Here is a 230,686-nt window from a genome sequence, read left to right on the forward strand (position 1 = left end):
GGTTCTCCAGCATCAGATTCATCTTGGTCGTAATGACCTCTTCTTCGCTCTCCGTCGTAATTTTGATTACGTAAAAATAGACGAAAATATTAAAAAAGATGAGGATAAGTATTAACCAGAAAATCGTAAAGAGCGTAAACCGTTTGCGAAGCGTCATGCATCCGGCTCCTTAATCATATAGCCGACTCCTCGCACGGTATGAATCAGCTTATGCCGATACCCCTTGTCCAGCTTTTGCCGCAGATAACGGATATATACGTCGACCAGATTCGTTTCTCCGATAAAGTCGTAGCCCCATACTTCCGACAAAATATCCTCGCGAGACTTCTCCTCGTTGCGATTCTCAACCAGGTAAACAAGCAATTCGAATTCCCGAGGCGTCAGCTCAATGAGAATATCCTTGCGGTACACCTTGCGGGAGCGCAGCTCGATGGACAGATCGCCCAGCTTGATAATATCGGAGCCTTCCGCTTCTTTAGGGTACTGCTGGAAGATACGGAGAATGTTGCGGACACGCGCCAGCAGCTCCTCCATAGCGAACGGCTTCGTTATATAATCATTGGCGCCGTGCTCGAAGCCGCTTACCTTGTCAGGGACCGTATCCCGAGCTGTCAATAATATAATGGGAACAGGGTTGCCCGCCTGACGGATCAAGCGCAACACCTCGATGCCGCTCATCTCCGGCAGCATGACATCCAGCAGAATCAGCTGCCACTCGCCCGTGGAAGCCATCTCATAGCCCGACCGTCCATCCGGAGCAACGCCTACCGTATATCCCTCATGCTCCAATTCCAATTGCAAGATTCGAGCGATTCCTGCTTCATCTTCTACGACCAAGACGCGTTCATTCATAACGTGAAGCACCTTCCCTCTAGCAAAAATAATATATTCATCATAATTGAAGGCGCCAGAGGATTGCAAGCCGCATCATATTCGCCGGGGTCCTGGGAACGTCTCACTCCATCAACTTATCGATTAATGGCTGCAAAGCGATTGACAGCATTTGATCGAGCTGCTTGTGATCGGTGAGCCACTTCCCGCTCCAAATCAAGCTCCATAATTTTTCTTGCGGCAGCAGCGGTACGATGGCAGAAGGAGCGTCAGGCAGCATCGACAGCCAATATCTGTCATATCCAAAGTTTGTATGTTTGTTTGCAACATAATGGAAGACGCGACCTTGCTGAAGCGACTCCCCGCGGAGCCGTTTCAGCCTCTCCAGCCGTGCCGGCTGCCACTTGTATACTTCGGGATCGGCAATAACGATTATGTGATCGGCTTTGCGAATGAGCGGGACGGATTCCGGAGCTTCCCACTCGCCGGATAAATCCACAATTTCAAATTCGCCTCTGTTCAGGCGAAGCTCTAACTCGAAACGCGACCATTTGTCATCCGCTTCATTGTTTGCATATAACTCATGATCGGTTAGCAGCCACCTTACAGGCGCAGCCGCGCTCTTGGACTTGACCCGTCCTCTGTTATTAAGCCCCTTCGCTCCTCCCCCCTTCTTCCAGTAAAGCTCTGATTCCCCCTTCATCGCAGCAGGCAGCAACTCGCACCACACCGGAGGCAATCCGGCATATTCGGCAGCCGTCACCGTCCTTCCACGTCTAGCAAGCAGAACGGCCAGCGTAATGGTTAACAGGGTTGCTCCGGCACCTCCCGATAAACTTAATAAAACAACTCGCACAGGACTATCGTTTGTTGCTTCATTCTCGATTCGTTCTATTCGTGTTTGCTCTCTCTGAACTTTGTCCTCTCCAAGTAAAGTTCTCATCGACGTTTCAACCTCGCGCATCGATTGGAAACGCGACTCCGGATTCCAATGCAGCAATCGTTCTAACAATGCTGCAAAGGAGCCGCGAACAGCTGCCGGCAGCCTGAGTTTCCCTCTCCCGTTGTCCCCATAACGAACGCCTCTTTCATCCGAAGTAGGCGTGCCAGTCAGCAAACTCAGCATCACAGCTCCAAGGCTGTAAATATCGCTCCGAGCGTCGCTCTGCAATCCTCGCAGCATTTCTGGAGCGGCGTAACCTGATGTTCCGAGCACCATCGTATCGCCTTGCTTTCCTTCCTTGTATATTCTCGATATCCCGAAGTCAATGAGCTTGACCGTCCCCGAACTGTCGATCATGATATTGGAAGGCTTCAAATCCCGATGAATGATCGGTCTCGGCTGCTCATGCAGATATAATAACGCAGAACAGAGCTGCAAACCGATCCGGAGCACATTGAGGTTCGTCATCGGTTTGCGCGTTTCTACCAGCCACTCGGCCAAGGTACTGCCTTCGATGTATTCCATGACGAGCGCTTCTATACGATGCGGCATGTCCAGAGGGTAATAGTCCGTTATACGCGGAAGGTTCGGATGATCCAATCTCATCAACGTAGCTGCTTCGGACGAATCGGACGAGTCCCCGCCCTTGGATCTCGTTACCTTAAGGGCGACTCTCCGTCCTGCCAGCTTCGTGTCTCGGGCTGCATAAACAGTCCCCATCCCACCTTGTCCCGCAACTTTCTCAATGAGGTATCTTCCAGCAAATACATCGCCAATCTGAGGCATGCCACGAGTTTCCGTCTCCTCTGCCATTGCGTCCCCATCCCTTCCGGTCATATATACTCCTAATTTGGCAAAAAAAAGCATCCCGGCAGAATCTGAAAAAATCAGATGCTGCCGGGATGCTTTCCCGATAATGCCATATTGGCTACATTATATCATACTGACGCATGTTCTCAAGCCATAAGAAGGACTTTTTGAACCCGCATTTAAAGGCTACTTCTTCTTCAGGAACAAGGTGATTTCCTCGCGGTTATGAAACAATTGTTTGGCTCCAAGTACTGCAAAGCCTGTCTCCAATCGTTCCTTCACCTCTCTGATCGTCTGCAGCGGTTTCTTGTGCATCAGCTTGATCGTAATGATGGCCTTTGCGTCCCGTTTCAGGGCATCATTGAGGTCCAGCACGAGACGGGACATCAGCATCGGACTCCAGCTCATATCACAGACGAGCAGGTCGAAGGAAGCCGCCGCGAGCTTGATTTCGGATGCATTTTGCTTGAGGTGAAGCAACGCCGGATGCCCTTTAAGCGACGCATGCATATCCGCCGGATCCACGGCAGTGACCCGAAGTCCGCGCTCCAGCAGCAGCGATGTCCAGCCGCCCGGTGCGGCTCCGATATCAAGCGCATGGCCGAATTCCTCATACCGTATGCCGAATGCCCGCTCTGCCTCCAACAGTTTGAACTTCGCGCGCGAGATCTGTCCTTCTTCGCGTTGGAAGCGTACGGCTCCGCCAGGCCAATCCGACAGCATCTCCCGAGGCGTGCCGAAGCCAATGTATAAAACGTTGTCGGCGCCATAAACGGAGATAATTACATCCGGCTGTTGAACGGCAGGCTCGCTGCCTATCTCCGCAAGTACTGCATCCAAGACGGATTTCGAATCCGCAGGCGTGTAATGAAAGATCGAGCCGGAATTCCGCCTGATATGCACGGCAGTACGACGATTGCCGAATATCGACCTGTCGTTGCGGATCAGATCGGCTAACCCGTCCAGATCGCTTGCATCTCCCTTGACGACCAGTTCCCTGTCAATCGGCTGCAAATGACGCAAAAAAATCGGCGGATTTGCCCCGACCAGCCCGAGCGCTTCTTCCTTGCCCATAGGACAAACCATACGGAATACTTCGCCAGGCGCAAGCTGCGTAAAGCTGGCTCCAGGCAGAAGGCGCCGCAGTTCTTCCATCGCGTACGACGCATATTGTTGATTGGCGGTTCCGATCCATTCGCTCACTATGTATTAGCCTCTTTCATTCATAATCTAATTAACCCCGATGATTTCTTGCGATCTCGTCCAGCAGATCATGGGGCATTGGCCCTCCGAACAGTTGCGTACGATCCGGCAAAGAAGCAGAGAGCGTATGATACATGCTGTTTCTTCCCGATACGCTGGATGTATGCAAGTAGATCCGGCTCGGAAAGCGCCCCGTGCTGACGATATGCCGCACGACTTCGTCCCCGGTAGGCTGCCCCCACCCAAGATCAAAGTCGAGCGACAGAACGTCTATCTCTTCGTACTGGATCAACTGCTTGCATTCTTCCGCATTACGCGCCAATACGAATCCATCCGGGCATCGGCGGTAATCGTCCAAGTAGACATGGATCATGAGGCTCCCCTCCTCGCGGTATCGATAATTACTTCTGGCAATCCGGACAGCTGTAACACTTGCGGCCGGCCACGGAAGATTTTTTGATCGTCCCTCCGCATCGCTTGCAGGTTTGGCCTTCCAGTTCGTGTACGGCCAGCCTCTCGCGATACAGACCCGAGATTCCGTCCCCGGCGAATAGAGGCAACTCCCTCACGCCTCCATGCGAGATGGAATCGCGGACAATATGATTTAATGCGGAGTACAGAGATTCCCATTCTTCATGGCTTAATTCCGCCGTCTTTCTGTCGGGTCTCAGCCCGGCCTCGAACAAAATTTCATCCGAATAGACGGGACCGATGCCGGCAAGCAAACTTTGATCAACAAGAGCGGTTTTGATCGAGCTTCTTTTTTTAGCGTAACGCTCCATGAACTTCGCCAGTGACAGGCGCTTGTCAAGGGGATCGATCCCCCTGCTCTTCATGATGGATTCCAGTTCCTTGACCGACATCAATTCGATGTCTGCCGCCGTTACCCCGTGCAAGGCCAAAAAACGGTCATCGAATCGAATATAGATGGACGCTTCCCTCTCCAGCGTTTCATTGGATGAACCCACATAGATAGAAGCTTCGTCAGAGAGACGGAAAATCAAACGTTTGCCGTTATCCAGATGGAATACGATCAGCTCAGCCCGTCTCTCCACGAACCAGACGCTTTTGCCAACGACATCTTGTTGCAGTTCCGTTGCAACCTCGTTAATAAGATCCTCATGAAATTCCAATGCCGTGATTGCGGCTCCGGAGAATCTCTCCGCCAATAATGCTCTGTATAGTTCTAATTCCGGAAGCTCTTGCATCTTGCCTTTAAACCTCCCAGCTAGTGTCCGATAATGAAAGCTTCTGCAATGACGGCAGGTCGGCAGTAAGCTCATCCAGCGTGTCATAGATGCTGTCCGGCGTGCAGCCCGCCTGATTCTTATAGTCGTCGTAATTCTCCCTCGTCGTGAGACCCGTAAGGACAAGCGCGGTACCGCAGCCAGAAGCAATGCCTGCAGCGATATCCGTAGCCAGATTATCCCCAACGACCCATGTCTCGCGGTGAGTCAGCCCAATGCTGTCTAGCGCATAATTCATAAGAATGGAGGAAGGTTTGCCGATAACGATCGGTTCCTGACCGCTGGCCGCCTGGATCATGGCTCCTATGGAGCCTGCTCCCGGCAATAACCCGTGAGTAGATGGTACGAGACGGTCGGGATTCGTAAGAATAAAGGGAACCCCGTTCCGAATATGCTGAACCGCTTGTGCGACACGGTCATAAGTGAACTCTCTGTCTATCCCTTGTACAACGAAATCCGGATGTTCCTCCGATAACCGAAGTCCCGCTTCCGTCAAAGCTTCGCGCAGCCCTTTCTGTCCTATGACAAATACGGAGGAGTGAGGTGCAAGCTTGGCGATATAAACGGCTGCAGCCTGTGCGGAAGTGCATACATCTTCGGGACGCGCGGGAATTCCCATTGCGCTGAGCCGGCTTGCTACTTCAACTGGAGTAGCCGAAGAATTGTTCGTGACGAAACGATAAGCAATGCTCTCTCGCTGCAAGTGGCGAATCAACCGGTCCGCGCCGTCTACAGGACGCGAGCCCTGATACATCGTGCCATCAAGGTCGATCAACAATCCTTTCATGGGCACATGCTGATATTGTTTCATTTGGATAATGCTCCCAATTCTAGTTTAAGAATTTTAGACTGTATTCTTTGAATTCGTTTGCGAACGTCCTGCAGCGCTAATGTCTCCTTATCGCTCAAACGGCGGCCGCCCGATACGCTCTGCATTCGCGCAAGCGCCTCGGCGCAATAATGGAGCGACTGATGCAGTTCCTTGCTCCTATGCTCAAAATACATGGATAATTCAATACAGGCATCATGCCCGGATGCAGACAAAGAGCTGCCGGAGGCATGAACAACCTTCTGCCACAATACCACAGCACGTTGCCAATTACCAGCCTTCTTATCTCTTGCCGCAAGCTTGTTTAACGCAGATGGAGATGGTTCTTCTTGCAGCAATGCCCGCCCAAATAATTCCTCTGCCAGCTCCGACTTTCCCATATGCTCCAGCCATAATCCCGTTCTCACCAGTTCCTCTGTCTCCTCCGGATACGGAATGCGCCGGAATATATCCTCCCGCAGCAGATGTCCAAAACGGATCGACAAGCAAGCAAGCGCCAGAAGGTCAAGCTCGTTATGAACAAACACGCCCTCCAAAGGAGCGGGATCTCCATCCGCCAGAAACTGAAAATATAGCTGAGGAGCAAGAGAGCCGGGAACATCCTCCGTTCGAAAAATGCCCAATCTCTCTTCTTCGATATGGCTGAGCTTGCAGGATGCCAGAGTGTTGCGCCAGATGGATCTCGAAGGATGCAAAAAATCCAGATGAAGCGGCTGCTTGAGTTCTCTCCCCATCGCGTTCATGATCATCCGATTCTGCACAAGCGGCCAATCGAATGTCTTGCCATTATATGTGGCCAAATAACGATAATTGCTTAAGCGCTGCTCCAAATCGTACAGCATGGCATATTCCTCGGCAGGATGGCGAATCAGCGACTGCTCTACGATAAACTTATTCCCTTGCACAAAGGCAAAGCCGGTCATAAAAGGCACATTGCCCGTCCCGACGCCCAATCCGGTCGTCTCCAGATCCAGATACAAAATGGATTCGGGCTCTACTGGCTGCTGGGCAGCATGGAACTCGGACAATCCTGTTGCCGCTTCAATTAATTCTCCTAATTGATGAGTGCCGTGTTGGTAGTCAAGACTAAATTCAGTTCGACGCACCAAATAATCGCCCTTCGCGCCTCTTCGGAGCGTAACGCCGAAGGATGCCCATCCCGGATGCAGCTCCTCCTGCGGCTCGCATTCCGATTCTGACGACGACACAACCGTTTCGGTCGCCGTGCGAGCTTCGCTTGCTGCGCTAGCTCGAAGCCTGTTCATACGTTCCCGCATGCTCATGCGCCTGCACCTGCTTCCTTCAGCAGCGCCAGCGCCTGCTCTTTGCCAAGCAGCCCGACCTCTTCGATCGGCCCGACGCAAGCCGGACATCCGCTCATACAGCTGCAAGAAGTAATGAGCGTCCTTGCCCGCTTAATCAGCTCGTCGTGTACGTCGTACAACCTTTCGCTAAGCCCGATGCCTCCGGGATAACGATCATAGAAGTAGATCGTCGGTTTTTGCGAATGAATGGCTTTTACTTGAGGCACGACCCGAATGTCGAAGGGATCGCACATGAGATAGAGCGGAGCGATATGAACGAGCACGTTCGCAATGCCCAGCAGCGCGAACTGCATTTCGTTTTTGGAACGCGTAGCCGCAGCCTCGTCGCTGAAGGAAAACCAGTAGCTGCTCGTATGCAGCTCCTCTTCGGGCAGGTGAATCGGCCCTGAGCCGATGTTCTCGTGAGTGCCCAGTCGTATTTTTTTAAAAATGGTCGCCTTCGCATTTACGGTTACTTCGCCATATTGCCTAAGGAGCTCCCCCGACGTGGTCTCCTTGTCTACATGCAGCACCTTCAGCTCGACCGCCAGGTTGGCATCCGTATAATACTCGACATCGATCTCGCGCACATAAGCCTTCTTCTCCGGGTAGTCCAGCTTCTCCACCTGGAATTGCACGCCTTCATGAATATAGATAGCCTCTTCGTGGATCAAGGTCGGAGCGCTAAACCGATCAACCTCGCCAAGGACTCTGTGGTCGCTAGTCGTCATATCGATGATAACGAAGTTCTCCTGCGCAGCGGACCTCAACGAGATGTTATGCGCAGGGAAAGACTGTTCCATCCAGAACCAGCGGTCATTGGCGTAATGGAGCACTCTCTCTTCGACTAAAAACTCCATCATATCCTCCAGCTTCTCGCCTCCGAACGTATCCCCTCGCTTGAACGGCAGCTCGTAGGCCGCACACTTTACATGATCGATCAAGATCAGCAGATTATCGGGATGGATCAGCGCCCGCTCGGGAGGACGATTGAAAAAGAAGTCCGGGTTCTGGATCATGTATTGATCCAGCGGATTGCTGCTCGCCACCATAAACGTTACGGAGCTCTCCTGTCGTCTGCCTGCTCTGCCTGATTGCTGCCATGTGCTTGCGATCGTACCGGGGTACCCGTTAAGCACGCAAGCCTGCAACTGACCGATATCGATGCCAAGCTCCAGCGCGTTCGTACTGACAACGCCTCGTATCTCGCCGCTGCGAAGCCCGCGTTCGATCTCTCGCCGCAGCTTTGGCAGATAGCCGCCTCTGTATCCCCGTATGCTCTTGTCGCCAAGCTTGTCCTTGACCAGCTCCTGCAAATAAGTCAGCAGCAGTTCCACGCGCACGCGGCTGCGGGCGAATACAATGGTCTGCACGCCCTGCTTCAGAAGCAAGGCCGCGAGTCTGCGTGTCTCCAGCACGCTGCTTCTCCGTATGCCGAGCTGTCGGTTCACAACAGGCGGATTATAGAAAATGATATGTTTTTCGCCCATCGGCGCGCCGTTGTTGTCGATCAGCGTCACCCGCTCGCCAATCAGCCTCTCCGCGTGTTCGCGCGGGTTGTCGATCGTAGCCGAGGCGCAAATAAATTGAGGTTCGGAGCCGTAAAAGCGACAGATTCGTTTAAGTCTCCGGATCACGTTTGCCACATGGCTTCCGAATACGCCGCGATAGGCATGGACCTCGTCAATCACGATGTATTTGATATTCTCGAACAGCTTGACCCACTTCGTATGATGCGGAAGAATGGCCGAATGCAGCATATCGGGATTCGTCACGACGATATGTCCCGCGTTGCGAATCGCCGTGCGAACGGTGGGCGGCGTATCGCCATCGTAGGTGTGCGTCTTGATATCGACGCCCATGAGGTCGGCGACCGCCTGCAGCTCCGCCACCTGATCCTGCGCAAGCGCCTTGGTCGGAAAGAGATACAACGCTCTCCCTTCGTCGTTCTCCAGCAGGCTTTGCATGACGGGCAAGTTATAGCATAACGTCTTGCCCGAAGCCGTCGGAGTCACGGCGACGACATGATCGCCCCGCCTCGCCGCCCGGAATGCATCGGCTTGATGCGCATACAGCTCCGTCACTCCGCGAAGCCGCAGCCCCTCTTTCCAGATGGGATGCAAGTCCTCCGGCAAGGGGACGGAGACGGCCGGCCTGGACGGGATGGTACGCCAATGCGTGACATTCGCCATAAGCTCCTCGTCTGTCTTTATGTATCCGAGCCAATCCTCCAGACTGGCCGCCCTGCCCGTCCAGGTGTTCATCATTGCCACTCTCCGTTCCCCGCGCTTCCCCGCGCCTAGTCATTCGTTGTTGTCATTTTAACATACTATACAGAATTAGAATATACGTTCGATCTATTGCGTCATTCCGGACAGCCCCGCTCTTCGCCGCTGACCTTCCGCAATATCTCATAACAGCCCAGATCAAGCGCTGCCGCGCTGTTGGGGAACACCATCCGAGCTTCCCCCTCCAAATTCACCAGCTCTTCGTTGCTGTATCTCCCGCTGAAATGAGTCATCAGCAGTCGCTTCGCTCCCGCTTCTCGAGCAGCAAGAGCGGCTTCGCTTGTGGTGCTGTGCCCGAATTCATGAGCCTTAGATTCCATTCCGGCTGCAAACGTCGCTTCATGGATGAGCAGATCCGCTCCCCTTGCAAGCAACAAGGCGTTAGCGCAAGGACTGGTGTCGCCAAGCACCGTCACGATCCGGCCAGGCACGATCCCATCCGTAACGGAAGCCGGAGTCACTACGCGCCCATCCGCCAGAGTCACGGTTTCGCCGCGTTTTAATCGGCCGTATAACGGACCAGCCTCGATACCGAGTTGTTCCAGCTTGTCGGTCAGCAGCCGGCCCGGCGCATCGCTTTCGATAATTCTATAGCCAAAGCAAGATACTCGATGCAAAAGCGGTTTCGCTTCCACCTTGAAGCCAAGGCCATTATAGACGACTTCATCGCTGGCGTTTTCAGCCAATTCATGGATAACCAACTCGTAATCAAGCGTTGTTCCCGTCAATTGAAAGATTGTCTCGATGTACTTCTTCAAACCAATCGGACCGTACAGGTCCAACCGGCTGACGCCTCCGTCAAAGGATCGTGTGCTGAGCAGCCCTGGCAAGCCATAGAGATGATCGCCATGCAGATGCGTAATAAATATTTTTTCCAGCTTGCTCAGCTTCAGGGGCAGCTTCATTAGTTGATGCTGAGTTGCCTCGCCCGCATCGAACAACCACCAAGCGCAATGCGGCTCAGGCAATTGCAGCGCTGCGCCTGTCACATTCCGATGTTTATTCGGTCTGCCTGCGCCGGTACCCGTAAACCATACCTTCATCGTTTTCCTCCAACGATATTTGACGTATCTGCCAATAACAGCTTTGACCAAAGGAGCCCTCCTCATTACGGCTCATAAGGGCCGAAACGGGGAAGGCTCGCTTTCTATCGTTTCTTTGTCTTACACTTTCTCCACGTTGAAATATTGCGCCTCCGGATGAGCGAACACCATTGCGGACACAGAAGCTTCCGGCTCCATCATGAAACCTTCCGTCAGCTCAACGCCGATATCCTCGGGCTTCATGAGCTCGAAGAGAGGTCCTTGATCCTCCAGATTCGGACATGCCGGATAACCGAACGATACCCGAATCCCTTGATATCGGGCGCCATGCCGCTGCTTCATCGTCATCTCGGCAGGATCCGGATAACCGCAAATATCGCGCATCATATGATGGACGCGTTCCGCCAACCCCTCCGCTACTTCCAATGCAACGGACTGCAGCACGTGGGAGCGCAGATAGTCCCCCCCGTCCTTCCAACGATTGGCTAGATCCCTAATGCCTTCTCCGGCGGTTACAACCAGAAACCCGACATAGTCCATTACGCCGCTCTCCGTCGACTTAAGGAAGTCGGAAAGGCAGAGGAATGGCTCAACCTGCTGACGCGGAAAGGTAAATCGTTTGATTTCCCTCGTATGATCGGCAGGGTCGTAAATGATAACGTCGTTGCCCGAAGATTGGGCCGGGAAGAAACGGTACATCCCCTGCGCCTTCAAGAAGCCTTCCTTGCTCCCCTCACGAATGATTTCGTCAACGGTTGCCTTCAAATGGGTCGCCTTCTCGTTCCCCTCGGCCAGCAGCTTTTCTACCGTTCCCTTAAGTCCCAAGTGATGGCCTAGCAGCATCTGCATGTTGACGTAAGGCACGATCTGCGGGATCGGGACATCGCGCAGGACGTGACGATCCGTATCCGGCGGCGCGAATACCGGAGCATCAGGCGATATCTTCGAACGGACGGCACGCGATAACTGGGGCAGCTGCTTCTCCGTTTCCTCCGATGCGGCTCCAGACGCCTTGTAAGCTGCAAGCTCCTCTTCCAGCCGCTGCCGGTGCTCGGGATCCATTAGCTTGTTGGCTATATCGAGGCCGTCCATCGCATCCTTTGCATAAAGCACGAGACCATCATACTCCGGACCAATCCTCGTCTTCGTGAACTTGCGGGTCAGTGCGGCTCCGCCGACCAGAATCGGCGCATCGATGCCGGCGTTCCGCATGTCTTGTGCGGTGATGACCATCTGCTGAGCGGATTTCACGAGCAGACCGGACAGACCGATCGCGTCCGCTTTCTCTTTGCGGTAAGCTTCGATAAGCTGCTCTGGCGGCACCTTAATTCCCAGATTAATGATTTTATAGCCGTTATTGGACAAAATAATTTCAACCAGGTTTTTGCCAATGTCGTGGACATCGCCTTTTACCGTAGCCAAAATAATTTTTCCTTTGACGGCCGTTTCGTTTTTCTCCATAAAGTTTTCCAAATGCGTGACGGACGCCTTCATGACTTCGGCGCTCTGAAGCACCTCGGCAACGATCAACTCGTTGTTGTTGAAGAGCCGGCCGACCTCTTCCATCCCCTTCATCAGCGGGCCGTTAATAATATCAAGAGGCGCGTATTTTTTTAGCGCTTCGTCCAGATCGGGAATCAATCCTTCTTTTGTACCTTCCACAATATACGAGCCGAGACGCTCTTCCAGCGAAAGGTTGGAGATTTTTTCTTTTTTCTCGACTTTCTTGTTACGGAATGCCGCCACGAACGCTGCCAGCGTATCATCGTTCGTATTGTAGATTAGAGCTTCTGCGAGTTGACGTTCTTCCTCCGGAATGGAAGCATATCGCTCCAGCTTCTCCGTATTTACGATGGCATAATCGAGACCTGCCTTGGTCGCATGATACAAATAAACGGAATTCAGCACTTCGCGTCCCGCGTCCGGCAAGCCGAAGGAGATGTTGCTGAGTCCGAGTATCGTCTTGGCCCGAGGGTACTTCTCCTTGATCATCCTTATCCCTTCAAGCGTCTCCACGGCAGAACCAATGTATTGCGGATCCCCGGAGCCGATCGGGAACATGTTAGGGTCGAATATGATGTCCTGCGGGTTCACGCCATACTTCTCAACCAACAGATGATAAGATCGGTCCGCGACCTCCATTTTCGCCTCGCGAGACACGGCTTGGCCGCGCTCGTCGATCAGAATCATGACGACTGCCGCGCCGTAGCGATGAATCAGGGGGACGATCTTCTCGAACTTCGACTCCCCGTCTTCCAGGTTAATGGAATTGATGATCGCTTTGCCTTGCGAATATTTGAGACCCAGCTCGATAATATGATCATAAGTAGAGTCCAGCATCAGCGGCGCTTTAATCTTCTTGACGACCTGCGGCAGAAATTGGTGCACGGCGAACGCTTCGTCGATATCGGTATCCTGCAGGTTGATATCGATGACATGCGCGCCGCCTTTCACTTGCGAACGGGCAATCTCCGATGCTTCGTCGAACTTCTCTTCCTTAATAAGACGTTTAAATTTACGGGATCCCGAAATATTTGTCCGTTCGCCAATCATATAGGGACGGTTGTCCGATTCGATATAGACGGTGTCGATTCCGGATACCGCGTCGGCATGGGCGCCTTCATTCGGACGCGGCGAATAGTTCGCCAACGTCTCGGCAAGCTCCTTGATATGGGCAGGCGTCGTTCCGCAGCAGCCGCCGGCGATATTAAGCCAGCCTTGATCGGCGAACGCGGCGATTTTTTTGGCCAATGATTCCGGCGATTCATGATAATGCCCGTTCTCGTCCGGCAAGCCTGCGTTAGGATAACAACTGACCGCCGCGCTCGAGATTTCGCTTAATGTTCGAATATGATCGCGCATAAACTCAGGACCCGTCGCGCAGTTAAGACCGATGGAGATGGGATTCAAATGCTCCAGCGAGATGTAAAACGATTCGATGGATTGACCTGCGAGCGTCGTTCCCATCGGCTCGATCGTTCCGGAGATCATAATCGGAAGCGTTATCCCCGTCGTCTCGAATGCATTGCGAACGCCGATGCTGCCTGCCTTAACGTTGAGTGTATCCTGAGATGTCTCCAGAAGGATTGCGTCTACGCCGCCTTCGATGAGAGCCACCGTTTGCTCGTAATAACTTTCAATCAACTCGTCGAATGTAACGCCGCCGGTCACCGACAACGTCTTGGTTGTCGGCCCAAGAGCACCTGCAACATATCGCGGTTTGTCCGGCGTGCTGTATTTGTCCGCAGCATCCCGCGCCAGCTTCGCCGCGGCCAGATTGATCTCTCTGGCTTTCTCGGGGATGTCGTAATCCTCGAGAACGACACTCGTAGCGCCGAACGTATTCGTCTCCAGAATGTCTGCTCCGGCCTCCAGATATTGCTCATGAATCGATTGAATAACATCGGGACGCGTCAGAACGAGCATCTCATTACAGCCGTCCAGCTCCGCGCCGCCGAAATCGTCCTCCGTCAAGTTGGCTTGCTGAATCATCGTTCCCATAGCGCCGTCCAGAATCAAAATCCGTTCCTTAAGCGCTTGTTGTAAAGTCCTTCTCAACAATTCCTTACACCCTTCCTACACGTCATATGCATCCTTCATGCACCCGTTTAGTTTAACAATTAGTTTAACAGAATAGCCATTAGCTGAAAAGGTTCGTTCATCGACATTTTCGGTTCCGGAGAACAAACATCGCTTCTTCACCCTGATGGACAGCCGCCAGATTGTAGCCGTTCGCCGCTTCATCGAGACGGTAGGCTGGCTAACGTTTCCTTTCGCAGATCAACAATTCCAATCGGGCAAGTAAGGATTCCGCCAGATAAACGGCAAGCCCCTCCGGCCTTCAAATGCTGCAGAGGGGCTTTTTTTGGTTATAAATAGGAGTCCATTACAGCTATTATTGCTCCAATAAGGTAATTAGCTCTTCCAGATGGGTAATCTCGTAAGACGGTACGATCTCGTCCGTTCGGGTCGCGCCATGACGATTAATCCATACCGATGTCATTCCGATCGTATTGGCGCCAAGTATATCCGTCGTCAGCTTGTCGCCGACCATGATGCCATGCTCCGGTTCGATGCCGAGACGTTCCAGCGCATGCTTAAAGATAGGCGCAGCCGGTTTCCCTTGTCCGAATTCACCCGAAATAATAATATGATCAAAGTAAGGAATAAGTTCGGGCACTCCGTCAAGCTTCTCCTTTTGGAGATCGGGTGAGCCGTTGGTAAGCAGAAGCAGCTTGTATTTTCCTTTGAGCGCATCCAATACGCGGAATGTCTCATCGTAAACAAGCGGCCGCGAACGTCGTTCAGCCGGGAAGAGCTCCGCAAGCGTTGCGCCAAGCTCTTCGTTGTCGACGCCCAGCGCCTTAAGGCCTTGTGTCCATGCAGCCTTCCTGTATCCCGGAGCCAGTTGTTGCAGCTTGCGGAACTCAACATGCTCGCCTGCCGTGAAATTCGCCCAAAGGCCTTCAAAAGGATTAATGCCGATCATCTTCGTAAACGGGAAGGTTTCGTATGATTCGTACAAGGCTCTTGCTTCCTTGCGTACCGCCTCCTCCAACTCGTCCGGATTTAAGCCAGTAGCCGCCGCGCCTGCTTCGCAGGTAGCACGGAAAGCCTCTCTGACGCTGCGGTCATCCCACAATAATGTATCGTCCAGGTCAAATAATACCGCTTGCTTTGCTGCCATGTCCTGTATCTCTCCCCTGTGTTATTTCTCCTCGAATGTAATGCCGTGTACTTGAGCAAACGACTTCATTTTGTCGGTCATCGCCGCCGTATTGAATCGATTAAGAAGACGCGAGAACGTCCAGCCGCCGCCCTTTTTAGGCACAATCGTCACATAACCGTCTTGTACGCGAATGGAACCGATATCCGCCGCATTAAGCCGCTTGTCGCCTGTCATCCGGCGAGACTGCACATAATCCTTGCCGATCTTAAGATAGGGCTTGCGGAAAAAAAAGAGGGCAGCGAGCAAAAAATACATACCGATCGTTACCCAGCTCATCGTCGTCATAACGAATTTGGGATCTGCCGACATAATCGCGATGTACGCGCCGATAAACAAAATCAATAAAATCGGCAGCAAAAAATTGCGGCCGGTAAATCGATCCGCCTTCTCTGCATTCATCACTAACTGGCCTTCACCGTGCTTCTTGCGTTGCTTATTAATAGTAGACATGTTTTTGCGCACCTTGCGCTCCCAGGACCGTGACAGATGGATTCCTCCTTCATATAATAGCAAGCTCCCGAAAGGAGCTCTTAATGTTTGACGCCGCCGTTGCCTTCGTTCTCTTCATCCTCGACAAACTTGATTGTATCAAGCTGTTGCTTGAAGTTAGCTTTGAAGTTGTTCAGATATTTCTGGCGAAGCACATCACGTTCCTTCAGCTCTTCATCCGTTAAGCCGACGGTTTTGTTTTTGCGGGAAAGCTCGTTGATTCTGGCAATCAGACTATCAAAATCCAATTTCATTACCCCTCTCTCATGTTGCGAACACATTACTCCTACTTTGACATTTTCAATAAGGCATTGTCAAGGCGAAGCCCCCAAACGCAATTAGTTTCTATAATACACAAAAAGAGATCTCCCTAAAGAATGGGAAATCTCTAAGCACACATTATTAAATATATCGCTATTACAACTCCATCAAATATCAGGAATAATTAACTTCTGACCTGGATGTATCGTCACGTTGTCCAAATTATTGCGATTCTTGATCGAGAAAACAAGATAACCTATATCACTGCCGTTCTTAAACGAACTGGCAATGGACCATAACGTGTCACCGCTGCCTACCGTCACGACTTGCTCCGATTCGCCTGGCCCCTCAACGACCGTGCTGGAAGCATTTGTACCGATTATAAGAAAGCTGCTGAAAACAAGCGTAAACACGATCAAACTAATCATCAGCTTTGCCATATGCCTGACCAGCCAATGAGGCTGAGCAAGCTCCTTGGTTTCGCGGATATTATCATGGTATATGGAACGGTATGAGCTTGTACTTGGATTCATTATCATCATTGTCAGCACCCCAAACGTTTGTTCTGTTTTTAATTTAACACGAACAAACGTTTCCGTCAACGAAAAAATGCGAACGTCTGAGCTTAAGAACTTATGTTTGTACGAACGGCAGTTCTATGCTATAATTTGACACAATAAGATGAATGGAGTTGATGAACGTGTCGAAGATTTCCAAACGGCAAAATTCGATCCTTGACTTTATAAAGCAAGAAGTTAAAGAAAAAGGGTATCCCCCTTCCGTACGAGAAATCGCAGAGGCGGTCGGCCTGCTGTCCAGCTCGACGGTACATGGACATCTGGACCGGTTGGAGAAAAAGGGATTTATCAGACGCGACCCTACGAAACCTCGGGCGATCGAGATTTTGAGCCAGGACGATAATGACAACGTCATCCAGATGCCTGTCACACAAGTTCCTATCGTAGGTAAGGTTACTGCCGGCGTACCGATCACTGCTACGGAGAACATAGAAGACTACTTCCCTCTTCCTGCCCACTATGTTGGCGACAATAACAATGTGTTCATTCTTAACGTTATTGGCGAGAGTATGATCGAAGCCGGCATACATAATGGCGACTACGTCATCGTACGCCAACAGCAGACGGCCAATAACGGAGAGATCGTCGTCGCCATGACAGAAGACGACGAAGCGACCGTCAAAACGTTCTACAAAGAGAAGAATCATATCCGTCTCCAGCCGGAAAACGAGACGATGGAACCGATTCTTTTGCAGAACGTCACTATTCTCGGCAAGGTCATCGGACTATTCAGAGATATCCATTAAGCAGCAAACGCGGCAACGCCGGTATGGACAATTCCATATCGGCTTTTTTATTGTATTGGAAATGACGCAACTCCGAGACTTGTGAACAAAAGGTTTCAATAATGGTCAAAAACAAACCCGCTAACCATAACGGTCAGCGGGTTTCCTTGTCTTAGTACAACGTCAGATATTGATCGCGTTCCCATTGATGCACTTGGGTCCGGTACATATCCCATTCGATTTCCTTTAACTCGTAGAAATGAGCGAGAGCGTGATCGCCGAGCGCTTCGGTGATGACGCCGCTTCTAAGCATCTCTTCGAGCGCTTCCTTAAGATTCGATGGAAGGCTTGGAATTCCGGAATCAATGCGCTCTTCTTCTGTCATGATATAGATATTGCGGTCCGTCGGAGCCGGCAACGGCAATTGGTTTTGAATACCGTCGAGACCTGCCTTAAGCATAACGGCAAGTGCCAAATACGGGTTAGCGGCAGGATCCGGATTACGAACCTCTACGCGAGTAGACAGTCCGCGGGAAGCCGGGATTCGGATCATCGGCGAGCGGTTGCTGGCCGACCACGCAACGTAGCAAGGAGCTTCATAACCAGGCACCAGACGTTTGTAAGAGTTGACCGTCGGATTCGTGATGGCAGCCATCGCGCGAGCGTGCTTGAGTATTCCCGCCATGTAATAACGTGCCGTGTCGCTGAGACCAAGTTTGTCCTTCTCATTATAGAACATGTTCGTATTGCCTTGGAACAGGGACATGTGGCAGTGCATGCCGGATCCGTTAACGCCGAACAATGGCTTCGGCATGAAGGATGCATGCAAACCATGTACTCGCGCAATTGTCTTAACGACAAGCTTGAACGTCTGGATCTGGTCCGCTGCCTTAATGGCGTCTGCATATTTGAAGTCAATCTCATGTTGTCCTGGAGCTACTTCGTGATGGGAAGCCTCAATCTCGAAACCCATCTCCTCCAGCGTAAGTACGATCTCGCGGCGGCAGTTCTCGCCGAGATCCATAGGGGCCAAGTCGAAATAACCGCCGTGGTCGTTAAGCTCCGTCGTCGGTTCGCCGCGCTCATCCGTCTTGAACAGGAAGAACTCTGGCTCCGGACCAACATTCATAGCCGTATAACCGAGCACTTCGGCTTCCTTGAGCGCGCGCTTGAGGATGCCACGCGGGTCGCCTGCGAACGGCGTGCCGTCCGGCATATAGATATCGCAGATCAGACGCGCTACGCGATCCTGCGTTACCCAAGGGAATACGACCCATGTATCGAGATCAGGATATAAGTACATGTCGGACTCTTCAATCCGAACGTAACCTTCAATGGAAGAACCGTCGAACATCATTTTGTTATCAAGCGCCTTGTCCAGCTGACTGACCGGAATTTCGACGTTTTTAATCGTGCCTAGCAGGTCGGTAAATTGCAAACGAATAAAACGAACGTTTTCCTCCTGGGCAATACGTTTGATGTCCTCTTTTGTAAAACTCACAGAATCATCTCCTTTGTGTCGTTCTCCAAATTACCGTTTATTTAGGAAACGGGATAATTGTCCTTCGATCATGGACGTTCTGCCCGGTCTCTTTTCCAACAGCTGCTGCTTAAGCAGTCGGTGTAGCTGCTGATCGGACAGCTCCCTGCGCTTCACTTCGGATTGTTCGCTTACCAAGGTAGCATCGTCCGATTCCTTGGATACAGGATTCATGACCTGTTTGATGCCAGCGATGTTTACGCCTTTCTCTATCAATGATTTGATCTCTAGCAGTCGTTCGACGTCATTAAACGAGAACAACCGTTGATTGCCAGCGGTCCTGGCAGGCACGATCAATTCGTGCTGTTCATAATAACGGATTTGTCGCGCCGTCAAATCGGTCAGCTTCATGACGATGCCGATCGGAAATAGGGCCATGTTTCTGCGTAATTCATCTGCCAATTCGCATCAACCTTCCAGTCCTCATTTATAGCTTCATTGTATCGTCGAGCCACAAATGTGTCAAGTTATGTAAGGTTTGATCACAATCAATCCGCTTTTAACCAGCTTCTCCAGCGCGATCAGAACGCCGTATTTGGCATGTCCATAAGTCAGCCCGCCTTGCATATAGGCAATGTAAGGCTCTCGAATAGGCGCATCCGCCGACAGTTCCAGACTGCCTCCTTGCATAAAGGTACCTGCAGCCATAATGACGGGATTGTCATAACCAGGCATGTCCCACGGCTCCGGCACAACATGAGCGTCTACTGCCGCCGCTTGCTGAATGCCCTGGACGAAAGCGATAAGCGGCTCGGCGCTACCGAACCGGACAGCCTGTATGAGATCCGTTCTAACTTCGTTCCAAGCCGGCTTCGTCTCGAAACCCAGCTTTTCGAACAACGCAGCGGCCAGGATACTGCCTTGAACGGCTTGTCCCACCATATGAGGGGAGAGAAACAGTCCTTGGAACAAGGAGCGCAGCGTCCCTAACATGGCTCCTACGTCTCCCCCGATTCCTGGAGCGGTCAGCCGGTATGAGGCTGCTTCCACGAGTTCTCGTTTGCCGGCAATATATCCCCCTGTTTCCGCAATGCCGCCTCCCGGATTTTTGATCAGGGAACCTGCGATGAGATCGGCGCCTGCCTCCGTTGGCTCTTGTAGTTCCGTGAATTCGCCGTAGCAATTATCCACGAAGACAATAAGATCCTCTCGAATGGCTTTTACCCTCGTCACGATTTCTCCAATCTCAGCAACTGTAAAGGAGGCACGCCAAGCGTAACCTCTGGATCGCTGCACGCCAATGACCTTCGTCCGCTCTGTAATCGACGCTTCGATGCCATCCCAATCCAGGCTGCCATCCTCCAGCAGTGCAACCTCGCCGTAACCGATACCGAAATCTGCAAGCGAGCCCGTACCGTCGCCGGCCTTGCCGATTACTTTGTGAAGCGTATCGTAGGGCTTCCCCGTTACATACAGAAGCCCGTCTCCGGGACGAAGCACACCGAACAACGCGCAGCTGATCGTATGGGTGCCGGATGCGAAGTGGGGACGAACAAGCGCAGCTTCGGCCCCCATAACATCGGCGTAGACGAGATCAAGCACCTCTCGCCCACGGTCGTTGTAGCCATAGCCAGTCGAGCCTGCAAAGTGGAAATCGCTGACTCCTTGTCGTTTGAACGCTTCAATAACCTTCCACTGATTGCGCTCCGCTATCCGCGCTGTACGACGGAATGCTTCCGCCGCTTCGTCCTCTGCACGATCAGCGAGCGCAATCAGTTGCTCCCAAACCTGTTCTCTCTCTAGTTGCTCGTTCATCACTCTGTTTGTCTCCCTTTCGTCATGCAGTATAGCTTAAATCATAGCTTTAGATCCTCTGGACGAATGGTCATTAATTCGCCCTTCGCCGGGATGGAATTGGAGTATTGACCGATCAGGCGGACAGCCTGATGCCGGATCGCCTTTTCGATGGTATTGCGCACGAACCGGGCATTGCTGAAGGAGAAGAGATCGTTTTGCTTCTCTTGCATCAAATGCTGTCGGAGCTTGAATACGGTTTGAGGCAGCATGACGTAATCGCGTTCCTTTACCATCAGCTCGCCAATTTGCAGCAACTGATCCACAGAATAATCCGGGAATTCGATCTGGATCGGGAACCTGGATGGCAGGCCCGGATTCGTCATCAGAAATTGCTCCGTCTCAAGCGGGTAACCGGCCAAAATGAGAATGAACCCGCTTCGATGATCTTCCATCGCTTTGACAAGCGTATCGATCGCTTCTTTGCCGAAGTCCTTCTCCCCGCCTCGAGCGAGACTGTAAGCCTCGTCGATAAACAATACGCCGCCAAGCGCTTTGCGTACGAGATCCCTTGTTTTTTGCGCGGTGTGTCCGATATACTCGCCGACAAGATCGGCTCTCTCTACCTCGATGAGATGTCCTTTCGCAAGCACGCCCATCTTCTGGAACAGCTTGGCGATAATTCGGGCAATCGTTGTTTTGCCCGTCCCGGGATTGCCTTTAAAGATCATATGATAGACTTGCGAACCGCCGAACAATCCCGCTTCTGTGCGCATCCGGCTAATGTATAACAACGCATAAATTTCGTATACCAGATTTTTGACGTTTTCCATGCCGATCATAGGTTCAAGTTCCTTCTGAATCTCTGCGAAGTGATCGACTGCCGGCAACGGTTTGACGCTTGGAAGCGGTTCGAGTTCCAGCGCATGCGCAGAAGCCGCTCCCGCTGACTCATGGCTTCTGAGCACCACGTTGATTTGACGGGAAGGTCTGGAGGATCCGCTGCCTGGTCCCGATATGACGTGTCCGTTCATCTGACGCATCACCTGTCCTTTGTACAGAAGCTGTAGCGTAACAGTAACCTGCCGCATTACAATCTTATTCTCTCTCAGGACAGCATATTAGCAGATTCACGGCAACGAGTTATCGGGACAAGAAACCGATGCGCATCAGCACGGAATCCAGCTTCCATTTCGTATAAGCGAGCACCTCGCGGGAATCATTATAGAACTGGTTCAGAACGCGAGATTTGACGCCTGTTACAAGCGCCGGCTCGAAGCCGGCAAACTCTGCCATCTCCTTCGCTCTAGGCGCATGATAGTCATGCGTAATGACGACAAATTCGCTATAGCCCGCTTCCTCGCCGATTCGCTTGCCGAATACGAGATTCTCGTAGGTATTGCCAGCCTCCATCTCCAGGATCAGCTTGTCCTCCGCCATTCCCTTCGACGTCAAGTAGTTGCGCATGCCCTCCGCCTCTGACAGCTTCGAGGATACGCCGCCATAACCGCCGGACAGAATCAATACCTCTACAACACCATCTTTGTACAGCTGGTAGGCATAATCCAGCCGTTCTTTGAGTGCCGGACTGGGGACATCATTCCAAAGGGCTGCGCCAAGCACGATGCCCGCATCAGCGCGCGTCCCCTCTTCAAGCTCGGGAATCGTATGATTAAGATACCATGCCGCGTATAAGCACCAGGCAATGCTCGCGAACAATACAACTACGAATAGACGAAAGAAAAGCAGCCACGGCCGCCTGGAAGACTTACGGCGGCGGCGCGTGCTGCTCCTCCGATGCTTGACACTGCTCTTCATGACTCGCTGAGCTCCCCTGTTCGTTCCATGAGGCTCTTGCGATGCTTGAGACTAAGCGTGAAATAACGGAATCTGCCATTGCGAATGCTTGACAGCAGCCTTCCTGCCGTCTTGCGCGCAAGCGCGGCATCCTTGTTGGAGACGGCGCCTTGCCTGAGGGCGTCCTCCAGTTCGTCTTCGTCCATTAAATACACTTCGCCGCTTGGCAGCACGACAACATCCAGATACAGATCGTCGAACCACGGCACTTGCTGATCAGTCAAACCTTGCGTCTTGCACACGTCGATATACCATTGCACGACTCGGCCCTTGTCATCAAACATTGTCGTTACGACAAAGTGCTCGCCCTTGGGAAAGTGCTGCATCCATAAATAACCACGGTCTGCCAGGCAGAGCCTTCGTCCGTCATATTCTTTCCAGAGAGGCTCCCTAAGCTCATGGATCCGGTAGAAGGTTACGAGCCCTCTAAACTCGTCTCCATCAAGCGCCAGGCAAGAATAACTTCTTCGCAATATGCGGCGCCAGTTCGCGCGATCGGAAAATTTTCTCTTCATACGGAACGTACCTTTCCGTTCATTTAGGAATGACGTCCGCCGCTCCAATGGGACGGCCCACGTGTTCACGAAGAACACTCCTATAGAAAAAGATTACCATAACTTAACGTCCATCTCCAGCGCATGGGGAAAATAAACCAAGCTCTGTTAGCAGAAAAGCAGCTTCAACGAAATAATTCCGTCGAAACTGCTTGTACTTCAGCTCTCTTGTATGGTAATGCGTACGATCGTTACATCCTCTACCGGTTGACCGTTTTTCACAGGCGTTCTCGAGATGGCTTGTACGACATCCATCCCCGATGATACTTCTCCGAAGATCGTATAATTCGGCTGCCTGTTAAGATTCGAGGCGTCAGGTCCCGTACAAATAAAGAACTGGCTGCTGCCGGAATTCGGAGTGCCGGAATTGAACATGGCGACAACGCCTTCCTTATAAGTGGATTGAATATCCAGCTCATCCGGAATGAGGTATCCCGCGGTACCGGTGCCGTTCCCGAGGGGATCGCCCGTCTGAATCATAAACGATTCGATAATGGAATGAAATTTTAAACCTTCGTAGAACCCTTCGTTCGCAAGAAAGACGAAGTTGTTCACCGTTACGGGAGCTTTGTCCGCATACAGAAGAATTTCGAAGCTCCCCTCCGATGTCTCGATTAGCGCCTTGTAATCATAGTCCAGATCAATCGACATCTCCGGCATCTTGCTCCAGCTCATTACTTTGGCATTTCCATCCTGTCCCTGCGCGGACAGCTGCGAAGCGTTGTTTGATCCGCATCCCGCTAACAGGAGCAATAGGCTAAGCCATAGCAACAGCGCTCTGCCCAGACCCGTGAATTGCATGATTCATCTACCACCTATTCCGTGGCGGTGGGGGAACCTACGTTCCCTCCGTAGTTGGCTGTCCTGCTGCCTCTCCGCCTTCATTGTTACCCGTCGTTATCGGAGTCGGAGTTGGTGTCGGTTCGCCTCCGTCTCCAGGCTGCTCCGTACCGATTGGAGCAGTCGGTTCCGTCGTGCTGCCCCCGTCATCGTTGCCGCCGTTATCGCCACCGTCCGGCGGCGGCGTAGTTGCTCCGGGATCCGGCGTCGCGGTCGGTTCAGGATCCATCGGCACCTCCGGCAATCCGAGATCCACCTCGGGCACCTGGATCGTAATCGTCTGACTCTGACTACTGGACAGCTTGCTCTTCGTATCGTGAGCGACGACATAATAATCGTAAGTCATCCCCGGGAAAATGCTCATGTCGGTCACGCTAGTGGTCTCGCGGGAATCAAAAACCGAAAAATCGCTTTCGTTTAATTCCTTGCGGTAAATCTCGTAGATAATATCCGGCTCCGCGCTGGCATCCCAGCTCAGATCGACACGGACCTCATCCGGATTGTAAACGGCCTTGAAGTTGGCCACCTTCTCCGGCGCTTTGTCTTCCTGCGTTTCCTCGGGCTGCCGGAAACTTCCTTGCTTGACGCCTTGCATGGCCGGCTTCATGATCTTGGCGAACAACGCCGCGGATTGGGAGCCGCCCGTCTTCAGGTAATGCTGCAGGTCTGTTTTATCGTATCCCATCCATACCGCCGCTGTCCACTCCGGTGTGTAGCCGACGAACCAGGCGTCCTTGATGCCGTCGCCGGAGAAGCCTTTGATGCCGTGCTGCGTCGTGCCTGTCTTGCCCGCTACGGGCCTGTCGATCGCCGCTTTGCTACCCGTTCCGCCTTTCTGTACGACGGAGAGCATCATATCGGTCAAATACCAGGCCGTTTCGGGCGACATCAGTTGCTTGGATTCTGGAGCTTTGTATGCAAAGCTGTAATTTTTCCCTTCGATGCTTGTTATCGTATGCGGATCGACGGATTTGCCGCCGTTCGCCATAACACTGTAGGCCGTTGCCATCTGAAGGGGCGAAGCGCCCTTCGTCAGGCCGCCGAGCGCAAGCGCGAGGTTCATGTCGTCCGGCTCCAGCTCGAGCCCCAGCTTCTTGGCGAACTCCGCGCCGCGTTTCACGCCAATCTCATTAAGCATCCAAACGGCTGCAAGGTTCCTGGAATCCTTCACCGCCTGCTTCATCGACACCTTGGTCGCGCCCCAGCGGTCGGTCGGGCAATAATTGGAGAAACACTTCTTGTCGTTGGCAAGCTCCGTCCATGGGAAGTACTTCCCGGTCTCCAAGGCCGGTCCGTACGACACGATCGGCTTGATCGCAGAACCCGGCTGCCTGTACTTGGTCACCCGGTTCCAGCCTTTCTTAACATAGTCGCGTCCGCCGGACAATGCCTGGATTTCCCCGTTGCGATGGTCCATGATGATGACGGACGCTTGAACGATCTGATCGTCGACGCTCTTCTCGAAGTTCTCATCATTCGCAATTTGCGTATCCAACGATTGTTGGGCTTGCTGATTCAACGTCGTATAAATTTTCAGGCCGCTGACTCGCAGCTCCTCCTCGGTCATCTTCGTCAGCTCAATCGCTTCTTCAATGACGAAATCGACGAAAGCATGATAGTTGCCGGATTTAAATTGCTCCTGGCTCGCAGGCGCCTCGTATTCGACTGCCTTGGCCGCATCCATCTCTTCCTTGGTGATATAATCCTGTTCGTACATCAATTGCAGCACGACTGCGCGGCGATTTTTGGAATCCTCAGGATTGTTGATAGGGTTGTAACGGTTAGGCGCCTTCGGCATAGCCGCAAGCGTAGCCGCCTGCCACAACTGCAGATCCTTCAGCTCCACATCAAAATAATAATCGGCCGCAGCCTTAATACCGTGAATCCCTTTGCCGAAATAAATTCGGTTCAGGTACATGGTGAGAATTTCATCCTTCGTCATCTGCTGCTCCAGCGCAACAGCAATCGATGCTTCCGTTGCTTTTCGGAAAAAAGTCTTGTCAGCCGACAGAAATACGTTTTTCGCGAGCTGCTGCGTAATCGTACTGCCGCCTTCGACCGCGCTTCTGGCAATTACGTCCTTGACGACCGCGCGGCCGATCGCCCAGAAGTCCAGTCCGGCGTGCTCGTAGAACCGCTGGTCCTCCGTAGCGACGATCGCGTGAAGCATATACTCCGGAATTTCCGCGAACTCCGCGACTTCCCGGTGGTCCATGACGTCGTACAGTCTGGAAATCTCTTCGCCCTTGGCATCGTAGATGATCGATGCCTCGCCGAACTCCAGCTTGCTGCCGTGTTCCTCCAGCAGCCGCTCACCATTTAGAATGATTAACAGATAACCGATAACTCCGCAAACGATCCCGATGACAACCGTGAAGAACAGACCGTAGAACCAGGCCCGTCCCGAAATGCCCTTGCGTTTTTTTCCATTAGACCCGCTTTTTCTTTTCGTTTTCCTAGGTTCAGCCATGATGTTTCCCTCCTGCACTCCCTATTTCTCTGAACTCGCATTAATAAAATGGACACGTTGCGGCCTATTTGAAACGCCAAGGGCAACCCATGCGAGCGGGTTGCCCTTGCTTGCCGCTATCTAGTTTAACGTGCGCTTCTATAAGAAAGTTTCATGCGATCCTGTGAACTAGACCTCGGACTGGGAGTTGTCCTGCTGCATGAGCGATACGTTACGTTGCGGAACGAACGTCGAAATGGCATGCTTGTACACCATTTGCTGCCTTCCCTCGCTGTCGATAATAATGGTAAAGTTATCAAATGCTTTGATCACGCCGCGAATTTGGAATCCATTCATCAGGAATACCGTAACCGGAATATTGTCTTTGCGCAACTGGTTCAGGAACGTATCTTGAATATTGATCGATTTGTTCATTGGACGTTACCCCCGTCTAAAAAGATTGATTAGTATGATATTCAAGATGATCTTGAAACTTTCCTGCTATTATAGCATGAATTGCTTTCAAATTGTTGTGAAAATTTTCCCCTGCGTCAAACCAGTGAATATCCTTCATATGCCGGAACCACGATAATTGCCGTTTCGCGAACCTTCGCGTATCGCGTTTCAGCCGTTCAACTGCCGCTTCATAGGAGCAATTGTCCTGCAAATAATCGGCGATTTCCTTGTAGCCAAGCGCTTGCATCGGCACCGCGTGGGGAGGCAGTTCTCTGCTGAGGATGTCCTTAACTTCATCCACGAGACCCTGCTCCAGCATTTCGTCGATCCGAGCTTCGATCCGCCGATAAAGCGTCGCACGATCCATCGACAGCCCTATAATACAAAGTTCGTATGGGGACTCTTTTTTCTGTCCCGCTTGCTGCTCCGAGAACGTCTGTCCCGTCAAATGATGGACCTCCAGCGCCCGTATCACGCGCCTCAAGTCGTTGGGATGGAGTCGTTCCGCAGCTTCGGGATCGATCTCCTTAAGCTTGGCGTGCAGGGCGTCGGAACCATGTTCCGTCGCATAAGCATCTTGCTCCGCGCGGAACGCTTCGTCGGAGCCGTTATCCGCGAATTGGTAATTGTAGCATAACGACTCTATATATAGTCCTGTTCCTCCGACGATAAAAGGCAGCTTTCCCCGTGACGAGATGTGTTCGATGGCAGCTCGAGCGCCAGCTTGAAAATCGGCTGCCGAATAAGGCTCCTCCGGATCGCAAATATCGATCAAATGATGCGGGATACCCCCACGCTCAGCCAGCGGAAGCTTGGCAGTCCCGATATCCATCCCTCTATAGACCTGCATGGAATCGCCGGATATAATTTCCGCGTTCCATTGCTGCGCCAGCGTTAGGCTAAGCGCCGTCTTGCCAACCGCCGTGGGACCGATCAGCACGAGCAGCGGCTGACGTTTGCGATCCGTCGCGTTCTCTTGCTTTTCAGTCAACGTGAATCACTCCATATGCGATTTTCGATGTATTGATATGCCTCTTCTCGAATCCGAGACGCTCGTATTCGCCGCTGCCTTGATGCTCCTTCATAATAACCGTGCGCCTGGCCACGCGTTTCGCTTGCTCGACAACTTCGGTCGTCAGCGCGTCCATGTTGGCGATTGAACGGAAAGCCCCGATCGCGGACGATTCCAGGATAGGCTGCCTGAACATGGGATCGAAGTAGACGATATCCGCGCTCTTGTCGGGCTGCTCCGCCAAATATTGGCCATGCTCCCGGCATATCATCTTGATTCGTCTCATGGCATCATTGACGTCTTCCAGTCCGGACTCGTACGCAGACAATCCTTCTCGCACCAATGCGCACAGAATCGGCTCGCTCTCCAGTGCGACGACAGTGCCGGCAGTCCCGACCGCGTAGGAGAACACCAGCGAATCGGCCGCCATGCCCGCGGTGCAGTCAATAACGGTGTCTCCGGGGCGACATCCGGATAGGTCGAGCAGCGGGTCGCTTTCTCCCTTGCGCAGTCGCTTTACACGGATGAAGGCCATGCTGGGATGGAAAAACAGGGGCGGCGCCTCGTCGCCGTCATAAAAACGGATCTCTCGATCCGTGACGACGATCGCGCGGCCATCTCCGCTGCGCTCCAGCAGCTTGCGCACGGAGGAGCTGCGCCGCTGCACGTATGCGGCAGAGAGCTCGTCCGCGAGTCGTCTCGCCTGCGCCAACACCCGTTCGGACGGCATCGGCGCTGTCGTGACGATCATGACATCACCCTCTTGAACATTTTCTCAAGCTGATAGGTGGAGAGATGAACGATAATGGGCCTGCCATGGGGACAAGTATAGGGCTGCTCGCATCGCGACAGTCTCGCCAGCAGGGCATCGCCTTCTTCGCGAGATAACCGATCGTTCGCTTTGATGGATGCCTTGCAAGAGCACATAATGGCCGCCTTCTCGCGCAGCTTCGTAATGTTGATCGACTTCCGTTCCTCGATCAGAAGATCCGCCATTTCTTCAAGCAGCGATTGCTCTTCGCCGGCCGGGAACCATTCCGGATACGCGCGGACAAGAAATGTCTGGGAGCCGAACGGCTCGATCTCCACGCCTGCGTCGGCGAACAAGCCGATACACTCTCTTAGTTGAGTCGCTTCGCCCGCAGTGAATTCCAGCGTTAGCGGCACGATGAGACCTTGGCTTGCAGCTACAGGATTCCCAAATTTATGAAGATAATATTCATAGTTTATACGTTCATGGGCAGCATGCTGATCGATGAGATACAATCCGTCATCCGCCTGCGCCACAATATACGTGCCATGATGCTGCCCGATCCAGTGCAGCTCCGGGAAATTCAGCGCGCCTTGGGATCGGCGGTTGTCATCGTTTGATGCCTCTGTCAATCCGGACTCCCTTTCGGAAGGGGATTCGACAGCTGCAGCTGCTTCTCTCAGAGAGGAAGCTTCTGTTAACGATTCTTTTGCTGCTGGAAGAAGCGAGCTTACCATTGCCGTTGATGCTTGCATTTCGCTTGATACGGAAGGCTCCACATCGCTTTCCTCCTCAACATCGGCTGACTTTTGGGCAGTGGCGCCGCCATGTCGCCCTTCGAGTACAGCGAAGGTCTCCATGGCACTCTCCGGCCTCGCGTAGAGCCTCTCCGCAGCGTCTCTGGGCACATACGCCGACTCGCGATCATTCCAACCGCGATCCTTCTGACCTCGACCGTCAGAACCTGCTTGCGAATAAGCAGAGCGGCCGGAGCCGCCCCAGGTTCTCTGCTCGGGTGACCATTCGCTCCGCCCCTTTGAACTGCCGGATTTCTCTTCCGATCGGCCCATTGATGGCGATTCATTAACAGTTAACGTAGATGATGTCGATGGTCGGTCCTCTTGGGAGCCGGTCGAAGGCGAATCAATACCAGTTAAAGATGATGTCGATTCAGCAGGAGGCTCTGGCAGCGGAGCTTTCGCAGGATCGCCCTCCTCCAACCGGTCTCCAATATGGAAGGAGATCGTATCCTGAACATATAGCGGACCCGTACGTTCGCGTTTGCTTATAGAGTCAGGTCCGGGAATATGCCGCAGACCGTCCAGTACAGACTTGACGGAGCGTTCGATTAACGAGCGCAGCTCGGCTTCCTTGCTGAAGCGAACCTCCATCTTCGAAGGATGGACGTTGACATCCAGCAGACCGGGATGCATGCCAAGCTCGACAACGACGAGCGGGAATCTGTTAATCGGCAGCAGCGTATGATAAGCCTGGATCAACGATTGATTGACCGCATGGCTGCGAATATATCTCCCGTTAACGATCACTGTGATGCTTCCACGGTTGGCGCGCGTCAACTCTGGCTTGGAGATGTAGCCGCTCAGCTCATAATCGGCATCCGACGCGGCCACCGGGAGCATCGCCTTGGCCGTGCTGGTTCCGTAAACAGCGGCGATCACCTGCAGCCGGTCGCCGGTTCCGAGCGTGCGCAGCAACACGCTGCCGTTATGCTTGAGCGTAATGGCGATGCCCGGATGTCCCAACGCGATGCGGTTCACATAATCGGAGATATGTCCCAGCTCCGTCTGGATCGACTTCATATATTTCAGCCTTGCAGGCGTATTGTAAAATAAATCCCGGACCGACATATCGGTGCCTTGAGGCGCATTTGCGGCCTCGAATGCCGTCGTCGTTCCGCCTTCGATAACAAGGCGCCTTGCAAGTCCCGATCCATCTGTCGCGGAGATGCAAGTCATCCTGGAGACGGCCGCGATACTGGGCAGCGCTTCTCCGCGGAATCCGAGACTGGCAATGCGGAACAGATCGCTTCCCGTATAAATTTTGCTCGTAGCATGGCGCTGGAAAGCGGCAGGCAGATCATCTCCTTCAATGCCGCTTCCGTTGTCGCTCACTCGAACCAGCGACAAGCCGCCTTCTTCAATCGTAACATCGATGACCGTTGCCCCGGCGTCTACCGCGTTTTCCACCAACTCTTTGACGACGGAAGAAGGACGCTCTACCACTTCCCCTGCCGCTATCTGGTTCGCCAGCTGCTCGTCAAGCACTTTGATTCTGGCCATGCTCAATCCCTCCCCTCTTCTCCTGGTCTTCCAAACTTTGCTTGTCCGTTAATCTCTCAGCTTGCCCTTCATATCGTTAAGCCATTGCATCGCCTGCATTGGCGTCATATTAAACAGATCCAGCTTGCGCAGGTCGTCAGCAAGCTGCTCCGCCTTCGGTGAAGCTTTGCGTTTGCCGGTGTCAAGCGCAGGCGCCGCTTCTTCGAACATAGACAACTGGATGACAGAGCCTTGCGCCTTCTCTGCATGAGAGATCGCTTCAACCTTCGAGGCGCTTTCGGTCATGACACCCGTTCCCGACTCATGCAGCAACGAGAATTCCACTGCGGCAGCCGACTCCCGGTATCCGTGTGCAGCCTGCCCGCGCACATCCGATCGCACGTTATCCATTGCCGTGTTTGGGGCCGGATGCGCGGATTGCGATTGCCTCGTTTGGCCGATGTCAGATCCCGCTCTGGCAGCCGATGTTCCTCCGCCTGTTGTACGTTCGGAACTATCATCCGTATCGGCGAGCAATTCATAGGCTCGTCCGATAATAGACTGGGGCAGTCCCGCCAGTTGGGCGCAATAAATGCCATAACTCGTGCTTGCCGCACCAGCAATGAGCTTGCGAAGGAAGGTGACATCGTCGCCGCTCTCCTCGACGGCCATCCGCGCATTGCCAAGCGAGGGCAGAGACTCCTCCAGATGAGCCAGCTCGTGGAAGTGCGTAGATACAAGCGCCTTGCTGCCGATATGATGATGGACGTATTCGATAACGGCCTGAGCGATTGCCATCCCCTCTGCCGTCGAAGTACCGCGGCCCAGTTCGTCGATAATGACCAAACTGCTCGCAGTAGCTTTTTCCGTCATGACTTGAATATCTTTCATCTCTACCATAAAGGTGCTCTGGCCGCCGATCAGGTCGTCCGCGGCGCCGATCCGCGTAAAGATGCGGTCGATCAGCGGAATTCCGGCCGCTTTGGCGGGGACGAAGCAGCCGATCTGCGCCATAATGCAAATAAGGGCAGCCTGGCGCATGTAAGTGCTTTTGCCCGCCATGTTGGGTCCCGTAATCAGCATGATCCAATCCTCGTCACGGCGCAAATGCGTATCATTGCTGATAAACGGAGTGCCATCCATCATCGCCTCCACTACGGGATGGCGACCATCCACGATGTCCAGATCGTAACCTTCCGATACGATCGGACGAGTGTATCTACGCTCCGCGCTTACTGTCGCCAGGGACTGGTACACATCCAGCTCCGCAATCATCTCGGCAGCCCGTTGAAGCCGATGCAGATGAAGTGCCAGATGATCCCTGAGCTCGATAAATCGGGCATATTCGAGATCGACCATTTTATCCTCGGCCTCGAGGATCAGACGTTCCTTCTCCTTTAGCTCCGGCGTCACAAACCGTTCGGCATTCGCAAGCGTCTGCTTGCGCTCGTAGCGCCCTTCCGGCAGCGAAGTCAGATTGGCTTTGGATACTTCCAAATAGTAGCCAAACACCTTGTTGTAGCCAATCTTGAGCGATTTGATGCCTGTTGCCTCGCGTTCCTGACGCTCCAGTTCCGCCAACCAACGTTTGCCATTTGTGCTCGCTTCGCGCAAGCTGTCCAAATAATCATCATAGCCTGCCCGAATAAGTCCGCCTTCGCGAATGGATACGGGCGGCTCGTCCACCAGCACCGTCTCGATCATATCGGCGAGATCCGCGCAATCATCCGCTCCCGCGACTAACTCCTCCAGCACCGGCGAACCGGAAGCCAGGCAGAGCGAAGTCAAATTCGGGATGCGGCGCAGGGAAGACTTAAGCGCGATAAGATCGCGGCCGCCTGCATTGCCGTAAGCGACCCGGCCTACAAGCCGTTCGAGGTCGTAGATGGGCTGCAGCTCGGAGCGAATGTCCTCGCGCAAAATAAGATTGCGATACAGCGTCTCCACCGCATCGAGCCTCTTTCCGATCGCCGAGCTGCTCAGCAGCGGCTTGTCGATCCACCTGCGAAGCAATCGGGCTCCCATCGACGTGCCGGTACGGTCGAGCAGCCAGAGCAACGAGCCTCGTTTGCTTCGGTCGCGCACCGTCTCTGTCAGCTCCAGATTGCGGCGGGTATAATGGTCCAAAATCATATATTGATTCGGCTCGTAAGAGCGGATATGTCTGACGTGGGATAAAGAACGCTTCTGCGTCTCGCCCAAATACCCCGTCATTATGCCTAGCGCCGCCATTCGAGCCGTTGAGCTCGACAAAGCAGCGACCTCTGCTTCGCCGAATTGCTCGTTTAGCCGATCCACGCCGATGGGATCCCGATCGGTAAGCGGCACTTTTCTGCCCCAGGCTGGAGAGCCGTTCAATTGTTTGAGAAGGTTGCCCTCTCCTACGACCTCTGCCGGAACGTAAACGTTAAGCTCGTCCACGAGCGCTTCCAGATTGGCCGGGAAGGATGTGACGTAAAGCTCGCCCGTAGACAAGTCACACGCCGCGAGGCCAATTATCCCTCCAGCATTCGCAACCGCGGCTATGAAGTTGTTGGTGGAGCCGTCGAGCTGCTTGGACTCCATTACCGTGCCGGGCGTCACGATCCTGACGATCTCGCGGCGCACGACGCCTTTGGCGGCCGCCGGGTCTTCCACCTGCTCGCAGATGGCGACTTTATACCCTTTTTCGATAAGCCGGTTAATATAGTTATCCGCGGAATGGTAGGGCACGCCGCACATCGGAATTTTCGCCGCGCCTCCGCCCTCCCGGCCTGTTAAAGTAATCTCGAGCTCCCGCGATGCATTGATGGCGTCGTCGAAAAACATCTCGTAGAAATCGCCCAGACGGAAAAAAAGGAACGCGTCCTTCGCTTCCTCCTTGACCGACAAATATTGCTGTATCATCGGCGTATAACCGGACACCGTCTTCGCCCCCTGCTATGTATGAGATAAACGCGCCGCGTTTCTGCGGCTCATTTTCTTACCAATGGTTAAACACCAGAACTCTATTATACCAATGTGAGCTGTGGAGTGCTATAACCCGGGGAATTAGTCGGCGGTGTTTGGAGGCTGCGAACCAGTGTACTCGCTATTTCATACACATTTGCTTGACGCTTCCTGTCTGCGACCCATTGTACTCGTTTTTTCATACACGTATGTTCGTCCGCGTCTGTCTACGACCCACTGTACTCGTTTTTTCATACACGTATGCTCGTCCGCGCCCGTCTGCGCTCCATTGTACTCGCTTTTTCATACACATTAGGTTAGTGGTACGGTGGTCTGGGAGGTGAATTCCGTAGGAACAAATATAAATGTAGAGACTTTGAGATGCCCTGTAGACACATTCGGAGGTTAGGGACTGTACAGTTACGGAGGTGAATGTCACTTAATGCAACGGAACGCGCCACTTCTCGCGGATATCGGTGCTTTCGTCCCATGTCCGGCCGCGGCGCGCAGCGTCGAACAACGGCTCGATAAAACGAGCCAGTCCGGCGTAACTTTCCGTCGCGGCGATTGCGTCCGCGACCTCGTCGAGGCAAACCGCCAGTTCGCTGCGGTCGCCGGCGTAATACGCCTCCGCGTAGCGCTCGCCGGATGCGGGCACGCGGGGCATCGCCATCGCCTCGCGAGCGCATAACAGCGCAAGCGCGAAGGCGGCTTTGGCCGCTGCCGGCGATACGAGCCAGCTCGGCAGCGTGCGATATTCGAACCCGCCATGCGGCTGCAGCCGGAAGTCCCCGAGTACGCCGTATCGGGGACGCCGGCCGCGCCCGGCAGGGTCCTCCACCAGCGCGAGCGGATACGCCGCGCAGCTGTCGAGCAAGCGGAGCAAGCGGCTGGTCAGCGCCGCTCCGCTAATATGGATGTGCCCGCCGAGCGCGAGCCCCGGCACGGGCATGGCCCCCGCGACCCAGCGCAGCCCGGGGTCGCCGACCTTGACAGCGGCGCGCGCGAGCAGGCGCCGCACATTCGCGGCAAGCGCGGCCGGGCTCTCCGCCGGCGCGGGCCGCAGTTCGGCGACGGGGTACAGCAGCCGTCGCCCCACAAGCATGGCGTCGGCGCCCGCTGCGCCCCCGACGCCGTAGCCAAAATACCGCGATGCCTGCGCAACCTTGCCGCTCGGCATCAACATCACATACTCCGGATCGGCGCCAAGCAGGATGCGCCGATCCGGAGTGCTCGCGTTCGCCGCGTGCCATGCGGCGAACCGCGTCAAAGCTTCCGCTTGCCGGCGCTTGTCGCGCAGCAGCGGATACACCGCTCGAACGGCAAGCCTGCCGTTCGAGCCAAGAGCGATTTCCGCCTCGCCTATGTCGAGGCGTAGTGCATACAGCGCACGCGTCGCAGCGCGAACGACCGCGCGCAGCGGCGACTCTGTGGGCCAGCGTAACGGAGCAAGCGGCCCGTCATCTCCCGGCGGCTTAAGCCTGCTGCCAGCCAGTTCCTCGCCGCGGGCGTTCAGCCGAACGATGCCAATCGCCGTCAAATGAAACAGCTCAACGCGATAGATTCGTTCGTCCGGCAACGCAAACGCCACGCTTAAGCCCGCACGGCTTAGCCGCCGATTCCGATCTTCATCGTCCAGCCGTTTCATTGATCCCGCTCCGTCGTTCAGCAGCCAGGCTCCTCCGACTTCCGATAGTTCGTCTGATAATCCCCTTGACATCAAGATTACGGCGTCTCCTGGCCGAGGGCCCGTGTTCGAAGCAGCCTGTCCTTTTGTCGTTTTCTTTTTACCAGCCTCCAGACCTTCTACCGACTTTTCCATTGCTGGCAACCATTTATTCTGATGGATTGAACGCTTTACAGGATCGTGCAATCGCGGGAATGCATCCCCTTCTTCCCATATCCAAGTATCCGCCATTCTCGCACCGCCCTTTTCAAACTGCCCTTCCTTGCCCGACTCCGCCTCATTCCAGACCGGCCCAAAAAAAATACGAGGGCTCTCGCCCTCGAATTTGCCGAATATCCGGCATATAATGCCTTATCCGCGTCGGAAGCGGATTAAACCTTAAATCTCGTCGTCCAGTAAATCGGGATCCAGATCCTCGAAGTCGCCATCATCGTCTCCGAGGCTAAAGTCCAGATCCTTGTCGTCATCGTCGCTGCAGCCGCCAGGTACAACCGCTACGCATACTTTCGTCTCGGCAATCATCTCCACCGCGAATTCGCGTTCCACGCGAACGGTAACGCTGGAGCCGTTAGACGAAATATTCGCTTCGATGCAATTAGGCTCTTGCAGCACCTCCGCCGATACTTCCTCCGTCGCGACCCTGTGTTTAGGGTCTACATAAGAAAGAGGCACGTTTTCGACGAATTGTACGGATTCCTTGGCTACGTCAGTTTGCGAGTTTTTGTTATACGAATACCAAATGTTGATATCGTAAGTACCGATGACCTCAATACCGTCGCCCGAACGAACCGCTTCATACTGATGGTTGATGATCCATGCTCCCAGAATGCTGGTCGGATGGTGAGGCGGTGTAACGGTATGGGTTACAGTGGAAAACTTACGACCTTTGCCGCAGACAGCTTTTGTAATGATTTCTCTGCACTGAAGCTGTTTATCTGCAATAGTCATTCAATTAACCTCCTCCATACAATCATTCAATTAAAGTGTATGCAGTTCATAGGCGTTTGTTGATTAAACGAGTCTTAACAGACGAATTTATTTTGTCTGTCTCCCGCCAGGCGCCAATCCCCGCAGGAAACGAGATTAGCCGACCTTCAACCTTTTGTTTGGTTCAAATATATTCCGGGAGCCATGCAATTATGCTTGGCTGCTTTGACAAAGTCATCTGAACGGCCGGCGCTCGCATGCATGGACATATCTAATCACACGTACATAGATTGATAATCAAAGATTTAAGAATCAGCAGCTTAAGAGTCGATAATGCGGCAAGCCTAAGAAGCAGCATTGAACCATATTTTTATGTTTCATTCACGCCAATATGCCCCGTTCTAGCTCATTGAACCATACTTTTAAGTTTCAATCACTCGCATAGACCCCTGCCAACCCAGCCCTCTATACTAAAATAGCACGTCGGTGCCATAACAAAAAAGCCGCCGGGCCTTTAAGCGGCCCGCAGCGAACCGTATCCAGGCCGGACATCAACGTCTCGGCTTTTGTACTTCTCTCACTCTGCGCCACGCAAAACCGCGCAGCAGCGCACACCGCACCTCGCAGCTTATACCGTCTCCAGCTTCGACTCTTCCGCCTCCGCCTTTTTTTTCTTCAGCCGCTTCGCGATAATCAAGTAACGATCCACCTCATGCAACAGCTTCAGCAGAGCGGCGCGGATCTCGAACTCCTCGCGCGTTCGCGGGAGATCCATCTGACGGAACGAGACCGTTAATTCGAATACGCGCTGCTCCGACTTGCCGAGGTACACCTCCGCCTTTACATACTCGCTGAGTCCTTCCAGAAGCTCTGCAATCTGCTCTCCCTGAGGCCACTTCTCATAGATTAGCGCCAGTTCCACCAGCATCTGCTGTATCGTATCGAGCTGCTGCCTGCGCATCTCGAAGTAAGTCGACCAATACGGCGCGTTGGCAATCATCAGACGATTCTCCCGATGGCGCACCGCCAACGCTTCGCCAGCTTCGATGGCGCGCTGTGCAGTCAACAGTTGACTGCCATCCCATATATGGGATGGGTTTCTTAAGGTGAGCGACATTTCCCGAAAAATGGCGCTAAAGTTCCCTTCTACCTCGGCGCGCTTCGCGTACAGCTCTTCTTCTTCTTTGGGCATATAGATGAGATTAATAAACGTCGCCCAGCCCAGACCTGCAAGCAGCAGCATAATTTCATTGCCGATAATATGGACGTCGACCCCTTTGTGATCAAAGAGGTGAAATACGATAACAGAGCTTGTCAGCACGCCTTCCTTCAATTGAACGCGCGCAAGCACGGGAAATGTCGTCAGGATAAAAATCGCGAGCACCCAGTAATGGAAGCCCAGCACCGTGAAGATGAGCGAAGCGAAAAAAAGACCCAGCACCGAAGCCAGAAAACGGTTGAAAGCGCTCCGCAGCCCTTTCTTCCGCGTCACTTCGACGCCGAGTATGGCGAGAATGCCAGCCGACAATGGAGGCTGCAATCCCAAATAATAAGCTGTATAGATAGCCGCGATTGCCGCGACGGCAGTTTTGACAACGCGTATGCCCATGTGAGGTCCCTCGAATCCGGTAAGTATGGTCATGCTCCATCACCATCCTACCGTTCCCGCCAGCCCTCAGTCAACCTCCGCTCGAGCGCAGCCACCAACTGGTACATGATAGTCGCGACTACGCCGATGACAACCAGGCTCGATAAAACGAGCGTAAAGTTAAACACCTGGAATCCGTAAATAATCTGATAGCCTAGTCCGATCTTGGCCACAAGAAATTCGCCGACAATAACGCCAATCCATGCAAGCCCCACGTTCACCTTCAACGTTGCGATCATAACCGGGAAGGATCCCGGCAAAATAACCATGCGGAACAGCTGAGCCCGCGATGCGCCGAACAATCGGACTACTTTAATATAGCCGCTGTCTATCTCACGGAACCGGTTATAGATGTTAATCGTCGTTATGATGACCGTCACCATTAATGTAATAGCGACTATCGACAGGAGACCGGGACCTAATGCAACGATAAAGATCGGACCCAAGGCGACCTTAGGCATACTGTTCAGGACGACAAGATAAGGATCCAGTACGCGGGATACGAACGGGAACCACCAGAGCAAAGCGGCTAAAGCCGTTCCGAACAGGGTTCCGAGCAGGAAACCTGCAATCGTCTCTCCTACTGTCGCTCCGACATGGGGCCAGAGACTGCCGTCGCTCGCCATCGAGTAGATCAGCTCCATAATTTTGGACGGATAGCTAAATAACAGGGGATCGATCCACTTGCTCCGGCCCGCTATCTCCCACAAACCAAGGGACAACACCAAGATGGCAAGCTGCGTCAATGCAGCCAGCCCCCTTATTTGCCGCGTCTTCGCCTTATATCGGCCATACAGACCGTCCATCAGAGCTTGCCGTTCTTCCTGCACGCCCGATATTGCAGCTACTTCACGCGAATCGGTGTCACGAGAGGGATAGCTCTCGCTTATTACGCTGTCAGATTGCGACCCTTTCTCCGCACCCGGGCTGCGATTATCCATGCTGATCGCCTCCCTTGCCGTCCCCGTCATTGAACTCCGCCCATAATTGATCGAAGACGCTTTGGAACTGCGCCATTCTGCGTGCTTCTGTCGGCGGAGCCTGCCGTATCGGTTCCGCGATGCTCACTTCCCTCCGGATATGGCCGGGCCCCTTGCCGAGCACGATGACGCGATCGCTCATCGCCGCAGCCTCCGCCAAGTCATGCGTCACCAATACGGCCGTCTTGCCCAGCCTGGCCAGCGTATGCTGCACAAGGTCTTCGAGCTGCAGCTTGATATGGAGGTCAAGAGCCGAAAAGGGTTCGTCAAGCAGAAGCACGTCGGGCTCGGTAACCAGCGTGCGGGCAAGAGCAACCCGTTGGCGCATGCCGCCGGACAGTTCATGGGGATACCGCTCTCCGTTGCCTTTCAGTCCAAGCTCGCCCAGCCAGTGGTCCACGGCTGCCATCGTCTTTTCGTTTCGCCTTCCGGCGATCTCGAGTCCGATTGCCGCATTATCCCGTATCGTCCGCCACGGGAACAGGAAATCTTGTTGAAGCATGTAACCCACAGCGGGGGACGGTCCATGGACGGACCTCCCGCCTACCGTTACGCTGCCGAGAGTAGGCGGGAACAATCCCGCCAGCAGGCTCAGCAGCGTCGTTTTCCCGCAGCCGCTAGGACCGACAAGACTGACAAATTCACCCGGGGCGATGTCCAGATGGATATTTTCCAATGCGAGCGAAGCGCCTTTATCGTTGACATACACATGTGACACATCTTTCAGCGACATAACAGGCTCGTTCATGGTCTTCGCCTCCTTCGCTTTAGAATCCGGACAGATCCCTTACTTTCCTCCGGCAACAGCAGTTTCGGCAAAGCTGGTATTGACTAGCGTCCCATGCTCCGTTCGTTGCTGCAGCTCCCCGGCCGACGTAATAACGTCCAGCAAGTTGTTCCACTCCGCTTCATCCACAATGGGATCGACGGCGAAAGAGCCCTGCACTTTATAACGTTCGATCGAACTGGTCAAAATATCCAGCTCTACGTTCTCGAAGTACGGTTTCACCGTCTCGGCAATTGTTGCCGCGTCGTTGTCCTGAACCCACTGCTGCGCCTTATAGACAGCGTTGGTGAAAGCCTGCACATGGGCTTTGTTTTTGTCGATAAAGCTGTTTTTCGCCATAAAGACCGTATAAGGCAATTCGCCGCTCTCCGTGCCGAAGGAAGCGACGACGTAACCCTGTCCCTCCTTCTCAAAGATCGATGCGGTAGGTTCGAACAGCTGGACATAGTCACCCGTTCCCGAGGCGAAGGCAGGCGCGATGTTGGCAAAATCGACGTTCTGGATCATCTCCATGTCCGCATGGGGATCGATGCCATGTTTTTTCATTGCGAATTCGCCGGCCATCTGAGGCATCCCGCCTTTTCTTTGCCCAAGGAAAGTTGTGCCCTTTAGCACGCTCCAATCAAAGTTTTCGACTTTTTCCCGGCCTACGAGAAACGTACCGTCCGTCTGAGTAAGCTGAGCGAAGTTAATAACGGGATCATCTGCGCCTTGCTGATAGACGTAGATTGAGGTTTCCGATCCCACCAGCGCGACATCAATGACGCCCGAAAGCAGGGCTGTCATCGTTTTGTCGCCGCCCGGCGTCGTGGTCAATTCGATCTCAAGCCCTTCTTCGGCAAAAAAACCTTTTTCGATTGCCACATATTGCGGCGCATAAAACAATGAGCGCGTGACTTCTCCGATGCGGACCAGCTTCTTGCCCTCCGATTCCTTCCCGCAGCCCGCCAGCGCCGTTGCCGCCACGAGCACCGCAACGAGAAACACGGATGCGAGCCTTCCTTTCTTCATGCTACATTCCTCCCGCCTATAGGCATAATGTGATGTACACCAGCCTATGCGTTTCCCGCCCAGACGGTGATTAACGCAAGAAAAGGCTCTAGGCTCGCTGCCTAAAACCGTGCATTTGACCCAAAAAAATGGCGGCTCCGAGAGTAAACTCCTGGCGCTGCCATTTCGTTTTTTTGACGATGTTTTTTCACCCGCTTGTGAGTCAGCCTTTTTGGCTCTTCGGACGCCAAGCTTTACAGCTTGTAAATATCGGTATATTTTTTCGTCAAGTATTGGACGAGATATTGCGGATTTAGCGATTCGCCGGTCACGTTTTTAATCAGCTCCGATGGCGTGCGAAGCTTGCCGTATTGATAGATTCTCTCCGTAAGCCAGTCCTTGATGGGATGTAACTCTCCAGCCCCAACTTTGGTCCACATTTCCGGCATCTCGCGCTCCATCGCAACCGCGAATTGGGCCGCATACATGTTGCCAAGCGAATAAGAAGGAAAGTATCCGAACGCGCCGCCGGACCAATGGACGTCCTGCATGACTCCATCCGCATAAGAGTCAGGCTCTACGCCGAGATATTCCTTGTACTTCGCGTTCCACAGCTCCGGCAGTTCCGCCGCCTTCGCGCCTTCATTAAAAATCAGCTTCTCCATCTCGTAACGAATGATGATATGAAGATTGTAAGTCAGCTCATCGGCCTCAATCCGGATCAGGGATGGAGCTACGGTATTGTTGCCCCGGTAAAATCCATCGACGGATACGTCGAGCTGACCGGGAAATCTCGCCTGGAGCTCGCCGAAGTACCGATTCCAAAACGGGCGGCTCCGGCCGATGACATTTTCCCAGAAGCGGGATTGCGACTCGTGGATGCCCATCGATGTACCTGTGCACAGTGGCGTTCCGACGAGAGAACGGCTAATGTTCTGCTCGTAGAGCGCATGTCCGCCCTCGTGGATCGTCCCGAACAGAGCGCTAGTGACGTCATCCTCCAGATAACGGGTCGTTATGCGAACATCTCCGGGGTTTAGGCCGGTAGCAAAGGGATGTGCGCTTTCATCCAGCCGGCCTGCGTCGAAGTCGTAGCCCATTTGCTTCAGAATGTAGAGACTGAAATCCTTCTGCGCCGCCTTATCGTACTTCTGCCTAAGGAACGATGTATCCGGCTGATGGGGCGACGCCGCTATTTTTGCCGATAAAGCGACCAGCTCGGAACGCAAGCCGCCGAATACGCCATCCAGCTCTTTGACCGTCATCCCCGGCTCGTATTGATCGAGCAATGTATCATAGCGGGTCTCCTTGGCCCCCCATAAATCGATGAATTGATTCGTATATTGAATAACTTTCTCCAAATAAGGCTGGAAGCCGGCATAATCATTTTCTGCCTTCGCTTCCTCCCACTTCGACTCCGACTGCGAAGCCAACACGACGTACTCCTCGTAGAGCTTGGGCGGAATCTTGACGCTGCGATCGTATTCCTTGCGCGTCTCATCGACGAGCTTGCGGTCAATTTCGGACAACGACCCGTATACGTCGTTTTCCTCCAGCCGGGACAACCATTCGCCGAGCTCGGGCGATGTCGACAGTTTAAACATGTCGCCGGACAGTGCGCCGATGGCCTCGGACCGGGTATCCATTCCTTTGCGCGGCGCGCCTGTGCGCAGATCCCAGTAGAGTACGCCAAGCGCTTCGTTGTAGCTGGAAATCTTATGTAGGGTTTCTCTGAACTTGCCAAGTGTATCCTTTTGTTGATCGCTCATCGCAGATAACCGCCTTCCTTAGTCTTGTCATTGGAGTTTGATCTCCTTATAATCATCTTAAACCTGCAAGACCGGTGACCGCAACATCCAGAACCGACGGAAGGAGCAATATCATTATGTTTATTACATTCTCGGCTTCCGCTGCTAGAAAGCTGGAGCCCTATCTTGCGGACGGTTCCGCCAAGCTAAAGCTGCTGCACGATACGGACCGCGGCTGCGGAATGAGCGGCGTTCCCACCTTGCGCCTGATTGGCGAGCCGACCGGCAACGATCGTCAAGCTTCGGGAGACCCTTTCGCGTTCTATTACGAGCCGTGGCAAGAGGTGTTTTACGAGGACAATCTCAGAGTCGATTACAATGAAACCGAAGGCAGCTTCAGCCTTCGCGGCGACAGTCAAATCTATACATCGCATCTCCGGTTTATCGACCGGGTCATGTAGTCTTAATTCCAATTTTGGGGGGCATTATTTTTGAGCAGAATCGACGATATTATGGACTTTAATTCCGCCTTCGTAACGACGAAGCAATACGAGCAGTACGCGACCAGCAAATTTCCCGACAAGCGGATGGTCATTTTGACTTGCATGGATACACGGCTGACGGAGCTGCTGCCCAAATCCATGAACTTGAAAAACGGCGACGCCAAAATCATCAAGACGGCCGGCGGAATCATCACGCAGCCTTTCGGCAGCATCATGCGAAGCGTACTCGTTGCGTTATACGAGCTTCAAGCGGACGAGGTTTTCGTCGTCGGTCATCATAACTGCGGGATGACGGGCCTTAATCCGGAACTCATCGTCGAACATATGATAGAACGGGGCGTACCGGAAGCAACGATCGAAATACTGAAAAATTCCGGCGTCAATCTGATGCGCTGGCTGACAGGCTTCGATAATGTGCGGGACAGCGTTGTGAACAGCGTAAACATTATCCGCAATCATCCGTTGCTCCCTGCCGACATTCTCGTACACGGGCTCATTATCGATCCCGATACGGGCGGGCTGGAGCTCGTGGCCAAAGCCGGCGACGCATAGTCTCACTCTTTCCGTGCACGAAGAGCTTCGCGCCTTGCGGCTATGACGCCGCTTCGGTCCCGAAGCTTATGCCTATGGATAATGCTTTCATCCACCATGGTACTTTCCGTGCCCCAGATTACGCCGAGTCTCGCGCATTCCTCCAGGCATAACGATTTCAATTTTTCATCTTGGACAACCAGGTTGATATCGCGGTAACCCTCTGCGTTCTCCGCTCCCGCAGCATCGGCTCGTTCCTCAAGCTTACGGAGCAAGTCCGCCCGTGCCAGTCCGGCAGCTTCCACATCGACGCGCTCCAGCTTGCTAAGCGACTTTCTGTACAAGCTGCCCGCTCCGCGGAAGTTGCCTCTTCGTTCGTGATATTGGCCGACTGCCAATTGGATAAGTCCTACCCACAAGTCGGCTAGGCCATCTCCCGGATGTTCCTTCCAATACTCTTCCAGCAGCTCATGGCATTCGAAATAATCCCTTGTTGCATGAAAATGGACCAAGTAGGCAATATAAGATACAGGATAAGGACGCACGTTCGCGAACCTCCCTTCGAAATGTACAAAAATATTAAAAAAAATTGAAACCCTCGTTCATCGTAACCGTATTCCATGATGATATCAATCTATGCGATGCAGAAAGGAAAGAAAGACAAATGAAAAAGGGATTTATCGTTATGGTTGCTTTAACCTTGATCTTCGCGTTCGGTTTCGGACAAGTTGCCGATGCGAAACGAGGAGGCGGATTCAAATCTCCTAAGCAAAGCATCACACAGCCCAAGAAAGACAGCGCCACGCAGTCGAATCCGGGAGCAAAAACCGGTGCGGCTGCAGGTACGGCCGGCACAGCCGCTAAGGGCGGATTGTTCGGCGGCAGCGGCTTGATGAAAGGTTTGATGATCGGCGGTTTGGCCGGCATGCTGTTCGGCGGAATGTTCGGAAGCATGGGTGCTTTCGGCGAAATCTTCGGATTGTTGATCAATCTGCTCGCGATCTTCGCGATCATCATGCTGATCCGCGTCGCATTTGTCTATCTTAAGAGCAAGAAAAAGAATGACCCGGATCCGCGGAGACCTTACTAATCGTGAGAATCTTGACAAACGAGATTATTAACGCGGTTTGTTATCATACTGCTCAGCGTCGCGGCTTGCAGCCTACCGACGTAGAAGTGCAGTTGTCGTGGGATGAGGAATACGGTTATACGGCTGAGATGTGGGTACAAGGCCGCAGCCAATATTTGATTGAAGCCAACCTGCTTGAAGCTATTGAACAATATGTATATTCGCAATACAATATTCGCGCATTCCGCTCCGACATCCAGCTTGGACTGGACGAAGAGGCTGGCGAATTTTTCGCGGATATAGCCAGCTAATCCGTAATCTTATTACTGTTGCAACCGGAAGGGGCTGTCTCAAAAGTCGGTTTTTTTGCTTAACGAGACAGTACATGTGTTGAAATGTCAGCGAAAATAAAGAAATGGTGGTGCTAGGGAGGCTATCCCTGCACCACCATTTTTGCTTTTTGGTCGATTGCCGCCTTCTTGAGCAAATTATGGGCGAGCGAAAGCCACCCGACCTCTAGGCTCACTTTTGGCAGGCCTCGAAGCAGAAAACGTCTGAATCCTCGGTTATTCTTTATTTGCCCAAACACGCTCTCCGGTTCAATCATCCTTCGAACCGATAACGCATTTCATAACGGAATAATAGTTCTCGTCCTGCGGTGCATGTTCACGTGTCTTCGATCTCGTTGTACTGCCAATTATCCAGCTTACTGATGTCTTGCTTCCATTTCTTCGATTTTTCTTTATGGTAGGTGCTGTACTTCACCAATGCTTCCAGTTGTTCGCTTTCCAAATAGGCGTAGTTTTCCTCACCACCGTATCCAGCGTCCGTAATAACCGTTCCGATCTCAGAGAATCGCTTGCTGGGTCTCGTATTTCTGCAGACGAGGCAACAGGTCTTTACGAAGGGCAAAGGGCACGTACCGCTTTTTTAAGGGGCTTATCCTTCGGCCGAGTTTGCAGGCTGGCTTCCAATTGCTGAACGGCCGATTCCAATTTCTCGCTGGTCAACTCGGATGCTTCGACTAGCTCAGCAAGATCCTGTCCGGCCTGCTCCTGATCTTCTTGTTTTTCTGCCGCTTCAATGGTGGCAAACAATGTTTTTACTTTTTCCTGAAGCTTCGCTTTCTGCTTCACGACTGCCTTACCCAGACAAACGTGTATCGATTCGCGTTCGCTTCGATTTTAGTGCCATCTACAAAGTAATCCTCAAGCTTTACATACTTCTCTGCAGCAAGAAATTGGAGCACGCCAGTGAAGACGGTCTCCAATAAGTCTTTCATCCGCTCGGAGCGAAAGCGATTGATGGTCCGGAAGTCTGGGCGTTGTCTGTCGGCAATCCACATAAACATGATATTTTCACGGACCGCCTTGGCAATCTGGCGAGAAGAGTAGATCCGCTGTGTATAGGCATAAATGATAACTTTGGTGAGCATTTTGGGATGGTAGCTGTCTCTTCCTCCACCGGGGTAAGTATCCCTGAAGATCTTGTCATCTAAGCGATTGACGGCCTCATTGACTACACGAACGAGGTGATTGGGAGGAATGTCGTCCTCCAAGTCCATTGGCAGATGAAGTTGGTCCATGGTTTATTGAATGTACAAAAGAAACCTCTCCTTTTGGTATGTGGTTGGGTGGTACCTCCATTTTACCAAGGAAAGGTTTCTTTTTGTTTTACAATTTAGAGAACGGGGGGCCTTTAGTCAACTGACGATGACTTTTGGGACAGCCCCCTCGTAGCAGCAACAAATACATCTCATAGGCTTTATTAACGACTATGGGGCTCGTAACAGCAACAAATACACCCCATAGGCGTTATTAACGACTATGGAGCTCGTAACAGCAACAAATACTTCCCATAGGCGTTATTAACGACTATGGAGCTCGTAACAGCAACAAATACACCCCATAGGCGTTTTTAACGACTATGGAGCTCGTAACAGTGACAAATACATCCCATAGGCGATATTAACGACTATGGGGCTCGTAAAAGCAACAAATACATCCCATAGGCGTTATTTACGACTATGGAGCTTGTAACAGCAACAAATACACCCCATAGGCGCTTTTAACGACTATGGGGCTCATAGCAGCAACAATATCGACGTTGCGGCTGCCGAAGGTAGGCCTTGAGGTCGGGTGGCTTTAGCTCGCTTACAATTTGCTCAAAAAGGCGGCAATAGACCAAAAACCAGAAATGGCGGTGAAGGGAACACCCTCACCGCCATTTCTACATTTTTGACGTTTCATACATCAAATGAGCTATTTCAACAAGCGAACAATCTTGCTTGATAGCCCCTTTCTTCGTTTTTACGTTTCATTCAACAAGCGAGCTATTACATCAAGCGAGCTATCATACTTTTGAGACAGCTCCTTTTTCTCGTCTTCCCGTCACGCTCCTCCTCTTTCAAGATGCGAGCATTTCACTCTTCCACAATTTTCAATCCATTTGCCGTGCAACTCCTCTCCCCCCCTTGCGTCTAATCTAGTAGATTGCAAAGAGGAGAGTGATAGAATCTGTGGAAGAAACTTAGTCTGCTCGCAGTAACGCTGATGGCTGCCTCGACATTCCTGTCACCCGCAGTGCCGACAGCCGATGCAGCGACGGCAAGCAAGACAACCATGTACCGCGTCTATCAGAATGACAAGGCGCTTAAGGAATTCGCGACGGAAGCGCAAGCGCTTTATTATGCGAAGCATTACAGCTACAGTCACGTTGAGAAAATCTCGGATCGCAAATGGATCTGGGACAATTTCCCGCATTATAAGGTGTACCAAAACGGCAATTCCACGTCCAAGATGGAATTCCAGACGTACAACGAAGCGCTCGCCTATGCCAAGACGCTGAGCAACGCAAGCATACGCGATCTGGAGAACGTAGGCTGGATGTACGACTCCTATCCAAACTATCGGTTGTATCAAGGAGATAACACTTTGCCGACTTGGAACTTCCGCACACTGGAGGACGCCAAAAAAGAAGCCGCCAAATGGGGAAACGCCCATATTATCGATCTTGAAAGCGGCAAGTGGGTTTGGGATAACTTGACTGCGGCGCAAGTCGAAGCTCAGAGCGCTGCTCCTGCATCCTACGACATCGTCGTTGACGATCAGGCAGTAACGGGGGAGAAACGTTATTCTTTCCTTAAGAACGCAATTATTGCGGCAGAGAAACATCCAGGCAGCAAGATCGTAAATACCGCGACCGGCAAAACCGTCCAATCAAACGAACTTACATACGAGCTCAGGCAAAGCGGACGACTCGTAAAGACGTACTTGGGACTCCGAGATGCTGTCAAAGCCGGTACATGGCTGGCAAACGCCGAAGTGATCCGAGACGGCTCCGTTTTATGGTCCAGCAAACCTTATCTCGAGGTCTATCAAGGAGACAAGAAGATTAACGCTTACCATAAGCTGAGCTCGGCGATTTATTACGCCAAACATTACGCGAACAGCTCCATCCGGACATTGGATGGACGCGTCCTGTGGAGCAACGTCAAAAATCTTCAAGTACTCGGCTGGAACGGCAGCAGCGCCGTCTCGACGATTATGAGCCATGTCTCGAACACGCAAGGATTGGACTTCGATTCTCCGACCTGGTTCGAGCTTACCTCGGCGGACGGAACGATGTCGGATGCTTCCGATGCTTCCGTCGTGAAGACGCTCAAGGATCGCGGCATCAAGGTGACGCCTCTCGTACACAACGGCTTTAACCGCAAGCTGACATCTGAGTTTCTAAAAAACAGCGAGGCCCAATCCAAATTCATCGCTTCGCTCGTCAATCGGTTGTCCGCGCTTGGCGTATACGGCGTTAATCTCGATTTCGAAGAGGTGGCAGGCGCCGACCGCGCGTTGTACACGGCATTCGTCAAAAAGCTGACCGATGCAGCCCATGCCAAAAGTTTGAAGGTATCGATCGATCTCCCGCGCGGAGACGCGAGCTGGAATCACTTGACGGCATACGATCATGCCGCGCTTGCCGGCATCGTCGACATGATTATGATCATGGCCTACGACGAACACTGGAAGGGCAGCACGGAGCCGGGCTCCGTCGCAGGACTCAAGTGGGTGGAAGATGGCGTCAAGCAGTTCCTCGATTACGGCGTGCCAAGAAGCAAGCTGATGTTAGGCATTCCGTTCTACGTTCGCGAATGGCGGGTTGACGGAACCGGCAAGCTCGTCGATAATCGCGCCATCTTTATGAAGGAGCTGCCGAAGCTGATTGCCGAGACAAAAGCGACTGGCGTCTTCGATGCCAAGTCGGGGCAAAACAAATATACGTACACAAAAGACGGCTACACGCATGTATTTTGGGCGGAGACGCATGATACCGTTTTAAAGCGCATCGCGATCGCCAAAAAATACGATTTGGCCGGCGTAGCCGCTTGGAGACTCGGCTATGAAGACGCCGAGCTCTGGACGAAAATCCTGCAATCGAAATAATAATCTTATATATACAACGACAAGGGCAGAACCCGTATGAGATGCGGGTTCTGCCCTTACTTGTTACACTTAATCGCTTGGAAACTGCCTGTCCTGCTGCTGCTTCTTCACGGGTATCCATATTTCGCTTCTGTACGTCTCGGACGACGTATCCTTCCCTTCATTCCACAGCAACTCGGGACCTGGCGCGATCTCATAATCCGATGACGGAAACCATTCCGAATAAATTCGTCCCCAGATTTTCTGCAACGTCTCCGGGAAAGGACCCACGGATTCGAATACGGCCCAATGGGATGGTCCAACCTCTAGAACGGCAAGCTCTCCCGTCACCGGCTCCTTTGTTGCCGCTCCGATATAATGATCCAGCTCCCCCCGTTCTTGCATGCGTCCTTCGTCAAAGTTGACGGAAGCGCTGATGATGCCTCGCGGCTCCATATTCGACAATCCTTTGATCGTTCCAATCAACTCCGGCGTCAGCTGCTTCCACATCTCGGCAATTTCCGGATTGACCCCGTTAAATACAATCGGCACTCGCTTGTGCAATCCTGCGATACGAAATGCTTCTTTCTCCACCAAACGGTATTGCATGGCATCTCCTCCTTGAATGGTCAGTTGAAACGACATTCGCGGGAACGCTTTAAGCGTTGGGCTCCCGGCTCTTACATCCGAAGGATTTAAGCCATGAAGCTGCTGGAACGCTCTGGTAAACGCATCCGGTGATTGATACCCGTACTTGATGGCAACATCGATAATTCGCGTCGCCCCGGCGCTTAGCTCCTGTGCAGCCAGCGTTAGACGTCTCCGACGGATATATTCCGCGAGCGTCGTTCCCGACAAGAGAGAAAACATACGCATAAAGTGGTATTCGGAGCACCTGGCCCGTTTAGCCGCTTCCTTCATATCGATCTCATCCGTGAGCCTCTCTTCCAAGTACTGTATCGCATCATTCCAAGGACCCAATCCGTTCATCCTCATCCCTCCCGCACATTTAGATTAACAGACCAGGAGAATCGACTTCCGACTTTGCTTGCCCGATGGTGTCGGATCGGCTTTTAGTAACCCATCTCTTTTAAAATTCGGGACAACGCGCGCAGCCGCTCGCCATACAATTCGCCGTCGTCGCTCAGCGCCTGGCTAAACAGCTTGATATCCTCGTTAATTCTCTCGTTGTCCGTACAAACGGAGACCGTCATGGCATCTCCCTGCAATCCCACACGATCGATTACCGGGTTTTCCGTATCGTATAGCTCCTTGTACCGGTACGCTTCGCGGAAGTGAACCATGCCGGTGCAAACAAGAATGGCCAGATCAAGCACGCGGTGCAGAGGAAGCTCCTCGGATTGTCTGGACCACTTTCCTCCCGTATGTCTCCACACTTTAGCGGATATATCGACCTTTCCCCTGTCATTCCATTGCGCCAGCCCTAACGACAAACCTTTGGCGTCCGAGTTGCTGGCATACCGGCCATCCACCTGATCGTAATTTTCCGAAACAATGACGGGTTTATGTTTTAACGTTGTTGGAATCTGCATCATGGTATTCTCCTTTACCGAATGGGTTTTAATTTAGTAATTTACTAATTTACTGTACACGACATAAATCATACTCTACGAATTGAAAATCGTCAAAACTTTTTAAATATTCCTTGACGAGAATATTCTCATTCTGGTATATTCAAAATATAACAACGGCAGGTCACTGAAAAGCGGAAAGGATGGCGGCATATGGATATCGCAACCTTAAGCGCGCTCGCTGAGCCGAACCGGTTGCGCATCGTAGAGCTGCTTGCTTATGGGCCTCTGACCGTGGGAGAGATCGCGGAGCGGCTCCGGATTCGCCAACCGCAGGTTTCCAAACATCTTCGCGTATTGCTCGAGGCCGGACTCGTCGAAGTTCAGCCCGATGCGAACCGCCGCCACTACAGGCTGCGATTCGACCCGCTCCAGCAGATGGATCATTGGCTGGGTCGCTACCGCAAGTTGTGGAGCGAGCGTTATGACAACCTAGACGAATACTTAAAGAAGTTGCAAGACCAATAACGATTAGGAGGAATTATCAATGACACAAGCTATGGTGGTAAAAGCAGAAGGCAACGTATTAACTTTGGAGCGCGTATTCAACGCCCCTCCCTCCCTGGTTTTTCAGGCATTTTCGCAAGCCGAGCATCTGAAGCACTGGTGGGGCCCGCGCGGCTGGACCATTACTCATTGCACGGTCGATTTCCGTCCAGGCGGCTCATGGCATTATTGCATGACTTGCCAGGACAAGGAACAAGGAGATTTCTACGGTATGGAATCGTGGGGAAAAAGCCTTTATAAAGAAATCGTGGAAAATGAGAAGATTGTGTACACCGATTACTTCTCCGACAAAGACGGCAATCTATCCGAAGAGATGCCGGCTACGGATGCGACGCTTCTATTCGAAAGCTATGAAGGCAAAACGAAACTCATTAACATTAGTATTTATGATACGGCGGAATCGCTGAAAACGGTTCTGGACATGGGCATGGAGCAAGGCGTCACGGAAACTTGGGATCGTCTGGACGAGCGTTTGGCAGAAATCCAAAAATAAATCGTTGCAATTGCAATAGAGCCGGACAAGAAATCTTGTCCGGCTCTATTGCTGATTCAACATTCAAAGTGAACTAATACTTTAAAATTCGTTCATGCCGAGATTAAACTGCCATTGTACGCCGAACTTGTCCGTAAGGCTGCCATAAAGCGGAGCCCAAAACGTTTCTTGCAGCTCCATTATGACGTTGCCTCCTTCTTGCAGCCGATTGAACGCGGATTGAAGCACATCCCGATCCTCCGTAACGACAGAAAGCGAGAAGTTGTTGCCCATCGTAAACGGCATGCCTGGAAATACATCCGAAAACATAACAATACTCCCCAGTATTTCTAACCGGGAATGCATGACCATGTTTTTCGCTTCTTCTGGAAGCGGATGGTTCGGGTCGGCCGGCACTTCGCCGAAGGTCATGATTTTGGGAACTGCTTGTCCAAAGACCTCAGCGTAAAATTCGATGGCTTCGCGCGTGTTGCCATTGAAGTTCAAATAAACATTAATCGGCATCGTCGTCTCTCCTTTTTTGTCCTGATTCGAGACCAGTATAGCATGTCCGAGCAAATGAATGCCAGAACGTGTATGATAAGAAAAAGCAGCTATTAAGTGCGTGTTCAAAAAGTTCAATTTTCAGTACCGAGAAGGTTGGATAAAGCTTAGGGACTGAGGAGCGGAGCGTAGTGAGAGCTACGTGAGCACCGGAAGTCCCGGCTGAATTCAAGATTCGATGTCGAAATACTCCCTGAGTTACTTCGTAATCAAAATTGGACTTTTTGAACAACATCTTTCAGGAGGAGATATCATGACAACCGCAACCGTACAAGCTTTGCGACAATACATGGATCATTACATGGCCAAATGGCCGTTCAGCGGCACGATCCTCGTGGCGCGGAAAGGTGAAATATTGTTTCGCGAGGCCTATGGACACGCTAGCCTGGAGCACGACGTACCTAATCGGACGGATACGAAGTTCGGCATATGGTCCGTAACGAAATCTTTCACCGCGCTCGCAACGGCTATGCTAGCCGAAGAAGGACGGCTACATTTCGATGACTTGCTGAGTCGATTTGTTCCGGAGATGCAAGCCGCTCCTCCGATTACGATTCGGCAAGCTATAAACCACGTCTCCGGACTTCCCAATTTCACAAGTATTCCGGCATACAACGAAGGGCTTAACAAAAGACCCGTTTCCAGGGAGGAGACACTTCGCCTGTTGCTGAGCCAACCTATGGAATTTGCGCCTGGGGAGCGGTTTGCTTACAACAATTCGGGCTACTATTTACTTGGGCTCGTTATCGAAGCCGCTAGCGGAATGACGTTCGGCCCATTTATCTCAACCCGTATCTTGCAGCCGCTTGGACTCGGGAATACCGGAGTAAATGATGGCAGAAGCCTCATACCAGGTCTTGCCTCCGCTTACCATGCTTCCGGCAATGGTCCCATACCCGCGGAATTCGTAGAGATGGGGACGGTCTTCTCTGCGGGCGGCATGTATTCTACGATTGACGACTTGTACGCATGGGCGCAATCCTTCGACTCTGCGAAACTCGTGAAGCGTTCTACACTGGAACAAGCCTTTTATAAGGAAGGCGCAGGTTACGGGCTCGGCTGGTTTATTGACGAGAAACATGACCGGAAACGAATTTACCACGGAGGGGCCTACCGCGGCTTCCGCTCCGAGCTGCACCGCTTTCCGGATGACGAAACGACCGTTATCGTGCTCACGAATTACGATTATGTACCGGCGACGAAGCTTGCAGATGCCTTGTCCTCGCTTGTTTTCGGCAAGGAAACAATCGTTCCCGAATTCCCCGCGCCTTACGCGCTGACGCAGGAACAATTCTCAGCTTATATCGGCGTCTATGAGGGTTTCGGCTGCAAAGCGGTTGTTAGTCGGGATGAGGACGGTATGTTCTTTCAATGGAACGACAGAGAAATTCACCGCATATACCCGATATCCGAGGAGCGGTTTCATCATAACTGGATCCAGTGGGAATGTATCTTCAAACGCAATGACACGGGAGAGCTGTCTTTCCTGGGCATGAAACGAAAGTAACGCACGGTCCTCTATCGCGCTTGCCAATAAGTTTGAGCCGGTCATTACATGGAATAATAGCCGCCATGGATTATAATTGGGTTTACTTGTACATGCAATTGGAAATCATGTTATAATTATGTTTGCATTGTCTAGGAGAATACTACCATAATAGAAGGACAAGATATCAAAGATGAGTCTTGAGGGGGAGATGCCATGTTTGGTCAACGACTGAAGCAGCTGAGGAAAAAAAGGAAATTGACCATGCAGGAAGTCGCGGATTATGTAGGTGTCGCCAAAAGCACCTATGCGGGATACGAGTCCGGTTATAGACAACCCACAATTGAGTCCATCCAAACGATATCCCGGAAACTGCGCACATCGGCCGACTATTTGTTAGGCCTTACGGATTATGCGGAGCTGCCCGCCGAGATTAATCACAATGCCAAGGAATATTTGAATATTGGCAAGCTCCATTGGGACGGGGTTCCCTTGGAGAAGGGCGATCTGGAGCTGATCCGCAGCTTGATGGAGCGGGTTCTTCGCGATCGGTCCCTCCCCGAGGAAGATTGACTTACATGCCGAGCATCTGCTGCAGCTTCAACTCTGCTTCTGCCCGCAGTTGTACCATAACTTCATTGTATGTTTTCCCCCACTCGCCTATTTTTTCGGCAGACACGCCGTCTTGGCCAGCCCTTGCCGCAACCTCGTTAAATTGCGTTTCGCAAACAACGCTTGCCGCTTCCAGACTAGCGGCGGCTTCGGCTCCAATGCGCTGAAGCGCCACTAGATCTGTCGCTTCCACATTCCCTACTTGAGTCTCCGTCTCTTTAAGCACCGACTTCACATCCATAATGCAGCCTGCCTGAAGACCTAGCAATTCCAGCTCATATTTGTGTTCCAGCCCGTTATCGGATTCTTCGGGCGTAGGTGCAGTGGTAGGAGTCGGCACTGGCGAGGCGGCCGGTTTCTCCGTAGACGCGGGAGTCGAACTCGGCTTGTCCGTAACAATCGGTCCGAGTCCAGGTTTTTGTGTCGGCTTGGATGGCGGAGCAGGAGTGGGTGTTACAGCCGGCTTCGCCGTAGTACCGCCGGAATTTTGCTCCACATCGTCGTCGCTGCCATTCGCTGTCGGATCCGCTCCCGTAGTCGGCAGCGAAACTTCGTCATCGTTGCCCTCTGCCTCTTGCTCGGAACTTGGGAGGTTCGGCCAACCTTCCTCCAAGCCAAGAAGTCCTCCCGGGGAATTCTTCAATTCCTCTAGCAGACCTCCAGCCTCTCCGCTCCCTCCTTTTCCTCCTTCCTGATCCTTCGGCACTGCGCCTTGCTCTCCTCCTTGCGGCTGCTCCTGCCCTGCGTCCAAGTCCAACATGATAACAGGCAGATCATTTTCATTGTTCCCTTGCGCGACTGCCGTGCCGCCCGATTGATCCTGCCAATACAGTGCGCCCCAAGCGAGCAATAAAACGACCGTCAGCGTGGCAAGCGCCATAACGGCAATATTGGGCTTACGGATTCGTCTTATTCTTTTTCCGAACCTGTTCCTCTTTAACATCGAATGCATTCACCGCCTTCGTAAATCCATAAAGAATGACGTTCCGGCGAAGCCGCTTGCAGCGGTTCGCCGGTCATCCAGCTTCTAAAATTCGAGAAGCGACTTTATGATTTTTGTTATCGTGTCATTGACCTTGGTCTTGATTTGAGCCAATGCTTCTTCCTTCTGCTGCGCACCCGCGTTCAGCTTAAGAAGTTCTCTTGCGGCATGATTGCCTTCGCGTGCCGTATCCAGCAACAAGCTCACTTTCTGAATATCGGTCTTGGAAGAAGCAAGCCTTACCTCGATCTTGGCCAGCTTTCCATCCAACGCTTGAAGCAATGCTGCGATTTTCTGAGCCGTCTGGTCCTCCTCTTGTTCATTGACCAGCGTCACTTCCTGCTGGAATACGACCTTGCCTCCTTTGCCGCTCGGATTCGAAACAGCGGCTTGAATGAGCGCCGTCGCAGATGCCGTCCCCTTCGGAATCGTCACTCTGCCGTTTGAGCTCACCGACACCTCTTTGTCACCCGACACCTTGCTCCACTGCAATGCATTATCCGGAAGCTCGATGCCTTGGAAAGACAACGAATATTGATGCTGTCTGCCGTAATCCGTCACCTTGACGGCCGCCTCGGCCTCCGAGCGGATATACGCAATCGCCATGGCCAGCGCCGCTTCCTCGTCATGCTTGAATTTGGATTGGAAGCTCTTGGCCGTTTGCCGCATATCGACAGGTCGGACGCCAAGATCGGCAAGAGCCTTGGCCAGCGGATACTCCTCTTCTTTCTCCATTATTCCTGCAAGCGAGTCCGCGACAAGCGCGCTCAGCTTATTCTTATTCCGCAGCAGAAGGGCAAGCTCGGATGGTTTCATTTTGGACACACTCTCCAGCATTTCGCCCTCCAAACCTCCGCGTTCTTTCCCATCGCCGAACAGCAGAATAAGGAAGTCGTCCATCGTTACGTTCGAAACGCCTCCCGCCGCCGCGAGAGTCTTTAAGGCTGCGCGGAATTCTGGATTGCTGCGGATTTCCTCCAGATCGGAAGCTTTGGGATCGTAACGGAACGAACCGACGGCCACGAGAATATCGAACAGATCCCTTTTCAGCTTCGCCTCGTCAACCGTTTTCGGCAAATTCGGTTTTACCCGTTTCCATAGCGGATCCAGCAGCTTGCCATCCTTTGAGAAGGAAAGCTTCGTCCATTCATCCCTAAAGCTGCGAACCGCGTCTATGTCAGCGGGATCGCCCGCAAGCAGGGCATCCCTGAGCTTGTTCATCCGCTCGAGGAAAGCTTCGACCGGGAACACTTCGCCTTCCTCGCCATCGCCGACTGCCTTCAAGGTGACCTCTTGTTCGAATATCACTTTCGGGGATCCGCCATACGGATTCTGAAGACTTGCCCGAATGACAGCCGAAGCTTTTTGGGCACTGGACGGAATCGACACCACGCCTTTAGAGCTGACGGTGACAATGGAGTCGCCGGATACTTTCGACCATACCAGCGCAATTTGCGGTACGGCTACACCTGCGACACGCAGCGAATAACGATGCTCCCGCCCGTCTTCGCTCACTGCCGCTACAGCCTCGGAAGCCGTACGGAGGTAAGCAACCGTCATCGCGCGAATGGCCGGAACGTCTTTCTGAAGCTTGACCTGGAAGTTCAGCACAAGCGATCTAATATCCTTTGCCGTAACGCCGAGTCCGCTCAGTATGTCGACAAACGCATAGTCACCCTTCTTGGCAAGCAGCTTATCCGTTGCTTGCAACAGTACATTCGTAATCCCTTCGTTGCTTCCGAGCAAACCGAGCAACTCCAGGGATGACATCCCCGCAAGCTCCGATGCGATCGTTCCTTCTACGCCCTTTCGTCCCGCTCCGTCACCGAACAGGAAGACCAAGAAGTCGTCCATCACAATATCAGGATTTCCTCCGGCCGCCGCAATCGTCTTTAAGGCCGCCCGGTATTCCGGATTCGTGCGGATTTCCTCCAAATCAGACGCTTCCGGGTCGTATCGGAAGGAACCGACAGATTTTACAATGCGAAACAGCGTACGTTTTAGCTCCGGTTCGTCAACGTGATCCGGAAGCTTCGTCGATATTTTGTTCCAAACGGGATCCAGCAGCTTGAGATTGGCATCCACATCCAGAGCGGCTATCTCGTCACGCAGATTTCTGACATCCTGCACATCGACGGGATCTCCTGCGGCGAGCGCCTTATGAAGCTCGTTCATTCTCTCCAGAAACACTCGCGATGGGAGCTTTGCCCCCGAATCGCCTGCGGCGCTCGCGTACTCGGGGCCGCCAGACAGCCCTCCCATGCCAGCCGGCAATCCGGTTAACGACGTACCCAACAAGGCTGCCGCAAGCATGGAAGCCGTCAAACTTTTTTTCATTCTCATCATCCGTTCTCCTCTCCATGTGTATGATTATTTAAAATTGCAGCGCGGGCATAGGCTGCTTCACGCCCTTGTTTAAGCTCGGACGGCCGACCGAATAATAAACGAACCCGGTGCCGAGCAATTCCTTCTCCTGAAACACGTTGCGGCCATCAATTAGGACGGGACGGGCCATTGCGGCTTGAAGACGGCTTAAGTCGACTCCGGCAAATTCGGGCCAATCGGTAAGCAGACATAACGCGTCCGTCCCCTGCGCGGCTTCCATGGCGTCTCCGCACCAGGTTACGCCTTCTCTGCCCAGCAGCGTTCGGAAGTTGTCCAAGGCGACGGGATCATAGGCCCGCACCTTCGCGCCCGCATCCAGAAGACGCTCAATGATCTCTAGTGCCGGCGTATCTCTTACGTCATCGGTATTGGGCTTAAACGCAAGACCCCATACCGCAACGTTCAACCCTTCAAGCTCTCCGCCGAAGATGGCGTTAAGCTTGCGGATGACGCTGAATCGCTGATCCTGGTTCACCTCGACGACGGATCGAAGCAGCTTGAATTCGTAATTCACATGCCCGGCAATTTGTATGAGAGCGTTCGTATCCTTCGGAAAGCAGGAACCTCCGTAGCCGATGCCCGCTTGCAGAAATGAAGGGCCGATCCTTCTGTCGCAGCCCATCCCCTCCGCCACCTGGGAAACATCTGCGCCAACTTTCTCGCAAATATTAGCAATTTCGTTAATAAACGAAATTTTAGTTGCCAGAAAGGCATTGGAGGCATATTTGATCATCTCCGCGCTTCGTATGTCCGTCACGATGATTCGATCGGTAAGCGGCTTGTGCAACTCGAGCATCTTGCTCGCCGCCTCCTCGGAATCCGCGCCAATGATGATACGATCCGGATGAAGCGTATCGTGGATCGCGGACCCTTCGCGCAGAAATTCGGGCAAGGAAATGCTGTCGAAAGCAACTGCCGACCGGGATCGCATCAAACCTGCCAGCCGTTCATTCGTGCCGACGGGTACGGTGCTTTTGACCGCTATGATTTTGCGGTCGTTCATTGCCTCCGCTACTTCCAACGCCGCATGATCGATATAAGCAAGGTTGGCTTCGCCGTTTGGCAAAGGCGGCGTGCCCACGGCCAAAATAATCAACTCCGACCGACGGACGGCATTCGGCAAATCCGTGCCGAACGATAATGATCCCGCCTGACGCACCTCGGCTATCAGCTCCCTCAGACCTGGCTCGTAAATGGGGACGCCTCCCTCGTTAAGAATCCGGATCTTGCCAGGATCCTTGTCGACGCACATCACGTCATGTCCCAGCTTCGCGTAGCATACGCCCGATACGAGACCTACATATCCGGTACCGACTACCGTGATTCTCATTCGTATATCCCCTTTCAGTGAGGAGTGCGAGCTCCGCAAATGGTAACGATCTCTTCCCAGTCATACGCCAATCTGACAATGTCTTCCTCTACCAGCTCGCTGCCCGTCTGGACTTCGATGATCTCCATTTCCGTCCGCGCGCGAAGACTGTGTCTGCAGCCCTGCTTGATCGTCAGCACATCGCCCGAGCGTACCTGAAATACTTGCCCGTTCATCGCCATATCGCCTTCGCCTGCGATAACTGTCCACACCTCGCTGCGAAGCTCATGATATTGGTAGCTTAAATTATGGTCCGGCGATATGCAGAGCCGTTTGGTCAGCACCTCGCTGCCATCCGGATATTTTAAATAATCGAGCACTCTGTAGCGCCCCCATCTCCGTTCTTCGTACATGGGCCGTTGAGTAGAATGTTTCATAATCTCTTTGATCATCGGGCTTGAAGGTTTATCCGATACGAGAATGCCGTCCGGGCTCGCGGCCACCACGACGTTGGACAAACCCAGCAGCGTAATGGGAATGTCCAGCTCGTTAATGACATGAGTGCCGCTGGAATTGCCCGCAATAATGCCTTTTCCGATGATAGAAGCATTCATCTCCTCCGTAAGCGTGTTCCATGTGCCGAGATCCTTCCACTCGCCGTCGTACGGGAGCGCGACGATATGGTTCGAACGCTCCACAATCTCGTAATCGAAGCTGATCTTGGGCAGCTTGCCGTATTGCTTCTGCATCTCGTCGTATTGGATGGGGTAGCCGCACGCAATGAGCACATTAATGAGATAATCCAGCTTAAATGCGAACACTCCGCAGTTCCAAAGCGCATCTCTGCCGATTAGCTCGGCCGCTTCCGATTCCGTCGGTTTTTCTTTGAAGCTGCCGACATGGATATAGCCTCCGGCGTCCGGTTCTCGTCCAGGACCGGCTGGTACGATATAGCCGTATTTTTCGGAAGGATAGGTTGGTTTGACGCCCATCAGCGCCAGATTGGCTCCGGAGTCGTTCAACACTTTCTCAAGCTCCTTGCTAACTTCGAAGAAAGACTCCTCCACATACGGATCGACCGGCATGACCACGATCGTCTCGTCCATACTGACTCCTTGCACCGAATAGAGATACGTTGCGGCTAGCGCGATGGCGGGGAAAGTATCTCTTCGCTCGGGCTCGACAATCAGCTCGATCTCGCTGCCCAATTGACTCTGAATCATCTCCACCTGGGATTTGCTGGTTGCGATATAAGCATGCTCCCGCATGCCTGCGCGTTCGATCTGCCCCCAAACCCTCTTCACCATGGATTCCAACATACCGTCAGCGCCTGGGAGTACCTTTAGAAATTGTTTGGATCTGGAATCATTAGACAAAGGCCAAAGCCGTTTGCCGGAACCTCCGGACAATAATAAAATTTTCATTCTGGTCACGCTCCCTTATGCTGGTTTCGATCATGCTTGTCCATGCAGTCGAGCCGTCTGCACAGCGCTTGTCCATGTGTGAAAATAACCCGAATTTTTGCCGTAAGAATTGTCCAGCAGCGTGTTGGGCTTGTCCATCAGGCACGATAATATATGGCCGTGAAGCCGGGAGGTCTGGATGGAACGGTATTCGCTAAACCTGCGTATGGCCTTGTCTACCAGATAATCGCTGTATTTGTTCCATATCGTGCCCATCGGGAGGATACCGCTCCGCCGCCTCATCGCGCTTCCGATCATGCTGATCGACTTCCGCTCGACGCGGTTGTAAAGCGAATTCCAGTCCAGATAATCACCATCGCGCGCGGACTCCAGCTGTTCCTGCCCGCTCGCCTTCTCGATGTCCGTGCGCAGAAACCGGAGAAGCTCCTTGGCCGGTGCTGCCTTGGAGGCAATTGGCCATAGCTGATGCGCCATATCCGGCGCCAACTGAACGGAGCAGCGCACGAACTTCTTCGACGCAGCATCATGGGACTGCGGGTCGCGGACGAAGAGATGCAAGTCGGGATGCCGATTAAAGATCTCCGCCGTACGGTCGAACTCGGACTCGTTCCGGTAGTAAACCGTCTGAGGCAGGATCACCACTCGATTGCCGGTATACTCCGATACGATCCTCTCGCGGAGCTGCTGATGCACGGGGTACAAATCCCCGAAGTTGCCGCCGCCTTGAAGGACGATAATATGTTCCGGCGGCATGCTCAGCCGATCAGGGAAATCCAGGACGCTGTATCGGGCGTAAACACGAATGCCGTAGTCCCGAAAGAAAGCCTCCGTCCCTTTCATGATGAGCAGATCGCCGCCGTTGTTGTACACCGGGTAATCCACGTATTGAACAATAGAACCCGGCGGTATGACTTTCAGGATCGGTCTGAGCCGACGTTTGAGCTCATCCATGGGATGGGTGGCATGAACCGTCAACATGATCTTCATTCACTCCTTGCGTTTCATTTTTGCCGTAATGGCTTCCTTGAGAAAACGGAAATCTTCCCGCTGGAAGAGTAAAGCTCCAAGCTTGACGCGAAAAACGAGCCGCATCGACAGGAGCGTGACCGCAAGCCTGACCCAGGCGCCGATCAGCAAGGCGGCTGCGATGCCGTTAAGCCCAAATGTCGGGACTAGCGCGAAAAACAGTCCGACCGTCACGGCCAGCGCGATCATTTGCCGGATGAGCACAAGTCCCGGCCTGCCCATCGCGTTAAAGGCGGACGCCAATATCCATGCTCCGCCGCCAACGATGCACTCCGCGGATAAAATATAGAAGGCCGTGCTTGCATCCAGAAACGGCTCTCCGAACAACATACCCATCAGCGATCGGCCGATTAGCATGCAGGGCACGGCAACAAGCGTCATCAGCAGCATGGTCAGCCTGAAAGCGCGTCCGACGGTTGAAATAATGACCCCATTGTCCTGCCCCGTAACCTTGGGGAACACGACGCTTGTAATTGCGGTCTGCACAACGTTGAACACGCGGGACAACGCGTAAACGACAGTGTAGAGCCCAAGCTCTCTGGCCGACAGCATCGACAGAATAACCAGCTTGTCGAATTGGGCGTACACGGTTCCCAGCAGCTCCACCCCAAACACCTTGCTGCCGTAACCCAGCAACGCTTTGGCCGCCATTCGGTCCCGCAGTCCCCTCAACCAGCCAACCACAAGATTTTCGCGGAGCTTGTAAGCGGCCGCCGCTGCAACGGCTACCGTCGTAAAGAGGAATACGACGGCCGCGGAGGTCAACGACAGGTTGCCACCAGCCCAGAGAGCGAGCAGCCCGGCGAGATTGAGGAGCGGCACGTATAACCGCACGCCGTTATATACTTGAAAACGGCCCATGCTCTGGGCAAGCGCGGAGAGCAGGTTGATGGCGAGCAGAACGGGAAGCATGCCGGCGGCGTACCATCTGGCGGCAGCCACCACCGGCTCGGGATATCCGGCAAGCCACGCCGGCATAAAGATCCACGCGATGCCGCCCGTCACCGCCGCGACGGGCAGCTGGAACAGGAATCCCGTTCGGATCAGCTGCGATTCCTTCCCGGGATGCCGCTTGACGTTGTAGATAAGCGAAGTCGGGAGACCGAAGGACACGATGCCCGCCAGCAGCGTCGGCCATAACAGGATGGCCGAAAACTCTCCTTTGCCGACGACTCCGAACATGCGAGCCGTTGCGATTGATGTCAGCGTGCTAAGCGCCATCACGAGAAGATTCGTTGCGCTTGTGCGAAAGATCGTTCCGGCAAGCCCGCTTCCTTTCCAAACTTTACGAATGGCCAATTGCGACATCGTCATTGTCAGCTCCTGCCGCCGCCGTAGCGAAGGATGCCGATCAACGATCCGTTGCGGTAACAAATATGGACCAGCTGCCTGATAAACGCTTTGGGGCGGAAGACGGCCGGCAGCATGGAAACGACGGCCTGCAGCAGTCTGACGATGTGTTTCGCAACGGCGAATGCGCTCCTGTCCTCTCGCCTGACGGCATCGCTTACGCCTTGCCAGAACATGCGCTTAAGGAACCACTTCCTGGTGGCGCGTTCCTTCGCGATTTTATGCCGGACGCCGCCATGCGGCGTATAATAAACTTTGTGGCTCCGCCTCAGCCGTCCAATAAGCTCGCTCTCCTCGCTGGATAACAGCTTGCCGCCCCTTCTGCCGAGATCTTCCCGGAAATGGCCGATGTCGAGAAACAGCTCCCGCCGGAACGCGACATTCGCGCCATAGGGAATCGAAGGAGCCTCCATCTCCGTGACCGTTGGAGCATAATCCAGAATGGTGAATACCGAACGATGCTCCTCCGGTATCCAATCGGGTTCGGAGCTTTCCCAGACGGGGTCAATCCGCCCCCCGACGCAGCCGATGGCGGCATCGCTCTCGAATACGTCCACAATCGCCTCCACCCATCCCGGCATGGCCAACGCGTCGTCATCCAGAAAGAGGATGTATGTTCCCTTTGCCTCCCGAATGGCCCGATTGCGCGCGACCGATAGTCCAAGCTCTCCTTCGAATACATACCTCAGCCTCTCGCCGTATCGTTCTTGCAGAGCTTTCATGACAGCAGCCGTATCGTCGGTCGACCGATTGTCCACGACGATCACTTCATAATCGTCAAGATCTGCCCTGCCGGACATGACACTCTCCACCGCTTCCCTGGTATCTTTGGATCTGTTATGCGTACAGATCGCGACCGTTGCCTTCATCGTTCATCCCCTCCCCGCGTACACGAGCTCCGTCTTGCGTGCGATGACATCCCAATCCAGCTCCCGAAGCGCTTCTTCGTAATCAGGAGAATTTTGCTGCCTCTTCAGCATCCTTGCTTCTTCCAGAGCGCTTGCCAAACCGCCTGCGAAGCTCGGATCGTATCGAATAGCCATATGCTCCTGGAAATAATCATCGATAAACTCGTTATCCGGCATGACGACAAGCTTTTTAAAGGACAGACCGAGAATCGCGGAACCCGATGTCGTTATTTCTTTATATGGCAGAACCAGGGCGTCCGCGGCGTTAAGCAAATCCGCGACCTCTTCGTTCGGGATGAACCCGGGCATCAGAATAACGCCTTCTTCCCGCCTAAGCCCCTGCAAATAAAGCTCCAGCTCCGCATCCGCTTTGCCGGCAATAATGAGATGCGTTCGTTCCGTCCTGACCATGCGGAACGCTTCGACCAAATCATCAACGCCTTTATAAGGCTTAATGGCGCCCATAAACAGGAAGACGTCGTCGTCTTCGCCGATGCCGTACAGCTCTCGAACCCGCAGTCCTTGAGGTTTGTAGACATCCAGATAATGGCCGTGCTTTACCACATGGAGCTTGCGCTCCGGAACGCCGAATTCCTCCTTGACCTTACGCTTAATCGACTCCGAGGCTACAATCAGGCCCGTACTGAACCGGCAGATCATCCTTCTCATCAAGCGCTCGGCCCCGCCGCGTCCGGAGTCATGGGGATACAAATTATGGATCGTCCAGACGAGATTGATCCCCCGCAAGCGCATATAAGTCAAGGTAAGGATCAGGATGGTCGACTTTAGCGCGGAAACGACTGGATTCCTGTGCCAATAGGCATGGTGGAACCAGTGGACATGTACGACATCCCCTCTTCTCGCCTTGCCGATCTTGAGCATCAACTTGCCATGGCTCAGATCCCTGACGTCTAGACCGGCGTCCATGAGCGCCTCCGTCAACAAATTATTGTATACGTTTAGTCCGCTTGTTCTCGGCCACATCCATACTCTCTTCGGCCTTCTCTCCCCGGCGTCGGCCATTCGCACATCATTCATTCCTTCCCTGTCAGTTGTATCTGCGAATCCAATCCTGCGGCACCTCGATCTCCTTCAACGTTTTGGCGGGCGCCCCCCCGGACAGTACGGCGGATGGGATGTCTCTCGTTACGACACTGCCAGCCGCTATGACCGAACCGCTTCCGATATGGACACCAGGCAAAATGATGGCGCCTCTGCCGATCCATACATTGTCTCCGATCACGATCGGTTTCGCGGCCGAACGGTCCTGCGCATCGACAGGATGAAAGTTCGAATCGATCATATTGACCATAGGTCCGATTATCGAATGGCGGCCGATCGTGATGGACGAGGTGCAGCCAATATCAAGCCCGTAATTAAAAAACACGTTGTCGCCAATCGTCAAACGAGCACCCTTGCCAACCGTGACGGACGAAGGGAACGGCTTGGCGTGGAAGGAGACGTTGCGGCCAATAATGAGCTCGCCCTTGTTCTTGAGAAGAAGCTTGCCCGCAATACGGGATAATCTGCCCGCAGAACTTGCCTTGAACGGCAGCACCGCCGCACCTTTCAGCACGGCTATCGCCTTCTCGAAACTAAATGCCGCACGGGATACGCTCATATCTCCGTCACCCCGCCGTTCCCGGCAGCCGTAGCGCGGCAGGTTCGAGCATGCCTTGATAAACATGCTCCACCTTCCGCGCAATAGCGCTCATATGAAATGCGTCCATCACGCCGTCGTATCCTCTGACGGCCAACTCCTCGTAGTTAACCTCTCCGTCGTAGAAGCCCCGAATCGCTTCGAACAACGCCGCGGAATCGCCGTCGCGAACGACGAGCCCCCCTTTTGTCTGTTCGATGATCTCCGGCGCTCCCCCCGAATCCGCCACAATAGGCGGAGTGCCGACCAGCATGGATTCGATAATGACGCGGCCGAACGGTTCGTTTAGAGAGAAATTAACAGTCAGATCGCACTCTTGCATCTTGTCCAGCGGCTTGCTTGTATGTCCGCAAAATTCGACATGGCGCTCTAGACCGTATTCGATCACCTTGCGGATCAACATGTCATAGTAACGGTCCGAGCCGTCGATGGAAGCATCCCCGACAATGAGCAGCTTCCAGTTGTGTCGGCCGCTTGCAGGCAATTTGGCGACCGCATCGATAACCAGATCGTACCGTTTCCACTCCACGATTCGCCCAAAGGTCCCGATAACCAATTGCCCGTCGTCCATAAAGCCCCTTCTTCTGCGGCCGATCGCCAGTCTGGGGTCCACGCCGTTGTAGATGACTTTTTTGTTGCTCCCTTCAATGGAGCCTGCCACGAATTTCGAGATACAGATCACTTGATCGAAGAAGCGCGGCAGCACGCGATTGAACATCCGAAGATGCGTATGATCGCGGTGATGCCATACCCGCTTGCATGGCGACATAAACTTTAGCGGACCAATGTACCAAGGCGCCCTCCAGCCATTGGCATGGACGATATCAATCCCAAGCTTCTTGACGAGCGACCGGATGCGGAGCACGGTCTCCGCGTATCCGAAGCCGAGCCTCTTTTTGATGCTGCCCAGACTGAGCGGGATGTGGGTGAAACTTGCAGTGATCTCTCCCAGATATGACGCATTGCCGGGACTGATCAAATAGATGCGGTACAGGGAAGTATCGATGTAGTTGATCAGATGGACCAAGCTTTGCTCGGCCCCTCCCTTCTTATCCGCGTGCGTCACGAACAGAATGTTGATGAGCGGACTTGACATCAGAGATCCCCCTTTCCGGACTGTATGTGCGTTCAAGATATCGAAAATACGTTTTGAGTGTTTCCTTATGGTTATAACGTTCTCGGATAAATTGCTGAGACGCTTGAAGCAGCGAGTCTGCCGCGGCCGGCTCCGACAAAAGTTCTCTCACGGCACGGCAGAATGCGGCCGGTTCATCCTCCACCCGAATATGCAAGCCGTTCCTTAGACCCGTGCCTTCGCTGCCCACTGTAGTCGAGACAACCGGCAATCCGTTCTGGATCGCTTCGATCGTCTTCAGTTTAACGCCCGCGCCATTGCGCATCGGATTGACAAATAGATAACCTTTCGCGTATATCTCGTCCAAATTCGCAGGTGTATCGTGTACATACACCCCTTCCAGACGTTGGCTATTTAACCACTCCACTCCCATTCCCCTGCTGTTGCCCGCGATGACGAACCGATATCCCGGTATATCCAGCAGTTTGGGATGAACTTGATCGAGATACCAGCGAATGGCCTCCCTGTTGTTAGGCATAAACAACGAGCCGATAAATACAACATGTTTGGTGTCAAAACGGCTCCTGGCGAAGGACTCCCTCGTAAGCGGCGGGGGCAGGAACAGGCTCTCGGCTTGCGGATGTCGTGTGACGAAGCTGTCGTACTCCTTGCTGGAGATAAACAAATATTTGGTCACCCGCTTTTGCAGCTTTCTCTGCAATCCGGCGAACTTCAAGCTTTCCATCGCATAATACAGCTTGTGCAGAATTTGGCCCGTACTTCTAGCCAGCGACTTAAAGTAAGCGGACTCGTCGTTATGAACCCGCAGAATCGCCTGCTCCGCCCGTATGCCCGGATTATCAAGAACGGGGTAAACGTAATCCCCTTCCAGCAGCACGTAGTCGTAATCGCCGTCTATCGGAACGGTCCGTAGCGCGTCTCTGGAACGGACTTGCAGCGGCTCCGGCATCAAAATGTCGAGCGGTGAGCTTTTTCGGTCGCAGAGCTTGATATCGTTTACCCATGCCCGCGCAGCACGGAAGTCCGACGCAGCAGGCACGTGTTTGCCGCAGACGAGCAGGTCGATCCCCCAGCCCAGCCCCGCAAGCGCCTGAATTCGTCCCCACGTATCTACTCTTCCGCCATGGTCGGCCGGATACGGGAAATCGCTGCATACTACGAGAATATTCATTTCAGCGCCTCCGGTTTGTTGTAAAATGGACTTCGTTGGTCATCCTTGCCTGGCAGCAAGCCGATAAACGCGAACAACAGCCAGATTTCGTATTTGATCTCCAGCGATACGAGCAGCAGGGAGAGCAAAGTGAATACGAGCGCAAGGAACAGGATCGAGCTTGTTTTTACCTTCAAGAGCATATGGCGTCCCACCAAATAAAAAAACGCGACCGAAAGCAGCCCGCCAAACATAAACCACTGGAAAAAACCCGATTTAACGCCAAGGTTTTTGGTGCTGGCCGAATATTGAATCAGCTCGCTTACATTGATCTGACTGACGCCGAACCATTTGTAATACACGCTTGACATCAGATTGACGGATTGCTCCAGATAATGGTTGAAGTAGACGGGATATGCCCCCGTGCCAACGCCAAAAGGATGATTAAGCACCGTAAGCAAAGCGATTACGATCGTCCCCATGCGCGTATAGGACGAGGTATAATTCTCGATATCGTTTTGGAAGGACTGGATAATGCCTACCGAGAAATTCGCAATAAACAGATACATGATCAGCAAGGCCGCAACGAGAAGCACGAAATTCCTTTTTTTGCGAAAATCAAGAAATTTCACCATGGTAACGGCAGCAGTGAGCAAAACAATGATCATAAATCCCTTCGAGCCCGTCACGAACAAATAAAACAGAAAGAAGCTAGCTGCATAAACGATCGTCAATGTTCGGGCAAGCTTGTTCCAAAATCGGCTCAGGTAAGCCAATATCGCGACATACACCACAACGATTGTGCCGGTCGTGCTGCTCTCCGAAGTAAGCAGCCGGACGCGCCAATACGGTGCGTCGCCGGAATGCAGAAACGTCAACGCGTTCGGCATGCTCGCCAGCTCCACCGACATAATGAGCAGAAGCGACGTGACGGCGGCTAGAAAGCATCCGCATACGGTCCCGAGCTTGCCGATCTTGGCGACGACAAGCTGGATATGGCGAACATACAGCAGGATGAGCAGAAAGTAGATGAGCACCTTGACGCCTTTGCCCAGCAAATTTTCCGAACCGAAGCTATACGCTCCACCCATATACTGAACCAAAATATAGACCAAGCTCACCAGTGCCAAATACAGAATGAAACCGAACATATACGTATGAAACCTCGTCCAGTTCGTTATCCGCTTATGCTTTGCCAGCATCGCGATCTCGCACAACAGGAATACGGGAAACAGCAGCACGATCGGAGTCCTTCCGATTTCTCCGATGATTTTGACAAGCGGAAAGTCCTGATAGACGGTCAACAGCAGCAGCACGAAGAGATAGCCCGCCAGAAAAGCATGCCTGAGTCCATCCCTGCGGCTGTCCAGACTAGACATATTCCCTCACGACGGGCGAGTCCCGCCGCCTTCCGTCTCCCTTGACGAGAGCTTCGTACAGCCTCTGGATTTGGTAGTTCATCTCATCGGAATGAAATCGGCTTCTGTAGATGCGCTCCCCGGCCTCCCCCATCTCCTTAAGCCTCGCTTTATCAAGGCCGCGAATAATGGATGCAAGCTCTTCCTTGTCGTCGAAATTAAAGATATAACCATTGATGCCATGCGCAACGATTTCCGGAAGCGCCCCGCGGTTGCTTGCAATGACGGGTTTCTTGCCGCGAAGCGCTTCAATCGCGACGATGCCGAAGCCTTCCCACCTGGAAGGAACGATAACGGCGTCGCAAACCTCTATGTAGCTGGCAATCTCGGCATTATCGATCCAACCGAGCTTGACGGCATCCGCCGGAATGTCGAAATGCCGGTCGTGGAGCACGGTCCCTCCCGCGAGATAAAGCGTGACATTGCGAAATCGTCCTTCCGTAAACGTCTCCAGCAGAAGATCAAAACCCTTCTGCGGGTCGAAGCGTCCGATAAACAGCAGATTGATCCGATCCGGATCCGGCTCGAACGGCGGACTCGTCGATACTTGGACATCGGAGACGCCGTTGTACACGATGACCGACTTCTCTTTGGGAAGTCCGTAACGCACTGCCATGTCGTGTTCGTGCCGGGAAATATGAATAATGACATCCGTGCGAACCGCCAGCAGCTTCTCGATTCCCGCGTACAGCCTCTTCTTCCAAGGGGACGTGTCCATCAGGAACGACCAGCCATGGGCGCAGTAGATGATGGCGGGCCGCCGTCTCTTGAGCAGCAACGCGGATCTAAGGAACAGCCCGGCGAAGGTACCATGGATATGGACGATATCCGGCTCGAGCTCCTTCACCGCGCGTGCCATCGTTCGAATCGCCTTTAGCATAAAAAGCGGCTTTCTCTTATAGGGATACAAGTGCAATCGGCCTGCACCGATGTTTAGCGAATCCCGATTGGAATTTTGCTCCGACGCAAGGAGATGGACGTCATGCAAAGCCAGCTGGTATCGAAAAATTTCATTTAAATACGTCTCGATGCCGCCTTTCGTAAATTCCGAAACGTGAAGAATTTTAGCCATGCTGCAGACCTCCTTCCGGCTGCTAAAAAGCATCCTGAGGGGCAATGATCGCTTTCACCGTTCTCAGCATGATCTTGATGTCCAGCCAAATGCATTTTTTTTGAATGTACTTGATGTCCAGCTCCACCATCTCATGAAAGCTGAGACTGTTCCTGCCGCTTACTTGCCATAGCCCTGTACATCCGGGCGTCACCATCAAACGCTGCTTATCATAGTCGGAATATTCCGTCACTTCACGCTCCAAAGGGGGTCTTGGGCCGACAAGCGACATATTTCCTTTCAGCACGTTCAGCAATTGCGGCAGCTCGTCAATGCTGGTCTTGCGGATGAACTTGCCGACTTTCGTAATTCGCGGGTCGTCCTTCATCTTGAACATAGCCCCGCTAATTTCGTTCTTATCCAAAAGTTCCTTCAGCTTATCTTCCGCGTTGACCGACATGGACCGGAGCTTGTACATCCGGAAAGGCTTGCCGTCCTTGCCGATTCTTGTCTGCTGGAAAAAGACGGGTCCCTTCGGATCCTCCAGCTTGATCAACAAGGCGACCATCGTAATCAATGGGCTGAGCGCAAGCAGCCCGGCCAGCGAACCGCCGATATCCATGGTCCGCTTCATGACGCCGTAAGCCGTAAGGCTCCTTTTCTCCTGTGCGGGAGCGAACCCTCTATAAGGGGAGGAGGCTCTGCTCCAGACCGCTTCTTCTCTTAATGGCGACGGATTCATCGTTATTCGCTCCTTCCAGTAATGAGATGATTACGCAGTTCTCTTTCCATCAGTCCTTCAAGTTCTGTCATGAGCGGATAGCGGAGCTCCCGATTTCTAAGCGCAAAGTCGATGGTGGTCAATATAAATCCGAGCTGCTCCCCGACGTCATACCGAACGCCTTGAAAATCAAATGCGTATACGCCCTGCGACATGTTTAGCTCCTGGATCGCGTCCGTCAATTGGATTTCGCCTCCGGCGCCGATCCGCTGTTCGCCCAGGAAGTCGAATATTTCCGGAGTCAACACGTATCTGCCCATAATGGCCAGGTTAGACGGCGCTTGTCCTTGAGGCGGCTTCTCGACGAATCGGCTCACCTCGTACAGGTTGTCAACGCGATTGCCGGGATCGACAATACCATAGCGGTGCGTCTGATCGACGCCAACCATCTGTACGCCGATGACGGACCGTCCCGTACGCTCGTATTGCTCGATCAATTGTCTCGTGCAAGGCGTTTGAGATTCCACAATGTCGTCGCCGAGCAAGACCGCGAACGGTTCGTTGCCGATGAAGTTTCGGGCGCACCATACGGCATGTCCGAGACCTTTGGCTTCCTTCTGGCGAATATAATGCAAGTTGACATTGGACGACTTCCGCACCTTCTCCAAAATATCCAGCTTGCCTCTCATCTCAAGCGTATGCTCCAGCTCGAACGCGATATCGAAGTGATCCTCGATTGCCCGCTTGCCCTTGCCGGTTACGACAATTATGTCTTCAACTCCGGACTCGATGGCCTCTTCGACAATGTATTGAATGGTTGGCTTGTCGACGATCGGGAGCATCTCTTTCGGCATTGCCTTAGTCGCAGGCAGGAAACGCGTACCAAGTCCGGCAGCGGGAATAATGGCTTTTGTCACTTTTTTCATGAAATCACACCCCGTTCTCGATTATTTTCAATACATGTTAAAATCTATCAGGGCATTTAACCCCACCTCACACCACACCAGCGACGATTAACGTCTAAGGCATATTTCCCACAGCATGGTCGAGTGCCTCCAGTGATAAAGGTTCAGGAGACATTACCTTCCTACCTTGCGTCCTCGTCTTGCAAGCACTATCGCTTTGCGGGTTATCCTTCGGAATCGCCGTAATAGTAGGAGTAAGAATCTGCATGAGAGCTGTTGACATTATTTAAAACGACTCCTAGCAGCTTGGCTTTGACATGGTCGAGCAAAGACTTCGCCTTTAGAACATGCTCCTTGCTGACTTGCCCGGATTGAACGATAAGCACGACGCCGTCGCTCATAACGGCTACGACCTGTGCGTCCGTCACCGTAACGATCGGCGGCGTATCCAGCACGATGACGTCATAGCTTTTCCTCGCTTCGTCCAGTAACTCCGCCATCTGAGGCGAAGACAACAGCTCGGATGGATTGGGCGGCGTTGGGCCTGCATGCACGATGAACAAATTGTCAACGGCTGTATGCTGGACAATATCCTTAAGCGGCTTTTGATTGAACAGCGCCGTCGTCAGGCCGTTTCGATTGGACGTGCCGAACAAGTAATGCTGCGTGGGCTTGCGCAGATCGGCGTCGATGAGCAACACCCGCTTGTTCGCTTGCGCAAAGGCGACCGCCATATTCGCGCATGTCGTGCTTTTGCCCTCACCCGGCTTGGAGGAGGTGACCATAATAATCTGCAGCTTCTGGTTTATGGTGGAATGGTCGATGTTCGTTCGAAGAGTCCGGTAGCTCTCCGATATAGGCGACTTCGGATTAAGATGGGTAATCAAATTCCATTTAGGCGTCAAGCGTAGCATTGTTTCCCCTCCCTGCTTTTAGAGCTGTCTCCGGCTTATCTCCGCGCTCCTTCGAATCCTTTTCCCTGAATGTAGGAATGGCGCTTAACACCGGAACTTGCAGAAGCAAGTCGATGTCCTCCTCCGACTTGACGGTATCGTCCAAATACTCCAGCAAGAATGCAATGCCTACGCCCAGCATCAACGCCAGAAGAAAGGCAACGGTCACGTTCAGCTTGATGTTAGGCGATACCGCCCCCCGATTCTCAAGCGGGTTGGCTTGATCCAGGATCGAGACGTTATCGACTTTCATAAGTTCGGGGACCGACTGCTGAAATACGATCGCGATCGCGTTTGCCATATTCGCCGCTTCCTGGTACGAGCTTCCTTTGACGGTAATCGACATGACCTGCGTCTCGTTGACCGAACTCACGCTTACTCTCCCGACCAGCTCGCTGTGCGTGACGCCCAGCTCCGGATACTGCTGAACGACCTTTTTCATCATGCGCGGCGTCTTGATAATTTCTTTGTAGGTTTTGATTAGACCGATTGTGCTATTGATGGCGCCAACGTCGATGCTAGGCAGCAGAGAACCGCTGTCCTTGTATTGATTGACGATCAGCTTGGCGGATGCCTGGTATTGAGGCTTAAGAAAATAACCGGAATACAAGCCGATACCCAAGCAGCTTACGGTAACCAAAAGCAGAATCATGACTAACCTTTTTTTCAAAATGAGACCATATTGTTTTAATTCCAAACTGCCTCCTCCTTCGACGATAACGAGAGTCTATTATAGGATTCGTAACAAACTTTCATTTTTGTTATTCAATTAGAATTTTTTAATGATATCAGTTATTCAAAACGCGACCTTTTGCTTCAAAAAAGAACCACATTCAATCATTTACGATAGCATGAGGTTCACGATTTGCATTCATTTGTTAAAAAAAATCCTTCGATAGATCCGCCGTTTAATACATGCTCGACCATTTGTTCGGAGCAACCTTCCAACCCTTGCGTACGAAGCAGTAATGTCACCAGTCTCGCCATATCGATAGCTTCCCCATTGGGGTTGTATCCGGCGAACAACAGAAGCTCGGACAGCGAGCGGGTCGGTTTGACCGCTCCCCTGCCTACGTCCTTGTCTTCCGATAGCCGTTGCAGAAATTGTTTAAATCTGGCTTGTTTATCATTTTTGTATGGAACACTCATCTTCATAATCCTCCGTCCATTCCTTGCCGGGCAGTTGCCGGCAAGATTAGATTGCCATCCATCAACAACGATTCCAGATCTGTTGAGGAGGTTCCAAACTTACGGATTGACTAATCGATTTTTGCATTATGTACGCCTGTCTTACACTTCGCTTCTAAGTATGCCATAGATTTCCTAAATCCATGAGGGATTAAAGACATGTGTGGATTAGTCATTCCCGCTCATTTTCAAGTCGGTCTATATGAGCAATGAAGACTAAATTTTATAATTTCAGACAAAAATGATACCGTTTTCATGACGGGAGTAACCCCGAATGTCAAATCGAAGCGTTTTGTGTCGGACTGCATAAATCCCCCTCTTGGGAACCATATCTTTTTTTTCCTGGTCGGCAGCTTTTCTCGCTGTATAAAGCGTTGCCCGGTACTCTATCAGAAAAATCGGACCAGGATGGCCTGCTGTTTATGCATACGCCATCCTAGAAAGAAACGGGACTATTGTCTGAAAGAGGAACATCCCGCCTATTCCGATGCTAAATGTTCGGATTGAAAACGTTTTTTCGATCCATTTGAACCATAAAAAAAGGTTTTTTTGATCCGTATAATTGGATAATGGAACATTGAAAAACCAATATATGGTCCGAAAATGACACGCCTTTGTTTAAGCGACATTTTGTTCACCCTGATTTTGCACCCCGGTGTTAGAGGCTGCCTATTGAAGTATAGGATAAATTAACCAGAGACTTGCTGCCTGGTTATGGAATTAATCTGCGTAAAAACCTGCTAAATGAAGTGCTTTTCACATGAGATTCCCCCCTCAAAAGTTCCAGAGGCGAGTCGGATACTATTCGGCTGGCATTGGATTGATAATAGTCGACATAGGATTCGCCAAGCCGTTTGCCTATAACTTGATAAGCTTCTTTTAGCCTAAATCCCCTTCGATTCGTATCATGGGCGTCAGAAGATACAATATGGATCAAACCGCTTCTGCATAACGTCCAAGCCGTCCTCTCCACGCCTCTGCCGAACCCTCCCAACAAAGAATGAGACGTAACTTGCGCGAAGGCTCCTCGCATCACCAGCTCTTCCAGGAGCCTTGGATCACGCGCGATTGCCGAATTGCGCTCCGGATGCGCGATGATCGGAACCAGCCCAAGCACCGCAAGCTCATGCATTAGTTCGCCCATACTCTTGGGAATATGTGAAGATGGAAGCTCGATCAGCATATATCTGGATCCGGACAACGAAAGTAGTTCTCCGCGTTCCCACGCTTCCGGAAGGCCATCGTGAATCCGAATTTCTTGTCCGTGCAGTACGCGCAGCGGAATGCCCTCTTCGTTAAGCCGCTTGTCCACGCGCTCCAAAAGCTGCTTGACTTCATGGGCGGCATTTAAATATTTGCCGTTGGCATGATGAGGCGTGGCGATAACAGCCGTAATGCCGTCTTCTACAGCCGCTTTCGCCAGTCGCAATGTTTCCTCCCAATCCGATGCGCCGTCATCGATCCCCGGTAGTATATGTGTATGAATATCGATCATATTAGAGAGCGCCTCCCATCCTGGTCTTAATCGGTTACCCGATATATTGTAACATGGCAGGAAGGTTGCTTGCAGGTCCGCTCGTCAGGGGGCGACTGGGGGCGACTGCAGGGAATTCTTCTAATTGATAATAAGTTGCGGCCGCTATACGGACAAATTGTCACAACTGAAGTCCGTCGGAAGCAGCTGGTCTTGCTATACTAGAAATAAACAATCCCTTTACAGGAGAGTATTTATGAATCCCATCATTCAGCGTGAGCAGCTATACGAATTGGCATCAACCTTTCTCGCCTCCTTTTATCGGGAATCCGGCCGCAGCGACCCGGAGCTTAATGCCAGATTGGACGAAGTTCGGGAAGAATTGAGCAAACGCGGCACCTATGCTCATACCGAAGGCGAGCTTATTTTTGGCGCCAAGCTGGCCTGGCGCAACAGCAACAAGTGTATCGGAAGACTATTCTGGGATTCGTTAAACATCATCGACGCCAGAACCATCAACAGCGAAGATAGAATGGCGGGCGCCTTGTTCGAGCATATCGAATCAGCTACTTGCGGCGGAATCATAAAGCCTTTCATGACGATCTTCGCGCCGCAGCAGTATGCCGAAAAGCCGGAGAGCGGTCCACGCATATGGAATCATCAATTGCTTCGTTATGCCGGGTACGAACAAGATGACGGCAGCATCGTTGGCGATCCCGCCTCTATCTCCTTCACCCGAACCTGTCAGGCGCTCGGCTGGCACGGCTCCGGTACGCCGTTCGACCTCCTGCCTCTCGTCTTCAACCTGCCAGGACGGCAGCCCGTATGGTACGATATTCCTCCGCAGCTCGTCCTTGAGGTCGACATACGGCATCCTGATTATCCCGCCTTCGACGAGCAAGGCATCCGCTGGTACGCCGTGCCGATTCTTTCGGATATGACGCTGGAGATCGGCGGCATCTACTATCCGGCCGCTCCGTTCAACGGCTGGTACATGGGTACGGAGATCGGCGCCAGAAACCTTGCAGACAAAGATCGATACAATCTGCTTCCCGCAATGGCGAAAGCGATGGGACTGAACACATCCCGGGATTTCTCCTTGTGGAAGGACCGCGCGCTGGTCGAATTGAACGTCGCCGTTCTGGAATCCTATAGAAGCGCCGGTATCACGATAGTGGATCACCATACGGCCGCTCAGCAATTCGCCAGGTTCGAAAAAAATGAGAGGGCAAGCGGACGCGACGTGACGGGCCGCTGGTCCTGGCTGATTCCTCCGCTGTCGCCGGCGACGACTGCGATTTTTCACAATTCCTATCATGATGAAGTACGATCGCCCCGTTTCTATAGCAAGCAGCCTTTCTCTTAGGCTGCAATTCTGGATACTTATCGTTTCCATCTATTCATTTCCCATGGTGAAACTCCCCCACTTATTGAAGTGGGGGCTTCTTACCATCAACCACTTCGATACAACGCTGTTGCAGGCAAATAGTCGATCCATATTCCTTCTAGATGCCTGAAAATATACGATATGAGCTCGTATCATTGCACCACCTTCATCGAACATGTCCTTGTATTTACAACTCAACTTCACCATACATATGTTCGTATACAGAGGAGTTTGAAAGAATTATATTCGTATAAGACAGCCATTCCTCTCACTACCTAGGCCTCACTATCGCGAGTAAGGCAGTTTAGATGTGGGAGACTTCTTGCCCAAAAACGAAAATTTCTTTATAATGAACAGTGTGTTCTTTATATAATTCGAAAGGAGGGATTCACTCATGGCCGTATGGAAGAGGGTCGTCGGATTAACCTTGTTGCTGACGTTTCTAGCATTCCCGGCTTCAGCCTTCGCCTCCAATTATTCGAGCAGTTATGACAACAATGGGAGTAAGGGCTTCTTCTCCAGCCTGTTATCCGTCTTCGGCGGTTCTTCCGGGAGCGGAAGCAGCGATAGCGGAAGTTATGGCGGCGGAGACAAGTATGAGAAAAGCAAAGCATCGGACAAAAAGAACAGCAGCGGCTTCTGGGATTGGTGGGACGATGATTGGTGGGATGACGATTGGTGGGATGATTTCTGCTGGTGGGAAGACAACAAGGATGATTCGAAGAAAATTTGGGAGAAGTACTATTGCTATTGATGCTTATAGTCTGCGACAAGGCGAAACGGCTACGCCATCCTTGGACTGAGCGAAAAAAGACAACCGGACAGAGGCTCTAGCGAATAATCGCCAGAGAAGCCGCCCGGTTGTTTCTCTATTTTTTAGGATTCGAATGGAGCATATTGCTTTAACCTGTACTTATATCCGCAGAACGAGCATCGAAAGACAACGCTGTCCTCACCGATTTCGAAGCCGAACCGGTCATCGTCCTCCAGCTCAATAAATTCCCTTCCATGTTCGTCACGGTCTCCCGTTGCAAACAATCCCGTACGATTGCCGCATTCGCATTCCAGCACCATCATGATAGCCGCCTCCTTCCTTTCCGTTCCGGTATATGGCCGCCCTCACGGAATAGCAGCATAACCGCCGCTACAATAATCAATCCCCCAGCATAACCAGCCGCAATATCGGACAAATAGTGGACGTGGAAATATAAGCGGCTAAGTCCTAGTAAAAGGATGATGACCCCGCATAGTGCCGCGATCATCCCTCTCTGCCATCCGATAACGCTGCGCTTGCTTAAGATGAAGAGCCCGGTCAGGCCAAACAAGATCAATCCCAGCATCGCATTCCCGCTCGGGAAGCTGGAGCCGTCTACCTCAATACCCCAAGCTTGAACCGGGCGCGCACGGTCTACGCCTGCTTTGATGGCCGTATTAAGAACATAGCCGGCTGCCATCGCTCCGATCAGATGCACTGATTGTCTCAATCCCAGTCTCCAGCCCATGATGGCGGCTATCAGAAGTGTCAATGCGACAAGTCCGGCTGTCGATCCCACTTTGTCCAGCGCCTTCATGAACGTTGTCCAGCCATCGCTCGCCCATCTTGCCATATAGGCATGGAAGTCGACATCAATGGCGTAACCTCCTTGCGCGGGCAGCGTCGACCAAAGAATAGCCAGCCCTGCGGCTCCCGTCAATAATAGAATAAACCATATCGTTTTGTTCGCGACCAATAATAACGCCTCCAAACGTCTCCATTCGTTGCTTCCTCTTCCTTGCTTCGTTATAATAAGCGATGATATGTTTACATTACAAGACTTTTAATAGATAAGGAATGGTTGATTTGATGTATGTAGCTGATCAGTGGTCCGATTACGAGGTAATCGATACGGGAGACGGGGATAAGCTGGAGCGTTGGGGCCAATATGTGCTCCGCCGTCCCGATCCTCAAATCATTTGGCCCATCGCCGATGAGAGCGGTGATTGGAAGCGCGCCGACGGGCATTATCACAGAAGCGCTTCCGGAGGAGGCAAGTGGGAGATGCGCCCAAGCTTGCCCGAACGTTGGACGATTGCTTACGGCGATCTTAAGTTCCATATCAAGCCGACGAACTTCAAGCACACCGGCTTGTTCCCGGAGCAAGCGGTCAATTGGAGCTGGATGATGGACAAAATTCGCAAAGCGGGGCGTCCCATCCGCGTGTTGAATCTGTTCGCTTATTCCGGAGGAGCGACTGTTGCAGCCGCATCCGCCGGCGCCGAGGTCTGCCATGTCGACGCCGCCAAGGGGATGGTCCAATGGGCCAAGGACAATGCCGTCTTGTCCGGACTGGAGTCTGCGCCCATCCGATATATTACGGATGATGTATTTAAGTTCGTTCAGCGCGAGCAGCGCCGCGGCCGCACGTATGACGCCATTATTATGGATCCGCCGTCTTATGGCCGGGGGCCTAACGGAGAGACCTGGAAGCTGGAAGAAAATTTGTACCCTTTCCTGCAAACATGCACGACGATTTTATCCGACCAACCGCTTTTCCTGCTCATTAATTCTTATACGACCGGCTTGTCGCCGACGGTTCTGCATAACATGCTTCATATGTCGATGAAGAGCAAATACGGCGGAGCCATCCATTGCGGCGAGATCGGCTTGCCTATCACCCGTTCCGGCCTTCAACTGCCTTGCGGCATTTTGGGGCGCTGGGAGTCCGAATAATGGCCATTGACATCTTATTCGAAGACAATCATGTGCTGGCGGTCGTGAAACCGCCGGGCATCCCTTCCCAGGAGGACGAGACGAGAGATCCGGATATGCTGACGCTACTGAAGGATGACCTGAAGCTGCGATATGGCAAGCCAGGCAATGTTTTTCTTGGTCTTGTCCACCGCCTGGACCGTCCTGTTGGCGGCGCCATGGTGTTCGCCAAAACGTCCAAGGCGGCGTCGCGATTGTCCGAAGCCGTTCGAAGCCGGAATTTCGGCAAAACCTATATGTGCATCGTTCAAAGCACGCCGGCAAAACGGACTGCGACTTTGAAGCACTATATCCGCAAGGATGCGAAGCGCAATCTGGCAGTTGTCTTCGATTCGCCTGCGGCAGAGGCAAAAGAAGCCATTTTGGACTATACCGTTATGGCATCCGTTCAAGGCTTCAGCCTGCTTGCCGTCAAGCTGCATACCGGCCGGACGCATCAGATCCGCGCCCAACTGGCGCATATCGGCTGCCCGCTAGTCGGAGATTCGAAATATGGAGCCGTCAAACGAAAGGACATTGCCGATGTTCAGCTTTGGTCCACCTCCGTATCATTCCCTCATCCCGTCACGAAGGAAACTTTGACGTTCCGCTCGCTGCCAGAGAGAAACGCTGCATGGGGTTGGTGGACGATTGAGGAGCTGGAAGCGGCCTCGACGGTCTTTATAGCCGACAGCCCAATGAGAGGACGTTAATGACATTGAGAAGAAGATCTTCCCGTAAACATAAAGCAAGGCCTTATGTTTTGTTTTTGTTTTCCATATTAACTGTACTCGCATTGGCCGTGGCAGTCGTATGGCTATACCCAACCATAACCGGCGACTCCGGAAATCAAGTTCCAGGTTCGTCGGGAACAACAGCAAAGGTTACGCCAACCATGGAAGCGACCATTCCTGCCTCGGCTACGCCAGAGCCTACGCCACCGCCTCCTGTTTTTGCCGAAGCCGTTTGGTTGGGCGTCGGCGACATTATGAGCCACTCGCCCCAATTGCCCGGGGCTTACAATTCGGCTACCGGAGTATACGACTTCACCCCTTTCTTCGAGAACGTAAAGCCCATCCTGAGCGAAGGAGATTGGGTGATGGCAAATCTGGAGACGCCTATTGCGGGCGCAGACTTCGGTTATAGCGGGTATCCGACCTTCAATGCTCCTACCGAGCTTGCCGAAGCGCTGAAGGACGCCGGCTTTAACTTGTTGTCTACGGCCAACAATCACTCGCTCGACAAGGGGGAGAAGGGACTGTTGCGCACCTTGGACAACCTGAAGGAGATCGGGCTGCAAGCGTTCGGCACGGCCTCTTCTCAGGAAGAAGCCGATGCGCTTGTCATCTCGGAGAAAAACGGCATTACGATGGGACTGCTCTCCTACACTTATGGAACCAATGGCATACCGATCCCGCAAGGAAAGCCGTATCTCGTCAACCTGATCGATGAAGCGAAAATCAAAAACGACATCGCTCGGCTGCGCGAAGCAGGCGCGGATCTGGTCACCGTAGCCCTGCACTTCGGCTCGGAGTACCAGACCGTTCCTAACGACTCTCAGAAGACGCTGGCACGCTCCCTTGCCGCAGCGGGCGCTGATATCATTGCAGGCTCTCATCCCCATGTCCTCCAGCCTTACGAGATGGTAGATTCATTCGACGATCAAGGCCGGCCGAAGCAATCCCTTATCATCTATTCCATGGGCAACTTCATCTCCAATCAGCGGGGCGAATCCAAGGATTACGGCGCGATCTTCAAGGTAAACATCAAGAAAAACGTCACCGAGGGAACGATAGAACTGACCGAAGTCGAAGCTATTCCGACATGGGTCCACCGGTATCGTCCGGACAAGTCTTACCGATATCGCGTGCTCCCGGTCGAGGCGACAATTGCGGCCAGCAACGATCCCTTGCTTGCTGCCGGCGACTACGCGATGTTGAAACAGGATTTGGCCATGTTGACAGAGCGGCTGAACTCCATGAAGTGACATGAGGAATGGCTGTCAGCGACTTAAAATCGCTGACCCTCGGTTCGTTCCGAATCGCCATAATAACCCAGCGCCGTGCCAAAAAGCCGAAGATCGCCCATTGTGGCGGATCTTCGGCTTTTCTGCATGCTGTATTTGGAATGAGAAAAACGTCAGAGCAATTCACCCTGACATTCCTTTCTGTGCTAGCGTCAAAAAGGTCGTCCATGTCGACGGTGTTCGAATGGCTTTCGCTCGAATAAAGGGAAAGTTGCCCTCTATTGTCCCCGTCTTCGCCCTTGCTTGCGCTTTAGAGGGAAATCCTCCCTCTAATCCCAACCGGCTCGTTGTATTCGGGCATAATCACTCCGATTAGAAGGAGCTTTTCCCTTTATGCCGAGCCTATCGCCTGATTTACTCAGATTAAGGGGAGCTTTTCCCTCTATATTCCCCCAGCATGGGCAAACAAGGGGCGAATCGTACAAACTGCCGAATTTGCCGACAAACTCGCCCGATGTACCTGACATACTGAAATCCTTCATTCTTAACAGCTTGACCTATTTTCTGCTCTATCGGCAGTATAGTTGCATCATTTCGTATACAAGAACAAACTAATGATTGGCTACCTTGCCTAATAACAACACCAGCAGCTGTTGATTATGGGCAGAGATGCGATCCAGCGACTCCGCGATCAGGTTGCTGCGAACGCTTCTTCCCCGCTCCGCTTCCGACTTGCCTTGCTCAGAAACCGTAATCCATACGATACGCCTGTCCTGATCATCCCGCGAACGGACGATTAAGCCGTTTCGCTCCATCCGATCGAGCAAAGTCGTTACGGCCGCCGGAGTCGTAGACAAATATGGGATCAGGTCGGAGGGCTTCATGCGGTCCGACTCGAGCAGCAGCTCCAATACGTTCAACTGTCCTTCGGTGAGCGGAGCCAGCCCCTGCTCCAAATTCATCTTCCAATCGCGCGACAGCTTCGTCCACACCTTCGTAAAGTCTTCGGCAATCATACCTCCACCTGCTCCCTTCCCTATATAAGGTAGTTCAAAAAGTCCGCTTTTGATCACGGTGCTGAAAACCGAACTTTTTGAACTTTCACTATTAATTCTCTTAACTCTATTATACCGATCGTCCATGTCGAATAAAAGGTTAACCCGATTAATAGTTTACGCCTCTTATCGCCATCATTTCGAACCGTTTGACAGAAGCAGACATATAATGAGGCGACAGCTGGGCGCATCGTGCGGATAACGAAGCGGCAACCAGCCGGCGAGGAGCGTGATTCGGTTGGATGAGCGGAAGTCGGAAGTGTTGCGCAAAATAAAAGCTTACGGCATCATCAAAGACCCGCAGTGGCTGGACCGCCCTGACGAGCTGGTGCCACTGTGGGTCATGCTGGAAGTGATGCTGGAGCTGATCGAAAGATTTAACCCGCCCGGACAGCCTTACGATTGATGGAAGGCGGACGCGGATCGGATAAATGTCGTCGTAATGACATCCGGCTTATCTACCTGGAACAACGACTTGCCGATAGACTTGCGCTCTTCGATCGGCGCTTTCTCGGAATCGGCAATGTGACGGGCGCCTGAAGAAGCAAGCGCCACAATCTCGAGCGGCTTCGTGCAATAATAAGCGGCAATCAGCGAAGAGCCGTTAGGACGGACCCGCTTGCCTTCCTTGAACTCGAAGGTTTGCACGCCTTTGCCGCCCCTGGCTTGAATCGGATAATCCAGCAGGAGCGAACGTTTCGCATAACCCAGATCGGAGATGACAAGCACTTCGCCTTCATCATCGGCAACCCATAACGCTGCCGTAATCTCATCGTCGTCCTTCAGTGCGATGCCCCTCACGCCGCTTGAAACACGGCCTATCGGGTTGACCTCGGATTCCTCGAAGCGAATGCTCATGCCGTTTTTCGTCACAAGCACGATATGCTTGGAATTGTCGGATTGGGTGACATGGATGACTTCGTCGCCGTCGGCAACCTTGCAAGCCGCTACGGCAGTGGATCGGGTCGTTGCATATTCCTTCAGCTCGGTACGTTTTACTTGTCCACGTTTTGTAACGAATACAAGTGATTGGCCGGCTTCGTTAAGATCCTTGACGGGAAGGACGCTGACGATGCCGTCGTCCTTAGGCAGCTGAATAATGTTTACGATCGCGGTTCCCGTATCCTTCCACTTGAATTCCGGAATCTGATGGACAGGCAGCAGGTAGAATTGCCCCTTGCGCGTGAACAGCAGCAGGCTGTCGATCGTATTGACGAGCAGCATGTCGCGAATGACGTCCCCGTCCTTCACCCCGGAATTGTCGAGCTCGCCGCCCGAACGCGTGAAGGACAGCATGCTGGTCCGTTTCATGTAACCGTCCTTACTGAGCGTAACAAGCACATCCTCGGGGGTTACCATGACTTCCAGATTCACCTTCAGCTCTTCGACTTCTCCTTGAATATCGGACCGGCGATCGATGCCGTACTTGTCGCGGATTTCCTTCAATTCTTCCCGGATGACGCCGATCAGCTTCTTCTCGCTCTCCAGGATGGAACGAAGATAAGCGATCTTTTTCTGCGCTTCCTTAAGCTCCTTCTCGAGCGAAGTAATTTCCAGATTCGTCAGCCGGTACAATTGCAAGGTCAAAATCGCGTCCGCTTGGCGCTCCGTGAAGCCGAATTTCGCGACCAGGTTATCCTGCGCGTCGCCACGGTTCTTGGAAGCCTTGATGGTCGCGATCACTTCGTCCAGCAGATTTAATGCTTTAACGAGTCCTTCGACGACATGAGCGCGGTCCTCCGCCTTCTCCAGCTCGAACTGGGTCCGATGAGTGACAACTTCCTTCTGATGGTCCACGTAGGCCGACAGCATCGGCATCAAGCCCAGCTGCTGAGGCGCCTTGTTCACGATCGCGACCATATTAAAGTTGTAGGTCACCTGCAAGTCCGTCTTTTTGAGCAAATAGGCCAGAATGCCGCCCGCATCCGCGTCCTTCTTGAGCTCTACGACGATGCGCAGCCCGTTTCGACCGCTTTCGTCGCGAACCTCTGCAATGCCCTCCACCTTTTTCTCCAGGCGGATGTTTTCCATCGCGGTGACCAATCTGGACTTGACGACCTGGTAAGGGATTTCGGTAATGACGATCTGCTGCTTGCCGCCGCGCATATCCTCAATGGCCGTCTTGGAACGAATGTAGATGCGTCCTTTGCCGGTTGTATACGCTTCCCGTATCCCCTCCTCGCCCATGATAAGACCGCCGGTCGGAAAGTCCGGACCTTTAACGATTCCCATCAGCTCTTCCAGAGGCAGCTTGGGATTGTTCATATAAGCAATACAAGCGTCGATAACCTCCCGCAAATTATGCGGCGGAATCTCTGTCGCAAAGCCGGAGGAAATGCCGCTGACACCGTTCACCAACAAATTCGGGTAACGCGAGGGCAGGACGACGGGCTCCTTCGTTGTATTGTCGAAGTTGTCCTTGAACTGTACCGTTCGCTTATCGATGTCTCGCAGCAGCTCCATAGCGATCTTGGACAGCCGGGCTTCCGTATATCGCATCGCCGCAGCGGGATCGTCGTCCTGAGATCCCCAGTTGCCATGGCCGTCGACAAGCGGATGGCCCATCTTCCAAGGCTGCGCCATTCTCACCATGCCTTCGTAGATAGAGGAGTCGCCGTGGGGATGGTAATTGCCCATGACGTCGCCGACGGTCTTGGCCGACTTGCGATACGGCTTGTCCGGCGTGTTGCCTGCGTCGTACATGGCATATAAGATACGCCGCTGCACGGGCTTGAGGCCGTCGCGGACGTCGGGAATAGCGCGGTCCTGAATAATATATTTCGAATACCGTCCGAAGCGGTCCCCCACGACCTCCTCCAGGAACGCGGGCAGAAATTGTTCCAGGCTGCTCATGCGGATCCTCCTCTACTCTTCATATTCGGTAAAGTCTACGTTTTCGATGATCCATCGCTTGCGGGGGTCGACCTTGTCGCCCATCAGCGTCGATACGCGACGCTCTGCTTTTGCCGCGTCTTCGATCTGTACCTGGAGCAGCGTACGCGATTCCGGATTCATCGTCGTCTCCCACAGCTGGTCCGGGTTCATCTCTCCGAGACCCTTGTAGCGCTGAAGCTCGTAGCCTTTGCCGTATTCCTTAAGATAATTCTGCAGCTGCTCGTCTGTCCAAGCGTAACGCACGGTCTCCAGCTTGCCGGATTTGCGCGTAATTTTGTACAGGGGAGGCTGCGCAATATAGATGCGCCCCGTATCGATGAGCGGCTTCATATACCGGTAGAAGAACGTCAGCAGCAGCACCTGGATATGGGCGCCGTCCGTATCCGCGTCCGTCATGATGATGATTTTGCTGTAGTTGCTCTCATCCGCCTCGAATTCGGGGCCTACGCCTGCGCCGATGGCGGATATGATAGCTTTGTATTCGTCGTTTTTCAGGATGTCGACAAGCTTGGCCTTCTCCGGATTCATCGGCTTGCCCTTGAGCGGCAGGATGGCCTGATGCTTGGAATCGCGTCCTTGCTTCGCCGATCCGCCTGCGGAATCGCCTTCCACGATAAAGAGCTCGTTGCGCGTGTAGTCCTTCGACTGCGCAGGTGTCAGCTTGCCGCCCAGATTGGAGCTTTCGCTCTTCTTCTTGCCGCTTCGGATCTCTTCGCGCGCCTTGCGCGCCGCCTCGCGCGCCTTGGATGCCTGCACGGCCTTCTTGAGCAGCGATTGGGCTACCTGCGGGTTCTCCTCCAGAAATACCTGCATTTTCTCGGCTACGACGGCATCAACCGCGCTTCGGGCAGAAGCGCTGCCGAGCTGGTCTTTCGTCTGACCGACGAATTCCACCTCCGACATTTTGATGTTGACGACGGCCATCATCCCTTCGCGCAGATCGTTGCCCTCCAGGTTCTTGTCCTTCTCCTTCAGCAATGCAGCCTTGCGGGCGTAATCATTCATGACGCGCGTGTAGGCCGTCTTAAAGCCCGTCTCGTGCGTGCCGCCGCCTCGGGTAGGGATAGAATTCACGAAAGACGCAATCGTCTCCGTGTACCCGTCGTTGTACTGGAGCGCCACCTCCACTTCAATGTCGTCGCGGTCGCCGGCAAAGTGGACGACGTCATGCAGCGCCGTCTTCCCCTCGTTCAAAAATTGCACGAACTCGCTTGCGCCGCCATCGTAATGAAAGACGTCGTCCTTGCCGCTGCGATCATCCTTGATCGTCACTTTAAGCCCGGAGTTCAGGAAAGCAATTTCTTGCAGCCGCTCTGCCAGCGTATCGTAGTTGAACGACGATCCGTTCTGGAATACCCTGCTATCGGGTTTAAACGTTACTTTCGTACCGGTGCGGTTGCTGTTGCCGATGACCTCCAGACCCGTGACGGGTTCGCCGACGTGCTCCTTGCCTTTGTCATCGATCCAATATTCGAATCTCATCCTATGTATCTTGCCGTCGCGATAGATTTCCACCTCCAGCCATTCTGAAAGCGCGTTGGTCACTGATGCGCCTACGCCGTGAAGACCGCCGGACTTCTTGTATCCGCCGCCGCCGAACTTTCCGCCTGCATGCAGGATCGTAAAAACGACTTGCGGCGTCGGTATACCTGTCTTATGAATGCCGGTAGGTATGCCCCTCCCGTTGTCGTACACCGTAATGGAGCCGTTTTTATGCAGCGTCACCTCGATCGCGGAGCAGAATTTAGCGAGATGTTCGTCCACTGCGTTATCCACGATCTCCCAAACGAGATGATGCAAGCCGGATAAGCTTGTACTGCCAATGTACATCCCCGGACGTTTCCTGACAGCTGTCAATCCTTCGAGCACTTGTATATCATCGGCCCCATAATTGCCTTCCGCGGCCGTTCCGTTCGCGATTACATCCATTTGCTCACTCATGAGCTTCCCCCAGTCCGTGATACTCGTAATATCTCCAAGCTATTTTAAAGCAAGACTATCCATTCGTAAAGTCAATCTGCAATTTACCCATTATATAAAAACAAACGAATGTTCGCAAAAGTAAAATTTTGACGTCTAAAATCGTCTGTTCTTGACAAGTATGAACGAGTCTATGACAGATGTTCCTGGCGCAATGAAGTTGTTACCATAGTGCGCAATTCCGCGCCTCCTTATGCCGAATCCGCGAAAAAAGGATGCCGCCTGGGCATCCCCGACTTAAAAATATTTGAAAACCTCTATCGTGGCCTTTCCGGGATGAGCGAATCGGCTGTGATTTATATGCATGCTTTCAAATTTGCGCGGGTTACATATACAAGGCTGCAAGCATAATGCTCAGAGCGGATTCATAGATCTCGCCGAATTGTTCGATCGGAAGAGGATTAACGCCGCTGCCAAGCTCCACGGTAAATCCCGGAAGCCGGAAGTCTTGGATAAACCAGTCTTTGTAGCCGGCTGCGCTGTTCGCATTACGCACCGCTTCGTATCCGCTGACAGCCGCGAATTCGTTCGCCAGCACCTCGGATTGAGGTGGCTCCAGTCCCTCGAACCCCCAGAATATGACTTTGCCTTGGGTATGAAACGCCAAGGCCCGCTGAAACCCGCTGGCGCGCGTGAATTCGGCGAGACTCCGCGCCTCCGGCTCCGTAAGCGGCGCTGTGCCGGAGTAATCTCGCGGAGCAGGGACCTGAGGACCTTGAACGGCATCGCGCTCCCAGAGCGCGGGAAACTGCTTGTTGAGATCCACGCCGCGTATATTCGCTTTCCATCCGGAGAAGTCGTTGCTCCCGCCATTGATCGCAATCGCTTCGCTTCTAAACGGCTCTCCATCCGGCGGACCGCTTACCACGAGATTGACGCCATCGGGATTGACCATCGGAACAATGGACAATGTCGTCGTCAAGTACTGCGGATACATCGCCAACCCGCCGAGATCCATACTATTTGTCAAAGACAGCAAATAATCATTCAGGAACTGCATGAGTACGGGCGTCGTAATCCATTCGTTGGCGTGCATGCTTCCATTAAAATGAATTTTTTTGTTGCCGTTCCCTATACCTAACGCGGGGATTGGCTTGCCCATGACCGAAGTGCCGATGTCCGATCGGACGAGGAAGGGATAAATATCCGTCAGCCTGTTCATATCCTCGAGCAAGGAACCGTATCCATAAAGACGCCTCGCATCCACGACGCGCCGTGTAACGCGTCTAGGAACCGCTATTTTGGAGCCGATGGACAACATCTCGCCCTGCAGCTCGGGATTGCTCTGAAGCAGCAAGTCCACAGATACGCCGTTCATCGTCGCTATCCGCCAGAGCGAGTCTCCCGCAATAACCGTATGTTCTGCCCATACATAACCCGGAATCTGAACGGTATCGCCTACAGCCAGCACGCCTGAGGCGGTTTCGCGGTTGGAGTCCAGAATGAGCTGATACGGGATGCCGAACCATATGCTGTACTTCCACAGCGTGTCGCCCGGCCTAACCTTCACTTGCATGTCTTCGCCTCCCCATGCTCAGAGCGCCGCTGCTTAAGCTTTCGACGCACGTATCCTTACATCATCGTATGGCGAAGAATGGCTGGAGGTTCGGCTTTGGCAACATGGCTAACAGCCTTACTTGTATTTGTTCCAGTTTGGGTCGCTGTTGTTCAGCAAATAAGAGAAGTCGTTCTCCTTCAGCTTTTGCTCGCGTTTCTTGGTTTCTTCCGCTTCCTTGCGTTCGCGTTCCTTGCGGTCCGCATCCTCCTGCTTAAGCTGATCCGCTTGAGCCTTCAGCTTATTACGCACATCCGCGCCAAGCAGCTCCTTAAGCGTCGCGCCTTGCTGCTCAGGCTCCGAAGTCGGCGCGGCGGGCCGCCGCTGCCCATGCGGTTTTCCTTTTTTGCCCATTGTCGTCATTCACCTACTTGTTCTTATAGTTTGTGTTCAAAAAGTTCGGTTTTCAGTACATGAGCTTATGCTTCCGATGCTGCGTTTTTTTCAAAAACGCTGAAGAAGATGGAACGAAAGTAGAAACTGAGGAGCGGAGCGTAGTGGTAGCTACGTGAGCACCGGAAGTTTCGCTTGCGTTCCATATTCGAGTCGAGTAGGCTTCTTGGTATACTTCGTGATCAAAAGCGGACTTTTTGAACTACCTTTTAAAGAAGTTGAAGTTTCACTTATAGTCGATATGGAGACATTCCGCCGCCGTACGCGCAAGATCGCGAGCCGCTTCAACATCGACGGAGCTGGACAGTACCACGGCCATTCGTCTGCCTGTTTTCGTCTCCGGCTTGCCGAATAGACGGACTTGCGTGTTAGGTACGGAGAGAGCTTCTTCGATACCGCCGATGCGGAACTCCGCTGATTCGCGATCTGCTTTGAGCGTATGCGACGCGCCAGGCGTCAGCAATCTGATTGCAGGGATCGGGAAACCCAAAATTGCGCGTACATGCAGCGCGAATTCGGATAGATCCTGCGTCGCCATCGTAACCATGCCGGTATCATGCGGACGAGGAGATACTTCGCTAAAGAGTACGCCGTCCGGCGTTAGAAACAGCTCTACGCCGTAAATACCGTAGCCTCCCAGCTCCTCCGTAATTCGGAGCGCAATGTCTTCCGCTTCGCGAATGTGAGCTTCGCTCATCTCATGAGGCTGCCATGATTCGATATAGTCCCCGTCTTTCTGAACGTGACCGATCGGCGGACAATAACTTGTGCCGGAAACGGAGCGTACCGTAAGCAGCGTGATCTCGGAGTCGAACGTAACGAAACCTTCGACGATAATACGCGCTTTTTTCGCTCGGCCGCCCTCCATGGCGTAGCTCCAGCAGCTCTCGAGCTCGGCCTCGGAGCGGCAGACGCTTTGTCCTTTGCCCGAGGAGCTCATAATCGGTTTGATCACGCAAGGGAACCCGAGCTCCGCAGCTGCGGCGCGCAGCTCGTCGAGAGAGTCCGCGAACCGATACGGCGCCGTCGGGAGGCCAAGCGTCTCCGCAGCCAGCCTGCGGATGCCTTCGCGATCCATAGTCAGCCGCGCTGCACGGGCAGTCGGAATGACATGATGTCCTTCGGCCTCCAATGCAAGCAGCGTCTCCGTCGCAATCGCTTCGATCTCGGGTACGATAAGATCGGGCCGTTCCTCTTCGATAATGCGGCGAATAGCGTCACCTTCCAGCATGTCCGTTACGTATTTGCGATGTGCCACCTGCATGGCCGGGGCGTTGTCATAACGGTCCACGGCAATCGTTTCGACGCCGAGACGCTGAGCCTCCAGCACAACTTCTTTCCCGAGCTCTCCGGAGCCGAGGATCATCATTTTGCGGGCCTGCTGGGATAACGGTGATCCATACATAAAAAAAGAACCCTCCTGGAAACTTTGATAGTCTCCATTCTGAAGGTTCTCCCACCAAAAATCAATATAAGGAGGTTCAAAAGACCACTTTCCATTACGAAGAATTTTCTAGAAGAAGCTTAGTCGACGTCGAATATTGAACTCAGCCGAATCCTCCGGTGCTCACATAGCGCTGCTATGCTCCGCTCCTCAGATTCTAGCTTCGTCCAATCTTCTCGGTACTGAAAAGCGATCTTTTGAACTTTATTTAAATTTTAACCCATTAAACCCTCAAACCTCAAACCTAAAACCTTAAAACCTTTAAACAAACTTGAACTGGGCTTCGATAAGGCCGTTGTAAACGCCTTGTTTTTTGACCAGCGCCGCATGATCGCCTTGTTCGACGATGACCCCGTGATCCAGCACGATGATATCGTCCGCATGGCGAATCGTGGACAGCCTGTGCGCGATCATGAACGAGGTGCGATCTTTGAGCAGCGTCTTGAGCGCTTCCTGGATCTTTAGCTCCGTCTCGGTATCGATGCTGGCCGTTGCTTCGTCTAGGATCAGAATCTTCGGATCGGCCAGCAACGCACGGGCAAAGGATAGAAGCTGTCTTTGGCCCATAGACAAGACGTTGCCGCGTTCTTCGACCTGAGTGTCGTACCCGTCTGGCAGATTCATGATAAAATCATGCGCGTGAACCGATTGTGCCGCCTTGACGATCTCGGCGTCCGTCGCGTCCAGACGTCCGTAACGGATGTTGTCGCGGATCGTGCCGGAAAAGATAAACGTATCCTGCAGCACGATGCCGACCTGCGAGCGCAAGCTTTCGATAGAGACGTCGCGGATGTCGATTCCGTCGATAAGAACGCGTCCCTGTACGGGATCATAGAAACGGCACAGCAGGTTGATGATCGTACTTTTGCCGGAACCCGTATGGCCGACTAAAGCGATGGATTGACCCGCCTTGACGTTGATGCTGACATTTTTGAGCGCAGGTCTGTTCTTCTCGTATTCGAAGACAATATTCTCAAATGTGACGTCCCCGTGAATCGCGGGCAGTTTCTTGGCGTTGCCGGCCTCTGCTACCGTCGGCTCTTCATCGATGAATTCGAAGATCCGCTCCGACGAGGCCATCGCGATCAGAAGCTGCGAGTACATTTGACCCAGCCGGTTGATGGGATCCCAGAAGTTGCCGATATAATTGGCGAACGCTACGAGCAAGCCGACCGTTATGACTTCATTCTGAATCAGCTTCGCACCGTACCAGAACAGAATGCATGTGCCGATTGCTGCCGTTACCTCAATGATTGGACCGAACATTTGGTTAAGCGCGGATGCCTTATTCCAAGATTTAATATTGTCGGTGTTCATATGGTCGAAGAAGCTCATATTATCCTTCTCTTGCACGTACGCCTGCGTGACCTTCATTCCCTGAATGCTTTCGTTCAAGTGGGCGTTAATACGGGATTGCTTCATCCGTACCGACTGCCAGGCGAATCGAATCCGCTTCCGCAAGGAGGACGATACAACAAACATGATCGGTACCGTGATCATAACCGCAAGACCCAGCTTCACGTTTAGCCCCAGCAAAATGATGACGATGCCGAAAAGCTGGATGCAGTCCATCAGCAAGTTGACGACGCCGTTCGTAAACAGCTCCTGCAGCGCGTTGACGTCGTTCGTGACGCGCACAAGCACGGAGCCCGCAGGACGTTTGTCATAGAAGCGGAACGACAGCTTCTGAATATGTTGAAACAGATGCTTGCGAAGATCATAGATAACCTTCTGGCCGATGATGTTCGTATATTTGATCCGATACGTGTTGGAAATCCATTGAATGACATACAGGGCCAGCATTCCCGCCGCAACCGCCACCAGTTCGCCGACGTTCTTGGAGCCAGTCTCGGCCATCAGGATATTGTCGATCGCGTATAACATCAGAAGCGGATTCGTCAACCGTGTCAGCGTACCGATCACCATCATGATGATGACTGGCATCAGCTGCCGATTGTACGGCTTCATGTAATTGTACAGCCGCCTCAGCTGCGCCCAGTTAAACGGCTTTTCGATTTCTTCGTCGTCCTGGTAGACGAATCTTTCGTTTCTGTTTCTAGCTTTCATCTGCGATTTTGCGCTCATTGTACCGAACTCCTCCGAGCTTCGTAAACTCCCGGTATCGGCGACCGACCGGCTTCTGCTTGTTGTTTCTCAATATAATCCGCATATTGGATGCGGTACGTATCCAGATAAGGGCCTTTTTGAGCGATCAACTGCTCATGTGTTCCCCGTTGCACGACATGTCCTTCGTCCAGGACAATAATTTCGTCGGCATGGCGCAAAGAGGAAATACGGTGTGCGATAATAAACGTCGTTCTGCCAGCCATCAATTCCTTGAAGCCCGCCTGAATTTCATGTTCCGTCTCCATATCGACAGCGCTCGTCGCGTCGTCGAGGATGAGGATACGCGGGTTTTTGATCAATGCGCGGGCGATGGCGATCCGCTGCTTCTGGCCGCCAGACAAACCCATCCCTCTCTCGCCTACGACTGTATCGTAACCAAGCGGCATTTCCATAATAAAGTCATGGGCTTTGGCCAGCTTCGCCGCCTTAATAATCTCTTCGTCCGTTACGCCCCCAACGCCATAAGCGATATTGTCGCGTATGGAAGCGGAGAACAGGAAGGTTTCCTGGAATACGGGAGCGATCTGCCTTCTGAGCGATTGTACGTCCAGGTTTCGAATATCGATGCCGTCGAGCGTAATGCTGCCCTGCTTCACATTGTAGGCACGCATCAGCAGCTGGATAACCGTAGATTTGCCAGAGCCCGTTCCTCCAAGGAAACCAATGACCGTACCAGCCGGGGCATCCAGACTGAGAGAAGTGATCGCCGGAGCTTTGTCCGGATAATTAAACGTCACGTTCTCAAACCGGACATGACCCTTTACATGTTTTTCATTCACCACGATGGCATCCTTGACGTTTTTCACGTGAACATGTTCATTGAGCAATGTCAGGACGCGCTCGCCGGAAGCTTTGAATTGCGTATAAGCATTAATATGAAAGCCGAGACCCCACATCGGGCCGATAATGTACCAGATCAAGCTGAAAAAAGCAATGAACTCACCTAGCATCATTGATTGATTAATGACCATAATGCCGCCTGCGACCAGCAGGATCACCGCGCACAAGTTCGCCGTAAGCTCCATCACCGGGAAAAACCGCGCCCATATGGAAGACGCTCTAACCTGATTCTGCTGGTACGCGTCGCTCCGAATTGAAAACTTGGATACCTCATGGGTTTCGCGCGCAAATGATTTGACGGTACGAACGCCTGTAATATTCTCTTGCACCGCTGTTGTCAGATCACTCATGGCCTGACGCATTTCGCGGAATGCGGGATGGATCTTCCGTTCGAACTTAAGCGCCAGGAAAATCAAGAGCGGAATCGGCAGCAAAATAATGAGCGTCAATTGCCAGTTGAAATACATCATCATCGCTCCGCCGAATACGACCATCAGCACCATGTTGAGAATTTGCGCGAAGCCGAATCCGATAAATTGACGGATCCCCTCCAGATCGGCCGTCAATCGGGACATCAGGTCTCCCGTTTTCGCTTTGTCGTAATATTGAAAGGATAAGGTCTGCAGTTTGTCGTACAATGCGTTTCGAAGGTTATAGGCAATTTTGTTGCCCAGTCTTCCTCCCAGAAATCCATGTAAAAATTGATTAATCGCTTTCAGTGTAATGACGCCAACGACCAGCATTGCGAGACCAGGCACGAGTTCAAATCGCTCCGGTGTGATTACATCGTCAATCAGGTAACGCAGCAGGTTCGGATACACCAGCCCCAGTGCAGTCGCGATCATCAAGAACAGGATCGAGCCGAACAACAACTTTTTATCCGGCCAATAAAAGGCTTTTAACTGCCTCAGTACGTCCAAGAAAATCCATCTCCCCATCTGTTTTCTTAAGTATGAGTGCATATTACCAGCATCGTTATAGAGGAGCAAATTCGATAATTTTGCGAATTATTGAGTGTATCCGCTTATTATGGCGATTGAGGGTAAGGAATGCTCGATACCTCCCAAATGATCTTGTTTGATTGCCATAATGTACGTATTGCTCCGTTTTTGCACGTTTGCACACAAAAATAAAAAAAGCTTTTGCCGGGCGGAACCGCACCGGCAAAAGCATTAAGCGAATCGTGATATGGAAGGCGGACTGGATCAGACTTTTTGGATATCGATTAATTTTTTTCTAAGCGTCGTCAGCTCCAGCACGGCTGAGCCGCCGGCAAGCGATTGACGTTTGCCCTCGGCATAGGCCAATACATCCGTCATCAGACTTTCACCTACTTGCTCCGAAGCTTTATCCCACTCGCGGCCGTAATGGGTATGCCACTGACTCGCGGATGCGGATGTCCACGCTTGAATGGAAGGCACCAGGATGCCTTCAAGCTCCTTGCGCAACTGCCCCTTGCCTTCTCCTTCGAAAAATTGTCGCGGCGACTTAAATCGGCTCCACAACCATTTGGCTTCGATGGAGGTTTCTTGCCACATCGCGCTTTCCTCCGGTACGACAAGCGATTGCGGCGCATATGGAGCCGCCTCGTAGCCAGGCAGCAACTCGCCAAGCCCCAGCGAGCATGCGGCGTGCTCTTTCTTCAACTCGCCGTTCAGTGCCCGCTCAACGCGCAGCGAAGTCGCCAGGAGCTCCTGGGACAGCTCATGTTGAATAAGGCGCTGGAGCTCCAGCCAGGACGTCCAGACGACCCGCTTTAGGTCTCGGCCGTCATCTTGCAAGGACGCAGGGTTAAAGGCTAAATGGAAGAAGTCTCCAAGCCTGAATTGCAGCCGTTGAGCCACATAATACAGCAGCTCCGACATCTCTTGCTTCAGACCTTCCGGCAAAAGCGCGGCACGCAGCCGATCCATCGGCTCATTAACTCGGCCCATGGAGGCTTCCAGCTTGACGCGTTCGGCCTCGCGAGCCGACTCGTCGCCTTGCGCTCCTGCAATCCAGCCCTCCAGCTGCCCGATTGTCCGCTTGAGCTCTTGGTCAGCGGAATCGATGGCAAGAGCGCCGAGATCCGTTGCGATAAAGGAGAGGAAGTCCCCTTCGAAAGCAGTGATTCGCGAGCGAATAAGAAGCGCCTCATTGCGCTCCGTCTTGCCGTCCAGCGCTTCGATGCTGGAGACGGGATACAGCCGAGGATGCCGGATGGAGTGTTGGAGCAAATTATGCTCCACATGCATCAGAACATGCTGCAGCTCTTCCTCGTCGGCAGCCAGATCCGCGGCGTTGACGATAAAGAACATTTTGTCCAGCTCGAACTGGTCCTTCACGCGGCCAAGCTGATCCAGGAACTGCCGGTCCGCTTGGGAGAAGGCGTGGTTGTAATAAGTAACAAACAGAACGGCATCGGCGTTTTTAATGTAGTTGAAAGAAACGCCCGTATGCCTTGCATTAACAGAATCGGCGCCAGGCGTATCGACCAAGACGATGCCTTCCGCCGTCAGCGGACAATCGTAGTGGAAGTCGATCTCGCTTACAAAGCAGGAGCGCGACTCGTCGGCAACAAACTTTGCATATTCTTCGCGATCGACATGCAGTTCCATGCCCAACTGTTTTTCGTGCTCGTGCCACCCGTTCCTTGCCGCGCGCAGGAAGCTGTAATGCGGTCTGCCGCCGGCGCCGATGGAATCCGGCGATAGTTTATCGATAATTGCAAGAATCGACGCTCCATCAGGCAATGTCTCTTTGGTCGCGCGTTCGCCGAGCAAGGACAAGGAGTACCGCAGATCGTCCAGGATGGCTTCCTTAGACTTCATAGCGACCCGTGCAGTGCCATGCCCGAATTGCCCGGTAGGCGGCATTAGACGATTGATCGCCGCGGTAGTAGGATTCGGAGATACCGGCAATACGGCTTCTCCAATCAATGCGTTTGCAAGCGAGGATTTGCCCGCGCTAAACGCTCCGAACAACGCGATCGTAAATCGGCTGTCTCCTAGACGACGCGCCTTCTCCGCAAGTGCCGCCGCCGCGGCTTGCAGCATGGCATGCGGCTCCAGCAAGTCGGCAGCTTGCCTCATTCGCTTCGAAGCAGCCAACTGCTTCGAGCGGATGGACGAAGAACGGTCAATTGTCCGTTCATCCGCCGTCTCCGACTTAGCAATGGCTATGGCAGCTGCGGCAACTTCCTGCTTCATACGGCCTGCATCATCTTCTCTGCCGCTAGCCGAGCGCAATGGCGGCGAGGAAGAGCACGCATACGACTGCGTCCGTCCGCTCGCTCCCGCAAGCACCATCTCCGCAGGGTTTGGCAGCTGCGGTCTCATTAACGCGTCAGGCTGCATCTGGCGGAGCTCTTCCTCCCTGCGCTTGATAGCCAGCTCCAGGTCATGAAGCGCATCGACTGCAGACGTCTTGCCGCTGAGGACGGCAAGCTCTCCCTTCGCAGCCCCAATATCGGCGTCTACGGAAGCTGCCGCATGATCCGCAAGCACATCGATCACTTCCATCGCGCGCCGCCGGTATTCGCTCTTGACATCCCCAGCCATATCCTTGCTGTAAGTCATCGTGTATTCGTTGCCGAATACGGCGCCTTGCTTTACTCTCGAAACCAGCCAGTCGTCGTCCGGCGTCCAGCCCAGACGTTCAGTCAGCAAAGATTCCAATTGCTCGCCGGCGTAACCTCCTGCAGATGCCGCTTGCCTCAGCAACTGCTTGACATGCCAGTCCATGCTCGCAATGATCAAGCTGCCAAGCTCCGCGCGGAACACGGCAAGGCGCCGCTCCTGCTCCGCGGCCGTCTTGGCGCCGGCAAATAGAAGTCCGGCTTTAAAGCCTGGCTTTCGGCTGTCCAGAAACGAATGAGCCAGGTCCCTTAGAGCGGCCGGCGTAATATTGGCGTTATCCAGTATCGATTGGAGCTCCGTACGAAGCCGCGTACGATATTGTTCCTTTTCAGCCTCCAGCGATCGGATATTGTCTCTCAGCCGCGCAGCTTCCAATTTGACGGAGCTCAGCGCCTCTTCCCCGCCCGCTTCATCCGTTAGTCTTTCGCGTTCCGGCTCGCGGCTTTCGTTCTCCCATTTGACGTGACCGTTAACCAGATGGCGCAGCGAAGCATCCACGCTGTATGCGCAAAGCTCCTCCCGCTTCTCCTTAAGCTGCTCGATCAGAGTCAGAAGGGTATCCCATTGATGGTGGAGATGGTCCGGCTGACGCAGGGAGAGGTACAAAATGCCTGCCGGCTCCAAGTGCCAGGCGTGAAACGCATCCTCTACGCTGCTCTTGTAGGCATCGAAGCTAAGCTCGCGGTCCCGGTGCTTATCAATTTGATTAACGATAAAATAAAGCGGCTTGCCCCAGTCCTTCAGGCTTTTCGCGAATGCGAAGTTGATCTCGGACTGGACGTGATTGTAATCCATGACGTAGAAAACAACATCCGCCAGATGGAGAGCGGATTCCGTTGCCATCCGGTGAGCATCGTCCGTCGAATCGATTCCCGGCGTATCAAGCAAAGTCATCTCCGATCCCAGCAGGTTGCTAGGATATCGAATCGATACAGACAGGAACTTCTCCCCGTCCTTGCAATAAGTGTCCAGATCGTCGATCGGCACCTCCGCGTGAGAAGCGACGCCTCCGGCTTCCGTCTCTACATAGGCTATCGCCCGGTCGCCGCCTCGGATCGAAACGACGTTCGCGCTTGTAGGGATCGGACTGGAAGGCAGCAGCTTCGCGCCGCACAACGCATTGACGAGCGTAGACTTGCCTGCCGAGAAATGTCCGCATAAAGCAACAGTAAGCCGACCTTCGGTCAGCTTACTGTTCAGCTCCTGCGCTTGTACGGCACGGGTATGGTCGCCTGCGGCTTCCAATTCGGCGCCGATCTTGTGTAACGCTTCAGCTAGGTTCTGCACGTTCATTACTTTCGTCATCTCCATACTATTGTACTCGCTCTTATACCGCTTCTTCTTCTTCTGTCGACGGCAGGCAAATCTCGAATACATTGCCATGCTGAAGAATCATAATGTTGCGCTCTTTCTCTTTCATCACGACAACCTCGGGCTTGACGCGCATACGATCAATATATTGATCCGGCACGTCGCCTGATCCGCTCACCGTAATGCCATCGATGACGATATCTTCATTCTCCTTGGGAGGAGATTCAAGGACTTGCTCGTAAATATCCGAGAATAGTTCAAAATTGTTTGTGTACACGGAGATACATTTCATATTCATCATCCTTCGACTCTTGATTTGGTATTCTTACCTTTATGTTTGGTCTTGGCCGCCGGCTTCATACGTGCTTTGCCTTCCTTGCACAAATCTAGCAGCGGACAAATCGGACATTGCGGACTTTGAGCCTTGCAATGGTAACGTCCGAAGAAGATGAGTCGATGATGCGTCAAGGTCCATTCGTCTCTAGGCACCAGCTTCATCAATTTATGCTCTACTTCCAATACGGTGTCATCCGACTTCGCGATGGCGAGGCGCTTAGACACCCTCTCCACATGCGTATCGACTGCAATGGCGGGTTCGCCGAATGCATTTGACATAACTACGTTGGCTGTCTTCCTGCCCACTCCGGGAAGCTCTATCAGTCCTTCGTGCGTCCGAGGCACATCTCCTTCGTACTTGTCGATCAAGATGCGGCTGAGCTTCTGTATATTCGAAGCCTTGCTTCGGAACAAGCCGATTCGCCTGATGTCCTGCTCCAGCTCTTCGAGCGGAACGCTCAGATAATCTTCGGGACGTTTATACTTTCGGAACAGGTCTGCCGTCACCTTGTTCACCGTCTCGTCCGTGCACTGAGCCGATAACAGCACAGCAATCGTCAACTCGAACGGATTGTCGTGATTCAGCTCGCAATGCGCGTCAGGGAACATGTCGGCGATGATATCCAATATATGACGCATCTTCTGCTTCGCATTCATCGCTGTCCTCCAGAGTAACAACACTATCGTTCAAAGTGTAGCGAAATTTGACACGCTTCGCAACTACCAATCCCATGATTTCCAAAAAAAAACCGCCCGTAAGGGCAGTTTTTTCACAAAATGTTCCCGCATTGACCTACTGCAAGAGTCATACTATGCTTTTATCCGTTGGAACCGCTATTCGCGTTTACTTCTTGTACTTGCATGACAGTATTGCCAATGTAAGATACTTCTACCTTGTCTCCAGCTCTGTATGTGGAAATAAGTGCATTCGTTCCGTCCGGCTTCAACATCTTAACATTCGTTAATGTTAACGTAACGGAATCATTGACCGCGTTTTTAATAACCATTTTTTTGTTGGCAACGTCCACGGATACGACGTCATATGCAATTGTGCGATGAACTCGAATAGAAGCCGCTTCAACCTTGTCCATCTTCATAGCCACCGTAATGGAATCGCCAGTCTTCAAATCGGCTAGAGTGGCCGTAGGACGGCTGTACCATTCCACTCCGGTAACGGTATAAGGAATTTTGACGGTGTATCCTTCCGTTGTCAGAACCGATAACGATTTGGCTGCAGTATCGATCTCCGTAATCGTTCCTGCATAATTCAATACAAAATTAACCGAAACGACATTTGCGCCCGTATGTTTGATTACAACGTTTACGTTGCTATTGATGAGAGCCATTGCCGCCTCTCTATCCATTGTCGTTCCCAAGTAGTTATAAATCGTTTTGTCGGTCAAACTCAAAGATAGCGGCTGTTTGTCGCTTCCAAGCACCGTCACGAATTTATCCGCTTTGTCGTAATACACGATTCTCGCTCCCGCAAGCACCTTCACGTCGCGATTGAGAACTTTGATCTTTGTTACTTTGCCTTCATCGTTCAAGCTGACCTCGACCTTATCGCTGCCTGGGATCAGATCGCCAATCGCGGCATTGGCCAATCCGCTAATTTCAACCGTTGCGCCGACGGCCAGAAACTTCGATACCAGATCTCCATCCTTGGTGATCGTTACCGTTTTGGAATCTGCGGAATAAAAATCACCCGACATCAACGTCACTGCCTGCTCAGCCGCGACAACGAGACTAATGGCTTGCGGAGATTCGCCAAATGCTTCCCGCACGACGGTCACAGCAGCGTTGGCTTTAATATCGGCGAGCGTCAATACTTTGCCGTCCGTATCTTCAATCCTCATGGCATCGCTATATTGGATTTCAACCGGCTTATCGTCAATCCATAGATAAAAGATTTTCGAAGTTTCGTTATAACGCGCGAACGTACCCGAGATCGAATCCGTATGTTGCACATCGCCCAGAACTTCAACGTATAAAGCTTTGCCGTCTTTGGCAATGACGGAGACGTCGCCGTATTCCAGCAATTGATCCTTATTGATCGCCTTTTCCGAATTGTAATGATAATAGAGCGTGTTCGCATCAAGCGTAAACTTCAATTCTTCTCCGACATCATAGATCGTAATGGCGTCTTCGCCCAAATCGGAAACAACGCCGCTTATTTGTCCGGGATAGTCCATAGGGAAGCTGGTTTGCGCACGGCTAAACAAGGTGGCCAAGCTTGCGCGATTTATGGCGTTTTTAGGCGCAAATTCCGTATCGGTTAAACCTTTGATCAGTCCCAACTGATAAGCTGCGTTCACATAACCCTTATAACGAACATGCACGTCGTTTGCATCGGTGAAATGCGAAGGCGCGTTCTCTAGCTGCGAAGCCGCAGCCTCCTGTCCGATGGCCTTCACGATGAGCTTCGTAACCCATTCGCGGCTGGCAGGCTTCGAGCCCCATTCGGTATCGGGATCGGCCGCGGCCAACTGATATTCCTCATCGCGATCAAGGAGCCCTTCGGAAAAAGCAAGCTCGATATATTTTTTATAGAAATCGCCGACCGTAAACTTTTCTCCGAATACGATTAGCGAATCCTCATCCGCCAAGTCATCCAAACCGGCAAATCGAAGAGCAAGGAGCACGGCCTCCTGCTGACTGATGCTCTTCTCTGGTCTGAACGTATACGTATCGGTATTCTTGTCATAATATCCCGTAATAACGCCTTGAAACGACAGTTTGGCCACATGTTTTTCTGCCCAGTGACCGTTAGGCATATCCGTAAACGGCAATGCTTTAGTTGAGACTGTTTCCTCCGCGGATACCGGGACCGGAGTCGACAACAGGGCCGTTCCGCTGCCCGTTACCAGCGTGAAGGCAAGCGCGCCCGTCATAATTTTTTTCCAAGTTTCATGCAATAACATTAGGCATATCTCCTTCGCATTAGAGCTTTATGTATACATAAAAATTCCACTTTTACTTATTCGTCATTGAGCGACAAAGTTCCTCCCGCTTCCATGCAGAACGGCCATTGCCGTCACTTGGCGGCAACGGCCGTTCATTCAACCAATGAACTCGCGCTTGCGCTAATCTTTTTTAAGAGGATGCTCCAGATCGACATGCCCCATCAGACTTTCCACTTGTTCGCCTTGAACGAGCAGTTGGATGCCATCTATGAACTCGAATTGAAACAACGTTTTCTTTAAGGAATCGATCAACATCATCTCGCCTGGAGCCCCTAACCTCGACTCGTCAGGGATTTTGATATCTATGGTCGCGATACCTTTTTTTAACGTTGCGGAGAGAATTTCGATACCGTTCCACAGCGACTGGTTCGGTTCCTCGTTTTCCTGCAGCGCCTCGATCGTCTTGTTCAGAAGTTCCTCTTCGCTGCCGAATTCGATCGTCACTTTTCTTTCGATCATCTCAAGCAGTTGTTCGTCGGTTAGATAAACGGACACCTCCTGCGAAAGAAGTTCCGGCGTCGGTGCGGGACTTGCCGTTGGCAGCGGCGACTCTGAAGGAGCACCGCTTGGCGAGGGCGATACGACGCTGCCTCCTGCGACGTTGCCCGGCTCATTGACGCCGCATCCGGCAAGTAATAACGTACATGCGGCAACGCCGAGGATCACTCGAAGTTTTCCAGCTTTCATAATCTTGGATCAACCTCGCTTTCTATTTCAGCTTCAAATAATCTTTAATTCCTTTGGCCACTTCGACTGCAAGCTTATCCTGTGTTTTAGTATTAAACAAAGCGCTTGCGTCCGAAGCATTGCTCAAATATCCGGCTTCGATTAAAATCGCAGGCATCGTCGTTTCTTTGATTACCTTAAATGCGGCTTTCTTGACGCCTCTATCGCGTATTCCCATACCCGCCAGTACGTATTTGTGCATCGTCTCCGCAAATGCTTTGCTGTTGGCACGTTCATAATAGGTCTCGACGCCGCTCACGCTCGTATTATCGTAGCTGTTAGCGTGAACAGAGATAAAGAGATCAGCCTTAACGTTCTCGGCGAATTTCACTCGATCCATCAGTTCTAGGAACGTATCGTCCTTGCGCGTCAAATGAACGCGGAAACGTTTGTCCTTCTCGAGCTCCGCCTTGATCTTGAGCACAGCGGACAAGTTGAATTCCTTCTCCCAGCGGTTCAAAGACTTGCTGTAAGCCCCTGGATCCTTGGCGCCATGGCCGGCATCGAGCACGATGTCGTACACGTCCGCAGAATTGTCGGGCGGGGTTGACGGCTCCGGAGTGACCGGCGTTTCCGGCTCTGTTGGCGTTTCGGGATCAACAGGTTGAGCCGGCACCTCCGATGAAGGCATTAGCGCGATCGCGAACTCATTTTCTCCTGAGGTCAGCACGTATCCCGTATCATCGCCCAAATCGACAACCAATCGAGCTGTTAGCGGACTCGCTGAGAACTGGGAGTATCTGTAGGATGTCAGAAGCGGATTGTTTTCGACTGTTATCTTGGCTTGTCCGTCTGTTCCTATCGTATTTACCAGTTGCGGAATGAAGGTCGTATAAGGAAAATCGATGACCAGTCTGCGAGGATTATCCAACAGTTTCGGTTTCCCCGGCGCATTCGCTCCGGCATGGGATATGCGGATGATGGATTGCTCGTCCATGTTAACATCCGTTATGTAACCGACCGCGGGCGTCTCCGGCGTTTCCGTTCCCGGATTCGGTTCTTCCGCCTTCTCGAACATATGTACTTCTCTAACATCTTCCTTCCATTCGAACGATATCCCTAATAGTTCGCCAACTAATCGAACGGGAACCATCGTCCTCCAGTTCACAAGCTTCGGCGGCGTGACGTCGATTTCCTTCACTTCGCCATTGACGCGTATCGAAGTCTGATTAATAATCAGCTCGATGACGGTCGAATCGTTTTTGACGGTTACCTTCTTCGGTCCGCCTTCCCATTCGACCTCGTACCCTAGTCCTTCGGAAAGAATGGCCAGCGGCACTAATGTAGAACCTTTTTCGATTCGGGGTTCCACATCCGACAGCAGCTCCTTGCCGTTCAGGAACAGCTTGGGCGGAGTGCTTGCAGCATGCCCTACGGACGCAAACAACGTGAACAATAACGACATGAGCAGCAGAATGGATACAAACTTTTTCATTTCCCACCTCGATGACTGATTTGTCCGATACACCCTGTCGCTTTCGACAGATCAGACAATCATTAGACGCATTCCACCATAAAAAGTTGCGATTAGAGGAAAAAAGAGGACATCCGACTTTGGGCCGGAATGTCCTCTTTTTTTAAATATAGGAAAGTATATGATTTCGCCGCACTTTCTCTATATTTCTCGGAACGAAACGCGCCCCGCCGCCAAAGGACGGCGTAGCCGTTTCGCCTTGTCTCTGCGTGATTAGCCCAGACGAGCGGCGTGCTTCTGCTCGTATGCGGTAATTTTGTCCTCGTGTTGAAGCGTAAGTCCGATATCGTCCAAACCTTGAAGCAAAAATTGACGACGGTGTTCGTCCAGTTCGAATTCGATGCGAAGTCCGTATTCGTCCGACAACACCTTGTTCTCCAAATCGACGGACAGCTTGTAGCCGTCATGCTTCGCGGTGCGCTGGAACAGATCCTCCACTTGCTCCTCGCTCAGCTTGATCGGCAGGATGCCGTTCTTGAAGCAGTTATTGTAGAAAATATCGGCGTAAGAAGGCGCGATAATGACTTGGTAGCCATAGTCGAGAATCGCCCAAGGCGCATGCTCGCGGGAGGAGCCGCAGCCGAAGTTGGCGCGCGAGATCAGGACGGAAGCGCCCTCGTAGCGTGGTTTGTTCGGCTCGAAATCGGCGTTAACCTCGCCGTTTTCGTGGAAGCGCCACTCGAAAAACAAGAATTGGCCGAAGCCGCTGCGCTCGATGCGCTTCAAGAATTGTTTCGGGATGATCGCATCCGTATCGACGTTAACCCGGTCAACGGGAGCTACGATACCTGTTAGTTGTTTAAATGGTTCCATATCTGTTAATCCCCTCTCTCGTTTCCTCAGGTTAGTTCAAAACCGGTGCTTTAACTTCCCAATCGCGCACGTCCGTAAAGCGGCCGTTAACCGCCGCCGCTACCGCCATTGCCGGCGATACCAGATGCGTTCTGCCGCCGCGGCCTTGACGTCCTTCGAAGTTGCGGTTGGACGTCGACGCGCAGCGCTGACCTGGCTTCAGAACGTCCGGGTTCATCGCAAGGCACATGGAGCAGCCTGCATCGCGCCATTCGAAACCGGCGTCGATAAACACCTGGTCCAAACCTTCCTTCTCGGCCTGCAGCTTGACGCGGCCGGAGCCCGGTACGACGATTGCCGTTACTTTCTCGCTTACTTTGTAGCCGCGGGCGATCTCTGCCGCGGCGCGCAGATCCTCGATCCGGCCGTTCGTGCAGGAGCCGATAAACACGTAGTCGATCTCGATCTCGGTCATAGGCGTGCCTGGCTTCAGATCCATGTATTCAAGCGCCTTCTCGGCGGCTTTGCGTTCGTTCTCCGTTGGCAGGTCGGCCGGATTCGGCACCTTGGAAGTGATGTCCGTACCCATGCCCGGGCTTGTTCCCCAGGTTACTTGCGGAATCAAGGCGTCGACGTCAAATTCGACGACCGTATCATAGGTCGCGCCTTCGTCCGTCGTCAGCTTTTTCCACTCTTCAACGGCTTCGTCATAGTTCTTAGGCGCGTACTCGCGTCCGCGCAGATAGTTGAAAGTCGTCTCGTCTGGCGCGATCAGACCTGCGCGCGCGCCGGCTTCGATGGACATATTGCATACCGTCATACGCTCTTCCATCGTCAAGCTGGTAATGGCGTCGCCGGTGTATTCGATAACGTAGCCCGTTGCGAAGTCCGTGCCGTATTGGGCAATCACGCCAAGGATAAGGTCCTTCGCCGTTACGCCTGGCTTGCGGGAGCCGTTAAAGCGGACTTCCATCGTCTTGGCTTTGGATTGCTGGAGACATTGCGTCGCCATGACGTGCTCCACTTCGCTTGTGCCGATGCCGAACGCCAATGCGCCGAAGGCGCCGTGCGTGGATGTGTGGCTGTCGCCGCAAACGATCGTCTTGCCCGGATGCGTCAGGCCGATCTCCGGACCCATAACGTGAACTACGCCTTGATCGATGTTATCGAGATCGAACAGCTTTACGCCGAAGTCCTTGCAGTTCTGCGTCAGCGTATCGATCTGCTGCTTGGAGATCGGATCCGTAATATTGAAGCGATCCTTCGTCGGCACGTTATGGTCCATCGTGGCGAAAGTCAGATCCGGACGGCGAACCTTGCGGCCCGTCATTCGAAGACCTTCGAACGCTTGTGGCGAAGTTACTTCGTGCACCAGCTGCAGGTCGATGTAGATAACGCTTGGCTTGCCTTCTTCCTGATGAATAACATGATTATCCCAAATTTTTTCGAACATTGTTTTTTTCGACATTATGCTCACCCCATGAGTTCGTAATGGCTTTCCACTTTCACAAACTAATAATTTGTTATCATGATAACATGTCTTTCTTCATTGATCTAAGATATAATATCTATAACCGCTATAGGTAACGGCTATAAAAGGTAATTCAAAAAGTCCGCTTCCCATTACGAAGTATTTCTAGATGCCTATTCGACGTCGAATATTGGATTCAGCCGAACCTAAGCATATGCTTTCGAAGTATGTTTCCTCCGGAAACATTGCAGGTGCTCACGTAGCGCTGCTACGCTCTGCTCCTCAGGTTCTAGCTTCATCCAATCTTCTCGGTACTGAGAACCGAACTTTTTGAATCCCACTATACGAAAAAGAAAGGCTGGTTTCGCGCCATGGAACTTAGACAATTGAATTACGTCATTCAGATCGCCAGCGAAAAAAACTTCTCCCGCGCCGCCGACAAGCTGCACATCGCCCAGCCTTCGTTAAGCCAGCAATTGTCCAAGCTGGAACAGGAACTGGGCTTGCTTCTGTTTAGACGCACGACGAACTCCGTGGAGCTGACTCAAGCGGGACAAGTGTTCGTCGAGAAGTCCCAAAGTATTTTGGACGCCGTCGAACAGCTCAAGCAGGAGATGGACGACATGGCGCAAATGCGACGCGGACGGCTCGTGGTCGGCACGCTGCCCATTACGGGTTCTCATGTCCTCCCGCTCGTTCTCCCCGTCTTCGGAGCTCTGTATCCCCAAATCGAAGTTGTGCTCGTAGAGGAGACAACCGCCCGATTGGAGCAGTTGACGGCCAGCGGCGGCACGGATATCAGCTTATTGTCGCTTCCGCTCATCGACAACTCCCTCTCCTGGGAGCCCTATCTGGAAGAAGAGATTTGCCTGGCCATACCGCAGCAGCATCCGCTGGCGAAACGCGGCGGAGAAGTAGATATCGCCGACCTTAAGCAAGAGCCGTTTATCGGACTGAAACGCGGTCAGGGCTTCCGTCAAATTACGGTGGAGCTATGCGAAGTATCCGGCTTTACCCCGCGGATTGTGTTCGAGAGCAGCAATATCGAGACGGTTCAGTCGCTTGTGGCGGGCGGCATGGGCATCGCCTTTGTCCCGCAGATGCTAACGCGGCCGACAGGAGGAGAATTCTCCCCCGCCTATTTGCAGCTCGGCACCAGGCCGACACGGACGCTTGTCATTGCCAGTCGCAAGGGACGATACTTGTCGAAGGCCGCCCGATCCTTTATTTCCACATTAAACGAGACGATCGGCCAGTATCAGAACAGAAGGAGCTAGGGCGCTACGCCCCAGCTCCTTCTTCACTTCGATCCGCTTCGTCATCGTCAATTGTACAGCTGCGGTCTCCGGTCTTCGAATACGGGTATGCGAGTCCGCACATCGTCTACAAGCTTGAGATCAATGTCTCCGAACAATATCACTTCTTCTTCGCCGGCTTCCGCGACAATTTCGCCCCAAGGATCGATGATCATGGAATGACCGAAAAAAGAGGTCTCTCCGCTTTGCCCCATCCGATTGCACGCGATCACGTACATCTGATTTTCGATGGCGCGCGCCGTCAGCAAGGTGCGCCAGTGGTGCAGACGCGGGTTAGGCCACTCCGCCGGCACAAAGAGCAGCTTCGCCCCGTCAAGCGCAAGCTTCCTTGCGAGCTCCGGGAACCGGATATCGTAGCAGATCATCATTCCCGCTTCCGCTTTTTCGATTTCCAGACGTCCCGTATGGCTGCCGGCCTTAAGGTATTTTTCCTCCGACATAAGACGAAACAGATGCATCTTGGCATAATCCGCGATCCTGTTCCCTTCCCGATCGAAAGCGAGCGTCGTATTATATACGCCGTCCTCCCGCTTCTCGGCAATGGAACCGCCGACGATATAGACGCCATGTTTCTTGCCGAAAGCCGACAGCAGTTCGGTCGATTGTTTGCCATAGGGGTCGGCAAGATCCTCGATCTGCTCCAAAGCATAGCCGGTATTCCACATTTCGGGAAACATCAGCACATCCGGCTTGCGCTTATCCTCCATTGCTTTCTCCATCATCTCTTGAAGCTTGGCGAAATTCCTCTCGGGAAACCCTGCTTCGATGTTCATCTGAAGCAATGCGATCCGAATCGTCGTCGTGTAGGCCATAGATGACTCTCCTCCCGTGCAAGTCGATTTTCCCTAATGATACCCTCTCATGGAACCGTGTCAAGATGGGCAACTTAAGCGGAGCGCAACGACAAGCCTCATCCAAAAAGTGCGAGTTCAAAAAGTTCGGTTATCAGTACCGAGAAGATTGGATGAAGCTAGGATCTGAGGAGCGGAGCGTAGTGGAAGCTACGTGAGCACCGGAAGATTCGGCTGAATTCAATATTCGACGTCGAGTAAGCTTCCAGGATCACATCGTAATGAGAAGCGGACTTTTTGAACAACCTCATAAAGGAGATTAGGAAAAGATGACAATATTGTTTAATCGAGTCACGGTGATCATGGCTGCCTTGCTTATTTTGGCGGCACTTGCGAGTCCTTCCGCTTTGGCGGCGCCCCAGTCTGTCCAGCCTGAACCGCGGAAAGCCGCCGCCCCTGACGAAGCAGCCGAAACGGGACTGAAGCCCGTGCAGGCATTCGATGTTGCGCAAGGCAAAGTCGTACGATCCGTTCCAAACGACAAGTCCTTTCAGAAGATGTCCAAAAAATGGTTGAAGTCCGTTACAGGCCTTGCGCCTCAGATGACGGCGGACAACAGCTGCACCTTCGTCTACCGTATTCCTTTGGCAAAGCCCGCCGTTGTAAAGGCGGACGCCATATCCATAACCACAAACGATGTATTTTTGTTTTATTGCGAAAACAATCCGCCGCTCCTGCTGGTGTTCGACGGCGAACGCAAGCCTTACCTCCTACTGTTCAAAGAAGACATAAAACCGTTCATCCGCAAGGTTGGGATCCCTGCCCTTGCGGATTGAGCACCGCGTCTGAAAGCGACGTCACCCTTCCGAATTTTCGGCGGGATGGCGTCTTCTAATCTCCTCTTATTCATGCTACATTATTGCTAATGTTCAAGCGTTTAACGCGCAAGGACCGCAGCATGCCATGTGGAGAGTGAGTTGAGAGAGATGAAGAACAGTCAGAACGGAATGAAGATTGAACCCGCAGATCGGATGTCGGCGCTGCCGACGCAATTTTTCGCCAAGCTGGTGGGCAAGACAAATGCCCAGATCGCGGAGGGCAGAGACGTAATCAACCTGGGACAAGGCAATCCGGACCAGCCGACGCCTCCCCATATTGTAAAAAAATTGCAGGATTCCGCAAGCAATCCTCTCTATCATAAGTACCCTCCATTCAGCGGTTATTCCTTCCTTAAAGAAGCCGTCGCCGAACGTTACATGGAAGATTACGGCGTCGAGCTGGATCCTGCGACGGAGGTTGCCATTTTATTCGGCGGCAAAACGGGTTTGGTGGAAATCAGCCAATGTCTGCTAAATCCAGGCGACGTCTGCCTTGTACCCGATCCCGGTTATCCCGATTATTGGTCCGGCGTTGCGTTGGCCGGAGCCGAGATGGCATTTATGCCTCTTACGAAGGAAAACGGCTTCCTGCCCGATTTCTCCGCGATAAGCGACGAGACTGCCGCCAAAGCAAAGCTGATGTTCATGAATTATCCCAATAATCCGACGGGTGCAATTGCTAACGAAGCTTTTTATGCGGAGGCCGTCCAATTCGCCAAACGCAACGGAATTGTTGCGGCTAGCGACTTCGCCTACGGAGCCATCGGCTTCGATGGACGGAAGCAGGTCAGCTTTCTGCAGGCGCCCGGCGCGAAGGAAGTCGGCATCGAGTTTTATACCTTATCCAAGTCCTATAACATGGCTGGCTGGCGGGTCGGATTCGCGCTTGGCAATGCCGACATCATTTCCCTTATCAATCTGATCCAGGATCATTATTATTGCAGTCTGTTCGGCGGCATTCAAGAAGCCGCCGCATTGGCGCTGACGGGTCCACAGCAATGTGTGGCGGATTTGTCCGAAACCTATGAGCGCCGTCGTGATGTGTTATTCGAATCGCTGGATGCCATCGGCTGGAAAGCCGATAAGCCCGGCGGCTCCTTCTTCTGCTGGTTGCCGGTGCCGGAAGGATACACTTCCGAGCAATTCGCCGATAAACTGTTGTACGAGGCGGATGTTGTCGTTGCCCCTGGCGTTGGCTTCGGCAGTCACGGAGAAGGTTATGTCCGTCTCGGCCTGCTAACATCGGAGGAGCGGCTCCGGGAAGCCGTTGCACGCATAGGGAAACTGGGGCTGTTTGGGGCATGACAGGCTTCAAACGCTGCGATTGCCTTGCTTTACAGGTTCCGTCTATCATGCTATTCTTAAACTAATTGAACATGCAACGTGATGACGGGACCAGTACGCAGGCCAGGCCGCGACCAGAGAGTAAATTCCTTAGGCTGTAAGAATTTACCGAGGGCTACTTGCAGAACCTACCTCCGAACGGCCGGCGACAAGCCGGACAGCGCCTTCTGTTACGAGGCACCAAAGATGGATGGCTGCGCTTGCCTAGCAAGCCGCCGTCAATGAAGGTGGTACCGCGGAAGCTTGTGACTTTCGTCCTTTTTACAGGACGAAAGTCTTTTTTGCGTACAAAGGTTGTTCAAAAAGTCCGCTTTTGATCACGAAGTATGCCAAGTAGCTTATTCGACATCGAATATTGAATGTAAGCGAAACTTCCGGTGCTCACGTAGCTCCACTACGTTCCGCTCCTCAGTTTCTACTTTCATTCAATCTTCTCGGTGCTGAAAACCGAACTTTTTGAACTTGCATTTTAAATGCAACCACGAGATATCAATGGAGATAACGAACAGGAAGTGACCTAAATGCCGGATAGAATTGTAGTGAAAATCGGAAGCAGCTCCCTTACCTCCGAGGAAGGCGGGCTTAATAAGGAAAGGATCGGCTACTTCGCGCGGGAGCTAGCCTTTCAACACGCTGAGGGTCATGCGGTTATGCTGGTCACGTCCGGCGCTGTAGCCGCCGGATTCCGCCGAATCGGCTACGTTTCTCGACCAAAGCTCGTTCACGAAAAGCAAGCGGCCGCGGCTGTCGGTCAAGCGCTGCTCATGCAGGCCTATCAGGAGGAGCTCAGCAAGTACGGCATTGTCGCTGCGCAAATTCTGCTGACAAGAGCGGATTTTTCCAATCGCAGACGGATCCAGAACGCGCTGATGACGATCGAAGAGCTGTTGAAGCAGCGGATCATTCCTATCATTAACGAAAACGACACGGTTGCCACTGATGAGCTTGTCCTTAAGTTCGGCGATAACGATAATCTGTCCGCCCTGGTTGCGGCGTTGACGAAGGCTTCCAAGCTCGTCATTATTACCGATATGGATGGTTTGTACACCGAAGATCCGCGCATTAATCCGGAGGCCGTCAAAATTGGACGCGTGGAGCAAATCTCCGATGAAATTTTAAAGCTTGCAGGCGGCGCCGGTTCGTCCGTTGGCACCGGAGGCATGCGCTCCAAGATTGAAGCGGCACGCGTGGCGATGCGCGGCGGTGTGGGAGCCTTCATCGGCAAAGTGACGAACGAGGGCGATCTCGCAGCAGCCGTAAACGGCGTCGGAAGCGGTACGTATTTTGATACGAAGCTGCACAGCCTGTCCATGAAGAAGCAGTGGCTTGGCTTCCATTCGCTGCCACAGGGACGGATCGCCGTCGATGACGGTGCCGCCCATGCGCTTTTGGCTGGCGGCAAGAGCCTGCTGCCGGCTGGCGTTGTGGACAGTACAGGCGACTTCCATCCCGGCGACGTCGTCGAAGTTGTGGATCGTCATGGCGGAACGCTGGGCCGCGGCGTCGTGAATTATGCCGCATGGCAATTGCAAGCGGCTGCCGGACTCGGCAGCGAGGAAGTAGCGCGAAGAGTCGAGGTAACAAGGATTGAAGTCATCCATCGCGATGAATGGATATCGTTGAAATAAGAGGATGACAAAGGAGGATGGCAGGAATGATAAGTGAAGTTAGAAAAAAAGCAACGCTTGCACAAGAGGCTGCGGTTGCCGCGGGCAGACTGTCTACCGCTCAGAAAAACGATGCTCTGCTCGCCATTGCAAATGCGCTCCTGACGCGTCAGGAGGAAATTCTGGAGGCAAATGCCGTAGACCTGAAGAACGGACGGGAGAACGGCACATCTACCTCCCTGCTGGATCGGCTGGCGTTAAATTCGGAACGGATCGCAGGCATCGCCGAAGGACTTCGTCAAATCGTGGAGCTTCCAGACCCTGTCGGAGAAGAGCTGCAATCGATTCAGCGCCCAAACGGACTTGATATTGTGCAGATTCGCGTGCCGCTTGGCGTAATCGGAATGATCTACGAAGCACGTCCTAACGTAACCGTAGATGCCGCGGGACTATGCCTCAAAACCGGCAATTGCGTCGTCTTGCGCGGAGGTTCCGCCGCGCTGGAATCGAATCGCAAAATTGTCGAGATCATGCGGGACGCCCTGAGCGGAACTGCCTTGCCGCAAGATGCCGTTCAACTGATCGAGGATTCCGACCGTGCATCGGTTAATGAGATGCTAAAGCTGAACGGATTGCTGGATGTTGTTATCCCAAGGGGCGGGGCATCCCTGATTCGCAACGTAGTCGAGAATGCGACAGTTCCCGTCATCGAGACCGGCGCCGGGATTTGTCATGTGTTTGTCGATGCTTCCGCCAATCCCGGCATGGCAGCGGAGATTGCGTTTAACGGCAAGGTGCAGCGCCCATCCGTCTGCAATTCCATCGAGACGCTGCTTGTCGATGCCTCTTACTCCAGCGAGCAGCTTCAGGCATTGATTGCTCGCATGGCCGAAGCAAACGTCGAGTTCCGCGGCTGCGAGCGTACGTTAGCTCTCCTTCCTGGCACAAGGGCTGCGACGGAGGAGGATTACGCCACGGAATACAACGACTATATCTTGAATGTTCGGATCGTTGATGGCTTGGATGAAGCATTGGGACATATCCGCCGCTATGGCACAAAACATTCGGAGTGCATCGTAACGGAGAACGCCGACAATGCCGAACGATTCCTTCACGAGGTTGATGCCGCCGCCGTCTACCATAACGCCTCCACCCGCTTTACGGACGGTTTCGAATTCGGCTTCGGCGCGGAGATCGGCATCAGCACGCAGAAGCTGCATGCCCGCGGCCCCATGGGCCTGCCCGCTCTCACGTCGACGAAATTCAGAATTATCGGGAACGGACAAGTGCGAGGTTAACTTTTCCCGCATTGCCGCAGATCGTAAAACCACGGATACAGGAGGAATGATACGATGACTTTAGTTACTCATACAAGCATCGCTGCCTTGAATATATGCTTCTACGGCGCCGGCTCCATGGCCGAAGCCATCGCGCGCGGACTCATCAGTCAGGAATTGATTGCTGCCGATCGTATCTCCATGTTAAATCGCAGCAATGCGGAACGTCTGACAGAGCTCAGCAGCAAATATGGCGTTCGGACCGTACTGCAAGGCGAAAACAACGAACATTTTTTACGTAACGCCGATATTATTTTCCTGGCGATGAAGCCGAAGGATGCTGCCGAAGCGATCGCCTCCATTCGACCTCTCATTTCCTCCGGACAGCTCATTGTGTCCGTCATTGCGGGGCTGTCCATCGGGTCGATCGAGATTCTGTTAGGAGCCAAGCTGCCCATCGTTCGTTCGATGCCGAATACGTCCAGCACGATCGGACTTGGCGCGACGGGCATCAGTTATTCGGAAGCCGTCTCCTCCGAGCAGCGCGCCATCGCTGAAGCGATCTTTCAATCCATCGGCATTAATGCCGTCGTGGACGAACCGCTCCAGGAATCCGTGACGGGTATCTCGGGCAGCGGCCCCGCATATGTCTACTTCTTTATGGAGGCGATGATGAAAGCGGCGACAGAGCTGGGCCTTGATGATAACGTAGCCCGCGATTTAGTCGTTCAGACCGTGCTGGGCGCAGCAGAGATGGTCCGTACGACGGGCGAGGATCCCGCCGAGCTGAGACGCAAGGTCACCTCTCCAAACGGTACGACGCAAGCGGCCATCGAGCTGATGACGGAACGCGGACTTCAAGACAGCATTATTGCCGGCGCCAAACGTTCGGCAGAACGGGCTGGAGAGATCGGAGCTGCTATCGAGAGGAATATTTCAGAATGAGCGCCGCTCATTCTTTGCAACTTCGGCACGCAGCAATTGAATGTAGACCGCATTTGATATTTACCTGATACGCCCAGTATAATAGGATATAAACTTAAAAACTTCAACGGACAAGGAGCTTTCCTATGAGTCAAGTAAAACAAATCAAACCTGAACAACCGATTGTTACAGACAAAGAATTCGAGCTAGCCATAAAGGAAAAAACATTGGTCAATATCTTTCAGAATGACATGCAGATTCGTCCCATCGCTACGATTTCCGGTTATAGCCCGGATACGATTCGCATGAGCGACGGCAGTGTCATTCATCGTAACGCCAATTCATTTTTTGCAGCTGCTAACAAAGCTCGCTAATATTGGATACACAAAAAAAATCGGTCTGTTCGACCGATTTTTTTTGTGTTATAAAAAACAAATTAACTGTTTTTGCAGCGCTTGTGCTTAAATCCCCTAAAGCTTCAGCTCCGCCCGCCGTAAAACTTCTCCGAATGCGCGCGCGCTTCGTCTACATTGGTTACCCGATTACGGGCCCATTCCAGCAAAATCCGGTCAATGTACTTCAGACTTAACTTGCCCGCGAACACCGCTTCCTTGAGCGCGAATAATATAATCTCCTCGGTATAACGGTCTTCGTCCAGCCAAGCGCCGATCGACTCGCATTCGTAAGGGGACAGCAAACGTCCAAATTCTTGCTCGAATACCGAAAACAAATCGGATGCGGGCTTTCTCTTGCTTGTAATTGGAATCGCCTGATTCCGCTCGGATGGCGAGGACCTCTTCGCGGATCGGCGATCCTCCGCGGCGCGTTCTGCGGCTCTCATCATCCAGCCGCTCCAATTGTAGCGTTCCGCCTGCATCCCCGTACTGCTGTCAACGTAATCGTCTATGGACAGATAGCCGTCCTTTACGAGGCGGCTGATTCGTTCGCCGACCACGCGGGGCGAACTCCCCAGCCGTTCCGCAAGCTGCTCCATCGTAGGAAATTCCGTTCCCTCAGCCGCTGAGTATGACATAAGCTGCAGCATGATCATCACATCCGAATCGCTTAGCCCCAGACTGCTTGCTGTACGTAGAAGCACATGCGGCACGAAAGTGCCTCCCTCCGACATGGCGGCTGACCATCCGTGGGCATACGCTTTCCATAGTTCATCGCTCATTGCGGACTTTCCCCTTTCTTCCTCTATACAAAAAGGACCGAGCCGCCCCTTAGGACGGCATCGGCAGGATCAATCGTTAAGTTGCCTCTATACATTAGTTAGCTTGTATGTATCGCGGGCAATCAACAATTCTTCGTTCGTCGGAACCACAAGCACCTTGACGCGGGAATCCGGCTTCGAAATTTCGCGAACCGTCTTCTTCCGTTCGGTGTTGAGCGCATCATCCAGTTCTAATCCGAGGAACGTTATGCCTTCGCATACCGCTCGGCGAACCGATGCCGAGTTCTCTCCTATACCGGCTGTAAACAGCAGCACATCGATCCCGTTCATTGCGGCCGCATAAGCTCCGATATACTTGCGCAGTCGGTAGACGAACATATCGAAGGCCAGCTTCGCATTTGCATCTCCTGCGTTCATGGCTTCGTCGATCTCGCGCATGTCGCTGCTTAGGCCGGATATCGCCTGCATGCCGCTGTGCTTGTTCAGCATGGAATTGACCTCGCTCAGCGTGAGCTCTTCTTTGTTGATGACGAACGGCACGATGGCGGGATCGATATCGCCGCTTCGCGTTCCCATCATAAGTCCTTCCAGCGGAGTCATGCCCATGCTCGTATCCAGCGTCTTCCCGCCTACGATAGCGGCACAGCTTGCTCCGTTGCCGATATGGCAGCTTACCATCTTGAGCGACTCGATCGGCTTGCCCAAGAATCGTGCGGCCTCACCGCTCACGTAGGCATGAGACGTGCCGTGGAAGCCGTATCGACGAATTTTGTGACGGCGGTACAACACCTTTGGTATCGGGTAGAGGTACGACGTCTCCGGCATAGTCTGATGGAACGCCGTGTCAAACACGACAACCTGCGGAACATTAGGCATATTCGTCTCTACGGCGTTAATCCCCATCATATGAGCAGGATTGTGCAACGGAGCGAGATCGAAAAGGCGCTTAATCTCTGCCTTGACTTCTTGCGTTACGATTACGGAATGTTTAAACGCTTCGCCGCCATGTACGACCCGATGACCAACCGCGTCAATCTCCGACATAGAGGTTATGACGCCGAAATCAGGGTGAACCAGAATGTCTATAACGCGCTTTACCGCAGTTACGTGATCCAGAATTTCTCTAACGTCGCGAACCTCGGGCTTGTTGGCGGATTCATGGGTAACAATAGAAGAATCCATCCCGATTCTCTCCACTCGTCCGCTGGCGAGCACGGACTCGTCCATCATATTGTAGAGCTGGTATTTCAACGAGGAACTGCCAGCATTAATGACTAATACTTTCATGAAATTCGGTCTCCATCCTTATCGTATTGGAAAAATCCGACGCCAGATTTCACGCCGAGATGTCCGCCGCGTACCATCTTTTTGAGCACGATTGACGGACGATACTTAAGCTCGCCGTATTCCCGGAACATTCGCTCCAGAGCGGCAAGCACGGAATCCAAACCGAAGCGGTCCGCCATCTCGAATGGACCATGCGAAAAAGAATACCCGATGCGCATCGCGTTGTCGATATCCTCCGCCGAAGCGACGCCTTCCTCGAGAACGTGCAGAGCTTCGTTGATAAAGAGGCAAATGAGACGAGTCGTCACGAACCCCGGAGATTCGAATACCATGACACTCTTTTTCATGATGATCTCGTCCACAAAATGTTTGGTCCGCGCAAACGTCTCCTCCGACGTCTTAAGACCTCGCACGATCTCGACAAGATCAACCTTAAGCACTGGATATATAAAATGAATTCCGATCACACGATCTGGCGTAGCCGTAACGCTTGCCAACTCGGTCAAACTGAGCGTGGATGTGTTGCTGGCCAATATCGTGCTTTCGCTGCATATTGCATCCAGCTTGCGGAATACTTCCTTCTTCGCTTCAAGCTCCTCCGTTATCGTCTCGATAACCAACTCGCATGATGCCAGTTCTTCGTAATAAGAGACGGAGTCAATTCGTGACAGAATAAGTTTCTTCTCCGAGTTGGTAAGCGCCCACTTTTCGATCTGTTTGTCCAGACTAATCTCGATCATTTGAAGCCCGTACCTCAGACGTTCCTCCGATTGCTCCAAGATGAAGACATCAAGACCCTTGGAAGCCAACATCTCAGCTATGCCTTGTCCCATCGTTCCGATCCCTATAACGCCAACTTTCTTTATCATGCGATGCATTTGCTCCTTCTAGGTTGATAGTTCCTCTTTATTATAACGTTTTTTGGGCAAAAGAGAAGGCGAACCATAGGTTCGCCTTGAATTTGTAATAAATACGGTTAAGCAACGGCGGAATTGTGAAGTAAGTCTCTAAACCGTTCTCCATCCACATTTTCCTCATCCAGAAGCGTCTGCAAAGCCTGCCCAAACACCTCTTGACGCGAATTCAGCAGCTCCTTCGTTCGACCCATGAGATCATCCAAAATCCCATTCGTCACGGCCGACCACTTGTCCGGCGTCATCATGGATGCATCGATTATGCCCGCATCCGTCAAGCCTGATTCCACCAGCGTCTTTACAATGCCAACCGCCTGGTCGAAGTCTCCCCTCGAGCCCGTGCTGCGTTCGCCATAAAAAATCTCCTCGGCGGCAGCTCCGCCAAGCGCAATCATGATTTGTTCGTGCAGAAACTTCGTCGTATACAAATACTGATCCTGCAAGGGCTGATGACGCACGTAACCCAGAGCGCCGCCGCGAGGCGACAAAGCTACCTGAGATACGCTCCCGGGACGAACAAGCTCCGCCATTATGGCGTGTCCCAGTTCATGCAGCGCAACCCGCTTTCGCTCCTCCAGGGATGTTTCCTTGTCGCTTTTCTCTCCCAGCATCACCTTGTCGATTGCCATATGAAGATGACCGGAGGTGATGGAATCCGCATTGTCGCGCAAGGCATAGATGGCCGCCTCATTCATGACAGATTCCAGCTGTGCGCCGGAGAAGCTAAAGGTCTGCTCTGCAATGCCTGTCAAATCGACACTCTCATCAATCGGTTTATTGGACGCATGAATCCGAAGAATTTGAAGTCTGCCCTTTTTATCGGGCAGATCGACGCCGATATGCCTGTCGAAGCGCCCAGGGCGAACCAGCGCGCTGTCCAGCATCTCCTTGCGGTTCGTAGCGGCGATGATAAGAATGCGCGGAGATTCGTTGCCATGAATGCCATCCATCTCTGTCAGCAGCTGATTCAGCGTCTGATCGTATTCGCGGTGTTGTCCGCCGTCCCGCTTCCCGCCAATAACCTCAATTTCATCGATAAAGATAACAGCGCTGGATTTGCCTGTTTTTTTGGCTTTGGCTCGTGCTTCTTTAAACAAATCGCGAATGCGCCCGGCTCCGACGCCGACATACATCTCAACGAATTCGCTGCCCGATGCCGCCATGTAGACGGAATCCGTATATTGCGCAGCCGCCTTCGCAAGCAAGGTTTTGCCTGTACCCGGAGGTCCTGCCAGCAGTATGCCCTTAAGCGGACGAATACCCAGCTTCTCGATCTGATCCCGTTTGACCAAAAAGTCAAGCGCTTCTATCAGCTCCTGCTTTGCGCGGTTTTGTCCGCCAATCTGTTCGAAGGTAAATGATGTCGACTTCACTTCCTTCCGTCCTTCGCCGCCAGATAATGCAGCGAGCTTGCCTTTGCCTCGCGCCATAAACAAGAGTACGCCGGCAATTGCAGCCATCAAGACGAATGGAAGCACGTTATAGCCTTGCATCTGCAAGAATACAAGGCCGACGATGACGACTCCGATCCCGATCTCCATTCCGTATTTGCGCATTACCACACCTCCATCGTATTAGGCGTTCGCGGCAACACCACGTATTTGGCCGTACCTTCTTGCTCTGATCGGATCGTAATATATACATTGTTCTCATCCATCTCCGTCACCGTCGTTACGCCATCCATGCCGGCGACGGCTTTCTCCATAGCTGCAGGAATCGTGGAGTAGGCCTTCGTCTCCATCGCTTCCGCGATTTCGAACATCGCGCCGTACCAGAGCTGTTCAAGTTGTTCATTGGGATCGCTCTCCACTTGTACCATCACCTTCTTGCCCCCGGCGACGCCAGCCGTTTGTTTCACCGCGTTGCCGTAAGTTTCCCGAAGGCTGGCATCTGCAGACAATTTCAGCTTCACCTTTAATTCTTTTTGTCCAATCTCAGGCTTTGATGCTTCCGCTACTCCGTTCATCTCTTCCAGTTTATCGGCAAGAGGCGCGGCGACGACCATCTGCTTGTACAAGGCGAAACCTCCGAACAACAGTACGGCAGTGACAACAACGGTAATCGCTAGCGGCAATACGCGCGGTTTTCTCATCTCCTAACCCCTCCAATGTATAGTATTTATATATAATATTTATCTATCAACTCGTCTATACGATAGTATATCACATTTTGCAGCTAATTTCGGGGTGTAAAAACAGGAAACGGGACCATGGAAGGTCCCGCCTAATTTTATGATATGGTTTTATGAAGAAGGCAGCCGATAGGAATCGATTAGCTTACCATCTTTGTCGAAGGTATAAAAATCATAGAAGTATTGAACGCCTCCATCGGAAGCTGCAGAATAATAAATCTCCCATGCCGGAGCTCCCCGGAATAATCCGGCTTGTACCCGAACGATATTCGACCCAGGTTTGCTTGAACGGAACTGAGCTTTGAGCTCATCCTCGCCGAGCACGTCGGAAGCGTCGACGGTAAGCGTCGTTTCGTCGCTGCGCAGGAATACGTAATGATAATCATCCTGTTCCCCTGCGCCGAAGCCTACCCATACGGTCTCGTCCCAGATATGTTTGTTCAGCCGTTCTACATTCGATATTTCCCCCGTTGCGACGATTCGCTGCTTCGCTTCGGCTTCTGCCGACCAGTGCGGCAGCTGTATATCGCGGTAATAAAGCCCTAACCAGATCAAGAAAGTCAACAGGGCGGCGCTAACCAGCCAGATCCACTTGGCCGGTGTCATAAACGGACGTCGTTTTCTTTCCGTGGCGCGCATTAGCCGTTAAGCAGCCGCTCGAATGCGGCTTGCGCTTCCTTGCGAATTTTTTCTTCGTCCAGCAAAGTGCATTGTCCATCCTTCACGACTTGTTTGCCCCCGACCCACACATGGCGAACATCCTTGCCCGATCCCGCATAGACAAGATGCGAGACGATGTCAGTGAGCGGGAAGTACTGAGGCTGGTCGATGTTGACGGCAGCCATATCAGCTTTCATCCCCGCCTTGAGCATGCCGATCTCCTTCTCCTTCCAGATGGAAGCCGCTCCGAGCGATGTCCCAAGCTTAAGCGCCTCCGTAGCCGGTATGGCAGTGGGATCTCCGGATACGCCTTTGTGCAGCAAGGCTGCCATTGTAATTTCCTGGAACAGGTCCAGATTATTGTTGCTGGCCGCGCTATCCGTTCCGAGACCGACCTTGACGCCGGCACGAAGCAATTCCGGAAGCCTGGCAATGCCGCTGGCCAGCTTCAGATTACTCACTGGATTATGCGCTACGGAGACGCCGTTCTCTGCTAGCATTGCAATCTCCTCGACGTTCAGATGAACGGCGTGGGCGACCAACGCAGGGCGCGAAAAGAAACCCAGCCGATGAAGATGCTCAACAGGCCGAACGCCGTAATCCCTAACGTTCTGCTCCACTTCTGCACGAGACTCGGACATATGCGTATGAAGCGCCAAAGAATGATCATGGGCTGCTTGTACAAATTTTTCGATATATGCGGGAGGGCAAGTATATGGCGCATGCGGCGACAGCATGGTTGTAATTCGGCCGTCTGCCCTGCCGTTCCACTCCAAAGCGAATGCAATCGCTTCCTCAAGCTTCGCTTTCTGCTCCTCTTCCGAGCATAGGCCGATAACGCCGCGCATCAAAACGCCGCGGATGCCGGATTGCTCCGTCACCTTCGCGACTTCATCCATTCGATCATACATATCGAGGAAGGTCGTTGTTCCCGTACGAAGCATCTCGACGATGGCCAGGGCTGTGCCGGCTCTCGTATCCGCCGCAACATAACGGCCCTCCATCGGCCACATTTTCTGCTCCAGCCATACCTGCAGATTTTGATCGTCCGAATATCCGCGAAGGAGCGACATCGCCGCATGACCATGCGTATTAATAAGTCCGGGCAGGAAGGCCAGTCCTTTGCCATCCAGCTTTTCTACGCTTTCAGACAAGCTTTGCGGCTCAGGTTCCTGCTCGCCGATATATGTAATGGCATCGTTCGAGATGACCATATGACCTTTAATGACCGGGGTCGAGTCGTCCATCGTCACGAACAAGCCATTTCTAATCCATAGCTGTTTCATCCGAATCTTCTCCTTCATGGTTCAAATAATACGCGAGGCTAAGCAGTTCCCTTGTGAAATCGGCATTGTGAATGCGCACTTCATCCGGTACGCGCAAAATCGCTGGGGCGAAGTTCAAAATGCCTTCTATCCCCGCCGAGACGAATTGATTTACGACGTTTTGAGCTTCGAACGCTGGGACAGTGATGATGCCGATCCGAATTTTTTGCTCCGCAATCGTTGCGACCAGCTCGCTCATGGGTTGAACGACCAAATTGTTGATATTCGTTCCGATCTTGGCAGGATGGTCGTCGAACACAGCCGTTATTTTCATATTGTCCTTGGAATATTTGTTGTAATTGCATAAGGCATGACCCAGATTGCCGGCTCCAACCAGCGCGACCTTGATCGTCTGGTTCACCTTGAGTATTTGACGAATGATTTCGATCAAATAGACAACGTCATAACCAATGCCTTTGCGTCCGAATTCGCCGAAATACGCGAGATCCTTACGAATCTGAGCCGGGTTAAGATCAAGCTTAACCCCAAGCTCCTGCGAGGATACCGTCTGGATCTCGCGGCTGTCCAGCTCGTTAAGCACCTGCAAATAGATAGGGAGTCGGCGCACGACCGCTTCGGATATTTTGGTCTGCTTCAAGTTGTTGCCTCCTTCGTAGCTTCTGGTTCGCTCGCCGCAGCGCTGTCTTTTCCCAGCCATTCTCTAATTCTAGGCACCATCTGATCCGTAAACATCGTTTCGATCTTGGGACCTGGCAGCGAATAGAGAAAATGTTTGCCGTAATAAGCATCGATAACGCGCGTATCGTAGATGATGACAATGCCTTTGTCCTGCGAGGTGCGGACAAGTCGGCCGAATCCTTGCTTGAACCGGATGACGGCCTGCGGGATGGACAGCTTCATAAACGGATTCTGCTTTTGTCGCTGCAGTTGCTCCGCCTTTGCTTCTTGGAGCGGATGATTAGGAGGCTGGAACGGAAGTCTCACGATGGCAAGACAGGTAAGCGCTTCGCCTGGAATATCGACGCCTTCCCAGAAGCTGCTCGTTCCCAAAAGCACGGATTCCGGCTGTTGAAGGAAACGTCTCGTCAGCTTGGTTCGATTGCTGCTGTCGATCCCTTGTCCCAGCAAGCCGATGCCTGCCGCGGCCAGACCTATTTTCATAAGCTCGTGAACTTGCTTCAGCATCTTATAAGAAGTAAAGAGCACCAGCATTCGCCCTTTTGTCTCTAGAGCGGCATCGACCAGCGAAGCCGCCAGCTTATCCAGATACGCGTCGTTTACATATGCGCCTTTAACCACCGGGAAGTCGCGAGGGACCATCACCAGCGCCTGTTCCCTGTAACGGAAAGGAGACGGCAACTGCACGGTTTTGAGCTTGCCTTGCGTCTCATAGCCGTGGAGGCCTAGCTGTTCCTCTGCGTACTGGAAGGATTTCTGCACCGTTAATGTCGCGGAGGTCATAATGATGCTGTCTTTGGCGTCAAAAAAGTACTTTTGAAGCTGTTCGCTAACATCGACGGGTGCCGCGTACATATGCAGCGATCGGTAGCGGTATACCGCGCTGGCTTCCATCCAGAAAACAAAACCGGACTGCTCCAGTTTCATAAAGATACGAAGCTCGTCTTTTAAACGCGTCAAATCCCGGATGGAACCGTTAAGATCGGTAATCGTTCCCTGAACGGAGAGATCATCGACCCGCTCCTTGATGTCGTTGATCATTTTTTCCATCGTCTTGATAACACGCGCTAACTCGACATAAATATTATTCTCGACGCCGCTCGCATCATCCCAGCTTGCAGGAAGCTCGGAATGATGGAGTCTAAGGACCGATGATGAAACCGCGCCATTATCAGTGGCGCCTTCAGCTCCTTCGCCCATCATTGCGTACAGCATCTCGAATAATTTGTCCCAATGCTCCCTGATCTCCTGAAAGATCGGGATGATTTCATCAATCGTCTCCGTCCATGCTTGTACATGGTCATCGCCTTCATTCTGCAGCTTGGAACGCAGTAAAGGCAATAACCCTGTTCGATTGTCCTTAAACAACCGGGTCGCAATATGTACGAGTGAGAAATAATTCACGTTCATCCCCAGATGTTTGCCCGCCACTTCCTCTACGTGATGAGCCTCGTCAATAATAAGATGAGAATACGCGGGCAGCAGGCGATGATCGGCCTGCACATCGGTAAATAACAAGGAATGATTCGTAATACAGACGTCGGCAACGTTCGCTTCATGTTTGGCACGATGGTAATAACAGCGCTTAAACCATGGACAAGCACGATTAAGACAGGAGTCCGCATCGCTGGATACCGTAGACCAAAAGTCAGAGCCTCGGCTGCCGAGGTTCAACTCCTCCTGATCCCCTGTCTCCGTTTCTCCTAACCAGACGACCATCTGGGATGCCGTAATCGCATCTTCTACAGGAGAAACCAAATCCCGGGCGTTGACCTTGCCCTCGAATTTGCGCAAACATAAGTAGTTCCCTCTCCCCTTAAAAATGGAGGCTTTTACGGGAAACGGAAGCACGTCGGACAGCAGCGGCAAATCCCTGCTTCTCAGTTGCTCCTGAAGATTGATCGTATGCGTGCTGACGACGATCTTGCTGTCGCTCTGCACGCCGTAATACAGGGCCGGGATCAAATACCCCAGCGACTTGCCCGTGCCCGTTCCTGCCTCAATCAAGAGGTGCTGATCGGCTGCGAGCGCTTCGTATACGTGATGAAACATCAGCTTTTGCGGCTCGCGCTCTTCGTAATCCGGAAAACGTTCTTGAAACTTGGCACGAACGGCATCGAGATAAGCCTCGAAGTTCATGTCCTTCGGTATTGCCGAGCCCGCTCCATTAGTCCTGGCAGGCTGTTCTTCATTCCATTCTCGCGCCTTAAGAGCAAATTGCCGGTAATAATCCACTTCATTGGACTCGAACACGACGGTTCGCTCCATGAGATTAAGATTGACGTTAAGGAACCAATGCAGGTCCCTGGATTCGTCGATCAACGCAACGAGCCGCTGCAAAGTAAGCAGCGGCAAGGTGCAAAGCTTGCCCACAGCCTCGATAAAAATATGGGCAGTCGCAAACGCGTCGCTATCCGCGCGATGATGATGATCATGCGTAATGCCGAACGCTGCCGCTACAACGCCTAATTGATAAGATGTAATCGTCGGATATAATACTCGCAGGAGTTCGATCGTATCCAGCTTGCGGCCGGTGAAAGGCAAATATCCGCATTTCTCCAGCGCGCCGTTTAAGAAACCGGCATCGAATCCTACATTATGGGCGACAAGAACGGCATCATCCAAGAGAGGAATAAGCTTTAGCAGCACGTCGTGCAGCTCAGGCGCGTCCGCAACGGTCTCTTCCTCGATGCCGGTTAATTGCGTAATGAACGGGGGAATAGGTACCGAAGGTTTCACAAACGAGCTGAACGTATCGACGATCGCCATCTCTTCCGATACAATGACGATGCCGACTTGAATAATGTCGTCCTCTGCGCTATGACCCGTCGTCTCCAAATCCAGCACTGCGTATTTCATCCATCTTCGTCCCTCTCACAAACAGCACAACTCCGTGCTTCCGAAATATAACGATAATTGCCCAGGCGATTCCTGGCAGGATCGCAAGTTATTTAATGGATCCGTAAAGCTCGGATAAACTTCGTAAGCTTTGCGGAACAGCCTCTCCGCATATGCCATGTTCATCCGAACTGCGTGAATACACCCAAGGGCATTATATCCTAAAGCGACCCACTTCGGAAAGTCCGACATCACAACAAGCAGTTGGAAGTGACGCTGCGCTTCGTTCCAATTCTGCAGATGCATCTGGCTCATTGCCAGATGAAGTCTTGCCAGATTGCATTCGGGCGCCATGGCAATGACGGTCTGGAATAAAGAAGCTGCTTCGGCGAACATAAATAATTTATAATAGCCTTGTCCTTTGCTCATGAAGGGCTCCGCAGCTTCGGGAATTTCCAGATCGCCATAGGCGCATGGCTGTTTCTCGCTGATTGTGATTGGATAATTTACGCCAGCAGCTGTATATCCCGAATTCGGGTTTTTGTCTGCTGGATCCTTATCCTTACCCGCTGGTAGCACGGGAAGTTTTGGCAGCGGCGCTCCTCCAACCGGGGCACTTAAGTCGAACGGACCGCACTCGTCTTGAAAATCGGTGAATTTTTCCTCGAATTGAAGCCATTCCTCGATAAAGGCGTCGCTTGTTTTTTTGAGCTGCCGAATCTGCTCCAGGTACTGACCGCGCTCCTGTTCCGTGGCCGAGTTGTAACGCTCTTTAATCCCGTCAAGCCATTCGTTCATCGAAGAGAACATATGCTGTATCATACCGCATCCCGCCTTCGCTTTGGATTAAGGAGTGATACGGTCATTCTTTGTTCCGACGAGGTTTTTCATACGGCATCCCAGACGTTACATAAACGAACCACTTCCAAAGTCCAGTTCGTTACAGGATCGTAGCGTGAAGCTCTTCGGTGAGCACCTGGACCGGCTTGTTCTCATCATTTAGAATCGTCACGATCGGCTTATGGACGCGCGCCTCTTCCGTGGACATGGACGCATAAGAAATAATGATAACCTTGTCGCCCGGCTGAACCTGCCTTGCTGCCGCTCCGTTCAAGCAGATAACGCCCGAACCTCTCGGCCCCGTAATTACGTAGGTTTCGAATCTGGCTCCATTGTTATTGTTTACAATCTGAACCTTCTCGTTCTCCAGCAAATCCGCTGCTTCCATCAGATCCTCGTCAATCGTAATACTGCCTACATAATTCAGATTCGCTTCCGTCACCGTCGCCCTGTGAAGCTTGGATTTCATCATCGTTCTGAACATAATCATTCACCTCCGCCAATCTTGGATGTTTCGAATAATCGATTGTCGATTAATCGCGTAGTCCCGAACTTTACAGCAAGTGCCAGTATAACGGTACCGTTATAGGAAGATAACCGCGCCTCTTCGTCAATCAACGATAGCCCGGGATAGGCTAGCAGCTCCACATAATCGATAATCGCCTGATCCGCCTCGCGAATATGCGATTCCACGCGCCGCTTGAGCCCGCTTGCCGTCATGCCAGGCTCCTCCAGCCACTCCTTTGCGAGGTTTAACGCTTGGGACAGCCTTACGGCTTGACTGCGATGATCTGCCGACAAGTATACATTGCGGGAGCTTAACGCAAGACCATCGGGCTCGCGCACAGTCTCGCATCGTACAATCTCGATATCGAAATTCAGGTCGTGCACCATCTGTTCAATAACGGCAACCTGCTGAGCATCCTTCATCCCGAAGTAGGCGCGCGAAGGCTTAAGGAGATGGAACAGCTTGCTGACAACCGTTCCTACGCCGTCAAAATGGCCAGGCCGGGAAGCGCCGCACATCCTGTCCGTTACCTCGTCCACAATCACCTTCGTTAAGGGACGCCCGGGGTACATCTCTTGCACCGTCGGCAGAAAGACGACATCGACTCCGCACTCCGCCGCAATAGCAAGATCTCGTTCTTCATCCCGCGGGTAACGATCCAGGTCTTCCTTGGGGCCGAATTGAAGCGGATTGACAAAGATGCTTAGCGCGGCCACGTCGTTCTCTTCTCTCGCCTTTCTGAGCAGGCTGGCATGCCCCTCGTGGAGGTAACCCATCGTAGGCACGAATCCGAGCGACTTGCCGTCCGATGCCCGTTCACCCAGTGCAGACTTCAGTTCCTGGATGGTTCGGCATACAATCATGAGTATTGAACCCCTTTCCTGACATCTGCGGGTGGTTGTTCCGAAGATCCGGAAGTTCCGCCGTACAGCGTTTCCGATGTCTTTGCTTCAGCCTGCGGTTGGAAGGTGTGCTCCTCCGCCGGGAATGCGCCGCTCTTTACATCCTGCGAGAAAGCTTCGATCGCCTGTCTCACCGTAGTGCCGAGATCCGCGTAGGTTTTCACGAATTTTTTCTCGAAATACGGAGAAGCGTATTGCAGCAAATCATGGTATACCAGTACTTGCCCGTCGCAAGCCCGTCCAGCGCCTATTCCGATCGTCGGAATCGATAAGGCTTTGGTAATCGCCGCGGCCAGTGGCTCCGTCAAAAGCTCAAGCACAATGGCGAAAGCGCCTGCTTTCTCCAGCGCCAAAGCATCCTTCATAAGCCGTTCCGCATCCTTATCCAGCTTGCCTTGCACCTTGTATCCGCTAAGTTGATGAACGGATTGAGGTGTCAGCCCGATATGGCCCATTACAGGAATCCCGGCCTTTACCAATGCTTCTACATCGCCCGTAATTTCCGAACCGCCCTCCAGCTTGACGGCTTGAGCGCCACCCTGCTGCATGATGCGCGCAGCATTGGTCAAGGTAGCCTCCCGGCTCGCTCCGTAAGTCATGAAGGGCATATCGGCTATAATAAACGTATGGGTTGCCGCTCGCGCGACAGCTCTCGTATGATACACGATATCTTCAATTGTGACCGGAATGGTCGTTTCATATCCAAGTACTACATTCCCTAGCGAGTCACCTACCAAGATAGTGTCGATCTCCGCTTCCTCCGCCAGCTTGGCCGACGGATAGTCATAAGCTGTCACCATGGAAATCGCATTGCGCTCCTGCTTCATCTTCTGAAGGCCGGATATTGTCAGTCGTTTCCTCATCAGCTCACTCCCTCTCTTCTTCGCTTTTTGTTCGTGCCCTCACTTAACCTTGTTGTTGCCTATTTTAAACACAAAAAAACCTTTTAGCCGCTGTGCTAAAGGTTGCCGAATCAAAAAGGAAATACATGCTTGTCGTGCTTCCTTCTGTCTCGGTCCTTGGCGGCTCAGAGCAGAATGCGCATCCCAATCATTGTCACTAGCAAATTATTGGAAAAATGCCGACCATCCTAACGGTGCAGCTCCAAAAAACGAATGCCGCCCGCTTGACTACAGTGTATCAAAAAAAATGCGCTCCGTAAACGGCGCCTCTGTCAATTTGCATGCAAGAGGCGCTCGATTTTCTGTTGAATGATTATCACTTTGTTAAAGGCTCGCCCATCTCCGCCGAAAATAAAGTAACGAGAGTTCCGTCCTCGCGGCGAACTCTAATAGCTCCGCTATCGTGGAGCGATTCTGGCACTCCCGATACCTCTCCTTGCGGCGTTGTCAGCAACACCTTTTGGCCGAGCGAGACTGCCAGCGACTCCCATAATTCGGCGATCGGCCGAAAGCCTTGCTGCAGGAACAGCTCGTACAGCTCTTCCCACTCCTTCAAAAAAGCCGCGATCAATTCCGTTCTGTCGAACGTTCGGCCGGCAGCAATGCGAAGAGACACGGCCTTCTCCAGCACTTCCTCGGGATAATCGTTAGCAGCGAGATTTACGCTGATGCCGACACCTGCGACGATGTGTTTTAGACGTTCGTCTTCGGCAGCCGACTCCAGCAAAATGCCGCTTATTTTGCGGCCATCGATGAGGAGATCATTGGGCCATTTAATGCCGACATTTAGCTCCGTTACACGTCTAAGACTTCGGCACAACGCAACTGCCGTTAAAAGCGTAAGCTGCGGAGCGCAGTGGATCGGTACGGATGGCCTTAACACCATGCTCATCCAGATTCCTTTGCCATAAGGCGAAACCCAACCGCGGCCCATTCGTCCCCTGCCGTTTTTTTGCTGCTCCGCAATGACGAGATAACCTTCGGCTTCCCCTTGCTCCGCCGCGTTTCGAGCTAAGTCCTGCGTGGACGTCACCTCGCCTTCTACAAGCAGTTTTTTTCCGAACGATCTCGTATCCAATGTTTTGGCAATCGTATCGGCATCCAGTCGATCAGGCTGGAAAATAAGCTTGTAACCCAGCCTGGTCGAAGCCTCGAATTCGTAGCCCGCTCCTTCCAGCTTCTTGATGGTTTTCCAGATCGCCGTACGGCTGACGTTAAGCTCCTCGCTGAGCCTCTCGCCCGATAAGTACTGTCCGGGATGATCGCGGAACAATTGCGAGAGTCTATCCATACTCATCTTCTAACCCCCTAATCCTCTTCTCTGGCGATGGCAGCAGCTAACAACAGGGGTTTGACGTTATCCAAACGTCCAAGAGCGGTTTGGAGCATGAGATGGTCCAGGCTTTCCTTAAGCCAAGGACCCGGCTTTTTGCCAAGCGCTTTGGCAAGCTCCGCTCCATTTAAGTCTAGATCCTTGACGGACCGCACCGGAGCATCATGCAATAGTTTATTCATAGCCCTTAGCGACGAAGGAGATAAGATTGACAGAACGGAGTTCCGAGGTATGCTCGCTTGGATAATAAGCCAGTCAGAAGCCGAAGTCGCGCCGTGATGCAGGAATAATCCGGCGAATCTCTCCATCATCTTCTCCAGCAAAAAACGGTCGGCTAGTTCTTTCAGTCCTGCGCGCATGGATTCGTGAATTCGAATAATGGGCAGGATCCGCTTTGATTTTTTGTTGGACATATGAAGCGACTCCAATGCAGCTTCGGCTTCCTGCAGCGTCCAAGACCCCGCAAGGAGAACCGACGCCCAACGGACATCTAGGTCGTTAATGCCCTCCAGGAAGCTCAGGTCGACTTGCCGAAGCGCTGGATCGCTGAGCTTGTCCACATTGCCCAACGGCAGCTTGGTCCTCGACAACAGCCCGCTCGCAAGCAGCCAGGTCAAACATCTTGCCGGACGGCTGCTTGCCATCATTTTGTCCAGCTCGGCTAGAATGCGCTCCATCGCGACATGCCGAAGCAGCTCTCGATGACGTTGCAGCGCCCGCCAGACGGACGCTGATGGGTGAAAGCCATAGACGCCGATAAATCGGATTGCCCGCACCATCCGAAGCGCATCCTCCATCAATCGATCGTCTGCATGGCCTACACAGCGCAATACGCCACGGCGCAAATCGCGCAATCCGCCGTAAGGATCGTGGATAACTCCTAAACCGCTTAAAGCCATGGCGTTTACTGTGAAATCCCGTCTTAGCAAGTCCTCATCCAGATCGGTCACATAGGTGACGGCGCTTGGCTTACGGTAATTCTCGTATTGCTCTTCCTTCCGGTAGGTCGTTACCTCGTATGGCGTACCTTCCAGCATGACCGTCACCGTACCATGGGCAAGCCCTGTCGGTATGCAGCGCGGGAACAGCTCCATCACTTCTTCCGGCTTCGCCGCGGTCGCGATATCGATGTCCTTAACGGGTATGCCCAGGATGGCGTCCCGAACCGCTCCACCCACGAACACAGCCTGATAACCCGCTTGCTCCAGCTGCCTTATGATCGGCAAACCCGCATTCATGGCAGGCGTAAGCTCAATTGTATTCATTCGCAGACAGGTTCGGGCAAGTTCGCCTCGATGCCCAGCACCCGATAATAAATTTGTTCGTATTGCGTGGTCACTTTATCGTTGCAGAACTCGAATCGAGCTCTATGCAAACATGCCTCACGGAACCTGGCAGCCAACACCGGATCAGTTAAAATAGCCTCCGCATTTCGAGCCATCTCTTCCACATCGCCAATATTGGACAGGAAACCAGTCTCGCCGTGCGTAACTAGCTCCGGAATCCCCCCCGCATTAGAACCGACTGTCGGAACGCCGCAAGCCATCGCTTCAAGCGCCACAAGGCCGAAGCTTTCTTTTTCCGATGGCAGGAGCAGCACGTCGGCAAGCGAGATGACCTGCGCGACATCCTCTTGTTTCCCTAGAAACTGCACCCGATCCTCAAGTCCCAGATTACGAATCATGCACTGAATCTTGGTTTGCTCCGGTCCTTCGCCTACAAGCAGCAGCCGCGATTTCACTTTTTTGGAGACACGCGCGAAAATATCCACGACGTCACTAACCCGCTTAACCGGACGGAAATTGGATATATGCATTAAAATCTTTTCGTCCGGCGCAGCGAAATCACGCCGCAGGCTTTCCACTTCGCGAGGATAATAAACCCGTTTGTCAACGAAGTTGTACGTCAGATCGATCGGCGTCGTTATATCGAGAAGTTTGCGGGTTTCCTGGATGAGATCATCCGATACCGCCGTCACGGCATCGCTTTGGTGAATGGCGAGCCGGATTAGATCCTTAAGCGATTCGTCCTGCGCGAGCACCGTAATGTCCGTTCCATGCAGCGTCGTTACCGTTTTTAAGCCATCGCAGCTCATTTGCTTGGCCAGATAGGCACAGACGGCATGCGGAATCGCATAATGGACATGCAAGACATCGAGTTTCTGCATCTTGACTACTTGAGCCATCTTGCTAGCCAGCGACAGATCGTACGGAGGATATTTGAACACGTAATAATCGTTTACTTCCACTTCGTGGAAAAATATATTTTTATGAAATTTCCCCAATCGGAACGGAATGCTGTGCGTAATAAAATGAATTTCATGCCCCCGTTCCGCGAGCAGCTTGCCGAGTTCCGTCGCTACGACGCCGGAGCCGCCCAATGTGGGATAACAGGTAATTCCGATTTTGAGTTTCCTGGTCATGATTGCCGCACCTCCTGCTGTAGAACCGCTATTCATATGTATTCCGGATTGGTTGTACGTTAGTTCTTTTCATTCAGCTCTTCGTTTAAAAGGTTGTTATGCCGTATGGTCGTTTGATCGCGAAACCTTCGGCATACTGCCAGCCTCGTCCTTGCGCGAGCAAATAGTCTCTCGCCTCAACCCGCTCCAAATATCCATTAGTGAGCGGAGTTGCAACAGAATCCGTTGTAGCGGACAGCTGGAATTGCGAACGATAAGCCTTAAGCGCTGCGCGCTTCTGCTCGTATACGCTCGAAACGTCTATCGCCAGCGATACTTGATCCATATCGTTTATAAAATAATAAATGAGCTGCTCCACCTGAACGGGAGGCAGATGGGACATATAATTGCGAAGCTTGGCATTAAATACGGCCTCTTCGATCAGCTTGCTGGCTTGCACATGATCGGGGTGACGATCAACCCAATACGGAGCGAAAACGAGCCTTGGACGCCATCTGCGAATCTCTTCGACTACGCGTTCGATGTGAGAGCCGCTTAGCGAAAGGCCTCTGTCCGGCAGAGACAGATTGGTCCGGGCAAATAAACCAAGCACCGCGGCAGCTGCTTCGGCTTCTTGCCGACGCAGCTCCACGGTGCCGTTGGATGACATCTCTGCTTGTGTCAGATCGCATATGACGATGCGCCGGCCGTCTTTTGCATGCTTCGCGATCGTGCCGCCCATGCCGATCTCCGCATCGTCGGCATGGGCGCCGAATACGAGAATATCGACGGACTCCATTATTCGCCCACTCCGGGCTTGTATTTGTGGACAAGCTCTCGCCATGCAAAATCGCCGCGTTCTACGGCCTTAACAAGCACCTCGGCAGTCGCGATATTTGTGGCTACCGGAATACCCTGCACGTCGCAGAGACGGAGCAATGCGATAATATCCGGCTCGTGCGGCTGGGCCATCAACGGGTCGCGAAGGAAGATGATGAGATCCATCTCGTTCTGCGCAACCATGGCGCCTATCTGCTGATCTCCTCCCAATGGCCCCGACATAAACCGGTGAATGGACAAATCTGTTTGCTCCATAATACGAGTGCCCGTCGTGCCGGTAGAATATAATTGGTGTGGAACGAAAACATGTTCGTATGCCGTAACGAAATTGACGATCTCGTCCTTCTTTCTGTCGTGGGCAATAAAGGCGATATTAAGCATGACGTACCCCTCTCTAGCTGAACAATGATAGGTTAGAAACGTTATGAATCCATGATGTTTCGATAACTAAGTTAATCCATGATGTGCTCGAAGCCGTAGATGAGCCCGGCATACGTCATTACCTTCTTGACCGCCACGTTCACGCCAGGCATATAACCTGCACGATCGTAAGAATCATGGCGAATCTTGAGTGTTTGGCCGTAGCCGCCGAAGATGACTTCCTGTTGAGCGAATACCCCCGGCAATCTGACGCTATGTATCCGGAAGCCGTTATAATAGCCGCCCCGTGATCCTTCAATTGTCTCTTCTTCCTTTGGGTTGCCTTGACGAAGCTCTTCGCGAACCTGCGAGATCAGCTCCGCGGTTTTGATCGACGTGCCGGAAGGTGCATCCAGCTTCTGATCGCCATGATATTCGATAATTTCGACATGAGGCATATATTTGGAGGCCTGCGCTGCGAATTTCATCATAAGAATGGCGCCAATCGAGAAGTTCGGCGCGATCAGTCCGCCGATTCCCTTCGACTTGCAGAGCTCGTCCAGCTCCACAATTTGTTCAGGCGTAAAACCCGTCGTTCCGATGATTGGACGAACACCATATTCGATTGCGGTCTTCGTATTGCCATAGGCCGCCTGCGGTACTGTAAAGTCGACGAGAACATCGGCCTTGGCCGAACTGAGCGCTTCGTCCAGCGTCGCGCTGACGATTACGCCGCAATTGGGCTTGCCCGCGAAAACGGCGGCATCAACAGGTCCTGACGAAGGGCTGACAGCAGCTACAAGCTGAAGCGTTTCATCCTCCAGCACCATTTTTACGACCTCGCGCCCCATTCGGCCGGCTGCTCCGATTACCGCTACTTTAATAAGCTCAGTTGACATGACGATCACCCTATCCTTTGCTATTCTTCCTTATCTTCCGCCTCGTGTCGGCGTACAGCCGTCGTGCCGCTGCATGCTGAGGGTCCAGCTTCAAAGCTTCTTTGACAAGCTTGCCGGCACGCTCATAATCGCCTTCCGTATAGCGCACCATCGCAAGCGTATAAAAACCGTCAAAGCTTAACGGATCCAGCGAGATCACTTCCGCAAGCTTATCTCCCGCTTCCAGAAGCCGCGGCGGTACCGATGCGAGCAGTACGCCGACCTCCTCAAGCAGCAGCTTGGAGCGAATCAACTCCGAATAATAAATGTATTCGGAGTTGTCCGGCTCAAGTGCGATAGCCGTGTCCGAATAATGTTTGGCCTTGGTCCACTTATTGCTTCTGGCGCAGGAAACCGCGCATTTATGATAATAGCCGGCATTGTCCGGCTCCGCCTTGATCGCGAGCTCGAACCAATGAATCGCGCTTTCGAAATCGCCATGAAGAATGTAGTCGTACGCCTTGCGTATGCAGCTTTCCCCGTCCATATCCGTCCCTTCCTCCTTGTACAGGATTGATGGTACAGCATATGTCGGGAGCTTGCTTACAGTTCGTTTTTATTTCTTCGTCCAGCGGTTCGCATCGCGCGTGTTGAACTTGTGCATCACTTTATTATGCGCTTCAGTCAGATCGATGTCGAGCGAATTCGCGAAACATGATAAAATAAACAGGATGTCCCCAAGTTCCATCTCGACACTGTTGTCCGCTTCGTCCGCTTTTTTAGGTTTTTCGCCATATTTATGGTTAATTTCCCTGGCCAGCTCCCCGACTTCTTCCGACAAACGGGCCATTAACGACAGCGGGCTAAAGTATCCTTCCTTAAATTGCGAGATATAATCGTCAACTTCGCGTTGAATATCCGCCAATGACTTTTCACTCATGACTGCGCTTCCTTTCCTGACAATCGGTATTCTTTTCTATGTTACCGTATTGCTCAGGCGAAAATCAATGTTTTTTCAAGGCTGTAAATTAGCCATACTAAGAGCAACAACCGCTTACAAACCGAAGGGGGTTTCTGTTCCATGAACCGCATCATGTCCCAAGCCAGAATCATATTGCCCATCCTCGTCGGTACCGCCGTCTACGCATTCGGCCTCCAATATTTCCTGCTGCCCAATTCATTAATGGAAGGCGGTGTAACCGGTATTGGAGTCCTGTTGAATTATGCAGCGGGATGGCCTCTCTCCATTACGACGCTGGTATTGAACATTCCGCTGTTTCTGCTTGGCTGGAAGGCTCTCGGCAAGCGACAGATGCTTTATACGATTATCGGCACTGTCTCCCTATCGTTGTTCCTGGCGTTGTTCGAAATATTTATCCGAAACCAATGGATCATTCCGTTTCACAGTTCCAACGACAACATGCTTATTGCGCTCTATGCAGGAGCCACCTTAGGAGCGGGTCTTGGCATCGTCTTCCGATTCGGCGGCACGACAGGCGGCATTGACATTATTGCCAGAATTTTATCAAGACGAGGCTTCAGCATGGGACAGATCATCCTTGTATTCGATGCGGTTATAATCGGCGTCTCCATGATCTACATATCGTTAGAAAAGGTATTGTATACGTTAGTTGTCGTATTCATCGCATCCAAGATCATCGATTTTATCCAGGACGGCGCCTATTCCGCCAAAGCAGCCTCCATTATTTCGGATCATAGCAAGGCAATCGCCGACCGAATAACGGTTGAACTGGAGCGAGGGGTTACTCTGATGCCCGCTAAGGGCGCGTTCTCCGGGCAAAGCAAAGAGATCGTCTATTGCGTCGTGGGACGGTACGAAACCCGCCGCCTCAAAAGCATTGTACGCAATATCGATCCCCGAGCGTTTATCGTTATTACCGATGTTCATGACGTTTTAGGTGAAGGTTTTAAGGAAGAGTAGCAATTGAACTACCTTTTAAGATTATTTGATGGATTTGACTCCGTAAGGCATCTGGCGGTATTTTCTCCATCCCACATAGGTCAGAACAGCCGATATCATCGTCCCCACAAAGAAAGCCCAACGCAGGGGGTATACAGCAGTAGCCGGCGCCAGGGCTGGCATGTCGCCGGTTTCTTTGCGGAAGATGTTATCCAGCACGGCAGCTGCCCCATCCAGCGATTGCAGTGCGTTTCTGAGAGACGTCGCTGCACGGGAACCTCTATCCGTTTTAAGCGCATTTATCCTCTTGTCCACGTAATCCATTTGTTGGATCAGCTCTTGAGTACGCATGCTGTGGCCGCTGATGGCAGCTGCCGCATCCATCCGAAACACATGCATCCGCATCGTCTCAAGCAGCGCGCCTGCGGCATTAGCTGCCGCCTTCGTATCGTTCGTGCTTCTCTTTAAGGCTTGTCCTATCAAGGCGACATCCTCTCGCAGCAAATAATCGTATTGCAGCCACAAGGAGCCATTGCCGCTGACGACGGCATCCAGCGACAATCGGACTTTGACGGCAAGCTCCCGCCATTCGTTGCCTGGCGCGCTCCTCGAAAGCGCCGTTTCAATGGCGGCCAGATCGGCTGCAACTGCATCCCAGCCCTCTGCATAACCATAGGAAAGCAGCAGCTTATTGCTCATCCCCTTCTGCAGCTTTTGCACTTGCATATAAGCAGACTGACGATTATTATTTATGGCGGCATTATACAACGCAATCCCTATCTCGTCCATCCGATATAACGAATCGTAAGGCTTCCCCGAAAACAAAGACAATGCCTGAGAAGTCGCTCCCGCTCCTCCCCAGACGACGCTCGCCGATCCGATTGTCATGAAGATACATATGATAAATGGAACTGCAACTCGTATTCTCACGAACATCTCCCCCCATAGACCATACTATGAGGAGTTGTCCAAGCTTATGACAGAGGGATCAGGATTTGCGGAATCGGCCCGCTAACCAGGCCGCGGCAAAACTCGCCAGCGAAAGCCCATACGTAAACAGCTCGACGGCGGCTCGGTCGTCTTCGAGCTCGTCAGGCAGCCACGGATTGACGTTAAGCGTGTAATCCACGGTGTCGTTAATCAGCAGCCAACCTAACGCCACGGCAAACGCCGCCGTACCGGCTTTCATAAACCTGACATATAGCAGCGCTTCGACAGCCATCGCAAGATGAGAGACGATCAGCATGTAATGGGTCCAATTTAACGCGTCTCCTTGCGCTGCCCCGGCTATGATCATCGAGACCGCCCAAATCCCGTATTTGACGGAAGTGACGACAGCCAGCGCTTCGACAATGACCCTTGCCATATTGGCGATGCGGGTAGGTTTCGTAATGGGGAATAGCAGATATAATAGTGACATAGTAAAGAATAAACTTGCTGTCGGAGAATCCGGTACAAACGGCAGCGTCCACAGCGGCTTGTTGACAGCTGTCCACTGCAATTGGCTGTCATACCAAATATACCCGTATATCGTACCGAGCAAGTTGCAAATAAACAACAGCCACAGAAATGATCGATTGAGCAGAAAACCTTTGCTCCAGAAGAAGGAGATCCCCATAACGTTCTTCCTTTCAAAAAGAACCTGACCGTATATTACCGATCAGGTTCTTGAAAATTAATTATTGAGTCTGTTTGGTCAGCCAAGATGCAATGGAGTCAATTTCTTCAGTAGACAGTTGGCCATTGTAAGCTGGCATTGCATTTCGACCGTTCGTAATCGTGTCCGCAATCTCTTCTTTGCTTAGGCGATTACCGATGCCGAGCAATGCAGGTCCTGCTCCGCCATTAAGATCAGCTGCGTGACAGCCGATGCATTGCGCTTGAATAATCGCTACTGCAGGATCATCGGGTTCGATAAAGGCTGCAGCCTTCTTAAGCGGATTCGGTCTTGGTTCGCCGCGTTCGATCGCTTCCTTCGCTTTTTCCGCGCGAACGTGATGTTCCGGTGTTTGACCGTTCTGATCCAGCATATGCTGGTAGTGGTCCCAAGATACGACCGTCAAGTATGTGCATGCTGCCAAAGACAGAATCATCAGCGACGAAGCGATTGGACGACGGTAGAAACGGCGTTCCTTCCCTGTATCGAGGAACGGAGCCAGGAACAACGCTCCAAACATAATCGCCGGGATGCCCATCGTGCCGAGCAATACATAATCTTGCGATACATATGGATATTTCAGAAATTGATACAGGAACAAAAAGTACCAGTCCGGCATCGGGATAAACGCGGTGTTCGTTGGATCCGCGGGATATCCCAGCGGAGCCGGCTCCGCGATCGTCCATGCCAGGAATCCCACAAGCACGACGCAGCCGACCATCCATTCCTTAAGCAGGAAGTTCGGGATGAAGGCTTCCGACTTGCCCGGGAACGAAGTGTAGTCGGGAGGCGTCTGGATGCCTGCGCCTTTCTTGACACGAGAGTCGCCGACGTAAACGACTTTCTCGTTCGATTTATGACCATGCGCCATAAGATAGCCCTCCTTCGCTTAAAGTGGTCCTGAAATGCCTTGCTTCCGGATCATCAAGAAATGCGCCGCCAGCATGGCGATCAGTGCGCCAGGCAGGAAAAATACGTGAATCGCGAAGAAACGAGTCAACGTCTGCGCGCCTACGATGTCGCCTCCGTACAGGAAGTCGGCGATATACGATCCGATGTACGGTACGGATGCCGCGATTTCAACCCCTACTTTAGTTGCGTAGTAAGCTTTGTTATCCCATGGAAGCAGGTAGCCCGTAAAGCCCAGACCCAGCATAATGAAGAAAATCAGCATTCCGACTACCCAGTTCATCTCGCGCGGCGCCTTATAGGAGCCGGTAAAGAAGACGCGAAGTGTATGTAGGAACATCATTACAATAACCAAGCTTGCGCCGAAGTGGTGCATGCCGCGAACAATCTGTCCGAAGGCAACCTGGTGCTGCAGGAAGTCAACGCTCGCGTAAGCGTTAATTATATCCGGCACGTAATACATCGTCAGGAACATGCCCGACAGGATCTGAATAACCGTGATAAAAAACGTCAAGCCACCGAAGCAATAGACGAATGCGGAGAAGTGATGCGCCGGGTTAACATGCTCCGGAACTTCATGGTCCGCCACGTCTCTCCAAAGCGGCGTAATGTCAAGACGTTCGTCGATCCAGTTGTATACATTCTTAAACATCTGAAATACGCCCTCCTTAGACTCTAGTGTTCGGTTTGATGGCTCCCAGATAAATAAAGCCTTGGTCGATCATGACGTCATACTCGTCGAGCGGCGTATTCGCGACGGTAATGTTTTTGCCGTCCTTCGAATAACGCGCGTCGTGACATGGACAGTCGTATTCGTTTTTCCCCTTCGTGTTCCAGGCAATCGTGCAGCCTAGATGTTTACAGACTGGAGACAACGCAAAGATCTCTCCTTGCTGATTCTTGGAGATCCAGGCAACCAGCTCCGGTTCACTTTCGTACCATCCATCAACCTGGTGAATTTTAAATTTAAATTCTTGCGGTTCGTTCGTAATCTTGTTTTCTTCGACAACCTTTACGAACGTGCCTTCTCCCTTCTTCTTGAGAAGAGGATCTACCGCAAAGCGAACCATCGGCAGCACGGCACCGCCCATCATAAAAGCCGTTGTGCCGCCAAGCGTGTATGACAGGAATTGACGCCGGGACATTTCTTTACGCTGAACGGGACGATGCGACGTCTCGTGTTGTTCATGATTACTCATCTTCTGTTCTAACCCCCCTTTGCCAACCATATCTCGCGTCTTGCCGCACGGCAAAAACACATGACGAACTAGGACATTACTTATAATAGCCTAGGTGCTTGGGAGCGTCAAGAATATGGCCCGATATTTGCGTCATTCTGGAAATGGCGTTCATTAATTTGTTGTCAATTTGTCACATTTGACCTGCTATGGCATTTGTTTTCCCCATAATTCGATCAAATTATACGAAACCTTGGCATTATGAAGGAGATCCGCCACTCCATAGCTCTCTAATTTGTGAACTCACGAATGCAGGCTGGAGACCTTCGCCGTTATCATCCTTCTGCAAAATGAGATCAGCGCCGGATAGGGTCATGTCCAGCAGCGGGTTGGCGGTTGCGACGATAATGTAAGCAAATCCCGCATCCCTGAGTTTATCGACATACCCTGCCAGGAAGACTCCTGCCCCCTCTGCTTCAGACAAATAATGACAAGCCGGATAAGTTACGACCCTGCCCTTAAAAGGGATCTCGACAAGATCCAGCACGTCTCTGAGCTGCTCCAGCTTCTCGGTAGCTTCGAAAGGCGACTCTCCCCCCGTCAAACCTGTTACGGGCAGCAGGCAGGTGTCCAGATAGGGCGACAGCTCGTCCCACTGCTCCTTTTCGATTTCACTGAATTTCATTCCGTATTCCCCGTTTCTCTTTTTTCCTCTCCCATCCTATCCTTACCATTCTACAAAAGAAAGCTTCCATTCGCCAGTGCGGAATGTTCCGACCTGTCGGGAAGCTTCTTTGCTCTATTGTTTCAGCTCATTCAGTTGCTTGACCAGACGGTAGAACGTATCCTCGTCGCCGTCTGCAAGCGCCTTATCGATGGCGTGGTGCAACTGCTTTGTTTGAAATTTGAGCACCGCTTCGTCCAGCACCATTTCTGCTGTCAAAGCTAGCATCGCCTCGTACGTTACTTTCATTTTGTCCATAGGATACACCTCCACATCGGCTCATGAGATCCTATATTCGATTCCTTTCGTTACGTAGCTTTCCATCGTCCTTCTCATTCGCTGCAAATCGTCATCTGTCAATTCTCTTACGACTCTGGCAGGCGTTCCGAGAGAAAGCGTATAGGATGGTACCTTCTTGTTCTCCGTAACAATCGAACCGGCCCCTATTAAAGCATATTCACCGATGTCGGCGCCGTTTAGTACGATTGCCCCCATTCCGATTAATGTGCCTCTGCCCACCTTGCATCCATGGATGATGGCGCTGTGGCCGACCGACACTTCATCTTCCAGTATAAGCGGCTGATCTGTATTGACATGCCCTACTACGTTATCCTGTATATTGCAGCGTTCACCGATGCGGATTGGCGCCAGATCGCCCCTTAGAACAGCATTGAACCATACGGTGCCGAAAGCTCCCATGGATACGTCGCCAATGATCCGCGCTCCCTCTGCCACATAGCAGTCTTTTTCGAACGCCGGAACGATTCCCTTGTAAGGTATGAACATATTGTATATACTCTCCCTTCTCTACCTCTATTGGTGGGAGAGATTTTACCAATCGGCGAAGTCAAAGTCAATGGGCCAGCTTCAATCCCTTTCCCGAGACGATTGCTTCTCCTGCTTTCGTCATCTTTACAACCGTGCCGTACACGGGATGCTCCCCAAGTCTCAGCAACCCCAGATGCATCATAACCGTCATGACCCTTCGCTCCATAATCGCGTCGGCATCATCGTAATAATAAGGCTTTACGAAAGGTAGCAGCACCTTTTTGATCGAATCTGCGCTTACCCATTCTCCAGCGAGCGCACCTATCCAGTGAACGAGCGACAGCAAGTTCGCTACGGGCCCCTTATACAGACGGAGCCAATAAGCGTATAGTGCCTCGCGCTCCTCGGGCGGCACTCCCTTAAGACGCTCTAGTCCTTTGTCGGTGACGGAAAGGCATTCGTTTTTTTCGCTGAGATAGCCGTTGCTGGCACAGAAATCGTACAGCAGCGAGAAACGATCTGGATACACATTAAAGTGGCGGCCATACCCGAAGCGCCATGCTCCTTTGCCAGGCAGTTCCTCCCGTACGCTCATTCGGTCCAGAAGCTGCAGCAAAAACCGCTTGTACATCGACCCATCTGCTGTCAGCTGGATTTCATTATGGTGCACGTAGTGCAGCAGATGCTTGATATCTTCTGTCATGAGGTCCTGCTCGTCTCTGTACATCGGCGGATCATCCGTATAGACGAGCTCCTTCGCGAATCGGCGTTGAAGCGTCTCTTTAAATCTCGTCTTCAAATCGCGCGGCACTTGAAACAAGTAACGATTGGGGCCGCTGAAGCCATTGAATAACCAACCCTGATGCTTGAAGCGCGCAATCACGTCTCTAGGACTTGGCGGAGGAGCAGGCATCACGTTTTTTTTCCCGCGCTTTGCTTTGGATGTTGCCTTCTCGGGAGCCGCAATCTGCTCGATGCCGAATCGTGATTGCTGTACTCTCGCGATCAAATCCTCCAGACTGTACGATTCGCGCGCTTCGAACAACAACGAGTTCAGAAATCGCATTTCCTCCAGCTTCATGACATCGATCTGCTCCTCGAAAACGTCATGACGGCTAACTCTTGCCAGAATGGACTGGATAAGCTCATTTTTGGAATTTCCGTTGCACTCGCATTTATACACATCCGCTATTCGACTGAGCTGGCCGATATCCGCGTATCCGAGCATATCCGATAGGTTCATGGGTTACTCCTTTCTTCGCAGATCGGTTGAAATATCTTTCATGGCGATCGCTCAAAGGTTTTATTCCCATTATTGGACAATTCCGAATTTTAATACCTCATATGGAGAGAGAGTCCTTGGTCTTGTTTCAAAAACAGATTGGCCGCTACCTGGCAATTGTGACGAACGAAAGGTTTTGAGCCTCATTTAGGGCGTTCAGGTGCTTATCCTGTCTGGTAGTCAGACGAAACCATAAGCGATGCTAACGCCAATAGCTGCTAATCAGAGTTACTTTACGATCCATCGGCGTTTTTAACGCCTACAGCTGCTCGTTCGCCTACTTTTTGGAGCCATAAGCGTTACTAACGCCTATGAACGCTAATCTGAGTTACTTTCCGGTCCATCGGCGTTTTTAACGCCTACAGCTGCTCGTTCACCGACTTTTGGAGCCATAAGCGTTACTATCGCCTATGACTGCTAATCAGAGTTACTTTACGATCCATCGGCGTTTTTAACGCCTACAGCTGCTCGTTCGCCTACTTTTTGGTGCCATAGGCGTTTCTAACGCCTATGAACGCTAATCTGAGTTACTTTCCGGTCCATCGGCGTTTTTAACGCCTACAGCTGCTCGTTCCAACCTATTGTTCACAAGTCTTGGAGTTACATCATTTCCAAACAAAAAAACCGCTCATTCGCCCATGTGGACGAATAGCGGCTTTTTATTGCTTCACGGTATCCAGGTGTTGCGTACAATTATGAAGGACCGGCTCCCACTTCTCTTCGTTCAACGACAGGATCGAGTAAGACAAATTGCCGAGGCGTTGATCTTGAAGCGTGGAGCACATCGCTTGCAGCAGATGGGCAATGAAGCTGCCGTGCGATACGATAAGAATGTTGCTCGCCTCTTCCGCTCTCGCCAGCTCTGAGATCAAGCTCATCCCTCTGGCCCGCATCTCCGCATCAGATTCCGCGCCTAACTTCAGACTTCGCCAGTCTGCCCCCCACTTTTCGACTCGCTGCGGCTCTGTCGTTCCTTCAACCTCGCCGAAATAACGTTCTCGCAGCCTTGTATCCGGCGCGAGCAACGGCACCTGCAGCCGGTCTGCAATAATTTCCGCGGTTTTCCGGGCACGGGCCAAGTCGCTGGACAACACGGTATCCCAGATTTTTTTCTCCGTACTCAGTCTTTCCGCAAGAGCAGCAGCTTGCTTCAAACCTCTCTCGTTGAGCGGAATATCCGTCTGGCCTTGAAGTATGCCTGCGGCATTCCAATCTGTTTCTCCATGCCTAACCAATCCGATGAACAATGGATTTCACTCCTTCTGTCTGCGTGCGTCTTGCCGTAGGTTCGATCAGTGCCGCGTACGGGACAGCCAGTTCATAATGAGAAGCGCCATCACCAGGCCTAGAAGCGAGAGCGCGACGTAATATTGCGGGAATGTCGGCACTACCTGCAAGACGAACGGATCGCTGATACTGGCAACCGGTACTTCCGCGTAAAAGCCGGTAGCGCCGAACACATCGTCTCCCGAAGCTTTAGCCGTATCAATAAGCCCGGTCATCGCCTGCATTTGAGCTTGGGTGGGCGCATCTCTGTAATCGAATACGAATACAAAGAAAGCGACGGCAAACATCGCCATACATGCCGCGATCAATATCGACATGTTGCGCCGGAACGACTTGGAAAATTGATAGCTTTTGCTCGGGACCGGCATGAACCACGATTGCTCTGCATAAATGCGGTCCATCACGTTACGAGTAACATGCTCGGAAGGTCCTATGACGACTTCCTGCTCCGATAACTCCCGGATCAGACTGTCGCTTTCTTCCCATAAGCCGAACAACGTCGAACAATCCGGGCAGTCCAGCAGGTGCGCTTCCATCTCAATTCGAATCCCGTCGTTCTCGGACATGTCTCCGTACATCGGGAGTTTATCCTGAACTTCCGCACATCTCATCTTATATTCATCCCCTCGAATGGCTCCATTGATGTCATTCCTCCGAAATACGGCTCGAGCTGCGTCTTCACGCTGGCTCTTGCACGGAACAGAAGCGACTTGACGGAGCTGACCGATTGTCCCAGAATGCTTGCGATCTCTTGGTAATCGAGTTGGTCATATTCTCGCAGAATGAGCGCGGAGCGCTGTTTCTCAGGCAGATTGTTAATGGCATCCCTTACCATGGTCATTCGCTCGTTGCGCAGCAATTGCTGCTCGGGCGCCAAATCCGGCGACGCCAGCGGCTCAAAGCCGGCTTCATCCAGCGAGACGTTAGCCGCCTTGCTTTTGCGCAGCTCGCTTAGCACCGTATTGCGCGCAATCGTATACAACCATGTCGAAAAGGAAGCGTCCATCTCCCTGAAGGAATGCAAACTCCGATAGGCTTTATAGAATGTTTCTGAGCATAAATCCTCGGCAAGCAATTCCAGCTTCGAGCTCTTCAGCATATGGAAGATAAAGGCCATGATCTTACGCTGATACCGGCTCATTAGCTCGGAGTACAGGTCGACATTGCCATCCTTTATCTCACGTATAAGCTGGGAATCAGTCATGACAGGCGAACCTCCTCCACCTGCAGGTTATTCCCGGACCACCTGTAACATTGTACTGGTTCGGGAGCCAAAAGTTGCGGTCGAATTCAGAAATTGTGAATGAAGTCCGCGGTAATTAAATATTCGAGTTCCATTATCAAATTCCTGCTTCTTTCGACAAAAAGGATATTTATCCTTCATCCCCCTTTTGTTCCAATAACTAGCGAATGGGTTCCGATAACGAAAAAACGGCAAAAAAAAACCACTCCGAGGAGTGGCCAGCATCCATGCCGAACGCTGAAGTATTGGATAGGAGTGGAGAGAAACCATACTGTACTTTTATTATATGTATACGCTTCCAGTTTGTCAATAAGCGCTTTCATTTTTCTTTCGGCATCTTATGGCATTTTGATTCATTTGATGTCATGAGAAAAACTTCTATCGAAGTAATTCGGAATGATCGACCGCGGTCTAAGGTAGTTTTTATCGCCAATAAGAATTCAAGACTTCCGACATGCTCGGAAACTTAAAATTTCTTATGTGGTAAAAAAATCTCCGGCCATCCCAATAAGGGCAGGCCGGAGAATTCTCGTTGCAAGCCGGAAAACGTTATTGATGAACAGCGTAACCTGTTCGATCCAGCAGCGCGATGGCTCCGTCCAAATCATCCTGCGTCCTGAAGGACAACCGGAGCACGCCGGGCACATCCTCCCTGCTCTCTATGATCTGAAGATTGCTGAGATTAATCCGATTGTTTCCTAGCTCCGTCGCGATTCTTCCGATGATGCCGGGATGATCGGGAACGTCGACATAACAATCATATACGGAATGTATCATGCCCTTCCGACGCTCTGGCATTCGGCTGCGGAAGTCGCCGGCCGTACGGAACGATTGTTCGATGCCGACGCCGTCCATCTCTTCCAGCATCTTCGCAAAACCTTCCATCTCCGACTTCCAGTCGCGGAGCAGCTTCAAGAGCACTTGCCGATTATCGATCAGAATGTCTCGCCACAGGGCTGGATCACCGGAAGCTATCCGCGTAATATCGCGGAAGCCGCCGGCCGCAAGCGATTCATATAAGCCGTTGTGTTCATTATATCCTCGAACTTGATTGACAAGCGCTACGGCGATGATATGAGGAAGATGGCTGATAGCGCCCACAATATCATCATGGGACTCGGCATCCACCTTAACAATATTCGCTCTTGTGTGCGACAGCAGCTCCGTGAGCCGCTCTACCGACTCTGGCGTCGCAGAATCGCTAGGCGTTAGTACGTAGAAGGCATTTTCCAGCAGATGGTACGAGGCAGCCTCTACGCCTGTTCGTTCTGAGCCGGCCATTGGATGGCCGCCGATGAACACGGCATTGCTTAACTTGAGGGTTTCCGCGTAAGTCGTCACAGAAGACTTCGTGCTGCCAACATCCGTAACGATGCATCCCTTTTTGAGATTGAACGTGTTGATCTGATCCAGATACTCCTGCATCATGCCGACCGGCACACACAAGAAAATAAAGTCCGCAGCTTCTGCAGCCTCTTGCACAGAGGTCGTGCCTTCGTCTACAACGCCTCGCTGCAGATATTTTTCGACCGAAGCCGGACGATTGGAGAAGCCGATCACTTTTATGCCCGGCTTTCCCTTAAGGCATAACGCGATGGAGCCTCCGATAAGTCCGACGCCGAATATAGAAACAGTTATCATCCTGATTGGTCTACACCGTCACTTCCTGCAAGACTTGCCCCAGAGCCGAGATAAACTTCTCGTTCTCCGCCTGCGTACCTACGCTTACCCGGATATGGTTCGGGTAGTAGGTCCAGCGTGCTCTAACGATGATGCCGCGGCGCAGCAGCGCATCGAATACTTCCGGTGAAGGACGTTTCACATCAACCATGATAAAGTTGCCAAATGCAGGAAAATGAACAAGTCCCATCTCGTCGAATTGCGCCTGCAAGTAGCGAATGCCTGCCAGGTTGTTCTCGCGGCAAGTTTGCAGGAAGCCGTCATCCTCGAGAGATGCCTTTGCCGCAGCTTGCGCGGCGCGGCTTGTATTAAACGGTTCGCGTACTTGATTAATAAAGCGAACGACGTCGGGATGGCCGACACCGTAGCCGATACGAAGCGACGCGAGACCGTATATTTTGGAGAAGGTACGCAGCACGAGAAGATTATGATGTTCATTTAGCATCGACACGCCGTTGCTATACGATTCGTCATTTACAAATTCTCCATATGCTTCGTCAAGTACGACCAATACATGCGTCGGCACCGACTTCAAGAAAGCGGACAGCTCTTCGTGGGAGACGATCGTCCCCGTCGGATTGTTGGGATTGCAGACCCACAACACTTTCGTGCGCGGCGTAACCTTCGCCAGCATCGCCGGCAAGTCATGACGGCCATCTCTGAGCGGCACTTCGACGATGCGCGCATTCTCTACCTCGGCATTATGTTTGTACTGGGAGAAAGTTTCGTCGGCCATTATCGTCTCGTCGCCCGGCGCCAGGAAGGCACGTGCGGTCATTAAAATAATATCGCTGGATCCCGCTCCGAAGATGATCTGATTCGGCTGTACGCCAAGTCTCTCGGCTAATACAGCCGTCAGCTCGACACTGGCTCCGTCTGGATATATATGCGTATTCGACACGCTCTCGATAATTGCCGCTTTGGCTTTCTCGGAGCAGCCATTCGGATTTTCATTGGAGGCAAGCTTGATCACTTCGCTTAAACCTAATTCTCTCTTCACGTCTTCAATCGGTTTCCCCGGTTGATACACGGGAAGATGGACGATATTGCTTTTGGGCTGCATTTCGTCATTCACCCCTTCAATTTGGATATCAGCTGTAGATTTGCTAGTTTGTATTGTCTCATATCTCTTTATCGATTTAAAGAGGTTGTTCAAAAAGTAGTATGGTTAAAACAAAAAAAATGGCGCTGCTCGAGAATATCTTCCCGATTAGCGCCACGAGAGCATAAAACAAAATCTATTGGCTGTCAGCCTTTCAGTGAAGCAACGAATTGACCGACCAGACGCAGCCCTTGCTCCCTTGTATCTGAGTTTTGCAGCAGCGGCAGCTGCTCCTCAATCTGCCTGACGATTGCGCTGCCCACCACTACGCCGTCGCAGATCCGCTCGAACCGCGCAACCTGCTCGCGGCTGGAAATACCGAACCCGATGCAGATCGGCTGATCGGTTGCTTCCCGGACCGTAGCAAGGAATTGTTCAATGCCGCTATGGAAATCTGCCCGGACGCCCGTTACGCCCAACGAGGATACGCAATAGACGAAGCCTCTCGCCTTGCTTGCAATCCGTTTAACGCGGTCCTGCGAAGTTGGCGCTACTAGCGGAATCAAATGGATATTCGCCCCTTCGGCCAGCTCGCGCACCTCTTGATCCTCTTCGATTGGCAGATCGGGAATAATAAGCCCGCTGATTCCTTTCGCGACGACAAGCTCGAAGAATGCATCCAGACCGTATTGAAGCACAGGATTAAAGTAAGTAAACAGAATGAGAGGTATTTGTACGCCGGCTTCGCGCGCGCGCTCTGCAATGCCGATACAATCCGCCAGCGTCACCGTTCCTTTAAGCGCCCGCTCGGATGCTCGTTGTATAACCGGACCGTCCGCAAGCGGATCGGAATACGGCACCCCAAGCTCGATCATGTCCGCTCCCGAACGCTCCATCTCCTTAATAAGCTCAAGCGTCGTATCCAGATCGGGATCCCCGACCGTAATGAAAGGCATAAGCGCCGATCGGCCCTCGCGCTTCAAGCTTGCAAATTTCGCATCAATGAGATTCATCGTCGTTGCCTCCCAAATATCCCATAATCGCTTCGACATCTTTATCGCCGCGGCCCGATAAGCAGACCACGATTACTTTGTCCTTATCCAGCGTTGGAGCCAGCTTTAACGTCTGCGCGATGGCATGCGCCGATTCCAGCGCCGGAATGATGCCTTCCGTGCGAGACAGCAGCTGCAGCGCGTCCAGCGCTTCCGCATCCGTGATCGGTACATATTCGGCACGGCCCGAGTCCTTTAGATAAGCGTGCTCCGGTCCGATTCCGGGATAATCCAAGCCGGCGGAAATAGAATGAGCCGGAAGGACCTGGCCATGATCATCCTGCAGGACATAGCTTAAGGAGCCCTGGAATACGCCGTGGCGGCCCTTCGTCATGGTTGCGGCATGCTCATCTGTATCAACGCCGCGTCCCGCAGCCTCCACGCCGAGCAGACGAACGCTGTCGTCATTAACGAACGGATAGAAGATGCCCATGGCATTGCTTCCGCCGCCGACGGCAGCAACGACGTAATCCGGAAGACGGCCTTCGAGACCAAGGATCTGCTCGCGGGACTCGTCGCCAATAATCCGCTGGAAGTCGCGAACCATCATGGGATACGGATGCGGGCCTGTAGCCGAGCCTAAAATGTAGTACGTATCGTCGACATGGCTGACCCAGTAGCGCAGCGTCTCGTTGCAGGCATCCTTAAGCGTTTTTGTGCCGGAAGTGACCGGTACGACCTCGGAGCCCAGCAGATTCATCCGGAAAACGTTAAGCTGCTGGCGCTTCATATCCTCTTCGCCCATAAACACCTTGCATTCCAGTCCAAGCAGAGCCGCGATCGTAGCCGAAGCTACTCCGTGCTGGCCCGCTCCTGTTTCCGCGATGATTTTCGTTTTGCCCATTCGCTTGGCAAGAACGCCCTGGCCGATCGTGTTGTTGATTTTGTGGGCGCCCGTATGGTTCAAGTCCTCCCGTTTCAAATACACCTTGGCCCCGCCAAGCTGCTCGGTCAGCCGTTTTGCGTAATAAAGCGAAGTAGGGCGGCCGGAATAACGGTGCAGCAACTCGGTAACCTCGCGTTGAAATTCAGGGTCATTGGAATAATGGTTATAAGCCTCTTCAAGCTCAAGCAGGGCGTTCATCAACGTCTCTGGCACATATCGGCCGCCGAACTTGCCGAATCTGCCGCTTGCATCTGGAATCTGTGTCATGATTCAATCACCTTTCTCACGAATGCTCTTATTTTGGTTATATCCTTCCGTCCATCGCTTTCTACGCCGCTCGAAACGTCAACGCCGCCCGGCGAATAGCCGCGGACGAGCTCTCCGACATTCTCTTCGCTCAAGCCGCCCGCCACGTACAAGGGCAGATCGAAACGCGCAGCCGCTTGTTTGTAGGCGTCAATGGCCTGCCAATCGAAAGGCTGCCCGGTACCGCCTCCCGGTGCGTCGATCAGCACGGCATTAAGCAAGCCGCGGTATTCCTTCAGTTGGCTAACGGCGTATTCCCGCAACGAAGCGTGTTGTTCCCTTACCTGACCATCGCTTTTGCCAACGGAGAACACCCGCCAAATTCCGATGTCAGGATGTTTGTTCTTCAGCTCTCGGCAATAGTCCGGACTCTCGGAGCCATGCAGTTGGACGACTTGCAGAGGCGCTGCCGACAACAGTTCGTCCAGCACGGCAAGGGGCATATCGACAAATACGCCTACCGTGGCCGGCGGCTTGCCTCCCGCAGCACCAATACGTCCCGCAGCAGCAAGCAATGCAGGAGCCTCGTCGATTGACACTTGCCGCTTGCTTGGCGCAAATACAAAGCCCATCTCGTGGAAGGGGAGGCCGTCCATCGACTCGATGGTCGGCACATCCCTTAATCCGCATATTTTGATCCGTGTTGGAGAATCCGTCATCCCCGCACCGGCCCCATCAAATCCTCAACCGCGCCGCGCACGCTGCTCTGACGCATAAAATGTTCGCCGATCAATACGCCATGCGCTCCCACGGACTGGAGATAGGCCATATCAGCCGGGCCTGCAATGCCGCTTTCACTAATGATCGTTACTCCGGCAGGCATCATGCCGATCAATCGCTCCGTTGTCCCAAGATCCGTTACGAATGTTTTAAGATTGCGGTTGTTAATGCCGATCAGTGTCGCTTTTTCCAGCGACAGAACCCGATCCAATTCCTCCTCGTCGTGGACCTCGGCCAGCACATCCATTCCTAACGCGCGTGCCAGCTCGTAGAACTCCGACAATTGCTCCGTCGTCAAAATGGCCGCGATCAACAAAATGGCATCCGCGCCGATGAGACGCGCCTCGTAAATTTGTCGATAGTCGATAATAAAGTCCTTGCGCAGCAAAGGAACATTGACCGTTTGTTTGACAAGCGTCAAGAAATCGTTATGACCCTGAAAGTAATCGCGATCCGTCAAAACGGAGATGCAGTCTGTTCCTGCTTTTTCGTAAGCCCGTGCCAGACCGGACGGCTCGAAGTCCTCCCGAATCAATCCCTTGGACGGCGATGCCTTTTTGACCTCGGCGATAAGTCCCATGTTTCTGTGGCGGCCATCGGGTCTAAGCGCTTGCTCAAAGCCGCGGCAAGCTTCCATTTCGGCAATACGTCTTTCAATATCGGATAACCAGAATCGGCCCGCCAGTTCTTCTACCTCGGCGCGTTTGGTTGTTACGATTCGCTCAAGAAACATGTGTCAACTCTCCTGTCGTTTGAATAAGCTCTTGCAGCTTGGCCATCGCCCTGCCCTGGTCGATCACCGCTGCCGCAAGCTCTACGCCATCAGCAAGCGTAGAGGCGAGGCCGCCTACGTAGATGCAAGCTCCTGCATTGGCCAATACGATATCGCGATAAGCTCCGCGTTCTTTCCCATCGAAGATGGAACGAATAATGCCGGCGTTGACGGCCGGCTCTCCGCCCTTAACTTCGCCGATGGGATGACGGCGCAAGCCGAGTTCTTCGGGCGTAAGATCAAATGTCCTGACAACGCCGTCTTGCAGCTCCGATATTTGCGTTGGAGCGGAGATGCTGATCTCGTCCAGTCCATCGTGACTGCTGACGACCAGCGCTCGCGACAGACCTAGCTCTCCCAGCACTTCCGCAATCGTCTCGGTTCGGGTTCGATCGTACAAGCCCAACAACTGCCGATCCGCGCCTGCCGGATTCGTCAGCGGCCCCAGCATATTGAAGATCGTGCGAATGCCTAATTCGCGGCGCGGCGCGGCGGCATGCCGGAGCGACGGATGATACAGCTGGGCGAACATGAAGCAGATGCCGATATCATGCAGACACGCGGATGCCTGTTCGGGCGTCAAGCTGATCTGAACGCCGAGAGCCTCCAATACATCGGCGCTGCCGGTCTTGCCGGACATGGCCCGGTTGCCGTGCTTCGCCACGCGTATGCCGGCTGCAGCAGCTATAATCGAGGAGGCCGTCGAAATGTTGAACTTATGAATGCCGGAGCCTCCCGTACCGCATGTATCCAGCAGTTCGCCAGAGCCGGCTTGCACATGGTTGCCATGGCTGCGCATTGTTTCGGCGAAGCCTGTAATTTCGTCCTTCGTCTCGCCTTTCATGCGCAGCGCCGTAGCAATGGCGCCGATCTGGGCCGGCGTCGCTTCTCCCTGCATAATCGTTCCCATGACCTGCGAGGCTTCCGAACGCGTCAGATGCTGGTTTCCCACGACTTTGGCCAGCGCTTCCTGGATCGTAAAGACCTTAGTCTCCATCCTAACCCCGCCCCTCTCTCGATGCAATCTCGTAATCCGAATTCACGCGCGCGCCGGATTGCTCTTGCTTGGGTAATGGCTTAGGCGATTGGCCGAAGCTGGCTTCCGCTGCGCGAATGGCTTTAAGCATTCCTTTGGCTTTGTTGATGGTCTCCATATATTCACTTTCCGGAACGGAATCCCAAACGATGCCTGCTCCGCTCTGAACATATGCTTTGCCATGCTTGAAAATAATGGTGCGAATGGTAATGCAGGTGTCCATCGTGCCGCCAAAACCCAGATATCCGATCGCTCCGGCATAGGCGCCGCGGGCTTCGTTCTCAAGCTCTGCAATGATCTCCATGGCGCGCAGCTTGGGAGCGCCCGATACGGTGCCCGCCGGCAAGCAAGAGATAAAGGCATCAAAGAAGTCTTTGTCCGGATGCAGCTTGCCGGATACGTTGGACACGATGTGCATGACGTGGGAGTAACGTTCGATCTCCATAAAGGAATCGCAGCGGACGCTGCCGAACTCCGATACGCGCCCAATATCGTTGCGACCCAGATCCACCAGCATCAGATGCTCGGCTCTTTCCTTCTCGTCAGCAAGCAGCTCGGCCTCCAGCGCCAGATCCTCCTCCGGCGTAACGCCGCGAGGGCGCGTACCGGCAATAGGTCTTGTCTCCACGCGGCCGCCGGACACTTTCACCAGCGCTTCAGGCGAAGTGCCTACAATGACCTCATCTCCCATCTTTAAATAATACATATATGGAGACGGATTCATCGTACGAAGTACACGATACACATGCAGGGGATCGACATCCGTCTCGATGCTGAAACGCTGTGACAATACCACCTGGAAAATATCGCCGGCACGGATATATTCTTTCGCCTGCTCCACATTACCGATGAATTGTTCCTTCGTCAGATTCGACTGAACGTCTCCCAGGTCGGGATCCAACGGGTATGCTGCGGCGGGGGCCATAAATCCGATGGCCGGCGGTTGCTGCAGCCTGGCAACCAGCGCGTCAAGCTTCTGGCTCGCCTGCTCGTATGCCGATGCGATCTCGTTATCCGTCGCTCCTTCCGGAATATGAACGTTGCCCACCATCTGCAGCTGCTGCTTCAAGTGATCGAATACGACGACCTGATCGCAGAACATGAACTGCATATCGTTCATCTGCAGATCGTCGACCGAATGCGGCGGCAGCTTCTCGTAATATTGAAGCAGATCGTAGCCGAAAAATCCGATCGCGCCGCCTGTGAACGGGGGAAGCTCGGGCAGCGACGGGCTGCGGAAGGAACGAAGTTTCGCCTTGAGCAGCTCGATCGGCTTCTCCTTAAGCACGGTGCTTCTGCCGTCGTGTTCCAGCACCATCTCGCCGTTCTTGCCGTACAGCTTTAGGAAGGGATCGGTTCCGATGAACGAGTATCGCGCCCACTTGGCCCCGCCCTCCACGCTCTCCAGCAGAAATGCGTGCTCCTCCTTCGCGAAATGCTGGAACAGGCGGATCGGCGTTTCCGTGTCCGCAAGTACATATCGAACGATGGGAATCAGATTGTAAGTACCGGCCAACTGGATCACTTTGTTCAATTCATTCGTCATGGCGATCGACCTCCGTCTATAATTAGCTGCTCTCGCAGAACTTTCTTAACATATAAAAAAGCTCCTGCCGGAAGCAGGAGCGCCTAATGTAATGATAACGAAGAGATCGGAAAGCCAGACCATATCCATACGATCAACATAAAAAGCAACCATTGCCGTAGTTGCGCAATGAAAGCGACAGGCATACCATGCCCCTCCGGGCACCGGCTATGACCAGTGATCGTATATGATAATATGACTCTGCTAAGCTCTGCTAAGCTCTACTCTACTCGTCTCATCTAGGCTAACTAACTGCTTCTCAATACTCATCTATGGGTTCTAATATATAACATGTCGCGTAAGGCGTCAACCCGAAACTTCAGGCATTGGCCATTAGACTTTCGACTTGGCCAGATCCGGCCGCAGCGCTTGCGCACCGCCTAAGTAAACATGATGAATTTCCTTTTGGCTCTTCTCCGTGTTTACGAGCACCATGAGGCGTACGCAACGCTCCAGGCTTCCCTTTACAGGCACTTCCAGAGCGCACATCAGCGGCACGAGCTCCCAGCCCGGCAGTTGTCTCACGGCTTGAGCCGGAAACGAATCGTCCAGATCCTGCGTCACCGTAATGAGCACGCTGCATATATCGGCGGGATCAATGTCGTTGCTTGACATAATCTCGCGTACCATCGTCAGCGTCGCCTCCGAGATCAGACCCGCTTCATTTGCTTCTACCGTTACAGCCCCGCGTATTCCCCGAACGTTCATCGCTGCACCTCCAATTTCAATTCTTCCACGATTTCCCTCATCCAATCTACAGGTACGTCCGACTTGATTTCTACTTTGCCAATCGCCGTCGGCACGATAAATACCATCGTTCCTTCCGCGAACTTCTTGTCATGCATCATCGCTGACATGACGGCATCCACGTCGAAGTGCCGAGGCAAGACGACGGGTAGTCCGCAACGTTCCAGCACTCGTTTCGTTACGGTATAGACCTCTTGCGGCGCGCCGTAACGGACGCCCAGCTTCGCGGACCCGATCATGCCGATCGAGATCGCTTCGCCGTGCTGCAGCTCGTTATACCCCGCAACAGCTTCCAGGGCATGGCCAATCGTATGGCCGAGGTTAAGAATGGCCCGCAGACTGTTCTCTTTCTCGTCCTGCGAGACGACATTTGCCTTGACGCCGCATCCTTTGTACAGCGCATATCCCAATGCCTCGGGATCCAGGGTCAGCAGCTTAGCCGCATTGGCATCGCACCACGCCACAAACTCGGCGTCCCAAATGAGTCCATGCTTAACGACTTCCGACAATCCGCCGGCAACGTCACGGGGCGGCAAGGATTGCAGCGTCTTTAAATCGTACAATACGAATTCCGGCTGATGGAATGCGCCGATAATGTTTTTTGCAAGCGGATGGTTTACCGCCACCTTGCCTCCGACGCTGCTGTCATGCGCCAGAATAGTCGTTGGAATTTGAACGAATTTGACGCCGCGCATATAGGAAGCGGCCACGTAACCGGCCAAATCACCGACAACCCCGCCTCCCAAAGCGACGATAGCCGACTTGCGGTCCAAACCGGCTTCCAGTGCCTTCGTGACCAGCCCTTCCAGCATCTGCAGCGACTTGGAGCTCTCGCCGGCAGGTACGACAGCCGAAGCAGCTTGAAAGCCGCCTTCGGATAAATTCTGGACCAGCGCATCCAAATAATGCGGAGCGACATGCTCGTCGGTAATGATCAGCAATGGAGACTTGGCGCTGATGCCATGCTTCTCGAAGTAGGACGACGCGTCATTTAATAGCCCTTCCCCAATGTAGATGGGGTAAGAGCGCTCACCGAGTTCTACCTTTAGCTCGCGCATCATTAATAGCTCTCCAATTGTTCTTGGTAGCTCTTAAGATTCGCGCGAATCTCCTCGATGGAATCGCCGCCGAATTTCTCCAGGAAGGCCTTCGCCACTTCCCAGGCCACTACATGTTCCATGACGACGCTGGCAGCCGGTACCGCACAGCTGTCCGAACGTTCGACCTGCGCCGTGAAAGGTTCCTTCGTATCGATATCTACGCTGCGAAGCGGCTTATACAACGTCGGGATCGGCTTCATGACGCCGCGCACGACGATCTGCTCGCCGTTGGTCATGCCGCCCTCGAAACCGCCGAGGCGGTTCGTCGCGCGATGATAACCCTTATCCGCTTCGTACATGATCTCGTCATGCACCTGCGAGCCGCGCAGCTTCGCCGCTTCAAAGCCGATGCCGATCTCGCAGCCCTTGAAAGCATTGATCGACATGACCGCGCCAGCGATTCTTCCATCTAGCTTGCGGTCCCATTGTACGTGACTGCCCAAGCCGATCGGCACGCCTTCGATAATACATTCCACGATGCCGCCGATGGAATCCCCTTCTGCCTTGATCTGATCAATATACGCCGTCATCTTGTCCTCCGTGTCCTTGTCCACGACGCGAACGGACGATTCTTCCGTCAATTTGATCAGCTCATCGATAGGCAAATGGTTAGCCGGCGCCTCGATCTCGCCGATGCGGATAACTTGTCCTGCCACTTTGATGCCGAATTCCGCCAACAGCTGGCGTGCAATGGCGCCGACGCCGACGCGGGCGGCCGTTTCCCTTGCACTGGAGCGTTCCAGCACGTTGCGCAGATCCTTCAGATTATATTTGAGGCCGCCATTCAGGTCGGCATGACCTGGGCGCGGACGATGCACTCTGCGCTTTTCCTCGTCGCTGCCTTCGATCGGCTCGATATTCATGACTTTGGTCCAATGCTTCCAATCGTTGTTCTGGACAATGAGCGCTACGGGTGCGCCGGTCGTCTTGCCGTGACGAACGCCGCCGACGATCTCGGCCGTGTCCTTCTCGATCTGCATTCTCCGTCCGCGGCCATGACCTTTCTGACGACGCTGCAATTGGAAATTCAACTCTTCGAAATCAAGCTTCAGATTGCTTGGCAAACCCTCTATAATAGCGGTCAACTGGGGACCGTGGGTTTCTCCTGCTGTCAAATAACGTAAACTCAAGCTAAAGCTCCTCCTTCAGCGCTAGGCCCGACTGCGCCCGCTGTCTTCTCCCTTAACATCTTTGCTCATTATAGTACAGAGGTGTAGGTTTGACAAGAAATCACAGCCTATTCCATTGACGCGTCAAAGCGTCTGTGGATTAAATTACATTTTTGTACAATAGTGGTGATTATGTTCGGCGTTATTCGGTCTTGCCTGCTTTATGCGGAACAAACAAAAACCGCCCTTCCCACTTGAGGAAGAGCGGCCTCCGATTATATTGTTCGGACAACTGCCGTTATTCAGACAGAACGTCCCTCGAGTCGCGGCCTTTCGGGAACAGGCAGGATCGACTCGTCTACCAGACGATTGATCTGCTTGCTGTCGACGCCGATTATTTGCGCGCATTCCTGTATCGTAATAATTCCGCGTCTATATGCGGCAATTACTATACGCTTGTCCATCCACGTTCACCCTCCAAGGAGATATCCTTATCTCCTAGTATAGGAGAAGTTGGAAGCTCGTATACCCTCCGTTACGTGCGACGATAGAAAAAGGTATCCGCCGTCTCGAATCCGTACTGCGCAGGCGAGAAGATTTGCTCCGTGCTGCCCACGAACAGAATGCCGCCAGGCTTCAGCGCCCCCGCGAATTTATGATATAACTGATGTTTGGCTTCTTCGGTAAAATAAATCATGACGTTGCGGCAAACGATGAGGTCGAAGCCGGATTCGAACTTGTCGTAAAGCAAATTGCCCTGTTTGAACGTAACAGCCTTCTTGAGCACATCGGAGACCGCATATGCACCTTCCGCAGTCTTGAAATATTTGTTCCTGCTGGTCTTCGGCACATCCCGAAGCGATCGTTCCAGATAAATGCCTTCCTGCGCCTTCTGCAATACGCCCATATCAAGATCCGTAGCAAGCAGCGTCGTGCGGTCAAGCAAACCCATCTCGGAAAGGATCATCGCGATCGTATAGGGCTCCTCGCCGGTAGAGCAAGCTGCGCTCCATATTCGCGGCCGCAGGCTGGCTGACGCGATCTCCGGCAGAAAAACTTTTTGCAGCACTTCCCAGCGCTGCGGATTACGCCAGAATTCCGATACGTTGATCGTCATTCGGTCCAGAAATTCATGAAGCAAGGCCCGGTTGCCTTCAATGGCTGAATAATAGTCCCCGAAAGTGGCAAAGCCGTGCTTCATTCGAAGCGTCGTCAGCCGGCGTTTCATCTGGGCTTCCTTATACTGGGACAGATCAATAGCGGTTTTGCGCTTGATCTGGGATATAAATTGCGTGAAGTCTGGATCTTCGGACATGGGAGCCTCCCAATGATGTAAAGGTAATTATCAAATCCAGGCTTGAATATGGTGCTCGAAGCTTACGAGCTCCTCAGGCCGGAAGAAGTTGGCGATTTCCCGCGTCGCGCTCTCCGGGGAATCGGATCCATGAATCAGATTCAAGTTGGTATGTACCGAAAAATCCGATCGGATCGTGCCAGGCGCCGCATCGATTGCATTTGTTTTGCCAATCATGGCACGGGTCAGCGCAACAACATTATCGCCGCTCCATACCATGGCGAATACTGGACCGGAAGTAATAAATTCGAGAAGCGGTTCGTAAAACGGCTTGCCATGATGCTCCGCATAATGTATTTCCGCCAACTCGCGGGAAACGAGCATGAATTTGGCAGCGGTAAGCTGCAGTCCCTTTCTCTCAAAGCGCCCGACGATTTCACCGATCAAGCCGCGCTGCACGCCATCGGGTTTTATCATGAGAAACGTTTGTTCCATCTGCTACCATTCCTTTCTCCATCAAGCTCGTTTAATTGGTCGTTCAAAAAGTTCGCTTTTGATCACGAAGTATGCCATGAAGCCTACTCGACATCGAATATTGAACGCAAGCGAAACTTCCGGTGCTCACGTAGCTCCACTACGCTCCGCTCCTCAGTTTCTACTTTCATCCAATCTTCTCGGTGCTGAAAACCGAACTTTCTGAACTCGGTTGTTCGAAATTGGTCGTTCGCTTTAATAATTGCGTTTCCCGACAAAATGCGCAATGTCGATTAAGTTCTTTTTCGCCGTAATGTTCGGCAATCCTTCTAAAGCTTGCAAAGACTTTGCAATATATCGATTCGCCATGGCGTCGGCAAGATCGCCGCCTTTGCTACCGCGGATAAGCTCGATGGCTCGTCTGGCATCCCCTCTGCCCTCTCGCGAGCGGATCGAGGCGATCTCGCCAAGCAACGGCTCGCGAATGCGTTCGTCGCGCAACGCCAGTATAACGGGCAGCGTAATGTTGCCCTGTCTCATATCAGAGCCCGGCGGCTTGCCGATCTGCTTCTCTGTGCCGTATAGGTCAAGCAGATCATCGCGAATCTGAAACGCCATCCCGACGTTGTAACCGAACCGGTAAAGCGCATTCGAGACTTGCCGCTCGGCTCCTGCCGCAATTGCCCCCAGCTCGCAGCTAATCGCAATTAGCAAGGCCGTCTTCCGCCTGATACGGAGCAGGTAATTGCGAATGGATTGATCCGTGTTGAAGAAGTCGCGGATCTGCTCCATCTCGCCGATACACATCTCGACAAGCGCTTTGGACAGTACCTGGTGAATAATAGGGTTCGGCAGCCTCGTCGCAATGGAGAGCGCCTTGCCGTGTATGTAGTCACCGGTATACATCGCAATACGGTTATCCCACTTCGCCTTGACCGTGGGCTGCCCTCTGCGCGTCTCCGCATCATCGATGACATCGTCATGGACTAAAGATGCCATATGGATCAGCTCAAGCGGCACGGCGATTTGTTTCATGACATCCAGCTTGTACTCGCCGAATTTGCCGGACAGCAATACGAATACGGGACGAATCCTTTTGCCGCCGGCTTTGAGCAGATGGGTCGAAGATTCCGACAGAAGGGCGTGGTCATCCGATACGCTGCGCTCCAGCTCCTGCTCGATCTGATTCAGATCGCCTTTCATCTTTGCATACAATTCTAATAGTTTCATTCATTCACCTTTTGGGGGATTTGATCTTCTAGAAAAGTTAAGCTGACTTCTCCCGGCAACAGACCAAGTTCAGTCGCGTATCGGAAGTACAACTGAAGCCCTCTCTGTAGCCTCTCGTCGAAATCGTAGCGCAATGCCTGGAAGTAGATACGCCAGTAGGACTCGTCCCCTCCTAGCTGCGCGCATGCCTTCTCAACCAAATGCCCGGGATTGGCCACATTCGCCTCTCTGGTCCGAAGCATCGCGCGGTATAACGCATACACCTCTTCGCCGGCGGCTTCTATCGCTTGCCGTCTCGCGGCAACAACCGCATAGGTCATGCCAAGACCTGTCCACTCATTCCACAATTGTCCGAGATCCAACACCTGCATGCCCTGACAGTTGCGAGAAGCGCGAATGGCTGGATCTCCAATCAGAAGCGCCGCATCGGCCGTCTCCAGCATGGTGTCCAAATCCGGCTCTGCAGGCAAGTATTCGGGTTCGCAGCCGTATCTCATCGTCATAATGATGTGAAGCAAGTTAACGGATGTCGCCGAGGTCGTCGTAACGGCTATGCTTGTCGGCCGCTTCTCTTCGATCGGCTGCTTCAGGAACAGCAGGATGGAATGGACGCGGCCTACCGAGCCGACGGACAGCCCGGGCAATAATATATAGTCTTGGGCGTTCGCTCCATATGAATACGATGATATGGCGGATACATCCAGCTCGCCTTGTTGCAGCATATGGTTTAGAGCGGCAGGGACTCTCGAGACCAGCTCGTAAGACAAGTCTCTGCTCTGCTCGGCCAACCCGTCGAACAAAGGCCATGCATTCGCGTAATCAATCCTCCCGACGGCGATCCGGCGTCCCAGTGTCATGGTGTTCATCTCCCCATCTTCTGTACAAATCATGATCGATGTCTATGTTGTCCAGTACCTTGCCGACGAGGAAATCAATCATCTCTTCCATCGATTGCGGCTTGTAATAAAAGGCCGGCATCGCCGGCACGATCGTAACGCCCAGCCGTGCCAACGTTAACATGTTCTCCAAATGGATCGCATGCAGAGGCGTCTCCCGCGGCACAAGCAGCAGCTTGCGTCCTTCCTTAAGCATCACGTCTGCCGCGCGTGTCATAAGATCGTCCGAGATGCCATGCGCTATGGAGGACAGCGTTCCCATGGAGCATGGCATGATCAGCATGCCCTCCACCCAGAACGATCCGCTGGCGATCGCCGCGCCGATGTCGGCGTTGGGATAAAACACGAGCCGACCCTGGCTCAGCCACTCGCCGAACCGACGTTCCAATGCGGCAGTTCGCTTGCTGGCTTCCCAGCCCAACTCTTCCTTGAGCACCCGCCAGCCCGCTTCCGTAATGACCAGATGAACCTCGTACTCATTTGCCAGAAGCTCTTCGATTAAGCGAATGCCGTAGATGGCGCCGCTGGCGCCGGTAATGCCAACTACCCAGCGTCGTCGCCGCATGGCATCTTTGCTTGAACTTTTGCCCTTCTCCATTAGCCGAACACCACCAAATCGATAAAGGCAAATGCGAACAGCACAACGCTTAGCGTGCCGTTCATGCCAAAGAATGCTGTCTGTACGCGGGACAAGTCATGCGGTTGAACCATGTAATGCTGGTAAAATAACAGCGTTACGGACAAGAGCGCGCCAAACAGATAGAGCCAGCTGAGCTGCGTGCTGACGAACAGCAGGATAAAGCCGATCGCAGTAACGACGTGGAGACCGCGGGCAATCCATAACGCGCCGGCAATGCCGAAGCGAGCCGGAATGGATTGTATCCCCTCTCCCCTATCGTATTCGAAATCTTGCGTCGCATAGATAATATCGAACCCGGCGATCCACAGCGCCACGGTGCCGTACAAGAGCCACGCCGATGCCGAGAATTCCCCCGTAACGGCTACCCAGCCCCCCAGCGGGGACAATGCGATGGTCAAGCCCAGCACAATATGGCACAGCCAAGTAAAACGTTTGGTATAAGAATAGATAACAAGGAAAAAGACGGCGATTGGCATCAGCTTCATCGCGATGGGCTCCAGATTGTAAGCCGCGATAAACAACAAAGCGAACGAGACGATAATGAACGCCACGACCTCAACCGACTTCAGCAGACCCGCCGGAATCGCGCGGTTGCTCGTGCGAGGATTTTTTTTGTCGATGGCGGCGTCGATGACCCGGTTCAGGCTCATCGCGGCGCTTCTTGCTCCGAACATAGCAAGCGTTACCCAGCCGATCTCGCTCCAGGACGGGAGGTGGCCGTTCATGGCGACTGATCCCAAAATAGCCCCAAGGAACGCGAAGGGCAACGCAAACACCGTATGCTCGAATTTAATCATTTCCAAAATTATGCGCAGTTTGCGAATCATGACCCCTAATCAGTTCCCTTCGTTCCGATATGCAGCGCGGCAACTCCGCCGAAGAACAAATCAACCTTTGTCCTCTTCAATCCGGCTTGCTCATAAAGCGCAGTCAAGCCCTTGGAATCCGGGAATTGCTTAAGAGATTGGGGAAGCCACTGATATTCTTTGTGTTTGCCGGCCAACAGCTTGCCGAAAAGCGGCATGATTTTCTCGAAATAAAGATAATAAATGCCTTTAAACGGCTGCCAAGTCGGCTTCGACATCTCCAGACAGACGACCAGACCGCCCGGTTTGACGACGCGACGCATCTCCTTGAGCACCTGTAAATAATCGGGCACATTCCGAAGGCCGAAGCCAATAGTCGCATAGTCGAAGGAATTGTCGGGGAACGGGAGTTCCATCGCGTTGCCCTTGACAAGCTTGATCGTATCCTGCAATTGAAGTTTTTTGATCTTCTCGGCGCCGACATCCAGCATATTTTGGCTAAAATCAAGACCTACGATGTTGCCATGGCCGCTTGCGCCCGCCAGATCAATCGTCCAATCGCATGTACCGCAGCAAATATCAATCGCGCTTTGTCCGCGCTGCACGTTCATCTTCTTCATGGTGAACCTGCGCCAGGCTTTATGCCGGCGAAAGCTGATTACATCGTTCATGAAATCGTATTTCGGTGCGATCGTCTCGAACAAGGCGTGAACGTGACTTTTAGAAGAATTCGTATCCACGTGATCACCTCATCTCGTTAAGTGCCGGCATGTAACCGCCAGTGTTATTCGTAAGTCCGTTAACGATTGCCGTCAACTCTCGTATCAGCTTGTCCGACTCCAGCCTGCCGATCGCTGTTTTCAGAGCGATCAGGCCGCTTCCCAGCTTCGCGGCAAGATGCTTGCGAACATCATATTTGTGTACAAGAGTAGCAATGTAATCCTGCTCATATACACCATCGGCAAGCCGATGACGTTCTTCCTCGTTGCCTACCTGGAGAAGATGCCAATACGCCCAGCTTCTGTCGAAGCGGTTGGCGTCTTCGCTGCGCTCCAGCTCTTCGATCGCTACCTCGCAGCGCGAGATGCCGCTCAGCAACTCCGGCCATACTCGCGACAGAGAACCTTCCAGCATGCTGGCGAAGTGGCCGAACAGCTCGCTTTTGAGCTGCACGGCGTAGCCAAAATAATCGTCGGCGCCCAGCCTCATGCCGCGCATGCGGGCATATAAATTGACCTTCAAACGATTGACCTCGCAGACGGCATCGCTCAGCTTTGTAATCATCCCGATCTGACCTGCCTTCGCCAGAAGCTGATAGAACCTCGCGCTGAAGTAATCGCCCGCCAGTACCTTCAGCTGCCTGGAGCGCATCTCTTTCTCCGTTTTCCTGCGCGTGTCCGTATCGATCAGGTCATGCGTGTCCATCCCCATCTGAACTAAGGATACGACCGTCGTGTATAGCTCGCTATGCTCGCGGCTGTCATTCTCTTCGTTCAGAACGGCATAAAGAAGCCGCAGCCGAGGCTCGGCGGGCGGCGGCAGATCCGTATGTGTTTGTATCATATCATAATTGATGTAGCTTGATGTTAGTTCAGAAATACGGTATTTCGCCATAGATCGAAGCCTCCGGACAAGTGTAGCAGAATTGCCGCTCAATAATCTCACGCTATTATAGCACAACTTGCACCAAAGATCACATTATGCGCACATAGCGTTCATCAATTTGCAACATCCTCCGGCTCGCCTGCTTCGGCAGGTGTTGGCAGCGCATCGGCCGAAAAACCGCTGACGGGTCCGAAGCGCGTCTCCCATGCTCGCGTAAAGCTAAGTCTGAGCCGCTGACGCCATACTTCGTCGTGCACGGGATCGGCATACGCCATGGATTGCAGCTCGTCTTCCAGCCAAGCATCGCTCCTGCGCAAGTCAATTGCCGCCAGCAATGTCTTGCGCTCTTCCCCGCGTTCGGAAATCCTGACGAGGAGCCGTTCAATATTGGTTACTTCTCTGAACGCAAGCCCGGTCAGCTTCCCGATATCCGAAAACAGAAATTGCGGACGGCTCTTCCCGGGAGACACAATCAGCTCCAGCGTCAGTACGTTCCCGTTCCATTCCGCATGTCCCAGCTTCTCCCGCAAGGGCACATCAGCCAAAATATCGACCAAATTTACATTCGTCAGTCTGTTGTTTTGTTCTGGGCGCATAACCGCCACTTCGCCTTTGGCGCGAGCTCCTTCTTCGAACCAGCCTATTACAACGGTCATCGCTAGCGTAATAAGCAGTGTCGCAAGGGCTGCCGTCAGCCATCCGTTCAACCTCTGCATCTTCATCCACCTTCCGGAGAGGATCTTCCTGTTCTACCCAGTCTGCACATGCAGGAAAGAGACCATACGCATATGCTTCTCCTCTCCATTGTACGAGCATGAAGGATGTAATATTCGACTCTGCGCGACGATCTCTGTTTCATAGACAAAAAAAAGAACCGAGGCACTGTAGGCGCTGCGATTCTTCCAGTCTAACGTATTATGCTGCGGCGAGTCATCGCCGCCTTAGGAATCGGTTTCGACCGTGCCGTATTTGGTCATTACGGTCGCCTTTCCCCGGATCTTGATTGCCGAGGTATGATCGGTAAATTGGCAGATTAGCACTTCGTTGCGATCCAGCTTCTCCGTGTGGTGAAACTTCGTATCCTGGCCACGCGTCAGTCCGATGACCTGCACGCCTTGGTCCTTCGCCTTCACAACTATGTATTCCCCAACTGTCGGTTGCTCCATGATGATCTCCTCCGCCTTTCCCGTTATAGATGTAGTTCAAAAAGTCCGCTTTTGATCACGAAGTATGCCAGGAAGCTTACTCGACATCGAATATTGAATTCAGGCGAAACTTCCGGTGCTCACGTAGCTTCCACTACGCTCCGCTCCTCAGTTTCTACCTTCATCCAATCTTCTCGGTGCTGAAAACCGAACTTTTTGAACATGTACTTTTCAAATAAAAAAACGCTCAAACGATCCCGTTCGAGCGTTCCGTATTGCTGAAACATTAATTGGATACAAGATCCTTGAGCGATTTGCCCGGTTTGAAAGCCGGCATTTTGCTGGCGGCAATATCGATCTCTTCGCCCGTTTGCGGGTTGCGGCCTTTACGGGCCTGGCGTTCGCGAACCTCAAAGTTACCGAAGCCGACGAGTTGCACCTTGTCACCGCTTTGGAGAGCATCGGAAATCGCTTCGAACACGGCGTCAACCGCTTTCGTCGCATCCTTTTTGGACAGGTCGGACAATTCTGCTACTTTAGCGATCAAATCTGTTTTATTCATCTCTTCACCTCCTTAGGTATATAAAAACTTCTTATCCCTCTTATTCACCGAAAACTTCAAATATATACCTTTTGACCGAACAAACCTATAGTAATACAGCGGAAACACAATTTCAAGTGGGTAAACCCGTTTAAAGCCTATTCCGAGACAATTCTCATCTTCCTCATCCAAAAAAGACGAAAATCATGGTTTTTTATGCAAAAGAGAGCCCTCTTTCAAGCTTAAACAGCTTGAGAGAGAGCTCTGCTTACGTTCCCGTCGCGTGATTACAGGATGATGGCGATCAAGCCGCCCGAGCCTTCGTTAATAATGCGGCCCAGCGTTTCCTGCAGCTTGTATCGGGCATTATCCGGCATAAGGGCGATTTTGCCCTGAATGCCTTCTCTGACGATGGAGTGCAGCGAACGGCCGAAAATATCGGACTCCCATATTTTGATCGGATCGTTTTCGAAGTCTTGCATCAAGTAGCGGACAAGCTCTTCGCTCTGCTTCTCCGTACCGATGATCGGCGCGAACTCGGACTCTACGTCGACGCGGATCATATGGATCGAAGGCGCAGTCGCTTTGAGTCTCACCCCGAATCTCGACCCTTGGCGAATGAGCTCCGGCTCGTCGAGCGCCATCTCCGCCAGCGACGGCGCTGCGATGCCGTACCCCGTCGTTTTGACCATCTCCAGCGCTTCCGCAAAGCGGTCGTATTCCCGTTTCGCATGCGAGAAGTCCTGCATAAGCTGCAGCAGGTGATCCTTGCCGCGAATTTCGACGCCGACAACCTCCATGAGAATGCGGTCGTACAACTCATCCGGAGCATACAAATCGATCTCCGCGACCCCTTGGCCCATGTTCATGCCGCTGAGGCCGGCTCGCGCGATAAAGTCGTAATCCATGAACTGCGCGACAACGCGCTCCACGTCCCTCAGCCTGCGAATATCCTTTACCGTGTCCCTTACGGAATTCTCGTAGTTGCTGCGAAGCCAGTGATTGTCGTTGAGCACCATGACCCAGCTTGGCAGATTGACGTTGACTTCATGCACGGGGAACTCGTAGAGCACCTCGCGCAGGACGGCCATGCCTTCCTCTTCGCCCATCGTGGCCACGCTTAAAGCCATAACGGGAATGTCGTATTTGGCTTGCAGCTCGCTTCGAAGCTGCTGCGTCTCATCCGACTTTGGTCTTGTAGAGTTAATAATCAGCACGAAAGGCTTGCCGACCTCTTTTAACTCCTCAATAACGCGCTCCTCGGCGACGACGTAAGAGTTTCTCGGAATTTCCGCGATGGAACCGTCCGTTGTAACAACGACACCCAGCGTGGAATGCTCCTGAATGACCTTCCGCGTGCCGATCTCGGCAGCTTCCTGGAACGGGATCGGCTCCTCGAACCAAGGTGTTGTAATCATGCGAGGACCGTTCTCGTCCTCATATCCTTTTGCGCCTTCCACAGCATAGCCGACGCAATCGACAAGCCTGACGTTTACGTCGAGCCCTTCCGCGACCTTGAGCTGCACGGCCTGATTCGGCACGAATTTTGGCTCTGTCGTCATGATCGTTTTGCCCGCGGCGCTTTGCGGCAGTTCGTCGACGGCCCGAATACGGTCCGATTCGTTCACGATGTTGGGAAGCACGACCGTCTCCATGAACCGCTTAATGAAGGTTGATTTGCCCGTCCGGACCGCGCCTACCACACCGAGGTAAATATCCCCGCCGGTACGTTCGGCTATGTCCTTGAAAATGTCTACTTTCTCCACTGAATATCCCCTCCCAATTGATTTTCCGGTTCGCCGCCTTCCACCGGACAAGAGGGCAGGCCAGCGACGCAACTCGTACATGCTTTCGGACTATTAACATCTTATGTTGGGACTGTCCAATTATGCCGTTTTCCTTCTACGAAATCTTTTTTCCCGTTGTTGCCTGCGCCAGCTTCCCTTCCAAATGCGAGAACATCCTATCCAAGATTGAAATATATGAACCATGTAAGAAAACTATGACGGAAGGCAGCGGCGGCATGCAAAAAAAATTCCCTTGCAGGCATAAGCCCGCAAGGGAATGGATGTAAAGCGGTTAAGGCTGAATAGCGACAGGCTCGCCTTCAACAAGCTTGTAAGCCGGCGATTTGACGGGAACATAATCCGAAGAATCCACAAGCAGCGTTCTCAAATCTATGTTTTCTTCGTAGGAAGCTTCGCCGTTCTTCTCCAAAAGCTGCATAATATCAATGCCGTAATCCGTAAATACGGTGCCGTCTTCATCCACGATCGCCCTCTGGGTTGTACCGGAGTACACGCTCGTAATGATCGGCTCTTTTTGCTTCAGCTTGCCGTAATCGATCTCATAGAACCCGGGATAGATAGAATCGCCCTTAGGCACGGCGGTATTCTCTTTTATGTACGCATTCACCCAGTTCTGAATGTCGTTGATTCGCTGCGACGTGACGATATCCATCAGCTTTACGCGCGGTTCCGTCTCTTCATCGAGAATCAGAAAATAATAATGTCCTCCGCCTTCGAACGAAGCGGCGGGAACGTCGCTTATGTATCCTTTTGCTTGCAGCTTGCCGAAGTCGATCAAATATTTTTCGTAGACGGGTACCGACTGGGAGCTGTTCTTGATAGGAAGCAGTTGCAGCTCGTCATAATACTGATCAATGGCACCCTGCACGTTGCGAATGGCTTCTTTGGGCGCCACCTTCCCCTTCAAGCGCTCCTTGGGATACATACATCCGCTAAGAGACAGAGCGACAAGCACGGTCGCCAAACAAACGAACGCCGCGCGGATCCAAAGTTTGCCGCGCATCGCTTGCGCGGCTTTTGTTGCCGTATCCATCGTTAAATGCTCCTCCTTGCTACCATAGCTCATCTTCTGATTCCTTCTGTCTGGCCAATTGCCTTGCTACAGCAGCTTTAAGCGGATCAAGCGGCAGATCGACCTCCACTCGGCCTGTTACCCTAGTCTGGCAGGAAAGACGAATTCCTTTTTCGTCCAGCCCGGCCAGCTTGCGCCGCTCAACGTCGCCGATAGGCTGCAGCTCGCTGCCGGGTCGGACGGTTACCTTGCACATAAAACATGCAGCCTTGCCGCCGCAACGGGTCGCGATAGCTATGCCGGCGCGCTTGGAAGCATCCAGCACGCTTGTTCCTCGCCTTACACGAACGGACTTGCCGCTGGGCCAGAAGACGACTTCAGCATCCATTGCTCTTCACCTGCTTCCGATTGACCTAACCAGCCATGTACCTCGCCGATCGCGAGCGGACTAAACGTGTTTCTGTCCTCGATCGCGGCCAATGCCCCCTGATGCCGGGTTGGGTTAGCGGCATAGGCTTCGGTAATCATCCTGACACGATCCGGCCGTCCTCTCAACGCGTTGAACCATAGCTCATGCGCAAGCGGAACGACTACGGCGGCAGGGAGACCTTCCTCCACCATAACGGGAAAACCATTCGGTATCAGCACTTGCCGCACTTCCGTCCAATAAGAGCATTGGAAGGCCGAGACACGAAATCCGCTGACCAATTCCACGCGTACGCCTTCCAGTTCATAATGACTGAGTGTGGATCGATAGATCGCCGTTTCGCTGTATGCCGCTTCGTCGACCGCGAACGGCCGCAACCGTTCATGGAGCTCCCGGCTGTCTTCTTCGTCGCAATACAGATCGAGGTCACGCGGTTTGGCGGGCAGCGACAGGCCTCTGAGCAACAGCCCCGCACTGCCCCCAACGACCCACTTTTCGTTTCCCGCAAGCCTGATAATGGCAGCCAGCGCCTTCTTGATTTCTGCCTTTTCCGTCATAGCTGCACATCCTTCGAACTAGTCAATTCTGTATATCAGAAATACGTTTTGTTCATGGCCGCGATCCGGCCGGCTCCATCCTTTACAATGGCCTGGCAGCCCAAGCGGAATCCTTCCTCGAATTCCTCCGGCTCCAACCGGTCCCACTCCTCGTCGGTGACGTCTTCAAGATACTCCAATCCCTCCGTGACAAGGCAACGGCATCTTGCGCAAGTACCCCGCGTACAAGAAAAACTGAAGTCAACGCCGTGTTTCATCGCGTGATCCAGCAACGACAGCCCGGATTCCGCTTCCACTTCTTTCGTTATCGTTCTACCCTTAAGTTCAATCATTACGTTACGCGTCCTTTCTCCCGCCAGCTCTTCATTCCTTATGTACTTGCTTTAAGTACAAGTTCAAAAAGTTCGGTTTTCAGCACCGAGAAGATGGGACGAAAGTAGAAACTGAGGAGCGGAGCGTAGTGGAAGCTACGTGAGCACCGGAAGTTTCGCTTGCGTTCCATATTCGATGTCGAGTATGCTTCTTGGCCTACTTCGTGATCAAAAGCGGACTTTTTGAACAACCATTTTTAGATAATAGAGAAGAAACCATAAATAAAACCGAATACGAGCAATATAAAGGCGACAATCGACAGAACAAGCTTTACGACGCCTTTGGTCTTTACCCGGGCAAACGTAATCACGAACGCTGCCAGCGCCATCAAGCCGATGCCGATAAACGACACCCACATCTTTGTCATTGCATCCATTGTATGACCATTCTCCTAATCTGCTTCGATATCATCCTCATCCATTATAACACCCGTCATAAGTCGGCGCACATGTTACCCTGTCCGCAATTCTGACAAAAATGAGACAAAAAGCCATGGCAAGGCCCCTGTGACCCGAGAGACCGTCTCTCGCAGGAGCTTCCATGGCTTTGACCCACACTACTTTTTGAGCATCATCTTGACTAAAGATTCCATGCTCGACGGATTCATTCCGCTCGCTTTAACGGCTTTCACGATATCGTTCACGGTCGATTCCGGCACTTTGATTTTTGCCATGTCGGCGACTTGCTTTACCAGTTTGCGCAGCTCCGCTTCATTTTGGAGCGTGTTTGCATCTACGCCGCTTGCCAGCTTTTTGACCGCATTTTCCGAGATGTTTTTGCCCGTTTTTTTGTTGATGGCGCCGAGCACATCTTTGGGAATTCCTTTGGACAATGACTTCACCCTCCTCATGTGTTGCGCTCATGACATCATATGAGAGGGGATAACAAGTGGTGTAGGCGGCAAGCTACACAAGCGGTTCGATCTCGTGCGTCTTTAGCCGTCCCATCAGCTCGCCGACGGCGTCCTCAGGCGATTTGCCCTGGAATAACACCGCGTAAAGCTGAGTCGAAATAGGCATCTCCACATGATATTGCTTGGACAATTCGTATGCAGCCCGTGTCGTGCGAACGCCTTCGACAACCATGCCCATTCTCTGCAGCACATCCTCGAGCGGCGAACCATCGGCAAGCATGGAGCCTGCGCGCCAATTACGACTATGCGTGCTTGTACAGGTTACGACCAGGTCGCCAACGCCTGCCAAGCCGGCGAATGTCAGCGGATTGGCCCCCATTGCAGCGCCCAGTCTTCCAATCTCCGCAAGGCCGCGCGTCAGAAGGGCGGCTTTTGCATTGTCCCCGAACCGGAGTCCGTCCGACAGTCCAGCTCCCAGAGCAATAATGTTTTTGATTGCTCCGGCGACCTCCACTCCCACAACGTCTGAGTTCGTATAGACGCGGAATGCATTGTTCATGAACGCATCTTGAGCCCGCTCTGCCTTATCCGACTCTTCTGAAGCGACTACGACGGTTGTCGGCTGCTTTCGAATGACTTCTTCGGCGTGGCTCGGACCGGACAAGACGACGATCGACGACTGCGGACGTCCCAGTTCCTCCGCCAGCACGGAAGACATCCTCTTTAGCGTATCGGTCTCGAAACCTTTTGTCGCATGAACAATTAGCGTGTCCTTGCCTAAATAAGGAGACGCTTGCCCAGCCACCTGGCGCATCGCGCCGGAAGGAGCCACAAACAATGCAAGCTCCGCGCCCGCAAGCGCCGTTTCCATGTCGGTTGTTGCCGTAAGACCGACAGGCAGCTCCGCATCAGACAAATATTTGGCGTTTCGTCTAGTAGCATTAATTTCTTTAGCCTGCTCCTCGTTTCGAGTCCACAAGCTGACCTTATATCCATTGGAAGCAAGCACAGACGCAAGCGCCGTACCCCAGCTTCCCGCAACCAGTACAGCGGCTTTTCGCACTCCTGATGAGCTCTCGTTGATCGTCATGTCCTTCAAGCCTCCTTCTTAGCACCAAGCTTGTTCTCCGTCCCTTGCGCCAGCTTTACGATATTGGTACGATGACGCAGGAAGGAGAATGCGCAAATCGCCAACGCTCCTGCAAGCAGAGGCCAGGAAAAGTCCAGCCAAATAATGAACAGCGGCGTCAGAGCCGCAAAAATAAGCGAGCCAAGCGACACGTAGCGGGTAATCGCTATGATGGCGATGGCCACGATGCCGGCATACAGCGCAGGGAAAAACGCCAGCGTCGCGATGACGCCGACTGCCGTCGCAATCCCTTTGCCTCCTTTAAAGCGGAACCAGATCGGCCAGTTGTGGCCGATAATGGCCGCAAGGCCGCATAGAACGGGCGTCCAGGCTCCATCGCTAAGCGCGTACCCGATGGCGATTGCCGCAATGCCTTTGGCAATGTCGAGCAAGAAGACAAGAATGCCAGGACCTTTGCCCAGCACGCGAAGCGTATTGGTCGCGCCGGCATTGCCGCTGCCATGCTGCCGGATGTCGATTCCCTTGACCAACCTGGCGATAACGATGCTAAATGATACCGAACCTAACAAATAGCTAAGTACAACCGCGATAATATCAAACACCGATTCCATTCTCCCCTAGTCTTCGTCGGATTTGCGACGCGTGTAGATACGCACCGGCGTTCCTTCGAAATCGAATGCTGCGCGAATCTTGTTTTCCAGATAACGCTCGTACGAAAAGTGCATAAGCTCAGGATCGTTAACGAAACAGACGATCGTCGGAGGTTTCGTCGATACTTGCGTCACGTAATTAATACGCAAACGCTTGCCCTTATCCGATGGCGGAGGATTAATAGCCACCGCGTCGGAAACAACATCGTTAAGCAAATGCGTCTGAATACGAAGAGCATGCTGCTCCGACACATGATTAACGACCGGCAAAAGCTTATGTAAACGCTGTTTCGTCAGTGCGGACAGAAAGACGACCGGCGCATAAGTCATAAACAGGAAGTGGTCGCGAATGCTTTGCGTGAAATGCTGCATCGTCTTGTCGCTTTTATCAACGATATCCCACTTGTTTACGACAAATACCGAGGCTTTGCCTGCCTCATGGGCATAACCGGCAATATGCTTGTCCTGCTCGATAATGCCTTCTTCTCCATTGATAAGCACGAGCACCACATCTGCTCGCTCAATAGCCTTCATCGCGCGCATTACGCTGTACTTCTCCGTGGATTCGTACACCTTGCCGCGCTTGCGCATGCCTGCCGTATCGATCAGCACGTAACGCTGGCCATCATGCTCAAACGGCGTATCGATGGCGTCGCGGGTCGTACCCGCCACGTTGCTTACGATAACGCGGTCTTCCCCGAGAAGCGCATTTACTAGCGAGGACTTGCCGACGTTAGGACGTCCGATCAACGCCACTCGTATTACATCCTCATCGTAGCCGTCGTCTTCCAGCTCGGGGAGCAGGTCTGTTGCCGCATCCAGCAGATCGCCGATCCCGATGCCATGCGAACCGGAGATCGCAATCGGTTGACCGAAGCCCAGACCATAAAATTCGTAAACGTCATCCATCCGATTTTCGTTGTCCACCTTGTTAACGGCAACAACGACGGGCTTGCGCGAACGGAACAGCATCTGCGAGACCTCTTCGTCGGAATGCGTAAGTCCGGTCTTGGCATCCACCATGAAAATAATAACGTCCGCTTCCTCGATAGCCAGCTCGGCCTGCATGCGGACGGACTTCATAATTTCGTCTTCGCCATCTATCTCGATGCCGCCGGTGTCCACAATGCTGAACGGCTTGCCGTTCCATTCTCCCGTGCCGTACAGACGGTCGCGGGTTACTCCCGGCTTGTCCTCAACAATTGCCAGCCGATCGCCGATGACTCTGTTGAATATGGTCGACTTCCCCACATTCGGTCGTCCGACGATGGCAATAACGGGTCTAGCCATAGTAGGTTTTCAACTCCTTAAAAGTTTGCGAAGCAAACTTACTTCGTAAGCATCGTTTCACAAGTCAAAATTCTCACGTTACTCATCATAGCAAAAAAGTACGCTCTTGGCTAACATTTCATATTACCGATGGTTCACCAGGATGATGGAGCCGTTTTTTAAATCATGTGCGCTCGCATCCAAAATTTTTTCAAGCAAAAAGGACGTTGCCTGCAGTTCCGTCTCATCCCGTGCAATAAAGATCGGCGCTCCGCCCGCCACGGCATCGCTTCTGACCGATACTACGGCTATAATCTCAGCTATGGGAATCACCCTCCAACTGGTTGACTTGCGCTTCCGTCGGCATGCGTACTGCCGATTCCATAATTGGCACTCGTTTAATGATCTCGACACCTTTGCCCCGCTCTCGATCTTGCGGGATGAGGAATACCGCCAGTCTGCCGTCCTTCATATCCAGCTTCGCCATGGGAATGAGGGCCGGCTCACCGTCATCCCGGTAGACGCCTAGTATTGTCGCCAGATCATACAGAATGGCTTGTCTTTGGCCGAGATTGGTCAACGTGACCTTGGCGTTGGGATTACGTGGTGTCAGCACAAAACCGATCCCCCGCTCCGCGATAATCTGCTGATTTTCCTTCAAGCCTACATTCATGATGTAGATATCGTCCACAAAGAGATCCGGACCATCCATTTTAACCGAAGCGATCTTGACCCCTGCTATATGATCTATCGAGCGGCCCGACTTCAGTTTCATAACAATGATAAGCGACAGGACTCCGGCTCCTAATCCATACCAGAAACTAAGCAGGATCGCGAACAAGCTGGTGACGAGAGCCGACATAATGACCAAATAATTGCGTCCTTCAAAAACCATGGCTATTCCTTCTATATAAGTAGAACCTCTGCTGACCAGCTCCATACTATCGATCTTCGTTAACGTCTCACGCTCCATCTTGCGTACATCCCGAAATTGCTGTGCAGCAAGCGTCAGGAAAGTGATGGCCGTATAATCCTTGTTAAACAATGCCGGGACAGCAACCGCTCCAAGCGCCGCAGCGATTACCCCTAAGGAGATATGGATAATTCTGCCGTGAGGGTAAGTGGGATATTGCCGATAATCCGTCTTCAGCATAAGTAATCTGGCGATAATGCCGAATGCGATACCCAACAGCACACCCGTTAAATGGCGATTCTGTTCCATATAGTAAAGCATGCCTTTACTCTCCTCCTTTACCCGGCCTGCTCATCGTCCGGACCATAATGGCTGCCGATCGCTTAACGCCATAAACAGCAAGCGAGCATCCAAAGGCTGCGGACGCGGCAATGCTCAATGAATCCCACCATTGGATAGAACCAACAGCCGCCTTATAAACTCCGTGATCCAGCCAAGCGCATATGATTTCGCCCAGAACGCTTCCCCATAACAATGCTCCGCATTGATATCGGATATTGAGTGTGAACAATGGGCACAACAAGCCGCAAAATAGCGAAGCATTCCAGGCCGGCTCCAGCCAGTACAATACGGGATCATGCGTGTACAGGCTTCGAATGCTACCCCAAATAATCGACAACATGAGGGCGCACAACATCAAATAACTTCTCTGTCCTTTATTGGCGTTATTCGCCAGCGCTAGCAGACTCCCTGCTAACAAAACAGCGATGATGACATGAATACGCACCGTAGGCAATGACTCCGGAAATGGGGACCACCAGTACCCCGTATAAGCGGCAATCGCAACCGCTATCCCCAGCACAATAACGCCTAACGTTCCTAGTCTAGGCGCCAAGTAAGGCTTCCACCCTGTCGCAAATAAAATAACGATGATTACGCTTAACCAGATGGTAACATAACCGGGAATCATAAGTTCTCACCTCTTATATTCCCTATTATGACCTAAAGCAAAGAGGCTATTCCCGTTTGCAACGGGAATAGCCTCTTCTAGTGGTAAGTCATTGAACTGAAATGACGCCGCAATTTTTACTTAAGTTTGCTGAGTTTGTCGCCGAAGCGCTCGCCCAGGGAGTAGCTCATGCTGGAGCTATTAAGGCTGACGTTAGGATTGTTGATCTCTTCCATCTTAGGAGCACGAGGTGCGCGCGGTCCGCGATCACGATCTTGTCTTGGAGCTGCTTCTGATTGTTCAGGAGCCTCTTCCGTTTCTTTGATGCTCAGGGATACGCGCTTCTCGGCAGGATTGAAGTCAAGAACCTTCGCCTTCACTTCTTGGCCTTCCTTAAGAACCTCGAATGGTGTCGCAACATGGCGGTGAGCGATCTGGGAAATATGAACCAGACCTTCTACGCCCGGAGCAATCTCAACGAATGCGCCGAATGTCACGATACGGCGAACCGTACCCGTTACAATATCGCCAATGTTGAATTGGCCTGCAGCGGAATCCCAAGGACCTGGTTGAGCCGCTTTGATGCTGAGGCTGATTTTGCCTGCGGACGGATCTACTTTAAGGACTTTGACTCGTACCGATTGTCCTTCGGATACAACATCCTTAGGATGAGCGACATGCTGCCATGACAGCTCGGATACGTGAACAAGACCGTCAATGCCGCCGATATCTACAAATGCGCCGAACGGAGTCAGGCGTTGAACCGTACCCTCAAGCTCTTGGCCCACTTCAAGGTTGTTCATGATTTGCAGTTTGTTTTGTTCGAATTCCGCGTCCAATACTTCCTTCTGGGACAAAATCACTTTTTTGTTTTCAAGATCCAGTTCCTTCACTTTAACGCGAAGCGTACGACCTTTGTAGTCGCTGAAGTCTTCGACGAAGTGACGCTCAACCATGGATGCAGGAATGAATCCGCGAACGCCAACGTCCGCAACAAGTCCGCCTTTAACCACGTCGGCAACTGTTACTTCGAAGATCTCGCCGCTCTCGAAACGTGCTTGGATCTCTTCCCAGCCCTTAGCGGAATCCACAAGTTTCTTGGACAACACAAGGCTTTCTTTGTTGTCGTCGATGCTTACGACTTTCAGTTCAACTTCTTGACCGACTTGAACCGCATCGCCTGCGTTCTCAAGCTGTACGGAAGAAAGTTCGCGAAGCGGAATAACACCGTCATATTTATATCCAAGGCTTACGTAAGCTTGGTTATCTTCGATTTTGACGATTGTACCCTTGACGGAGTCGCCTTTCTTCAAAGAAACGAAATTATCCATTGCGTCCTGGCTCACTTCCTCCGCAACGGTTTCTTGCACATTGATCTCTTCTGACATTGAAATAACCTCCTCAGTTCTAACCCCAACTTTATTTAAACCCGGCGCCGATCTCTCAGGCAACCGGCATTTAAAACATCTTAACGATTCTGTGCTGCGAGCTGGCCGATGCGTTCCATGACAGCATCCGTTACCTGCTCGAGCATATCCGGAGATGATTCGTGAATGATAGCTGTAAGATCAAGCGGCTCTCCGTAACAAACCCTTGTCTTGCGAAATAATCGATAGCCGCCAACGATTGCAACCGGAACGATGGTCGCCCCGCTTCGAACTGCAATCATTGCCGCGCCTTTTTTTGCCGCGCCAGGCGTCTTGCGCGATCCCTCCGGAAATATCCCGAGGACGTTGCCTTCCTTAAGCAAGGTAATGGCCGACTTGATTGCATCCTTGCTGACGCCTCCGCGTTTTACCGGGAAAGCGCCGAATGCACGGATTAAGGGTCCGAACACAGGCACCTTAAACAATTCTTCCTTCGCCATGAAGTTAACCTTGCGCGGCACCAATACGCCGATTGTAGGCGGATCCAGATTGCTGATATGATTGGATGCGAGAATGACGGGGCCATCCTTCGGGATATGATGCAATCCCCTGGCTTCCAATCGGAACAACAGCCGATACAGCACTCGGAGCAAAAAGCGGAATAAGAGGTATAACATAGTTTACTTCGCCTCCGCCAATTTGGTTCTGCTCAATCGTACGATGGTTGCAACAACTTCGTCGATCGTCATTCCGCTGCTGTCCAGCTCGATAGCATCGGAGGCTTGGATCAATGGGGCAATCTCGCGGCTGGCATCCAGCCTGTCCCGCTCCGCGATCTCGGCTTCCAGTTGCTCTAACGGTACAACATCAACGCCGCTCAATTCCCTGTGCCTGCGGCTCGCACGTTCCCTTACCGATGCGGTAAGGAAAATTTTCAGCTCGGCATTAGGCAATACATGAGATCCGATATCCCGGCCATCCATGACGACTCCCTTGCGTTCCGCAAGTTCCCGCTGCATGCGGCCCAGCACTTCCCTGACGATTCCGCTGGCTGCGAAATGCGAAACCTGCCTCGTCACATCCATGGAACGAATCTTATCCGTCACTTCTTCGTCGTCTACAAAAACGGATTGCCCGCTCTCGCCGGGTTCCAGCCGAATTCGGATGTCTTTCATCAGCTTGCCCAGCTGCTCTTGCTCGTTCGCCGCAATCGCCAAGCGCTGCGCGCTGTACGTTACGGCCCGGTACATCGCGCCGGTATCGATGTACACATACCCTAATTGCCCGGCGACCAACCTGGCAACCGTGCTCTTGCCCGCGCCTGCCGGCCCGTCAATCGCAATATTAATGCGGTCGCTGTCGCCATCTTGCTGCGCCACTTGCGGTCTACCTCCTTTGAAACAGGACGGCCTCTCCTCTCCGAGTCCGGCCAAGGCCGGCGTTCAAAGAAAAAGCAGGCATTGCCTGCGAACGTGAAAATTATACCACACTATGCCTCGATATGCAAAAGAGAAGCGCTAGTTCAGGCGGGTTCCTTCCCACCGATCAGCGCTTGACAGGACGAGTCTAATGTAGTCGTTTTGGATGGCCAGCTGAGCCAAAAGTAGGGCGACAAGCAAGATTACGATGACTTTAATCAGCCTCCGGCTGACTACGTCGAGCCAGTTGACGAGCCGCTTCGGGGTTACGGCGTTAACCTGTTTTTTTAGTGTCATGGGAACATCTCCAACTTTATGTGTTAAGGATATGTTCCCACGTAGTCACTCTATTATTCATCGATTCCGATATTCCAGCTGCTTCTCGAAGCAGAAACGGATAATTTTTTGACGTTCGGAGTCGCTGATGCTGAGATACTTGATCATGACCTGCTTACGGCCGGATTCCAGCACGTTGACCCTGATGACCTCCGCTGTAAAGGAGACATGTTCAATCATGCCATTTTTGTACGGCACAAGCAGCCAGCACTCCAGTACGTTCTCGCTTTGCAATCCCCGCTTTCCGTCGCATACAAAGGAGATGCCCCCGCCGCCAACATCGTCCGTCCTGCATAGGAAACGTTCGTGACTGCCGACCTTGACCGCAAGTTCCAGCTCCGCGGGAACCCGAAGGAAGCTTCTGCGTTGCACCTTCGTCATTTTATCCGGATCGGGACGAAGAATTTTGACTAATCTCACTGCGCCGTCTTCCTTGAAACCGATGACATGCGAGTCAAAAAAATGTTTTACGCCCTCGGGCGACAGGAAATAAACCGACATCTCGTCCCCAAGGAATAATCTCTTCAACCGTCCCGACTTCTCATTAAGCGGATATTCGATCAGAAGCCCGCTCTCGTCCTCGTCGGCAATTCTAGAGCGGTATTCCTGTGCAGCCTCCGCCTCATCGGAAGAAGCGATCTGATAGTATAACATCCCGTTAACTTTTGGCAACAAATTGTTTCCCTCCCATATATCAGCCATTATAGCATGCCAATATAAGGGGAGCCATAACGAGATTTGCGCCGTTCGACTTACGATTTTGTCGTTTTTTCGTCTTCCATGGTCATTTGCTCAATCGTTTCCTCTATCCCGTTTAGAGCATTGATATAAATTTTGTACATGGAGCCGTTAATGGAGCCGGTGTACTCATAGCACAATACTTCCTCGCCCATCTCGTTCTCGATCAAAGCCAACTGCTCGCTTTTTACTTTCAAGTTGGGGTTGATCGCTTTTCGAGCTTCCTCTTTGGTCATAATGGGACTTGGAAGCTCGCGGGTATGATGCTCATATACATAATCGTTGGCTTGCAACCCCATCGTTTCTCCATTGTCGAGCGCTACTTTCACCGTCACCTTCTCGGGATAGATCAACACTCCGTTCTGAACGCCAACATACGTAAAGCTTCCGGAATTCCCATACATATCATAACTGACGGCCTTCATCCCTTTGAAGCCGAACTCATCGAGGAATTTGTCGGCGGAAGCTTTCGCTTGCTCGAAGTTGATCGCTTTGGCACCAAGCTCGCGGTTTTTCATCAGCCATAACAGTTGACCGCCCTTTTGCGTAAAATCCATCTGGACTTTTTTACCAGCATCATCGACATTCGCTACAGCAGAGAACGAAGCATACTCCGAGCCTTGCCCATTTTCGCTCACCTCGACTGAAGCCTCGTCAACCTTCATGAACTTTGCAGCTTTGCGCTTTACATCCTCGGGCTTAACGAACTCGCCGCCTAACATCTTGATGGTCCGTTTCTCGTACATGTGGCTTACGGAAGGCCCCCAGTTCAGCTCTGGATAAGCTCCGACCTTCTCGTTCATGGACCTGAGACCGTCGACGATTACGTTAGCGCCGCTTCCCTGATCGGCCGCAATGGCAACCTCGACGTCCATCCAACGCAAATTATTGGTCAGCACATCCGCCTGCATATGATCCAGATCTTTGGATATTTCATTCGATTTGTCATATAGCGCTTTGAGCGTTTTGAACTCCTCGTCCGTCAAAGGATTTTTGGTCAAGTCGCGAACTGCCGTCTTATAAGCGAAGTTCGAGATATGCGACAGAAAATCCTCTGCTTCCGTAAACGGAAGATAGGATAGCGGCAACTGGCTGATCTCATTCTGTGCCTGGCTCGTCAATCTCCAGGCGTTGATCAAGCCTTTCCGATGATACCCCATTGAAGTGGAGTTGACAGCCAGCGTATTGCCGAGCTGCTCATGGAGCTTGTCCATATGGAACGCGAGATTGTGGAACGCCCGCTGATATTGATTCTCCGCTTTGATTAGAATTGAATTTTTCTCCTGATGCTCCTGATACCCCCAATACACCGCGCCGATCAATAAAATCGTAACAAAGGGGAACATAATGGAACTAAGTCTTCGATACATGCAAAAAGCTCCTTTCGGGTAGCCAAACTTGTCCATAGTTTGGATTACCAAAAGAAGCTTTATGCAAGGTTGTTAAAAAAACCGCTTTTGATCACGAGGTAAACCACTGGAGCTTATTCGACGTCGAATATTGCATTCAGCCGAAACTTCCGTTCCTCACGTAGCTCTGCTACGCTCCGGTACTCATTATTCTAGCTTCATCCAATCTTCTCGGTGCTGAAAAGCGATTTTTTTAACTTTCATTTTAAGGATATTAAAAAAACGCTTTTGATCACGAAGTAGACTTCCGAAGCTTACTCGACGTTTCAAAACCCCGGATGTTCTTCGATGTCGAGATCGTCGGCGTTGTTGCAGATGCATTGCTTAAAACCCGTATCGATGAAATCCTTGTCCCGTCTTCCCCGCAATACGAATTTCTCGCCGCATACATTGCAGCGAATCGTCACTTTCACTCTTGCTTCCATGCCTGCTTCCTCCTGCTAACTTTTGAACTGCTTCATATTTAGCAACAGTATGGACAAGTCTGTCAGGATTTAACCTCTTCTTCTCTGGTGACAAGCCTGAACGGCGACTTCGCGTTGGCGGAATTCATCTTGTGCAGGCCCCATGCCCAGAGCCCGATCATAAACGGCACAATGACCCAAATCCAGTTCTGCTCCACGGACATGAGGATGAGATCATAAAACCCGTGAAGCAGGAATGGCAGCGCGAACGAGATGGAAAGAAATAATTTCGTCTTCTTGCGGGTTTCCGCAAATTTGGCTTTGCCCAAATAATAGCCCATCATGACGCCAAACAGAGCATGTCCCGACACCGGCAGCATGGCACGGGCCAGCAACGATCCGAATGATGACGGCGTATAGATCGCGTACAATACATTCTCCAGCGTGGCGAAACCAAGCGAGATGGATGCCGCGTACAGAATGCCATCGTATGGCTCGTCGAATTCGGTATGATTATAGATGACGTGGTACAGGATGAACCACTTCAGAAATTCCTCGACTGCTGCGGAATGGATAAATGAAGCAACAAACGTCCCGTTGCCCAGCCAAATTTCCAATCCACGCTGTACCACCATGATCGGCACAACGACCAGCACGCCGAGTACGAACATCCGTACGACAATATGAATCGGTTCCGCCTCGTATTTGTCCCTCAGGTACAAGTACGTTAGGAGAGAGATGCCCGGCGCGATCGCGGCAGCCAATATGGAGAATAACAGCATGACTTCCCTGCTTTCTTTACACCCACCCGCGGAAACGAACCGCTTCCGCCATCTTCCGGACGCCTGACATATAAGCAGCGAGCCGCATATCGACCTTGCGAGTCTGGTGGATTTCGTATACGTTCTCAAATCCGCGAATCATCATCAGCTTAAGCTTGTTGTCGATCTCGGATTCATCCCAATAATAACCTTGATTGTTCTGGACCCACTCGAAGTAGGAAACAATGACCCCGCCGGCGCTTGCCAACACGTCCGGAACAAGCAAAATGCCCCTTTCCGTTACAATCCGCGTAGCCTCCAGCGTCGTTGGGCCGTTGGCTGCTTCGACGATGATGGAGGCGCCGATTCGGGCTGCGTTCGCCTCCGTAATCTGATTCTCGATCGCTGCCGGTACGAGCACGTCGCATGGCAGCTCAAGCAGCTCCTCGTTCGAGATCGTCTTCGGGAACAGATTGGTGACATTGCCAAAGGAATCGCGCCGATCAAGCAGATGCGGAATATCCAGCCCTTCTTTATTATACAACGCTCCATTGACATCCGAAATACCAATTACTGCTGCGCCGCTCTCATGCAAGAATTTGGCAAGGTAGCTTCCCGCGTTGCCGAACCCTTGAATGACGATCCTGGCGCCTTCCAGCGGAATCCCCTTGAGACGCAATGCTTCGTGAATCATGATGACGACGCCCCGCGCTGTCGCAGTCTCCCTGCCTTTGGAACCTCCCAGCACGATAGGCTTGCCCGTAATAAAGCCAGGCGAATCGAATTCCCGAATCCGGCTGTATTCATCCAACATCCAGGCCATAATCTGAGAATTCGTCATGACATCGGGGGCTGGAATATCCTTGGTTGGTCCTACAATCTGGCTGACGGCTCGCACATAACCCCGGCTAAGCCGTTCCAATTCGCGGAATGACATTTTCCGAGGATCGCAAATGACTCCCCCTTTACCGCCGCCATACGGCAAGTCGGCAATTCCGCATTTGAGACTCATCCAAATGGACAGCGCCTTGACTTCCTTCTCCGTAACAGCCGGATGGAAGCGAACGCCTCCTTTAGTGGGACCAACGGCATCATTATGCTGAGAACGGTACCCGGTAAACACTTTCGTCGTCCCATCATCCATGCGTACGGGAATTCGTACAGTCAATAGTCGAATGGGCTCCTTCAGCAGTTCTATCATGTCATCGCCGTATCCGAGTCTGCGCAGAGCTTGCTCGATCACAACCTGAGTCGAATGCAATACATCGTTCATCATTATCCCATCCTGTTCTTCGGCCATAGTTTTCTTTAAGTATGAGCATGGCAAAGCAGCCCTATTCTGCATCGTATGCTGGAACCCGCATTGTCAAGACGAAAAAAGAACATCCCGCCGAAATCGGATACGGATGCTCTTCAGGTTTTGGAATATCATGCTGGATGATACGTACTCGGCAGGAATTATGAAAGGAAATGACTGCATATTTCGCGAATGGCATTTTCGGGCATAATCGTCTTGCCGTATTCCTCCAAAACCGCAAATGTAACGGAAGTCGCTTCTCCGTATTCCGCCAGCAAGGCAATAACGGCGTGGAAACGATTCTGCTCCAACTCTGCAGGATCGATGGCCAGAATGTACTTTCCCTTGTAGGCGTACAACACGCCGCCTTCGCTTAGGCCAGAAGATTGAAGCTGTGCCGCTGCCGCAATGACATCTTCGAAATCGCGGAATGCGTACATCACCACATCCGTCTGCTCCATGGTCACTTCCATATCGTATATGTCATCTTCCAACTCATCTTCCTCTTCTGCAGCACCGCGCTGTTCGTTCACTTTCCCGCGAGTAATGATGATTACCATTCCCTGTGCGGGCATGGCCAACACCTCAACCGCTAGTGGACCGCTGGCATCGAAGCCCAGCTCGGTATACGCCTGTTCCATCATCTCCAAGAAAAGCTCATGAAGCTTCGGAGGTTCCCGCCACATATCATCCTTATGGATCCCCCGTTCAAGCAAGTCGTCGAACGTCAAGAAAATCCGTATCTTGTCCTGACTAAGCCGTTCGATTTTCATGACAGGATCCTCCTCTGTAACGTCTGTCGTAATAGCTTATGAATCAATTTGTCAAGAGTGAATAAAATGGACTCATAAAGAGGTTGTTCATAATGCTATGCCTTTACTTTATCATGTCTGAGTGCCGTTTGCACTAATTATGGGCGAAAAAAAGAAGCCGATTCAGCATTAAGTTCCCTGCGGAACGGCTGTTTTCGGCTTCCCGGTTAATTTCACTAAAGTATTAATGTGCTACAGCCGACTTTTCCGCCTTGATCTTGTCTACTTCACGCTTGACCGATGGGTCGCTTTCAATAAACGATTCAATGCGTTCCCATGCGGCGGCGGAGGTTGCGGCGGTATCGGCGGAAGGCTTTGGGGCTGACTTCATCGCCTCGGAATTCATGCGCGCCCTTCCAGCCATCATGGAGAACGCTTTGCCGGCGGCGGCGGCGCACATATCCGCTACTGCGCCGGATGCCCGGGCTGCCATATCTGGCCTCTTGCGCGATACATACATCGTAGCTGCAGCGCCCACTATGCCGCCTAATAATAATCCGCTTAATTTCATAAGGACCGTTCACCTCTTTCGTGGTTCGTCGTTCAATTGTAGTGTGACCGCCAAGGATCGGGAACATTCGGTATAAATAAAGGAAATGCGTTCGGTCTCGAGCCGCTAATTATGTTACAATGTTGTCGAATCGACAGAAATAGACACAATCATACAATGGCATGCAGGAGGTGTATCGGAAACAATGAACCTACGATGGACAGTGACAATAGCTTTGCTGCTCGCCGTTCAACTATCAGGATGCAGCAGCCACGACGGCAGTCAAGTGCGGACGCCCGTTCAAACGGAAACCTCCGAGGCCGCATCGGCCCCCATACAGACGTCGACTTCTGAGCCTCAACAGACTGTCGCGCCTTCGCCCGAGCCAACCGCAACTCCGGAGGAAGCCAGCCAGACTCCTATGCAGTATCGCATGAATACAAAAACATATCGTTTCGAGCCTATAGATGACGGAGCAACCGACAAGGCTGTATTGCTAACCTTCGACGATGGACCAAAAGATACGGAGGTGTTGACGAATATGCTGGATTCGCTGGACCGTCACGGGGCGAAAGCGATCTTCTTTGTTAACGGGTATCGGGTAAAGCAAAACCCGGATCTGCTTAAGCTCATTCACGAGCGGGGACAGACGATCGGCAACCATTCTTACGATCATATTGATTTAAAGAAGGAATCCGAGGAGGTTGTCGAGGAACAGCTCTCGTCGGTACAAAAGGATGTAGAAGCGCTTGTCGGCATCAAGCCGCGTTTCTTCCGCCCGCCCTACGGATCCGGAGGCGATTCCGTCAAGAACATAGCCAAAAACCACGGCATGCTCTACATGACGTGGTCTAACGGCTCATTGGATTGGGATAAGTCGGCCAAGAACAAACCGGAGGTTGTCATTGCAAATGTAATGGAACAACTGCATCCCGGAGCCAATATTCTTATGCACGAATTGCAATGGACGGCAGATGCGCTGGATGAGCTGTTGACGAAACTAAAGAACGAAGGTTACAGCTTCATCGATCCAGCGGCAATCGAGACTACGAACTGAACTTGTTTCCGTACCAAAAAAGAAAAATGACCAGTCCCAGGAACAAGACAAATAACAAATTATAATACCATTTGTTTAATTTATGGAGGCTGGAAGGAAACTTCTTGCGTCTGGGAGGCAGCTTTGCTCCTCCCTCTTCGTTGGCAGATCCCAAGCTGCCGGATGTTCCTTCCAGTAGCCGGCCCTTCCTTGAGCCGGAGCTCCGGCTGTGGCGTTCTTTCCTACTCATGACTCCCTCCTGAAGCGAATAATAAGGCCCATGATGAAATCGATGGCGAAGTGAGCGATGATCGGCGCCCATAACGTTCCGCTCTCCTCATAGATAAAGCCGAGGCCGTAGCTAATGGAAAAAACGAGCCCTGTCGGAATCCAGTGTCGAAGGTAGCGTACATGTATGGCGGCGAATACGATGCTTGTCCAATAGGGACCGATCGCGTGCTGAATCGCGCCGCGGAACAACAGTTCCTCGCAGATTGCGACGACCAGCGAGATGACGGCGATATGCCAGACGGCCCTTGAGCGGAATATACGGTCGTTGACGCCTCCGTCGTCGGAAGCGTCTTCCGGGACCCAGCGGGAGATAAGCAGGTCAATGGCCACAACGGCAGCTGCCAGCCCCAGCCCCCACCATACGGCGTCTAACGACCTTGGAGGAGCCATTACAGCTAATAAATTTTGATGCTGAAATAATAGCCATATGATTCCGATAATAAGAGTAAGCACTTGCGTCGCGTACAAATTAATAAGTAGCATACGGTCATCGATTTCGTCAACTTTGACCTTACGGATTTTGATTTTCCGGATATCAAATTTTTTTTTCATGCAAACCCGCCTGTCCATTATACAAGGTTCAATTCTTCGGATTCGAACCCGCATTTATATCGTTTGTACTTACTTACATACATAGAAGGAGTCGTACCATGGAGAAACGATTAACGAACTCGGCAATGATATTTAGCGTAGGATTTGTATTCATGCTTGTATGCGCGGTCGGTGCTTTCTTTTACGGCGTGCAAATCGGCATGGACAAAGTCGAAGCCGGCTATGAAGCCAAACGTCTGGAGGAAGCACAAGCTTCCAGAACAGATGGCATTCCTTATCAGCAACAGGATCTGGTTTCCTTCTATCATACCGTATTTTCGCCCTACCGTGAATTTCAGAACGAATGGCTTAACGCTATGAGCAAGCTGTCGCAGGGTCAAAGCGATGACTTCGGCGACGTTATGAGCAATCTGTCCAAGCTCGCAGAACGCAAATCCCAAGAAGCCAGCTCGTATGATATGGGCAAATCGATTCGACTGGGCGATGCGCAGGTCGCCTATATTCGCAGCTTGAAGCAGTTCGCCAAAGCTGCGTCCGCCGGAGCGAGCCTGGCCAAAAAAGAATCAGGCGATAAGCTTTATGCCGCGATTGCCAACGAGACCAGCTATAAGACCGCCGTCAAAGAAACTCTAGACGCACAGTCCCATTATTATGCGGCCATGCAGCTGTGGGCCGCAACCATTGACAGCGACATTCCCGGCGAGCTCCCTAAGCAGCAGGTACTCAGCATGAAGGAATGGTCAGCCTTGCCCTTAACGGCGAAGAACGGTGTTGTCGCCCAATACTTGAAGGAATACAATCAGCTCAAGCCGTTTTACCCGCAAGACATGACGGCGCGAGTGGACGACTTCATCACTTCCGGACAAGCTTCCAAGATGAAACTTCAGACGGCTTCTGCGGTTATCGACTTGCTGTTAAGCACGGATGCGGTACGCAGCGGAGACTTCACGAAAAGCTTTAATCGGCTTTACCCGAATCAGCTTTTGCCGCAGCTTCCTTTTTTCTTGCCATCGGCGCCATAATGTCGAATAACGCGGACTTTGCTTGAATCATATCGAAATTTTCATAAATGAGCAAGTTTGAGGATTGATTTTGTCCACTATGATGCTATAAAATAGTAAAGTCTGATTCGTTCGTAGATTGAACTCTCGACTCGCTGACGCATCGAAGCGGGACGAGGGTTTTTCTGTTCATACTTAAGCGAAGCTTTTATGCTTTGCACATTCTAGGAGGCATGTTTCACATGTACAAAGTGCTCGTATCCGATCCAATCAGCGATCTTGGGATCCAACAGCTGGTTGACGCGACTGACGTCGTCGTCGACAAGAATCCTGGTTTAAACGAAGATGAATTATGTGCGATTATCGGCGATTACGACGCTCTGCTCGTCAGAAGCCAGACACGCGTTACCGCCAAAATCATGGAAGCCGGCAAGAAGCTCAAAGTCGTCGGACGCGCTGGCGTAGGCGTCGACAATATCGATCTCGAAGCAGCTACACAACGCGGTATCATCGTTATTAACGCTCCAGACGGCAACACGATCACGACGTGCGAGCATACCTTCGCCATGATGATGGCAGTAGCCCGCCACATTCCGCAAGCCTACATGAAGACCGTTAACGGCACTTGGGACCGCAAGTCGTTTCTCGGCGTCGAGCTTCGCGGCAAGACGCTTGGCGTGCTTGGCATGGGCCGTATCGGCAGCGAGGTTGCCAAACGCGCCAAAGCATTCGGCATGGAGATCATGGGTTATGACCCGTTCATGACTGAAGAGCGCGCAGAGAAGCTTGGCATCAAGCTTGCCAGCGTAGATGAAATCGTACGCCAGGCTGATTTTATGACCGTGCATACGCCTTTGACTGCCGAGACTCGCCATATGATCGGCAAAGCTCAATTTGCCGTCATGAAGCCCGGCATGCGTATCGTAAACTGCGCGCGCGGCGGCATCATCGACGAAATCGCCTTGGTAGATGCGATCGACGCAGGTATCGTTGCAGGCGCGGCATTTGACGTGTTCGAGGTCGAGCCTCCTGCAGAAGACCATCCGTTCCTTAAACATCCAAAGATCATCGTTACGCCGCATCTTGGCGCGTCTACTGTGGAAGCGCAAGAAAACGTGGCGATCGACGTATCCGAGCAGGTTCTTCATATCCTTAGAGACGAGCCGTTTATGAATGCCGTAAACATGCCTCCGATTCCGGCGAACCTTCAGAGCAAGCTGCAGCCTTACTTCACGCTTGGCGAGAAGCTGGGCAGCTTTATTGCACAGTCCACAGAAGGCGGAGTGCAAGAGGTTGTTGTCAGCTACTCCGGCGAGCTTGCAGAGCTGGATACTCAACCGCTCACTCGTTACATTGTTCGCGGAGTTCTTGCCCACCATCTCGGCGCCGACCAGGTTAACGTCGTAAATTCCATGCATCTGGCTAAGCAACGCGATGTAAATATCGTTATTCAGAAGTCGCATGCGTCGAAGGACTTTACGAACCTGGTGACCGTTGCTCTACGCACAAAAAAGGAAGAACATGTCGTTGCCGGAACGCTGCTGACAGGATACGGACCGCGTATCGTTCAGATCGACAAATATCCGGTCGACGTTACGCCGGAAGGTAATCTGATTCTGATCTCGCACAACGACAAACCGGGCATTATCGGCCGCGTCGGCACGCTTCTGGGCAATAACGACGTAAACATCGCCACCATGCAGGTAGGTCGACAGCTCGTTGGCGGTTCGGCCATCATGGTCCTTCGCGTAGACAAAGAAACTCCGAAAGACGTATTAACACAGCTGACAAGCATGCCTGAGCTCAACACGGCAAAAGAGATCAAGCTACCTTAAAAGGTTGTTCAAAAAGTCGGTACTGAAAATCGGACTTTTTGAACTCATATTTATATGGTGCCCTACTCTCCATTGTTCCACGAACAACAAGATTTATCGGTTCCCTTCAACAAAATAAGCGCTCCCTCGCGGGAGCGCTTTGTTGTTTTAATGCAAAATTTGACGGTTAGCGGCGTGTACGACGTTTCCTTCCTGCTGCTCCACCGGAAGCAGCAGCGTGAAGGTGGTGCCGTTGCCCGCAAGGCTGTCAACGACGATTTGTCCGTGATGCAGATCAATGAAGTTTTTGACGATGGCAAGCCCCAATCCAGTCCCGCCAGAGGAACCCCTTTTTCTTGCTTTGTCGGCTTTGTAGAACCGCTCGAATATAAAAGGCAAATCCTCTTGCGGTATGCCTTGCCCTTCATCCTTAATCTTAAGCTGGATGTAGGCTTTGCCGTTTACGTTAAGACGTTCGCCGTCAATGGTGATCGACTTGCCAGCCGGCGTATGTCGGAGAGCATTATCCAACAGATTGGTCAACACTTGCTCCAGTCGGTCTTCGTCTCCTTGCATGATGACTAGTGGTTCTTCGGAAAAAGCAGCATGAAGAGCAACTTCCCTTTCCTTCGCATAGACCTGGAACTTGCGATGAACCCGGCGCAGCATGCCCCTCAAGTCAATCTTCTGATAGTTCATGTCGACATGTCCGGCTTCCATTCTCGCAATATCGAGAAAATCGTTCACTAGCCTGCCCATACGCAGCGACTCGTCATAGATGACTTGCACAAGCTCCTTCCGCTCTTCTTCCTCCACCACGATATCATCCAGCAGCGCTTCGCTATAACCCTGTAGCATGGATAACGGAGTGCGGATTTCATGCGAAATGTTGGCGACAAAATCACGACGGAGCTTATCCAGTTTATGCTCTTCTGTTACGTTGCGAATAACGGCTACGGCTCCTCTTATGACTCCGTTGGATTGCAAAGGCGCCATCACGACGGACCAAACGGTGCTATGGACATGAATTTTGTCCGTCGCATCCCGTCCCTCCTTGACCACTTCATGGAATAATCCTCTAAGCGGTGCAGGTATGCCCTTAAACGACGCTTTCCCTTCCTGGCCGCCTTCATCATCCCAGCCTCTTTCAAGACTGGACCACTGACTCAGAAGCAGATGTCCGCTTGGGTTCGCCAGGATAACCTCGCCATCCGCATCGAAGGTGATGACGGAGTCTCCCATGCTTCGAAGTATGCTTGTCAAATGATTTTTTTCGTGATTGAGGTCGCCGATCAGCTTGTCGATCTGTTCCGTCATATGATTAAACGTGTTGGCAAGCTGTCCAATCTCATCTGACGAGTGAATATGGACGCGCGTCGTATAATCGCCTTGAGATACGGAATCGGCTGCGTTTTTCAGTTGCAGAAGCGGCTGTTGAATCTTCGATGACAAAAAGAAAGCAAAGAACGTCGACAATAGAAAGCCGATGATCGCCGTTATGACAAACAGCACTTTAATATTGTGCGCATCCTTATCGAAGAAAATATCGATATACTGCAGCAGGAACACGCCCAGGATAATCAGGACGACAGCAACTAGCAGCATAATGGTCGCCCATAGCTTACCCACGACGCTATGCCATAAGAGTTGAGCGAGCTTGCGCCAGAGCTTCATTACTTGGGAACCTCTAGCTTATAGCCGACTCCCCATACCGTCGTAATCATCGCCGCCGCATCGGGAGATACCTTATTCAGCTTCTCGCGGAGACGTTTCACATGGGTATCGACTGTCCGCAGATCGCCGAAAAACTCGTAGTTCCATACATCCTTCAACAGCTCTTCGCGCGAGAACACCTTATCCGGAGATACGGCCAAATAGTGGAGCAGCTCATATTCCTTCGGTGTTAGACTGACTTCTTGCCCGCCCGCCGTTACGCGATGGGCATCATGCTCAATGACCAAATTGGGGAATACGATATTATTGCTCGTATTCAATTCCTTCGATAAGAAGGCCGTCGCGGAAGAACGGCGCAAGATGGCCTTTACGCGGTAAATGACCTCACGCGGGCTAAATGGCTTCACGACATAGTCGTCTGCTCCCACCTCGAAGCCTTGCACGCGATTCATCTCTTCGCCCTTCGCGGTCAACATGATGACCGGGGTCGCCTTGATCTGACGAAGTCTAGCGCAAACCTCGACGCCATCAATGCCAGGCAGCATGACATCAAGCAAAATAAGCGCGTAATCAGAACTCGATGCAAGTCTCAGAGCGGTCTCTCCATCCTCCGCTTCATCGATGGAATACCCTTCTTTCTCGAGATACATCTTGAGAAGTCTGCGAATTCTCTCTTCATCGTCCACAACAAGTATACGATTTCCATAATCAGACATCGGTACAGCTCCTTATCTTAAGGCGTCTATACGCCAGAATACGAATGCAATCCCGCGATGATTAAGTTAACGCCGATGAGCGTAAATAATACAATGACGAAGCCGATAACCGCCAGCCACGAGGAACGCAGGCCTTGCCAGCCTCTCGATAACCGGAAGTGGAGATAAGCGCTGTAGAACAACCAAGTAATAAGCGCCCATACTTCTTTGGGATCCCAGCCCCAGAATCGGCCCCAGGCTATCTCCGCCCATATCATCGCAAAGATGAGCGCGCCAAGGGTGAATACAGGGAAACCGATAGCAATCGCGCGATAGCTGATCTCGTCAAGATCCTCCGGATCGATTCCGTCCATCATCGGGTGAATGACGGCACCGAGCGGTTTGCGGAAAGCCAGTCTCAGCAATCCATAAATCAGAGTACCCGCGATGATTGACCATACGACCGTGTTAAGCTTGCGGCCTGCATTAATGCCGTTCATCCAGGACGGAGCTTCAAACAACGGCTTATCTACGCCAAGGAACGGCTGCACGGATACAATTTCGCTGTTATACGGCTTAAAGATAGGCGGAAGCGTATAATGTACGTTCGACGTCGTTTCCGTCTGCACGCCTCTGCTGTCAATAATGACTTTCTCCTGTGTGAATTCGGCTTCGTAACCTGCGCCGCGGAACGCGAATACCGCTATTATAAAGCCGACGATCACGATGATGGAATACAACGTGAATTCCAGCCAGAACTGAGCTCTGCGGCCGTTTTTCGTCTTGTCATTATAATCCATAACGCGCAGCAGGTACATAAGACCCGCCGCAAAGCCTACTGCGAAAAAGGCTTCTCCAAGCGCGGCTGTCGTGACGTGCACCTTTAGCCAGATGGAGTCAAGCGCCGGAATGAGCGGCTGCACTTCCTGCGGAAACACCGCCGCGTAAGCAACGATGATTATCGTTAGCGGAAGGGCGAATACGCCCAGAAGCGGCTTGCGGTAGATCGCGTATACAATGGTATAGGCGATCATGATGGACATTGCAAGGAATGTCATGAACTCGTACATGTTGCTGGTCGGAATCTGACCGCTTCCGATCCATCTTGTAAAGAAGAAGGCGAGATGCGAGGCCAATCCCGCGCTGGATACAATAAAAGCGATACGGCCCCAGCGCTTTTGATGCGCGATCGGATCGCGATTGCTCCACTTCTTGCCCGCAAACGCGATGACATAGAACATAAACGCAAAGCAATACAAGAAAAAGGCAGCCAAAAAGGCGTCACTGCTAAACTCCACGTAACTCACGCGTTTTTCCCCCCGTTATCTAACGACTTGGGATCGACTTCGATTCCCGTTTTCTTCAAACCAAAAGCTACATCCGAACGCATGCCGAACCAGTTCTTATTCGTGTGGGCGCCAAGCACAACCTCCGAGCCGTCCACTCGCAGCCAGATTCTGCGATGCTGCCAGTAAGAGCCCATAATGAGACCCAGCATGGAGAATACCGCTCCGACCCACAAATAAGGAACCGCGCGGTCTACCCGTACATTGAGAACCGTTGTTGCTTCGGAGAAGTCAACGTTTTCCATGCCGTCCACCCGAATCTCGATCCGCTCCGCCAAGTCCCGGTTGATGGTATCCTGGGCGAAGCGCACCTTGTCCTTCTGCATCGGGAAATAGATGTAAGGCTCGCCGTCCGGATGGAGCCCGGGACCTTTAACTGTAAAGACAAACGCGGGAGCGTTGGGGTCCCTCGATAAAGTCGTTGGTTTGCCATCGCTCCCCAGCGCAAACTCCATGTAATTCGCATAAAGATCCAGCGTAAACGGACCAAGCTCGTGATGAAGCTCTGCATCCTTCATAGGAAGATAGAACGGTCCATAAATCTCTCCGGTCGTCTTGTCCTCCAGAACGGGATTTACCGCGTTAAGCCGCGGATTAAGATTGAAGTCGAATTGGAACAGCTTGATGCCGTCGTACGAGAGCGGACTGTTGACGATGATATCATGCCGCTTTACTTCCTCCAGCACGGGTTCTTTGAGCGGATCTCCGCAATCGCTTACGCATTTGTACATAACCGCCTCAGTCAGATACTTCTTGGCGCGCGCTTTGCCTTGCAACTGCTCGGGAAGCTCGTCGTCCGCATAGAACTCTACGTTGAACTTCTCGTTTTTGACGTAATAGTTCGTATCCTTGATCTGAACCGTATCGCCATCCGGAATCGTAACATAGGCGTCCATCTGCCAGCCTGGAATGGCTCTGGCAACGATAGCCAGCAGAAAGAGAATGAGTCCGATATGGTTGATGTACGGTCCCCAGCGGCTAAAACGGTTCTTTTCCGCAAGCAGCGCGGTGCCGGATTCCTCGCGGTGAATCCGGTAACCCTTTTTCTTAAGCGCATCGCCGTATTGCGATACCCACTCTGCCGCGTCCTGGTTCAAAGTGCCCTTGTAGACGGCCTTTTGCCGAAGCAGGAATTGATGATGTTTGCGGATCTGCTGCTTATTAAGCGCACGATACAGGGGCAATACACGATCCAGGCTGCAGATGACCAGCGATGTCCCGATCATTACGAGCAGACCGATGAACCACCAGCTCTCGTACGTATGGGACAAGCCCAGCACATAATAAAGATGACCCATCGTTCCATACGTTTCTCGATAGTAGGTAGATGGGTCGAAGTTGTTGATAAACGAGCTTTCCTGCGGATAGATCGTCCCCAGCATGGCAGTCAGAAATGTGATGACGATCAAATAGATCGCGATTTTGACTGACGAGAAGAAGTTCCAGACTCTGTCGATGTAAGAAGGATTGCTCTTCTGCGACCGTCTCGCCACACCGTCGTAGCGCATCTCGAGAGGTTCATCGGATTTCTGGAGATCCTGATGCAATGGCTTGCCGCAGTATTCGCACAATACGGTTCCGACAGAATTATGGTGTCCGCATTCGCATTTGGTATTTTCGGGTACTAACACTAAGGTGACCTCCTACAATTGCAGCAAACGCACGATGCGCTTGTCGATATCTTCTTCGGTCATGCCGCCGACCACTGCTTCCATCAATGTGCCGTCCGCCTTTACAAAGAACGTCGTCGGATATTGCCGCAGGGCAAAGTTCCGTTCCGTCTTCCGGGCTTCGTCCCTCAAGATGGGATAGGATAGATTGAAGCGGTTCAGGAAGTTTTTGACCGTAAGCGTATCTTCGCTAAGATTGATGGCGAGAATCGTCAAATCCTTATCCTGCCACTTCTTGTATTGACGCTCGAACTCCGGCATCTCCTTTACGCAGGGCTCGCAAAAGGTACCCCAGAAGTTGATGACGACGGGTTTGCCGGCATAATCCGACAGAGAGGTTACACCGCCTTCCATATTGGCAAGCGAGAATTCGGGAGGCCGTTCTCCCGGTTTCAGGAACCCGCTTCCCCGCTCCGCAAACAACGTCGTGCCGATTGCGTATCCTCCGACGATCAGAACAGCGGCGAGTATAACGACTTGCATCAATTTCCGCGATTTTTTTGTCTGTGCCATTATGTATAATCACCACCAATTGCGAGTTCTTGAGTCCAGGACTACATTTCATTATAACGAAAAGTCGACGGCAATTACTGCCGCCGTCGTTTACTTTTTATGAACTTTATGTGTCTTCATCGCCGCTGTTTTAAGTTCTTCGATCTCTTTCGGCGTTAAGTGCCGATACTTGCCTCGACCAAGCGTTTGGAGCGTCAACTCGCCGAAACGGACGCGTCTGAGCCGAATGACTTTATGATTGATAGCTTCGAACATTCTGCGAACCTGACGATTGCGTCCCTCATAGATCGTAATGGTGATCGTCGCTTCGTTCTTCTCCGTGTCGACATCGTGGTATTCGACTTCCGCCGGCGCCGTCATGCCGTCCTCCAGCTTAATTCCCTTCTGAAGCTGCTCCAATGCGGTACCGTGCGGCACGCCCTTAACTGTGGCATGATACGTCTTAGGCACATGATGCTTGGGGTGGGTCAGCAAATTCGCGAACTCGCCGTCGTTCGTAAGCAGCAGCAAACCTTCCGTATCGTAATCCAGCCGGCCGACAGGATAGACTCGTTCCTTGATGCCGGGCAGGAAATCGGTCACCGTCTTGCGGCCTTGAGGATCCTTGGCGCTTGTTATGACGCCTTTCATTTTGTTCATCATCAAATAAATCTTCTTTTCGCCTTTGATCGGCTTGCCGTTTACGACGATGCTATCAACGGCTGGATCGGCCTTGACGCCTAATGTCGTCACTTTTTCGCCGTTAACCTCAACCGCGCCGGATAATATGAGCTCCTCGCACTTTCTCCGCGAAGCAATGCCTGCTTGGGCCAATATTTTTTGTAAACGTTCCAATGCTTTCACCTCACTCCCCATCATAACGATTACGGGAGCAAAGTACAAGCTTCGTACCTAATTACATTTAGCCGAACAGATACAGGCAGATTAGAATGGCCGCAAAAAAACCGACCGCATCTGAAAACAATCCCACCTTAAGCGCATATTTCGTGCGGCGAACCGCAACGGCTCCGAAATAAACCGTCAGGACATACAGAGTCGTATCCGTGCTGCCTTGAATCGTAGACGCTATTCTGCCGATCATGGAGTCCGGACCATGTGTAGCAATGAGATCTGCCGTAAACGCGAGCGAACCCGCTCCCGTAAGCGGGCGGAGCAAACCCAAAGGCAATACCTCGCTCGGTACGCCAGCCATATCGAATAATGGACGAACGGCAGAAAGCATAAGCTCCATCGCGCCTGAAGCCCGAAACATACTGATCGCGACCATCATGCCTACAAGATGAGGAATGATGGCTATCGCCGTTCCGAAGCCGTCCTTGGCCCCATCGACAAATGTCTCATAGACGGGGATACGTTTGCGAAGCGCCGCATATAGCGGAATAAATACGATAATGGCGGGAATCATCCATATAGACAGCTTGGAAAATACGTCATACAATTCCTCCACCCCCGATACCGTCAGATACGGAGGCTGGTTTTGCTGCATTTGTTTGTTTCTTGTTATGTATGGCAGGATTAGCGGGCGGCGATGAAGATCGGCTTCTGTACCAACGATCGGCCAGGATAGCCGCTCCCGTCGCAATTGCGGTTGCCACGAGCGTTGTACCTATGATTTCCGCGGGATTAGCGGAATCGTAATTCATTCGAATGGCAATGATCGTCGTAGGAACAAGCGTAATACTGGATGTATTAAGCGCAAGCAACGTACACATGGCCGGCGTCGCCGTATCCTTGTCGGGATTTAGCTTCTGCAGCTCCTGCATTGCCTTGATCCCCATCGGTGTAGCCGCATTGCCGAGGCCGAAAATATTAGCGCTCAGATTGCTCATAATATACCCGATTGCCGGATGATCCTTTGGAACATCAGGGAATAACCAGCGCACGATTGGTCCCAGCAATCGCGCCAGCTTTTGCAGCAGTCCGGCATCTTCGGCAATGCGCATCATCCCCATCCAGAACACCATAATGCTTATAAGGCCAAAGCTGACTGTCACGCCGGACTTAGCTCCGTCGAAAGCTGCCGCCGTCACTTCGTCCATTCGTCCGTTAACCGCAGCAACCGCAACGCTAGCCACGATAAAGAACAACCAGATCCAATTCACCAAAGCGCAAAACCTCCCCATGCTTCCTGCTTCCGCCATGTCTGCCCGTCAAGCCGTTCTCCCTCCAGCCCGACAGGCAGCGACATAACTTTTCTGCATCTATTTTTTTGAACTCAATCGGATGTCTCCAGGTTCATATACCGGTACGGAACCGATCGTATGTCCTCCCATCTGAAATTCGAGAAGCCCTCTTTCTCCGAGCGCATAATCCATGCTTGTCGGATCTGCCAACGTAAGTTTTGTATGAATGGAATCCCGTTCGTTCTCTTCAAGCGGATAGCGGAACGTCCCCCCAAGCACATAAGGATATCCGGCAACGGCTTCACCTTGGCTTGCGATTGTCTGTAGTGGGTAATATTGAAATCCCCAGTCCAGCATATGGCTGTGATCGTTCCAGTCATCTCCGTCATTAATTGTCACAGCGGCGAGCTGCTGCCCGGCGCGTGTGGCGGAGCTGACAAGGCATCGGAACGATTTTTTGGTATACCCTGTTTTCACACCGTCCGCCCCTTCATACAAAGTGAGCATTTTGTTTTTGTTTTTCCAGGCATAATTCCAGCTGTCGTGAGGGTTCGGCACCTGCTTGACCTTCGTCCGGACGATCTCAGCGAAATATTCGTTTTTAATCGCGTAGGCCGTCAGCTTGGCAAGATCATTGGCCGAGGAATAATGGCCTTCTTCGTCCAATCCATGCGGATTTTTGTACGAGCTGTTAGCCAGACCCAGCATTTCCGCTTTCTCGTTCATCAAATGCACGAATCCTTCTTCCGAGCCGCCGACATGCTCGGCAATCGCCGTAGCGGCGTCATTTCCCGATCGAAGCATGAGTCCGTACAGCATGTTGTGCAAGGTCATCTCTTCTCCAAGCTGCAGATAAATCGACGAGCCTTCCTTGCCCACTGCACGTTTGGGCGTCTTCACCATATCATCCAAATTGCCGTGCTCGATTGCGACGATAGCCGTCATAATTTTCGTCAAGCTTGCAATTCGCATAGGCGTATCGCCATTGCTGCTGTACAGAATCCGCCCCGATGCGACGTCGATCAAGGCGGATGCTTTTGCATTCGTTTCGATGGACGGCACAGCCATTGCTTGATTTGCGGGCATGATGACCATGGCAGCAAGCAGAGTACAGACTAACAGTACGACGGTATACCGCATGTAACTTCGTATACTTCCAATCATTGTTGTATGGACTCCTCCCGTTGCGAACGCTAAGATGCCGGAATGGACGAATTCCTTCCTCGGCATAGTATATGCTTGTACCCTCATGGGTAGACGGGCCATATGACGTCAAAAATAGAAAAACTGCCCTTTCGGGCAGTTCTCCGATTAACCGTTATAGGTCGTCGTATCTTTTACATCATCGAGGATAGCCGCGGCGGTATCCCCAAAATCCACGCTCGCGTGCGTCTGATGGTTGTTACGCTTGACCATCGTCTGGATTTTGTCAAAAACGCCCGGCGCCGAATCGATAATACGTTCCATGAGATGGGTTTGGTTGTCGAGAGGCACGATTTTGACCCCGTGCGTACCGACTACGAGAAATGCGATCGGCGTAATCGATACGCCTCCGCCGCTCCCGCCGCCAAACGGCATCGCGACTTGCGCATTGTGCGCATCCTTGCCGGCATTGCTGTTGTTGTGCTCGTTCGAATCCAAGCGAATATCGCTGCCGCCGGCAACGAAGCCGAAGCCTACTTTGCTGATCGGCATAATAATGCTGCCGTCCGGCGTCTGAACCGGATCCCCCACAATTGTATTGACGTCAACCATTTCCTTGATATTTTCCATAGCGGTTTGCATTAGGCCTTGGATAGGATGTTCTGCCATGCTTTGACGCCTCCTTTCGATTTCTTCATGCGATGCAGCAGTTGCAGTCCGGCAAGGATAGCATAACCGAACCGGATTTGGGCTATGCACGACCATTCGGTAGCGAATGCGGAACGATTGAAAAGCGGATTGACCGTCATGACCGGCTCCGCCTTCAATTGAAGGAATTGCGACAAGACGCCAAGCACCGAAGACTGCACAGACCAGACGACGCCGGTAGCCATCGCCGTCCACATCGCGTCGCCTGTCCCGATTGACGTCGACCAATTCCATTTGGTCAGTTCGACCTTCGTCATCGTCTTTCTGAGCCAGCCTGTCAAATCTCTCGTTAATTGAAGGACCTGCTTCATCTTCTCGATGGAGCTAACGACCTTCTCCGGGTTTATTTCGTCGTTATATTCCTTCCAAGTGCCGCGTCCAGCATGCTGAGCGCTGATTTCCTCCTGAACCTTGATGGCCAATCCTTCCAGCTTCGCTGCGGGAATTTGATATTTGAATTTGATCAGGCCGAATAACGCTCGGATTCGCACTTCCGCATCGTCATTGCTTCCAATTCGTTTCGCATGCGCTATGATAATAACCCGGGAAGCGCACACCGTTATCGTCAGCAAAGAAATCAAAAAGCCGCCGGCCGCTATCCAGCCATAAGGGTGAGAAAACATGACGCCTTCCTCCGTTCCCATATACAGGCTTAAAATAGTATTGGCCATAGCGGCTGGTATTCATACTTTAATCTTTTAATTCCTCTATCGTCATCTGTCGTCCGTCCAGACGTTCGAACAACATTTGTGTCTGCTCGTCCAGCGCATCGTCGATATCGACATGCTTCGGCTCTGGAAGCTCTTTGATGGAAGGCAATCCGAAATAATCAAGAAATGACTTCGTTGTGCCGTACAGGATCGGCCTGCCGATTGCTTCCGCTCTTCCGACCTCCTCGATAAGATCCTTCGAGACAAGCGATTGAATGGCTCGATCCGTCTTAACGCCCCGGATTTCTTCAATATCGATCCGAGTAATCGGCTGGCGGTAAGCGACGATCGACAACGTCTCCAAAGCTGCTTGCGACAGCTGCGAGCGGGTTGGCGTATATGCCATACGTTCGAAATATGGCGTATGCTCGGAGTTCGTCGTCATGCGAAAGGCGCCGGCAACCTCCGTTATTTGGATGCCCCGCTCTTCTCTCTCCAGGTCACGCTGCAGATCGTAGACAAGATCTGCGGAAAATTCCGCATCCAGCTCCATAATATCGGACAATTGGCGCTTCGTAAGTCCCTCGTCCCCTGCCATAAACAGCAATCCTTCAATAATCGACTTCAATTTCTGAAAATCCATCGTTCTCTGCTTCCCCTCTCCAATGAATAACAATATCGTCGAAGAGTCCATGCTGGAAGCAGCGAATATGCTTCATCTTCATGAGCTCCAATATCGCCAGGAAAGTGACGACGATCTCGTGTTTGTCCATATTCTCCCTGATCAGCTTGGAGAATCTTACCGTTTCGAATTGCCTAAGCACTTCGACGATATCACGAATACGATCCTTGACGGATATCTCGTCCCGTTGAACAGTCGCAATGACATTGCGCCTTGCAGCCTTGCGCAGCGCTCTCTGGAACGCTGCGACGAGATCGGATACATGAAGGCCTTCCAGCGGGTTCACCTTGACCTCGGTCAAGAACGGCGTCATATCCTCGGGCTCCCGGGAGAAAACAAGACTGCGCTCGAATTCCTTCTCGCGCAGCTGCTCCGCGATCTGCTTGAACTTCTTGTATTCGATCAGCTTTTGAATAAGATCATCCCTGGAATCGATGCCGTCGTCCTCATACCAGTCGCCATAATCCTCTTCGAAAACGGGAGGTTTCGGCAGGAGCTGCTTGCTTTTGATGGCCAGCAATGTTGCGGCCATGACCAGAAATTCGCTGGTCACCTCCAGCTCCAGCTCCTTCAAGGCGTGAAGATATTCCATATATTGCTCGGTAATCTCGCTGATGGAAATTTCGTGGATATCGATTTCCGACTTGTCGATGAGATGGAGGAGCAAATCAAGCGGTCCCTCAAACGATTCAAGCTTGTAAAGCACGGACACTTGCGTGACCTCCCCAACAATTGCAGCTGCTTCAGTTAACCTTGCAGCTGTTTAGTCAAATTCGCCATCTCCACGGCCGATACTGCCGCTTCGTAGCCTTTGTTGCCGGCCTTCGTGCCCGCACGCTCGATCGCCTGTTCGATGGAATCCACCGTCAGAACGCCGAAGATCGTCGGTACGCCGGTCTTAAGCGCAATGGAAGCTACGCCTTTGGCTGCCTCATTGCACACATAGTCGAAGTGCGGAGTGGACCCGCGGATAACCGCGCCAAGTGTAATGACGGCGTCGTATTTGCCGCTTTCGGCCATCTTTTGAGCGATAAGCGGGATCTCGAAAGCTCCCGGCACCCAAGCCACTTCAACATCGTCTTCGCCTGCGCCGTGGCGTTTGAATCCATCGAGCGCTCCGCTTAGCAGCTTGCCGCTGATGAATTCATTAAATCTGCCTACGACTACTCCATATTTTAACCCTTGCGATACTAAATGTCCTTCATAAATTTTCGCCATTGTTTTTCGCTTCCTCTCGTTTTCGATTATGAGATGTTTCCGGACGAATCAACGCCTTGAGTCCGAACCGCGTGCTGTTCCAGTCCTTCTGGGCGCAGCAGATGTCCAAGCTTCGCCTTTTTCGTCCGCAAATAATCAAGATTGTCCGCGCTCGCTTCCATCTGGATCGGCACTCGCTCCACGACTTCGATGCCATAGCCCTCCAAGCCGGTAATCTTGCGTGGATTGTTTGTAAGGAGCCGCATCTTCGTAATGCCGAGATCTCTTAAAATCTGAGCGCCAATGCCATATTCCCGCAAATCCGGAGCAAATCCCAGCTTAATATTCGCCTCCACGGTATCGAACCCCTGCTCCTGCAACGCATAAGCTTTAAGTTTGTTAATGAGACCAATGCCCCTGCCTTCCTGGCGCATGTACAGAAGCACGCCGCTGCCGGCAGCATCGATCTGCTTCAGCGCCGCCTCCAGCTGAGGTCCGCAGTCGCAGCGATGCGAATGGAAGACATCGCCCGTCAAACATTCCGAATGCACGCGTACAAGCAAAGGTTCGCCAGGCTCGATCTCGCCTTTTACAAGCGCGACATGTTCTTTGTCATCCAGTTGATTCGTATAAGCAATAGCCCGGAATTCGCCGAAGTCGGTTGGCATCCGAACATCCACAACCCGGTCTACCAGCTTCTCTTTCTCATTGCGGTAACGGATCAGCTCCTGGATCGTGACAAGCTTAAGTCCATGTTTGTTCTTGAATTCCTCCAGATCCGGCAGTCTGGCCATTGTTCCGTCTTCCTTAATAATTTCGCAAATAACGGCTGCCGGGCTTGAACCGCTGAGCGTTGCCAGATCGATCGCCGCTTCGGTATGGCCAGCGCGGCGAAGCACGCCACCAGCCTTCGCAATAAGCGGGAAAATATGTCCCGGCCTGCGGAAGTCCGAAGCGCGCACCGAAGGGTCAATCAGCGCCTTGACGGTCAACGAGCGTTCATAAGCCGATATGCCCGTCGTCGTCGAGTTATAATCGACCGATACGGTAAAAGCCGTACCGTGATAATCTGTATTATGCGTGACCATTGGCGGGAGATCAAGCTCTTCCGCTCTTTCCGCCGTAATTGGCACGCAGACGAGACCGCGCGCTTCGCTAATCATAAAGTTGATAACTTCGGGTGTCGCCTTGTCGGCAAGCGCGATCAAGTCGCCTTCATTTTCCCTGTCTTCGTCATCGACCACGATGACGGGACGTCCCTGCATCAAATCGGCTACCGCTTCTTCAATGGTATTGAATATGCTGTTCTCTTTATTCATCGGTTTCACTCCTTCTGGGATGAAGCTGAACTCTCATTTATATAAATCCATGGCGGCTTAAGTATTCAGTGGAAATACGGGATGACGGAGCCGCTGCAGACTTCTCGGCGTTGCGATAATGAAGCAAATGATCCACATACTTGCCGATAATGTCAGTCTCGAGATTGACGTTGTCACCAGGTTGCCGATGCGCGAGCGCCGTCTCGGCCAACGTGTGGGGAATAATCGAGACGGAGAATCCGTCGCCGTCCGCTTCTACAACCGTCAAGCTGATGCCGTCAATCGTAATGGAGCCTTTAGGAATAATGTATCTCATCAAATCGCCCGATTTCGCTTCAATGCGGAACACGACGGCATTGGCATCGACTGTTCTGGAGGTTACCTTGCCCGTTCCATCGATATGTCCCTGAACAATGTGTCCACCGAATCTTGAGCCGACGGCCATGGCCCGCTCCAGATTGATGGGATCTCCGGGCTTCAACAAGTGCAAGGTCGACTTTCTGTACGTCTCCGGCATCACATCCGCCGTAAACGAAGCCCTGTCGTACGACGTAACGGTTAAACATACGCCGTTAACCGAGATGCTGTCGCCCAGAGCAGCCCCCTGCGTCACGATCGAGGCGCCGATCGTCAGCATCATGGCTTCGCCCTGACGGTAGACGTTTTTCATTCGTCCCACTTCTTCAACCAATCCGGTAAACATAAGCCGCATCTCCTCTCCTACCGTTTGTACACGGGATAACCCTTAATCACAATATCGCTGCCCGCCATCTCAACCGACATTCGTTCCAGCTCGATGGCATCGCTCATAAGTTCTCGGCCCTGGAAACGGAAGCTTTGCGGCGCTTCATCGCCGCCGATCAGTTTCGGAGCCATATATAAAATAATTTTGTGTATCAGCTCCGCTTCCAACATGGCGCCGTTAAGCTTGCCTCCGCCTTCCAGCAAAATCGAGCCGATATCCCTCTCCGCCAGCTTGCGCATGCCGATACGCAGATCCACGAGAGGGCCTGTGCCGCAAGGAATAACCTCTACGCCTTCCGCCTCCAGAAGACGCCTCTTCTCCTCGTCGCAGCCTTCCGCAGCGAGCACGATCGTCCTTGCCGTTTTGTCGGCAACGACGCGGGCGTCCAGCGGCAACGTCAATCTGGAATCGACGATGATGCGGGCGGGATGCAGACCCGTCACAGCCGTTCGGGTAGTCAATAGCGGATCATCCGCAACAACCGTGCCGATGCCGACCATAATGCCTTGATGCTGATGCCGCAGCAAGTGTACCTGTTCTCTGGCGACGGGGCCCGTCACCCATTGACTGTGTCCCGTACGGCTCGCTACGCGTCCGTCCAAGGTACTGGCGGTCTTTAGCGTCACAAACGGCATGCCTGTTGTAATAAAGGCATTGAACTTCTCGTTCATTAACGTCGACTCCGCTTCCAGAAGTCCGACATCCACCTCAATGCCGTGTTCGCGAAGTCTCGTTATGCCTCTCCCTGCAACCTTGGGATTAGGATCAGTTGCCGCCACGACGACTCTTGCCGCCTTGGCCGCGATAATGCGGTCGCAGCACGGCGGCGTTTTGCCATGATGGCTGCATGGCTCCAGCGTGACATAGACGGTCGCCCCCTCCGCCTCGCCGCCTGCCATCGCTAGCGCATGTACCTCCGCATGGCCCTCTCCGCGGCGAAGATGGGCGCCAAGTCCGACAATGCGGCCGCCTTTTGCAACGACGCATCCGACTACGGGATTAATTTCGGTTTGTCCCGCCGCCTTGGCGGCAAGGTCAAGAGCAAGTCGCATATAATATTCATCGTTCAGAACATCCAGCATGTATGCAAAAAATCCCCCTTCCGGCATCGCTTGCCGACAGGAGGATGTGAGAATAGACAGAAAAACTACGACGAAATAAGGCCACGGACTATCGCATTTGAAGCCAATTTCGTACATGAGCGCAAGCGGACATGTACAAATAAGCCAATACGAATACACCCGTACCCTTAATGTTTATCTGCCTAATAGACACCTTTGTGAAATGATGCACAAAGGTGAGCATTTAAACAGACAACAAATGCCGAAGCTTCTCCTTCTCCCATCCAGACTATACTGTCGGTCCCGGATTTGCACCAGGTCCACCGTTCCGTTCTCTTGCGAGATTCGGCCCGGGTCACGGACTGACGGAGGCGGGAAACGAAGCCGCATAACGACTTGTTCCCTTCTCCCGATCACCGCCGGTTGGGAATTTCACCCTGCCCCGAAGGAAAGCTGATTACATTAAGTTAGTGACATATTAACACTAATCGTTTAAAACTTCAACCTTTTCCATTTTGTCTCCGCCTTTAAGGGCGTCCACATGTTCCATGCCTTTGGTTACTTTGCCGAAAACCGTATGGCCGCCGTCCAGATGCGGCTGCGGCTGGTAGCAAATATAGAATTGGCTTCCGCCCGTGTTACGGCCTGCATGGGCCATGGCAAGCGTGCCGCGCTCGTGTTTGTTCGGGTTGATCTCGCAGTTGATTTGATAGCCAGGGCCGCCTGTGCCGTTGCCAGTCGGGCAACCGCCTTGCGCGACGAAACCGGGAATGACGCGATGGAACGAAAGACCGTTATAGAAACCTTCGTTTGCCAATTTCTCGAAGTTGGCTACCGTATTGGGTGCATCCTGGTCGAACAGCTCCAATTGGACCTCTCCGCCGCTTGCCAATTTGATTTTTGCTTGTTTTGCCATGATTGTCATCTACCTTTCTTATTCCGGATATGACTACGTTACCAATTCCGTCCTTATTTCGCAAGGGGGGATTTCTGCAGTCTTGCCGGAATAACGTCGTTGCATACGATATTATCAAGCGATTCGCGCTTTACGACGAGATCCGCTTCGCCGTCTTTTACGAAGACAACGGCGGGACGACGAATTCGATTGTAGTTGCTTGCCATGGCGTAATTGTAGGCGCCCGTGCAGAATACCGCGAGCAAATCGCCGCTTTCCGCCTTCGGAAGCTCCAGATCCCAGATCAGCATATCGCCGCTCTCGCAGCACTTGCCCGCGATGGATACGGTCTCCTCTGCCGCTTCGTTGGCACGGTTTGCAAGAATCGCCTCGTAACGGGATTGGTACAGCGCGGGACGCGGGTTGTCCGTCATGCCGCCGTCAACGGCAATGTATTTGCGCACGCCCGGAATGTTTTTGCTTGTCCCAATCGTGTACAGCGTCGTGCCTGCATCGCCAACCATGCTGCGGCCAGGCTCTACCCAAATTTCCGGCAGCGGGAAGTCGGCTGCGGAGAAATTGGATTTGATCGCACCGGTAATGGCTTCGACGTATTCGCTAATCGGCAGAGGCGTGTCGCCTTCGACGTAACGGATGCCGAAACCTCCGCCCAGGTTAATCACTTTGAACGTCAGCCCCAGCTCGGAGCGAATGGATACCGCGAACCCGGCAACCTTGTCCACTGCCATGCGGAAACCTTCCACCTCGAAAATTTGGGAACCGATATGGGAATGTACGCCGAGCACTTCCAGGTTAGGAAGGGCGCTCGCTTGCTCGATGGCTTTCTTCGCCGCTCCGTTGCCAAGATCGAAGCCGAACTTGGAATCCTGTTGTCCCGTCGAAATATAATCATGCGTATGCGCTTCTACGCCCGGCGTAATGCGAAGCAGAATATTAACCTTTTTGCCCTTCTCGCCTGCTATGGCGTTAAGCAGAGCAAGCTCGTGGAAGTTGTCCACGACGAAGCAGCCGATCTCGGCGTCGAGAGCCATCTCGATCTCGTCCGGCGTCTTGTTGTTGCCATGGAAGTGAATGCGATGAGCCGGGAAGCCGGCTTGCAGCGCCGTATACAGCTCGCCGTCGGACACGACGTCCAGCGACAAGCCTTCCTGCTCGGCGATGGAGCACATGGCCATGACGCTAAACGCCTTGCTGGCGTAAGCGACCTGGAATTTCAGTCCCGATGCTTTAAAGGCTTCTACGTATTCTCTTGCGCGCTGACGTACAAGCGTCTCGTCAACGATATATAACGGGGTGCCGAATTCCTTTGCCAGATCGGCAACGTCACGCCCTCCGATTTCAAGATGGCCATTTGCGTTGATTGTGCTGGTACCATGCAGATACATATTGTTTTCCCCTCGTCTTTCTCCGCCGCCTTGCTTGCCAGCGGATATGATTTGCATCTTATGGCATCAGTATAACGCAAATCGTTGTTGTCCGAAATGGATAAATACGCATTTCATTTGTATTTTTTGGGCTTCTATTCCGTTCTGGGCATTTTATTGATCTGCTTTGGCCTCAAAATATTGGGACGTTTGCGGTTATAGAGCAGCGGCTGACGGAAAATAATGCTGAGCATCGCCTTTGCGTCAAAGGGAATGATCGGCCACATGTACGGACGGTTCATGGACCGCTCTACCGTCAGAAAAATCAAAATGACTGTCGTGCTGACGACAAGCCCAGGCACGCTGAAAGCGGCCACGGCCGCCAGCAGCACTAGCCGCACGATCCGGTTAGCAAGTCCCAGCTCATAGCTCGGCGTGGCGAACATGCCTATTGCCGCGATCGCCATATATAGAATGACCTCGTTCACGAATACGCCTGTCTGCACCGCGATGTCCCCGATCAGGATGGCCGCTACTAGCGACATCGCGGTCGCCAGGGAAGAAGGGGTGTGGACGGATGCCATCCGCATGAGATCAATACCGATTTCGGCTAACAAGAACTGGACGAACAGCGGTATTTTGCCCATCTCGCTCGGACCTAGAAACTCCAGCATGGCAGGCTTGTATTCGGGATGCATGACGAACAGCAACCATAACGGCAGCATAAACAGCGACGCGAAAACGCCAGCGAACCTCACCCAGCGAAGGTAAGTACCTATAAACGGCGTCTGGCGATTTTCTTCGGCATGCTGCATCAGATCCGTATACGTCGTGGGAAGTGTCATGACGGATGGCGACGTGTCGACGAATACGGCTACGGCTCCCTCGAGAAGATGCGCGGCGACGGTGTCCGGCCGTTCCGAGTAACGAACCAGCGGGAAAGGGCTCCAGCCCCGCTTGATGGTCGCCTCCTCCAACTGCTTGTCCGCCAGCGGCAATCCGTCAACCTTGACCTTGGAAATCTTATCCTTGATCGACTCCAGCAACTGATTGTCCACGATGTCATCGATATAGGCAATGCAGACATCCGTTTTCGTTCGCTCGCCGATTTGGATCAGCTCGTAACGAAGCTTGGGATCGCGAAGCCTCCGCCGGACAAGCGAGATGTTGACCATCAACGTCTCGATAAAGCCGTCGCGGCTGCCCCTTACGACCTTCTCCAGCGAAGGCTCCTCCGGACCGCGCGCGGGAAGATTCTTCGCATCGATCTTAAGCGCTGTAGTCTCGCCGTCGATAAACAAAGCGGAGCCCCCGGCAAGAACGCTGTTGACCAGCTTGTCCCAATCCTCTTCCCTGTCTACTTGTGCGGCAGGAACATAGAGATCCACGAAGGCATGCACCGCATCGCTGCTTAGATCGTCGGGATGCAGGTAAGTGAGCCGCTTGAGCACTTCTGTCAGCAGATCATCCTTGGACAATCCATTTAGGCAAAATAATGCCGTCCGTCTCTCCCCGAAGGTCATTTCCCTTACGACGATATCAAAGCTTGTGCCGTAGCCGACATCCGTTTTAAGCTTCTCCAGCACATCGTCCAGATGTTCGGGGATGGGCTGGTTTGACGTTTCCTGCTCATTCCACTTGCGACCGCCCGCGCTGGTCACTTCGCCATTGTCGGAGATTTCATCATGGCTCTCCGGGCCTCCGCCCGCCTGCCGATCCTCTTCCCCCTCCTCCTGCTGTCGCGAATGACCTGCCGCAGCTTCTCCTTTGTCATCCGACAAAAACGCCATGACTTCTTCAGAGCCTTTATCTTGACCGTCGAACTTTTCATTGTCCATATTCGCCACTTTTCTCACCTCGTCCTTATCCCTCTGAAATATTACCGCTTCAGCTGCTCTCGAATTACCATTGGAACACCAGCCAGTCGAACAACGAGCCAACGGTTTTGCCGAGCACCATGGCCATCACAAGGCCGAACATGTAGGCGGATAAACCAAGCCGTTTAGCCAGAATAGGCAGTACATTTATGACCTCCGTCAGCGCGGCGGCAAGCATCCCTACAAACATTCCGTCAAGGAGTCCGGATCCCGCCAGAGCGAATGCGGACGGCAGACGCAACTTCCAATCCATAAAGTCGGCGAACGTCCAATACAGCGAGCCGCACACGATCGCCGTCTCGAACCAGATCGACAACCGGAACGCGCGGGACAGCTGCGCAAGCCGGGGCACAAGATCGAACACGATAAGCAGAGCCACTAGCCCGCTCCCTACCGCAAGCCCTCCCGCGACCCCCAGGACGGCGATAAATAGATTTTCCACTGCCCTAATCATTGCGAACACCGCCTCCGCCTTTGCGCATCTGGTCATAATCGGCCTGCTTGCGGATCTCGTCTGCAATGACATAAGCATTCATATTCTCCTGATACATGTACAGCTCTACTTCCAGCGGGTTTGGTTCCTCATTGAACCTCTTGCGGAAAATGTGGTTGAAAAACAGCACCATCCCGAGACCAATGCCTAGCGAATACGGGATTTGGAACCATAGCGGGTGCTCCACCCGTTCGCCCGTAATAAGCTCGACGATCCGGATATGTACCTCCCTCATGCTGACATCCGTGTGAAAGTTCATGATCGCAAGACCGGCGCCAAAAAAAAGCAGCAGCCAGGACAGCACCAGCATGAGATATCTCGGCTTGACCGGTTTGTCCGCCACCATGATCAGCACCTGCGGGTCTCCGTAGGCCTCCACCGTGACGTTCTCTATCTCGCCGCGTATTTTTTTGACGATCTGCAGGAGATCGATGACAACCCGGTTCCCGTCGCTTTTGCGATGATCGTAGAGCGGGAGCGCGGCCAGCCTTTGCGCCAGCTCATCTTCGTCCGTGAGAAGCCGGGCAACCTGCCCCAGCGTGACCATATGATGCGGCTTGATGTATATTCTTTTTTTCAATCGCAGATAGATAACGGATTGGACCTTCTCGCCCATCTCTGGATCATCCCTTCTGCATAAGCAAAATCTTGTTATGCTGTTTTCAACGTTAGTATGGGACGCGAAGGATTAGGATACTCAACCAATTTCAAACAATATTGCAGCATGCGCCTTCAAATCAAAAAGGAACCAAACCGCTATTGAGCGATTTGGTCCCTGATGGACTGCAATATTTTTTTCTCCAGCCGCGATACTTGCACTTGCGAGATGCCGAGCCTGCTTGCGACCTCGGATTGCGTCTTGTCCCTATAATACCGGAGGAACACGATTAGCCGTTCGCGTTCGCTAAGTCCTTCGATCGCTTCCTCGAGGGCAAGCTTATCGAACCAGCGCTCTTGCGAGTCGTCGGCGATTTGATCCATCAGCGTGATGGGATCGCCGTCGTTTTCGAACACCGTCTCGTGAATAGAGGTCGGAGGTTTGTTCGCCTCCTGCGCGAACACGACATCCTCCGGCGTAATGCCGAGCGCTTCCGCCACTTCGCCGATCGTCGGAAGCCTGCCCATCGTCTTCGACAGCTCATCCTTCATCTTGCGGACCTTGTTGGCCGTCTCCTTGAGCGAGCGGCTTACCTTCAGCGTTCCATCGTCCCGCAGGAATCGCTGGATCTCGCCGATAATCATCGGCACCGCATAGGTGGAGAACTTGACGTCGTACGACAGATCGAACTTGTCCACCGACTTCAGAAGTCCGATGCAACCGATCTGGAACAGATCCTCCGGCTCGTAGCCGCGGTTCATGAAACGTTGCACGACGGACCACACGAGGCGTATATTGCAGTTTACCAACGTGTCGCGGGCGACGGAGTCGCCGGATTGGCTAAGCGCGATCAGTCGTTTGACTTCGGCATCGTCAAGATAGGGCTGGGCTGATTGCTTCATATCTGCTTTCATGAGGCTGGGCCTCCCTATGCGCTAGTTATAGAGCGCTTTTTTTGATTCGATCCGCTTGACCATCGCCACCCGGGTTCCCCCGTCGACTCGGCTCGCTACTTCGAAGTGGTCCATAAAATTTTCCATGATTGTAAAACCCATTCCGGAACGCTCGAGCTCCGGCTTCGATGTGTACAATGGTTGACGTGCCAGCTCTACGTCCTCAATGCCGTTTCCTTCGTCCGAGACGATAATGGAGACGGTATCCCGCTCGATGCTGGCTTCAATCGTGACTTCGCGCGACGAATCGTTGTCGTAGCCGTGAATGATCGCATTCGTGACGGCTTCGGACACGGCGGTCTTAAGATCGTTCAGCTCTTCAAGCGTCGGGTCCAGCTGGGAGACGAAGGCCGACACTGCGACGCGGGCGAACGCCTCATTCTCCGAGCGTGCGCTGAACGTCAGCTTCATTTGGTTGCTCCCTGTCATGACACCACCTCCAAAGACGATATCGCGTTCCTCTCGTTGTCGTGAACCGATATGATTTTGAACAACCCGGACAGCTCGAACAACCGCTTTACGCCGGGATTGATGTCGCAGACGACCATCTTGCCGCCCTTGCTCTTTACTTGCTTGTAGCGTCCCAAGATGACGCCGAGTCCCGAGCTGTCCATAAATTGCAGCTCTTTGAGGCTAAGAATGACATGATTCACTTGGTCCTTCAGGAGAGCTTCCTCCATCTTGTACCGCACGACGTTAGCCGTATGATGGTCCAGCTCGCCGTATAGCCTTACAATCAACACGTTGCGGTAATGCTCCAACTCGATTTGCAGACTCATGTACGCTCCTCATCTCCCTCACAGTCAATCTTGCATAGATGCAATCGCCGAGATAGAACAAGGGATTCAACAGCAGCGCTTCGTATTCCTGCATGCCGACAAAACTAGAAGATTACCGCTACAAGCTGACAAATAGCGCGGAGCGCAGCTTCCGCAATCAGATATTAATTGCTGAACAGACTGGAAGCGGAACGTTTCAGCATCTTCCACCAATTAGCCTTGCCCACATCCTCCGGCGAAGTGATGGCAAACTCCTTCAGCACTTGATCTCCATCGTAGACGACCAGCTTGCCTACAGAATCTCCAGCCGCAACAGGCGCCTTGACGACATCGTTAAGCTTAAGCTCGTAACGTATGTTGGCCGTCGGGGTGCCCTTTTTCAATAACACGCTATAGGGCCGATCCGCCACTAGCGGCAGCTCGGACCGCATGCCCTTGGCTACACGAAGTTTGCCGATGCCGTCGCCCGCTTCGATGACGGGATAGTTCATATATTGCGCAAAGGAATAATCGAACATCTGGGAAACTTCAACGTTGCGATGCTTCGTCGTGGGTTCGCCCATTACGACTGCAATAATCCGCATGTCGTCGCGCTTCGCGGTAGCGGAAAGACAATATTTCGCTTCGCTTGTATAACCCGTCTTAAGTCCGTCGGCGCCGCTATAGAATCGCACGAGCTTATTCGTGTTGACGAGCCAGAAAGGCTTCTCGGAATCCTTTCTCAAGTAGTCCTGGTAAAGACCCGTGTACTTTGTCACTTCCTGATGCTTGAGCAGTTCGCGCGACATAATGGCGATATCGTGAGCGGACGAATAATGTCCCTGTACAGGCAGCCCGTTCGGATTAACGAAATGGGTATCCTTCATGCCGAGCTCCTGAGCCTTCGCGTTCATCATCGCCACAAAGTTCATCTCGGTCCCTGCTAGCTTCTCGGCCATAGCGACAGACGCATCGTTGCCGGACGCAAGCGCGATTCCCTTAATCATGTCTTCGGCCGACATTTCCTCCCCTTGTTCCAGGAAAATCTGCGAGCCGCCCATCGAAGCCGCGTATTCGCTTGTGCTTACTTTGTCGGTCAGCTTAAGCTGACCGTTGTCGAGCGCCTCCATAACGAGGAGCAGCGTCATGATCTTCGTAATACTGGCCGGGGGAAGCTGGTCATGGCTGTTTTTCTCAAAGATGACCGTGCCGCTGTCGGCATCCATCAAAATCGCGGAGCGGGCGGATGGCGCCAGATCGATATGCGGAGCCCCTTCCTCCGCGGCGGCAAAGGTCGGCAGCGCTAGAGCCATAGCTACAGTTAGCGCAAGAATGGTGACGAATCTAATTTTCAACGTCAGGTCCCTCCTGGATGATTGTCGGTACTATTTTCCTTTTCAGTGTTAACCTTCTTGCAGGAAATTATTCCTATATGAGGACGATGACGGAATTCAAAAAACCGCCAATCGGCAAATGCCGATCGGCGGTTCCATGTCCTCGATTTAGTTGCCTTCCGCGAGCCGCTTAACGCCGTCCTTGGTAACGACGGCTAACAGGAGCGGTTTTACACTCGGCTGCTCCGATTGGATGCTGTACGCGGCTTTCACCCTGTCTACCACGCTTGCCGTTTCGCCATTCTCCTCACGGATATGAAGAGTAGCAATCGGCTCGCCTTCCGTCAATTCATCGCCGACCTTCTTGACGATAACGAGACCCACCGCATAATCGATGGCCGCGTCTTTCGTCGCCCTGCCCGCGCCAAGCATCATCGCTGCAAGTCCAAGCTGCTCCGCATCGATGGCTGCCACATAACCGCCGATCGGCGCAAGCACTTGGATACGCGCAGGCGCTGCAGGCAGCCTCTCCGGATGATCGACAACGGAGCCGTCTCCGCCTTGCGCTTCGATAAAAGCTTTGAATTTCGCCAGCGCTTCTCCGTTATTAAGGCGCTCCCGAAGAAGTTTCTTTCCTTCTTCGATAGAGGAAGCCGCGCCGCCAAGCACCACCATATGGGAGCCTAACGCAAGACAAAGCTCCGTCAAGTCCTCCGGTCCCTGACCGCGCAGCGTCTCGAGCGCTTCCGCCACCTCAAGCGCATTGCCGATCGCGAAGCCCAGCGGCTGATCCATATCGCTGATGACGGCTGCCGTATCGCGTCCAACCTGCGTCCCAATCGCAACCATTGCTGCAGCCAGCTTCTCCGCATCCGCCTGCGTCTTCATAAACGCGCCGCTGCCCGTCTTTACGTCCAGCACGATCGCATCCGCGCCAGCCGCAATTTTTTTGCTCATGACGGAGCTTGCGATAAGCGGTATCGACTCTACCGTTGCCGTTACATCCCTAAGGGCATACAGCTTTTTGTCCGCGGGCGCCAAGTCGCCGCTCTGACCGATAACGGCCAGCCCAAGATTGTTCACTTGAGCGATAAACGTCTCCCGATCCAGCTCCGTGCGGAAGCCTGGAATGGATTCCAGCTTGTCTATCGTTCCGCCGGTGTGGCCAAGGCCTCTTCCCGACATCTTGGCAACGGGGACGCCCGCGGAAGCGACGAGGGGACCGATAATTAGCGTTGTCTTATCGCCGACGCCGCCTGTGCTGTGTTTGTCCACCTTGACGCCGCGAATTGGCGACAGGTTCACCATGTCGCCGGATTCAGCCATAGCCATCGTCAATGCCGCGGTCTCATCTTCGGTCATGCCTTGATAGAATACGGCCATAGCCCATGCAGACATCTGATAATCGGGAATATCGCCGCTGCTATATCCTTTGATCAGGAAGGCAATCTCCGCGGAGCTCAGCTCCCCGCCATTCCTCTTTTTGTGTATACAATCCACTGCCCGCATAACGGCCTCCTCCAGTATCCGTGCCCGTATGTTGCCTTGCGTCAGCTCGATCTGGAAAATTCGCGGCTTTTGGATTGCGACAGCCTCTCCGATTGCACTTGGACGATAATTTCATCAAGCGTCTGGCTTAACACCAGCACGTCTTGATGAAGAAGGTCCTGTTCGATCAGCGCCGTCTCCACCATCTCTCCGCGAAGTCTCTCCAGCTCCAATAACAGCTTGTCCATGACGTTGTCCACTCCATCTTTCTGTAATCATGGACATTATACGACGAGCGCAACGAAAAACACTGTCATAATGAGTCGAGCGAATTATTACAATTATGTTACAATCCCGCTTACATTTTCGAAATCAACGATGTCACAAGTCCCAGGAACCGGGACTTGACTCGTTCCGCCGTCTCCATCACTTCCTCGTGGGACAGCGGCTGGTCGAGAATTCCGGACGCCATATTCGTAATGCAGGAAATACCGACCACTTCAATGCCCGAATGGCGAGCCGCAATCACTTCGGCGACCGTCGACATTCCGACGGCATCCGCGCCAAGCGTGCGAAGCATCCGGATCTCGGCCGGCGTCTCGTACGATGGACCCAGCAGTCCGGCATAGACGCCTTCTTTCAGCGCAAAGCCCTGCATGGAAGCAATCTCCTTCGCAACCTCGCGCAGCCGTTTGCTGTATGCTTCCGACATGTCTGGAAAGCGCACGCCGAGCGAATCGTCATTAGGTCCGATAAGCGGATTGCGACCCGTCAGGTTAATATGGTCGGAGATCAGCATCAGGTTGCCCGAAGCGAAGTCCAGATTAATGCCTCCGGCCGCATTCGTTACAAGCAAAGCGCGGACCCCCAGCGCCTTCATTACGCGTACCGGAAAAGCCGTAAGTTCCGGCCCGTAACCCTCGTACATATGAAAGCGGCCGCGCATCAATACGACGATTCTGCCAGACAAGCGGCCGATCAACAGCTCGCCGGCATGTCCCTCCACGGTCGAGATCGGAAAGTGGGGAATGTCGTGGTACGGGATGACGACCGGCTCCTCCAAATGGTCGCCCAGCACGCCAAGACCGGAGCCCATAATAAGCCCGATCTCCGGCGACAGCGCCGTCTTCTCCCGGATAAAAGCTGCAGCTTCCACAATATGTGCGTTCATAAGTTGATTCAACATGTTTACTTCCCCTTCCAGTTCATAGTTGTCTCGTATAAAGAAGCCGGACGGCTGTTTGCATTCCGCCTTCCAGCAGCTTATTCAGCGGCGGTTTCGGTCACTAGCTCGGACAAAAAGCTGCGCCCGCTCGGCGGAGCCAATACACCAAAATTATCGGCGATTGTCGCACCGAGGTCTGCAAAGGTCGTCCGTACCGGCATGGCGCCGGGCACGCGGAACGCCGGACTGTAAGCCAATATCGGCACGTATTCACGCGTATGATCCGTGCCGGGATGAGTGGGATCATTCCCGTGATCCGCCGTAATGACGAGCAAGTCTCTTGGTCCGATTTTGCTTCGTAGCTCAGGCAGCGCAGCGTCAAATTCCTCCAGCGCGGCCGCATACCCTTGAGGATCCCGCCGGTGCCCGAACAACGAATCGAAATCAACGAGATTCGTGAACAGCAGACCGCTAAAGGACTCGCCCATCGCGTCGATCGTTCGCCTGATGCCGTCCGCATTGCTCTTCGTAGACTGAGAGGACGTAATGCCTTCACCGTCGAAAATATCGTTGATCTTTCCGATAGACCGTACCTCGAATCCACCGTCCTTTAGCGCGTTCAGTACGGTTGGCTGAGGCGGCTTCACCGCATAGTCATGGCGATTCGGCGTCCGCCTGAACTCGCCTGGCTGTCCCACATAAGGTCTTGCAATCACTCGCCCGACCGTGAACCGCTCGTCCATCGTCAGCTCCCTGGCGATCTCGCAAGCCCGGTACAGCTCCTCCAGAGGGATAACTTCCTCATGCGCGGCGATTTGGAATACGCTGTCTGCCGATGTATAGACGATCCATGCGCCCGTCTCCATCTGCTCCTCTCCCAGCTCGTCCAGTATCTCTGTACCGCTTGCGGATTTGTTCCCGATGACCTTCCGTCCCGTTCGCTCCTCAAACGGGCCGATAAGTTCGGGAGGGAAACCGTCAGGGAACGTTTGGAAAGGTACGTTCAGTCTCAGCCCCATGAGCTCCCAATGTCCTGTCATCGTGTCCTTGCCGACGGATACCTCCGCCATCTTGCCGTAATAAGCCTCGGCTGGCTTGCCGGCTGGCGACCAATCCGCGATAGGCGCAATTCGGTCGAGCCCCATAGCCCTTAAATTCGGCAATGAAATGCCCGGCACGACGCTTGCGATATGACCGAGCGTATGGGAACCGGCATCGCCGAACAGTTCGGCATCCGGCAGCTCGCCGATCCCTACGCTGTCCAGGACAACAACGGCAATTCGATCAAATTTCATAGCTTATGTCCACCCTCTCTATGTCAGGCTCTTGGATGCGCTCCCTGATAAACATCCTTAAGCCTGTTCTTGGCGCTTTGCGAATATTTTAAAGTCGTGGCGATATCGGCATGTCCCAGCAGCTCCTGCACGGTCCTGACGTCCGCGCCGCCCTCCAGTAGATGGGACGCGACGGAATGCCTTAACGTATGGGGCGTAATCTGCTCCTCGATTTGTGCTTCCTTGCCGTATTTTTTGACCATCTTCCAGAAGCCTTGTCTCGTCATTCTTGTCCCCAGATGATTCAAAAACAAGGCAGTGCCGTCGTCCCGCCCGGTCAACAGCGCATCCCGACCTCCTTCGGCGAGATAGCTCCTAATGGCTGCGTCGGCATGACTGCCATATGGAATGACGCGCTCCTTCAAGCCGCTCCCCGTACACTGAATGTACCCCAGTTGCAGATGGACATGCTCGATGTTAAGCGCCACCATCTCCGACACCCGGATGCCTGTCGCATACAGAAGCTCTAACATAGCCTTATCGCGTTTGCCGGAGGCATTGTCCGTCTTGGGCGAATCCAATAAAGCGGTCGTTACATCAACAGACAGCACTTGGGGAGCCCGTTTCTCCAGCTTGGGAGACTCCAGATACAGCGACGGATCCCGCAGGATTTTGCCGTTTAGCAGCAAGTGATGAAAAAAAGCACGCACGGCAACAACGCGGCGAGAGATCGTAGCCGCCTTCAATCCCTTTTCCTTCAACCGGTGCATATACGAAGCCAGGTGCTGACGCTGCACGGATTCCCAGGCGCCAATGCCATTTTCCTCGCAGTAAAGATAACAAGAATGGAGATCCCGTTCGTAAGAGGCTACGGAGTTCTTGGACAATCCGCGTTCATCCCGCAAATAACGTATGTAATGTTCCAATTGAGCTTTCAAGTCGTGACTTCCTTTCGCGCTTACAGCTTCGTGCTGGCAACATTATGCTGCTATGACCTTCATGACATTCCACATCCGTCCTGCTTTTTCCTTCTTTTCGCTTCTTATTCGCCATACCAGTAGAACCAACGAAGACGGTTGGCGGAATTGCCGTGGTCCGGCGAAGAGGGAACCTGCTGCAGCACCTTATGGGCGTCGCCTTTTGGTTTTTGGTAAGGATACATGGGCGAGACGACATCCAGCAGCCAGCGGTATCCGCCAGAAACGATCACAAGCAGCACTGCGAACAGGACGACAAAGAGCAGCCGGCTAACCCAGCTTTTAAACGATATTACCACAGAATCGACCTCCTACGTACGAACGCCCCCATGCGCGCAGTTCCGGCGTCAGCCTGGCTCTATTTTTGCAGGGGCTGTTCGTACCACCTTATGAGGAGGCTTATCCGATTATGCCGACCTCTTAAAGTGCGAGTTCAAAAAGTTCGGTTTTCAGCACCGAGAAGATGGGAAGCGGACTTTTTGAACAACCTCTTAAGGATCGAGCCGGTCGTATGATATGCTGTCCAGCCACTTGTCTATCTCCGTAAAAGGAAGGCCCGTGGCGCTCGCTACGGCTTCATTTAGCAGCTTCCCGGCATGGGTGTTAACGCCTTTCTGCAGCGGCACGCTTCGTCTGATGGCTTCCCAGCCGCTGTTCGCTAGCTCCAGAGCATATGGCATCGTCACGTTCGTAAGGGCGAATGTGGAGGTTCTGGGAACCGCTCCGGGGATATTGGCAACGGCATAATGAATAACGCCGTGCTTAACGTAAACAGGGTCGCTATGCGTGGTTGGACGGTCGACGGTAGCGATCGAGCCTCCCTGGTCTACGGCGACATCAACGATGACGGAACCTTTCTTCATGCGTTGAACCATTTCCTCCGTCACCAGATGCGGCGCTTTGGCGCCTGGGATCAGCACGGCGCCGATGACGAGATCCGCATGACTGACAGCATCCGCAATATGGAGCGGACTCGACATAAGCGTGCGGATTCGGCTTTCAAACACTTCGTCCAGGTAGCGCATCCGTTCCGCGCTTCGTTCGATAATGATGACATTAGCTCCCAAACCCAGCGCCATCCTGGCCGCATTTGTGCCAACAATCCCGCCGCCTATGACTACAACCTCCGCTGGCGGAACACCCGGCACGCCGCCGAGCAGTACCCCACGGCCTCCATAGAAGGATTCCAGGAATTGCGCGCCGACTTGCACCGCCATGCGCCCCGCTACTTCGCTCATCGGAACAAGCAGCGGCAGACTGCCGTTCGGCAACTGGATCGTTTCATAAGCGATCGACGTAACGCCGCTATCGACAAGCGCCTTCGTCAGCTCCGGCGCCGCCGCCAGGTGCAGGTAAGTGAACAGCATCAGTCCCTCGCGGAAATAATTGAACTCTTCCTGCAGAGGTTCTTTTACCTTCATGACCATGTCCGCTGCCCAAACTTCTTGCGGCGAATCCACGATTAATGCGCCTTCTCGCACGTAATCCGCGTCCAGAAATCCGCTGCCCTCACCCGCATTCGTCTCGACGACGACTTCATGGCCGGCTGCCTTTAGCATCGTCACTCCTGCAGGGGTCAGCGCTACGCGGCCTTCGCTTTGTTTGATTTCCTTCGGCACACCGATCTTCATCCCACATCGCCTCCTGTACATACTTCCTCAAGCGTACCTTATCCAGCGCGGGCTTAAATTATGTAACTTTGCCAAGAATGACAGGTCAATTATGGAGAAATGGAGAAAACTTAATCTTTCTTACAATTGAAAAAAACCTCTATCTGGGCCATGGCTCATTTCACTTTGCGCGGCCGCGTCTAGAGGTACACTTGAAAAAAGGCTCCTGCATCCATAGCTGGATGACGAAGCCTCCGTTATTCATTCGGTTGGTCGTTCTTCTCCTGGCAGCGTCTGCAGACACCCTGGAAGTCAAGTCGATGGTCTGCAACGGCGAACCCGTATTCGCGCTCCAGCCGTTCTTCAAGAGGCAGCAGCCAATCTTCCTTGATCTCTTCCATGCTTCCGCATTGTACGCAGATCAAATGATGATGGTGATGCTTGCTGTTGTCCGCCCTCAAGTCATATCGGGCTACGCCGTCGCCGAAGTTCAATTTCTCCACGACGTGCATTTCGCTCAGCAACTCCAGCGTCCGGTATACGGTAGCCAGACCAATCTCCGGCGCCTTATCCTTTACGAGCATGAAAACATCCTCTGCGCTCAGATGATCTTCTTCGTTCTCCAGCAATACTCTTACTGTCGCTTCGCGCTGCGGGGTTAGCTTGTAGCCCTGCGATTGTAATTGCTGCTTTATAGTCTCGATCCGGGCTTCCATGGTTTCCCCCCTGCCAACATGTCGCATCCAGTTTACGGAAACGTCAACTACAATTATAGGGGGAATACCGTCAGAAAGTCAAACGTTTCTCTGTCAAATGATGCTGTTTGGTGGTGGCAGGTAAACGGAAGCCCAGCCTATGATTACGGGTGACAAATACGCCTCGAACAACGCGGAGCCGGCGAACAGAAATAACATAATCATAACGGTCGATGTAAGCATGCCAAGCTGGGGCAGAAGCTCACCCTTCTGCTGCTGGAGCAGCAGCCTGTGCTTCACGACGTAGACGGCAAAGGTAATCGCCGCCGCACTGGCGATCATCATGGCTGGCACGGCAATGACATTTTGCGGCGCTACGGATAAAACAAAAAATACAATTCCTTTCCAGCCGTATTGCTGTACCAGAACGCCTCCCGTGAAACCAATCAGCGTTCCCTTGAGGAAATTAAGCGCCAAGATACCCGGAACCCCGATAACGACGATGCCCAAAATCCAGATCAGCATGACCCACTTGAAGTGAAACCAGAACCGGTCCCAGAACAGCGTTTCGGCGCTTGCATGCGCCGTTCCGTCCACCGATAGCACATAGCGGTTGATCTCTCCTGCCAGCTCTTGCTGCTGCTCCAGCGTCAAAGCCCCGACAATCAAAGCGCCGAATACGGCGCCGACTACAAATAACACCGCTACGAAAATATATAAGTTCGTCCTGTAGTTCAAGGCCGCGCACCCCATTCTCCATAGGAAAGAATAAACCCTTCCGACTTCGAAAGGGTTGTCTCTTTATTCTTATGAAAACATTGGACAGCTTATGCCGGGCAATAGAACGAACCGTCATCATGCTGACGATGGACATCCTCCACGGAATCTAAATAGCGCCAGTCTGCAAATACAGCTTCCAGGCATAGACAGCAAGAATCGTCTTGGCATCGCTGATGCGTCCTTCCGAGATGTAGCGCTCCGCCTGCTCCAGCGTAATCGCCTCGACAAACAAATCTTCATCCTCGTCGGGGTTCTGCTCGCCTCTCTCAAGCTCATCTGCGAAGTATAGATAAAGTTTCTCGTCAGCAAAGCCCGGCGACGTATAGAAGGACGAGATGAGCTTAAGGCCCTTTGGCCGATAGCCCGTCTCTTCTTCCAGTTCTCTTGCGGCCGCCAGTGCGGGATCCTCGTCGCCGTCCAGCTTGCCTGCCGGAATTTCCACTTGAAAGATATCCATCGGCTTGCGGTATTGCTCCACGACAAGAAGCTTGCCGTCCAGCAGCGCCATGACAGCCGAAGCTCCGGGATGCCTTACGATTTCCCTCGTTGCAGTGCGTCCGCCTGGCAGAGCCACCGTATCCACCTGCAGCGAAATAATACGTCCTTCGAATATTTGCTCCGAGCTAACCGTTTCCTCGCGCCAAAGTTCCGGACGCTCCTGCTCTTGCTTCTGCATCTCCTGCTTCTGAGAAAGCTTGTCGCTCATCTGTGCCTCCCCCTTCATAAGGTGATAAATAACCGATGTAATAAGACATAACTTGTCCACTCCCGTCATATCCATCTTCTAGAGGCAGTATAGTGCAATCAACCATGAACGGGAGTGGATTGGGATGAAACAATACGTAACCGTCTATCATCTGCGAGTCATAGGCAAAGGCTGGGAAGTCCGGCGCGAATTAAATCGTTTGGCTGCTTCAGCAGTTGGAGAAGGATTGTTGTCCGATTATACAAGTTCGCTCCCGCCAATCCGCGCGACGCTTGGTTCTTCGAATCCGGCCTTATCCGACTCCGACCTTGTTTGGCTTACGATTGGCGAGCCGTGCGAAGGGAAGCCTTCTTGATCAGCTCCACGACAAGCTCCGTCACCTTTAGCAGATCATCCGTTTTGATTTGCTCTTTTGTCGTATGGATATGCTCATAACCAACCGCCAGATTAACGGTCGGGATCCCCATGCCGTTAAAAATATTCGCGTCGCTGCCCCCGCCGGAATGGAATGTACGGGGAACGGCGCCGATTGCTTTTATCGCTTCCTTGGCCAGCTCTACAACATCGTCCCCATCGTCGTACTGGTAGGCGGGATAGATAACGTCGCTTTCGAACTCGCCTCGACCGCCGAACTCCTGAGCAGCCCACAAAACGGCTTCCTTCATCTTCTCCAGCTGAGCGTCCAGCTTGTGCTGCACGATGCTCCGCGCCTCCGCGTAGAGCGTAACGAAATCGCAAACGATATTCGTTGCCCCGCCGCCTTCGAACTTGCCGATATTCGCCGTCGTCTCCGTGTCAATCCGTCCCAGCGGCATGCGAGAGATAGCTTTGCCGGCGATCTGGATCGCGCTGATGCCATCCTCCGGATTAACGCCCGCATGCGCAGATTTGCCATATAGCTTGATCGTCACTTTCGCTTGCGTAGGAGCTGCAACGGCAATGTCGCCGATCGCGCCATTGGAGTCGAGTGCATATCCGAATTCCGCTTCCATCTTGCTGGCATCCAGAGATCTTGCTCCCAGCAATCCCGATTCTTCGCCAACGGTAATGACGAATTGCACTCGGCCGTGAGGGATATTATTTTCTTTGAGCACGCGAATAGCTTCGAACATCGCAGAGATCCCCGCTTTGTCATCCGCGCCCAGAATCGTCGTGCCGTCACTGCGAATATAGCCGTCGGCGTCCAGTTGCGGCTTGATTCCGTTGCCCGGCGTTACCGTATCCATATGACTCGTGAAGAACAGGACTGGAGCGCCTTCGCAGCCTTTAGTCGCTTCCAGCATGGCGAAAAGATTTCCCGCCCCGTGTCCCGTCTTCGCGGCTGCGTCATCCTCCGACAGCGACAAACCCAAAGCCGTAAATTCCTGCTTCAATACTTTGCTGATCTCGCCTTCATGACCTGTCTCGCTGTCTACCCGGACTAGCTCCATAAACTGGTTAACCAGACGATCCTTTTTTATCATGCAGTTTCCTCCGTCCCGAATTTCGTTTACAATAGTTTTGATAGGTTGGTCCTTGCAGCTCATATAGCGATAAGAAAGGAGCGTCGTTTTACACATGCAAAGGCAAAAAATGATCCGACTCGTAGCCATCATCGTCGCGGGCACACTGCTCATTACGACCGTACTCGCTGGTGTCGGCTCCTTATTCCTGGGTTAAAGCGCCATTGTCCGTCCGTTCGTATCGGAATTGCTTCAAGAAGTAAGGAAGCAGTTCCTCCGCGGCTTCCTCTACGGACAAGCTCCGGCCCGTCAAATCATTAAATGAAGTGACGCCGAATTGCTGGATGCCGCAGGGCACGATGCCGCCGAAACCTTCGCTCGCGATGCCGGACTTGATGTTAAGCGCGAAGCCGTGGCTTGTAATAAAGCCCCTGCGGTGACGCGCTTTATTAAACTTGATGCCGATTGCGGCAATCTTTTCGTCTCCGACCCATACACCCGTATATTCCGGCTTTCGGCCCGCTTCTATACCATGCCCGCCGAGCCAATCGATGATTACTTGTTCCAGAGATCTCAGATACGCATGAAGATCCAGTCCGACCGCATCCAGATACAGCAGCGGGTACCCTACAAGCTGTCCGGGGCCATGATAGGTAATATCGCCGCCTCGATCGATCTCGAACACGGATATGTCACGTGCCGCCAACTCCTCCTGATCCAGCAGCAAGTGCTCCGGATGCCGATCGGAGCCAAGCGTATATGTAGGCGGATGCTGAAGAAGGAGCAGCGTCTCGGCGCGCTCCCCCCCATCGATTTGTTTCACGTACGCCTTCTGCATATTCCATGCTTCGCCGTACGGAACTTGTCCGATATATCGGGCATCCAGCATTCCGGAGGCATAATGGTTTTCTCTCTCCGTCATCGCTATCCCCTCTTTAGTACAGTGTGCTTTCCATGTTGAAGCTTTCCAGATTGTCCTTTACTCGCTGCAGGAACCTGCCGCAGATGACGCCGTCCAGAATTCGATGGTCGAGCGACAGGCAAAGATTTGCCATGGAACGTACCGCGATCATGTCGTTGATGACGACTGGACGCTTTACGATCGACTCGAACGTAAGAATGGCCGCCTGCGGGTAGTTAATGATGGGATAGGACAAGATGGATCCGAACGACCCCGTATTGTTGACGGTAAACGTTCCGCCTTGCATATCCGATAAGTTCAGCTTGCCTTCCCGCGTTTTCCGCGCCAGCTCGTCGATTTCTTTGGCAAGCCCGGCGACGTTCTTGTGATCGGCATTCTTGATAACCGGCGTCAGTACGGAATCCTCCGTTCCCACCGCAAGCGAGATATTGATATCGCGTTTTACGATAATTTTGTCCACGGCCCAAGTCGAGTTCATGATGGGATAATCCTTGATGGCATTTACGACTGCCTTGAGCAGAAATGCCAGATAGGTCAGATTGATGCCTTCGCGCTTCATGAATTCGTTCTTAAGCTTGTTGCGCAGCATCACGAGATTGGTCACATCCACCTCGATCATCGTCCAGGCATGCGGAATTTCGCTTACGCTCTGGCGCATGTTGCGCGCGATCGTATTTCGTATCGGCGTTACGTCGATAAAGGTCTCGCCCCGCCCGGGTAACGTCGTGCCCTCCACCTCGATCTTAGGGATACGAGGCGTCTCCGACAAGTGAATCCCCGAGGAACGGACCTGCGCCTTTGGATCAACGCCAGACGCCGAAGCGGCTGCAGCAGATGCGCCGGGTTTGCCGGACGCGACATAAGAGAGCACGTCCTTGCGGGTTACGCGTCCGCCAAGACCGGTGCCCGTCAGGTCGGAGAGACGTACGCCATGTTCGCTTGCAAGCTGCTGGACGGCAGGCGAGTAGCGGTTGCGCATTGGCGCCGAATCGTCATCATCGGCCCTTTGACCAGCTGTTTCCACGGCAACGCTTGGGGAAGAATGCACTGCTTGCGTATTTGCAGCCGATTCTTCGGTTTCAATGATGCACACCGGCGTCCCGACGGGCACGTTCTCCCCGTTGCCCACCAATATTTTCACCAGAGTACCTGCCACCGTGGACGGCAGCTCGGCGTTTACTTTGTCCGTCAACAGCTCGCAGATAGGCTCGTACATATCGATTCTGTCGCCAGGCTGCTTCAGCCAACGGTCGATCGTCGCGGAGACGAGCGACTCCGCAAGCTGCGGCATGACGATTTCCGTCATTGTTTTCATCTCATTCCACTCCTTACGGTCCTAATACATAGCCAGCTTCTTCATGGCATCCTTCACTTTGTCCTTATTCAGCAGGAAAAACTTCTCGGCTGGCGGGTTGATCGGCATCGCCGGGACATCGGGACCGCAAAGCCGCATAATGGGCGCATCCAGTTCGTACAGCAGCTCCTCCACGATAATCGCGGCCACCTCCGCGCCAACTCCGCCTGTCTTATTGTCTTCGTGAACAATCATCACTTTGCCTGTCTTGCGGACAGATTCCAATATAGCTTCCTTATCGAGCGGCTGAATCGTGCGCAGATCGAGAATATGAGTGCTGATCCCTTCCTGGGCAAGCTCTTCTGCGGCTTGCTCTACAAATCGAAGCGGCATGCTGTAGCCGATGACCGTAATGTCGTCGCCTTCGCGAAGCACATTCGCTTTGCCGATCGGCACAATATAATCATCCTCCGGCACTTCGCCCGACAACAGCTTATACCCCTTCTTGTTCTCGAAAAAGAGAACGGGATCCGCATCGCGCACCGCAGCCTTTAGAAGCCCCTTGGCATCGTATGGACGGTAAGGCGCCACAATCTTAAGACCAGGCGTGCCGAAGAATACGGATTCCGGACATTGGGAGTGGTAAAGCCCTCCGAAGATGCCTCCGCCAATAGGAGCTCGAATGACGATAGGACAGCTCCAGTCATTGTTGGAACGATACCGGATCTTGGCCGCTTCGCTGATGATCTGGTTTGTTGCCGGGAACATAAAGTCCGAATATTGCATCTCGGCGATCGGCTTCATGCCGACCATTGCGGCACCAATGGCAACGCCGGCAATTGCAGATTCGGCGAGCGGCGTATCCATCGCGCGAAGCTCTCCGAACTGCTCATGCAGCCCTTTAGTAGTCGTAAAGACGCCGCCCTTTACGCCGACATCTTCGCCTAACACGAATACATCTTCGTCACGCTCCATCTCTTCTTTCATCGCAAGCCTTATTGCGTCGATATAATCCATAACCGGCATTAGTTCATCCCCCCCTGCCTGTCATCGCCTTCATAGACATGATGCAACGTAGATTCAGGCGTCGGAAAAGGCGCCTTATCGCCGTATTCCGTTGCTTCATCAAGCTGCTTCCTGAGCTCGGCAGCATATGCCGTTTCCTGTTCCTCGCTCCACAAGCCGCAGTCGATCAAATATTGTTTGAACTTCGGAATGCCGTCCTTTATTCGATTTTCGTCTACTTCTTCCTTCGTCCGATAGGCAAGGTCGTTATCGGAGGTGGAGTGAGGAGACAGACGATACATCATCGCCTCGATCAATGTCGGCCCTTCGCCCGCTACGGCGCGCTGTCGCGCTTCCTTGACAACACGATACACTTCAAGCGCGTCGTTGCCGTCTACCTGAATGCCGGGGAAGCCATAACCAATAGCTCGATCCGCAACCTTGCCCGCAAGCTGCTTGTGGATCGGCACGGAGATCGCATATTGATTATTCTCGCACATCAGAATGACCGGCAGCTTATGTACGCCGGCAAAGTTGCATCCTTCATGAAAGTCTCCCTGATTGCTGGACCCTTCTCCGAACGTAACAAAGCTGACCAAAGGCTTCTTCTTCATCTTGGCCGCCAACGCGATGCCTACCGCATGCGGCACCTGGGTCGTAACCGGGCTCGAGCCCGTAACGATTCGCAGTTTCTTGGATCCAAAGTGGCCCGGCATCTGCCGTCCGCCGCTGTTAGGATCTTCTGCCTTGGCAAACACGGACAACATCAGATCTCTTAACGTCATCCCTACAGACAGCACGAAGCCATAATCACGGTAATACGGCAAGTAATAATCCTGCTCTCGATCCAGTGCGAAAGCGGCGGCTACTTGGGCGACCTCTTGTCCGATACCTGATACGTGGAAATTAATTTTGCCCGCGCGCTGCAGCAGCAGAACGCGTTCATCGAATTTTCTTGCCATGACCATCATTTTGTACATATCTACGGCTTGCTCGGAAGTAAGCCCAAGCTCCAGATGACGAAATTGCTGACCAGCGGAAGACAATTGGGTCATAACGACAGCCTCCTTATTTACCAACTCTTATAACCTGGTACTAAGACCTCACTATAACCATTATAACTGCTTTTGCGGCAAAAAGAAATCCACCCTTGCGACGTAAGTCCTCGGTCCAATTGACAGCATGATTTAATAAACGATTGCCTTCCCGTCAACAGCGAGCATTGCTTCGCCCAGCGCCTCCGATAAAGTCGGATGAGGATGAATCATCGCGCCGACCTCCCATGGCGTCGCGTTTAACCAGCCTGCTAACGCTGCCTCGGAGATGAGATCCGTCGCATGGGGGCCGATCAAATGTACGCCGAGAATATCGCCGCTCTTCCGATCTGCGATGACTTTGGCGAAACCTTCCTGTTCGCCTAACACAATCGCTTTGCCGATCGCTTGGAACGGAATTTTGCCAACCTTAATATCGTAACCCCTCGTTCTTGCCGCGTCCTCTGTATATCCGTAGGAAGCAACCTCCGGGCTGGAATAGATGCATTTCGGGATGAGGTGATGATCGACAGCTGCCGGCTTGGCACCCATAATATGGTCAACGGCAACAAGGCCTTCATGAGCGGCGGCATGCGCTAGCTGAATGCCTCCGACAACGTCCCCGATCGCATAGATATGCGGCTCGGTCGTTTGACCGAATTCATTTGTTACGATGAACCCATGATTTGTACGAACATCGGTATTTTCTAGCCCGATGCCGTCGGCATTGCCTTCGCGTCCGACGCAAACAAGCATTTTTTCCGCGACCAGCGTAACGTCGCCGTCCGGCGTTACCCCTTTAACGGATACGCCGCCGCTCTCCTGAATTTCGCATGTTTGGCTTTGAAGCTCTACGCTGGTCAAAACTCGCACGCCTCTTCGCCCTAGACTGCGTGCCAAAGCGGCTGACACTTCGGCATCTTCGCCAGGAATGAGTCTGGAGCCTGCTTCGATTAAGGTGACTTCTACACCGAAGTCTTGAAGAAGCGACGCCCATTCTACACCAATAACACCTCCGCCGACGATTAGAATAGATGTTGGCAGCTTATCCAATTCCAACGCATCGTCGCTGGTTAATATATGTATGCCATCACGTTTGAGCCCAGGAAGCAAACGCGGTCTGGAACCTGTGGCGATAATAAGATTCGTGGATACGACCGACTCCATCTCGCCATCTGCGAGCTCCACTGCTAAAGACCCGCTTCTGGGCGAGAAAATGGAAGGTCCGATTACGCGTCCTTTGCCTTGAATGACGGTAATGCCATGTTTTTTCATCAAACTTTGCAGTCCACGGTAAAGCTGGTCCACCGTTTCCCGTTTACGTTCTTGTACTCTGTCGAAGTCAAGCGACACTTCATCGGAATTTACGTTTATCCCGTACTGTGCGCTTGTCAAAATCGTTCTATATACTTCCGCGCTTCTAAGCAGCGATTTGCTAGGTATGCAGCCTTGATGCAGGCAGGTTCCGCCGAGCTTGTCCCGTTCGATAAGCGCTACCTTTTTTCCTGCTTGTGCTGCCCGAATAGCAGCCGTATAACCGCCAGGTCCGCCTCCAAGCACGGCTATGTCTACTTGTATTGCCATAATGGATGTCGCCTCCTTCTTAAATCGCAATAATTGCTATTCTATTGTACCTTTTTTTACGCATCATTTCACTGTTGTTAGCTTGAACAAATGGACACGGTTACAGGAACCAGTTATGATATTAGAAATGAGTATTCACGATCAGAATTACAAATAAGGAGCTTTCACCGTTATGAAACTTGTAGTCGCCCGAATTATAGCCATTTTGTTTCTCGTCGTACCCGGCATTGTTGCGTGTTTTGGATTCCTCCATATGAAGGACGCAACGTTCGATTATTTTTCGCAGTACGGTAACGATCAAGTAACGCCTGATTTTGCATGGCTAAAATTTTTGCTTGGTTTCGTTATGTTTTTTCTCGGAGCCGGTTTTATCGGCGGATGGATTTTTTTCCGGGACCGCAAGCGCAACTATGTAGCCCCCCGCTTCAAAAAGAAACGCCCACGCCCGCCAAGACCGCAATCCGGTGCACCGGGAGGACAGTAGCGTCTCATTAGACAAAGGTCAATCAGAAAAAAAACCACTTCCTTATCGGACAAGCTATTCCCGATAAATAAGTGGTTTTTTGCGCAAATTTTGAACACGCACTTAAAGATCATTTTGCGAGTATCAAGAAACCTTATGTTCGATTCGCAGCTTGTCCGCCACCATCGCGATGAATTCGGAATTGGTGGGTTTCGACTTGCTGATGTTGATGGTATAGCCGAACAAATGCGAGATGCTGTCGATGTTGCCGCGGGTCCAAGCGACTTCGATCGCATGGCGAATGGCTCGTTCGACGCGGGATGGCGTCGTTTTGAACTTTTCGGCGATAGCCGGGTACAAGGTTTTTGTAATAGCGCCAAGAATTTCGATGTTGTTGTAGACCATCGTAATCGCTTCGCGCAAATATTGATACCCTTTAATATGTGCAGGAACGCCAATCTCATGGATAATGCTCGTAATGTTCGCATCCAGATTTTTGCCTTTGGAAAGCGGAACTACATTCGACTTCAACGTCGTCGAGCTGAAGCTCGAGGATGCCGAATAAGACGTCGAGGATGTTCCAACCAGTTGGCGAATCCGGTTTGCCAGAATATCCATATCGAATGGTTTCAATATGTAATAAGATGCGCCAAGCTGTACCGCTTTTTGCGTAATGTTTTCTTGGCCGAATGCCGTCAACATGATGATCTTGGGCATTGGGGACAAGTTCATTTCCTTCAGTCGCTCTAACACGCCCAGTCCATCCAGATGCGGCATAATAATATCCAATATAAGCACGTCAGGGACGTTGCGGGCCTGCTCAAGATGACGGAT

General features: G+C 52.5%; 231 protein-coding genes, 2 pseudogenes and 1 riboswitch (2 of these 234 cut by a window edge). Of the genes and pseudogenes, 30 read left to right on the plus strand and 203 right to left on the minus strand.

The window, feature by feature from the left end; all coding sequences use genetic code 11:
- From KJW29_RS10645 to metH, 11 genes are all read right to left on the minus strand, one after another.
- Window positions 1-157 carry the 5' end (the start) of a HAMP domain-containing sensor histidine kinase gene (locus KJW29_RS10645; protein WP_187100506.1) on the minus strand. It extends 1,202 nt beyond the left edge of the window, so only the first 157 of its 1,359 coding nucleotides appear in the window; it begins with the start codon at window positions 155-157; its stop codon lies beyond the left edge, outside the window.
- Window positions 154-852, minus strand: a complete 699-nt coding sequence (locus KJW29_RS10650) for a response regulator transcription factor (RefSeq protein ID WP_087569280.1) — start codon at window positions 850-852, stop codon at window positions 154-156. Before KJW29_RS10650 ends, KJW29_RS10645 begins: the two co-directional genes overlap by 4 nt.
- Window positions 853-955: 103 nt before the next feature.
- On the minus strand, window positions 956-2,587 hold the full coding sequence (locus KJW29_RS10655) for a serine/threonine-protein kinase (protein WP_214629780.1): 1,632 nt from the start codon (window positions 2,585-2,587) through the stop codon (window positions 956-958).
- A gap of 183 nt (window positions 2,588-2,770) precedes the next feature.
- Window positions 2,771-3,787, minus strand: a complete 1,017-nt coding sequence (locus KJW29_RS10660) for an SAM-dependent methyltransferase (RefSeq protein WP_214629781.1) — start codon at window positions 3,785-3,787, stop codon at window positions 2,771-2,773.
- A 31-nt stretch (window positions 3,788-3,818) separates the two neighbouring features.
- A complete protein-coding gene (locus KJW29_RS10665) occupies window positions 3,819-4,160 on the minus strand; it encodes a cyclic-phosphate processing receiver domain-containing protein (protein WP_108992872.1) in 342 nt (113 codons plus the stop codon).
- Between the two features lie 28 nt (window positions 4,161-4,188).
- Entirely contained in the window at window positions 4,189-4,995 is an 807-nt protein-coding gene (locus tag KJW29_RS10670) for an Fpg/Nei family DNA glycosylase (protein WP_214629782.1), read from the minus strand.
- Between the two features lie 7 nt (window positions 4,996-5,002).
- Window positions 5,003-5,845: a TIGR01457 family HAD-type hydrolase gene (locus tag KJW29_RS10675; RefSeq protein WP_246608684.1), complete on the minus strand. Its 843-nt coding sequence runs from the start codon at window positions 5,843-5,845 to the stop codon at window positions 5,003-5,005.
- Window positions 5,842-7,146, minus strand: coding sequence for a ribonuclease H-like domain-containing protein (locus KJW29_RS10680; protein WP_214629783.1), 1,305 nt, complete (start codon window positions 7,144-7,146; stop codon window positions 5,842-5,844). Before KJW29_RS10680 ends, KJW29_RS10675 begins: the two co-directional genes overlap by 4 nt.
- Window positions 7,143-9,431, minus strand: a complete 2,289-nt coding sequence (locus KJW29_RS10685) for a DEAD/DEAH box helicase (RefSeq protein ID WP_214631088.1) — start codon at window positions 9,429-9,431, stop codon at window positions 7,143-7,145. The genes KJW29_RS10680 and KJW29_RS10685 overlap by 4 nt, the downstream gene beginning before the upstream one ends.
- Window positions 9,432-9,532: 101 nt before the next feature.
- Window positions 9,533-10,498, minus strand: a complete 966-nt coding sequence (gene rnz / locus KJW29_RS10690; protein WP_214629784.1) for a ribonuclease Z — start codon at window positions 10,496-10,498, stop codon at window positions 9,533-9,535.
- A 120-nt stretch (window positions 10,499-10,618) separates the two neighbouring features.
- A complete protein-coding gene (gene metH, locus KJW29_RS10695) occupies window positions 10,619-13,999 on the minus strand; it encodes a methionine synthase (RefSeq protein WP_425517556.1) in 3,381 nt (1,126 codons plus the stop codon).
- Window positions 14,000-14,168: 169 nt separating this feature from the next.
- Here metH and KJW29_RS36085 point away from each other — a divergent pair.
- A pseudogene (locus tag KJW29_RS36085) lies at window positions 14,169-14,303 on the plus strand (acireductone dioxygenase); the annotation flags it as partial.
- A 90-nt stretch (window positions 14,304-14,393) separates the two neighbouring features.
- Here KJW29_RS36085 and KJW29_RS10700 read toward each other — a convergent pair.
- From KJW29_RS10700 to KJW29_RS10715, 4 genes are all read right to left on the minus strand, one after another.
- Window positions 14,394-15,185 (minus strand): HAD family hydrolase, encoded by a 792-nt coding sequence (locus KJW29_RS10700; protein ID WP_214629786.1) that lies wholly within the window; start codon window positions 15,183-15,185, stop codon window positions 14,394-14,396.
- Window positions 15,186-15,206: 21 nt separating this feature from the next.
- Complete coding sequence (locus tag KJW29_RS10705; protein ID WP_246608685.1) at window positions 15,207-15,677, minus strand: hypothetical protein; 471 nt, start codon at window positions 15,675-15,677, stop codon at window positions 15,207-15,209.
- Window positions 15,678-15,757: 80 nt separating this feature from the next.
- Window positions 15,758-15,964: a DUF896 domain-containing protein gene (locus KJW29_RS10710; RefSeq protein ID WP_087569367.1), complete on the minus strand. Its 207-nt coding sequence runs from the start codon at window positions 15,962-15,964 to the stop codon at window positions 15,758-15,760.
- Window positions 15,965-16,144: 180 nt separating this feature from the next.
- On the minus strand, window positions 16,145-16,519 hold the full coding sequence (locus KJW29_RS10715; protein ID WP_214629787.1) for a LysM peptidoglycan-binding domain-containing protein: 375 nt from the start codon (window positions 16,517-16,519) through the stop codon (window positions 16,145-16,147).
- A gap of 158 nt (window positions 16,520-16,677) precedes the next feature.
- Between KJW29_RS10715 and lexA the strand changes: the two genes are divergently transcribed.
- A complete protein-coding gene (lexA, locus tag KJW29_RS10720; protein ID WP_087569368.1) occupies window positions 16,678-17,301 on the plus strand; it encodes a transcriptional repressor LexA in 624 nt (207 codons plus the stop codon).
- A gap of 151 nt (window positions 17,302-17,452) precedes the next feature.
- Here lexA and glnA read toward each other — a convergent pair whose 3' ends face one another.
- The 20 genes from glnA to KJW29_RS10820 all read right to left on the minus strand — a co-directional run bounded on the left by glnA (window position 17,453) and on the right by KJW29_RS10820 (window position 42,468).
- Window positions 17,453-18,781 (minus strand): type I glutamate--ammonia ligase, encoded by a 1,329-nt coding sequence (gene glnA, locus KJW29_RS10725; RefSeq protein WP_214629788.1) that lies wholly within the window; start codon window positions 18,779-18,781, stop codon window positions 17,453-17,455.
- Window positions 18,782-18,811: 30 nt separating this feature from the next.
- Window positions 18,812-19,222 carry a MerR family transcriptional regulator gene (locus tag KJW29_RS10730; protein ID WP_087569304.1) on the minus strand — a complete coding sequence of 137 codons (411 nt, stop codon included), beginning with the start codon at window positions 19,220-19,222 and terminating at the stop codon, window positions 18,812-18,814.
- A gap of 60 nt (window positions 19,223-19,282) precedes the next feature.
- On the minus strand, window positions 19,283-20,575 hold the full coding sequence (locus KJW29_RS10735; protein WP_214629789.1) for a methionine gamma-lyase family protein: 1,293 nt from the start codon (window positions 20,573-20,575) through the stop codon (window positions 19,283-19,285).
- Window positions 20,576-20,616: 41 nt separating this feature from the next.
- The gene (locus KJW29_RS10740; RefSeq protein ID WP_214631089.1) at window positions 20,617-21,588 is read right to left on the minus strand and encodes an AAA family ATPase; all 972 of its coding nucleotides are present in this window, start codon (window positions 21,586-21,588) and stop codon (window positions 20,617-20,619) included.
- A 109-nt stretch (window positions 21,589-21,697) separates the two neighbouring features.
- Window positions 21,698-22,372 (minus strand): YdcF family protein, encoded by a 675-nt coding sequence (locus tag KJW29_RS10745; protein ID WP_214629790.1) that lies wholly within the window; start codon window positions 22,370-22,372, stop codon window positions 21,698-21,700.
- Window positions 22,369-22,926: a ribonuclease FAU-1 family protein gene (locus tag KJW29_RS10750; protein WP_087569307.1), complete on the minus strand. Its 558-nt coding sequence runs from the start codon at window positions 22,924-22,926 to the stop codon at window positions 22,369-22,371. Before KJW29_RS10750 ends, KJW29_RS10745 begins: the two co-directional genes overlap by 4 nt.
- A gap of 198 nt (window positions 22,927-23,124) precedes the next feature.
- The gene (locus KJW29_RS10755) at window positions 23,125-23,766 is read right to left on the minus strand and encodes a peptidylprolyl isomerase (RefSeq protein ID WP_214629791.1); all 642 of its coding nucleotides are present in this window, start codon (window positions 23,764-23,766) and stop codon (window positions 23,125-23,127) included.
- A 37-nt stretch (window positions 23,767-23,803) separates the two neighbouring features.
- Window positions 23,804-26,275 carry a transglycosylase domain-containing protein gene (locus KJW29_RS10760; RefSeq protein WP_214629792.1) on the minus strand — a complete coding sequence of 824 codons (2,472 nt, stop codon included), beginning with the start codon at window positions 26,273-26,275 and terminating at the stop codon, window positions 23,804-23,806.
- Between the two features lie 168 nt (window positions 26,276-26,443).
- Window positions 26,444-26,689, minus strand: a complete 246-nt coding sequence (gene hfq / locus KJW29_RS10765; RefSeq protein WP_087569310.1) for an RNA chaperone Hfq — start codon at window positions 26,687-26,689, stop codon at window positions 26,444-26,446.
- A gap of 16 nt (window positions 26,690-26,705) precedes the next feature.
- Complete coding sequence (miaA, locus tag KJW29_RS10770; protein WP_214629793.1) at window positions 26,706-27,701, minus strand: tRNA (adenosine(37)-N6)-dimethylallyltransferase MiaA; 996 nt, start codon at window positions 27,699-27,701, stop codon at window positions 26,706-26,708.
- On the minus strand, window positions 27,694-28,473 hold the full coding sequence (locus KJW29_RS10775; protein WP_214629794.1) for a class I SAM-dependent methyltransferase: 780 nt from the start codon (window positions 28,471-28,473) through the stop codon (window positions 27,694-27,696). Before KJW29_RS10775 ends, miaA begins: the two co-directional genes overlap by 8 nt.
- Window positions 28,470-30,773, minus strand: a complete 2,304-nt coding sequence (gene mutL / locus KJW29_RS10780) for a DNA mismatch repair endonuclease MutL (RefSeq protein WP_214629795.1) — start codon at window positions 30,771-30,773, stop codon at window positions 28,470-28,472. The genes KJW29_RS10775 and mutL overlap by 4 nt, the downstream gene beginning before the upstream one ends.
- Before the next feature lie 48 nt (window positions 30,774-30,821).
- Complete coding sequence (mutS, locus tag KJW29_RS10785; RefSeq protein WP_214629796.1) at window positions 30,822-33,656, minus strand: DNA mismatch repair protein MutS; 2,835 nt, start codon at window positions 33,654-33,656, stop codon at window positions 30,822-30,824.
- A gap of 463 nt (window positions 33,657-34,119) precedes the next feature.
- Window positions 34,120-35,328, minus strand: a complete 1,209-nt coding sequence (locus KJW29_RS10790) for a putative amidoligase domain-containing protein (protein ID WP_214629797.1) — start codon at window positions 35,326-35,328, stop codon at window positions 34,120-34,122.
- 417 nt (window positions 35,329-35,745) lie between these two features.
- On the minus strand, window positions 35,746-36,315 hold the full coding sequence (locus KJW29_RS10795; protein WP_214629798.1) for an outer spore coat protein CotE: 570 nt from the start codon (window positions 36,313-36,315) through the stop codon (window positions 35,746-35,748).
- A gap of 607 nt (window positions 36,316-36,922) precedes the next feature.
- On the minus strand, window positions 36,923-37,936 hold the full coding sequence (locus KJW29_RS10800; RefSeq protein WP_246608686.1) for an aromatic acid exporter family protein: 1,014 nt from the start codon (window positions 37,934-37,936) through the stop codon (window positions 36,923-36,925).
- A gap of 14 nt (window positions 37,937-37,950) precedes the next feature.
- Window positions 37,951-38,748 (minus strand): ABC transporter permease, encoded by a 798-nt coding sequence (locus KJW29_RS10805; protein WP_108996402.1) that lies wholly within the window; start codon window positions 38,746-38,748, stop codon window positions 37,951-37,953.
- A gap of 127 nt (window positions 38,749-38,875) precedes the next feature.
- Window positions 38,876-39,670 carry an ABC transporter ATP-binding protein gene (locus tag KJW29_RS10810; protein WP_214629799.1) on the minus strand — a complete coding sequence of 265 codons (795 nt, stop codon included), beginning with the start codon at window positions 39,668-39,670 and terminating at the stop codon, window positions 38,876-38,878.
- 39 nt (window positions 39,671-39,709) lie between these two features.
- The gene (locus KJW29_RS10815; protein WP_214629800.1) at window positions 39,710-40,720 is read right to left on the minus strand and encodes an ABC transporter substrate-binding protein; all 1,011 of its coding nucleotides are present in this window, start codon (window positions 40,718-40,720) and stop codon (window positions 39,710-39,712) included.
- A gap of 233 nt (window positions 40,721-40,953) precedes the next feature.
- A complete protein-coding gene (locus KJW29_RS10820; RefSeq protein ID WP_214629801.1) occupies window positions 40,954-42,468 on the minus strand; it encodes a carboxypeptidase M32 in 1,515 nt (504 codons plus the stop codon).
- A gap of 116 nt (window positions 42,469-42,584) precedes the next feature.
- On the opposite strand from KJW29_RS10820, the gene KJW29_RS10825 reads away from it, so the two are divergent.
- On the plus strand, window positions 42,585-42,908 hold the full coding sequence (locus KJW29_RS10825) for an iron-sulfur cluster biosynthesis family protein (protein WP_214629802.1): 324 nt from the start codon (window positions 42,585-42,587) through the stop codon (window positions 42,906-42,908).
- Window positions 42,909-42,938: 30 nt separating this feature from the next.
- Window positions 42,939-43,502, plus strand: coding sequence for a beta-class carbonic anhydrase (locus KJW29_RS10830; protein WP_214629803.1), 564 nt, complete (start codon window positions 42,939-42,941; stop codon window positions 43,500-43,502).
- A gap of 2 nt (window positions 43,503-43,504) precedes the next feature.
- Here the strand turns inward: KJW29_RS10830 and KJW29_RS10835 are convergent, their stop codons facing one another.
- Complete coding sequence (locus KJW29_RS10835) at window positions 43,505-44,026, minus strand: DUF309 domain-containing protein (protein ID WP_187100529.1); 522 nt, start codon at window positions 44,024-44,026, stop codon at window positions 43,505-43,507.
- 119 nt (window positions 44,027-44,145) lie between these two features.
- On the opposite strand from KJW29_RS10835, the gene KJW29_RS10840 reads away from it, so the two are divergent.
- Both KJW29_RS10840 and KJW29_RS10845 read left to right on the plus strand, forming a co-directional pair.
- Complete coding sequence (locus KJW29_RS10840) at window positions 44,146-44,571, plus strand: hypothetical protein (protein ID WP_087569322.1); 426 nt, start codon at window positions 44,146-44,148, stop codon at window positions 44,569-44,571.
- Window positions 44,572-44,573: 2 nt separating this feature from the next.
- Window positions 44,574-44,861 carry a YxcD family protein gene (locus KJW29_RS10845; protein WP_087569323.1) on the plus strand — a complete coding sequence of 96 codons (288 nt, stop codon included), beginning with the start codon at window positions 44,574-44,576 and terminating at the stop codon, window positions 44,859-44,861.
- Between the two features lie 122 nt (window positions 44,862-44,983).
- Here KJW29_RS10845 and KJW29_RS10850 read toward each other — a convergent pair.
- A pseudogene (locus tag KJW29_RS10850) lies at window positions 44,984-46,135 on the minus strand (transposase).
- 967 nt (window positions 46,136-47,102) lie between these two features.
- Here KJW29_RS10850 and KJW29_RS10855 point away from each other — a divergent pair.
- On the plus strand, window positions 47,103-48,989 hold the full coding sequence (locus tag KJW29_RS10855) for a glycosyl hydrolase family 18 protein (protein ID WP_214629804.1): 1,887 nt from the start codon (window positions 47,103-47,105) through the stop codon (window positions 48,987-48,989).
- A 69-nt stretch (window positions 48,990-49,058) separates the two neighbouring features.
- Here the strand turns inward: KJW29_RS10855 and KJW29_RS10860 are convergent, their stop codons facing one another.
- Complete coding sequence (locus tag KJW29_RS10860) at window positions 49,059-49,958, minus strand: AraC family transcriptional regulator (RefSeq protein WP_214629805.1); 900 nt, start codon at window positions 49,956-49,958, stop codon at window positions 49,059-49,061.
- A gap of 83 nt (window positions 49,959-50,041) precedes the next feature.
- Window positions 50,042-50,521, minus strand: a complete 480-nt coding sequence (locus tag KJW29_RS10865) for a DUF6530 family protein (protein WP_214631091.1) — start codon at window positions 50,519-50,521, stop codon at window positions 50,042-50,044.
- 192 nt (window positions 50,522-50,713) lie between these two features.
- On the opposite strand from KJW29_RS10865, the gene KJW29_RS10870 reads away from it, so the two are divergent.
- The gene (locus KJW29_RS10870) at window positions 50,714-51,028 is read left to right on the plus strand and encodes an ArsR/SmtB family transcription factor (RefSeq protein WP_214629806.1); all 315 of its coding nucleotides are present in this window, start codon (window positions 50,714-50,716) and stop codon (window positions 51,026-51,028) included.
- Between the two features lie 19 nt (window positions 51,029-51,047).
- On the plus strand, window positions 51,048-51,560 hold the full coding sequence (locus tag KJW29_RS10875) for an SRPBCC domain-containing protein (RefSeq protein WP_214629807.1): 513 nt from the start codon (window positions 51,048-51,050) through the stop codon (window positions 51,558-51,560).
- A gap of 81 nt (window positions 51,561-51,641) precedes the next feature.
- Here KJW29_RS10875 and KJW29_RS10880 read toward each other — a convergent pair whose 3' ends face one another.
- Entirely contained in the window at window positions 51,642-52,064 is a 423-nt protein-coding gene (locus KJW29_RS10880; RefSeq protein ID WP_214629808.1) for a VOC family protein, read from the minus strand.
- A gap of 292 nt (window positions 52,065-52,356) precedes the next feature.
- On the opposite strand from KJW29_RS10880, the gene KJW29_RS10885 reads away from it, so the two are divergent.
- Both KJW29_RS10885 and KJW29_RS10890 read left to right on the plus strand, forming a co-directional pair.
- On the plus strand, window positions 52,357-53,610 hold the full coding sequence (locus KJW29_RS10885) for a serine hydrolase domain-containing protein (protein WP_214629809.1): 1,254 nt from the start codon (window positions 52,357-52,359) through the stop codon (window positions 53,608-53,610).
- A gap of 195 nt (window positions 53,611-53,805) precedes the next feature.
- Window positions 53,806-54,162: a helix-turn-helix domain-containing protein gene (locus tag KJW29_RS10890; RefSeq protein ID WP_087569331.1), complete on the plus strand. Its 357-nt coding sequence runs from the start codon at window positions 53,806-53,808 to the stop codon at window positions 54,160-54,162.
- A 1-nt stretch (window position 54,163) separates the two neighbouring features.
- Here the strand turns inward: KJW29_RS10890 and KJW29_RS10895 are convergent, their stop codons facing one another.
- The 19 genes from KJW29_RS10895 to KJW29_RS10985 all read right to left on the minus strand — a co-directional run bounded on the left by KJW29_RS10895 (window position 54,164) and on the right by KJW29_RS10985 (window position 75,222).
- Window positions 54,164-55,144, minus strand: a complete 981-nt coding sequence (locus tag KJW29_RS10895) for a hypothetical protein (RefSeq protein WP_214629810.1) — start codon at window positions 55,142-55,144, stop codon at window positions 54,164-54,166.
- 84 nt (window positions 55,145-55,228) lie between these two features.
- Complete coding sequence (locus KJW29_RS10900) at window positions 55,229-57,529, minus strand: hypothetical protein (protein WP_214629811.1); 2,301 nt, start codon at window positions 57,527-57,529, stop codon at window positions 55,229-55,231.
- 28 nt (window positions 57,530-57,557) lie between these two features.
- Window positions 57,558-58,898, minus strand: a complete 1,341-nt coding sequence (locus tag KJW29_RS10905) for a UDP-glucose dehydrogenase family protein (RefSeq protein WP_214629812.1) — start codon at window positions 58,896-58,898, stop codon at window positions 57,558-57,560.
- Between the two features lie 14 nt (window positions 58,899-58,912).
- Window positions 58,913-60,301: a sugar phosphate nucleotidyltransferase gene (locus KJW29_RS10910; protein ID WP_214629813.1), complete on the minus strand. Its 1,389-nt coding sequence runs from the start codon at window positions 60,299-60,301 to the stop codon at window positions 58,913-58,915.
- Window positions 60,302-60,331: 30 nt separating this feature from the next.
- A complete protein-coding gene (locus KJW29_RS10915) occupies window positions 60,332-61,279 on the minus strand; it encodes a polysaccharide pyruvyl transferase family protein (RefSeq protein WP_214629814.1) in 948 nt (315 codons plus the stop codon).
- A 9-nt stretch (window positions 61,280-61,288) separates the two neighbouring features.
- Window positions 61,289-62,641: an oligosaccharide flippase family protein gene (locus tag KJW29_RS10920; protein WP_246608687.1), complete on the minus strand. Its 1,353-nt coding sequence runs from the start codon at window positions 62,639-62,641 to the stop codon at window positions 61,289-61,291.
- A 2-nt stretch (window positions 62,642-62,643) separates the two neighbouring features.
- The gene (locus tag KJW29_RS10925; RefSeq protein WP_214629815.1) at window positions 62,644-63,546 is read right to left on the minus strand and encodes a glycosyltransferase; all 903 of its coding nucleotides are present in this window, start codon (window positions 63,544-63,546) and stop codon (window positions 62,644-62,646) included.
- Between the two features lie 3 nt (window positions 63,547-63,549).
- Window positions 63,550-64,569, minus strand: a complete 1,020-nt coding sequence (locus KJW29_RS10930; protein ID WP_246608688.1) for a glycosyltransferase family 4 protein — start codon at window positions 64,567-64,569, stop codon at window positions 63,550-63,552.
- A gap of 64 nt (window positions 64,570-64,633) precedes the next feature.
- A complete protein-coding gene (locus KJW29_RS10935; protein ID WP_214629816.1) occupies window positions 64,634-65,206 on the minus strand; it encodes a DapH/DapD/GlmU-related protein in 573 nt (190 codons plus the stop codon).
- 7 nt (window positions 65,207-65,213) lie between these two features.
- Window positions 65,214-66,341 (minus strand): glycosyltransferase, encoded by a 1,128-nt coding sequence (locus KJW29_RS10940; protein ID WP_214629817.1) that lies wholly within the window; start codon window positions 66,339-66,341, stop codon window positions 65,214-65,216.
- A complete protein-coding gene (locus KJW29_RS10945) occupies window positions 66,295-67,512 on the minus strand; it encodes a glycosyltransferase (RefSeq protein ID WP_214629818.1) in 1,218 nt (405 codons plus the stop codon). The genes KJW29_RS10940 and KJW29_RS10945 overlap by 47 nt, the downstream gene beginning before the upstream one ends.
- Window positions 67,509-68,870, minus strand: coding sequence for an O-antigen ligase family protein (locus tag KJW29_RS10950; protein WP_214629819.1), 1,362 nt, complete (start codon window positions 68,868-68,870; stop codon window positions 67,509-67,511). The genes KJW29_RS10945 and KJW29_RS10950 overlap by 4 nt, the downstream gene beginning before the upstream one ends.
- Entirely contained in the window at window positions 68,863-69,981 is a 1,119-nt protein-coding gene (locus KJW29_RS10955; RefSeq protein ID WP_214629820.1) for a glycosyltransferase, read from the minus strand. The genes KJW29_RS10950 and KJW29_RS10955 overlap by 8 nt, the downstream gene beginning before the upstream one ends.
- Before the next feature lie 22 nt (window positions 69,982-70,003).
- Window positions 70,004-70,702, minus strand: coding sequence for a sugar transferase (locus tag KJW29_RS10960; protein ID WP_214629821.1), 699 nt, complete (start codon window positions 70,700-70,702; stop codon window positions 70,004-70,006).
- Window positions 70,703-70,704: 2 nt separating this feature from the next.
- The gene (galU, locus tag KJW29_RS10965; RefSeq protein WP_087569344.1) at window positions 70,705-71,607 is read right to left on the minus strand and encodes a UTP--glucose-1-phosphate uridylyltransferase GalU; all 903 of its coding nucleotides are present in this window, start codon (window positions 71,605-71,607) and stop codon (window positions 70,705-70,707) included.
- Between the two features lie 203 nt (window positions 71,608-71,810).
- Window positions 71,811-72,500, minus strand: a complete 690-nt coding sequence (locus tag KJW29_RS10970) for a CpsD/CapB family tyrosine-protein kinase (RefSeq protein ID WP_087569345.1) — start codon at window positions 72,498-72,500, stop codon at window positions 71,811-71,813.
- Complete coding sequence (locus KJW29_RS10975) at window positions 72,481-73,236, minus strand: YveK family protein (RefSeq protein WP_214629822.1); 756 nt, start codon at window positions 73,234-73,236, stop codon at window positions 72,481-72,483. Before KJW29_RS10975 ends, KJW29_RS10970 begins: the two co-directional genes overlap by 20 nt.
- Window positions 73,237-73,397: 161 nt before the next feature.
- Window positions 73,398-73,688, minus strand: a complete 291-nt coding sequence (locus KJW29_RS10980) for a hypothetical protein (RefSeq protein ID WP_214629823.1) — start codon at window positions 73,686-73,688, stop codon at window positions 73,398-73,400.
- 751 nt (window positions 73,689-74,439) lie between these two features.
- Window positions 74,440-75,222, minus strand: a complete 783-nt coding sequence (locus tag KJW29_RS10985; RefSeq protein WP_214629824.1) for a tyrosine-protein phosphatase — start codon at window positions 75,220-75,222, stop codon at window positions 74,440-74,442.
- 235 nt (window positions 75,223-75,457) lie between these two features.
- On the opposite strand from KJW29_RS10985, the gene KJW29_RS10990 reads away from it, so the two are divergent.
- Together KJW29_RS10990 and KJW29_RS10995 are read left to right on the plus strand one after the other, a co-directional pair.
- Window positions 75,458-76,567: a nitric oxide synthase oxygenase gene (locus KJW29_RS10990; protein ID WP_281426350.1), complete on the plus strand. Its 1,110-nt coding sequence runs from the start codon at window positions 75,458-75,460 to the stop codon at window positions 76,565-76,567.
- Window positions 76,568-76,982: 415 nt separating this feature from the next.
- Window positions 76,983-77,342 carry a hypothetical protein gene (locus tag KJW29_RS10995; protein ID WP_214629825.1) on the plus strand — a complete coding sequence of 120 codons (360 nt, stop codon included), beginning with the start codon at window positions 76,983-76,985 and terminating at the stop codon, window positions 77,340-77,342.
- Between the two features lie 122 nt (window positions 77,343-77,464).
- Here KJW29_RS10995 and KJW29_RS11000 read toward each other — a convergent pair whose 3' ends face one another.
- Window positions 77,465-77,665, minus strand: coding sequence for a hypothetical protein (locus KJW29_RS11000; RefSeq protein ID WP_214629826.1), 201 nt, complete (start codon window positions 77,663-77,665; stop codon window positions 77,465-77,467).
- Complete coding sequence (locus KJW29_RS11005) at window positions 77,662-78,318, minus strand: phosphatase PAP2 family protein (RefSeq protein ID WP_214629827.1); 657 nt, start codon at window positions 78,316-78,318, stop codon at window positions 77,662-77,664. The genes KJW29_RS11000 and KJW29_RS11005 overlap by 4 nt, the downstream gene beginning before the upstream one ends.
- A 113-nt stretch (window positions 78,319-78,431) precedes the next feature.
- On the opposite strand from KJW29_RS11005, the gene KJW29_RS11010 reads away from it, so the two are divergent.
- From KJW29_RS11010 to KJW29_RS11020, 3 genes are read left to right on the plus strand one after another with little or no spacing between them, the layout of a single operon-like run.
- Window positions 78,432-79,298: a class I SAM-dependent methyltransferase gene (locus KJW29_RS11010; RefSeq protein WP_108996127.1), complete on the plus strand. Its 867-nt coding sequence runs from the start codon at window positions 78,432-78,434 to the stop codon at window positions 79,296-79,298.
- On the plus strand, window positions 79,298-80,029 hold the full coding sequence (locus KJW29_RS11015) for an RluA family pseudouridine synthase (protein WP_214629828.1): 732 nt from the start codon (window positions 79,298-79,300) through the stop codon (window positions 80,027-80,029). The genes KJW29_RS11010 and KJW29_RS11015 overlap by 1 nt, the downstream gene beginning before the upstream one ends.
- 5 nt (window positions 80,030-80,034) lie before the next feature.
- On the plus strand, window positions 80,035-81,303 hold the full coding sequence (locus KJW29_RS11020) for a CapA family protein (protein ID WP_246608689.1): 1,269 nt from the start codon (window positions 80,035-80,037) through the stop codon (window positions 81,301-81,303).
- Window positions 81,304-81,893: 590 nt separating this feature from the next.
- Here KJW29_RS11020 and KJW29_RS11025 read toward each other — a convergent pair.
- Window positions 81,894-82,298, minus strand: coding sequence for a MarR family transcriptional regulator (locus tag KJW29_RS11025; protein WP_087566933.1), 405 nt, complete (start codon window positions 82,296-82,298; stop codon window positions 81,894-81,896).
- Between the two features lie 277 nt (window positions 82,299-82,575).
- Between KJW29_RS11025 and KJW29_RS11030 the strand changes: the two genes are divergently transcribed.
- Window positions 82,576-82,743 carry a hypothetical protein gene (locus KJW29_RS11030; RefSeq protein ID WP_179215424.1) on the plus strand — a complete coding sequence of 56 codons (168 nt, stop codon included), beginning with the start codon at window positions 82,576-82,578 and terminating at the stop codon, window positions 82,741-82,743.
- On the opposite strand, the gene gyrA is transcribed toward KJW29_RS11030, so the two are convergent.
- The 15 genes from gyrA to leuC form a co-directional block, all read right to left on the minus strand.
- The gene (gene gyrA, locus KJW29_RS11035; RefSeq protein ID WP_214629830.1) at window positions 82,734-85,190 is read right to left on the minus strand and encodes a DNA gyrase subunit A; all 2,457 of its coding nucleotides are present in this window, start codon (window positions 85,188-85,190) and stop codon (window positions 82,734-82,736) included. The two genes, KJW29_RS11030 and gyrA, sit on opposite strands and share 10 nt — an antisense overlap.
- Window positions 85,191-85,202: 12 nt before the next feature.
- The gene (gene parE / locus KJW29_RS11040; RefSeq protein WP_214629831.1) at window positions 85,203-87,173 is read right to left on the minus strand and encodes a DNA topoisomerase IV subunit B; all 1,971 of its coding nucleotides are present in this window, start codon (window positions 87,171-87,173) and stop codon (window positions 85,203-85,205) included.
- 364 nt (window positions 87,174-87,537) lie between these two features.
- Window positions 87,538-88,728: a M14 family metallopeptidase gene (locus KJW29_RS11045; RefSeq protein ID WP_214629832.1), complete on the minus strand. Its 1,191-nt coding sequence runs from the start codon at window positions 88,726-88,728 to the stop codon at window positions 87,538-87,540.
- Window positions 88,729-88,845: 117 nt separating this feature from the next.
- Window positions 88,846-89,121, minus strand: a complete 276-nt coding sequence (locus KJW29_RS11050) for a YqkE family protein (RefSeq protein WP_214629833.1) — start codon at window positions 89,119-89,121, stop codon at window positions 88,846-88,848.
- Window positions 89,122-89,386: 265 nt separating this feature from the next.
- Complete coding sequence (purT, locus tag KJW29_RS11055; protein WP_214629834.1) at window positions 89,387-90,565, minus strand: formate-dependent phosphoribosylglycinamide formyltransferase; 1,179 nt, start codon at window positions 90,563-90,565, stop codon at window positions 89,387-89,389.
- 300 nt (window positions 90,566-90,865) lie between these two features.
- A complete protein-coding gene (locus tag KJW29_RS11060) occupies window positions 90,866-92,689 on the minus strand; it encodes an ABC transporter ATP-binding protein (protein WP_214629835.1) in 1,824 nt (607 codons plus the stop codon).
- A complete protein-coding gene (locus KJW29_RS11065) occupies window positions 92,686-94,491 on the minus strand; it encodes an ABC transporter ATP-binding protein (RefSeq protein ID WP_214629836.1) in 1,806 nt (601 codons plus the stop codon). The genes KJW29_RS11060 and KJW29_RS11065 overlap by 4 nt, the downstream gene beginning before the upstream one ends.
- A gap of 285 nt (window positions 94,492-94,776) precedes the next feature.
- Window positions 94,777-98,481, minus strand: a complete 3,705-nt coding sequence (locus KJW29_RS11070; RefSeq protein WP_214629837.1) for a dynamin family protein — start codon at window positions 98,479-98,481, stop codon at window positions 94,777-94,779.
- A gap of 34 nt (window positions 98,482-98,515) precedes the next feature.
- Window positions 98,516-98,791 carry an NAD/NADP transhydrogenase alpha subunit gene (locus KJW29_RS11075; RefSeq protein ID WP_087566949.1) on the minus strand — a complete coding sequence of 92 codons (276 nt, stop codon included), beginning with the start codon at window positions 98,789-98,791 and terminating at the stop codon, window positions 98,516-98,518.
- Window positions 98,792-98,796: 5 nt separating this feature from the next.
- Window positions 98,797-99,492, minus strand: a complete 696-nt coding sequence (nth, locus tag KJW29_RS11080; RefSeq protein WP_087566940.1) for an endonuclease III — start codon at window positions 99,490-99,492, stop codon at window positions 98,797-98,799.
- A 161-nt stretch (window positions 99,493-99,653) separates the two neighbouring features.
- Window positions 99,654-101,756, minus strand: a complete 2,103-nt coding sequence (locus tag KJW29_RS11085) for an S-layer homology domain-containing protein (RefSeq protein ID WP_214629838.1) — start codon at window positions 101,754-101,756, stop codon at window positions 99,654-99,656.
- Window positions 101,757-101,918: 162 nt separating this feature from the next.
- Entirely contained in the window at window positions 101,919-102,485 is a 567-nt protein-coding gene (locus tag KJW29_RS11090; RefSeq protein ID WP_214629839.1) for a GerMN domain-containing protein, read from the minus strand.
- Between the two features lie 22 nt (window positions 102,486-102,507).
- Entirely contained in the window at window positions 102,508-103,959 is a 1,452-nt protein-coding gene (locus KJW29_RS11095; protein ID WP_214629840.1) for an N-acetylmuramoyl-L-alanine amidase, read from the minus strand.
- Between the two features lie 252 nt (window positions 103,960-104,211).
- A complete protein-coding gene (leuD, locus tag KJW29_RS11100; RefSeq protein ID WP_214629841.1) occupies window positions 104,212-104,811 on the minus strand; it encodes a 3-isopropylmalate dehydratase small subunit in 600 nt (199 codons plus the stop codon).
- Between the two features lie 31 nt (window positions 104,812-104,842).
- Complete coding sequence (gene leuC, locus KJW29_RS11105; protein ID WP_108996140.1) at window positions 104,843-106,258, minus strand: 3-isopropylmalate dehydratase large subunit; 1,416 nt, start codon at window positions 106,256-106,258, stop codon at window positions 104,843-104,845.
- Between the two features lie 374 nt (window positions 106,259-106,632).
- On the opposite strand from leuC, the gene KJW29_RS11110 reads away from it, so the two are divergent.
- Window positions 106,633-107,538: a LysR family transcriptional regulator gene (locus KJW29_RS11110; protein ID WP_214629842.1), complete on the plus strand. Its 906-nt coding sequence runs from the start codon at window positions 106,633-106,635 to the stop codon at window positions 107,536-107,538.
- Between the two features lie 47 nt (window positions 107,539-107,585).
- Here KJW29_RS11110 and KJW29_RS11115 read toward each other — a convergent pair whose 3' ends face one another.
- A complete protein-coding gene (locus KJW29_RS11115) occupies window positions 107,586-108,389 on the minus strand; it encodes a carbon-nitrogen family hydrolase (protein ID WP_214629843.1) in 804 nt (267 codons plus the stop codon).
- 308 nt (window positions 108,390-108,697) lie between these two features.
- On the opposite strand from KJW29_RS11115, the gene KJW29_RS11120 reads away from it, so the two are divergent.
- From KJW29_RS11120 to KJW29_RS11145, 6 genes are all read left to right on the plus strand, one after another.
- Window positions 108,698-109,204: a hypothetical protein gene (locus KJW29_RS11120; RefSeq protein ID WP_214629844.1), complete on the plus strand. Its 507-nt coding sequence runs from the start codon at window positions 108,698-108,700 to the stop codon at window positions 109,202-109,204.
- Window positions 109,205-109,354: 150 nt separating this feature from the next.
- A complete protein-coding gene (locus KJW29_RS11125; protein WP_281426377.1) occupies window positions 109,355-110,551 on the plus strand; it encodes a pyridoxal phosphate-dependent aminotransferase in 1,197 nt (398 codons plus the stop codon).
- 560 nt (window positions 110,552-111,111) lie between these two features.
- The gene (gene proB, locus KJW29_RS11130) at window positions 111,112-112,218 is read left to right on the plus strand and encodes a glutamate 5-kinase (RefSeq protein ID WP_214629845.1); all 1,107 of its coding nucleotides are present in this window, start codon (window positions 111,112-111,114) and stop codon (window positions 112,216-112,218) included.
- A 26-nt stretch (window positions 112,219-112,244) separates the two neighbouring features.
- A complete protein-coding gene (locus KJW29_RS11135; RefSeq protein ID WP_181377011.1) occupies window positions 112,245-113,495 on the plus strand; it encodes a glutamate-5-semialdehyde dehydrogenase in 1,251 nt (416 codons plus the stop codon).
- A 54-nt stretch (window positions 113,496-113,549) separates the two neighbouring features.
- The gene (gene proC, locus KJW29_RS11140; RefSeq protein WP_214629846.1) at window positions 113,550-114,419 is read left to right on the plus strand and encodes a pyrroline-5-carboxylate reductase; all 870 of its coding nucleotides are present in this window, start codon (window positions 113,550-113,552) and stop codon (window positions 114,417-114,419) included.
- 125 nt (window positions 114,420-114,544) lie between these two features.
- On the plus strand, window positions 114,545-114,772 hold the full coding sequence (locus KJW29_RS11145; protein ID WP_087566954.1) for a hypothetical protein: 228 nt from the start codon (window positions 114,545-114,547) through the stop codon (window positions 114,770-114,772).
- 104 nt (window positions 114,773-114,876) lie between these two features.
- On the opposite strand, the gene KJW29_RS11150 is transcribed toward KJW29_RS11145, so the two are convergent.
- The 21 genes from KJW29_RS11150 to KJW29_RS11250 all read right to left on the minus strand — a co-directional run bounded on the left by KJW29_RS11150 (window position 114,877) and on the right by KJW29_RS11250 (window position 135,273).
- Complete coding sequence (locus tag KJW29_RS11150; protein ID WP_214629847.1) at window positions 114,877-115,575, minus strand: DnaD domain protein; 699 nt, start codon at window positions 115,573-115,575, stop codon at window positions 114,877-114,879.
- An 87-nt stretch (window positions 115,576-115,662) separates the two neighbouring features.
- Window positions 115,663-116,862: an acetate kinase gene (locus tag KJW29_RS11155; RefSeq protein WP_087566956.1), complete on the minus strand. Its 1,200-nt coding sequence runs from the start codon at window positions 116,860-116,862 to the stop codon at window positions 115,663-115,665.
- Entirely contained in the window at window positions 116,859-117,731 is an 873-nt protein-coding gene (locus KJW29_RS11160) for a 3-hydroxyacyl-CoA dehydrogenase family protein (protein ID WP_108996408.1), read from the minus strand. Before KJW29_RS11160 ends, KJW29_RS11155 begins: the two co-directional genes overlap by 4 nt.
- Before the next feature lie 107 nt (window positions 117,732-117,838).
- Window positions 117,839-119,332 carry an AAA family ATPase gene (locus KJW29_RS11165; RefSeq protein ID WP_214629848.1) on the minus strand — a complete coding sequence of 498 codons (1,494 nt, stop codon included), beginning with the start codon at window positions 119,330-119,332 and terminating at the stop codon, window positions 117,839-117,841.
- The gene (locus tag KJW29_RS11170) at window positions 119,332-119,868 is read right to left on the minus strand and encodes a hypothetical protein (protein ID WP_187100587.1); all 537 of its coding nucleotides are present in this window, start codon (window positions 119,866-119,868) and stop codon (window positions 119,332-119,334) included. The genes KJW29_RS11165 and KJW29_RS11170 overlap by 1 nt, the downstream gene beginning before the upstream one ends.
- A 150-nt stretch (window positions 119,869-120,018) precedes the next feature.
- Complete coding sequence (locus tag KJW29_RS11175) at window positions 120,019-120,513, minus strand: hypothetical protein (RefSeq protein WP_214629849.1); 495 nt, start codon at window positions 120,511-120,513, stop codon at window positions 120,019-120,021.
- Between the two features lie 32 nt (window positions 120,514-120,545).
- The gene (locus tag KJW29_RS11180) at window positions 120,546-121,859 is read right to left on the minus strand and encodes an amidohydrolase (RefSeq protein WP_425517557.1); all 1,314 of its coding nucleotides are present in this window, start codon (window positions 121,857-121,859) and stop codon (window positions 120,546-120,548) included.
- Window positions 121,834-122,490, minus strand: coding sequence for a redox-sensing transcriptional repressor Rex (locus KJW29_RS11185; RefSeq protein WP_087566961.1), 657 nt, complete (start codon window positions 122,488-122,490; stop codon window positions 121,834-121,836). The genes KJW29_RS11180 and KJW29_RS11185 overlap by 26 nt, the downstream gene beginning before the upstream one ends.
- Window positions 122,487-125,390, minus strand: a complete 2,904-nt coding sequence (gene dinG, locus KJW29_RS11190; RefSeq protein WP_214629851.1) for an ATP-dependent DNA helicase DinG — start codon at window positions 125,388-125,390, stop codon at window positions 122,487-122,489. Before dinG ends, KJW29_RS11185 begins: the two co-directional genes overlap by 4 nt.
- A 15-nt stretch (window positions 125,391-125,405) precedes the next feature.
- Window positions 125,406-126,191, minus strand: a complete 786-nt coding sequence (locus KJW29_RS11195) for a tetratricopeptide repeat protein (RefSeq protein ID WP_214629852.1) — start codon at window positions 126,189-126,191, stop codon at window positions 125,406-125,408.
- A gap of 118 nt (window positions 126,192-126,309) precedes the next feature.
- Window positions 126,310-126,693: an aspartate 1-decarboxylase gene (panD, locus tag KJW29_RS11200; protein WP_214629853.1), complete on the minus strand. Its 384-nt coding sequence runs from the start codon at window positions 126,691-126,693 to the stop codon at window positions 126,310-126,312.
- A 2-nt stretch (window positions 126,694-126,695) separates the two neighbouring features.
- On the minus strand, window positions 126,696-127,580 hold the full coding sequence (panC, locus tag KJW29_RS11205; protein WP_214629854.1) for a pantoate--beta-alanine ligase: 885 nt from the start codon (window positions 127,578-127,580) through the stop codon (window positions 126,696-126,698).
- Window positions 127,577-128,482 carry a 3-methyl-2-oxobutanoate hydroxymethyltransferase gene (gene panB / locus KJW29_RS11210; protein WP_214629855.1) on the minus strand — a complete coding sequence of 302 codons (906 nt, stop codon included), beginning with the start codon at window positions 128,480-128,482 and terminating at the stop codon, window positions 127,577-127,579. Before panB ends, panC begins: the two co-directional genes overlap by 4 nt.
- Before the next feature lie 355 nt (window positions 128,483-128,837).
- On the minus strand, window positions 128,838-129,818 hold the full coding sequence (locus KJW29_RS11215; protein ID WP_214629856.1) for a biotin--[acetyl-CoA-carboxylase] ligase: 981 nt from the start codon (window positions 129,816-129,818) through the stop codon (window positions 128,838-128,840).
- Between the two features lie 11 nt (window positions 129,819-129,829).
- Window positions 129,830-131,119 carry a CCA tRNA nucleotidyltransferase gene (locus KJW29_RS11220; protein WP_214629857.1) on the minus strand — a complete coding sequence of 430 codons (1,290 nt, stop codon included), beginning with the start codon at window positions 131,117-131,119 and terminating at the stop codon, window positions 129,830-129,832.
- Window positions 131,116-132,276, minus strand: a complete 1,161-nt coding sequence (bshA, locus tag KJW29_RS11225; RefSeq protein ID WP_087566969.1) for an N-acetyl-alpha-D-glucosaminyl L-malate synthase BshA — start codon at window positions 132,274-132,276, stop codon at window positions 131,116-131,118. Before bshA ends, KJW29_RS11220 begins: the two co-directional genes overlap by 4 nt.
- Window positions 132,277-132,361: 85 nt before the next feature.
- Complete coding sequence (bshB1, locus tag KJW29_RS11230; protein WP_214631096.1) at window positions 132,362-133,057, minus strand: bacillithiol biosynthesis deacetylase BshB1; 696 nt, start codon at window positions 133,055-133,057, stop codon at window positions 132,362-132,364.
- On the minus strand, window positions 133,054-133,476 hold the full coding sequence (gene mgsA / locus KJW29_RS11235; RefSeq protein WP_214629858.1) for a methylglyoxal synthase: 423 nt from the start codon (window positions 133,474-133,476) through the stop codon (window positions 133,054-133,056). The genes bshB1 and mgsA overlap by 4 nt, the downstream gene beginning before the upstream one ends.
- Before the next feature lie 71 nt (window positions 133,477-133,547).
- The gene (gene dapB, locus KJW29_RS11240; protein ID WP_214629859.1) at window positions 133,548-134,354 is read right to left on the minus strand and encodes a 4-hydroxy-tetrahydrodipicolinate reductase; all 807 of its coding nucleotides are present in this window, start codon (window positions 134,352-134,354) and stop codon (window positions 133,548-133,550) included.
- 10 nt (window positions 134,355-134,364) lie between these two features.
- The gene (locus KJW29_RS11245) at window positions 134,365-134,880 is read right to left on the minus strand and encodes a tetratricopeptide repeat protein (RefSeq protein WP_214631097.1); all 516 of its coding nucleotides are present in this window, start codon (window positions 134,878-134,880) and stop codon (window positions 134,365-134,367) included.
- A 69-nt stretch (window positions 134,881-134,949) separates the two neighbouring features.
- On the minus strand, window positions 134,950-135,273 hold the full coding sequence (locus tag KJW29_RS11250) for a nucleotide pyrophosphohydrolase (protein WP_087566973.1): 324 nt from the start codon (window positions 135,271-135,273) through the stop codon (window positions 134,950-134,952).
- Window positions 135,274-135,414: 141 nt separating this feature from the next.
- On the opposite strand from KJW29_RS11250, the gene KJW29_RS11255 reads away from it, so the two are divergent.
- Window positions 135,415-136,275, plus strand: coding sequence for a YitT family protein (locus KJW29_RS11255; RefSeq protein ID WP_214629860.1), 861 nt, complete (start codon window positions 135,415-135,417; stop codon window positions 136,273-136,275).
- A 21-nt stretch (window positions 136,276-136,296) separates the two neighbouring features.
- Here the strand turns inward: KJW29_RS11255 and KJW29_RS11260 are convergent, their stop codons facing one another.
- From KJW29_RS11260 to KJW29_RS11550, 59 genes are all read right to left on the minus strand, one after another.
- Window positions 136,297-137,184 carry a sporulation protein YpjB gene (locus KJW29_RS11260; RefSeq protein ID WP_214629861.1) on the minus strand — a complete coding sequence of 296 codons (888 nt, stop codon included), beginning with the start codon at window positions 137,182-137,184 and terminating at the stop codon, window positions 136,297-136,299.
- 58 nt (window positions 137,185-137,242) lie between these two features.
- Complete coding sequence (locus KJW29_RS11265; protein WP_214629862.1) at window positions 137,243-137,872, minus strand: DUF1405 domain-containing protein; 630 nt, start codon at window positions 137,870-137,872, stop codon at window positions 137,243-137,245.
- A gap of 61 nt (window positions 137,873-137,933) precedes the next feature.
- The gene (locus KJW29_RS11270; protein WP_214629863.1) at window positions 137,934-138,782 is read right to left on the minus strand and encodes a menaquinol-cytochrome c reductase cytochrome b/c subunit; all 849 of its coding nucleotides are present in this window, start codon (window positions 138,780-138,782) and stop codon (window positions 137,934-137,936) included.
- A gap of 18 nt (window positions 138,783-138,800) precedes the next feature.
- Window positions 138,801-139,472 (minus strand): menaquinol-cytochrome c reductase cytochrome b subunit, encoded by a 672-nt coding sequence (gene qcrB, locus KJW29_RS11275; protein WP_087566978.1) that lies wholly within the window; start codon window positions 139,470-139,472, stop codon window positions 138,801-138,803.
- Between the two features lie 16 nt (window positions 139,473-139,488).
- Entirely contained in the window at window positions 139,489-140,019 is a 531-nt protein-coding gene (locus tag KJW29_RS11280; protein WP_214629864.1) for a Rieske 2Fe-2S domain-containing protein, read from the minus strand.
- A gap of 238 nt (window positions 140,020-140,257) precedes the next feature.
- Complete coding sequence (locus KJW29_RS11285; protein WP_214629865.1) at window positions 140,258-140,683, minus strand: DUF2487 family protein; 426 nt, start codon at window positions 140,681-140,683, stop codon at window positions 140,258-140,260.
- A 114-nt stretch (window positions 140,684-140,797) separates the two neighbouring features.
- Entirely contained in the window at window positions 140,798-140,980 is a 183-nt protein-coding gene (locus KJW29_RS11290) for an IDEAL domain-containing protein (protein ID WP_108996161.1), read from the minus strand.
- A 21-nt stretch (window positions 140,981-141,001) separates the two neighbouring features.
- On the minus strand, window positions 141,002-141,508 hold the full coding sequence (locus KJW29_RS11295; protein ID WP_087566981.1) for a gamma carbonic anhydrase family protein: 507 nt from the start codon (window positions 141,506-141,508) through the stop codon (window positions 141,002-141,004).
- Between the two features lie 67 nt (window positions 141,509-141,575).
- Window positions 141,576-142,733: a hypothetical protein gene (locus KJW29_RS11300; protein WP_214629866.1), complete on the minus strand. Its 1,158-nt coding sequence runs from the start codon at window positions 142,731-142,733 to the stop codon at window positions 141,576-141,578.
- A 698-nt stretch (window positions 142,734-143,431) separates the two neighbouring features.
- Window positions 143,432-144,019, minus strand: a complete 588-nt coding sequence (locus KJW29_RS11305; protein ID WP_214629867.1) for a histidine phosphatase family protein — start codon at window positions 144,017-144,019, stop codon at window positions 143,432-143,434.
- Window positions 144,020-144,064: 45 nt separating this feature from the next.
- Complete coding sequence (locus tag KJW29_RS11310) at window positions 144,065-144,637, minus strand: anti-sigma factor family protein (RefSeq protein ID WP_214629868.1); 573 nt, start codon at window positions 144,635-144,637, stop codon at window positions 144,065-144,067.
- 29 nt (window positions 144,638-144,666) lie between these two features.
- Complete coding sequence (locus KJW29_RS11315) at window positions 144,667-145,263, minus strand: RNA polymerase sigma factor (RefSeq protein WP_087566985.1); 597 nt, start codon at window positions 145,261-145,263, stop codon at window positions 144,667-144,669.
- Window positions 145,264-145,851: 588 nt separating this feature from the next.
- Window positions 145,852-146,943 (minus strand): prephenate dehydrogenase, encoded by a 1,092-nt coding sequence (locus KJW29_RS11320; protein ID WP_214629869.1) that lies wholly within the window; start codon window positions 146,941-146,943, stop codon window positions 145,852-145,854.
- Between the two features lie 10 nt (window positions 146,944-146,953).
- Window positions 146,954-148,045, minus strand: a complete 1,092-nt coding sequence (gene hisC / locus KJW29_RS11325; protein WP_214629870.1) for a histidinol-phosphate transaminase — start codon at window positions 148,043-148,045, stop codon at window positions 146,954-146,956.
- Between the two features lie 185 nt (window positions 148,046-148,230).
- Window positions 148,231-149,037: a tryptophan synthase subunit alpha gene (trpA, locus tag KJW29_RS11330; RefSeq protein ID WP_214629871.1), complete on the minus strand. Its 807-nt coding sequence runs from the start codon at window positions 149,035-149,037 to the stop codon at window positions 148,231-148,233.
- Window positions 149,024-150,229: a tryptophan synthase subunit beta gene (gene trpB, locus KJW29_RS11335; RefSeq protein WP_214629872.1), complete on the minus strand. Its 1,206-nt coding sequence runs from the start codon at window positions 150,227-150,229 to the stop codon at window positions 149,024-149,026. Before trpB ends, trpA begins: the two co-directional genes overlap by 14 nt.
- On the minus strand, window positions 150,226-150,927 hold the full coding sequence (locus KJW29_RS11340; RefSeq protein ID WP_214629873.1) for a phosphoribosylanthranilate isomerase: 702 nt from the start codon (window positions 150,925-150,927) through the stop codon (window positions 150,226-150,228). The genes trpB and KJW29_RS11340 overlap by 4 nt, the downstream gene beginning before the upstream one ends.
- The gene (trpC, locus tag KJW29_RS11345; RefSeq protein WP_214629874.1) at window positions 150,924-151,721 is read right to left on the minus strand and encodes an indole-3-glycerol phosphate synthase TrpC; all 798 of its coding nucleotides are present in this window, start codon (window positions 151,719-151,721) and stop codon (window positions 150,924-150,926) included. The genes KJW29_RS11340 and trpC overlap by 4 nt, the downstream gene beginning before the upstream one ends.
- Window positions 151,711-152,757, minus strand: coding sequence for an anthranilate phosphoribosyltransferase (gene trpD, locus KJW29_RS11350; protein ID WP_214629875.1), 1,047 nt, complete (start codon window positions 152,755-152,757; stop codon window positions 151,711-151,713). The genes trpC and trpD overlap by 11 nt, the downstream gene beginning before the upstream one ends.
- A gap of 1 nt (window position 152,758) precedes the next feature.
- A complete protein-coding gene (gene trpE / locus KJW29_RS11355; RefSeq protein ID WP_214629876.1) occupies window positions 152,759-154,342 on the minus strand; it encodes an anthranilate synthase component I in 1,584 nt (527 codons plus the stop codon).
- Window positions 154,343-154,714: 372 nt separating this feature from the next.
- Complete coding sequence (aroH, locus tag KJW29_RS11360; protein ID WP_214629877.1) at window positions 154,715-155,089, minus strand: chorismate mutase; 375 nt, start codon at window positions 155,087-155,089, stop codon at window positions 154,715-154,717.
- On the minus strand, window positions 155,086-156,189 hold the full coding sequence (gene aroB, locus KJW29_RS11365) for a 3-dehydroquinate synthase (protein WP_214629878.1): 1,104 nt from the start codon (window positions 156,187-156,189) through the stop codon (window positions 155,086-155,088). Before aroB ends, aroH begins: the two co-directional genes overlap by 4 nt.
- On the minus strand, window positions 156,189-157,358 hold the full coding sequence (gene aroC / locus KJW29_RS11370; RefSeq protein WP_087566996.1) for a chorismate synthase: 1,170 nt from the start codon (window positions 157,356-157,358) through the stop codon (window positions 156,189-156,191). Before aroC ends, aroB begins: the two co-directional genes overlap by 1 nt.
- A gap of 281 nt (window positions 157,359-157,639) precedes the next feature.
- A complete protein-coding gene (locus KJW29_RS11375) occupies window positions 157,640-157,801 on the minus strand; it encodes a hypothetical protein (protein ID WP_214629879.1) in 162 nt (53 codons plus the stop codon).
- A 71-nt stretch (window positions 157,802-157,872) separates the two neighbouring features.
- Window positions 157,873-158,652: a CheR family methyltransferase gene (locus tag KJW29_RS11380; RefSeq protein ID WP_214629880.1), complete on the minus strand. Its 780-nt coding sequence runs from the start codon at window positions 158,650-158,652 to the stop codon at window positions 157,873-157,875.
- Window positions 158,653-158,682: 30 nt separating this feature from the next.
- Window positions 158,683-159,126, minus strand: a complete 444-nt coding sequence (gene ndk / locus KJW29_RS11385) for a nucleoside-diphosphate kinase (RefSeq protein WP_087566998.1) — start codon at window positions 159,124-159,126, stop codon at window positions 158,683-158,685.
- 234 nt (window positions 159,127-159,360) lie between these two features.
- Window positions 159,361-160,335: a polyprenyl synthetase family protein gene (locus KJW29_RS11390; protein WP_087566999.1), complete on the minus strand. Its 975-nt coding sequence runs from the start codon at window positions 160,333-160,335 to the stop codon at window positions 159,361-159,363.
- The gene (locus KJW29_RS11395; protein ID WP_214629881.1) at window positions 160,332-161,192 is read right to left on the minus strand and encodes a menaquinone biosynthesis protein; all 861 of its coding nucleotides are present in this window, start codon (window positions 161,190-161,192) and stop codon (window positions 160,332-160,334) included. Before KJW29_RS11395 ends, KJW29_RS11390 begins: the two co-directional genes overlap by 4 nt.
- Window positions 161,155-161,829, minus strand: coding sequence for a UbiX family flavin prenyltransferase (locus KJW29_RS11400; RefSeq protein ID WP_246608690.1), 675 nt, complete (start codon window positions 161,827-161,829; stop codon window positions 161,155-161,157). The genes KJW29_RS11395 and KJW29_RS11400 overlap by 38 nt, the downstream gene beginning before the upstream one ends.
- Window positions 161,829-162,698 (minus strand): UbiA-like polyprenyltransferase, encoded by an 870-nt coding sequence (locus KJW29_RS11405; protein ID WP_214629882.1) that lies wholly within the window; start codon window positions 162,696-162,698, stop codon window positions 161,829-161,831. The genes KJW29_RS11400 and KJW29_RS11405 overlap by 1 nt, the downstream gene beginning before the upstream one ends.
- Before the next feature lie 5 nt (window positions 162,699-162,703).
- Window positions 162,704-163,417: a demethylmenaquinone methyltransferase gene (locus KJW29_RS11410; RefSeq protein ID WP_187100623.1), complete on the minus strand. Its 714-nt coding sequence runs from the start codon at window positions 163,415-163,417 to the stop codon at window positions 162,704-162,706.
- 4 nt (window positions 163,418-163,421) lie between these two features.
- Entirely contained in the window at window positions 163,422-164,291 is an 870-nt protein-coding gene (locus KJW29_RS11415) for a heptaprenyl diphosphate synthase component 1 (RefSeq protein WP_214629883.1), read from the minus strand.
- Window positions 164,292-164,395: 104 nt separating this feature from the next.
- Entirely contained in the window at window positions 164,396-164,998 is a 603-nt protein-coding gene (locus KJW29_RS11420) for a hypothetical protein (RefSeq protein WP_214629884.1), read from the minus strand.
- Between the two features lie 225 nt (window positions 164,999-165,223).
- The gene (gene mtrB, locus KJW29_RS11425; RefSeq protein ID WP_087567005.1) at window positions 165,224-165,448 is read right to left on the minus strand and encodes a trp RNA-binding attenuation protein MtrB; all 225 of its coding nucleotides are present in this window, start codon (window positions 165,446-165,448) and stop codon (window positions 165,224-165,226) included.
- Between the two features lie 265 nt (window positions 165,449-165,713).
- On the minus strand, window positions 165,714-165,989 hold the full coding sequence (locus KJW29_RS11430) for an HU family DNA-binding protein (protein ID WP_087567006.1): 276 nt from the start codon (window positions 165,987-165,989) through the stop codon (window positions 165,714-165,716).
- Between the two features lie 266 nt (window positions 165,990-166,255).
- Window positions 166,256-167,734: a stage IV sporulation protein A gene (gene spoIVA, locus KJW29_RS11435; RefSeq protein ID WP_087567007.1), complete on the minus strand. Its 1,479-nt coding sequence runs from the start codon at window positions 167,732-167,734 to the stop codon at window positions 166,256-166,258.
- Window positions 167,735-168,047: 313 nt separating this feature from the next.
- Window positions 168,048-168,842, minus strand: coding sequence for a hypothetical protein (locus KJW29_RS11440; protein ID WP_214629885.1), 795 nt, complete (start codon window positions 168,840-168,842; stop codon window positions 168,048-168,050).
- The gene (locus tag KJW29_RS11445) at window positions 168,829-169,176 is read right to left on the minus strand and encodes a 2Fe-2S iron-sulfur cluster-binding protein (RefSeq protein WP_214629886.1); all 348 of its coding nucleotides are present in this window, start codon (window positions 169,174-169,176) and stop codon (window positions 168,829-168,831) included. Before KJW29_RS11445 ends, KJW29_RS11440 begins: the two co-directional genes overlap by 14 nt.
- Window positions 169,128-169,772 carry a nucleotidyltransferase family protein gene (locus KJW29_RS11450; RefSeq protein WP_214629887.1) on the minus strand — a complete coding sequence of 215 codons (645 nt, stop codon included), beginning with the start codon at window positions 169,770-169,772 and terminating at the stop codon, window positions 169,128-169,130. The genes KJW29_RS11445 and KJW29_RS11450 overlap by 49 nt, the downstream gene beginning before the upstream one ends.
- A gap of 35 nt (window positions 169,773-169,807) precedes the next feature.
- Window positions 169,808-170,104: a 2Fe-2S iron-sulfur cluster-binding protein gene (locus KJW29_RS11455; RefSeq protein ID WP_087567011.1), complete on the minus strand. Its 297-nt coding sequence runs from the start codon at window positions 170,102-170,104 to the stop codon at window positions 169,808-169,810.
- A gap of 236 nt (window positions 170,105-170,340) precedes the next feature.
- Entirely contained in the window at window positions 170,341-170,520 is a 180-nt protein-coding gene (locus tag KJW29_RS11460) for a DUF2768 family protein (RefSeq protein ID WP_087567012.1), read from the minus strand.
- A gap of 180 nt (window positions 170,521-170,700) precedes the next feature.
- A complete protein-coding gene (locus tag KJW29_RS11465; protein WP_087567013.1) occupies window positions 170,701-170,976 on the minus strand; it encodes a stage VI sporulation protein F in 276 nt (91 codons plus the stop codon).
- A 73-nt stretch (window positions 170,977-171,049) separates the two neighbouring features.
- Window positions 171,050-172,087, minus strand: coding sequence for an NAD(P)H-dependent glycerol-3-phosphate dehydrogenase (locus KJW29_RS11470; protein WP_281426351.1), 1,038 nt, complete (start codon window positions 172,085-172,087; stop codon window positions 171,050-171,052).
- A gap of 5 nt (window positions 172,088-172,092) precedes the next feature.
- Complete coding sequence (gene plsY / locus KJW29_RS11475) at window positions 172,093-172,689, minus strand: glycerol-3-phosphate 1-O-acyltransferase PlsY (protein WP_246608691.1); 597 nt, start codon at window positions 172,687-172,689, stop codon at window positions 172,093-172,095.
- 15 nt (window positions 172,690-172,704) lie between these two features.
- Window positions 172,705-174,027 carry a ribosome biogenesis GTPase Der gene (der, locus tag KJW29_RS11480; RefSeq protein WP_087567016.1) on the minus strand — a complete coding sequence of 441 codons (1,323 nt, stop codon included), beginning with the start codon at window positions 174,025-174,027 and terminating at the stop codon, window positions 172,705-172,707.
- Window positions 174,028-174,150: 123 nt separating this feature from the next.
- Complete coding sequence (locus KJW29_RS11485; protein WP_087567293.1) at window positions 174,151-174,330, minus strand: capping complex subunit for YIEGIA; 180 nt, start codon at window positions 174,328-174,330, stop codon at window positions 174,151-174,153.
- On the minus strand, window positions 174,323-175,240 hold the full coding sequence (locus KJW29_RS11490) for a YIEGIA family protein (RefSeq protein ID WP_214629888.1): 918 nt from the start codon (window positions 175,238-175,240) through the stop codon (window positions 174,323-174,325). Before KJW29_RS11490 ends, KJW29_RS11485 begins: the two co-directional genes overlap by 8 nt.
- A 4-nt stretch (window positions 175,241-175,244) precedes the next feature.
- Window positions 175,245-175,889 (minus strand): YphA family membrane protein, encoded by a 645-nt coding sequence (locus KJW29_RS11495; RefSeq protein WP_087567018.1) that lies wholly within the window; start codon window positions 175,887-175,889, stop codon window positions 175,245-175,247.
- A 116-nt stretch (window positions 175,890-176,005) separates the two neighbouring features.
- A complete protein-coding gene (gene rpsA, locus KJW29_RS11500) occupies window positions 176,006-177,256 on the minus strand; it encodes a 30S ribosomal protein S1 (protein WP_087567019.1) in 1,251 nt (416 codons plus the stop codon).
- Between the two features lie 80 nt (window positions 177,257-177,336).
- Complete coding sequence (locus KJW29_RS11505) at window positions 177,337-177,912, minus strand: lysophospholipid acyltransferase family protein (protein ID WP_087567020.1); 576 nt, start codon at window positions 177,910-177,912, stop codon at window positions 177,337-177,339.
- A 3-nt stretch (window positions 177,913-177,915) separates the two neighbouring features.
- The gene (cmk, locus tag KJW29_RS11510; protein WP_087567021.1) at window positions 177,916-178,614 is read right to left on the minus strand and encodes a (d)CMP kinase; all 699 of its coding nucleotides are present in this window, start codon (window positions 178,612-178,614) and stop codon (window positions 177,916-177,918) included.
- 138 nt (window positions 178,615-178,752) lie between these two features.
- Window positions 178,753-178,950: a hypothetical protein gene (locus KJW29_RS11515; protein WP_108996189.1), complete on the minus strand. Its 198-nt coding sequence runs from the start codon at window positions 178,948-178,950 to the stop codon at window positions 178,753-178,755.
- Window positions 178,951-179,007: 57 nt separating this feature from the next.
- Complete coding sequence (locus KJW29_RS11520; RefSeq protein WP_087567023.1) at window positions 179,008-179,664, minus strand: flagellar brake protein; 657 nt, start codon at window positions 179,662-179,664, stop codon at window positions 179,008-179,010.
- A 77-nt stretch (window positions 179,665-179,741) separates the two neighbouring features.
- A complete protein-coding gene (gene ypeB, locus KJW29_RS11525; RefSeq protein ID WP_214629889.1) occupies window positions 179,742-181,097 on the minus strand; it encodes a germination protein YpeB in 1,356 nt (451 codons plus the stop codon).
- 305 nt (window positions 181,098-181,402) lie between these two features.
- Window positions 181,403-181,561: a hypothetical protein gene (locus tag KJW29_RS11530; RefSeq protein WP_179215430.1), complete on the minus strand. Its 159-nt coding sequence runs from the start codon at window positions 181,559-181,561 to the stop codon at window positions 181,403-181,405.
- Window positions 181,562-181,623: 62 nt separating this feature from the next.
- Window positions 181,624-182,322, minus strand: coding sequence for a glutamic-type intramembrane protease PrsW (prsW, locus tag KJW29_RS11535; protein WP_214629890.1), 699 nt, complete (start codon window positions 182,320-182,322; stop codon window positions 181,624-181,626).
- A gap of 16 nt (window positions 182,323-182,338) precedes the next feature.
- Complete coding sequence (locus KJW29_RS11540; RefSeq protein ID WP_425517522.1) at window positions 182,339-183,577, minus strand: Glu/Leu/Phe/Val family dehydrogenase; 1,239 nt, start codon at window positions 183,575-183,577, stop codon at window positions 182,339-182,341.
- A 182-nt stretch (window positions 183,578-183,759) separates the two neighbouring features.
- Window positions 183,760-184,371 carry a genetic competence negative regulator gene (locus KJW29_RS11545; protein WP_087567027.1) on the minus strand — a complete coding sequence of 204 codons (612 nt, stop codon included), beginning with the start codon at window positions 184,369-184,371 and terminating at the stop codon, window positions 183,760-183,762.
- Between the two features lie 223 nt (window positions 184,372-184,594).
- The gene (locus KJW29_RS11550; RefSeq protein WP_108996192.1) at window positions 184,595-184,921 is read right to left on the minus strand and encodes a hypothetical protein; all 327 of its coding nucleotides are present in this window, start codon (window positions 184,919-184,921) and stop codon (window positions 184,595-184,597) included.
- Window positions 184,922-185,105: 184 nt separating this feature from the next.
- Between KJW29_RS11550 and KJW29_RS11555 the strand changes: the two genes are divergently transcribed.
- Entirely contained in the window at window positions 185,106-185,957 is an 852-nt protein-coding gene (locus KJW29_RS11555) for a polysaccharide deacetylase family protein (RefSeq protein ID WP_214629892.1), read from the plus strand.
- On the opposite strand, the gene KJW29_RS11560 is transcribed toward KJW29_RS11555, so the two are convergent.
- Both KJW29_RS11560 and KJW29_RS11565 read right to left on the minus strand, forming a co-directional pair.
- On the minus strand, window positions 185,947-186,186 hold the full coding sequence (locus KJW29_RS11560; RefSeq protein WP_214629893.1) for a hypothetical protein: 240 nt from the start codon (window positions 186,184-186,186) through the stop codon (window positions 185,947-185,949). The two genes, KJW29_RS11555 and KJW29_RS11560, sit on opposite strands and share 11 nt — an antisense overlap.
- The gene (locus KJW29_RS11565; RefSeq protein WP_087567031.1) at window positions 186,183-186,779 is read right to left on the minus strand and encodes a CPBP family intramembrane glutamic endopeptidase; all 597 of its coding nucleotides are present in this window, start codon (window positions 186,777-186,779) and stop codon (window positions 186,183-186,185) included. The genes KJW29_RS11560 and KJW29_RS11565 overlap by 4 nt, the downstream gene beginning before the upstream one ends.
- 98 nt (window positions 186,780-186,877) lie before the next feature.
- On the opposite strand from KJW29_RS11565, the gene KJW29_RS11570 reads away from it, so the two are divergent.
- Together KJW29_RS11570 and serA are read left to right on the plus strand one after the other, a co-directional pair.
- Window positions 186,878-187,801 carry a hypothetical protein gene (locus tag KJW29_RS11570; protein ID WP_214629894.1) on the plus strand — a complete coding sequence of 308 codons (924 nt, stop codon included), beginning with the start codon at window positions 186,878-186,880 and terminating at the stop codon, window positions 187,799-187,801.
- Window positions 187,802-188,022: 221 nt separating this feature from the next.
- Window positions 188,023-189,615 carry a phosphoglycerate dehydrogenase gene (serA, locus tag KJW29_RS11575; RefSeq protein WP_108996195.1) on the plus strand — a complete coding sequence of 531 codons (1,593 nt, stop codon included), beginning with the start codon at window positions 188,023-188,025 and terminating at the stop codon, window positions 189,613-189,615.
- A 147-nt stretch (window positions 189,616-189,762) separates the two neighbouring features.
- Here serA and KJW29_RS11580 read toward each other — a convergent pair whose 3' ends face one another.
- The 36 genes from KJW29_RS11580 to KJW29_RS11755 all read right to left on the minus strand — a co-directional run bounded on the left by KJW29_RS11580 (window position 189,763) and on the right by KJW29_RS11755 (window position 222,108).
- Complete coding sequence (locus KJW29_RS11580; protein WP_214629895.1) at window positions 189,763-191,268, minus strand: HAMP domain-containing sensor histidine kinase; 1,506 nt, start codon at window positions 191,266-191,268, stop codon at window positions 189,763-189,765.
- Window positions 191,268-191,984, minus strand: coding sequence for a response regulator transcription factor (locus KJW29_RS11585; RefSeq protein ID WP_087567035.1), 717 nt, complete (start codon window positions 191,982-191,984; stop codon window positions 191,268-191,270). The genes KJW29_RS11580 and KJW29_RS11585 overlap by 1 nt, the downstream gene beginning before the upstream one ends.
- Before the next feature lie 26 nt (window positions 191,985-192,010).
- The gene (gene ccsA / locus KJW29_RS11590; RefSeq protein WP_246608692.1) at window positions 192,011-193,270 is read right to left on the minus strand and encodes a cytochrome c biogenesis protein CcsA; all 1,260 of its coding nucleotides are present in this window, start codon (window positions 193,268-193,270) and stop codon (window positions 192,011-192,013) included.
- The gene (gene resB / locus KJW29_RS11595; RefSeq protein WP_214629896.1) at window positions 193,267-194,940 is read right to left on the minus strand and encodes a cytochrome c biogenesis protein ResB; all 1,674 of its coding nucleotides are present in this window, start codon (window positions 194,938-194,940) and stop codon (window positions 193,267-193,269) included. The genes ccsA and resB overlap by 4 nt, the downstream gene beginning before the upstream one ends.
- A 12-nt stretch (window positions 194,941-194,952) precedes the next feature.
- The gene (locus KJW29_RS11600; protein WP_187100646.1) at window positions 194,953-195,492 is read right to left on the minus strand and encodes a redoxin domain-containing protein; all 540 of its coding nucleotides are present in this window, start codon (window positions 195,490-195,492) and stop codon (window positions 194,953-194,955) included.
- A gap of 90 nt (window positions 195,493-195,582) precedes the next feature.
- Window positions 195,583-196,326 (minus strand): pseudouridine synthase, encoded by a 744-nt coding sequence (locus KJW29_RS11605; protein ID WP_087567039.1) that lies wholly within the window; start codon window positions 196,324-196,326, stop codon window positions 195,583-195,585.
- Between the two features lie 67 nt (window positions 196,327-196,393).
- Window positions 196,394-196,897, minus strand: a complete 504-nt coding sequence (locus KJW29_RS11610) for a spore maturation protein (RefSeq protein ID WP_373271262.1) — start codon at window positions 196,895-196,897, stop codon at window positions 196,394-196,396.
- 25 nt (window positions 196,898-196,922) lie between these two features.
- On the minus strand, window positions 196,923-197,597 hold the full coding sequence (locus KJW29_RS11615) for a nucleoside recognition domain-containing protein (protein WP_214629898.1): 675 nt from the start codon (window positions 197,595-197,597) through the stop codon (window positions 196,923-196,925).
- A gap of 96 nt (window positions 197,598-197,693) precedes the next feature.
- Window positions 197,694-198,779: a D-alanyl-D-alanine carboxypeptidase family protein gene (locus KJW29_RS11620; RefSeq protein WP_246608693.1), complete on the minus strand. Its 1,086-nt coding sequence runs from the start codon at window positions 198,777-198,779 to the stop codon at window positions 197,694-197,696.
- Window positions 198,780-198,926: 147 nt separating this feature from the next.
- The gene (gene ytfJ / locus KJW29_RS11625) at window positions 198,927-199,427 is read right to left on the minus strand and encodes a GerW family sporulation protein (protein ID WP_087567042.1); all 501 of its coding nucleotides are present in this window, start codon (window positions 199,425-199,427) and stop codon (window positions 198,927-198,929) included.
- Window positions 199,400-200,089 (minus strand): DUF2953 domain-containing protein, encoded by a 690-nt coding sequence (locus tag KJW29_RS11630; protein WP_214629899.1) that lies wholly within the window; start codon window positions 200,087-200,089, stop codon window positions 199,400-199,402. The genes ytfJ and KJW29_RS11630 overlap by 28 nt, the downstream gene beginning before the upstream one ends.
- 67 nt (window positions 200,090-200,156) lie before the next feature.
- Window positions 200,157-200,759: an SMC-Scp complex subunit ScpB gene (gene scpB, locus KJW29_RS11635; RefSeq protein WP_087567044.1), complete on the minus strand. Its 603-nt coding sequence runs from the start codon at window positions 200,757-200,759 to the stop codon at window positions 200,157-200,159.
- Window positions 200,728-201,510: a segregation and condensation protein A gene (locus tag KJW29_RS11640; protein ID WP_087567045.1), complete on the minus strand. Its 783-nt coding sequence runs from the start codon at window positions 201,508-201,510 to the stop codon at window positions 200,728-200,730. Before KJW29_RS11640 ends, scpB begins: the two co-directional genes overlap by 32 nt.
- A 35-nt stretch (window positions 201,511-201,545) precedes the next feature.
- A complete protein-coding gene (gene ribH / locus KJW29_RS11645; protein ID WP_087567046.1) occupies window positions 201,546-202,016 on the minus strand; it encodes a 6,7-dimethyl-8-ribityllumazine synthase in 471 nt (156 codons plus the stop codon).
- A gap of 26 nt (window positions 202,017-202,042) precedes the next feature.
- A complete protein-coding gene (locus KJW29_RS11650; RefSeq protein WP_281426352.1) occupies window positions 202,043-203,314 on the minus strand; it encodes a bifunctional 3,4-dihydroxy-2-butanone-4-phosphate synthase/GTP cyclohydrolase II in 1,272 nt (423 codons plus the stop codon).
- A gap of 37 nt (window positions 203,315-203,351) precedes the next feature.
- A complete protein-coding gene (locus KJW29_RS11655; RefSeq protein WP_108996412.1) occupies window positions 203,352-204,017 on the minus strand; it encodes a riboflavin synthase in 666 nt (221 codons plus the stop codon).
- Between the two features lie 17 nt (window positions 204,018-204,034).
- Window positions 204,035-205,141 (minus strand): bifunctional diaminohydroxyphosphoribosylaminopyrimidine deaminase/5-amino-6-(5-phosphoribosylamino)uracil reductase RibD, encoded by a 1,107-nt coding sequence (gene ribD, locus KJW29_RS11660; RefSeq protein WP_214629900.1) that lies wholly within the window; start codon window positions 205,139-205,141, stop codon window positions 204,035-204,037.
- Window positions 205,142-205,388: 247 nt separating this feature from the next.
- Window positions 205,389-205,574: riboswitch (FMN riboswitch) on the minus strand.
- Window positions 205,575-205,604: 30 nt separating this feature from the next.
- Window positions 205,605-206,036: a peptidylprolyl isomerase gene (locus tag KJW29_RS11665; RefSeq protein WP_087567050.1), complete on the minus strand. Its 432-nt coding sequence runs from the start codon at window positions 206,034-206,036 to the stop codon at window positions 205,605-205,607.
- A gap of 53 nt (window positions 206,037-206,089) precedes the next feature.
- Entirely contained in the window at window positions 206,090-207,421 is a 1,332-nt protein-coding gene (gene lysA / locus KJW29_RS11670) for a diaminopimelate decarboxylase (protein ID WP_214629901.1), read from the minus strand.
- Between the two features lie 134 nt (window positions 207,422-207,555).
- Window positions 207,556-209,256 carry a spore germination protein gene (locus KJW29_RS11675; RefSeq protein ID WP_246608694.1) on the minus strand — a complete coding sequence of 567 codons (1,701 nt, stop codon included), beginning with the start codon at window positions 209,254-209,256 and terminating at the stop codon, window positions 207,556-207,558.
- Between the two features lie 46 nt (window positions 209,257-209,302).
- Window positions 209,303-209,731, minus strand: coding sequence for a stage V sporulation protein AB (locus KJW29_RS11680; RefSeq protein WP_087567051.1), 429 nt, complete (start codon window positions 209,729-209,731; stop codon window positions 209,303-209,305).
- Window positions 209,724-210,386, minus strand: coding sequence for a stage V sporulation protein AA (locus KJW29_RS11685; RefSeq protein WP_214629902.1), 663 nt, complete (start codon window positions 210,384-210,386; stop codon window positions 209,724-209,726). The genes KJW29_RS11680 and KJW29_RS11685 overlap by 8 nt, the downstream gene beginning before the upstream one ends.
- A gap of 140 nt (window positions 210,387-210,526) precedes the next feature.
- Window positions 210,527-211,282: an RNA polymerase sporulation sigma factor SigF gene (gene sigF / locus KJW29_RS11690; protein WP_087567053.1), complete on the minus strand. Its 756-nt coding sequence runs from the start codon at window positions 211,280-211,282 to the stop codon at window positions 210,527-210,529.
- A 21-nt stretch (window positions 211,283-211,303) separates the two neighbouring features.
- Window positions 211,304-211,750, minus strand: coding sequence for an anti-sigma F factor (spoIIAB, locus tag KJW29_RS11695; RefSeq protein WP_087567054.1), 447 nt, complete (start codon window positions 211,748-211,750; stop codon window positions 211,304-211,306).
- On the minus strand, window positions 211,747-212,100 hold the full coding sequence (gene spoIIAA, locus KJW29_RS11700) for an anti-sigma F factor antagonist (protein WP_087567055.1): 354 nt from the start codon (window positions 212,098-212,100) through the stop codon (window positions 211,747-211,749). The genes spoIIAB and spoIIAA overlap by 4 nt, the downstream gene beginning before the upstream one ends.
- Window positions 212,101-212,264: 164 nt before the next feature.
- Window positions 212,265-213,392 (minus strand): D-alanyl-D-alanine carboxypeptidase family protein, encoded by a 1,128-nt coding sequence (locus KJW29_RS11705; RefSeq protein WP_214631103.1) that lies wholly within the window; start codon window positions 213,390-213,392, stop codon window positions 212,265-212,267.
- A 189-nt stretch (window positions 213,393-213,581) separates the two neighbouring features.
- A complete protein-coding gene (locus KJW29_RS11710) occupies window positions 213,582-214,922 on the minus strand; it encodes a pyrimidine-nucleoside phosphorylase (protein WP_214629903.1) in 1,341 nt (446 codons plus the stop codon).
- A 41-nt stretch (window positions 214,923-214,963) separates the two neighbouring features.
- A complete protein-coding gene (locus KJW29_RS11715) occupies window positions 214,964-215,149 on the minus strand; it encodes a Spo0E family sporulation regulatory protein-aspartic acid phosphatase (protein WP_087567058.1) in 186 nt (61 codons plus the stop codon).
- 110 nt (window positions 215,150-215,259) lie between these two features.
- Window positions 215,260-216,087, minus strand: coding sequence for a purine-nucleoside phosphorylase (locus KJW29_RS11720; RefSeq protein WP_246608695.1), 828 nt, complete (start codon window positions 216,085-216,087; stop codon window positions 215,260-215,262).
- A gap of 77 nt (window positions 216,088-216,164) precedes the next feature.
- On the minus strand, window positions 216,165-217,361 hold the full coding sequence (deoB, locus tag KJW29_RS11725) for a phosphopentomutase (RefSeq protein ID WP_214629904.1): 1,197 nt from the start codon (window positions 217,359-217,361) through the stop codon (window positions 216,165-216,167).
- A gap of 23 nt (window positions 217,362-217,384) precedes the next feature.
- On the minus strand, window positions 217,385-218,278 hold the full coding sequence (gene xerD, locus KJW29_RS11730) for a site-specific tyrosine recombinase XerD (RefSeq protein ID WP_214629905.1): 894 nt from the start codon (window positions 218,276-218,278) through the stop codon (window positions 217,385-217,387).
- A gap of 104 nt (window positions 218,279-218,382) precedes the next feature.
- Window positions 218,383-218,616: a DUF4227 family protein gene (locus KJW29_RS11735; protein WP_214629906.1), complete on the minus strand. Its 234-nt coding sequence runs from the start codon at window positions 218,614-218,616 to the stop codon at window positions 218,383-218,385.
- Window positions 218,617-218,808: 192 nt separating this feature from the next.
- The gene (gene ald / locus KJW29_RS11740; RefSeq protein ID WP_214629907.1) at window positions 218,809-219,948 is read right to left on the minus strand and encodes an alanine dehydrogenase; all 1,140 of its coding nucleotides are present in this window, start codon (window positions 219,946-219,948) and stop codon (window positions 218,809-218,811) included.
- Between the two features lie 236 nt (window positions 219,949-220,184).
- Entirely contained in the window at window positions 220,185-220,643 is a 459-nt protein-coding gene (gene fur / locus KJW29_RS11745) for a ferric iron uptake transcriptional regulator (RefSeq protein ID WP_108996210.1), read from the minus strand.
- A gap of 93 nt (window positions 220,644-220,736) precedes the next feature.
- Complete coding sequence (gene spoIIM / locus KJW29_RS11750) at window positions 220,737-221,360, minus strand: stage II sporulation protein M (protein ID WP_246608696.1); 624 nt, start codon at window positions 221,358-221,360, stop codon at window positions 220,737-220,739.
- Between the two features lie 148 nt (window positions 221,361-221,508).
- On the minus strand, window positions 221,509-222,108 hold the full coding sequence (locus tag KJW29_RS11755) for an NUDIX domain-containing protein (protein WP_087567065.1): 600 nt from the start codon (window positions 222,106-222,108) through the stop codon (window positions 221,509-221,511).
- A 124-nt stretch (window positions 222,109-222,232) separates the two neighbouring features.
- Here KJW29_RS11755 and KJW29_RS11760 point away from each other — a divergent pair, with 124 nt between their 5' ends.
- The gene (locus tag KJW29_RS11760; protein WP_214629909.1) at window positions 222,233-222,463 is read left to right on the plus strand and encodes a hypothetical protein; all 231 of its coding nucleotides are present in this window, start codon (window positions 222,233-222,235) and stop codon (window positions 222,461-222,463) included.
- On the opposite strand, the gene KJW29_RS11765 is transcribed toward KJW29_RS11760, so the two are convergent.
- From KJW29_RS11765 to lpdA, 6 genes are all read right to left on the minus strand, one after another.
- A complete protein-coding gene (locus tag KJW29_RS11765; RefSeq protein WP_214629910.1) occupies window positions 222,426-223,571 on the minus strand; it encodes a M20/M25/M40 family metallo-hydrolase in 1,146 nt (381 codons plus the stop codon). The genes KJW29_RS11760 and KJW29_RS11765 overlap by 38 nt on opposite strands.
- Before the next feature lie 181 nt (window positions 223,572-223,752).
- A complete protein-coding gene (gene lipB, locus KJW29_RS11770; RefSeq protein WP_187100666.1) occupies window positions 223,753-224,472 on the minus strand; it encodes a lipoyl(octanoyl) transferase LipB in 720 nt (239 codons plus the stop codon).
- A 13-nt stretch (window positions 224,473-224,485) separates the two neighbouring features.
- Window positions 224,486-225,787 (minus strand): dihydrolipoamide acetyltransferase family protein, encoded by a 1,302-nt coding sequence (locus KJW29_RS11775; protein WP_214629911.1) that lies wholly within the window; start codon window positions 225,785-225,787, stop codon window positions 224,486-224,488.
- A 21-nt stretch (window positions 225,788-225,808) separates the two neighbouring features.
- On the minus strand, window positions 225,809-226,792 hold the full coding sequence (locus KJW29_RS11780; protein WP_087567069.1) for an alpha-ketoacid dehydrogenase subunit beta: 984 nt from the start codon (window positions 226,790-226,792) through the stop codon (window positions 225,809-225,811).
- Complete coding sequence (locus tag KJW29_RS11785; RefSeq protein ID WP_214629912.1) at window positions 226,792-227,826, minus strand: thiamine pyrophosphate-dependent dehydrogenase E1 component subunit alpha; 1,035 nt, start codon at window positions 227,824-227,826, stop codon at window positions 226,792-226,794. The genes KJW29_RS11780 and KJW29_RS11785 overlap by 1 nt, the downstream gene beginning before the upstream one ends.
- A gap of 132 nt (window positions 227,827-227,958) precedes the next feature.
- Entirely contained in the window at window positions 227,959-229,389 is a 1,431-nt protein-coding gene (gene lpdA, locus KJW29_RS11790; protein WP_214629913.1) for a dihydrolipoyl dehydrogenase, read from the minus strand.
- A 172-nt stretch (window positions 229,390-229,561) separates the two neighbouring features.
- Between lpdA and KJW29_RS11795 the strand changes: the two genes are divergently transcribed.
- The gene (locus KJW29_RS11795) at window positions 229,562-229,873 is read left to right on the plus strand and encodes a DUF2627 domain-containing protein (protein WP_087567072.1); all 312 of its coding nucleotides are present in this window, start codon (window positions 229,562-229,564) and stop codon (window positions 229,871-229,873) included.
- 123 nt (window positions 229,874-229,996) lie between these two features.
- On the opposite strand, the gene spo0A is transcribed toward KJW29_RS11795, so the two are convergent.
- Window positions 229,997-230,686, minus strand: partial view of a sporulation transcription factor Spo0A gene (gene spo0A / locus KJW29_RS11800; protein WP_087567073.1) — the 3' portion only. The gene runs 123 nt beyond the window's last position; 690 of the gene's 813 nt are visible here — the last part of the coding sequence; its start codon lies off the right edge, out of view; its stop codon occupies window positions 229,997-229,999.

This window comes from Paenibacillus agaridevorans, assembly GCF_018604145.1.
Taxonomy (GTDB): domain Bacteria; phylum Bacillota; class Bacilli; order Paenibacillales; family Paenibacillaceae; genus Pristimantibacillus; species Pristimantibacillus agaridevorans.

Coding starts and splice junctions, on each gene's coding strand:
- KJW29_RS10650 (WP_087569280.1), bottom strand. CDS start 852: ATGAATGAACGCGTCTTGGTCGTAGAAGATGAAGCAGGAATCGCTCGA.
- KJW29_RS10655 (WP_214629780.1), bottom strand. CDS start 2,587: ATGGCAGAGGAGACGGAAACTCGTGGCATGCCTCAGATTGGCGATGTA.
- KJW29_RS10665 (WP_108992872.1), bottom strand. CDS start 4,160: ATGATCCATGTCTACTTGGACGATTACCGCCGATGCCCGGATGGATTC.
- KJW29_RS10670 (WP_214629782.1), bottom strand. CDS start 4,995: ATGCAAGAGCTTCCGGAATTAGAACTATACAGAGCATTATTGGCGGAG.
- KJW29_RS10675 (WP_246608684.1), bottom strand. CDS start 5,845: ATGAAACAATATCAGCATGTGCCCATGAAAGGATTGTTGATCGACCTT.
- KJW29_RS10680 (WP_214629783.1), bottom strand. CDS start 7,146: ATGAGCATGCGGGAACGTATGAACAGGCTTCGAGCTAGCGCAGCAAGC.
- KJW29_RS10685 (WP_214631088.1), bottom strand. CDS start 9,431: ATGAACACCTGGACGGGCAGGGCGGCCAGTCTGGAGGATTGGCTCGGA.
- rnz (WP_214629784.1), bottom strand. CDS start 10,498: ATGAAGGTATGGTTTACGGGTACCGGCGCAGGCAGACCGAATAAACAT.
- metH (WP_425517556.1), bottom strand. CDS start 13,999: ATGGGAACGATGATTCAGCAAGCCAACTTGACGGAGGACGATTTCGGC.
- KJW29_RS10700 (WP_214629786.1), bottom strand. CDS start 15,185: ATGGCAGCAAAGCAAGCGGTATTATTTGACCTGGACGATACATTATTG.
- KJW29_RS10705 (WP_246608685.1), bottom strand. CDS start 15,677: ATGTCTACTATTAATAAGCAACGCAAGAAGCACGGTGAAGGCCAGTTA.
- KJW29_RS10715 (WP_214629787.1), bottom strand. CDS start 16,519: ATGATGATAATGAATCCAAGTACAAGCTCATACCGTTCCATATACCAT.
- KJW29_RS10735 (WP_214629789.1), bottom strand. CDS start 20,575: ATGAACGAGCAACTAGAGAGAGAACAGGTTTGGGAGCAACTGATTGCG.
- KJW29_RS10740 (WP_214631089.1), bottom strand. CDS start 21,588: ATGAACGGACACGTCATATCGGGACCAGGCAGCGGATCCTCCAGACCT.
- KJW29_RS10745 (WP_214629790.1), bottom strand. CDS start 22,372: ATGAAGAGCAGTGTCAAGCATCGGAGGAGCAGCACGCGCCGCCGCCGT.
- KJW29_RS10750 (WP_087569307.1), bottom strand. CDS start 22,926: ATGAAGAGAAAATTTTCCGATCGCGCGAACTGGCGCCGCATATTGCGA.
- KJW29_RS10755 (WP_214629791.1), bottom strand. CDS start 23,766: ATGCAATTCACGGGTCTGGGCAGAGCGCTGTTGCTATGGCTTAGCCTA.
- KJW29_RS10760 (WP_214629792.1), bottom strand. CDS start 26,275: ATGGCTGAACCTAGGAAAACGAAAAGAAAAAGCGGGTCTAATGGAAAA.
- hfq (WP_087569310.1), bottom strand. CDS start 26,689: ATGAACAAATCGATCAATATTCAAGATACGTTCCTGAACCAGTTGCGC.
- KJW29_RS10775 (WP_214629794.1), bottom strand. CDS start 28,473: ATGATCGTCACGACAGCGCCGATGCCGTCCGAACGGGTGTTGGCGCAG.
- mutL (WP_214629795.1), bottom strand. CDS start 30,773: ATGGCCAGAATCAAAGTGCTTGACGAGCAGCTGGCGAACCAGATAGCG.
- KJW29_RS10790 (WP_214629797.1), bottom strand. CDS start 35,328: ATGAAACGGCTGGACGATGAAGATCGGAATCGGCGGCTAAGCCGTGCG.
- KJW29_RS10795 (WP_214629798.1), bottom strand. CDS start 36,315: ATGACTATTGCAGATAAACAGCTTCAGTGCAGAGAAATCATTACAAAA.
- KJW29_RS10800 (WP_246608686.1), bottom strand. CDS start 37,936: ATGACCATACTTACCGGATTCGAGGGACCTCACATGGGCATACGCGTT.
- KJW29_RS10805 (WP_108996402.1), bottom strand. CDS start 38,748: ATGGACGGTCTGTATGGCCGATATAAGGCGAAGACGCGGCAAATAAGG.
- KJW29_RS10810 (WP_214629799.1), bottom strand. CDS start 39,670: ATGAACGAGCCTGTTATGTCGCTGAAAGATGTGTCACATGTGTATGTC.
- KJW29_RS10815 (WP_214629800.1), bottom strand. CDS start 40,720: ATGAAGAAAGGAAGGCTCGCATCCGTGTTTCTCGTTGCGGTGCTCGTG.
- KJW29_RS10820 (WP_214629801.1), bottom strand. CDS start 42,468: ATGAGCGATCAACAAAAGGATACACTTGGCAAGTTCAGAGAAACCCTA.
- KJW29_RS10825 (WP_214629802.1), top strand. CDS start 42,585: ATGTTTATTACATTCTCGGCTTCCGCTGCTAGAAAGCTGGAGCCCTAT.
- KJW29_RS10840 (WP_087569322.1), top strand. CDS start 44,146: ATGAAAAAGGGATTTATCGTTATGGTTGCTTTAACCTTGATCTTCGCG.
- KJW29_RS10855 (WP_214629804.1), top strand. CDS start 47,103: ATGGCTGCCTCGACATTCCTGTCACCCGCAGTGCCGACAGCCGATGCA.
- KJW29_RS10860 (WP_214629805.1), bottom strand. CDS start 49,958: ATGAACGGATTGGGTCCTTGGAATGATGCGATACAGTACTTGGAAGAG.
- KJW29_RS10865 (WP_214631091.1), bottom strand. CDS start 50,521: ATGCAGATTCCAACAACGTTAAAACATAAACCCGTCATTGTTTCGGAA.
- KJW29_RS10870 (WP_214629806.1), top strand. CDS start 50,714: ATGGATATCGCAACCTTAAGCGCGCTCGCTGAGCCGAACCGGTTGCGC.
- KJW29_RS10875 (WP_214629807.1), top strand. CDS start 51,048: ATGACACAAGCTATGGTGGTAAAAGCAGAAGGCAACGTATTAACTTTG.
- KJW29_RS10880 (WP_214629808.1), bottom strand. CDS start 52,064: ATGCCGATTAATGTTTATTTGAACTTCAATGGCAACACGCGCGAAGCC.
- KJW29_RS10885 (WP_214629809.1), top strand. CDS start 52,357: ATGACAACCGCAACCGTACAAGCTTTGCGACAATACATGGATCATTAC.
- KJW29_RS10890 (WP_087569331.1), top strand. CDS start 53,806: ATGTTTGGTCAACGACTGAAGCAGCTGAGGAAAAAAAGGAAATTGACC.
- KJW29_RS10895 (WP_214629810.1), bottom strand. CDS start 55,144: ATGTTAAAGAGGAACAGGTTCGGAAAAAGAATAAGACGAATCCGTAAG.
- KJW29_RS10900 (WP_214629811.1), bottom strand. CDS start 57,529: ATGATGAGAATGAAAAAAAGTTTGACGGCTTCCATGCTTGCGGCAGCC.
- KJW29_RS10905 (WP_214629812.1), bottom strand. CDS start 58,898: ATGAGAATCACGGTAGTCGGTACCGGATATGTAGGTCTCGTATCGGGC.
- KJW29_RS10910 (WP_214629813.1), bottom strand. CDS start 60,301: ATGAAAATTTTATTATTGTCCGGAGGTTCCGGCAAACGGCTTTGGCCT.
- KJW29_RS10915 (WP_214629814.1), bottom strand. CDS start 61,279: ATGTTGACGGTTCATGCCACCCATCCCATGGATGAGCTCAAACGTCGG.
- KJW29_RS10920 (WP_246608687.1), bottom strand. CDS start 62,641: ATGACGATGTCGCAATTGGCCATTCGTAAAGTTTGGAAAGGAAGCGGG.
- KJW29_RS10925 (WP_214629815.1), bottom strand. CDS start 63,546: ATGAAGGCAACGGTCGCGATCTGTACGCATAACAGATCCAAAGATACC.
- KJW29_RS10930 (WP_246608688.1), bottom strand. CDS start 64,569: ATGTGGCCGAGAACAAGCGGACTAAACGTATACAATAATTTGTTGACG.
- KJW29_RS10935 (WP_214629816.1), bottom strand. CDS start 65,206: ATGAGCGTATCCCGTGCGGCATTTAGTTTCGAGAAGGCGATAGCCGTG.
- KJW29_RS10940 (WP_214629817.1), bottom strand. CDS start 66,341: ATGTCAAGTCCGCTCATCAACATTCTGTTCGTGACGCACGCGGATAAG.
- KJW29_RS10945 (WP_214629818.1), bottom strand. CDS start 67,512: ATGAATATTCTCGTAGTATGCAGCGATTTCCCGTATCCGGCCGACCAT.
- KJW29_RS10950 (WP_214629819.1), bottom strand. CDS start 68,870: ATGTCTAGTCTGGACAGCCGCAGGGATGGACTCAGGCATGCTTTTCTG.
- KJW29_RS10955 (WP_214629820.1), bottom strand. CDS start 69,981: ATGGCTAAAATTCTTCACGTTTCGGAATTTACGAAAGGCGGCATCGAG.
- KJW29_RS10960 (WP_214629821.1), bottom strand. CDS start 70,702: ATGAATCCGTCGCCATTAAGAGAAGAAGCGGTCTGGAGCAGAGCCTCC.
- galU (WP_087569344.1), bottom strand. CDS start 71,607: ATGAAAAAAGTGACAAAAGCCATTATTCCCGCTGCCGGACTTGGTACG.
- KJW29_RS10970 (WP_087569345.1), bottom strand. CDS start 72,500: ATGCTACGCTTGACGCCTAAATGGAATTTGATTACCCATCTTAATCCG.
- KJW29_RS10980 (WP_214629823.1), bottom strand. CDS start 73,688: ATGAGTGTTCCATACAAAAATGATAAACAAGCCAGATTTAAACAATTT.
- KJW29_RS10985 (WP_214629824.1), bottom strand. CDS start 75,222: ATGATCGATATTCATACACATATACTACCGGGGATCGATGACGGCGCA.
- KJW29_RS10990 (WP_281426350.1), top strand. CDS start 75,458: ATGAATCCCATCATTCAGCGTGAGCAGCTATACGAATTGGCATCAACC.
- KJW29_RS10995 (WP_214629825.1), top strand. CDS start 76,983: ATGGCCGTATGGAAGAGGGTCGTCGGATTAACCTTGTTGCTGACGTTT.
- KJW29_RS11000 (WP_214629826.1), bottom strand. CDS start 77,665: ATGATGGTGCTGGAATGCGAATGCGGCAATCGTACGGGATTGTTTGCA.
- KJW29_RS11010 (WP_108996127.1), top strand. CDS start 78,432: ATGTATGTAGCTGATCAGTGGTCCGATTACGAGGTAATCGATACGGGA.
- KJW29_RS11015 (WP_214629828.1), top strand. CDS start 79,298: ATGGCCATTGACATCTTATTCGAAGACAATCATGTGCTGGCGGTCGTG.
- KJW29_RS11025 (WP_087566933.1), bottom strand. CDS start 82,298: ATGATTGCCGAAGACTTTACGAAGGTGTGGACGAAGCTGTCGCGCGAT.
- gyrA (WP_214629830.1), bottom strand. CDS start 85,190: ATGAGCAGCCTGGAACAATTTCTGCCCGCGTTCCTGGAGGAGGTCGTG.
- parE (WP_214629831.1), bottom strand. CDS start 87,173: ATGAGTGAGCAAATGGATGTAATCGCGAACGGAACGGCCGCGGAAGGC.
- KJW29_RS11045 (WP_214629832.1), bottom strand. CDS start 88,728: ATGCAAGTGAAGGTTAGGCCGGGCGACACGCTGTGGAAGTACAGCATA.
- KJW29_RS11050 (WP_214629833.1), bottom strand. CDS start 89,121: ATGGGCAAAAAAGGAAAACCGCATGGGCAGCGGCGGCCCGCCGCGCCG.
- purT (WP_214629834.1), bottom strand. CDS start 90,565: ATGTATGGATCACCGTTATCCCAGCAGGCCCGCAAAATGATGATCCTC.
- KJW29_RS11060 (WP_214629835.1), bottom strand. CDS start 92,689: ATGAGCGCAAAATCGCAGATGAAAGCTAGAAACAGAAACGAAAGATTC.
- KJW29_RS11070 (WP_214629837.1), bottom strand. CDS start 98,481: ATGAACGTGCAGAACCTAGCTGAAGCGTTACACAAGATCGGCGCCGAA.
- KJW29_RS11075 (WP_087566949.1), bottom strand. CDS start 98,791: ATGAAATGTATCTCCGTGTACACAAACAATTTTGAACTATTCTCGGAT.
- nth (WP_087566940.1), bottom strand. CDS start 99,492: ATGAATGCGAAGCAGAAGATGCGTCATATATTGGATATCATCGCCGAC.
- KJW29_RS11085 (WP_214629838.1), bottom strand. CDS start 101,756: ATGTTATTGCATGAAACTTGGAAAAAAATTATGACGGGCGCGCTTGCC.
- KJW29_RS11090 (WP_214629839.1), bottom strand. CDS start 102,485: ATGAAAGCTGGAAAACTTCGAGTGATCCTCGGCGTTGCCGCATGTACG.
- KJW29_RS11095 (WP_214629840.1), bottom strand. CDS start 103,959: ATGAAAAAGTTTGTATCCATTCTGCTGCTCATGTCGTTATTGTTCACG.
- leuD (WP_214629841.1), bottom strand. CDS start 104,811: ATGGAACCATTTAAACAACTAACAGGTATCGTAGCTCCCGTTGACCGG.
- leuC (WP_108996140.1), bottom strand. CDS start 106,258: ATGTCGAAAAAAACAATGTTCGAAAAAATTTGGGATAATCATGTTATT.
- KJW29_RS11110 (WP_214629842.1), top strand. CDS start 106,633: ATGGAACTTAGACAATTGAATTACGTCATTCAGATCGCCAGCGAAAAA.
- KJW29_RS11115 (WP_214629843.1), bottom strand. CDS start 108,389: ATGGCCTACACGACGACGATTCGGATCGCATTGCTTCAGATGAACATC.
- KJW29_RS11120 (WP_214629844.1), top strand. CDS start 108,698: ATGACAATATTGTTTAATCGAGTCACGGTGATCATGGCTGCCTTGCTT.
- KJW29_RS11125 (WP_281426377.1), top strand. CDS start 109,355: ATGAAGAACAGTCAGAACGGAATGAAGATTGAACCCGCAGATCGGATG.
- proB (WP_214629845.1), top strand. CDS start 111,112: ATGCCGGATAGAATTGTAGTGAAAATCGGAAGCAGCTCCCTTACCTCC.
- KJW29_RS11135 (WP_181377011.1), top strand. CDS start 112,245: ATGATAAGTGAAGTTAGAAAAAAAGCAACGCTTGCACAAGAGGCTGCG.
- proC (WP_214629846.1), top strand. CDS start 113,550: ATGACTTTAGTTACTCATACAAGCATCGCTGCCTTGAATATATGCTTC.
- KJW29_RS11145 (WP_087566954.1), top strand. CDS start 114,545: ATGAGTCAAGTAAAACAAATCAAACCTGAACAACCGATTGTTACAGAC.
- KJW29_RS11150 (WP_214629847.1), bottom strand. CDS start 115,575: ATGAGCGATGAACTATGGAAAGCGTATGCCCACGGATGGTCAGCCGCC.
- KJW29_RS11155 (WP_087566956.1), bottom strand. CDS start 116,862: ATGAAAGTATTAGTCATTAATGCTGGCAGTTCCTCGTTGAAATACCAG.
- KJW29_RS11160 (WP_108996408.1), bottom strand. CDS start 117,731: ATGATAAAGAAAGTTGGCGTTATAGGGATCGGAACGATGGGACAAGGC.
- KJW29_RS11165 (WP_214629848.1), bottom strand. CDS start 119,332: ATGCGCAAATACGGAATGGAGATCGGGATCGGAGTCGTCATCGTCGGC.
- KJW29_RS11170 (WP_187100587.1), bottom strand. CDS start 119,868: ATGAGAAAACCGCGCGTATTGCCGCTAGCGATTACCGTTGTTGTCACT.
- KJW29_RS11175 (WP_214629849.1), bottom strand. CDS start 120,513: ATGACACCGGCCAAGTGGATCTGGCTGGTTAGCGCCGCCCTGTTGACT.
- dinG (WP_214629851.1), bottom strand. CDS start 125,390: ATGAAATACGCAGTGCTGGATTTGGAGACGACGGGTCATAGCGCAGAG.
- KJW29_RS11195 (WP_214629852.1), bottom strand. CDS start 126,191: ATGATACAGCATATGTTCTCTTCGATGAACGAATGGCTTGACGGGATT.
- panD (WP_214629853.1), bottom strand. CDS start 126,693: ATGTTCAGAACGATGATGAAATCCAAGCTTCACAGGGCGACGGTGACG.
- panC (WP_214629854.1), bottom strand. CDS start 127,580: ATGATTGTATGCCGAACCATCCAGGAACTGAAGTCTGCACTGGGTGAA.
- panB (WP_214629855.1), bottom strand. CDS start 128,482: ATGAGGAAACGACTGACAATATCCGGCCTTCAGAAGATGAAGCAGGAG.
- KJW29_RS11215 (WP_214629856.1), bottom strand. CDS start 129,818: ATGAGTATGGATAGACTCTCGCAATTGTTCCGCGATCATCCCGGACAG.
- KJW29_RS11220 (WP_214629857.1), bottom strand. CDS start 131,119: ATGAATACAATTGAGCTTACGCCTGCCATGAATGCGGGTTTGCCGATC.
- bshA (WP_087566969.1), bottom strand. CDS start 132,276: ATGACCAGGAAACTCAAAATCGGAATTACCTGTTATCCCACATTGGGC.
- mgsA (WP_214629858.1), bottom strand. CDS start 133,476: ATGCTTAATATCGCCTTTATTGCCCACGACAGAAAGAAGGACGAGATC.
- dapB (WP_214629859.1), bottom strand. CDS start 134,354: ATGTCAACTGAGCTTATTAAAGTAGCGGTAATCGGAGCAGCCGGCCGA.
- KJW29_RS11245 (WP_214631097.1), bottom strand. CDS start 134,880: ATGGACGGGGAAAGCTGCATACGCAAGGCGTACGACTACATTCTTCAT.
- KJW29_RS11250 (WP_087566973.1), bottom strand. CDS start 135,273: ATGAGTGAAAAGTCATTGGCGGATATTCAACGCGAAGTTGACGATTAT.
- KJW29_RS11255 (WP_214629860.1), top strand. CDS start 135,415: ATGAACCGCATCATGTCCCAAGCCAGAATCATATTGCCCATCCTCGTC.
- KJW29_RS11265 (WP_214629862.1), bottom strand. CDS start 137,872: ATGGGGATCTCCTTCTTCTGGAGCAAAGGTTTTCTGCTCAATCGATCA.
- KJW29_RS11270 (WP_214629863.1), bottom strand. CDS start 138,782: ATGGCGCATGGTCATAAATCGAACGAGAAAGTCGTTTACGTCGGCGAC.
- qcrB (WP_087566978.1), bottom strand. CDS start 139,472: ATGTTTAAGAATGTATACAACTGGATCGACGAACGTCTTGACATTACG.
- KJW29_RS11280 (WP_214629864.1), bottom strand. CDS start 140,019: ATGAGTAATCATGAACAACACGAGACGTCGCATCGTCCCGTTCAGCGT.
- KJW29_RS11285 (WP_214629865.1), bottom strand. CDS start 140,683: ATGAAATTCAGTGAAATCGAAAAGGAGCAGTGGGACGAGCTGTCGCCC.
- KJW29_RS11290 (WP_108996161.1), bottom strand. CDS start 140,980: ATGGACAAAATGAAAGTAACGTACGAGGCGATGCTAGCTTTGACAGCA.
- KJW29_RS11295 (WP_087566981.1), bottom strand. CDS start 141,508: ATGTTCATACCTTACAAGGGAATCGTTCCGGCGTTCGAAAAAGACTGC.
- KJW29_RS11300 (WP_214629866.1), bottom strand. CDS start 142,733: ATGAACCTATCGGATATGCTCGGATACGCGGATATCGGCCAGCTCAGT.
- KJW29_RS11310 (WP_214629868.1), bottom strand. CDS start 144,637: ATGTACGGAGACATGTCCGAGAACGACGGGATTCGAATTGAGATGGAA.
- KJW29_RS11315 (WP_087566985.1), bottom strand. CDS start 145,263: ATGACTGATTCCCAGCTTATACGTGAGATAAAGGATGGCAATGTCGAC.
- KJW29_RS11320 (WP_214629869.1), bottom strand. CDS start 146,943: ATGATAACTGTTTCTATATTCGGCGTCGGACTTATCGGAGGCTCCATC.
- hisC (WP_214629870.1), bottom strand. CDS start 148,045: ATGCAGCCCAAAAGCAATATCGTCCATCTTCCCGTGTATCAACCGGGG.
- trpA (WP_214629871.1), bottom strand. CDS start 149,037: ATGAATCTCATTGATGCGAAATTTGCAAGCTTGAAGCGCGAGGGCCGA.
- trpB (WP_214629872.1), bottom strand. CDS start 150,229: ATGACACAGATTCCAGATGCAAGCGGCAGATTCGGCAAGTTCGGCGGC.
- KJW29_RS11340 (WP_214629873.1), bottom strand. CDS start 150,927: ATGACGGATTCTCCAACACGGATCAAAATATGCGGATTAAGGGATGTG.
- trpC (WP_214629874.1), bottom strand. CDS start 151,721: ATGTTTCTTGAGCGAATCGTAACAACCAAACGCGCCGAGGTAGAAGAA.
- trpD (WP_214629875.1), bottom strand. CDS start 152,757: ATGGAGACTAAGGTCTTTACGATCCAGGAAGCGCTGGCCAAAGTCGTG.
- trpE (WP_214629876.1), bottom strand. CDS start 154,342: ATGACGAATGAATTGAACAAAGTGATCCAGTTGGCCGGTACTTACAAT.
- aroH (WP_214629877.1), bottom strand. CDS start 155,089: ATGAACGTTCGGGGAATACGCGGGGCTGTAACGGTAGAAGCAAATGAA.
- aroB (WP_214629878.1), bottom strand. CDS start 156,189: ATGATGCGCGAGCTAAAGGTAGAACTCGGTGAGCGCTCTTACCCCATC.
- KJW29_RS11375 (WP_214629879.1), bottom strand. CDS start 157,801: ATGGACAAGCGTATAGTAATTGCCGCATATAGACGCGGAATTATTACG.
- KJW29_RS11380 (WP_214629880.1), bottom strand. CDS start 158,652: ATGTCCGAAGATCCAGACTTCACGCAATTTATATCCCAGATCAAGCGC.
- ndk (WP_087566998.1), bottom strand. CDS start 159,126: ATGGAACAAACGTTTCTCATGATAAAACCCGATGGCGTGCAGCGCGGC.
- KJW29_RS11390 (WP_087566999.1), bottom strand. CDS start 160,335: ATGAAACTATTAGAATTGTATGCAAAGATGAAAGGCGATCTGAATCAG.
- KJW29_RS11395 (WP_214629881.1), bottom strand. CDS start 161,192: ATGACACTGGGACGCCGGATCGCCGTCGGGAGGATTGATTACGCGAAT.
- KJW29_RS11400 (WP_246608690.1), bottom strand. CDS start 161,829: ATGGAGAAGGGCAAAAGTTCAAGCAAAGATGCCATGCGGCGACGACGC.
- KJW29_RS11405 (WP_214629882.1), bottom strand. CDS start 162,698: ATGATTCGCAAACTGCGCATAATTTTGGAAATGATTAAATTCGAGCAT.
- KJW29_RS11415 (WP_214629883.1), bottom strand. CDS start 164,291: ATGGCGAAATACCGTATTTCTGAACTAACATCAAGCTACATCAATTAT.
- KJW29_RS11420 (WP_214629884.1), bottom strand. CDS start 164,998: ATGCAGAGGTTGAACGGATGGCTGACGGCAGCCCTTGCGACACTGCTT.
- mtrB (WP_087567005.1), bottom strand. CDS start 165,448: ATGGAGCAACCGACAGTTGGGGAATACATAGTTGTGAAGGCGAAGGAC.
- KJW29_RS11430 (WP_087567006.1), bottom strand. CDS start 165,989: ATGAATAAAACAGATTTGATCGCTAAAGTAGCAGAATTGTCCGACCTG.
- KJW29_RS11440 (WP_214629885.1), bottom strand. CDS start 168,842: ATGAGCTATGGTAGCAAGGAGGAGCATTTAACGATGGATACGGCAACA.
- KJW29_RS11445 (WP_214629886.1), bottom strand. CDS start 169,176: ATGGATGCTGAAGTCGTCTTCTGGCCCAGCGGCAAGTCCGTTCGTGTA.
- KJW29_RS11450 (WP_214629887.1), bottom strand. CDS start 169,772: ATGACGGAAAAGGCAGAAATCAAGAAGGCGCTGGCTGCCATTATCAGG.
- KJW29_RS11455 (WP_087567011.1), bottom strand. CDS start 170,104: ATGATTGAACTTAAGGGTAGAACGATAACGAAAGAAGTGGAAGCGGAA.
- KJW29_RS11460 (WP_087567012.1), bottom strand. CDS start 170,520: ATGGATGCAATGACAAAGATGTGGGTGTCGTTTATCGGCATCGGCTTG.
- KJW29_RS11470 (WP_281426351.1), bottom strand. CDS start 172,087: ATGACGATCAACGAGAGCTCATCAGGAGTGCGAAAAGCCGCTGTACTG.
- der (WP_087567016.1), bottom strand. CDS start 174,027: ATGGCTAGACCCGTTATTGCCATCGTCGGACGACCGAATGTGGGGAAG.
- KJW29_RS11490 (WP_214629888.1), bottom strand. CDS start 175,240: ATGCTTTACTATATGGAACAGAATCGCCATTTAACGGGTGTGCTGTTG.
- KJW29_RS11495 (WP_087567018.1), bottom strand. CDS start 175,889: ATGATTCCCGGTTATGTTACCATCTGGTTAAGCGTAATCATCGTTATT.
- rpsA (WP_087567019.1), bottom strand. CDS start 177,256: ATGTCAGAAGAGATCAATGTGCAAGAAACCGTTGCGGAGGAAGTGAGC.
- KJW29_RS11505 (WP_087567020.1), bottom strand. CDS start 177,912: ATGTTATACCTCTTATTCCGCTTTTTGCTCCGAGTGCTGTATCGGCTG.
- KJW29_RS11515 (WP_108996189.1), bottom strand. CDS start 178,950: ATGACACTAAAAAAACAGGTTAACGCCGTAACCCCGAAGCGGCTCGTC.
- ypeB (WP_214629889.1), bottom strand. CDS start 181,097: ATGTATCGAAGACTTAGTTCCATTATGTTCCCCTTTGTTACGATTTTA.
- KJW29_RS11530 (WP_179215430.1), bottom strand. CDS start 181,561: ATGGAAGCAAGAGTGAAAGTGACGATTCGCTGCAATGTATGCGGCGAG.
- prsW (WP_214629890.1), bottom strand. CDS start 182,322: ATGCTGTTATTCTCCATATTGGCTGCCGCGATCGCGCCGGGCATCTCT.
- KJW29_RS11540 (WP_425517522.1), bottom strand. CDS start 183,577: ATGATGAACGATGTATTGCATTCGACTCAGGTTGTGATCGAGCAAGCT.
- KJW29_RS11545 (WP_087567027.1), bottom strand. CDS start 184,371: ATGAAAATCGAACGGCTTAGTCAGGACAAGATACGGATTTTCTTGACG.
- KJW29_RS11550 (WP_108996192.1), bottom strand. CDS start 184,921: ATGAAATTAAGCGGATTATTATTAGGCGGCATAGTGGGCGCTGCAGCT.
- KJW29_RS11555 (WP_214629892.1), top strand. CDS start 185,106: ATGAACCTACGATGGACAGTGACAATAGCTTTGCTGCTCGCCGTTCAA.
- KJW29_RS11560 (WP_214629893.1), bottom strand. CDS start 186,186: ATGAGTAGGAAAGAACGCCACAGCCGGAGCTCCGGCTCAAGGAAGGGC.
- KJW29_RS11565 (WP_087567031.1), bottom strand. CDS start 186,779: ATGAAAAAAAAATTTGATATCCGGAAAATCAAAATCCGTAAGGTCAAA.
- KJW29_RS11570 (WP_214629894.1), top strand. CDS start 186,878: ATGGAGAAACGATTAACGAACTCGGCAATGATATTTAGCGTAGGATTT.
- serA (WP_108996195.1), top strand. CDS start 188,023: ATGTACAAAGTGCTCGTATCCGATCCAATCAGCGATCTTGGGATCCAA.
- KJW29_RS11580 (WP_214629895.1), bottom strand. CDS start 191,268: ATGAAGCTCTGGCGCAAGCTCGCTCAACTCTTATGGCATAGCGTCGTG.
- KJW29_RS11585 (WP_087567035.1), bottom strand. CDS start 191,984: ATGTCTGATTATGGAAATCGTATACTTGTTGTGGACGATGAAGAGAGA.
- KJW29_RS11600 (WP_187100646.1), bottom strand. CDS start 195,492: ATGGCACAGACAAAAAAATCGCGGAAATTGATGCAAGTCGTTATACTC.
- KJW29_RS11610 (WP_373271262.1), bottom strand. CDS start 196,897: ATGATTCCCGCCATTATCGTATTTATTCCGCTATATGCGGCGCTTCGC.
- KJW29_RS11620 (WP_246608693.1), bottom strand. CDS start 198,779: ATGATTGGAAGTATACGAAGTTACATGCGGTATACCGTCGTACTGTTA.
- ytfJ (WP_087567042.1), bottom strand. CDS start 199,427: ATGGCAGAACATCCTATCCAAGGCCTAATGCAAACCGCTATGGAAAAT.
- KJW29_RS11630 (WP_214629899.1), bottom strand. CDS start 200,089: ATGTTTTCTCACCCTTATGGCTGGATAGCGGCCGGCGGCTTTTTGATT.
- scpB (WP_087567044.1), bottom strand. CDS start 200,759: ATGGATTTTCAGAAATTGAAGTCGATTATTGAAGGATTGCTGTTTATG.
- ribH (WP_087567046.1), bottom strand. CDS start 202,016: ATGGCGAAAATTTATGAAGGACATTTAGTATCGCAAGGGTTAAAATAT.
- KJW29_RS11650 (WP_281426352.1), bottom strand. CDS start 203,314: ATGAATAAAGAGAACAGCATATTCAATACCATTGAAGAAGCGGTAGCC.
- KJW29_RS11655 (WP_108996412.1), bottom strand. CDS start 204,017: ATGTTTACCGGATTGGTTGAAGAAGTGGGACGAATGAAAAACGTCTAC.
- ribD (WP_214629900.1), bottom strand. CDS start 205,141: ATGCTGGATGTTCTGAACGATGAATATTATATGCGACTTGCTCTTGAC.
- KJW29_RS11665 (WP_087567050.1), bottom strand. CDS start 206,036: ATGGCAAAACAAGCAAAAATCAAATTGGCAAGCGGCGGAGAGGTCCAA.
- lysA (WP_214629901.1), bottom strand. CDS start 207,421: ATGTATCTGCATGGTACCAGCACAATCAACGCAAATGGCCATCTTGAA.
- KJW29_RS11680 (WP_087567051.1), bottom strand. CDS start 209,731: ATGATTAGGGCAGTGGAAAATCTATTTATCGCCGTCCTGGGGGTCGCG.
- KJW29_RS11685 (WP_214629902.1), bottom strand. CDS start 210,386: ATGGGCGAGAAGGTCCAATCCGTTATCTATCTGCGATTGAAAAAAAGA.
- sigF (WP_087567053.1), bottom strand. CDS start 211,282: ATGAAAGCAGATATGAAGCAATCAGCCCAGCCCTATCTTGACGATGCC.
- spoIIAB (WP_087567054.1), bottom strand. CDS start 211,750: ATGACAGGGAGCAACCAAATGAAGCTGACGTTCAGCGCACGCTCGGAG.
- spoIIAA (WP_087567055.1), bottom strand. CDS start 212,100: ATGAGTCTGCAAATCGAGTTGGAGCATTACCGCAACGTGTTGATTGTA.
- KJW29_RS11705 (WP_214631103.1), bottom strand. CDS start 213,392: ATGGCTCTAGCGCTGCCGACCTTTGCCGCCGCGGAGGAAGGGGCTCCG.
- KJW29_RS11710 (WP_214629903.1), bottom strand. CDS start 214,922: ATGCGGGCAGTGGATTGTATACACAAAAAGAGGAATGGCGGGGAGCTG.
- KJW29_RS11715 (WP_087567058.1), bottom strand. CDS start 215,149: ATGGACAAGCTGTTATTGGAGCTGGAGAGACTTCGCGGAGAGATGGTG.
- KJW29_RS11720 (WP_246608695.1), bottom strand. CDS start 216,087: ATGTTGAATCAACTTATGAACGCACATATTGTGGAAGCTGCAGCTTTT.
- deoB (WP_214629904.1), bottom strand. CDS start 217,361: ATGAAATTTGATCGAATTGCCGTTGTTGTCCTGGACAGCGTAGGGATC.
- ald (WP_214629907.1), bottom strand. CDS start 219,948: ATGAAGATCGGTGTGCCGAAGGAAATCAAACAAAGCGAAGGCCGCGTA.
- fur (WP_108996210.1), bottom strand. CDS start 220,643: ATGGAAGCCCGGATCGAGACTATAAAGCAGCAATTACAATCGCAGGGC.
- KJW29_RS11755 (WP_087567065.1), bottom strand. CDS start 222,108: ATGAGCGACAAGCTTTCTCAGAAGCAGGAGATGCAGAAGCAAGAGCAG.
- KJW29_RS11760 (WP_214629909.1), top strand. CDS start 222,233: ATGAAACAATACGTAACCGTCTATCATCTGCGAGTCATAGGCAAAGGC.
- KJW29_RS11765 (WP_214629910.1), bottom strand. CDS start 223,571: ATGATAAAAAAGGATCGTCTGGTTAACCAGTTTATGGAGCTAGTCCGG.
- lipB (WP_187100666.1), bottom strand. CDS start 224,472: ATGACGGAGAGAGAAAACCATTATGCCTCCGGAATGCTGGATGCCCGA.
- KJW29_RS11775 (WP_214629911.1), bottom strand. CDS start 225,787: ATGAAAACAATGACGGAAATCGTCATGCCGCAGCTTGCGGAGTCGCTC.
- KJW29_RS11780 (WP_087567069.1), bottom strand. CDS start 226,792: ATGCCGGTTATGGATTATATCGACGCAATAAGGCTTGCGATGAAAGAA.
- KJW29_RS11785 (WP_214629912.1), bottom strand. CDS start 227,826: ATGACCCAATTGTCTTCCGCTGGTCAGCAATTTCGTCATCTGGAGCTT.
- lpdA (WP_214629913.1), bottom strand. CDS start 229,389: ATGGCAATACAAGTAGACATAGCCGTGCTTGGAGGCGGACCTGGCGGT.
- KJW29_RS11795 (WP_087567072.1), top strand. CDS start 229,562: ATGAAACTTGTAGTCGCCCGAATTATAGCCATTTTGTTTCTCGTCGTA.